The organism is Proteus genomosp. 4 str. ATCC 51469, assembly GCF_003144375.1.
GTDB lineage: Bacteria > Pseudomonadota > Gammaproteobacteria > Enterobacterales > Enterobacteriaceae > Proteus.
On sequence record NZ_PENV01000008.1, the window covers coordinates 1 to 201,055 of the forward strand.

Annotated in this window: 197 protein-coding genes, 2 tRNA genes, 3 pseudogenes and 1 other annotated feature; of the genes and pseudogenes, 108 read left to right on the forward strand and 94 right to left on the reverse strand. The window is 36.0% G+C overall.

The genetic code is table 11. The features are described 5' to 3' along the window. From DK866_RS08930 to DK866_RS08940, 3 genes are all read left to right on the forward strand, one after another. Positions 1-85, forward strand: an 85-nt coding sequence (locus tag DK866_RS08930) for an IS3 family transposase (RefSeq protein ID WP_157955987.1), incomplete at its 5' end; no start/stop codon positions are given. A 277-nt stretch (positions 86-362) separates the two neighbouring features. Next, on the forward strand, positions 363-827 hold the full coding sequence (locus DK866_RS08935; RefSeq protein WP_109408615.1) for a hypothetical protein: 465 nt from the start codon (positions 363-365) through the stop codon (positions 825-827). 110 nt (positions 828-937) lie between these two features. After that, on the forward strand, positions 938-1,441 hold the full coding sequence (locus DK866_RS08940) for a hypothetical protein (RefSeq protein WP_109408616.1): 504 nt from the start codon (positions 938-940) through the stop codon (positions 1,439-1,441). A 74-nt stretch (positions 1,442-1,515) separates the two neighbouring features. Here the strand turns inward: DK866_RS08940 and DK866_RS08945 are convergent, their stop codons facing one another. Both DK866_RS08945 and DK866_RS08950 read right to left on the reverse strand, forming a co-directional pair. Then, the gene (locus tag DK866_RS08945; RefSeq protein ID WP_109408617.1) at positions 1,516-3,501 is read right to left on the reverse strand and encodes an autotransporter outer membrane beta-barrel domain-containing protein; all 1,986 of its coding nucleotides are present in this window, start codon (positions 3,499-3,501) and stop codon (positions 1,516-1,518) included. Positions 3,502-3,768: 267 nt separating this feature from the next. Then, positions 3,769-4,416, reverse strand: a complete 648-nt coding sequence (locus DK866_RS08950) for a hypothetical protein (RefSeq protein ID WP_109408618.1) — start codon at positions 4,414-4,416, stop codon at positions 3,769-3,771. 202 nt (positions 4,417-4,618) lie between these two features. On the opposite strand from DK866_RS08950, the gene DK866_RS19930 reads away from it, so the two are divergent. The 3 genes from DK866_RS19930 (at position 4,619) to DK866_RS08960 (ending at position 6,136) form a co-directional block, all read left to right on the forward strand. Continuing rightward, entirely contained in the window at positions 4,619-4,774 is a 156-nt protein-coding gene (locus tag DK866_RS19930; protein WP_166541409.1) for a hypothetical protein, read from the forward strand. Positions 4,775-5,320: 546 nt separating this feature from the next. Next, entirely contained in the window at positions 5,321-5,662 is a 342-nt protein-coding gene (locus tag DK866_RS08955; protein WP_109408619.1) for an immunity protein Imm33 domain-containing protein, read from the forward strand. A gap of 252 nt (positions 5,663-5,914) precedes the next feature. Next, positions 5,915-6,136 (forward strand): YdcH family protein, encoded by a 222-nt coding sequence (locus DK866_RS08960; protein WP_072070432.1) that lies wholly within the window; start codon positions 5,915-5,917, stop codon positions 6,134-6,136. Positions 6,137-6,301: 165 nt separating this feature from the next. Here the strand turns inward: DK866_RS08960 and DK866_RS20315 are convergent, their stop codons facing one another. Together DK866_RS20315 and yedE are read right to left on the reverse strand one after the other, a co-directional pair. Beyond that, positions 6,302-6,568 (reverse strand): putative Se/S carrier-like protein, encoded by a 267-nt coding sequence (locus DK866_RS20315; RefSeq protein ID WP_432206648.1) that lies wholly within the window; start codon positions 6,566-6,568, stop codon positions 6,302-6,304. Then, a complete protein-coding gene (yedE, locus tag DK866_RS08970) occupies positions 6,543-7,628 on the reverse strand; it encodes a YedE family putative selenium transporter (protein WP_109408621.1) in 1,086 nt (361 codons plus the stop codon). Before yedE ends, DK866_RS20315 begins: the two co-directional genes overlap by 26 nt. A 925-nt stretch (positions 7,629-8,553) precedes the next feature. Between yedE and DK866_RS08975 the strand changes: the two genes are divergently transcribed. Together DK866_RS08975 and DK866_RS08980 are read left to right on the forward strand one after the other, a co-directional pair. After that, a complete protein-coding gene (locus DK866_RS08975) occupies positions 8,554-8,835 on the forward strand; it encodes a DUF5339 domain-containing protein (protein WP_109408622.1) in 282 nt (93 codons plus the stop codon). Positions 8,836-9,314: 479 nt separating this feature from the next. Beyond that, positions 9,315-9,731, forward strand: coding sequence for a hypothetical protein (locus DK866_RS08980; RefSeq protein WP_109408623.1), 417 nt, complete (start codon positions 9,315-9,317; stop codon positions 9,729-9,731). Positions 9,732-10,062: 331 nt separating this feature from the next. Here the strand turns inward: DK866_RS08980 and DK866_RS08990 are convergent, their stop codons facing one another. Both DK866_RS08990 and DK866_RS08995 read right to left on the reverse strand, forming a co-directional pair. Beyond that, positions 10,063-10,602, reverse strand: a complete 540-nt coding sequence (locus tag DK866_RS08990; protein WP_109408625.1) for an AAA family ATPase — start codon at positions 10,600-10,602, stop codon at positions 10,063-10,065. Between the two features lie 212 nt (positions 10,603-10,814). Beyond that, entirely contained in the window at positions 10,815-11,573 is a 759-nt protein-coding gene (locus DK866_RS08995) for a hypothetical protein (protein WP_109408626.1), read from the reverse strand. Between the two features lie 360 nt (positions 11,574-11,933). Here DK866_RS08995 and DK866_RS09000 point away from each other — a divergent pair, with 360 nt between their 5' ends. From DK866_RS09000 to DK866_RS09015, 4 genes are all read left to right on the forward strand, one after another. Beyond that, positions 11,934-12,131: a ParD-like family protein gene (locus DK866_RS09000; protein ID WP_036937502.1), complete on the forward strand. Its 198-nt coding sequence runs from the start codon at positions 11,934-11,936 to the stop codon at positions 12,129-12,131. Positions 12,132-12,143: 12 nt separating this feature from the next. Then, positions 12,144-12,920: a type I methionyl aminopeptidase gene (map, locus tag DK866_RS09005; protein ID WP_109408627.1), complete on the forward strand. Its 777-nt coding sequence runs from the start codon at positions 12,144-12,146 to the stop codon at positions 12,918-12,920. 277 nt (positions 12,921-13,197) lie between these two features. Next, entirely contained in the window at positions 13,198-13,542 is a 345-nt protein-coding gene (locus DK866_RS09010; protein ID WP_109408628.1) for an antiterminator Q family protein, read from the forward strand. A gap of 187 nt (positions 13,543-13,729) precedes the next feature. Then, a complete protein-coding gene (locus DK866_RS09015; RefSeq protein ID WP_109408629.1) occupies positions 13,730-14,593 on the forward strand; it encodes a lipase family alpha/beta hydrolase in 864 nt (287 codons plus the stop codon). Positions 14,594-14,679: 86 nt separating this feature from the next. Here the strand turns inward: DK866_RS09015 and DK866_RS09020 are convergent, their stop codons facing one another. Then, on the reverse strand, positions 14,680-15,114 hold the full coding sequence (locus tag DK866_RS09020) for a hypothetical protein (RefSeq protein ID WP_109408630.1): 435 nt from the start codon (positions 15,112-15,114) through the stop codon (positions 14,680-14,682). Positions 15,115-15,414: 300 nt separating this feature from the next. Here DK866_RS09020 and DK866_RS09025 point away from each other — a divergent pair, with 300 nt between their 5' ends. Then, positions 15,415-16,152 (forward strand): phosphatase, encoded by a 738-nt coding sequence (locus DK866_RS09025; protein WP_109408631.1) that lies wholly within the window; start codon positions 15,415-15,417, stop codon positions 16,150-16,152. A gap of 66 nt (positions 16,153-16,218) precedes the next feature. Here the strand turns inward: DK866_RS09025 and DK866_RS09030 are convergent, their stop codons facing one another. From DK866_RS09030 to DK866_RS09050, 5 genes are all read right to left on the reverse strand, one after another. Then, positions 16,219-17,817, reverse strand: a complete 1,599-nt coding sequence (locus DK866_RS09030; RefSeq protein WP_167395480.1) for a methyl-accepting chemotaxis protein — start codon at positions 17,815-17,817, stop codon at positions 16,219-16,221. Between the two features lie 694 nt (positions 17,818-18,511). Next, on the reverse strand, positions 18,512-19,111 hold the full coding sequence (nqrE, locus tag DK866_RS09035) for an NADH:ubiquinone reductase (Na(+)-transporting) subunit E (protein WP_109408632.1): 600 nt from the start codon (positions 19,109-19,111) through the stop codon (positions 18,512-18,514). A gap of 328 nt (positions 19,112-19,439) precedes the next feature. Beyond that, positions 19,440-19,991 carry a class IV adenylate cyclase gene (gene cyaB / locus DK866_RS09040; protein WP_109408633.1) on the reverse strand — a complete coding sequence of 184 codons (552 nt, stop codon included), beginning with the start codon at positions 19,989-19,991 and terminating at the stop codon, positions 19,440-19,442. A gap of 178 nt (positions 19,992-20,169) precedes the next feature. Beyond that, positions 20,170-20,550: a DUF2628 domain-containing protein gene (locus DK866_RS09045; protein WP_109408634.1), complete on the reverse strand. Its 381-nt coding sequence runs from the start codon at positions 20,548-20,550 to the stop codon at positions 20,170-20,172. Between the two features lie 315 nt (positions 20,551-20,865). Next, positions 20,866-21,300 (reverse strand): universal stress protein, encoded by a 435-nt coding sequence (locus DK866_RS09050; protein ID WP_109408635.1) that lies wholly within the window; start codon positions 21,298-21,300, stop codon positions 20,866-20,868. Between the two features lie 701 nt (positions 21,301-22,001). On the opposite strand from DK866_RS09050, the gene ftnA reads away from it, so the two are divergent. The 4 genes from ftnA (at position 22,002) to DK866_RS09070 (ending at position 24,616) form a co-directional block, all read left to right on the forward strand. Next, positions 22,002-22,505 (forward strand): non-heme ferritin, encoded by a 504-nt coding sequence (gene ftnA / locus DK866_RS09055; RefSeq protein ID WP_072070414.1) that lies wholly within the window; start codon positions 22,002-22,004, stop codon positions 22,503-22,505. Positions 22,506-22,938: 433 nt separating this feature from the next. Further along, positions 22,939-23,331, forward strand: a complete 393-nt coding sequence (gene copC / locus DK866_RS09060; protein WP_109408636.1) for a copper homeostasis periplasmic binding protein CopC — start codon at positions 22,939-22,941, stop codon at positions 23,329-23,331. Then, entirely contained in the window at positions 23,331-24,227 is an 897-nt protein-coding gene (gene copD / locus DK866_RS09065; protein WP_109408637.1) for a copper homeostasis membrane protein CopD, read from the forward strand. Before copC ends, copD begins: the two co-directional genes overlap by 1 nt. 47 nt (positions 24,228-24,274) lie before the next feature. Then, positions 24,275-24,616, forward strand: coding sequence for a YebY family protein (locus DK866_RS09070; protein WP_109408638.1), 342 nt, complete (start codon positions 24,275-24,277; stop codon positions 24,614-24,616). Between the two features lie 304 nt (positions 24,617-24,920). Here DK866_RS09070 and DK866_RS09075 read toward each other — a convergent pair whose 3' ends face one another. From DK866_RS09075 to yebS, 3 genes are all read right to left on the reverse strand, one after another. Further along, positions 24,921-25,163, reverse strand: a complete 243-nt coding sequence (locus DK866_RS09075; RefSeq protein WP_072070409.1) for a DUF1480 family protein — start codon at positions 25,161-25,163, stop codon at positions 24,921-24,923. 210 nt (positions 25,164-25,373) lie between these two features. Further along, positions 25,374-27,692, reverse strand: a complete 2,319-nt coding sequence (locus DK866_RS09080) for a PqiB family protein (RefSeq protein WP_109408639.1) — start codon at positions 27,690-27,692, stop codon at positions 25,374-25,376. Then, positions 27,634-28,902: a membrane integrity lipid transport subunit YebS gene (gene yebS, locus DK866_RS09085; protein WP_109408640.1), complete on the reverse strand. Its 1,269-nt coding sequence runs from the start codon at positions 28,900-28,902 to the stop codon at positions 27,634-27,636. Before yebS ends, DK866_RS09080 begins: the two co-directional genes overlap by 59 nt. A gap of 266 nt (positions 28,903-29,168) precedes the next feature. Between yebS and DK866_RS09090 the strand changes: the two genes are divergently transcribed. The 5 genes from DK866_RS09090 to htpX all read left to right on the forward strand — a co-directional run bounded on the left by DK866_RS09090 (position 29,169) and on the right by htpX (position 36,119). Further along, complete coding sequence (locus DK866_RS09090; RefSeq protein ID WP_109408641.1) at positions 29,169-29,666, forward strand: GAF domain-containing protein; 498 nt, start codon at positions 29,169-29,171, stop codon at positions 29,664-29,666. Positions 29,667-29,761: 95 nt separating this feature from the next. Beyond that, positions 29,762-30,454, forward strand: coding sequence for an RNA chaperone ProQ (gene proQ / locus DK866_RS09095; RefSeq protein ID WP_109408642.1), 693 nt, complete (start codon positions 29,762-29,764; stop codon positions 30,452-30,454). Positions 30,455-30,473: 19 nt separating this feature from the next. After that, a complete protein-coding gene (gene prc, locus DK866_RS09100; protein WP_109408643.1) occupies positions 30,474-32,534 on the forward strand; it encodes a carboxy terminal-processing peptidase in 2,061 nt (686 codons plus the stop codon). Positions 32,535-33,469: 935 nt separating this feature from the next. Continuing rightward, positions 33,470-34,822 carry an OprD family outer membrane porin gene (locus tag DK866_RS09105; RefSeq protein WP_109408644.1) on the forward strand — a complete coding sequence of 451 codons (1,353 nt, stop codon included), beginning with the start codon at positions 33,470-33,472 and terminating at the stop codon, positions 34,820-34,822. Positions 34,823-35,240: 418 nt separating this feature from the next. After that, positions 35,241-36,119 carry a protease HtpX gene (gene htpX / locus DK866_RS09115; RefSeq protein WP_109408646.1) on the forward strand — a complete coding sequence of 293 codons (879 nt, stop codon included), beginning with the start codon at positions 35,241-35,243 and terminating at the stop codon, positions 36,117-36,119. An 85-nt stretch (positions 36,120-36,204) separates the two neighbouring features. Here the strand turns inward: htpX and DK866_RS09120 are convergent, their stop codons facing one another. The 4 genes from DK866_RS09120 to hxpB form a co-directional block, all read right to left on the reverse strand. After that, positions 36,205-37,068, reverse strand: coding sequence for a hypothetical protein (locus tag DK866_RS09120; protein WP_244179678.1), 864 nt, complete (start codon positions 37,066-37,068; stop codon positions 36,205-36,207). Positions 37,069-37,214: 146 nt separating this feature from the next. Further along, positions 37,215-38,606, reverse strand: a complete 1,392-nt coding sequence (locus DK866_RS09125; RefSeq protein WP_072070396.1) for an L-cystine transporter — start codon at positions 38,604-38,606, stop codon at positions 37,215-37,217. A 242-nt stretch (positions 38,607-38,848) separates the two neighbouring features. Further along, positions 38,849-39,415, reverse strand: a complete 567-nt coding sequence (locus DK866_RS09130) for a metal-dependent hydrolase (RefSeq protein WP_109408648.1) — start codon at positions 39,413-39,415, stop codon at positions 38,849-38,851. A 308-nt stretch (positions 39,416-39,723) separates the two neighbouring features. Further along, complete coding sequence (gene hxpB, locus DK866_RS09135) at positions 39,724-40,392, reverse strand: hexitol phosphatase HxpB (protein ID WP_109408649.1); 669 nt, start codon at positions 40,390-40,392, stop codon at positions 39,724-39,726. A 199-nt stretch (positions 40,393-40,591) separates the two neighbouring features. Between hxpB and DK866_RS09140 the strand changes: the two genes are divergently transcribed. Continuing rightward, on the forward strand, positions 40,592-41,131 hold the full coding sequence (locus DK866_RS09140) for a YniB family protein (protein WP_109408650.1): 540 nt from the start codon (positions 40,592-40,594) through the stop codon (positions 41,129-41,131). Between the two features lie 127 nt (positions 41,132-41,258). Here DK866_RS09140 and DK866_RS09145 read toward each other — a convergent pair whose 3' ends face one another. The 5 genes from DK866_RS09145 to DK866_RS09165 all read right to left on the reverse strand — a co-directional run bounded on the left by DK866_RS09145 (position 41,259) and on the right by DK866_RS09165 (position 45,846). Beyond that, positions 41,259-42,131 (reverse strand): fructosamine kinase family protein, encoded by an 873-nt coding sequence (locus DK866_RS09145; RefSeq protein WP_109408651.1) that lies wholly within the window; start codon positions 42,129-42,131, stop codon positions 41,259-41,261. A gap of 154 nt (positions 42,132-42,285) precedes the next feature. Further along, complete coding sequence (locus tag DK866_RS09150) at positions 42,286-43,143, reverse strand: metal ABC transporter permease (protein WP_036937443.1); 858 nt, start codon at positions 43,141-43,143, stop codon at positions 42,286-42,288. Continuing rightward, complete coding sequence (locus tag DK866_RS09155; protein WP_109408652.1) at positions 43,140-44,051, reverse strand: metal ABC transporter permease; 912 nt, start codon at positions 44,049-44,051, stop codon at positions 43,140-43,142. Before DK866_RS09155 ends, DK866_RS09150 begins: the two co-directional genes overlap by 4 nt. A gap of 2 nt (positions 44,052-44,053) precedes the next feature. Beyond that, entirely contained in the window at positions 44,054-44,941 is an 888-nt protein-coding gene (locus tag DK866_RS09160; protein ID WP_109408653.1) for a manganese/iron ABC transporter ATP-binding protein, read from the reverse strand. Next, entirely contained in the window at positions 44,938-45,846 is a 909-nt protein-coding gene (locus tag DK866_RS09165) for a metal ABC transporter substrate-binding protein (RefSeq protein ID WP_109408654.1), read from the reverse strand. The genes DK866_RS09160 and DK866_RS09165 overlap by 4 nt, the downstream gene beginning before the upstream one ends. Positions 45,847-46,426: 580 nt before the next feature. Here DK866_RS09165 and DK866_RS09170 point away from each other — a divergent pair. Next, positions 46,427-47,098, forward strand: a complete 672-nt coding sequence (locus tag DK866_RS09170) for a transglycosylase SLT domain-containing protein (protein ID WP_109408655.1) — start codon at positions 46,427-46,429, stop codon at positions 47,096-47,098. Here the strand turns inward: DK866_RS09170 and DK866_RS09175 are convergent. Both DK866_RS09175 and DK866_RS09180 read right to left on the reverse strand, forming a co-directional pair. Then, entirely contained in the window at positions 47,095-47,808 is a 714-nt protein-coding gene (locus tag DK866_RS09175; protein ID WP_109408656.1) for a MarC family NAAT transporter, read from the reverse strand. The genes DK866_RS09170 and DK866_RS09175 overlap by 4 nt on opposite strands. Before the next feature lie 102 nt (positions 47,809-47,910). Next, positions 47,911-48,504 (reverse strand): GNAT family N-acetyltransferase, encoded by a 594-nt coding sequence (locus DK866_RS09180; protein ID WP_109408657.1) that lies wholly within the window; start codon positions 48,502-48,504, stop codon positions 47,911-47,913. Positions 48,505-48,767: 263 nt separating this feature from the next. Here DK866_RS09180 and DK866_RS09185 point away from each other — a divergent pair, with 263 nt between their 5' ends. Both DK866_RS09185 and DK866_RS09190 read left to right on the forward strand, forming a co-directional pair. Further along, positions 48,768-49,106: a tRNA-binding protein gene (locus DK866_RS09185; protein ID WP_109408658.1), complete on the forward strand. Its 339-nt coding sequence runs from the start codon at positions 48,768-48,770 to the stop codon at positions 49,104-49,106. A gap of 108 nt (positions 49,107-49,214) precedes the next feature. Beyond that, positions 49,215-49,904 carry an AraC family transcriptional regulator gene (locus tag DK866_RS09190; protein WP_109408659.1) on the forward strand — a complete coding sequence of 230 codons (690 nt, stop codon included), beginning with the start codon at positions 49,215-49,217 and terminating at the stop codon, positions 49,902-49,904. Here the strand turns inward: DK866_RS09190 and DK866_RS09195 are convergent, their stop codons facing one another. Then, positions 49,905-50,348: a PACE efflux transporter gene (locus DK866_RS09195; RefSeq protein WP_109408660.1), complete on the reverse strand. Its 444-nt coding sequence runs from the start codon at positions 50,346-50,348 to the stop codon at positions 49,905-49,907. A 319-nt stretch (positions 50,349-50,667) separates the two neighbouring features. On the opposite strand from DK866_RS09195, the gene DK866_RS09200 reads away from it, so the two are divergent. The 19 genes from DK866_RS09200 (at position 50,668) to DK866_RS09290 (ending at position 70,799) form a co-directional block, all read left to right on the forward strand. After that, positions 50,668-52,008, forward strand: coding sequence for a hypothetical protein (locus DK866_RS09200; RefSeq protein WP_109408661.1), 1,341 nt, complete (start codon positions 50,668-50,670; stop codon positions 52,006-52,008). Positions 52,009-52,276: 268 nt separating this feature from the next. Then, positions 52,277-54,205 (forward strand): threonine--tRNA ligase, encoded by a 1,929-nt coding sequence (gene thrS, locus DK866_RS09205; protein ID WP_109408662.1) that lies wholly within the window; start codon positions 52,277-52,279, stop codon positions 54,203-54,205. 3 nt (positions 54,206-54,208) lie between these two features. Further along, complete coding sequence (gene infC / locus DK866_RS09210) at positions 54,209-54,748, forward strand: translation initiation factor IF-3 (protein ID WP_036937410.1); 540 nt, start codon at positions 54,209-54,211, stop codon at positions 54,746-54,748. 93 nt (positions 54,749-54,841) lie between these two features. Next, positions 54,842-55,039 (forward strand): 50S ribosomal protein L35, encoded by a 198-nt coding sequence (gene rpmI / locus DK866_RS09215; RefSeq protein WP_004263702.1) that lies wholly within the window; start codon positions 54,842-54,844, stop codon positions 55,037-55,039. Positions 55,040-55,080: 41 nt separating this feature from the next. Further along, on the forward strand, positions 55,081-55,437 hold the full coding sequence (gene rplT / locus DK866_RS09220; RefSeq protein WP_036937406.1) for a 50S ribosomal protein L20: 357 nt from the start codon (positions 55,081-55,083) through the stop codon (positions 55,435-55,437). Between the two features lie 104 nt (positions 55,438-55,541). Next, positions 55,542-55,664, forward strand: a sequence feature (Phe leader region). A gap of 100 nt (positions 55,665-55,764) precedes the next feature. Continuing rightward, positions 55,765-56,748, forward strand: coding sequence for a phenylalanine--tRNA ligase subunit alpha (pheS, locus tag DK866_RS09225; RefSeq protein ID WP_072070368.1), 984 nt, complete (start codon positions 55,765-55,767; stop codon positions 56,746-56,748). Between the two features lie 14 nt (positions 56,749-56,762). Beyond that, positions 56,763-59,150, forward strand: a complete 2,388-nt coding sequence (gene pheT / locus DK866_RS09230; RefSeq protein ID WP_109408663.1) for a phenylalanine--tRNA ligase subunit beta — start codon at positions 56,763-56,765, stop codon at positions 59,148-59,150. A gap of 4 nt (positions 59,151-59,154) precedes the next feature. Continuing rightward, entirely contained in the window at positions 59,155-59,451 is a 297-nt protein-coding gene (gene ihfA / locus DK866_RS09235; protein WP_036937394.1) for an integration host factor subunit alpha, read from the forward strand. A 300-nt stretch (positions 59,452-59,751) separates the two neighbouring features. Continuing rightward, entirely contained in the window at positions 59,752-60,759 is a 1,008-nt protein-coding gene (btuC, locus tag DK866_RS09240) for a vitamin B12 ABC transporter permease BtuC (protein WP_109408664.1), read from the forward strand. A gap of 1 nt (position 60,760) precedes the next feature. Beyond that, the gene (locus DK866_RS09245) at positions 60,761-61,507 is read left to right on the forward strand and encodes a vitamin B12 ABC transporter ATP-binding protein BtuD (protein WP_109408665.1); all 747 of its coding nucleotides are present in this window, start codon (positions 60,761-60,763) and stop codon (positions 61,505-61,507) included. Positions 61,508-61,642: 135 nt separating this feature from the next. After that, positions 61,643-62,788: a UDP-4-amino-4-deoxy-L-arabinose aminotransferase gene (arnB, locus tag DK866_RS09250; protein ID WP_109408666.1), complete on the forward strand. Its 1,146-nt coding sequence runs from the start codon at positions 61,643-61,645 to the stop codon at positions 62,786-62,788. Then, complete coding sequence (gene arnC, locus DK866_RS09255) at positions 62,789-63,769, forward strand: undecaprenyl-phosphate 4-deoxy-4-formamido-L-arabinose transferase (RefSeq protein ID WP_109408667.1); 981 nt, start codon at positions 62,789-62,791, stop codon at positions 63,767-63,769. Continuing rightward, positions 63,769-65,751, forward strand: a complete 1,983-nt coding sequence (gene arnA, locus DK866_RS09260; RefSeq protein ID WP_109408668.1) for a bifunctional UDP-4-amino-4-deoxy-L-arabinose formyltransferase/UDP-glucuronic acid oxidase ArnA — start codon at positions 63,769-63,771, stop codon at positions 65,749-65,751. Before arnC ends, arnA begins: the two co-directional genes overlap by 1 nt. A 9-nt stretch (positions 65,752-65,760) precedes the next feature. Continuing rightward, on the forward strand, positions 65,761-66,654 hold the full coding sequence (gene arnD / locus DK866_RS09265) for a 4-deoxy-4-formamido-L-arabinose-phosphoundecaprenol deformylase (protein ID WP_109408669.1): 894 nt from the start codon (positions 65,761-65,763) through the stop codon (positions 66,652-66,654). 7 nt (positions 66,655-66,661) lie between these two features. Next, positions 66,662-68,326, forward strand: a complete 1,665-nt coding sequence (gene arnT, locus DK866_RS09270) for a lipid IV(A) 4-amino-4-deoxy-L-arabinosyltransferase (RefSeq protein WP_109408670.1) — start codon at positions 66,662-66,664, stop codon at positions 68,324-68,326. Next, positions 68,326-68,667 carry a 4-amino-4-deoxy-L-arabinose-phosphoundecaprenol flippase subunit ArnE gene (gene arnE / locus DK866_RS09275; RefSeq protein ID WP_109408671.1) on the forward strand — a complete coding sequence of 114 codons (342 nt, stop codon included), beginning with the start codon at positions 68,326-68,328 and terminating at the stop codon, positions 68,665-68,667. The genes arnT and arnE overlap by 1 nt, the downstream gene beginning before the upstream one ends. After that, positions 68,664-69,062, forward strand: a complete 399-nt coding sequence (gene arnF, locus DK866_RS09280) for a 4-amino-4-deoxy-L-arabinose-phosphoundecaprenol flippase subunit ArnF (RefSeq protein WP_109408672.1) — start codon at positions 68,664-68,666, stop codon at positions 69,060-69,062. Before arnE ends, arnF begins: the two co-directional genes overlap by 4 nt. 148 nt (positions 69,063-69,210) lie before the next feature. After that, entirely contained in the window at positions 69,211-69,702 is a 492-nt protein-coding gene (locus DK866_RS09285) for a C40 family peptidase (protein ID WP_036913240.1), read from the forward strand. Between the two features lie 77 nt (positions 69,703-69,779). Next, entirely contained in the window at positions 69,780-70,799 is a 1,020-nt protein-coding gene (locus tag DK866_RS09290) for a lipoate--protein ligase A (protein WP_109408673.1), read from the forward strand. A gap of 80 nt (positions 70,800-70,879) precedes the next feature. Here DK866_RS09290 and DK866_RS09295 read toward each other — a convergent pair whose 3' ends face one another. The 10 genes from DK866_RS09295 to ppsR form a co-directional block, all read right to left on the reverse strand. After that, positions 70,880-71,248: a helix-turn-helix domain-containing protein gene (locus DK866_RS09295; RefSeq protein WP_072070346.1), complete on the reverse strand. Its 369-nt coding sequence runs from the start codon at positions 71,246-71,248 to the stop codon at positions 70,880-70,882. A gap of 514 nt (positions 71,249-71,762) precedes the next feature. Next, positions 71,763-72,557 carry a heme ABC transporter ATP-binding protein gene (locus tag DK866_RS09300; protein WP_109408674.1) on the reverse strand — a complete coding sequence of 265 codons (795 nt, stop codon included), beginning with the start codon at positions 72,555-72,557 and terminating at the stop codon, positions 71,763-71,765. Further along, complete coding sequence (locus DK866_RS09305; protein ID WP_109408675.1) at positions 72,554-73,558, reverse strand: FecCD family ABC transporter permease; 1,005 nt, start codon at positions 73,556-73,558, stop codon at positions 72,554-72,556. Before DK866_RS09305 ends, DK866_RS09300 begins: the two co-directional genes overlap by 4 nt. Then, complete coding sequence (locus DK866_RS09310; protein ID WP_109408676.1) at positions 73,558-74,373, reverse strand: heme/hemin ABC transporter substrate-binding protein; 816 nt, start codon at positions 74,371-74,373, stop codon at positions 73,558-73,560. The genes DK866_RS09305 and DK866_RS09310 overlap by 1 nt, the downstream gene beginning before the upstream one ends. Positions 74,374-74,388: 15 nt before the next feature. Continuing rightward, complete coding sequence (locus tag DK866_RS09315) at positions 74,389-75,438, reverse strand: hemin-degrading factor (RefSeq protein WP_109408677.1); 1,050 nt, start codon at positions 75,436-75,438, stop codon at positions 74,389-74,391. Positions 75,439-75,477: 39 nt separating this feature from the next. Beyond that, on the reverse strand, positions 75,478-77,505 hold the full coding sequence (locus tag DK866_RS09320) for a TonB-dependent hemoglobin/transferrin/lactoferrin family receptor (RefSeq protein WP_109408678.1): 2,028 nt from the start codon (positions 77,503-77,505) through the stop codon (positions 75,478-75,480). A gap of 70 nt (positions 77,506-77,575) precedes the next feature. Beyond that, positions 77,576-79,762, reverse strand: coding sequence for a TonB-dependent receptor domain-containing protein (locus DK866_RS09325; protein WP_109408679.1), 2,187 nt, complete (start codon positions 79,760-79,762; stop codon positions 77,576-77,578). 81 nt (positions 79,763-79,843) lie between these two features. Next, entirely contained in the window at positions 79,844-80,005 is a 162-nt protein-coding gene (gene hemP / locus DK866_RS09330; RefSeq protein WP_231619304.1) for a hemin uptake protein HemP, read from the reverse strand. A gap of 270 nt (positions 80,006-80,275) precedes the next feature. Next, a complete protein-coding gene (locus DK866_RS09335; RefSeq protein WP_072070331.1) occupies positions 80,276-81,322 on the reverse strand; it encodes a 3-deoxy-7-phosphoheptulonate synthase in 1,047 nt (348 codons plus the stop codon). A gap of 120 nt (positions 81,323-81,442) precedes the next feature. Then, on the reverse strand, positions 81,443-82,309 hold the full coding sequence (ppsR, locus tag DK866_RS09340) for a posphoenolpyruvate synthetase regulatory kinase/phosphorylase PpsR (protein WP_109408681.1): 867 nt from the start codon (positions 82,307-82,309) through the stop codon (positions 81,443-81,445). 218 nt (positions 82,310-82,527) lie between these two features. On the opposite strand from ppsR, the gene ppsA reads away from it, so the two are divergent. Continuing rightward, positions 82,528-84,900, forward strand: coding sequence for a phosphoenolpyruvate synthase (gene ppsA, locus DK866_RS09345; RefSeq protein WP_109408682.1), 2,373 nt, complete (start codon positions 82,528-82,530; stop codon positions 84,898-84,900). A 453-nt stretch (positions 84,901-85,353) separates the two neighbouring features. Here ppsA and ydiK read toward each other — a convergent pair whose 3' ends face one another. After that, positions 85,354-86,466: an AI-2E family transporter YdiK gene (ydiK, locus tag DK866_RS09350; protein ID WP_109408683.1), complete on the reverse strand. Its 1,113-nt coding sequence runs from the start codon at positions 86,464-86,466 to the stop codon at positions 85,354-85,356. A 216-nt stretch (positions 86,467-86,682) separates the two neighbouring features. Here ydiK and ydiJ point away from each other — a divergent pair, with 216 nt between their 5' ends. The 11 genes from ydiJ (at position 86,683) to DK866_RS09405 (ending at position 98,944) form a co-directional block, all read left to right on the forward strand. Beyond that, a complete protein-coding gene (gene ydiJ / locus DK866_RS09355; RefSeq protein ID WP_109408684.1) occupies positions 86,683-89,739 on the forward strand; it encodes a D-2-hydroxyglutarate dehydrogenase YdiJ in 3,057 nt (1,018 codons plus the stop codon). After that, entirely contained in the window at positions 89,736-90,149 is a 414-nt protein-coding gene (gene menI / locus DK866_RS09360; RefSeq protein WP_109408685.1) for a 1,4-dihydroxy-2-naphthoyl-CoA hydrolase, read from the forward strand. The genes ydiJ and menI overlap by 4 nt, the downstream gene beginning before the upstream one ends. Before the next feature lie 170 nt (positions 90,150-90,319). Further along, on the forward strand, positions 90,320-90,940 hold the full coding sequence (locus tag DK866_RS09365) for a hypothetical protein (RefSeq protein WP_109408686.1): 621 nt from the start codon (positions 90,320-90,322) through the stop codon (positions 90,938-90,940). Between the two features lie 417 nt (positions 90,941-91,357). Further along, positions 91,358-91,726: a Fe-S cluster assembly scaffold SufA gene (gene sufA / locus DK866_RS09370; protein WP_109408687.1), complete on the forward strand. Its 369-nt coding sequence runs from the start codon at positions 91,358-91,360 to the stop codon at positions 91,724-91,726. Positions 91,727-91,743: 17 nt separating this feature from the next. Further along, positions 91,744-93,246: a Fe-S cluster assembly protein SufB gene (gene sufB, locus DK866_RS09375; RefSeq protein WP_109408688.1), complete on the forward strand. Its 1,503-nt coding sequence runs from the start codon at positions 91,744-91,746 to the stop codon at positions 93,244-93,246. Positions 93,247-93,290: 44 nt separating this feature from the next. Beyond that, entirely contained in the window at positions 93,291-94,037 is a 747-nt protein-coding gene (gene sufC / locus DK866_RS09380; RefSeq protein ID WP_072070316.1) for a Fe-S cluster assembly ATPase SufC, read from the forward strand. Continuing rightward, positions 94,012-95,319, forward strand: coding sequence for a Fe-S cluster assembly protein SufD (sufD, locus tag DK866_RS09385; RefSeq protein ID WP_109408689.1), 1,308 nt, complete (start codon positions 94,012-94,014; stop codon positions 95,317-95,319). Before sufC ends, sufD begins: the two co-directional genes overlap by 26 nt. A gap of 11 nt (positions 95,320-95,330) precedes the next feature. Beyond that, positions 95,331-96,569 carry a cysteine desulfurase SufS gene (sufS, locus tag DK866_RS09390; protein WP_167395481.1) on the forward strand — a complete coding sequence of 413 codons (1,239 nt, stop codon included), beginning with the start codon at positions 95,331-95,333 and terminating at the stop codon, positions 96,567-96,569. A 23-nt stretch (positions 96,570-96,592) separates the two neighbouring features. Beyond that, on the forward strand, positions 96,593-97,021 hold the full coding sequence (gene sufE, locus DK866_RS09395; RefSeq protein ID WP_109408691.1) for a cysteine desulfuration protein SufE: 429 nt from the start codon (positions 96,593-96,595) through the stop codon (positions 97,019-97,021). A gap of 117 nt (positions 97,022-97,138) precedes the next feature. Beyond that, on the forward strand, positions 97,139-98,056 hold the full coding sequence (locus DK866_RS09400) for a L,D-transpeptidase family protein (protein WP_109408692.1): 918 nt from the start codon (positions 97,139-97,141) through the stop codon (positions 98,054-98,056). Between the two features lie 177 nt (positions 98,057-98,233). After that, positions 98,234-98,944, forward strand: coding sequence for a hypothetical protein (locus tag DK866_RS09405; protein WP_109408693.1), 711 nt, complete (start codon positions 98,234-98,236; stop codon positions 98,942-98,944). Between the two features lie 74 nt (positions 98,945-99,018). On the opposite strand, the gene DK866_RS09410 is transcribed toward DK866_RS09405, so the two are convergent. The 6 genes from DK866_RS09410 to DK866_RS09435 form a co-directional block, all read right to left on the reverse strand. After that, positions 99,019-99,258: a major outer membrane lipoprotein gene (locus tag DK866_RS09410; RefSeq protein ID WP_036937280.1), complete on the reverse strand. Its 240-nt coding sequence runs from the start codon at positions 99,256-99,258 to the stop codon at positions 99,019-99,021. A 265-nt stretch (positions 99,259-99,523) separates the two neighbouring features. After that, positions 99,524-100,582: a linear amide C-N hydrolase gene (locus tag DK866_RS09415; protein WP_109408694.1), complete on the reverse strand. Its 1,059-nt coding sequence runs from the start codon at positions 100,580-100,582 to the stop codon at positions 99,524-99,526. Between the two features lie 152 nt (positions 100,583-100,734). Beyond that, entirely contained in the window at positions 100,735-102,147 is a 1,413-nt protein-coding gene (gene pykF, locus DK866_RS09420) for a pyruvate kinase PykF (RefSeq protein ID WP_109408695.1), read from the reverse strand. 459 nt (positions 102,148-102,606) lie between these two features. After that, a tRNA-Val gene (locus DK866_RS09425) sits at positions 102,607-102,683 on the reverse strand. A gap of 29 nt (positions 102,684-102,712) precedes the next feature. Further along, a tRNA-Val gene (locus DK866_RS09430) sits at positions 102,713-102,789 on the reverse strand. 149 nt (positions 102,790-102,938) lie between these two features. Next, a complete protein-coding gene (locus DK866_RS09435; RefSeq protein ID WP_109408696.1) occupies positions 102,939-104,312 on the reverse strand; it encodes an MATE family efflux transporter in 1,374 nt (457 codons plus the stop codon). Between the two features lie 313 nt (positions 104,313-104,625). On the opposite strand from DK866_RS09435, the gene DK866_RS09440 reads away from it, so the two are divergent. Then, a complete protein-coding gene (locus DK866_RS09440; RefSeq protein WP_109408697.1) occupies positions 104,626-105,282 on the forward strand; it encodes a riboflavin synthase subunit alpha in 657 nt (218 codons plus the stop codon). 98 nt (positions 105,283-105,380) lie between these two features. Here DK866_RS09440 and cfa read toward each other — a convergent pair whose 3' ends face one another. Then, positions 105,381-106,535: a cyclopropane fatty acyl phospholipid synthase gene (gene cfa, locus DK866_RS09445; RefSeq protein ID WP_109408698.1), complete on the reverse strand. Its 1,155-nt coding sequence runs from the start codon at positions 106,533-106,535 to the stop codon at positions 105,381-105,383. Positions 106,536-106,841: 306 nt separating this feature from the next. Further along, on the reverse strand, positions 106,842-108,059 hold the full coding sequence (gene punC, locus DK866_RS09450) for a purine nucleoside transporter PunC (RefSeq protein WP_109408699.1): 1,218 nt from the start codon (positions 108,057-108,059) through the stop codon (positions 106,842-106,844). Positions 108,060-108,177: 118 nt separating this feature from the next. On the opposite strand from punC, the gene punR reads away from it, so the two are divergent. Continuing rightward, positions 108,178-109,080 (forward strand): DNA-binding transcriptional activator PunR, encoded by a 903-nt coding sequence (punR, locus tag DK866_RS09455; RefSeq protein ID WP_072070292.1) that lies wholly within the window; start codon positions 108,178-108,180, stop codon positions 109,078-109,080. Positions 109,081-109,102: 22 nt separating this feature from the next. On the opposite strand, the gene purR is transcribed toward punR, so the two are convergent. Next, positions 109,103-110,128, reverse strand: coding sequence for an HTH-type transcriptional repressor PurR (purR, locus tag DK866_RS09460; protein WP_036937255.1), 1,026 nt, complete (start codon positions 110,126-110,128; stop codon positions 109,103-109,105). Between the two features lie 268 nt (positions 110,129-110,396). Here purR and DK866_RS20320 point away from each other — a divergent pair, with 268 nt between their 5' ends. Continuing rightward, positions 110,397-110,480, forward strand: coding sequence for a YnhF family membrane protein (locus DK866_RS20320; RefSeq protein ID WP_103004765.1), 84 nt, complete (start codon positions 110,397-110,399; stop codon positions 110,478-110,480). Positions 110,481-110,617: 137 nt separating this feature from the next. Here the strand turns inward: DK866_RS20320 and sodB are convergent, their stop codons facing one another. Then, positions 110,618-111,196 (reverse strand): superoxide dismutase [Fe], encoded by a 579-nt coding sequence (gene sodB, locus DK866_RS09470; RefSeq protein ID WP_072062546.1) that lies wholly within the window; start codon positions 111,194-111,196, stop codon positions 110,618-110,620. A 376-nt stretch (positions 111,197-111,572) separates the two neighbouring features. Between sodB and DK866_RS09475 the strand changes: the two genes are divergently transcribed. The 3 genes from DK866_RS09475 to DK866_RS09485 all read left to right on the forward strand — a co-directional run bounded on the left by DK866_RS09475 (position 111,573) and on the right by DK866_RS09485 (position 113,070). Further along, positions 111,573-112,097: a hypothetical protein gene (locus tag DK866_RS09475; protein ID WP_109408700.1), complete on the forward strand. Its 525-nt coding sequence runs from the start codon at positions 111,573-111,575 to the stop codon at positions 112,095-112,097. Between the two features lie 29 nt (positions 112,098-112,126). Then, entirely contained in the window at positions 112,127-112,483 is a 357-nt protein-coding gene (locus DK866_RS09480) for a hypothetical protein (protein ID WP_109408701.1), read from the forward strand. Positions 112,484-112,662: 179 nt separating this feature from the next. Beyond that, the gene (locus DK866_RS09485) at positions 112,663-113,070 is read left to right on the forward strand and encodes a hypothetical protein (protein ID WP_162556997.1); all 408 of its coding nucleotides are present in this window, start codon (positions 112,663-112,665) and stop codon (positions 113,068-113,070) included. 185 nt (positions 113,071-113,255) lie between these two features. On the opposite strand, the gene DK866_RS09490 is transcribed toward DK866_RS09485, so the two are convergent. After that, positions 113,256-114,074, reverse strand: coding sequence for a sulfite exporter TauE/SafE family protein (locus DK866_RS09490; protein ID WP_244179679.1), 819 nt, complete (start codon positions 114,072-114,074; stop codon positions 113,256-113,258). A gap of 541 nt (positions 114,075-114,615) precedes the next feature. On the opposite strand from DK866_RS09490, the gene DK866_RS09495 reads away from it, so the two are divergent. Both DK866_RS09495 and DK866_RS09500 read left to right on the forward strand, forming a co-directional pair. Then, complete coding sequence (locus tag DK866_RS09495; protein ID WP_109408703.1) at positions 114,616-115,080, forward strand: OB-fold protein; 465 nt, start codon at positions 114,616-114,618, stop codon at positions 115,078-115,080. Between the two features lie 353 nt (positions 115,081-115,433). Further along, entirely contained in the window at positions 115,434-115,772 is a 339-nt protein-coding gene (locus tag DK866_RS09500; protein ID WP_072070287.1) for a Grx4 family monothiol glutaredoxin, read from the forward strand. A gap of 131 nt (positions 115,773-115,903) precedes the next feature. On the opposite strand, the gene rnt is transcribed toward DK866_RS09500, so the two are convergent. Next, positions 115,904-116,542 (reverse strand): ribonuclease T, encoded by a 639-nt coding sequence (gene rnt, locus DK866_RS09505; RefSeq protein WP_072070286.1) that lies wholly within the window; start codon positions 116,540-116,542, stop codon positions 115,904-115,906. Between the two features lie 95 nt (positions 116,543-116,637). Further along, positions 116,638-117,045 carry a lactoylglutathione lyase gene (gloA, locus tag DK866_RS09510; RefSeq protein ID WP_036937247.1) on the reverse strand — a complete coding sequence of 136 codons (408 nt, stop codon included), beginning with the start codon at positions 117,043-117,045 and terminating at the stop codon, positions 116,638-116,640. Positions 117,046-117,228: 183 nt separating this feature from the next. On the opposite strand from gloA, the gene DK866_RS09515 reads away from it, so the two are divergent. After that, a complete protein-coding gene (locus DK866_RS09515) occupies positions 117,229-117,468 on the forward strand; it encodes a DUF1289 domain-containing protein (protein WP_109408704.1) in 240 nt (79 codons plus the stop codon). A gap of 453 nt (positions 117,469-117,921) precedes the next feature. Continuing rightward, on the forward strand, positions 117,922-118,350 hold the full coding sequence (gene slyA, locus DK866_RS09520) for a transcriptional regulator SlyA (RefSeq protein WP_109408705.1): 429 nt from the start codon (positions 117,922-117,924) through the stop codon (positions 118,348-118,350). Between the two features lie 172 nt (positions 118,351-118,522). On the opposite strand, the gene DK866_RS09525 is transcribed toward slyA, so the two are convergent. Beyond that, a complete protein-coding gene (locus tag DK866_RS09525; RefSeq protein ID WP_109408706.1) occupies positions 118,523-118,990 on the reverse strand; it encodes a glycine zipper 2TM domain-containing protein in 468 nt (155 codons plus the stop codon). 221 nt (positions 118,991-119,211) lie between these two features. Between DK866_RS09525 and anmK the strand changes: the two genes are divergently transcribed. From anmK to pdxY, 4 genes are all read left to right on the forward strand, one after another. After that, positions 119,212-120,324, forward strand: coding sequence for an anhydro-N-acetylmuramic acid kinase (gene anmK, locus DK866_RS09530; protein WP_109408707.1), 1,113 nt, complete (start codon positions 119,212-119,214; stop codon positions 120,322-120,324). Positions 120,325-120,369: 45 nt separating this feature from the next. Beyond that, positions 120,370-121,023 (forward strand): pyridoxamine 5'-phosphate oxidase, encoded by a 654-nt coding sequence (pdxH, locus tag DK866_RS09535; protein WP_109408708.1) that lies wholly within the window; start codon positions 120,370-120,372, stop codon positions 121,021-121,023. Between the two features lie 132 nt (positions 121,024-121,155). Next, complete coding sequence (gene tyrS / locus DK866_RS09540; protein ID WP_072067950.1) at positions 121,156-122,430, forward strand: tyrosine--tRNA ligase; 1,275 nt, start codon at positions 121,156-121,158, stop codon at positions 122,428-122,430. Positions 122,431-122,551: 121 nt separating this feature from the next. Continuing rightward, on the forward strand, positions 122,552-123,421 hold the full coding sequence (gene pdxY, locus DK866_RS09545) for a pyridoxal kinase PdxY (protein ID WP_109408709.1): 870 nt from the start codon (positions 122,552-122,554) through the stop codon (positions 123,419-123,421). A gap of 95 nt (positions 123,422-123,516) precedes the next feature. On the opposite strand, the gene DK866_RS09550 is transcribed toward pdxY, so the two are convergent. The 11 genes from DK866_RS09550 to pspF all read right to left on the reverse strand — a co-directional run bounded on the left by DK866_RS09550 (position 123,517) and on the right by pspF (position 134,096). Further along, complete coding sequence (locus tag DK866_RS09550; protein ID WP_109408710.1) at positions 123,517-124,008, reverse strand: SMI1/KNR4 family protein; 492 nt, start codon at positions 124,006-124,008, stop codon at positions 123,517-123,519. Positions 124,009-124,029: 21 nt separating this feature from the next. Next, positions 124,030-124,488 carry a hypothetical protein gene (locus tag DK866_RS09555; protein ID WP_109408711.1) on the reverse strand — a complete coding sequence of 153 codons (459 nt, stop codon included), beginning with the start codon at positions 124,486-124,488 and terminating at the stop codon, positions 124,030-124,032. A gap of 168 nt (positions 124,489-124,656) precedes the next feature. Further along, entirely contained in the window at positions 124,657-125,268 is a 612-nt protein-coding gene (gene gstA, locus DK866_RS09560) for a glutathione transferase GstA (protein WP_109408712.1), read from the reverse strand. Between the two features lie 198 nt (positions 125,269-125,466). Continuing rightward, positions 125,467-126,168, reverse strand: a complete 702-nt coding sequence (locus DK866_RS09565) for a DUF3592 domain-containing protein (protein ID WP_109408713.1) — start codon at positions 126,166-126,168, stop codon at positions 125,467-125,469. 304 nt (positions 126,169-126,472) lie between these two features. Then, a complete protein-coding gene (gene fabI, locus DK866_RS09570; protein ID WP_072067955.1) occupies positions 126,473-127,261 on the reverse strand; it encodes an enoyl-ACP reductase FabI in 789 nt (262 codons plus the stop codon). Positions 127,262-127,468: 207 nt separating this feature from the next. Beyond that, positions 127,469-128,278 (reverse strand): putrescine export ABC transporter ATP-binding protein SapF, encoded by an 810-nt coding sequence (sapF, locus tag DK866_RS09575; RefSeq protein WP_072067956.1) that lies wholly within the window; start codon positions 128,276-128,278, stop codon positions 127,469-127,471. Beyond that, a complete protein-coding gene (gene sapD, locus DK866_RS09580) occupies positions 128,268-129,269 on the reverse strand; it encodes a putrescine export ABC transporter ATP-binding protein SapD (protein ID WP_109408714.1) in 1,002 nt (333 codons plus the stop codon). The genes sapF and sapD overlap by 11 nt, the downstream gene beginning before the upstream one ends. Next, on the reverse strand, positions 129,269-130,162 hold the full coding sequence (gene sapC / locus DK866_RS09585; RefSeq protein ID WP_072067958.1) for a putrescine export ABC transporter permease SapC: 894 nt from the start codon (positions 130,160-130,162) through the stop codon (positions 129,269-129,271). The genes sapD and sapC overlap by 1 nt, the downstream gene beginning before the upstream one ends. Then, on the reverse strand, positions 130,149-131,114 hold the full coding sequence (gene sapB / locus DK866_RS09590; RefSeq protein ID WP_109408715.1) for a putrescine export ABC transporter permease SapB: 966 nt from the start codon (positions 131,112-131,114) through the stop codon (positions 130,149-130,151). The genes sapC and sapB overlap by 14 nt, the downstream gene beginning before the upstream one ends. A gap of 3 nt (positions 131,115-131,117) precedes the next feature. Then, entirely contained in the window at positions 131,118-132,803 is a 1,686-nt protein-coding gene (gene sapA / locus DK866_RS09595) for an ABC transporter substrate-binding protein SapA (RefSeq protein WP_109408716.1), read from the reverse strand. A 294-nt stretch (positions 132,804-133,097) separates the two neighbouring features. Further along, entirely contained in the window at positions 133,098-134,096 is a 999-nt protein-coding gene (gene pspF, locus DK866_RS09600; RefSeq protein ID WP_109408717.1) for a phage shock protein operon transcriptional activator, read from the reverse strand. A 218-nt stretch (positions 134,097-134,314) separates the two neighbouring features. Here pspF and pspA point away from each other — a divergent pair, with 218 nt between their 5' ends. The 8 genes from pspA (at position 134,315) to tyrR (ending at position 141,070) form a co-directional block, all read left to right on the forward strand. Then, on the forward strand, positions 134,315-134,983 hold the full coding sequence (gene pspA, locus DK866_RS09605) for a phage shock protein PspA (protein WP_072067962.1): 669 nt from the start codon (positions 134,315-134,317) through the stop codon (positions 134,981-134,983). A gap of 36 nt (positions 134,984-135,019) precedes the next feature. After that, the gene (pspB, locus tag DK866_RS09610; protein ID WP_036937208.1) at positions 135,020-135,250 is read left to right on the forward strand and encodes an envelope stress response membrane protein PspB; all 231 of its coding nucleotides are present in this window, start codon (positions 135,020-135,022) and stop codon (positions 135,248-135,250) included. Next, positions 135,250-135,606 (forward strand): envelope stress response membrane protein PspC, encoded by a 357-nt coding sequence (gene pspC / locus DK866_RS09615; protein ID WP_109408718.1) that lies wholly within the window; start codon positions 135,250-135,252, stop codon positions 135,604-135,606. Before pspB ends, pspC begins: the two co-directional genes overlap by 1 nt. 117 nt (positions 135,607-135,723) lie before the next feature. Continuing rightward, positions 135,724-135,978: a phage shock protein PspD gene (locus DK866_RS09620; protein WP_227336812.1), complete on the forward strand. Its 255-nt coding sequence runs from the start codon at positions 135,724-135,726 to the stop codon at positions 135,976-135,978. Continuing rightward, positions 135,959-137,353, forward strand: coding sequence for a YcjX family protein (locus tag DK866_RS09625; protein ID WP_109408719.1), 1,395 nt, complete (start codon positions 135,959-135,961; stop codon positions 137,351-137,353). Before DK866_RS09620 ends, DK866_RS09625 begins: the two co-directional genes overlap by 20 nt. Beyond that, positions 137,350-138,393, forward strand: coding sequence for a YcjF family protein (locus DK866_RS09630; protein ID WP_109408720.1), 1,044 nt, complete (start codon positions 137,350-137,352; stop codon positions 138,391-138,393). The genes DK866_RS09625 and DK866_RS09630 overlap by 4 nt, the downstream gene beginning before the upstream one ends. Before the next feature lie 537 nt (positions 138,394-138,930). Beyond that, the gene (locus DK866_RS09635) at positions 138,931-139,350 is read left to right on the forward strand and encodes a hypothetical protein (RefSeq protein WP_244179680.1); all 420 of its coding nucleotides are present in this window, start codon (positions 138,931-138,933) and stop codon (positions 139,348-139,350) included. A 154-nt stretch (positions 139,351-139,504) separates the two neighbouring features. Continuing rightward, complete coding sequence (gene tyrR / locus DK866_RS09640) at positions 139,505-141,070, forward strand: transcriptional regulator TyrR (RefSeq protein WP_109408721.1); 1,566 nt, start codon at positions 139,505-139,507, stop codon at positions 141,068-141,070. A gap of 67 nt (positions 141,071-141,137) precedes the next feature. Here the strand turns inward: tyrR and tpx are convergent, their stop codons facing one another. Further along, entirely contained in the window at positions 141,138-141,641 is a 504-nt protein-coding gene (gene tpx / locus DK866_RS09645) for a thiol peroxidase (protein WP_109408722.1), read from the reverse strand. Positions 141,642-141,865: 224 nt separating this feature from the next. Between tpx and DK866_RS09650 the strand changes: the two genes are divergently transcribed. Then, entirely contained in the window at positions 141,866-143,485 is a 1,620-nt protein-coding gene (locus DK866_RS09650; protein ID WP_109408723.1) for a peptide ABC transporter substrate-binding protein, read from the forward strand. A gap of 615 nt (positions 143,486-144,100) precedes the next feature. Here the strand turns inward: DK866_RS09650 and DK866_RS09655 are convergent. Beyond that, positions 144,101-144,661 carry an Ail/Lom family outer membrane beta-barrel protein gene (locus tag DK866_RS09655; protein WP_109408724.1) on the reverse strand — a complete coding sequence of 187 codons (561 nt, stop codon included), beginning with the start codon at positions 144,659-144,661 and terminating at the stop codon, positions 144,101-144,103. Positions 144,662-144,920: 259 nt separating this feature from the next. Beyond that, the gene (locus DK866_RS09660; protein WP_109408725.1) at positions 144,921-145,262 is read right to left on the reverse strand and encodes a DUF4377 domain-containing protein; all 342 of its coding nucleotides are present in this window, start codon (positions 145,260-145,262) and stop codon (positions 144,921-144,923) included. 347 nt (positions 145,263-145,609) lie between these two features. On the opposite strand from DK866_RS09660, the gene zntB reads away from it, so the two are divergent. Next, positions 145,610-146,593, forward strand: coding sequence for a zinc transporter ZntB (gene zntB / locus DK866_RS09665; RefSeq protein WP_109408726.1), 984 nt, complete (start codon positions 145,610-145,612; stop codon positions 146,591-146,593). 313 nt (positions 146,594-146,906) lie between these two features. Here the strand turns inward: zntB and ttcA are convergent, their stop codons facing one another. The 3 genes from ttcA to leuE form a co-directional block, all read right to left on the reverse strand. Beyond that, on the reverse strand, positions 146,907-147,830 hold the full coding sequence (gene ttcA, locus DK866_RS09670) for a tRNA 2-thiocytidine(32) synthetase TtcA (RefSeq protein WP_109408727.1): 924 nt from the start codon (positions 147,828-147,830) through the stop codon (positions 146,907-146,909). A 290-nt stretch (positions 147,831-148,120) separates the two neighbouring features. Further along, positions 148,121-148,678: a 4Fe-4S dicluster domain-containing protein gene (locus tag DK866_RS09675; protein ID WP_109408728.1), complete on the reverse strand. Its 558-nt coding sequence runs from the start codon at positions 148,676-148,678 to the stop codon at positions 148,121-148,123. 267 nt (positions 148,679-148,945) lie between these two features. Beyond that, positions 148,946-149,587 carry a leucine efflux protein LeuE gene (gene leuE / locus DK866_RS09680; RefSeq protein WP_109408729.1) on the reverse strand — a complete coding sequence of 214 codons (642 nt, stop codon included), beginning with the start codon at positions 149,585-149,587 and terminating at the stop codon, positions 148,946-148,948. Between the two features lie 255 nt (positions 149,588-149,842). On the opposite strand from leuE, the gene DK866_RS09685 reads away from it, so the two are divergent. The 8 genes from DK866_RS09685 (at position 149,843) to DK866_RS09720 (ending at position 155,065) form a co-directional block, all read left to right on the forward strand. After that, a complete protein-coding gene (locus DK866_RS09685; RefSeq protein WP_109408730.1) occupies positions 149,843-150,634 on the forward strand; it encodes a nucleotidyltransferase domain-containing protein in 792 nt (263 codons plus the stop codon). A gap of 131 nt (positions 150,635-150,765) precedes the next feature. Further along, positions 150,766-151,062: a putative quinol monooxygenase gene (locus DK866_RS09690; RefSeq protein ID WP_109408731.1), complete on the forward strand. Its 297-nt coding sequence runs from the start codon at positions 150,766-150,768 to the stop codon at positions 151,060-151,062. 66 nt (positions 151,063-151,128) lie between these two features. Then, positions 151,129-151,449, forward strand: a complete 321-nt coding sequence (locus DK866_RS09695; RefSeq protein WP_109408732.1) for a hypothetical protein — start codon at positions 151,129-151,131, stop codon at positions 151,447-151,449. Between the two features lie 203 nt (positions 151,450-151,652). Then, positions 151,653-152,117 carry a pentapeptide repeat-containing protein gene (locus DK866_RS09700; protein ID WP_244179681.1) on the forward strand — a complete coding sequence of 155 codons (465 nt, stop codon included), beginning with the start codon at positions 151,653-151,655 and terminating at the stop codon, positions 152,115-152,117. 440 nt (positions 152,118-152,557) lie between these two features. Further along, positions 152,558-153,094, forward strand: a complete 537-nt coding sequence (locus tag DK866_RS09705; RefSeq protein WP_109408733.1) for an Ail/Lom family outer membrane beta-barrel protein — start codon at positions 152,558-152,560, stop codon at positions 153,092-153,094. Between the two features lie 331 nt (positions 153,095-153,425). Continuing rightward, positions 153,426-153,965, forward strand: a complete 540-nt coding sequence (locus DK866_RS09710) for an Ail/Lom family outer membrane beta-barrel protein (RefSeq protein ID WP_109408734.1) — start codon at positions 153,426-153,428, stop codon at positions 153,963-153,965. A gap of 195 nt (positions 153,966-154,160) precedes the next feature. Next, on the forward strand, positions 154,161-154,616 hold the full coding sequence (locus DK866_RS09715; protein WP_109408735.1) for a GNAT family N-acetyltransferase: 456 nt from the start codon (positions 154,161-154,163) through the stop codon (positions 154,614-154,616). Positions 154,617-154,783: 167 nt separating this feature from the next. Further along, positions 154,784-155,065: a hypothetical protein gene (locus tag DK866_RS09720; RefSeq protein ID WP_109408736.1), complete on the forward strand. Its 282-nt coding sequence runs from the start codon at positions 154,784-154,786 to the stop codon at positions 155,063-155,065. Positions 155,066-155,162: 97 nt separating this feature from the next. Here DK866_RS09720 and DK866_RS09725 read toward each other — a convergent pair whose 3' ends face one another. The 3 genes from DK866_RS09725 to cls all read right to left on the reverse strand — a co-directional run bounded on the left by DK866_RS09725 (position 155,163) and on the right by cls (position 157,337). Beyond that, entirely contained in the window at positions 155,163-155,360 is a 198-nt protein-coding gene (locus DK866_RS09725) for a hypothetical protein (protein ID WP_109408737.1), read from the reverse strand. Between the two features lie 104 nt (positions 155,361-155,464). Beyond that, on the reverse strand, positions 155,465-155,794 hold the full coding sequence (locus tag DK866_RS09730; RefSeq protein WP_409076918.1) for an HI1450 family dsDNA-mimic protein: 330 nt from the start codon (positions 155,792-155,794) through the stop codon (positions 155,465-155,467). Between the two features lie 82 nt (positions 155,795-155,876). Further along, complete coding sequence (cls, locus tag DK866_RS09735; protein WP_109408739.1) at positions 155,877-157,337, reverse strand: cardiolipin synthase; 1,461 nt, start codon at positions 157,335-157,337, stop codon at positions 155,877-155,879. Positions 157,338-157,642: 305 nt separating this feature from the next. Between cls and DK866_RS09740 the strand changes: the two genes are divergently transcribed. Further along, positions 157,643-157,825 (forward strand): YciY family protein, encoded by a 183-nt coding sequence (locus DK866_RS09740; protein WP_109408740.1) that lies wholly within the window; start codon positions 157,643-157,645, stop codon positions 157,823-157,825. 113 nt (positions 157,826-157,938) lie between these two features. Beyond that, a complete protein-coding gene (gene tonB / locus DK866_RS09745; protein ID WP_109408741.1) occupies positions 157,939-158,658 on the forward strand; it encodes a TonB system transport protein TonB in 720 nt (239 codons plus the stop codon). Positions 158,659-158,801: 143 nt separating this feature from the next. Here the strand turns inward: tonB and yciA are convergent, their stop codons facing one another. Further along, a complete protein-coding gene (gene yciA / locus DK866_RS09750) occupies positions 158,802-159,233 on the reverse strand; it encodes an acyl-CoA thioester hydrolase YciA (protein ID WP_006536988.1) in 432 nt (143 codons plus the stop codon). 255 nt (positions 159,234-159,488) lie between these two features. Continuing rightward, positions 159,489-160,037, reverse strand: a pseudogene (locus DK866_RS09755) (septation protein A); the annotation flags it as partial. 309 nt (positions 160,038-160,346) lie between these two features. Between DK866_RS09755 and DK866_RS09760 the strand changes: the two are divergent. Next, entirely contained in the window at positions 160,347-162,152 is a 1,806-nt protein-coding gene (locus DK866_RS09760; protein WP_167395482.1) for a SulP family inorganic anion transporter, read from the forward strand. Positions 162,153-162,272: 120 nt separating this feature from the next. Here the strand turns inward: DK866_RS09760 and DK866_RS09765 are convergent, their stop codons facing one another. Next, on the reverse strand, positions 162,273-163,046 hold the full coding sequence (locus tag DK866_RS09765; protein WP_109408744.1) for a YciC family protein: 774 nt from the start codon (positions 163,044-163,046) through the stop codon (positions 162,273-162,275). Positions 163,047-163,479: 433 nt separating this feature from the next. Here DK866_RS09765 and ompW point away from each other — a divergent pair, with 433 nt between their 5' ends. Further along, positions 163,480-164,115, forward strand: a complete 636-nt coding sequence (ompW, locus tag DK866_RS09770) for an outer membrane protein OmpW (RefSeq protein WP_109408745.1) — start codon at positions 163,480-163,482, stop codon at positions 164,113-164,115. 672 nt (positions 164,116-164,787) lie between these two features. On the opposite strand, the gene DK866_RS09775 is transcribed toward ompW, so the two are convergent. From DK866_RS09775 to DK866_RS09805, 6 genes and pseudogenes are all read right to left on the reverse strand, one after another. After that, the gene (locus DK866_RS09775; protein WP_036937135.1) at positions 164,788-165,102 is read right to left on the reverse strand and encodes a BON domain-containing protein; all 315 of its coding nucleotides are present in this window, start codon (positions 165,100-165,102) and stop codon (positions 164,788-164,790) included. A 276-nt stretch (positions 165,103-165,378) separates the two neighbouring features. Then, complete coding sequence (gene trpA, locus DK866_RS09780; protein WP_109408746.1) at positions 165,379-166,185, reverse strand: tryptophan synthase subunit alpha; 807 nt, start codon at positions 166,183-166,185, stop codon at positions 165,379-165,381. Then, positions 166,185-167,375, reverse strand: a complete 1,191-nt coding sequence (trpB, locus tag DK866_RS09785) for a tryptophan synthase subunit beta (RefSeq protein ID WP_036937130.1) — start codon at positions 167,373-167,375, stop codon at positions 166,185-166,187. The genes trpA and trpB overlap by 1 nt, the downstream gene beginning before the upstream one ends. Positions 167,376-167,414: 39 nt before the next feature. Beyond that, complete coding sequence (gene trpCF, locus DK866_RS09790) at positions 167,415-168,770, reverse strand: bifunctional indole-3-glycerol-phosphate synthase TrpC/phosphoribosylanthranilate isomerase TrpF (RefSeq protein ID WP_109408747.1); 1,356 nt, start codon at positions 168,768-168,770, stop codon at positions 167,415-167,417. Positions 168,771-168,774: 4 nt separating this feature from the next. Next, positions 168,775-170,368: pseudogene (gene trpD, locus DK866_RS20140) on the reverse strand (bifunctional anthranilate synthase glutamate amidotransferase component TrpG/anthranilate phosphoribosyltransferase TrpD). After that, positions 170,368-171,945, reverse strand: coding sequence for an anthranilate synthase component 1 (locus tag DK866_RS09805; RefSeq protein ID WP_109408750.1), 1,578 nt, complete (start codon positions 171,943-171,945; stop codon positions 170,368-170,370). Before DK866_RS09805 ends, trpD begins: the two are co-directional and overlap by 1 nt. Before the next feature lie 308 nt (positions 171,946-172,253). Here DK866_RS09805 and rnm point away from each other — a divergent pair, with 308 nt between their 5' ends. The 4 genes from rnm to DK866_RS09825 all read left to right on the forward strand — a co-directional run bounded on the left by rnm (position 172,254) and on the right by DK866_RS09825 (position 176,233). Next, positions 172,254-173,114, forward strand: coding sequence for an RNase RNM (gene rnm, locus DK866_RS09810; RefSeq protein ID WP_109408751.1), 861 nt, complete (start codon positions 172,254-172,256; stop codon positions 173,112-173,114). Positions 173,115-173,138: 24 nt separating this feature from the next. After that, the gene (locus tag DK866_RS09815) at positions 173,139-173,759 is read left to right on the forward strand and encodes an L-threonylcarbamoyladenylate synthase (RefSeq protein ID WP_072067997.1); all 621 of its coding nucleotides are present in this window, start codon (positions 173,139-173,141) and stop codon (positions 173,757-173,759) included. 402 nt (positions 173,760-174,161) lie between these two features. After that, positions 174,162-175,085: a 23S rRNA pseudouridine(2605) synthase RluB gene (rluB, locus tag DK866_RS09820; protein ID WP_036937111.1), complete on the forward strand. Its 924-nt coding sequence runs from the start codon at positions 174,162-174,164 to the stop codon at positions 175,083-175,085. A 200-nt stretch (positions 175,086-175,285) separates the two neighbouring features. Then, entirely contained in the window at positions 175,286-176,233 is a 948-nt protein-coding gene (locus DK866_RS09825; protein ID WP_109408752.1) for a hypothetical protein, read from the forward strand. 45 nt (positions 176,234-176,278) lie between these two features. On the opposite strand, the gene cobO is transcribed toward DK866_RS09825, so the two are convergent. Both cobO and DK866_RS09835 read right to left on the reverse strand, forming a co-directional pair. Next, positions 176,279-176,869, reverse strand: a complete 591-nt coding sequence (gene cobO, locus DK866_RS09830; RefSeq protein ID WP_109408753.1) for a cob(I)yrinic acid a,c-diamide adenosyltransferase — start codon at positions 176,867-176,869, stop codon at positions 176,279-176,281. A gap of 19 nt (positions 176,870-176,888) precedes the next feature. Then, entirely contained in the window at positions 176,889-177,650 is a 762-nt protein-coding gene (locus tag DK866_RS09835) for a YciK family oxidoreductase (RefSeq protein ID WP_176694681.1), read from the reverse strand. Between the two features lie 213 nt (positions 177,651-177,863). On the opposite strand from DK866_RS09835, the gene sohB reads away from it, so the two are divergent. Next, positions 177,864-178,910, forward strand: a complete 1,047-nt coding sequence (gene sohB, locus DK866_RS09840) for a protease SohB (RefSeq protein ID WP_109408754.1) — start codon at positions 177,864-177,866, stop codon at positions 178,908-178,910. Between the two features lie 480 nt (positions 178,911-179,390). Here the strand turns inward: sohB and DK866_RS09845 are convergent, their stop codons facing one another. Beyond that, the gene (locus DK866_RS09845) at positions 179,391-179,639 is read right to left on the reverse strand and encodes a YciN family protein (RefSeq protein ID WP_072068001.1); all 249 of its coding nucleotides are present in this window, start codon (positions 179,637-179,639) and stop codon (positions 179,391-179,393) included. Between the two features lie 307 nt (positions 179,640-179,946). Here DK866_RS09845 and topA point away from each other — a divergent pair, with 307 nt between their 5' ends. The 3 genes from topA to cysB all read left to right on the forward strand — a co-directional run bounded on the left by topA (position 179,947) and on the right by cysB (position 184,439). Then, positions 179,947-182,544, forward strand: a complete 2,598-nt coding sequence (topA, locus tag DK866_RS09850) for a type I DNA topoisomerase (protein ID WP_109408755.1) — start codon at positions 179,947-179,949, stop codon at positions 182,542-182,544. 157 nt (positions 182,545-182,701) lie between these two features. Beyond that, positions 182,702-183,226, forward strand: a complete 525-nt coding sequence (gene sodC / locus DK866_RS09855; RefSeq protein WP_109408756.1) for a superoxide dismutase family protein — start codon at positions 182,702-182,704, stop codon at positions 183,224-183,226. A 238-nt stretch (positions 183,227-183,464) separates the two neighbouring features. Next, entirely contained in the window at positions 183,465-184,439 is a 975-nt protein-coding gene (gene cysB, locus DK866_RS09860; protein WP_109408757.1) for an HTH-type transcriptional regulator CysB, read from the forward strand. A 60-nt stretch (positions 184,440-184,499) separates the two neighbouring features. Here the strand turns inward: cysB and DK866_RS09865 are convergent, their stop codons facing one another. After that, on the reverse strand, positions 184,500-185,330 hold the full coding sequence (locus DK866_RS09865; protein WP_109408758.1) for a hypothetical protein: 831 nt from the start codon (positions 185,328-185,330) through the stop codon (positions 184,500-184,502). A gap of 219 nt (positions 185,331-185,549) precedes the next feature. On the opposite strand from DK866_RS09865, the gene acnA reads away from it, so the two are divergent. After that, positions 185,550-188,222: an aconitate hydratase AcnA gene (acnA, locus tag DK866_RS09870; protein ID WP_109408759.1), complete on the forward strand. Its 2,673-nt coding sequence runs from the start codon at positions 185,550-185,552 to the stop codon at positions 188,220-188,222. A gap of 97 nt (positions 188,223-188,319) precedes the next feature. Here acnA and nlpA read toward each other — a convergent pair whose 3' ends face one another. Together nlpA and ribA are read right to left on the reverse strand one after the other, a co-directional pair. Beyond that, entirely contained in the window at positions 188,320-189,135 is an 816-nt protein-coding gene (nlpA, locus tag DK866_RS09875) for a lipoprotein NlpA (protein WP_109408760.1), read from the reverse strand. 251 nt (positions 189,136-189,386) lie between these two features. Next, positions 189,387-189,986 carry a GTP cyclohydrolase II gene (gene ribA, locus DK866_RS09880; protein WP_075672080.1) on the reverse strand — a complete coding sequence of 200 codons (600 nt, stop codon included), beginning with the start codon at positions 189,984-189,986 and terminating at the stop codon, positions 189,387-189,389. A gap of 266 nt (positions 189,987-190,252) precedes the next feature. Between ribA and pgpB the strand changes: the two genes are divergently transcribed. The 6 genes from pgpB to DK866_RS09910 all read left to right on the forward strand — a co-directional run bounded on the left by pgpB (position 190,253) and on the right by DK866_RS09910 (position 194,322). Further along, complete coding sequence (gene pgpB / locus DK866_RS09885; RefSeq protein WP_109408761.1) at positions 190,253-190,972, forward strand: phosphatidylglycerophosphatase B; 720 nt, start codon at positions 190,253-190,255, stop codon at positions 190,970-190,972. Between the two features lie 159 nt (positions 190,973-191,131). Then, the gene (locus DK866_RS09890; protein WP_109408762.1) at positions 191,132-191,449 is read left to right on the forward strand and encodes a LapA family protein; all 318 of its coding nucleotides are present in this window, start codon (positions 191,132-191,134) and stop codon (positions 191,447-191,449) included. A gap of 12 nt (positions 191,450-191,461) precedes the next feature. Next, positions 191,462-192,631: a lipopolysaccharide assembly protein LapB gene (gene lapB, locus DK866_RS09895; RefSeq protein WP_109408763.1), complete on the forward strand. Its 1,170-nt coding sequence runs from the start codon at positions 191,462-191,464 to the stop codon at positions 192,629-192,631. 45 nt (positions 192,632-192,676) lie between these two features. Then, the gene (gene pyrF / locus DK866_RS09900) at positions 192,677-193,405 is read left to right on the forward strand and encodes an orotidine-5'-phosphate decarboxylase (protein ID WP_109408764.1); all 729 of its coding nucleotides are present in this window, start codon (positions 192,677-192,679) and stop codon (positions 193,403-193,405) included. A 77-nt stretch (positions 193,406-193,482) separates the two neighbouring features. Then, positions 193,483-193,806: a stress response translation initiation inhibitor YciH gene (gene yciH / locus DK866_RS09905; RefSeq protein ID WP_072068012.1), complete on the forward strand. Its 324-nt coding sequence runs from the start codon at positions 193,483-193,485 to the stop codon at positions 193,804-193,806. Between the two features lie 105 nt (positions 193,807-193,911). Continuing rightward, positions 193,912-194,322: a hypothetical protein gene (locus DK866_RS09910; RefSeq protein WP_109408765.1), complete on the forward strand. Its 411-nt coding sequence runs from the start codon at positions 193,912-193,914 to the stop codon at positions 194,320-194,322. A gap of 72 nt (positions 194,323-194,394) precedes the next feature. Here DK866_RS09910 and DK866_RS09915 read toward each other — a convergent pair whose 3' ends face one another. The 7 genes and pseudogenes from DK866_RS09915 to DK866_RS09945 form a co-directional block, all read right to left on the reverse strand. Next, the gene (locus tag DK866_RS09915; RefSeq protein WP_109408766.1) at positions 194,395-194,943 is read right to left on the reverse strand and encodes an RNA 2'-phosphotransferase; all 549 of its coding nucleotides are present in this window, start codon (positions 194,941-194,943) and stop codon (positions 194,395-194,397) included. A 186-nt stretch (positions 194,944-195,129) separates the two neighbouring features. Next, positions 195,130-197,076 (reverse strand): exoribonuclease II, encoded by a 1,947-nt coding sequence (locus DK866_RS09920; protein ID WP_109408767.1) that lies wholly within the window; start codon positions 197,074-197,076, stop codon positions 195,130-195,132. A 113-nt stretch (positions 197,077-197,189) separates the two neighbouring features. Next, complete coding sequence (nth, locus tag DK866_RS09925) at positions 197,190-197,828, reverse strand: endonuclease III (RefSeq protein ID WP_109408768.1); 639 nt, start codon at positions 197,826-197,828, stop codon at positions 197,190-197,192. 12 nt (positions 197,829-197,840) lie between these two features. Further along, a complete protein-coding gene (locus DK866_RS09930) occupies positions 197,841-198,545 on the reverse strand; it encodes an electron transport complex subunit E (protein ID WP_036937069.1) in 705 nt (234 codons plus the stop codon). A gap of 1 nt (position 198,546) precedes the next feature. Then, the gene (rsxG, locus tag DK866_RS09935) at positions 198,547-199,173 is read right to left on the reverse strand and encodes an electron transport complex subunit RsxG (RefSeq protein WP_109408769.1); all 627 of its coding nucleotides are present in this window, start codon (positions 199,171-199,173) and stop codon (positions 198,547-198,549) included. An 18-nt stretch (positions 199,174-199,191) separates the two neighbouring features. After that, on the reverse strand, positions 199,192-200,268 hold the full coding sequence (rsxD, locus tag DK866_RS09940; protein WP_109408770.1) for an electron transport complex subunit RsxD: 1,077 nt from the start codon (positions 200,266-200,268) through the stop codon (positions 199,192-199,194). A gap of 6 nt (positions 200,269-200,274) precedes the next feature. Further along, positions 200,275-201,055: pseudogene (locus DK866_RS09945) on the reverse strand (electron transport complex subunit RsxC); the annotation flags it as partial.

Sequence of the window (201,055 nt, forward strand, 5' to 3'; positions counted from 1 at the left end):
CAAGTATTACAATACGGAACGGATCAAGATAAAATTAAAAGGACTGAGTCCGGTTCAATACCGAACTCAGTCTTTACCTAACTAATTTAAACTGTCCAATAAACTGGGGTCAGTTCATTCGGCGGGGTTTTTTGTTTTATGGCATTTCCCATTAAAGTTGTATTAGTATTTTATATTTATAAATACGCCAATAAAAAATTTAACTATAAAAAATTAACTTATGGTAGTGTTAAGTAAATTTTAATTAATGGTGTTAAAATATAATAAAAAAATTACTTTTTAAGTCAGCGAAAGAAAATTAGTATAGAACATAAATTACTTAAAAACATTTGACGAATAAGAAAGATTTATATAGGTGATTTATGAAATATGGTAAAAAACCATTATACAGAAAACAAAATACAACAACACGAATTCACCCTTGTGAACATCATGCTGGTGGAAAATATAAATGGGAAAGAACAAAATATAATAAAATCAATGAGCTTTCCATCGCTCGTTTATCAATGAAAGGAAAGGTAAATAGAGGTTATGACTATACACCATTATTCCAATTTTTATTAAGTAAAGTAGGTCGTTTATGGAATGATATTTTTAGTGAAGTGGTTAATCGTTTAGATAAAACAGAACCAATATATTGGATGGTTTCCTTAGATAATACTGAAAAACGTGAATATGTTCGGATCGGTGATAGTTCATATTATTCACAACTATATATTGATAATAAAGGATATTTACAAAAAGTAAATCCATTATTTGATAAAGGAAGTATTCCTATCTATTGTTCTTGTTGTACGTATACATTTAATGGTGAGTTAATCATATAATGTGGTGTTAACTTTGCTTAGATTATAAATCTAATGCTTTTAGATTGATATAGAATGTTTCGCTATATAAAAACTAGTATTGTATTTATAATAAATAGATTAGGATTGATATGAAAAAATATTCATATACTCAGCTATTCAGTTACACATTTTTAATTTTATTTATCATGGCTGTGTTTTTCTATTGGAAGTTTGAAATTAAAGAGTACGTTATAGTTTCAATAGTATCAATTAAAATGGCATTAGTATTTTCTGTTATTATTTCTATAGTATGCTTTTTTTGCATATATAAAAAAACAACTTTTAATAAGACAGCAAAAAAAATATTATTTTATCCTTTAGCACTAATTATGATTATATTTTTTATTCAATATTTTATACTTTCTAATATCGTTTATTTTACTGGTGGAGAAGTAAGTAGTTATAAATCTAATTATTCATATGTTGAAGGAAGAAGGTCATGCTCAGGTATAAAAGTAAATGATGAGAATGAAGGTGAAATAAAGGTTTGTAATAAAATTATTCATGGCAATATTTATGAAACTGGGAATGCAGTAATTTTTAAGAAAACGAATACTTTTGGTTTTGAGTTAATATCTGCCAAAACATACTAATAATAAGCTAAAATATAAACCTCATATTAAAATTTATGAGGTTTTTTATGTATTGGTTTTATAAAATAAAATTGTTAAAAATTCATTCTAAATCCTGCTGTTATATATATTGGAGTTTCTATTTTATTTCCATTTTGATAGTTTATTTCTGTATAGAAAAGAGCATCATTACCTATGCTAGTTGTTAAGCCAGCACCATATTTACCAACATTTCCAGAATAATGACTATCAAATGATATATTATTAATTTCTATTTCATTATTTTTTATGAATTCACGAGATATAGCTGCTTTTATATAAGGCTTAACACTATGGTTTGCAATAAGTAAATTACTTTCTAATATAGTTCCTAATTCATTCTTTAAGCTATCAGCATTGTGGATGTTTGCTTTCATTCCATTATCTAATAAATAATGTGATTTACTAACATGAGAATAAATGACCTGACTGTATGGTGTGAAAGTTAATTTATTGGAAAAATCAATAGGATAACCTATTTCTGTTGATGCTGTAACTGCATGTTGATTGTAATTCCCTTTAACTCTTCTTCCTTCATTCATATTAGTATTGATTTCACTATGAAGATGATTAATTTTAAATAAAGAGTCTACATAAAAGCCAGAATGATCAAGCCAAGTTAAATAAATACCACCACCATAGCTGTTAATATCACCATTATTAATATTATCAAATTTGATTTTACTCTTAGTATAAGAAGTCATTAAACCAAATAACAATTGATCATTATTTATAGCTATTTTCTTATCTATACCAATTTGCATTCCATTTAAATTTGAATGAAATTGACTATAACCTTTATCGTTCAAATGAGAATTATCATTTAAATAGCGAACCCACACACCGAGATCATTGTTATTCTCATGTAAGAAACCCATTCTTTGGCGTAAATTGCTCGTCTCAACACTTAATATATGTTGCGGTGCTGAGGCCATGTTAATAACGGCTTGAGCACTATTACTTAATACAGGCTGACTAATACTAGGCTGTTTAGAGGTGTCAGGCTGTTTAGAGGTGTCAGGCTGTTTAGAGGTATCAGGCTGTTTAGAAATATCCGGTTCACCAGTTTTTCCACCTACAAGATACCATTCTGTATGACCATCATTAGTCTTGCTATTTAATTTATATTTCCAAACACCAATTTCAACATTACCACCTTTATTTAATAAATTAAAATTAGCATCACCACTATTCACATAAACTAATTGAACATTTTTAGGGTCATATATTTCTTCTCCGATATCATTTATTTTTAAACCGAAATATCCAGTTGCATGATCTGAAATATAAATATTATCGCTTAAACCATCAGCTAAGCTACTACTTAAAATAAAAGTACCTTCACCAGCGAGTGTTTTTAATTCAAGTCGATTAAATTGCATGCCAGAAGCATAATGACCCATTTCTAATTGGCTACTAGCTTGCATCTCTAAATTGTTAATATGAGTAATTAATTCTGGGCCTGATTTTTCTGGTCTCGGGGCATCACCATCATCACCATAAATTTCGTTCCATGTAGGTGCAATATATGTTTTACCTGCTAGTGTTAAATTTTCTATAAAGATGTTAGCTGAAGGAACAGGATCATTTTTGGATACATCAGTAGTTTCAGAATCAATGTTATCAATATATAATTTGGCATTTTTATCTATAAATAATTTGCCTATAGATGATGAATTTGCGTTCATATCAATATTACTTGTACCTGTTATTATAGTATCTTTAATCGTGGGAATACCCACATCTTTTATACCATGAGCATACATACTAATATTGGCATCATCTTTAACAATTGTACCTATTGCTAGACTGTCGCCGTTCATTCGTAATACTGCCTCATCTTCAAGAGTAATATTTTGAATTTTGTGGTTTGTATCTATATAAAGATTTATTTTATTGCTATAAGTCGAATTAGATGTAATTTCATTATTAGAGAGATGACCGTCCGTTGTGCTATTTTCTTTGGCATAAACCGAATTAGCGAAGAAAGATAAAAGACTAATAGTAATAATATTTTTACTAAAATGTTTATTCAGTAGCATGAAAAATAACCTTTTTATTTTTTATTGTGTAATAACTATTAAATTATTCTTAATGATCATATTGTTTGCTTTATTTATCAATTTAAATAACCTTAAAAAAATATATTTAGAATATAATCTTTCTTAAGGTGAACTCTATTAAAGAAAAATATAATTATTTAATATATATAATAATATATCTTAGGTGGGTTATTTGACTTATGGTATTTTTTATTTTAAAAGAAACACCATAAGATAAAGATAAGAGAGTAATATAATAGCTAGTTATTATATTTTAGGTGTTCTGTATACTAAAAGAGCAACAAATATAGCCCATAAGAAACTGATGACTTTGAACCATTTAGGATATTTTTTTTGTAGAGAAAACCAGCAAAAAACAAAGGGAACCCAAAAAGTGGCAACTGCTAAAATGGCAAATTTTGTTTTATAAAACCTTTTTGCTTTGAATTCTTTTTTAACTCTTTTCTCAATTTCTTTACTATTTCTTTCTACTTCAGCTCTTTCACTATTCCATGATGGATATTTATTATCTAGCCAGCGTGTTATCCCAAATAATGAGGTGGTAATTCTATTCTTTGCATGTTGACTAGTGTCACCAGAATATCTAATTTCTTGAATAATTTGAAAAAATGAAACAGTAAGCCTGAGAAACTCGTTGTCTAATTTCTCATAATGCAAAGGTTTATCAGAGTTGGGGCTTTTACTTTTTTTCTCTGATCTTTCAAAACAACCGATCATTGTAGTGACTTCATCAATAGCTTTATCTGTAAATTTATTAAATTCTATTTTTTGAATTTCTTGTGGTGATGGCCCATCATCAGAAAGACTAATACTGTATGTAGTTCCCAAACCAGGAAAAATGGAGTTTCTTTTTCTTACATTGGCTTTTACGGTTCTTTTGGGATTTAGAAACATGAATAATACCTATCTATTTTCTAATTTATCATAAGTATGTTAATGTTTTTTCTAAAAATAAACAATGAACTATATTGCCAATATCCTATCGATAACGTATTACTAATTATCTTTAAATGATGATTTTGTAAAACCGTGTAAGTCAGACCTTTCTGTTACTATTTTGTGCCAATATTTTCTCTCTTATAAATGGGGAATTATTATGTCTACAATGAAAACAGAAGTTATTATTATTCGTTTAACAAAAAAAGAGCGTGCATTATTGGATTCAATAAAAACAGCGCCACTACTTGCAGATTGGATGAAAGAGTTAGCACTTTCTAAATTACAAGAGCAGGATCTTTTACCTAATAAATAGTTATTGATGCCGGCAAAAAAGGAGTTGGTCGGCAATAACCACTTTACTATTTTTAGTATAAATTTAAAGGTTACTGGAAACTGTTCAAATCATATAAAATTAAAACATTTTTGATTAAACTCATTGATTTTACAGTTTAGTATTTTTGAACAAACTTAAAGAGGTTTGAAGCTATTGTAATGAAAAATAATATCGATCTATTCTTCATAAAAAAGCCCAATGTGGCGGCATTGGGCTTAGTGACTCAAATAGATGGGTATAAATAACTATTAGAGATCACTACAAATATAGAGAATTTATATTTTATGAGTTAACAATAAGTGCTTTTTTTTCAACAAAAAATGCGGTGATACTGCTTTTTGTCTAGTTTTAAGGTGAATTGGTGTTTTTTTATTCTTTTTTGTTTGAATTTATCTGTTTTTTGTATCTAGCTGTTTGAATAAATTAATGCTCGTTTTTATGGTGTTAGGTGCATAGTAGTAAACTCGTTATAATCCTGTATGGGGAAATTGCTTTAACTGAGCTCATTTTTAATTTTGGAATATGATGATAAATAAAAACAAGATATTACATATTGTTGAACAACAAAAAAGCGTATGCAAAAAATATGGAGTCTTACCTGAAAACCCGGAAGAGATGGTAGCAATTGCTTTAGATACCTTAAGTTTAACGCCTATCTATGGAACACGTATAAAAAGATCTAAAGATGGTACGATAAGTTGGTTTTTTTATTGTGGCGAATATTGTGAAAGAGATGATTTTTACCAGGCATTACATACAGAACATTTAAACACAGTGTTACCTGAGGTAATGAAATATCTTTATCTCCCTGAAGGATATAACTTTATTATTGATAGAGATGGTTATGAAGATGTTTGGTCAGAATAGGAAAAATTAACTAAGTATTGTTCCTTTTTATTTGCTTAAGTATAAGTAGCTTTATAAAGCCATATAACTCAATGCATTACGTATAAAAATCATAATTAAAGTGTTTAATATAAAAATACTTAGTAATTTTTAAATTAGAAATATTAATTGATGTTAGTCTTATTTTTAACATAAAGACAATGACAGGTTAATCAGTTTGAGTAAGACTTAAAATAGTACTTAATTCACAATTAATAAGGAAGGTAGCTATTTATGTTTCCAGAATATCGTGATTTAATTTCAAAGCTTCGCCAAACAGACCCTCATTTTCGCGCTCTTTTTGATCAACATAATGAACTTGACCATAAAATAGTAAGATTGGAACATAAGGATAGAAGAGGGTATGGTGAAGAAGTTGTAGAGTTAAAAAAACAAAAATTAAGACTAAAAGAGGAAATTCATCAGATCCTCAAAAACCCACCAGAAGAAGAATAGCAAATTATTATTTTATAAATAGTTAAAATATTGAAACCATCCTTTGTAAATCTGGGTGGTTTTTTATATTTGAATAATACAATAAGTATAATCACTAAATTTATTTGATTAATGAAAGGCTACTCATGTAGCCTTTCATTGTTGAGGTTTCAATAATATCTTACTTCAAGTTTTATCTTTCCATAGGACATCAAATTGATCTGAATTTATTTTATAAATAACTCTAATGTTATCATTAATATAATGCTTATAAGTTTCATTATTAGAAAAATAAACAGATACTGCTAATTCACACTCAGAAGATAATTTTCTTGGTGCATCAATTATGCTTGAGAAAAAATTATCCTTTTGGAGTTGATGGTGAAGTTTCTTGACCGCATATTGTTCATGAAAAAGAAATAAATAATTATGCGTCATTTTTATTAGTCTCATGGTGGTTTATTTTATTTGCGGTATAAGTATAAATAACACCAACAATGAATGTAACCAATAGACCAATAATAACAACGAATTTGCCATTATCTGTAACACCTGCGGGGCTTGAGGCATAAGAGAAATTATGAGCAAAAGCAGCACCAACTAACATACCTAATACACTAATTGCAGCATCGGAATTGCCTTGCCCTGCATTGGCAAGTTGGCGCAATGGACAACCAGTAATAAATACACCACAAAGGCCTACAAGCAGCATAGAGAGAAAATTCCATAGTCCATCACTATGAGCAATTGGTTGATTTTCAAACCCAAGATTAAATTTGCCTAAGTAGAGATTACCTAAGAGTACAACAAGTGTTAATGCGATCACCCCAAGCGCCATATTATAGTTACGTGATAAAAAAACATGTTTTGCCATTCCAATAAAACAAAACCGAGTTCGTTGAATAATAAAGCCAATAATAAGTCCTGCAATAATAGACATCCATATTGGAGCATGACTTGCGCCAGGGCCTTTCACACTGGAATTAAAAATATCACTATTCCATAAGAATAAAGCAAACAAGAATACGCATATAACTGGTAAAATAAAACCTTCTACAGGAGATTGTCGATAATTTCGTGGAAGGGAAAATCCTTTTTTTATGAATAAGCTTCCGATACCAATTCCGATTATTAATCCAACTAATCCTATTACTGCGTTTAAATCTCCAGCACCAATACGAAGTACCATTCTTAATGGACAACCTAAGAAAACTAAGCAACCGACCATCATTAAAAAGCCCAATGTAAAACGAATAATTGGCGCTGATCCAGCTTTTGATTGAAACTCTTTGAATAGTAAAGCAGCTACAAATGAACCGAGAATAAAACCGAATATTTCAGGACGAAGATATTGTACTGTTTCAGTATTATGTAATCCCATGCTGCCTGCACTGTCACGAATAAAGCAAGCAACACAAACACCCATATTAGGGGGATTTCCGTTAATACCAAGAAGTAAAGCGATAGCACCAATAGCAATTCCAGATATAATTAAAACCCATTTTATAGACATTAAATGCCTCCGTTGGTGGGGTAACCCCCTGACTAATAGAACCTATTAAGTACGGGCAACTATATATAAGAATGAAGCATGATTCTTTTATATAGATCACGGCAAAATTAATAAACCATATAAAAACAAAATTTAAAAGTTTAAATGTTAATTTAATTAGCAATAAGTTAATAATAAATTAAATAACTTGTTGTATATAATTGTTGTGAGAGTTAAATTTTAAATTGATACAGAAATAATTAAAACCAATTTGCTTTATTTTTTGTGTTTCATATGTATTTGTAATTAAGAATAAAAATTTTGATAATTACCTATGGATTTTTTGACATAATAAGAAGATGAGAGTCTTTGAACTAAAATATTTTCGTTCTTTTGGAAAAACTTATCATTTTCTGATCCGTGATAGTACGGTGAGAAAGGGTATCCTTCATTATTTAAATGTCGTCAATAAGTTTTTCGTCATAAGCTTGGGTAAGAAATGTAAACCTATTTATTGATCTCTTACGTAACATTACTAGTTCTTTAATTCCATTTTCAAGTAGAAGATCATAATGAAAGTTATCGCAAGCGTACCAGTCTATCTTATCAATTACTATTTTTACCTATATTTTTTTGTGGGTATTATTTTATCGAGCATTATTTTTATATGAGCTTTATGATTAAAAAATTAAATTCTTAATTAATAAGAATAACACATTAATTTAAAAGGAATAATTTAATATATAGAGTTAATGCTAAAAGTGACAAGCTAATTTTCAATTATCATATTTTGATTTTATTTATTATTATAATCATTATTAGATGAAACTTTATTTTTTAATTAAGATAATACTTATCCCCATTTTACTATTTTTTGAGATAATACCGACTTAAGAAAAATAATAGAAATTACTTTCTAACTGTTAACAATACTTAAAGGATATTTATGAAAAAGCTTATTTTAGCATTGGGTTTATTATCAATCTCTTCTGTTGCTGTTTCTGCTGATTTATCTAAAGCATGTGAAGACTATTTTAAAGAAACAGACTCTTATGTTGAGTTAATGGCAAAAAATGATGCAACTAAAGCTCAAGCTGAAGCAATGAAAGCACAGTATGCTCAGGCGAAAGAACAATTTGCAGCATTACCTACAGATGTTCAAGAAAGTACTTGTAAGCAAGCATTAGATTCTTTAGAACAAATGAAGAAAATGTCAGCAGGTCAATAAAGTATACTGCGCATTATAAGCCTTATATTTTTTAATAATTATAAGGCTTTTTTATTTTTTAAATTTTAAATAATTAATTATATCTTGGTTTTTATTACCTTTCTCTTTTAAAATTACACGAATAGATAAAAACAATATAATTTGAGTCTATTTTTTAATAAAAATACTTTTGCTGATATTTTTTATATTTTTGAAATTATATTCAGGTTAGTTAGGAGGTTATATTACCCAAGAAGTATATGTAATTAATATAGATTAAATTGAACCATATAAAAAATGAATTTATATGGGTATATTGTTAATTTTACTTATGTGGTTATAAAATTTTATTTATTGCTTTATTTTTAGCTCGATTATTTATTGGTTTTTATTTTATAAGACTATTTTTCTTTTTTTATATAATTAATAAAAATTATTTTGTTAGTAAATGTTTTTTATGGAATAATTATTTACTCCTATTTCTTATTGATATTTATATTATGCATTACCCTTTATTTTTATTATTTTCTATGTTCATTATCGCTGGATGTAGCTCTAGCAAAGTAGCTCAAGCTAAGTTTTCTGATATACATATTGATAATCCTGAAGTTGATAACTCCCACATTGATAGTAACGCAGTTAATAATAACTTGGTTTTTATGTTAGGGAAACAGTCACGTTTTGAATTAGAGGTACAAGAAGATAATCGTAAATTTGGACAACTTTTTAAAGTTGGTTTAAATGAGCCAAAATCATCAGTAAATAATCAATATATAAATAATGAATACTCAACAATGAAGCCTATTCAAAAAATAAGCTTTACGATGCCAGTTCCTGAACCTATTTGGAATGAAAAAAAACAAACAGTTGAATTTAAGTGGATACAAAAGCCACATTATACTTTTGATGCTTATTAATACTGTCATATCAATTTATAATTTAATTTTATACGGAAAATTATGCGCATAGTAATCACTTTATTGTTATCTTTTCTATTATTAGGTTGTACAACTGATAATGTGACTTTTAGTACAGGCAATTCAGGGAGTCATAGGATAGGTAGCCCGGTGTGTTCTACATTAGTTTGCGGTAAAAACACTCGAACGCCAGGGGAACAAAAAGCCATTAATGAGGCAGTTCATGAACAACAACGGGCTATAATGCGAGGGGAGAAACCAGATCTAAAAATTATAGCTTCTTACTAAGTATTTATTATTATCTATGCCAGTAATATCTTACTGGCTGATATTAAATCTTATTGATAATAAAATTAGTTCTACTCTCTATTGCTAATCTAGGTAACTCAATCAAACTATAATTATAGTTTTTATAAACTTCTAGCATTGCTAAATAAGTTTCCTCTGCTTCTTTAATTGTTTGTTTTCTTTCTTTATCCTGCGTATAGATTTCAGGCCAAGGTGGGGCAATAAATACATTTGTTGAATAACGAAATAACATTATTGCATTGTTAAGATGTTTGGGAATGGGTAATCCACACAATAACAGATAGCCTGCAATATCGGGAAGTCCTCTATCATAGAAATAGGGAGTTTCAGCGTTGGCTGCTTCATGCCATGAACGCAATTCCCAACTTAGCATTAATTGTGCGAAAGCTTCAGGATCGATCCATGGTAGCCCATTACCTTTGATAAGAGTTTGATCTTGTATAATGGCTCTACCTGCCTCTAAAGAACAAGAGTAGCCTTTATTTTTAAGTGCATTAATTAACGTACTTTTTCCTGAACCTGGGCCGCCTGTTAATATAATGCGATATGGTTTTTTAGACATAACAATTCCTAAAAATTTTTATTGTTAACAGAATAAAAAATGAGGTTTTTTTGAAGGGATAGAGAGAATGAGAATAGTGATAAATGTAGTAATAAAAGATAAAGTCTAGGAATAATAACATAAAAAAATAAAAATTATAATTAATATTTTCTAAATAAAAAATAGTGTAACTAAATACACTATTTTTTATAAGAGATAATTAATGGTTAATATTAGGGAATACAAGGATCTGGTGCATAGTTGTTATCCTTTGGAAAAGGATTAGGTAAATAGCTGCATTTTTTCATTATCTTTTCTGGTCCCTCTTCTGATTCGAAAAGAGCAACACCTATTACGCCTATATTTCTTTTATCACCTTGTACATTATAATTTACATACCCTTCATCTGGTAAACTGAAGCGAAATGCAGCGACTTGTTGGTCATTTTTCCTAAATCCTTCAATAAATAAAGTTTCTCCAGATCTTAATAAGTAACCTCTATTTTCGTATGAGCCTACTGTACCGCTAATAACATCTAATCCATCAACAGTAATGATTGCTTCATATATTTTTCTTGAACTGGTGTTATGTAAGAAAATAATATAACGTTCATTCTCTTTACCATATAATAAATATTGATTATTTTGTGAATAATAGAGAGGAATTATATTTCTAGATTCAGTCAGGATAGATATCTGTACGGGACTCTCTTTAATACGTGTAATTTTTGAGTAAGAACTAGCGGGAACTCCGCTCTGATAATATATTGATGTTGTTTGTGAAGGTGTTTGTGATAATCGATGGGCCTCAATGCTCTGAGTTACAGATAATAAGTTTTCTCCCCATTTTGTTGAGAGTGCTTTATTTTCAGTTTGTTCATTAGCGACACTTAAACTTGTGGGATAATTTCTCTCAATTGTTGTGCAACCTGAGATTAATATTAAAAGACTGCTTAATAGCGAAAGTAAGGTGATTTTTTTGAATGGATTCATATTATTGCTTTCCTTAGTATTTATACGAAATTCGGTTCTAAGTTTTATTAATATTAAACTAACGCTTGTTTTCTAATTTGTCTCTCAGCTAATTCTGAGGATAATGCACTTAAAAATAAATATCTTTAATTTAAGATAACAAGAAATAAAATATCAAAAACCATTGAGCATTTTGGAATAAATGTATTGAAATATAAAAAAAGTAAAAAATACGACCTTTTGTTTTGGTTGTTATTTACTCTTATTTTTTATTTGAGCATTTTATGCCTATGGCAGCACTAAATAGCAATTGAAAGCATCGGTAATTGATTCTACTATAGAACGTATATGTTTTATTATGATCTGTATATAAGGATTGGCGTGGGTATTGTAAAAATCTCTGATGAGCTACATGAGTATTTAAGAAAGGCAAGCAATGTAATGTCTCGCTCGGTTAATGCTCAGGCTGAATTTTGGATAAAAATTGGTATCCAAGCAGAGTTAAATCCAGACAAAACGTTCCCAATGATTATTAACGAAATGCTGGAAAAAGAAGCTATCAAGCAACAAGCAGAATAAGAGGAAAGGAATATGGATAAAATAACAATCAAAACGTCTGATGAAATTGAATTAATGCGCGAATCTGGACGTTTATTAGCACAAGTTTTTACAATGCTTGATGACTTTATTGTACCAGGTGTTTCTACATTAGAAATCAATGATAAAGTGGAAGACTTTATTATTAATGAACTCCACTCAAGACCAGCGAGTAAAGGCCAGTATGGTTACGAGTATGTGTTAAATACGTCAATTAATGAAGTTGTCTGTCATGGTGTACCAAAATCGGATGAACGACTGAAAAGTAAAGATATTATTAATGTTGATATTACATTAGAAAAGAATGGATTTATTGCCGACTCTAGTAAAATGTATATTATGCCAGAGGCATCTCCTATTGCGCGCAAATTAGCTAAAACAACATATCAAGCAATGTGGGAAGGTATTAAAGAAGTTAAACCGGGAGCAACATTAGGTGATATTGGACATGCTATTCAAAGCTTTGCACAAAGCCATGGATATAGTGTTGTAAGAGAATATTGCGGACATGGCATTGGTAGAGAAATGCATGAAGCACCACAAGTCTTACATTATGGTATTAAGGGGCAAGGTATTGAATTGAAAGAAGGCATGACTTTTACGATTGAACCAATGATTAATCAGGGTGGTGCTAAAATAAAAACTAAAAAAGATGGTTGGACTGTGGTAACGAGAGATAAAAAATTATCGGCACAGTCGGAACATACAATTTTGGTTACTTCAAATGGATACGAAGTACTGACTTTACGACCTGAAGAAACATTACCGTAATCGCTGATATTTCATATGGCTGGCTATTTTAAGAAAAACACAGAATAAAATTCTTTATAACTTAAAGATAATCCGATTCTTAATTAAAATAGCTAAGTCATATTTAGATTTTTCATATCCTCTCATAGTTTCAACATTCAATTTCATCGCTTTATTAAATCCAGTTGTAAATTAAACTTTTGTCATTATATTTATAATACCTATTAATAATTAGATAGGTGTTTTTAAATGATTGCTGGATGCGATTATCACCATATGAAAAAATAAGGATGTTAATATGAAGAATATTTCAAAAATACTTGAAGAGTGGGGAGCATGGGTTGCTAATGATCATATCGCTGTTTACTTTTTAAATAAAAACAAAAAAGAAATTATCCCGGAAAAAATAAAGCAACGAAAACAATGTTCTCATCATAAAGCAAATATAATCAATGATTTAATGAAAAGGCTTATGAAGTATAATACAGAAGATTATCAATTACTTATTAATTATTATGTTTTTGGAAAAACTTTTATTGAGCTTGCAAAACATGAAAAATGTTCAGATACATATATTGGGAAAAAGTTAAAAAAAGCAGAAGGTTTGATAGAGGGTATGTTGATTTTTTCAGATGATGATTAAAAAATATAAAATTGATAAAAATAAAGCTTTACGATCGTAAAATTTAGATTATTCTAATAATCACTTATGACAAATGAAGTGCCAAAATATGATGTTATATTATAAATATTGTATTTTACCGATTGTTGTAAGTATTGCTAATAGGATGTTTAGCAATTAATTAACTTAACCCCAAGGAGTGGAAAATATGTCAACAACATATCCAATTATTTTAGTTCATGGTTTATCTGGTTTTGATGATATCGTCGGTTACCCTTACTTTTATGGTATCGCGGATGCATTAGAAAAGGATGGTCATAAAGTTTTTACAGCATCTCTTTCTGCATTTAATTCTAATGAAGTTCGTGGTGAGCAACTTTGGGAATTTGTGCAAAAAGTTCTTAAAGAAACGAAAGCAAAAAAAGTCAATTTAATTGGTCATAGCCAAGGCCCATTAGCTTGTCGCTATGTTGCTGCAAAACATGCTAAAAGTATTGCTTCTGTTACTTCTGTTAATGGTGTAAATCATGGTTCAGAAATTGCAGATTTAGTACGACGCATTATGCGCAAGGATAGTGTGCCAGAATATATTGCTGATGCAGTAATGAAAGCTATTGGCACTATTATTTCTACATTCTCTGGTAATCGTGGCAATCCTCAAGATGCTATCGCTGCATTAGAAGCATTAACAACTGAAAAAGTAACTGAATTTAATAAAAAATATCCACAAGGGCTACCTGAAGTTCGTGGTGGTGAAGGTAAAGAAATCGTTAATGGCGTGCATTACTACTCATTTGGCAGTTATATTCAAGGACTAATTGCGGGTGAAAAAGGTAATTTACTAGATCCGACTCATGCCGCAATGCGTGTATTAAGTGCTTTTTTCATTGAGCGCCAAAATGATGGCTTAGTTGGTCGAACGAGTATGCGATTAGGCAAATTAATTAAGGATGATTATGCTGAAGATCACATTGATATGGTTAACCAAGTTGCAGGATTAGTAGGGCGAGGTGAAGATATTATTGCGATTTATACTAATCATGCCAAATTTTTAGCAAGCAAAAAGTTATAATATCTAATAACAAGATTTGTGGATTATAAAATAATATAAACTAATGGCTCTAATTTTTATTAGAGCCATTTTTATCTTTAGCATTATCAATTTGTGTCTTTATAAACGCTAACAGAAATCCCATAACCTAATAAATAAAGAGCTTGTTCTAAGCTATCAACTTTTGATGATTGATTAATTTCAAGTAGACGTTCTATTTGTGCGCTAGTTAAATTCATTTTTCTTGCAAGGTCTGATTTTTTTGTTTTAGTTTCTAGCATGGCATTATGAAGCGCGATTTTCAAACAGCTGATGAGTGGTAAGTAAACAATAAAATCGCCTGGTTGTGCTTTTGATGGAGCAGGAATAGGCATTTTACTTGAAAGAAACTCCTCAAGGCCAACATGCAAAATATCAGAGGCTTCTAGCTCAATATCATCTTCCGTGTAAGCAACAGCGTGTATATTATCAAAATCACGATAAGTAATTTCGTAGGTTTCACTTTCTTCATCAAAATGAGCGACTGCGGGATAGTTGAACATAATTAGCCTTTGTAAAGTTAAAATGAAAAAGCATTATACAATGTATTTTCAGAATTATTGTGTATAGTACTAAAGTGAAACATTAATTATCTAATTGATATTAAATAATATGTTGAAGATTAAAGCATATTTATTGAAGTTTATCTTCATTTCTTACTAATGTAAGAAAAAATAGACATAGCAGCTTATAAGCTATTTCATATTTTTGTTATTGTAGCCCATCGATTTTAGGTAGATCTTATATTTGAAGAAGAACCATCTTATAGATGATCATAGCGCTTTTTTATGAAGGAATTATTTATGTATCCCGTTGATTTACATGCTCATACAATTGCCAGTACACATGCTTACAGTACGGTGAGTGAATATTTTCAGCAAGCTAAAAAGCAGGGAATTAAATTATTTGCAATTACTGATCATGGTCCTGATATGGATGATGCTCCTCATGAATGGCATTTTTCTAATTTACCAGTGATCCCCCGTATGATTGATGGTGTTGGGATACTTTATGGTATTGAAGCAAATATTAAAAATATTAAAGGCGAAACGGACTGCAGTGAAAAAATGAGTAAGAAATTAGATATAGTGCTTGCTGGTTTTCACGATCCGGTTATGAGTTCATTGGGTATTGTGGATAATACAAAGGCTTTAATTGCGACAATAACAAGTGGCGTTGTTCAAATAATAACTCATCCTGGAAATCCTAAATACCCCATTGATATTGCCGAAGTTGCCAAAGTGGCTGCGGCTAGTAACGTTGCTTTAGAAATGAATAATTCATCATTTATTCATTCTAGAGTAGGGAGTGAGAAAAACTGCATAGATATAGCTAAAGCAGTTCGTGATGCAGGTGGATTGATTGCGCTAGGATCTGACTCTCATATTGCTTTATCATTAGGAAAATTTGATCGAGTATTAGAAGTATTAACTCGAATAGATTTTCCCGAAGAACGTATATTAAATACGTCCCCAAGGAAAGTTTTAGATTTTTTAAAATCACATGGGAAGAAAGAGATCCCTGAATTTAGCCATTTTTGATACTTTAATATATGAACAATAGAAAGCTATCTTAGGATAACTTTCTATTGAATTAGTTAGCATTTTTTATTGATGAAAAACAGTTAACTCTTGTTTTAATCGGTTTGATTGTGTCTGTAGGGAATCTAGTGAATTTACTAGCTCCCTTGTCATTGTGGCATTAGCTTGTGTTGTTTGATCTAATTGGTTTATAGCATCTTCAATTTGAGCAATACCGTTACTTTGTTCATTAGTTGAGATAGAAATATCGTGGATCATTTCATTGATATTTTCAGTATGTTTAGAAATATCCACCATATTATCGTTTGCGTCAGCGGCTAATTGAAAACATTGGTTTATTTTTTTACTTGAATTTGCAACAAGTACTTTTATCTCTTTTGATGCTAAATTACAGCTAATGGATAATTCACGGACTTCTTTTGCAACCACCGCAAATCCCTTACCATGTTCACCTACTCTAGCGGCTTCCACAGCGGCATTTAACGCTAACAAATTAGTTTGAAAGGCAATATTGTCAATTGTTGATGTAATATCATTAATTTGCTCAGAGAAAGAGACGACTTCATGCATATTTTCAACTACGTTAGCTAACATTTCATTACTTTGATGGATCATAGAATCTGTTTTAGTCACAAGTTCACATGATGCTTGGGTATTTTCTGCATGTTGTTTTGAGGTAACACTTAGTTGTCTTATCCCTGCGGATGTTTCAAGTACAGCTGCTGATTGTTGTTCAACGCGAATAGCAAGATTATTGTTCATAACAGAAATATCATTTAATTCTGAATTGATAAGGCCTGAACTGCTATTAATGTTATTAACAATCTGCTTTATTTGATCTCGCATTTTTTCAATATTTTTAGTGAGGATGTTTATTTCAAATAGACCTTTTGTCGTGACATTAGTGGCTAACTCACCATTACTGATATCTTCAATATTCTTCATAATGGCATTTAGAGGTGAAATAAAATTTTTTCGTAATACGACTTGGACTAAAAAAGAAAAAATGACAATGAGGATTGTAATTACAATTAAACTATAAATGATCCTATCATACAGTAACTCACCTTCATTTAATGATGCAGTGTAATGGCTTTGTAGTTGCTGATGATAGTTGATGTATGCTTGTTCAAAATTATCTTGGTAGGTTTGTGTCGGTTGATTTAAATACTCGTATGTTTTTCCTTGTTCTAAGAAGGCTAAAAATTCAATTAATGCAGCATTAAGTTCAGTATACTTTTGTTCTAATTGCTGAATATAGCTTTCATTCTTAATATTATGAGGAATATTTTTAAAACTACTCCAAGCATTTTCAACACTTTGAAGTTTTTCTTTAGTTTGTTGTAATAAAGATGAAATATCAGTATTTGCGGTGGCCATTTTATTAATAATTAATAAATGCCGAGAGCTTGCTCTATTTAAGGTATTACGAGTTTGTAGCAGATTTTCCCAGGTGTTACTTAGCAGTGATTGTTCAGTGTAGATATTGTTTAGTGCGTTTAAGTTTCTCTTGTAATCATTTACGGATGAGAGAAATAAAATAGAGGCTAAACCAAGAAGTAAAATCAAGGAGCCGGTTATAAGCCAAACTAAGGTGGTTGTTTTTAAATTCGACATATTAAAAGAGACGTTTGGCAAATAACGTTGTTTGAAGTTCTTAAACATGAATAGTTATTTCCTTTTTTATAAAAATACAACTGTGCAATTTATTGATTTTTAAGTTTTATTTTTACTTCCTGTAACTGGTATAGACAAAAAATGACTGAAAACGAGTAAAGTTATGTTTTTAGAACACTCTTTGATTTAATGCCATATATCCTTTTGATTTTTTCAAATACTAAAAAAGAGTATCGGCATTTTATAAATATTCTTTATGGTTATTTATTGTTCTTATTAATAAATTTTTCAAATGAATCCCTTGGTGATGTAACGTGTTGATTTTCATTAAATTTAATTTAAGACTTAAAATTTGAAAAAGTAAAAAGATGACATAAAAAATGTTGTTTTTAATAACTAATTGATAATCTGTTGATTTGTTATTAATTTAATGTGAATTGATAGTTTGTAATTTAAACAATTAGATTTTAATAATGTAAGTGATTCTATTTATAAAATAAAAAAATACTTATGATATAAAGAGCAATAAATAAAATTAGTTTTTCTTTTATTACAAGCATAAATAAGAAGTATTTATGTGATTGTGCGAGTTAAAATAAGTAAGAGGAAATAGGGGGTAGGAAGAAAATAGATAAAAATACTATAAACGAAAAATGTGAGCTTTCCGTTTATAGTTTATGTTGTTTTTTCAATAAAATTTATGATGTATGAAAATTTGAATTAAATGATATTAAATGTTTTTTTAAAGTGAAATACCGGAAAATGACATAAAACCTAATGACATTAATCCTACAGTGATAAAGGTGATACCTAATCCTCTTAATCCTTTAGGAATATCTGAATATTTCATTTTTTCTCGTAGGCCAGATAGAGCGACAATTGCTAGTAACCAGCCTACGCCACAACCTGCACCGTATATAACTGATTCTGAAAATGTATAATCACGCTCAACCATAAAAATGGTGGCACCAAAGATAGCGCAATGAATAGTTAATAAAGGCAAAAAAATCCCTAATGAATGGTAAAGTGAAGGGATAAATTTATCTAAAAACATTTCTAATATTTGAACCAATGCGGCTAAAACACCAATAAAAGTAATATATCTTAGAAAACTAAGATCAATACCTTCCACTAAAACATCTTTTTTTAAGATGAAATTATAAATTAAGTTATTGATTGGAGTAGCAATAATAAGTAAAACAGTGACGGTGAGTCCTAGTTTTAATGATGTTTTCACTTCTTTTGAAACAGCAAGGAAAGTACACATTCCCAAAAAGAAACTTAATGCCATGTTCTCAATAAAAGTTGCCTTAATGAAGATATTAAGGTAATTTTCAAGCATAACCCCTCCTATTAGTATATTTTTTTATTAATTCTAATAAAAACATAGCATTAATATAAGTGGTATTGCAAAAATATCTTTTAAACCGGATCTGAATAGCATTATTAGCCTAAAGCTGAATGTTATTAAAGAGAAAAAAAGAAAAAATTTAAGAAGATCTCCAAAAAAATAGTATTCAAGTTTAAACTTGTATCAAGGGAGGTTTTTTCTATTTTTTACTACGTGGGGTAAATAATATTGGGAAAGATAAAACACCGATATTTAGGATAAGGTTATAATGTCGGTGTTTGAACAAGTGATAGAAAGAATATCTTTAATTTAAATTAGGTTATCCTTTTAAGCTATTTAACATAAGTTTTTTATAGTTATTTTTTTCAAGATGTTTTTCTGAAAACCCAAACTTAGCTGCTAATTTTTGTAATTGTTTCGTATAGAGAGGAAGTTGACTTTGATCGTCAGTCATAATAGCGAATTCAGCAAATGAACCTAGATTATCTAATTTATCAATGGTGATATGAAACTCGTCTAAAAAATAGATTTCTCTTGATTTAGTATAATTGAGAATACAATGGTAGCCTAGTGTGATAAACATGGAGACTGTTTTTTCTGCATCTTCTATGCGTACTGCTTCACATTGTGATAAATCAGGGCCTTTAACGATAAGAAGGTTTATGCCTGAAGGTAACATTTTTCTTATACATAAGCTTATGTTTGATGCCGGGAACGTGAGGTTAGAATATTCCATATACCAATCTGTTTCTTGGTTATTAGGCGTAAATAAGGTTGCACCAGCTTTTTCTAATGCTGCAATAAATTTTTCTGGATTTTGAAGGTGATATTTTAGTTCTGCTTCAAATTTACCTTGAAAATGATTCGACATGATTTTTTCCCTGATTTCTAGTTAACGCATTATAGCATTGACTAGAATTTTCTCTGGTTAGGAAAATGAATCTTTATGACAAAAGTAGAAGGTACTGTAGTGTTGTTAGTAAAAAGGATTTGAGGAATATAAAAACTAAAGGGGTAATTACCCCTTTGATATTATTGCAGAAAAACTATTATAGAACACCATCAAAAGGATTCCAGCTTTGATCATTCTTGGTTGCTTTTAAATAATAAGCATAGTTAGCTGTTATTGCCCATAAAATATTAATGGCAATACCGACAGCATTGATTACACCATTATTGACAGGGAAGAAACCGATAATAGTAAAAATAGCAATGTTAATGGCAAGTAATGTTAATGCTTTACGCCATAAACCTAAAATAAGAAAATAAATAAAACCAAAGAAAAAGGCCCAGATATTCATTCCAATGAGAATACGTTTACCAAAGGGTAGTTCTTTATAAGCCGCTTTAAATTCAGGAGTTTTAGGTGAGCCATTTTTATCAAAAAATGAAAAACGCTCTTGCCATTTTTCAGAGTACTCTTTATTCATGTTAATTCCTTTTACCGATATTGATTACATTTGGTTTTCATAGAAAGAAAAGTATCTTTACATAAATTCACATGATCAACAATATAAAAGTATTAATAGGTTGTTAATATATATATTTATATATTAACCATTAATACACCTTTTTCTTCTTGTTTTTTTAATGATTATCTTATTGTTTAAAGATATATTATTAATAATTACTCTCAAAAATAAGAATGATAAAATAAAATATTATTTTCACTTCATTTTACGGAATAAAGAATAAGAAATCTGGTTTATGACTTGTACCAGATTTCTTATAAGGGAATAAAGTAATTAACGGACAACTAATACTGATGATTCAGCATAGCTAACAACAGAAGATGCAGTAGAGCCGAGGAGGTAAGTTTTCATGCCGGGGTTACGAGAACCGATGACAATCAACTCGGCTTGAATTTTTTTCGCCGTTTCTAAAATTTTATCGCGTGGATTACCAATGGAAATATAAAACTGAGAAGTACTGTTAGAAATCTCAACATGCGATAAATTTTCTTTTAACGTAGATAATGCAATTTCAATACGTTGTTTGTCACTTGCGAGTCGGTCTTGGCCTGCAAATGCAAACCCAACAAAAGATTCATAACTTGGGATCACAGATAAAAAATGAATATTCAGTTTGTCAGCGACAGACAATGCTTTTAGATGAGAAACAACCTTGTCTAATAAACCAAGCTCTGTAAAATCAACGGGTACTAACACTGTTTTTGTCATAGTGGCTCCTAATTAACCTTTATTATGATTAGGGCTTTAATACTAATTTTTTGTACATACAAATATGAGTTACCTACTAATCTTATCAGCCAAAATCAAAAACTGTATAAAAATTAGAAATATTTTTATTTTTTGAGAGTTGTGTGTTTTTTTTACATGCAAAAAATGAAAAAAATCGTAGTAATTTAAGAGGAAGGGACACAATGGAGTAAACTAGAAATAATTGCTGATAAAATAGATTAATTAACAGGTGATAATAAAGTTTTTTTACAATCGTATTAAAATAGATATATAAAAGAAGAATGGCTATAAATAGATTTATATATAGAGATGTAAATAAAGTAAAGAATTAAAAATAGAAGATAATAATTAAACTTTAGTACTTTGTTTATATTTTATAAAAGTTAAATGCTTTTATTGGCTAAAAATAATTAAATTAACCTTATTAATTTAACTTTAAATAATAATCAATTATTACAATGTGTTACGGTAGTGTTGGGGTTTTTTGTTGCCAATGATAATAAGTAGCATTTAACTTTTGTTAAAATAACAAAGTTATATTGCAAATGAGATTGGTTTTTATTTTTGTTACACATTAACTAATTAAAAAAATAAACAAACTCTATTTAAATAACTATATTTTTATTTTTAAGTGTGCATAATATCCCTAATGTTAATTTTCATCGCAAAGGACGTAAAATATGTTACATCAAGATATGATTAATAAATTGAATGAACAGCTAAATTTAGAGTTTTATTCAGCAAATCTTTATTTACAAATGAGTGCTTGGTGCGACGATAAAGGATTTGATGGTGCAGCTAAGTTTTTAAAAGCACATTCTCGTGAAGAAATGGAGCATATGCATCGCTTATTTGATTATTTAAGTGATACAGGTGCGATGCCTTTACTTGGTGCAATTGAAGCGCCACCATCAGAGTTTTCATCACTCTCTGAATTGTTCGATAAAACTTATGAGCATGAAAAACATATTACAGCTGAAATTAATAAATTAGCTCATGTAGCAATGACCACTCAAGATTATTCAACCTTTAACTTCTTACAATGGTATGTTGCAGAGCAGCATGAAGAAGAAAAATTATTTAAATCAATCTTAGATAAATTAGCAATGGTTGGTGATAGTGGTAAAGCTTTATTCTTGTTAGATAAAGATCTGAATACATTATCAACATCTGCACATGTCTAATTATTCATAAAGCTTCAGATAATAAGTTAATAAATGAATCATTACGCCCTGCTATAAGTGAATAGTAGGGCGTTTTTTTATTCTTCTATCATTACCTCTCTTTCTATTCATGCCTTTTATCTCTTCCTTTACTAGCACTGTCTATTTTTTATCCTGAATGTGTTGTTGGATGTTATTTATACAGGATGTTTATTTTACGTTTAACTTAATTTGGTTATGTATTGAACTGTTTAGACTGTCAATGTGGGTATTATATTTTTTTGAAGTGTAAAAATGGGTGATATTTGAAACAGAAACTGCTCTAAATAACATATATTTTGAGTGCTAGTTCACAACCTTTTATTTCTAATAAGAAGAAGCGAAGATCTTGACGTAAATTTGCTATAAAATATTTCCATAAATAAAAAAATCACCTGTAATTTAAGAGGTTATTATGTCATTAAATACACTAAAGACATCTTGGGGTAAATTATCAGCCATTGCGGTTTTATTCCTAGGTATGTCGTATCAACAAGCATTAGCTCACGCACATTTAAAATCACAGTTACCTGCTGAAGGCGCGGCTATTGAGCAGTCACAAGCACCTAAAGTTATCACACTAGATTTTTCTGAAGGCATTGAACTTGCTTTTAGTAAAATTAAAGTAACAAATGCGGAAGGTAAAGAAATCACAGTAGGAAAACTGAGTTTAGATCCTGTTAACAACACTAAATTATTATTACCTTTAGAAAGTGATCTGGCTGAAGGCAATTATTTAGTTGATTGGAATGTGGTTTCTGTTGATGGGCACAAGACAAAAGGTTCTTATCAATTTAGTGTAAAATAATGACACCTGAAGACGTTTATATTTTATGCCGTTTCTTTCATTTTGTGGCAGTCATGTTTATGTTCGGACTGAGCTTCTCGGCTGCCATTCTTGCAAAAGATAAGTTTATTCCTCTTATTCAAGTCCGTTTACGTCCTGCATTAGCCATCAGTACTATTACAGTTTTTATTACGACTTATCTATGGATGGCTGTGCAATCTGGCATTATGGGGGATGGGTGGGAGGATGCTTGGTCACTTGAAATATGGAAAGCGGTATTAGGTACTTCATTTGGTCAGGTTTGGCAATGGCAGTTGATATTAGCAACTCTTGCTTTAGCTGTATTATTTATACACCAACGCTATATTCGTAATGTTTCTTTATTAATAATTGCGTCAATTATGTTGATCCTACATGCGTCTATCGGACATGGCGCTATGTTTACAGGATCAGAAGCAACCTTTTATAAAGTTAATCAAAGTATCCATCTTATTAGTGCTGCGTATTGGTTTGGCGGTTTATGGCCATTTGTTGCTTGTTTACAATTTTTGCGTAATAAAGATGAGCTTGCAGAAGGGATGATCAAGCCAATTATTGGCACAATGAAGAGATTTTCATTATTTGGTCATGTTGCTGTTTTATTAGTTACCATCACGGGTGTTATTAGTGCTGTTATGCTCATTCCAGGGTGGCCAGCAATACACTTATCATCAGAATATCAAAGCATGTTATGGCTTAAAATCAGCTTAGTTGTGCTAATGCTAGGTTTGGCTGTAATTAATCGTTATGTTTTGGTGCCTCATATTCGTAAGAAAAATAATTTTCAGTGGTTGCTAATTAATAGCTGGTTTGAACTATTACTTGGAACTATGGTTATTTTTACTGTTGCCATCTTTGCGATTAACTCACCTGTATAGATTGTTATATAATCGTAAAAATCTAATTTATTAAGTGAGATATAAACATGAAACGTTTTATATTAGCGGGAATGTTAATGCTTTTCTCTTTTCAAGCATTTTCTGCTCCAATTTCCACTGTAAGTAAGCTTCAATTTGGTGATGATTGGCCATTTACACGAGAAGAGGTAATGCTTAATTGCCGTGCTGATGGCGCTTGGTTTGTGATTAATCCAGCAACATTAGTTCAGTACCCACTTAATGAGATTGCTATGAAACAGATGGAAAGTGGAAAAGTTAAGGCGCAGCTAATCGATATTATTTTACTTCCAGATCCTAATTCTCCTGAAAAGAAAAAATCAGTAGAAGCTATTCAAGGTGCATTTAAAGCACTTTGCGAAAGTAATTAATCAAGTGATTAATAATTGAAAGTGGAATTTTTTATTTCTATTTTATTGATTTAATAAATAAATTTCACTTGAGATTATTTTTTGAATAGAAAAGAGTGTGCGATTGATTTGTTTACTGGATATTTACATATTGTTAGCTAATATTTAACAGTAAGTTGTGAAATAGAAAGGTCTGAGTGAGTCCTCGATTTTTTTGTTTACGCAGTAATCAGTAATTACTTTTTAGCGCACGGCTCGCAATGAGCCTTTTCCCTAAGCCAGATAAATGATTTATCTGGCTTTTTTTATGTTGTTTTAGCATCTCTTATGCCACTTTTAAGATCCAATGGTGGTTTTCTTTGTCATAAGCATGGCGATAAAGCAGAATATTTTTATCTTTCAATTGAGCCGGAATGCTCGTGTTTTCATCCCATCCATCTAGTTGCATGCAAAACTCTGTATCATAATCACATGGAATATGAATATAAGTTAATTGATTATCGGAAGAGTGTTTCAAAGTAATATCTTCAATTTCATAGCAAGCAATTTTTAACGTTGTTTTCTTCATATTGTTACTCCAGCTTAGGCGATGTTTTGTTGTGTTCCGTTATGTTTTGTTGGTGGCATTTATTCTGAATAATGCTTTTCGACCAAACAAAATTAAGCATAGTATAAATGGAATCTATTTCCAAAATATATTTCATAAATAAAAAAAGCGGATCATTTTTTGTGATCCGCTTTAAAGAACTAGTACGAAATAAGGGAGAATTATCTTATTTTACGGCTTTGGTATCGCAGTTCCCCATTCATCCCAATCTTTAGGCTCTTTTGCATTTAAAATGAAATTCTGTTCCTGTTTTGCTTTTGATTGTAGTGGCGTGGAAGGTGGCGTTGCAAATGTAATACCTCCACGTATAAATTGTTTAAATGTCCCACTTCGTATAACGCCCCCCGTTAAACCAAAGGAGAAGTTATATCCAGAAGAGAGCCAAAATTCGGTATTATTTCTAACAAGGTATTGATATTTTTTACTAATTCGAATGTGAATTAAGACTCTATCAGACATGTTTCCTAACTCAAGTCCTGTCACAGCACCAACTTCAAGACCTCGATAATAAATAGGCGTACCAATTTGTACTGAGCCAGCTTCTGTGGCATTTAAGACAAGATTTAACCCATCAAGATAGCGAGAGTCTGTAATGTTAGATGTTTGAAGTTCAAATTGACGATAAACACCACCATTACCAGGTTCTGCTTTAATGTATGGCTGAATTAGGGAGTCTAGGTTATCTAATCCTGATGCTGTTAGCTCTGGTGTGACAACAGCAAAGCGACTACCTGATCTAGCGAATGTTTTTACATAATCAGGGTAGAGTACTGCTGAAACCGTCACGGCTTTTCTATCTGGCGAGAGGAGCAGTGATTCCACCTGACCAATATCAATGCCTAAATAACGAATAGGCATGCCTTCAGAAAGCTTACTAGCATCGTAAGTTTTTAAAGTGATTTGAGCACCAATAGCCCTAGCACTGGTTTCTGATGAATAGAGTTTGTAACGTGAGGCGTTATTGTTGATATTTTCAAAGTTATCGAAGCTAATAGCACCTTTTAAGGCTCTATTTAATGGTGTCGCTTCAACGGTTAATCCTGAACCATTGACGGAAACTTTTGCCGCACCTTCAGTCCAGAAAACACTTTTTTCAGTAAGAAGGTGGCGATATTGTTTGGAAATATAAACATCAATATCAAACTCATCAATTAATGGTCTGACATCAGTGATTTCACCAACCTGAAATTGATGGTAAAGCACGACAGAGCCTTTTTGAATACCCGGAAGGCTGGAGGCTTTTAACGTTAATGTCACTGGTAATTCATTACCATTGATGCTTGCTTTAGCAAAAAAATCATTGCGATACAGACGGTACTGCTCTTTAGGGGTACCTTTGTTACCTTGAATAAGATGAATACCGCCTTCAAGCCATTCTTGAGGAGAAGCACCTTGAATATCAATACCATTTAAGCCCATATTGACGTTTATTCGGCTATTGGCAACAAACTTGCTGTTCTCATAAATATAATGTTTATATTCAGGGGCGATAATAGCATCGAAGATAACACCATCATCACTTATATTACGTTGTATGACTTGGCCAATAGTTATGCCTCTAAAGAGAATCGGTTGTCCTGCATCGACGCCCCAACTTTCTTCACTAGTTAGAGAAAGAATTAATCCATCTTCACCATATATTGCTTTACCCGCCTCAACAGAGGTAGCCGATTGTAAAACAAACTGCTGGTTTTCTTGTGCTGGTTGACTGTTTTCTGGGGAGTCAAAAGCTATCGCACCGTTAATTAAAGCAGAAACACTTTCCATTTTAACGGACACGCCACTTTTTAAATTAAAATTACCTTGGAATCCAGATACATTCCAAAAATGGCTGTCTTGACGAATTAAATGTGAATATTGTTTATCAATACTTAATTCAATAAAAACGCCTTGGTTGTCAGGGCGAATTGCGTAGCTATAAACTTTCCCTACGGGAACTTGGCGGTAATAAACTTGAGAGTCAACATTGAGTGATCCCAGTTTATCTGCAGTTAAGGTAATTAATTGCTGGTTTTTATCAATATTTGCTTGAGGGCGAACTTCTTGAGCAATAAATTTAAACTGCTTTTCACCATCACCGGGTAGCATACTGATGTAGTTACCACCTACTAAAGCATCTAGCCCTGATACACCTGATAGGCTCGCTTTAGGTGTAACAAGCCAAAATTGCGTATTTTTCCGTAATGCAGAAGCAAGGTTTTTTCGTACATCAGCTGTCACAATAACTCTGCGTAAGTCATCGCTTAAGGTGATATCTTTAACTATTCCTACATCAACGCCTTGATAGCGGATTGGTGTTCTACCAGAGACAATCCCTGAAGCAGATTGAAAATCAATCGTAATTTGTACGCCTTTATCTTGCCAATGTTGGAAAAGCAACCAACTTGCAATAAAAATGGCGATAACAGGGAGTAGCCAAAATGTCGAAATTCTACGCTTGCGGCGTATTTGGGCTTGTGTTTCCTGAGCGTCGTTTTCTTCGTGTTGCATAAGTATCCCATAGTAAACGACTATCCAACCATTCAACGGCAAGGATAGTAAGAATAACCGCAGTACCAAAATAAAAAGCTGCTGGGCCCATTGTGAACGTCATCAGTTGATCTCGATTAATTAATGACATCATCAGTGCGATCACAAAGAGATCAAGCATTGACCATCGTCCTATCCAAGAGACAAAACGGTATAATTTCATACGTAATAGAGGGTGAATGTGAGAATCAAAATGAATACTCAACAATAGACCCAACATAATAATAATTTTGAAAAAAGGCACAAAAATACTGGCAATAAAAACGATAATAGCAATAGGGGTATTACCTGAATTTACCAAGGCAATGACGCCAGAAAAAATGGTATCTTCGGTGCGTTGGCCATTTAAATAAAAAATAGAAATAGGCAATAAATTTGCAGGTAATAATAAAATAATCGCTGCAATTAATGCTGCCCATGTTTTCTGCAAACTCATTGGTTGTCTTGGGGTGTAGCAAGATTTACAACGTGGGCAATGTGTTGAAGGCATTTTTTTAAAATGATAATGGCAAGCATGGCATGTTGCTGGGCTTCGTTGGATCTCTTTTTGTGGATAAAATTGTTGCCAAAGTTGGTCCATATTAATATTAATCAGCATCAATAAGCTTAGTAGCATTAAAGAAACAAAAGCAATTAACCCATTGCCAATATAAACCGTGGCATAATCACCTAATTTTATTGTTGCAACACCCAGCCCAATCAAATAAACATCTAGCATTACCCATTCTTTTAATTTGCCAAGCATTAAAAGCACTGGACGTAAATTTAAACGTAAACGCGCACCCAAATGAAGATACAAAATAGCAATAGGGAGACTAAGTGGGGCGGCGACAGCACAAAAGAGAACCATAGTTGCAGTAAGAGGAGAGCCTTGCTCTGACATCATACGAATACCATCAAGCACGTTGGCGGTTATCATTGTGCCCAATAAATGGATTTTGATTAATGGTTGAGTAAATGCAATAGATGCCAAGATTAGCATTGTAATCGACAAAATAAGTAAGCGAGTTAGTGACCAGTCTCGATAAGAGGCAAGTTTAGCTTGGCAACGTGGACAGTACGCATCTTCTCCACGCTTAAGCGCAAGGGGAAGTGCCACAAGATGGTCACATTCTTGGCAGCGTATTGATTTTATTTTGTTAATTGCGATATTGTTCTCAGTGTTGCTCATTAATTCGCCTAAGTTAGCTTTCTTAAGAGTTATCGTTTGATTAAGCTAAAAAAAAGTACCTATACTCAATGGTTCACAAGTTATCATTTTTATTATATTTATGCCTTTCATTTTACAATAATAAGAGTCTGATTTTTTTTGTAGATGTTAAGGAAGTTTTATCGTTTTTTTACCCAATTCTTGAAAATGGAGTATTCAACCTCAAGATAAAATAGGCTAAATTACGAGTATGTTATCTATTTTAGTTATGTAAATAAGGTTTAATGATGCCAAATTCGCTTTTTTATCAGGAACTCACTGATAATTTGTCAGCCTTGTTGTCTGGTGAAAATGATCTTATCGCATCACTTGCTAATACCAGCGCACTTCTTTTCGAGAGGTTAGATACGATAAATTGGGTTGGGTTTTATCTTAATGATGGTGATTCATTAGTTCTTGGTCCATTTCAAGGTAAAATTGCTTGTGTCAGGATAGGTTTTGGAAAAGGAGTTTGCGGAACTGCATACTCCGAAAACAGAATTTTAAGAGTGGATGACGTTCATCAATTTAGTGGACATATTGCTTGTGACAGTGCAAGTCAGTCTGAAATTGTTCTACCTCTAGAGGTGAATGGACAAATTATCGGCGTTCTCGATATTGATAGCCCTATTTTTAATCGTTTTGATAAAAAAGATGAAAATGGGCTTAAAGCGTTGTGTGACGTGCTCTGCGAGCATTTAAAAACTTGTCATACAGCAAAATATTGTGAATTTTGTGTAAGTTAACAGGCGTTTGCCATAGAAATTGTTGGCAACACTATTATAATGTCGCTTGTTCATGCCTGCGCTGGTTGGCAAAACCGTTGTAATCAGGAAATTTCATGGAAAATCAACCTAAGTTGAATAGTAGTAAAGAAATCATCGCTTTTTTAGCTGAACGTTTCCCTAAGTGTTTTATTGCTGAGGGCGAAGCTCGCCCTTTGAAAGTTGGCATTTTTCAAGATCTTGTTGAAGCTCTAAAAGATGAAGCTGAATTAAGCAAAACACAGTTACGTTCCGCATTACGCTTATATACCTCAAGTTGGCGCTACCTTTATGGAGTTAAAGAAGGGGCAAAACGTGTCGATTTGGATGGTAATGACTGCGGCGAACTGGAAGCTGAGCATATTGAACATGCTCGTACACAATTAGCAGAAGCCAAGGCGCGCGTTCAAGCTCAAAGAGCTGAACAACGTGCTAAAAAGCGCGAAGCTGAAGGTGATAAGGAGACCAGTAAACGTCCGGCAGCGAAAAAGCCAAATAATACGCGTCGTCAGACACCTAAAGAAGGTGAAAAACGGCAGCCTCGTCCTCAAAAAGCGGCTCAAGCTCCTCGTAAAGCACCACGCCAAAATACTGAAAAGTTAATTCCAGTAACAGACATATCAGTTCTTACTGTTGGTCAATCGCTGAAAGTTAACGTCGGTAGTAGCGTGATGAATGCGACAGTGCTAGAGATAGCAAAAGAGGGTGTACGTGTACAATTGCCTAACGGTTTGGCAATGAATGTACGCACGGAACATTTAAAGTTCTGATACGGAGGCCAACCAGAGCATGAACAAACTTTTAAATGTGGCTTTTGCAATCGGATTAACATTAACAGGTACTTCTGTTGTGATGGCTGAGAAACCAGCCACTCCAGCAATGGCAACTATTGATCAGTTACCCGAATTAAAGCAAGAGCCACAACACTCTACTGTGAGCGAGCGAGTTACCTCTCGTTTTGAACGCTCTCATTATCGTCAGTTTTCGCTAGATGCGAGCTTTTCTGAAAAGATATTTAATCGCTATCTTAATTTATTAGACTATAGCCACAATGTATTGCTTGCGTCTGATATCGCCCAATTTGATAAAGAAAAAACAAAAGTGGGTGAATACCTGAAAAAAGGTGAGCTTCAACCCCTTTATGATCTCTTCAATTTAGCGCAAAAAAGACGTTTTGAACGTTTTCAATATGCGTTAGATCGTATCAATAAGCCAATGGATTTAACTGGTCAGGATAAGTTTGAGTTAGATAGAACGAAAGCACCATGGCCTCAAACTCAAGCTGAATTAGATAAGCTTTGGGATGAAAAAGTTAAATACGATTGGTTAACACTGAAATTATCTGAAAAAACAGACAGTGAAATTAAAGAAACGTTGACCAAGCGCTATAAAGCCGCTTTGCGTCGTCAAACACAAAGCCAAAGTGAAGACGTTTTTCAAATTATTATGTCGGCATTTGCCCGCGAAATTGATCCACATACCAGTTATTTATCACCAAGAAATACAGAAGCATTCGATTCTGAAATGAGTCTTTCATTAGAAGGCATCGGTGCTGTATTACAAATGGATGATGACTATCCTATGATCAACTCGATGGTGACTGGTGGACCGGCTGCAAAAAGCAAAGAGTTGAAAGTTGGTGATAAAATTATTGCTGTAGGCCAACAAAATAAACCGATGGTAGACGTTGTCGGTTGGCGACTTGATGATATTGTTGCCTTGATTAAAGGTCCAAAAGGTAGTCAAGTTAAGTTAGAAGTTATCTCTGATGAGAAAGGCGCTAAACCAAGAACAATCACGATAGTGAGAGAACAGATCCGTTTAGAAGACCGAGCTGTTAAATTGACAGAAAAAGTCATCAATGGTGATAAAGTCGCTATTTTAGATATTCCAAGTTTCTATGTTGGTCTAACTAATGATGTTAAAACTCAATTGCAAAAAGTAGCAAAAGATAATGTTTCGTCATTAGTTATTGATTTACGTGGTAACGGTGGTGGTGCTTTAACTGAAGCCATTTCACTGTCAGGATTATTTATTCCAAGTGGTCCTGTGGTGCAAGTTAGAGACAATAATGGTCGTGTACGACAAGATTTTGATAGAGACGATGTTGTTTATTACAAAGGCCCATTAGTTGTTATTGTGAACCGTTTTAGTGCTTCAGCTTCTGAAATTTTTGCGGCAGCCATGCAAGATTATGGACGTGCTTTGATTGTTGGTGAACAAACATTTGGTAAAGGAACAGTTCAACAATATCGTCCTTTAACACGAGTTTACGATCAAATGCTTAGCCCTGATTGGCCAGGTTTAGGTTCAGTACAATACACTATCCAAAAATTCTATCGAATTAATGGTGGTAGTACTCAGCTTAAAGGGGTAACACCTGATTTATTATTACCAAGTTTTGATAGTGCTGAAATGGGCGAAAGCTTTGAAGATAACGCATTACCTTGGGATAGTATTTCTCCTGCTAGTTATCAGTTATCTGAATACTCAGATAAATTGAAAACGGCATTAGCACCATTAACGGAGCAGCATACTAAACGTATTGCAAGTGACAGAGAATTCTCATACATTTTTGATGATATTCAACGCTACAATGATGCTAAAGCAAAAGGTGAAGATAAATTTGTTATCCTGAATTTTGCTGAAAGAGAGAAAGAAAACAAAGAGCTAGAAACCATTAAATTAAATCGTATTAATGAGCGTTTTAAATTAGAAGGTAAGCCTTTGTTAAAATCACTTGATGATTTACCTAAGGATTATGAAGGGCCAGATCCTTATTTAGATGAGACCGCAAAAATTGCTGTTGATCTTTCAAAGGTACTTAAGCCGAAAAAACTATTAAATTAAGTTATCAATTATAAAAACTGATACTTAAAATTACCCCAGTAGTTGGATAGCCAATTACTGGGTTTTTTTATATTTAAGTACATCAAGATATAAAAAAGGTTTTGCTAACCAATGTTTATCAAGTAAGTTACTAGGCGTGTTTTAAATACATTGGCTATATTTTGGGGCTTAGAGCTTTTATCTTCTTGTTTATTTATTCTATAAAGTTACCCGTAATATAAATAATTATTAATATATAAATATTTAATTTAACTTTGTTTCGCTTAATTTTTAATCTGAAATATATTTCTAATAAGTTTGTGATGTAAAAAAGATATTAAATTAGCTTTTAGATAAAAATTTCTTCAAATGATGATATGTAATTGGTTTTTTATCTAGTAAGTAAAATAAAAAGGTAAATAAATTATTTATTGTGATTATGCTCACGTTTGATGGTTTACTTATTGCAATAAATGTAACATGTTGTGACAATGATCGCTTAAATTGACATAAAATTACTATAGCATACAGATCATAGAAATTTAGTGTCACTTTGAGACATTGATGCAACAGCTAAAAACTTATCTAAATAATGGGTTGTTTTTATTCTATGAGTTCAAAATGTATTATCAGAGTCACATGTAAAAACTGAAATATCATATTTTCAGGAATGGTCTTTCTACGTAAGGAATAATAACTAAAAGGCAAATAATCTATAATTTGCTAAAAGAATTTTTATTGCTAAAAAATGAATAAATACAAATATGGTATGCAGTGAGATAGCCATATTGGATTTTTCATGCCTAAAAATAACTTTAGTATTTGAAATGTATGTAACCAGAAATTTAATCAAGGGTTGTTTTTTTAGCTAAATATAAGAATGGTGTTTTGTTGAACTTGTTGAATATAAGCCAATATAAATCAACTCAAATATTTGTTAACCAGGTTGACTTAAAATGAAAGTAAAAAGAATAGTATTGTTTATGTTGTCCCCTTGTTTTTTAGCTGTTAGCGCCGCCAATGCTGGAAATTGGGAAGATTCTATTAAAGAGAGCGCATTTGTTTCCGACTCTGAACTTGAGCTTTCTACAATTAATATGTGGAAATACCTAAAGACAGAAAACCGTTTCGATAAAAATGAACAACGTTATAGAAAACAAGTTGCTAATGCTTGGGGTCAAAACTTTCAAGCAGATTTCAGATCTGGTTATTTAGGTGGCATCCTCGGATTTGATGTCTCTTATTATGGTGGTATCAAATTAGGTGCAAGTAAAGACTTCGCCTCCCGTGCAATTTTATATAATGATGATGGCGATGCAAAAGGCTATAACAAAATTGGTCAGCGCTTTGCAAAAGTTAAATTTGATTTAGATCCTGTTTTAATTAACGGTAAAGCAGGTTGGTTTACGCTGAAAAATACGGGTATTTTTACTAACTCACAGCGCTTATCATTAAACAGCTATAATGGCTATGCTACCAACACAGCAATGGGTGATTGGAGCTTAGATTTACTGTTTCTTGACGGTAAAGTAATGCGTCGTGATAGTCCAAATATCGACAGAATGTATTTCAGTGATGGTAATGGTAACAGACACAACATCGATCATGTATTAACTGGTGGAATTAACTATAACTCCAAACCGTTAAAAGTATTTTATTTCTATGGCCAAGCGGATGATGTATTCCGTCAGCAAGGCTTAGAAGCAAAATATAAATTAACCTCAGACGTGACTATTGGTGGTGTTGTTTATTATCACGATTATGGTAGTGATGGTAAACGTACATTAAGTGATGCTAATAAAGGCAAGCGTAACTTTGATAATGATGCATGGCACTTTGCAGGTACGATGGAATGGCGAATTCCTGAGTCACCATGGACATTACGTACTGGTGTGACTTATACCGATGCTGAGAAAGCAAATGGTGTTGGTCAATTTGCACGTAATCCAATTGGTAATACTCGTGGACGCTTTAACTCACCAGCTTACGCTGATATTGACTATGTACGTGATGGTGAGGTTATGGGTGCATTGGAAGCCGAGTACAGAATTAGTAAAGAGCTGTCAGTTGGTGCACGTACTAACTATAGTGAGTTCAGTTATTCAGGTGAAAGATTAAAACAAGGACAGTTTGGTTTATTTAGCTATTGGAAACCAACAAAAAATCTTTCTGTTTCTTTAAGTGGTGGTATCGGTTGGCACCACCAGCAAGAAAACGATTACACCACACCAAAACTGTATGATGGTCATTCACAACGAGCACATTCATTATCAGGCTCTATGACAACCACATATCGTTTTAAAATGTAATTAGTTTATAGCGTTAATCACGCTATTGCTTGTCTTATGTGCACGATTTGTATTACTTACAAAGTCGTGCACAAAGAGCATAGCTACAGTGAGCTCGTCGATAATAGTGTTCTGTTTATATGCTAATCTTTTCCACTTTTTTGTTGATAGATTAAACGTTATAAAGCCTTCTCTGGTGCTTATCTCTTTAGCTAAATAATACAAACAATTGTCCCGCCCATTTTTGAACACTCATTTCTTTCCAGTTTTAAATAATGCCCAATAAGTGGGTAATTAAATCCTATTTATTTATCAAAATGTAAAGTTATACTGTTTTTAGTATTAAATACGTTAAAAGACTTGATAAAATTCAAAAAAGCCTTATTTATAAGGTAGTTTTTGCAATGTGATAATTAGATAAAATAGGAACAGTATCAATATGATGAGAATTGCGTTATTCCTTTTAACAAACTTAGCTGTAATGTTTGTTTTTGGGATCATCTTATCTTTAACAGGTATACAAGGTCGCAGTGTTCAAGGTTTGATGATCATGGCGGGTTTGTTTGGTTTTGGTGGTGCATTTATTTCACTGTTAATGTCAAAATGGATGGCATTACGTTCAGTGGGTGGTCAAGTTATCGAAAACCCAACTTCAGAAGTAGAGCGTTGGTTATTAGATACGGTAAGACGCCAATCTGAACAAGTCGGTATTAAAATGCCACAAGTGGCTATTTATGATGCACCTGATATCAATGCGTTTGCGACAGGCGCTCGTCGTGATGCTTCGCTGGTGGCTGTAAGTACAGGGTTATTAGCCAGTATGAGTCGTGATGAGGCAGAAGCGGTTATTGCTCACGAAATCAGCCATGTTGCTAATGGTGATATGATAACTATGACCTTGCTTCAGGGGGTTGTGAATACCTTCGTTATCTTTATTTCGCGTATCATTGCACAATTCGTTGCTAACTTTATTTCGAGTGATGAAGAGAGTGAAAATAGCAATGGTAACCCATGGGTTTATATGGGTGTTTCAATGGTTCTGGAAATTGTGTTTGGTATTCTGGCGAGCATTATTACCATGTGGTTCTCTCGTTATCGTGAGTTCCATGCAGATGCAGGATCGGCAAAACTTGTTGGCCGTGAGAAGATGATTGCAGCATTACAACGTTTAAAAACGAGCTATGAGCCACAAGAAGAGAGCAGTATGATGGCTTTCTGTATTAATGGCCGTAATAAGTCTTTTAGTGAATTATTTTTATCTCACCCACCATTAGATAAGCGTATTGAAGCACTGCGCAATGGTGAGTATCTAAAATAAAAATATTATAGGCGATAAATTAACGCCAATATTTAAACGCTCAATATGAACAGTATTGGGCGTTTTTTATGGAACATATTGATATTTAGTCTAAATATTCCCCAAAATAAGCCACGGTTTTTTCCTCATCAATCTTGAGCTTACCTTTCCATCCCGCCCATGGCATCTCCATATCAGAACGTCCTTTAGTGTTATTAAGCTGATCCTCTGCAATAGTAATATCACCGAAATTGGCCCAGCTATTTAAAGATAATGAAATAAAGGCATTGGGAATAACACCCACTAAAGCAAGTGAGTGCAAAATACCCCGCTTGGTGTATTTATCACCAGAAATTAATTTAGCTTCATTTAACCTTTTTTCAAACTTACCTGGAGTTTCATCTTCAGGGGCGTTACGTAATAAATGAAGTAATTGCTTAAAGGTCTCTTTGTCTGCCTGCGTTGTAGTTACGGGAGGGACTGTTAGTAAGTGCTTTAAATTCAGATAAGCATAAGAGGGGTTGCCAGTATAAGAATTACCGTAATAGAGGCAATATTGAAAATAACTATCATTAATATGTTTTTGTTGGTTTCTATCACTACAAATCCAACAACAGGCATATTGAGGCTTTTCGTCATAATTATGTAGTGGTAAATTTTGTAATTTATGAAAAGCTCCTAAAACAGAACGTCCTCTAAGATAGCTGCCACCCACACCAGCCACAAATGCATCTAAACAACGTTTTTGAGTGAGTAACGGATTGTTTTTTAAACTATGTAATTGATTGATAACATCAGAGTGATCCGCAAATTTTTCAATAATATTAGGTTGCCAATTGGTCGCTAATAATATGTTTTTTTCCTTTTCTGAAAGAACATCAAGATGATAAAGAGAAACTTGGCGTTCAGGATCATACTGGCTGTTTTCATACTTATAGAGTTTTCGCAAAACTCGCATAATTTTTTGCACGATTTTACCTTGTTATATTTATAGGTTTTTCTATTGATATTGGTGAATGACATAGATGGAAGATATGTAACTTAATATAGATACAAATAGACACAAAAAAAAGCCAGTTCAAATGAACTGGCTTGATCAATAGAGGTAGATAAAGTTTATTTTACTGTAAGTTCTGTTTCTTCATCTTGATTGAAGACTGCTTTATCCGTTTGTCCCATAATTTGGCTGGTGATTGTACCTGCTGTCATTGAGCCACTGACGTTTAATGCGGTACGTCCCATATCAATTAATGGCTCTACAGAGATTAATAGGGCAACTAATGTTACAGGTAAACCCATTGCAGGCAGAACGATAAGAGCTGCAAATGTGGCACCACCACCAACACCCGCAACACCTGCAGAGCTGACGGTTACGATAGCAACTAAAGTGGCAATCCACATTGGATCTAATGGGTTAATACCTACGGTTGGTGCAACCATAACAGCGAGCATTGCAGGGTAGATACCTGCACAACCATTTTGGCCAATCGTTGTGCCAAAAGATGATGAGAAGCTCGCGATAGATTCTGGCACACCTACACGTTTGATTTGTGTTTCAATATTTAACGGGATACTTGCTGCACTTGAACGGCTAGTAAATGCAAATGCTAATAATGGGCCCGCTTTTTTGAAGAATTTAACTGGATTTAAGCCTGTAAAACTAACGAGTAATCCATGAACCACAAACATTAAGCCAATAGCAACATAAGAGGCAACAACAAAGCTTCCTAATTGAATGATGTCGTGCATATTTGAGCTGGCTACAACTTTAGTCATCAGCGCCATAACACCATAAGGAGTTAACATCATAACAATACGAACTAGCTTCATGATCCATGATTGTAAGCAATCAATCGCAACTAAGACTTTTTCGCCACGAGGCTGGTCTTCTTTGAGTAATTTCAGCGCAGCCATACCTAAGAAAGTAGCAAAGATAACAACGCTAATAATCGATGTTGAGCTTGCACCTGTTAAGTCAGCAAATGGGTTTTTAGGAATAAACGACAAAATAAGCTGAGGCATGGTTAAGTCAGAAACTTTACCCATGTAATTTTGTTCAAGCGCAATTAAGCGTTGTGCTTCTTGTTCGCCTTGTACTAAGCCTTCTGCGGTTAAACCAAATAAATTGGCGATCACAATACCAATTAATGCAGAAATGGCAGTGGTAAATAATAAAGTACCAATAGTTAATCCACTGATTTTTCCTAGTGAAGATGCTTGATGCAAACGAGCAACAGCACTAAGAATAGAGGCAAATACTAATGGCATAATGATCATTTGTAATAGCTGAACATAACCATTACCCACGATATTAAACCAAAGAATAGATTCTTTAATAATAGGATCGTGTGAGTCATAGAATGCGTGTAGCGCTAATCCAAAAGCAACACCAAAAACTAAACCAACAAGAACTTTCTTTGAAAGGCTCCACTGACGTTGACTTAATTTAGCCAAGACGAGTAATAACACAACAAAGACGAGTACGTTAATGATTAACGGAAAATTCATCTTAACTCTCCAACGAGATCTTTATTTATATAATTTCGACGATTGTATGCGATATGAGTTCTTAGATAGTAAGAAAGGATATAACAGCATCAACTCGTTATAGGGTAACAGGATTGTTAATAACTTTTTATAATTAATTATTCTTTTATATAATCGTTTAGTTATAAAGACAAGAAAATAGGCATAAAAAGATGTAAGAATTTATAAATAAATAGAGAAACGTAGGGTTTTGTCAGGGGGTGTTAAAAATTAGTGCGCTTGTCGTGGTACATCTGTAACCAGTTATTGACTTGCGAAGGCAATGTAACAGTAAGGTGTGGTGGCAAAAAAAGTGCGCCTACAAGAATAAGAACGGAGATAAAACGTTCACCTTTTTTATTATTTTTTTTACCTAAAATAGGTAGCGCAAAGCGCATTTTTAGAGGCCATAGGAAAGGAACACCTGCTGGGGTTAACATGTCGGCAATGAGATGGCTAAGATAACCAAGTAAAAGAGCATGAAAGATATCGGCTGAAATTTCCCAGCGTGGTGAAACTTGGGTTTCCCATAAAATCGCTAAACCACAAAATGCGAGTAGGCTATGAGTGAAACCTCGGTGGCCGCAAAGTTTTGATAAGGGAAGAGAAATAACACGGAACAATCGCCCAAGGATAGAGCCTGGGTGATCTAAGTCTGGTAAAAGTGAGCCTAATAAGACAGCAGGGATCATGTGAAACCAATCACCATGAGCAAGAGCTGGCGTTATTTCAAGTTTCTGTGCTAACACAAGTGTTGCAACAGAAAAAAGTAAATGTCCTTCTGCGGTCATTCCAAGTCTATTTGTTTGCTGTTCATTTATACAGTGATAAAGTATAAAAGGTTTTGATGATAACTAACAGACAAAAAAGGTAAAAATTGCCTTAAATATTAAGTAATAACAGAAATATTTTATTTGATTGATTTAAAAATGATCGAATTTAGGATAAAAACCTAAAAGGTGGAATGGGAGCTGGTGGCATTAAGGCAAATGAGTAAGAAAACGCCAAGAGTAAAAAAGGTAGTATTGAAGAATAAAGTGTTAGAAGCAGAATAAAAGGGATATCGAATAAAGCAAAATATCCCTTTTATTGATGGAAACTAACCTAATAAATGTAGTTGTGTTAACTCATTAAGAGAGGCAATTTTCACATCAGCTAAACCCCATTGCTTATCATTAAATTGTGTTGCTGCTGGTACAACGATAGAGCGCATTCTTGCACCTTTACAGGCAATCATACCATTACGAGAATCTTCTAATGAAACACAGTGGATTGGGTCAAGATTGAGTGCTTTGGCTGCATTTAGATAAACTTCTGGATGTGGCTTACTGTGAGGTAATTCATCAGCAGACACGACAGCTGAGAAATAATGACGAATATTAAACAACTCAAGTACACGCTCAAGCATAAAATCAGGAGAGGCTGATGCTAACGCAATTTTCAATCCTGATGATTTACAAAGTTCTAAAGCATGTTCGACACCGGGTAAAAGTGGCTTGGTTTCTTCAACCAGTTTGACAACACGAGAAACCATTTTTTGTTTTGCTTCTTGTTTTGAAACGCCTTGCCATGGTGAGGCTTTATACCATAAATCAATGACTTCGTTTATTCTTAATCCAACCATATCGGGCATTGCCGATGAAAGGGATAAATCGACGCCTAATTCAGCAAAGACCTCATGTTCTGCTTGCTGCCAAAATGGTTCAGAGTCGATTAATAAACCATCCATATCAAAAATAGCAGCTTCAATAGGGAATTTAAAAGACATGTTACTCTCCATAAATAAGGTCTATGTTGTCGAATGGCGATTGTAGCAAGAGTTACAAAGAAAATCTTTTTAATCAGTTTCTTATTTATTTAGTAAAATAAATAGAGAGAATGGCTACTATTAATATATTGTCGTATTAGCCGTTAATTAGACTACGATAAACAGATAAATATTGACGAATTCTACTAGTGAGGATGTGATGAGTTATCAATATGCAGGATTATATGCCATTTCAAAGCGTGTTCTTGGTTGGCTTATTTTTATTCCTGCCTTTATTTCTACAACAGTGTCGTTGATAGGATTGGCTGCAATCCAACGTCCAAGTGGTGATGGTGTAAATGCCGTGATCAATGATTTTTTTCGTGTGTTAGCGGAAATGGTACAATTTAATACACCATTTTTAGGCTTCTTCTGGCGAAATTCACCTATCCCTAATACACAAATGGGATTGAGTCAGGAAAACATCACTTTCTTTGTTATTTTTCTTCTTATGTTTGTTGGGTTGGCGTTTAGTGCATCGGGATTACGAATTTATCGCCAAGTTAAGTATTTAAAAGAAAATATACAAGATCAGCTTATTATTGAACGAGCGATGAAGAGTGGCATCACCGCAGAAGAGCTACAACAAAATATCAAATTACCACGACATACTATTTTCACTCAAATTATGGTGCTTTATCTATCACCAATTATTGTCATGGCAATTGGGTATTTCTTACTGAAATTTTTAGGGTGGTAATAGTATTTTATAATGAACGAGGATAGTTCATTTATCTAACTGAAGGGAAAATAAACCTCGCACAATGTGAGCTGGCGAGGTTATATTTTTAGCTTATTACCTGTTTTAAACTGTTTTTTATCTTTTGTCAGGGGGTGGCTAATAAATCATCAATAATTTTTCGGGCTTCTAAGTAATCTTCTTCGCCACCAAATAAATTACAACGGTTGAGGAAAAAATAGAGTTGATAAATGGGCTGACGTAATAAAAATTTTTCAGATAACGGCCAAACACTCTGATAACCATCAAAAATATTAGCGGGTACTGCAGTACAAAGTGGTAGCATCGCTATATCACATTCTCTATCTCCCCAATAGCAGGCAGGATCAAAAACTGTCCCTTCAGATAGGCCAATTGCTGCGCAGTTTTTAGGCCATAAGTTGCCATGAAGCAAAGACGGTTGTGGATTATGATCAGCTAGACGATGATGAATAATTTGGGTTATCTCATCGATATCACCAAAGACCATCCCTTTTTCTGATGCCAATTGCAGTTGAAAACCAATCCGTTTTTCAGAATAAAAGTGGTTCCAGCGTTTTTCCCAACCATTTAGTTGGGGAGTTGTGTCGATTTGGGTATCAAAATCAAAACCATAACTAGGTTGATCTTCCCATTGGTGTAGTCTTGCTAATTGTTGACCAAAGCAATAGGCACTATGTGGTGTAAAAGGTTGAACAGGTAAGAATTCAAGGAGTAAGAAGCTGGCATCTTTGCTATTACCAATGCCAAGAACGCGAGGAGTACGAATTGTTTGGCTTTTTGCCAGCATTTCAAGTTGTTCTGCTTCATTTTTAAAATTAGGCAGAAACTCACGCAAGTTAGATTTTACAAAGACGGGTGTATCACCATAATAAATTTTCCATGTATGGTGAATATCGCCACTAGAAAGGTGAGTTTTTTCGTTTATCTTTGCTGAAAATCCTAAGTTTGATTCCAGTAAACGACCTATATTCTGCCACATACTTACACCTCGCAAAGTTGTTTACTCAGTAGACCCAAATAAAATAATAACGAGCGATGTTTATCTTATGACAATAACACTTTAATTAAATCAATAAAGTATAAAGCTAAAAAACGGGATGATTATCCCGTTTTTGCGAAGATAAAGGAGATTATCAGGCGTTCGCGGGTTTTGTTTGTCGCTTTATTTTTGCTAATTTAATCTGATTACAGAATAACGCAATAATAAAGAATATAGCTTGAGTTAGCACAATACATGGGCCTGTTGCTCCATCAATATGGAAACTAATAAATGTACCAATCACACTGGATGCGACAGAAAATATAATAGCTAGCATTATCATACGAGAGAAACTACGTGTTAATAAATACGCAGTGATCCCCGGAGAAATAAGCATAGCGACAACTAAAATAATCCCAACGGCCTGCATTGAAGCAACGATAGTTAATGCCAAAATAGACAGTAAGCCATAGTGCAATAAGGTAACGGGTAAACCGACGATCCGTGCTTGATTAGGATCGAAACAATAAAGCATAAAATCTTTTTGCTTAACTAGCATGATTGTGATGGTAATTAAACAAATAATACTAATTTGAGTTAATACATCTGGCGTTATACCCAGAATATTACCAAATAAAATATGCATTAAATGTTGGTCTGTATCGACACTGGCAAAAATAACCAAACCTACAGCAAACATACCTGAAAATACAATTCCCATCACGGTATCTTCTTTAATACGACTGTGCTCTTTTAAATATCCTGTGGCAAATGAGCAAAACAAGCCAGAAAGAAAGGCACCGACCGTTAATGGAATGGCAGTGACATAAGCAAGCACTACACCGGGTAACACAGCGTGAGAGATAGCATCTCCCATCAAGGACCAGCCCTTTAAAACCATATAACAAGATAAAATAGCGCAGGCGATCCCGATAATGATAGCGGCAATGATAGCCCGTTGCATAAAAGGATATTGAAATGGTTCAATGAAAAATTCAATTAGCTCATTCATAGTTTCACCTCTTCTTGTTTTGGAGCTTCTTGGTGCTGATGAGATTGTGAGATTAACTGTTGTGAGCTTTGGCGAGCACGGCGACGAGCAGCTAACATGCCGTGTTTAGGTGCAAATAAGAATGCTAATAAAAAGAGTACAGTTTGCATTGTGACAATGACGCCACCCGTTGCGCCATTAAAGAAATAGCTAAGATAGGCACCTACAGCACTGGTTATTGTGCCAATGCAGATAGCAATAATAGCAAGTCGTTTAAATTGATCGGTGAGTAGATAAGCTGTTGCGCCAGGTGTTACAACCATTGCAATAACCAGAATGGCACCAACAGTTTGAAGTGCAGCAACGGTGCAAGCACTTAATAAAGTAAAAAAGATAATTTTTAATTTTAAAGGTGATAAACCAATAGATCTGGCATGGATTTCATCAAAGAAAACTACCAGTAAGTCTTTCCAGATACAAAATAAGACGAGAAAAGAGACACCTGTAATAATTACAACTTGCCATACATCTTCATCTGCAATGCCTAGAATATTTCCGAGGATGATGGTCTGAACGTTGACGGCTGTCGGTTTAAGCGAAACCAGCAACAGACCAAAGGCAAAAAAAGTGGAAAAAATAAAGCCAATAACGGCATCTTCACGAAGGCGTGTGATATGGCGAATAAATGTCATTGATAATGCAGCGAGCAAACCCGTAAAAAAAGCACCGACCGCATAAGGTAAACCTAATATATAAGCCCCCGCAACACCAGGAACAACGGAGTGGGAAAGAGCATCTCCCATTAATGACCAACCTTTCAAAATAAGATAGGATGAAAGAAACGCACAGACAGCACCTACTAAGGCACTAACCCAAATAGCTTTCACCATATAGTTATATTCAAAAGGTTGTAGGAGTAAATCTAGCATGGCTAATCTCCTTGTTTGCGCTGACTTTGGTGCGCTGGAGTATGTTCTTTTTGATGACCATAAAAAACGGCCGCGCGTTCATCATCAGTAATTACAGTAAGTGAGCGTGGATCATCGTCATCATGAAGATCAGAGCCCGACAAGCTAATATGACGCAATACACCGCCAAATGCGTGTTCTAAGTTCTTTTGGGTAAAGGTTGTTTCAGTTGGTCCACTATCTAATACAGTTCTATTTATTAAAATAACGTGGTCACAAAATTCAGGCACACTTCCTAAGTTATGTGTTGAAACTAAAACGAGATGACCTTCTTCACGTAAATTACGTAAAAGTTCGATAATAGCATTTTCGGTTTTAACATCGACACCAGTAAAGGGTTCATCGAGTAATAAAACAGTACCTTCTTGAGCCATTGCTCGTGCCAAGAAAACGCGCTTTTTCTGACCACCAGAAAGTTCACCAATTTGACGATGACCTAATCCAGATAACCCCACACGCTCTAGCGATGCTTCAACAACTTCATGATCATGTTTTGATGGAATACGAAAAAAACCCATTTTTCCATAACGACCCATCATTACAACATCAGAAACAAGCACAGGAAAATTCCAGTCAACTTCTTCTGTTTGTGGTACATAAGCAATCATGTTTTGCTTTAACGCTTGTTGAATAGGATTGTCGTTTAATGTCACTTTACCTTTAGAGGGCTTTACTAGCCCCATAATGGTTTTAAACAGAGTGGATTTACCGCTACCATTGATACCGACGAGGGCACAAATTGTGCCACCCGTGATAGAGAAACTCGCATCAAAGATAGCGGTATGACCATTGTTGTAGGTGACAGTGGCGTTATCAACTGTCAACGTTGGATTCGTTTTTATTTTACTCATTGACCAAATCCTTTCGCAATTGTATCCACAGTGATAGTAATTAAATCAATATAAGTAGGAACCTCACCGCCTTCAGCGGAAAGTGAGTCAACGTAAAGAACACCGCCATATTTTGCCCCAGTTTCTTTGCTGACTTGTTTAGCCGGTTTATCTGAAATTGTACTTTCACTAAAGACTACAGGGATATTGTGTTTTCTTACTGTATCAATGACATATTTAACTTGTTGCGGTGTACCTTGTTCTTCTGCATTAATTGGCCATAAATAAACTTCTTTAAAGCCATAATCATGAGTTAAATAACTGAAAGCGCCTTCGCTGGTTACTAACCAACGATCTTCTTGTGGTATACGAGATAATCTTTCTCTTAATGGTGCATCAAGTTGTTTAATTTTTTCTGCGTAATTTGCTGCATTTTGATTATAAATTGCTGCATTATCAGGATCGTGTTCAACAAGTGCTTTACGAATATTTTCAATATAAATTAATGCGTTATTTGGTGACATCCATGCGTGTGGATTCGGATTGTTTTTGTAAGCACCTTCACTAATTGCCATTGGAGTGATGCCTTCAGTTACTACAACCGCAGGAACATTACGTAACTCATTAAAAAAACGTTCGAACCAGCGTTCAAGGTTTAAACCATTCCATAAGATCAAATCAGCTTTTTGGGCTTTTACAATATCTTTTGGGGTAGGCTGATAATCATGAATTTCAGCACCAGGTTTTGTAATTGATTCAACAATCGCTGCATCTCCAGCGACATTTTGTGCGATATCTTGAATAATAGTAAAGGTAGTGACTACTTTAAGTTTATCTTTTGCTTGTGCAGGCGTGGTTAAAAAGGCAGTTGCCATAAGGCATAAAGCCGTAAGTGAAAGTTTGTTTACAGAGCGAAATATATCCATATTATTATTGCCTTATAGTTGCAGAGTTATTTTCTTAATTGATAATGATTATCAATATCATTTCAAGGAAGTCAAGTTATCTCTGTGTAAAAAGCTTCATTTGATAACGACTAGAAATAAGATAACAACATGTATTCCAACAAATGTTAAGTAGATTGTCTGGTTTTGTCACAAAAATTAACAATCGTTCGTAACTATTTGTGCAAGAGCTTATTTTTATTACTTATAAAGCTCACTTTTCCTCAAAAACCAACACTTGTTATACTTCTACAGTTTTTATAGTTCCCATAAAAACTCCTCTTAACGTAATTAATTCATATGATTTATTTTAGAATATGCAATAGCTCAATATAAACCTATTATGGCTGCTTCAATTCTGATTGAGAGATTTTGGGAGGAAAACAGGGAATAGGATAAATTTGAGATAAAACGCACACACTAGAAGTAGTAATAGATTGATTTATTTCTCGCGCTTTGCCATATTTTAACATGCATTTTTGTGTGAAAATAGAATAATATATTTCCAACTTGTTGATATATAAATATGTCTTGTACAACCCTTTATGCAAAAGGATAAAACGTGAAAGTAAAAATCATCTTTTCTTTGGCAATTTTGCTTCTTGCTGGTTGTGCTGATAATGCTCGTCAACCAATTCAAAAAGACACATCTCGATTTTTAAGCCAAAAGCCGATAAATAGTCGTATTAATAATGCTTCAATATCTACGGCACAATGGAAAGCAACCCCTTTTGATAATCACATACAGCAAGCCTCTAGCCGTTATAATGTTGATGAAACATTAATTAAAGCGATCATCCAAGTTGAATCTAACTTTAGACCAGAGGTGATTAGTAAATCAAATGCAGTTGGATTAATGCAAATTAAAGCATCGACAGCAGGAAGAGATGTTTATCAAAATAGAGGAAAAGCGGGGCAACCAACAACAGCTCAATTGAAAGATCCCGCTATTAATATTGATTTAGGTACTGCTTATATTCAACTATTAAGAGAACGCCACCTTGTTGGTATTGCTGATCCTGAAACACTTTATTACGCCACCATTCTTGCTTATGTTAATGGTGCAGGCGCTTTATTGAGAACATTTGATAAAGATAGAGATAATGCGATAGCTAAAATTAATTCAATGAGTGCGGATGATTTTTATCGTTACGTTGAAAAAAACCATCCGGCAACTCAAGCACCACGTTATTTAGCTAAAGTAAGAGCAGCTTACCATGCAGGGGATAATTAATCTGGCAAATTAGCTGCGGCTTGGGCCTGTTTTAATAAAGCAGGCAAATCTGCAATAATTTCAAGAACGCCGTTAATCATAAATTGAACACCCATACAGATTAATAAAAATCCCATTACACGAGAAATAGCATCAATACCACTGTGACCTAAATATTTCATAATGCTGGTGGAGCCACGAAGTGATACCCAAACGATAACGCTAATTAAAAAGAAGGTTGTCACAGGGGCGATATATAATACCCATTGTGCAATATCAGTACGTGATGGGATTGACGCTGCTGTACTGATTATCATTGCAATGGTTCCGGGACCTGCGGTACTTGGCATTGCTAAAGGAACAAAGGCAATATTAGGCTCTTTGGGATTGTGGTGAGGATTATTATCGTCTGAAATAGGATCATCGACATTAGGTGTATTAGGAAACAGCATACTAAAGCCAATAAAGGCTACTATCATCCCACCAGCAATACGAAGACCGGGTATCGAAATACCAAAGGTTGTCATTATGACGCGACCTGCATAAAACGCGATGGTCATAATGAGGAAAATATAGACACATGCCATTAAAGATTGTTGATTACGCTGTTCTTTGGTCATATTTCCTGAAAGACCAAGCCAGAGAGCAACAGTCGTTAATGGATTAGTTAAAGGTAAAAGTAAAATAAGACCAAGGCCAATAGCCTGAAAAAACTGGTAAGCAGAGTGCATGGAATATAAAAGCTCCTATAATAACAGGTAATTAAGGAGTATTTATGATAACAAATTAAACAGCAAAAAAGTTATTTTTAAGCATAATAATCTTAATGTGTATTAGTATTTTTTCATAAGCCATTCTAAGTGCACTTTTACTGCCCCCCAGTCATAATCAGTAATGCTATAAACGCAAGTATCTCTTTTTTGACCATCTGTTGTTAATCTATGATTACGCAAAATACCATCCAGCTTTGCACCAAGTCGCTCAATCGCTCTACGGCTAGTCTGATTTAATATATGAGTACGAAATTCAACAGCAATACATTGCAAGTCTTCTAAGGCATATTTAAGTAAAAGATATTTAGCTTCTGTGTTTATTCCTGTTCTTTGTACTTCTTTGGCATACCATGTTGAACCAATTTCTAATCTTGGTGTTTGATTATCAATATTCATAAAGGTTGTTATGCCAACCACACGGTTATTAGCTTTAGAAATAATGGAAAAAGGCAACATTACCCCTTTTTGCTGCAATTGAAGCTTATGTTCAATATCACGTTTCAATTCTGTCACTGAAGGAACAGTTGTAAACCAAAGTTCATCGGGCCTATCTTTTTCAATTAGCTCATAAAGTTCGGAATAATGTTCCATGCTAAGAGGCACTAAACGTACAAGTTTTCCTTCCAGTGTTGTCCACTCTGTTATCTTTTTCATAATAAATATTCTCTGGGGTTGTTAATAACAATGCGTTTCTTAAGAATACTTTTTATACATAACAAATTTATGAATTGATATGGTTATTTAAACGGTTATTAAAAAGTAGGTAAAATTCAGAATGATGAAAATAGAGAAAAGAATGTGAGTGATTCTTTCTCAACAGAGAATGACTGCCTTACCACAGGTGAGGTTGCATGATGCATGCTAATCTATAACTCAGTAATCAAGATATCACTGTAAATAAAATAGATTGGTAAAAAATGACAAATGTAATTGAATGGGATGATTTTCTCCGTGTAGAAATGCGTGTAGGAACGATTATTAGTGCAGAAATAAATAAAAAAGCAAATAAACCTGCTTATGTTATGGAGGTAGATTTAGGTGAATTGGGTATCAAACGGTCTAGTGCCCAAATTACGGTAAATTATACACCTGAAGAACTTGTTGGGCGCCGTATTTTATGTGTTTGTAATTTCCCTGTTAAGCGTATAGCTGGCATCAAATCCGAAGTACTAATTACCGGAGCACCAGATGAAACAGGTGCGATTGTATTAGCAGAATTTAATTTACCTTTACCAAATGGCTCGCGTTTGGCTTAAGTTTGTTTAACATAATAATTTCCTAACAAGATACTCTTCGATAGTGATGTTCTGTTGGGTTTTGATATAGTGTTTATCAACCAGCGCATTGAATAGGAGGAGTGTCTTTTGTTATTACCTCAATTACATTTACGATGTTATACACAAGAGACGGTATCTCATCAGCATGATAATTTATGGCAGATTATTTTTGGGTTGTCTGGCTCGATGGAAGTCAATTTCAATCGAGAAGACTTTCTGATTTCTAATCAAAACTGCTTGATTATCCCTCCAACCATTCATCATGCCTTTTCAGGCAATATAGATAATAAAAATCTTATTCTAGAACTTCCTGCAACCTCGCAATGGCAATTAAGTGAGAAAGGTGGGCAATTTGCATTGTCACCGGCAGCGATTGGGTTATTAGAATGGCTACATCAATATCCTCAACCCCCAGATCAATACTCCACGATCACGCGCTTATTACTCGCTCAAATGGAAATACAAAAAGGTTGGCGTGATAATCTTGATACGTGGTTAGCAAATAAGTTACATACGCCACTCACAACACACGATATTGCATTAGCATTTAATGCTTCAGCAAGCACGCTACAACGAAAAATGAAATCCGAGCTAGGTATGTCTGTGATGCAATATGTAACTAAACAGCGACTTAATAAAGCCGCTGAGTTATTGAAATATACATCCACAAATATTGAGAATATTGCTTTAGCGGTAGGGTATGATTCTCATTCTGCATTTAGCCAAGTATTTCGCCAATACTTTAATAAAAGTCCTACAGAATATAGGAAAGCCTAATTATTGCGCTGCTTTATTTTTCACTGAGTAAATTCGAGGGCATAATTTATCGAAAATTAGCGTAAACAAATAGGTATAGATAAAAAAGAACACCAAAATGGTGATTTCCATGCTTATGGCTTTTATAAAACCAACGTTATACCACCACATATAAAGTGGAATGGTAAAGAAGAATAGACCTAATTCAAAACTTATTGCATGGGTAAGTCGTACCATGACTGTGCGTTTTTTGATCCCTAATTTTGACTCAATTAATTCAAAGAAAGAATTAAAAATATAATTCCAAATCAGAGCAATAACAGAAACAGCGATTGCAACGGGAAGTGAATTATGTGATTGGCTTTGGCTTAATATTGCCAGTAAAACAGTGCTTAATAAAATGGCAAGAGTTTCGAAGGTAATAGCATAAACCAACTTACGAGGGCGGGGCTTTAGATAAAACACGTTATACACCTTTATGTTAACAATGAAAGTTCTGGCCCGCCCCAGAGAATGTTATTTTTAAAGCCACGGTTTCCGCTTGATTGGGACTGATGGTAATGAAATTAGTTATGAATTGCAAAGTGATAAGTATATTTTTGATGATTGGCATATCTACGACTACGGCTAAAATAATGAATATTATCTATGATAGAAAATATGAAGAAGAACATAGAATAATGAAAAACTCACACTATAATGTGATTATACAAATGATGGGCAGATAGGAAAATAGTGAATATATTGTGTGGGTGTATTTACTTAATATAAAATAAGGATGCTTATGAGTGGTGAAATTGCTGTTTTCATAATGGCTGTCTTTTTTATTGCAATGGCCATTTTGTATTTAGCCCCCGTTTATTATTTTTTTGTTGTTATATCAGCATTAAAATATATCCAGCCTCCACTAAAAAAATCCATCTTGTTTTCTTTGATTTTAATATTAATTAATATATTTTTCTATTTTAATACCACTTTAGTTTCAAAGGGAGAGCTTGCTCTTATTAAGAGCAATGATCCTCAATTTATTTTTCTAGGTCTATTATTTTTCTGTCTCCCATTTATTTATCTTCATATCGTCAGAAAAAGAAACCCTAAAATAGTGGGCTATTGGATAGCCTTCACATTGTCATTCTTAGCTTATAACTCATATTATTTTCCACAAAAAATGATGGGAGATAAAAAAGAGAGAGTTATTCAGCTGTTACAAAGAGGTGATTTAGAAGCATTAGATAAAGTTTGGAAAGGAAGTTGTCCTGATCCTTATAGCATTGAAGTGGAATTTTTTTATAACACAGATTTGATAAAAACATTTGATAAAAAATCACTCTGGTTTTTAACTGAGTGTGTAAAACAAAATAAGAAGACAGAATCTCTTTATTTATATTATAGACCGACTAACTATCCGCTGTTTGATAGAGAGTTTTCAATAGCAGAATGGAATGAAAATGTTGTCGATTTATTTATCGATAAAAAATTTTATAGCACCCTTCCAGAAGAAGAGAAAAAGGAACTAGGCGATACCATCATACAAACTTTTCAAGAAGGATTAATGTATACAGGCACCTTTGATGATTATACGAAAAAAATTGATTATATTCTTCAACAGCGTCCTGAATTTAAAAACTATATTATTTTTGATCGAAAAGAGTTTATATACGCATTAAGAAATCACCGATTACAATATGCTCAATATCTTAAAAAATATCTCGATAAGAATGATCCTTTTATTAAATTAGGTTTTGCAATCATTGAAGATGACATTAAATATGTTGTTGATGAAGGAAAGAAAAATCCTGAAATCTTTACTCAAATTCTTATGGATACATCAACATTATCTGCATCTGGTTGTGATAAAGGGGTTATGTCTTTTGATATAAATACCTTTATTTTTAGTAATGGAAGTAAGAACTTAATTCTAGCGCTGCTGGATAATAATCTAGTAAATACAAGTAATTATAAATGCAAAGGGTATAATTATTTGGCTGATGAACGTAGCAAAGAAAAAACCTGCTTTAGCTATTTACTTCGACATCTTGAATATAATCATGCCATCAAAAATAGAGATGATAAAAAAGAGATAGAGAAACGAGTATCGAGTCAATTAATACAATGTGATGAGTGAGATTTTTTTGTCGTTTCTATTTCGTGTTTTCTTGGGGAAATATAGGTAGATAAATGTATAAATCTTTACTGTCTGTGATAATATCCCCCCTGAGTTGCGATAAGGCTCAGTGATGCTATGGCTATTTATAAAATGAATATGCGTACATGACTGTGTGCAAACCTCGCGAGGTAAAGTGAGAACTTGTCGTAACGTACTGAATATAGATGAAATAAAAAGCTTACAAGTGATCTTGCGTGAGGGTCACCACTGTAAATAAGGATTTTAAATGCCAATTATTACTCTTCCTGACGGAAGCCAACGTCAATTTGAAAATGCAGTTTCTGTCATGGATGTCGCTGCAGATATCGGTCCTGGACTTGCGAAAGCATGTATTGCAGGCCGTGTTAATGGTGAGCTGGTGGATGCTTGTGAATTAATCGAACACGATGCGAATCTGGCGATTATCACCGCAAAAGATGATGAAGGTCTTGAGATTATTCGTCACTCTTGTGCCCACTTACTGGGACATGCAATTAAACAATTATGGCCACACACCAAAATGGCGATTGGTCCTGTTATTGAAAATGGATTCTACTACGATGTGGATTTAGACCATTCTCTAACACAGGAAGATTTAGACACTCTAGAAAAACGCATGCTAGAGTTGGCGAAAACAGATTATGACGTTATTAAAAAACGCGTAAGCTGGGCTGAAGCTCGTGAAACATTTGTTTCTCGTGGTGAAGACTATAAAGTTGCTATTCTTGACGAAAACATTAGCCAAGACTCTCAACCAGGTCTTTATCATCACCAAGAATATGTTGATATGTGCCGTGGGCCACACGTTCCAAACATGCGTTTCTGTCATAACTTTAAATTACAGAAAATCGCAGGTGCATATTGGCGCGGTAACAGCGATAATAAAATGCTACAACGCATTTATGGTACAGCTTGGTCTGATAAGAAACAGTTAAAAGCTTACTTAGATCGCTTAGAAGAAGCCGCTAAACGTGACCACCGTAAAATTGGTAAACAGCTTGATTTATATCATATGCAAGAAGAAGCGCCGGGTATGGCTTTCTGGCATAATGATGGCTGGACTATTTTCCGTGAGTTAGAAACATTTGTACGTTGTAAATTAAAAGAATATGATTACCAAGAAGTAAAAGGTCCATTTATGATGGATCGTGTTCTTTGGGAAAAAACAGGTCACTGGGAAAACTACAAAGAAAACATGTTCACAACATCTTCAGAGAACCGTGAATATTGTATTAAACCAATGAACTGTCCAGGTCACGTACAAATCTTTAAACAAGGTTTACGTTCTTACCGTGATTTGCCACTACGTATGGCTGAATTTGGTAGTTGCCATCGTAATGAACCATCAGGTGCATTGCATGGTTTAATGCGTGTTCGTGGCTTTACACAAGACGATGCGCATATCTTCTGTACTGAAGAACAAATTTTAAGTGAAGTAAATGACTGCATCAAATTGATTTATGATGTATATTCTACTTTCGGATTTGAAAAAATCGTTGTTAAGCTGTCTACTCGCCCAGAAAAACGTATCGGTGAAGATGCACTATGGGATGTTGCTGAAGCAGACTTAGCAAAAGCCTTAACTGATAACAATATTGAATTTGAATATCAGCCAGGCGAAGGGGCGTTTTATGGCCCTAAAATTGAATTTACACTTTACGATTGTTTAGATCGTGCATGGCAGTGTGGTACAGTACAATTAGACTTCTCACTACCAGGTCGTTTAGGCGCATCTTATGTTGCCGAAAACAACGAGCGTAAAGTACCTGTTATGTTACACCGAGCAGTGCTAGGATCCTTAGAACGTTTTATTGGTATTCTGACAGAAGAATACGCAGGATTCTTCCCAACTTGGTTAGCACCACAGCAGGTTGTCGTGATGAATATCACGGATGGACAGGCTGATTATGTACAAAAACTCGTCAAAGAATTGCAAGATGCCGGTATTCGTGCAAAAGCAGACTTGAGAAATGAGAAGATTGGCTTTAAAATTCGTGAACATACTTTACGTCGTGTTCCGTACATGCTTGTCTGTGGCGATAAAGAAGTTGAATCAGGCAAAGTGGCGGTTCGTACTCGTCGAGGAAAAGACCTTGGCAGTATCGACGTTAACGAATTTAAAGAAAAGCTTCTGCAAGAAATTAGAAGCAGAAGTCTTCATCAGTTGGAGGAATAAGGTATTAAAGGCGGAAAAAGAATTCAATCAACGCGTCAGAATCGCATCAATGGTGAGATTCGCGCTCATGAAGTTCGTTTAACAGGTTTGGATGGCGAACAGATTGGAGTTGTTAGTCTGAAAGAGGCTCTTGAGAAAGCCGAGGAAGCAGGTGCTGATTTAGTAGAAATTAGTCCTAATGCCGAGCCGCCGGTTTGTCGTATTATGGACTACGGCAAATTCCTCTATGAGAAAAGTAAGACTCTCAAAGAACAGAAAAAGAAACAAAAAGTTATTCAGGTCAAGGAAGTTAAATTCCGTCCTGGTACAGATGAAGGCGACTATCAGGTCAAACTACGCAACCTGATTCGTTTTCTTGAAGATGGCGATAAAGCTAAAGTCACGTTACGTTTTCGTGGTCGTGAAATGGCACACCAACAAATCGGTATGGAAATGCTTAACCGTATCCGTGAAGATTTGGATGAACTGGCTGCTGTTGAATCTTTCCCTAATAAGATTGAAGGGCGTCAGATGATCATGGTGTTAGCGCCGAAGAAGAAATAGTCGGGCAATTCAAGTAATAGCGTCAGCCTTAATGGCTGATTGCTATTCGCCTCATTATTTTATGTTATTAACAATGCGAAGTGGATTATAGAAATGCCAAAGATTAAAACAGTACGCGGCGCAGCTAAGCGCTTTAAAAAAACTGCTGGTGGTGGCTTTAAGCGTAAACATGCTAACCTCCGTCACATTCTGACTAAAAAATCAACTAAGCGTAAACGTCATTTACGTCCAAAAGGCATGGTCTCTAAAGGAGATTTAGGTCTGGTCGTAGCTTGCTTACCATACGCATAAGTATCATTTTTTTAACAGAATATAGACATTAGGAGTTTAATATGGCTCGTGCTAAACGTGGCGTTGTTGCCCGTGCTCGTCACAAGAAGATTTTAAAGCAAGCTAAAGGTTATTACGGTGCACGTTCACGCGTATATCGTGTAGCTTTCCAGGCTGTTATCAAAGCTGGTCAATATGCGTACCGTGACCGTCGTCAGAAAAAACGTCAGTTCCGTCAGCTGTGGATTGCGCGTATCAACGCAGCAGCTCGTCAGAACGGTATGTCTTATAGCCGTTTCATCAATGGTCTGAAAAAAGCATCCATTGAAATCGACCGTAAGATTCTGGCTGACATCGCTGTATTCGACAAAGTAGCATTTGCTGCTTTAGTTGAAAAAGCGAAAGGTGCTCTGGCTTAATTATTAAGTCAATGGAAGAGGGAGTTTTCTCCCTCTTTTATTTTGTCTAAATTTGTGGCTTAATGATATAAATTCAATAAGTTAATATTTGAAGAGACATTACTCATGTTAAATATCGCTTTTTTCCGTTTCTTTTTTTACTTTAGCGCCTAAATTAAGGGGCTTTTGCGCGTAAGAAAAGAAACGAAAAGTAGCGCCTGAGCCTCCAATATGGAGGCTTTTTTGTTTTCAGATCCCAATACTGGGTTAGAAACCAAAAAGGGCAATTTTATTCGTCATCATTGATAACAACTAATAGACCTCATCAGGTCAAAGGAAGAGGAAACGATGCCACATCTCGCTGAACTCGTTGCTCAAGCTAAAGCAGCTATCGAAGAGGCACAGGATGTTGCTGCGCTGGATTCGGTTCGTGTTGAATACTTGGGGAAAAAAGGTCATTTAACGCTTCAGATGTCCACGCTGCGCGACTTACCCGCGGAAGATCGTCCAGCTGCAGGGGCTGTCATTAACCAGGCTAAACAAGAAGTTCAGCAAGCGCTGAACTCTCGTAAAGAAATTATGGAGTCAGCATTATTAAACGAACGTTTATCTGCTGAAAAAATTGATGTTTCTTTACCTGGTCGCCGTATTGAAAACGGTGGTCTACACCCAGTAACTCGTACAATTGAACGTATTGAAACTTTCTTTGGCGAATTAGGGTTTTCTGTAGAATCAGGCCCTGAAATTGAAGATGATTATCATAATTTTGATGCGTTAAATATTCCTGCACATCATCCAGCAAGAGCTGATCACGATACATTCTGGTTTGATGCGAAACGTTTACTGCGTACGCAGACATCTGGCGTGCAAATTCGTACCATGCAAGATAAACAGCCACCTATCCGCATTATTGCGCCAGGTCGTGTATATCGTAATGACTATGATCAGACTCACACACCAATGTTCCACCAAATTGAAGGTTTAATTGTTGATAAAGACATTAGCTTTACCAATTTAAAAGGAACACTGCACGATTTCCTGAAAAACTTTTTTGAAGAAGATATGGAGATTCGTTTCCGTCCTTCCTATTTCCCATTCACAGAGCCTTCTGCTGAAGTCGATGTTATGGGCAAAAATGGTAAATGGTTAGAAGTGCTGGGCTGCGGTATGGTTCACCCAAATGTATTACGTAATGTAGGTATCGATCCTGAAGTTTATTCAGGTTTTGCGTTCGGTATGGGTATGGAACGTCTAACTATGTTGCGTTACGGTGTCACCGATTTGCGTTCATTCTTCGAAAACGATCTTCGTTTCCTCAAACAGTTTAAATAAGGTGGGATTATCTCATGAAATTCAGTGAACTTTGGTTACGTGAGTGGGTAAACCCAGCGATTAGTAGCGAAGAACTTTCTGAACAGTTGACAATGGCTGGCCTTGAAGTTGATGGTGTTGAAGCTGTTGCCGGTGATTTTCACGGTGTGTTTGTTGGCGAAGTTGTTGAGTGTGGGCAACATCCAAACGCAGATAAATTACGTGTGACTAAAGTCAACGTAGGCGGTGAGAGATTATTAGATATCGTTTGTGGCGCACCTAACTGCCGTCAAGGCTTAAAAGTTGCGGTCGCAACAGTTGGTGCTGTATTACCAGGCGATTTCAAAATTAAAGCAGCAAAACTGCGTGGCGAACCTTCTGAAGGTATGCTGTGCTCATTTTCTGAATTAGCAATTTCAGAAAATCATGAAGGTATTATTGAATTGCCTGCTGATGCACCTATTGGCATGGATATTCGTGAATACTTAAAATTAAATGATAATGCGATTGAAATTAGCATTACACCAAACCGTGCTGATTGCTTAGGCATTTTAGGTGTTGCTCGTGATATCGCTGTTATCAATAAAATGGAATGCCAAGTACCTGATATGTCGCCGGTTGCGGCAACTTCTTCAGCGACATTCCCTGTTCGTGTTGAAGCGCCAGAAGCGTGTCCTCGCTATTTAGGTCGTGTTTTCACTAATATGAATGTGAAGGCAAAAACACCTTTATGGATGCAAGAAAAATTACGCCGTGGTGGTATTCGTTCTATTGACCCAATTGTTGATATTACTAACTTAATTCTACTTGAAATGGGTCAGCCACTGCATGCGTTCGATCTTGATCGCGTTGAGGGTGCTGTCGTTGTTCGTATGGGTAAAGAAGGTGAAAAACTCACTTTACTTGATGGCAATGAAATTACATTAAAAGATGATGTTCTAGTTATTGCTGATGAAAAACACGCATTAGGTATGGCGGGTATTTTTGGTGGCGAATCATCAGGTGTTAATGAAGAAACTAAAAATGTATTTTTAGAATGCGCATTCTTCTCTCCATTATCCATCACAGGCCGTGCACGCCGTTATGGTTTACATACTGATGCTTCTCATCGTTTTGAGCGTGGTGTTGATTCTGAGCTTCAATACAAGGCAATGGAACGTGCAACTAAGCTACTGTTAGAGATTTGTGGTGGTGAAGTTGGTGAAGTGATTGATGTAACCAATAAAGCATATTTACCTAATATTGCACCAGTTAAATTAACTCGTAACAAGTTAGACCGTTTATTAGGTCACGTTATTGATGATGCACAAGTTCTGGATTCATTAACTCGCCTAGGTTTCACCGTTACTGTTGAAAATGATGGTTGGTTAGCAAGCGTTCCTTCATGGCGTTTCGATGTTCAAATCGAAGAAGATCTTATTGAAGAAGTCGCTCGTATTTATGGTTACAACAATATTCCTGATGTGCCACTACGTGCTGATTTGGTGATGACTAATCATCGTGAAGCGAATTTGTCATTAAAACGCGTTAAAACAATGCTGGTAGACAATGGTTTCCAAGAAGCCATTACTTATAGCTTTGTTGATCCGAAGATCCAAGCTTTATTACACCCAAATGAAGACGCATTAATTCTACCTAATCCAATTTCAGCTGATATGTCAGCAATGAGATTGTCTCTACTGACCGGATTATTAACGACTACTGTATATAATCAAAATCGTCAACAATCTAGAGTTAGGTTATTTGAAGCAGGTCTGCGTTTTGTTCCTGATAATCAAGCAGAATATGGAATACGTCAGGAACTGATGCTGGCTGGTGTGATCGCGGGCAACCGTTATGAAGAACATTGGGCTTTAGAGAAGCAAACTGTTGATTTCTTTGATTTGAAAGGTAATATTGAATCAATTCTGGAATTGACAGGCCAGCTAGATGAAATTACATTTAAAGCAGCTAATCATTCAGCGCTTCATCCGGGACAAAGTGCTGGGATTTATCTGAGAAATGAATACATTGGCTGTATTGGCGTTGTTCATCCAGAGCTTGAACGCAAACTTGACTTAAACGGTCGTACGGTAGTATTCGAAATACGTTGGAATGCAATTGCAAATCGTAGTTTACCACAAGCAAAAGCAGTTTCTCGTTACCCTTCGAATCGTAGAGATATCGCTGTAGTTGTTCCGAATGATGTTGCTGCAGAAGATATTTTAGCTGAATGTAAGAAAGTTGGCGGAAATCAAATAGTTGGCATAAACTTATTTGACGTGTATTGTGGTAAGGGAGTAGCAGAGGGCTATAAAAGCCTCGCTATTAGCATAATCTTGCAGGATATCGAGCATACACTGGAAGAAGATGAGATTGCTGCAACAGTAAGTAACTGTGTCGCAGCATTGAAACAGCGATTCCAAGCATCCTTGAGGGACTAGACCTATGGCGCTTACAAAAGCTGAAATGGCAGAAAATCTGTTTGAAAAACTTGGTGTTAGCAAACGCGATGCAAAAGACCTTGTAGAAGCCTTTTTTGAGGAAGTGCGTCGTTCTCTTGAAAATGGAGAACAGGTGAAGCTGTCTGGATTCGGAAACTTTGACCTGCGTGATAAAAATCAGCGCCCAGGTCGTAATCCGAAAACAGGGGAAGACATTCCTATTACGGCTCGCCGTGTTGTTACTTTCCGCCCTGGACAAAAGTTAAAAAGCCGGGTTGAAAGCGCAACACCAAAAGAGTAAAAATTAAAAACACCCAAAACGGCTTTCTATTGAAGGCCGTTTTTTTTGCTTTTTTATCTGTAATTTTATGATGGTTCTCCAATTTAGAGGATGTTTTATTTTTTAATAATCGTAGTTTCTTATTATTTATCATTTAGTTAAATACTGTAATCATAGATACATCTCTTTGTCATTATTCACTCCCAATTAAAGTGTTTTAAAATTAGCTTTTCATCATTGAATACGAACATGTTATGTTGCATTAAAGGTATTTTATAAATAAAAACGATGAAAAAAGCGGTAGTGTTAATAGGGAATAAAATGAGTAAAGATAATCCTCTTATTGAACTTAAAAAAAAACAAAGTATTGGCGATAGAAAAAAATTATTCTTAATGACATCAATATTGTGTCTACTTTTTGTTTTTTCCCTTTCTCTCGGTGAAATTTCCTTATTTCCACATCAATGGTTAACCGACGAAGCTAAATTATTTATTTGGCAAATTCGACTACCAAGAATACTTGCTGTCATGATGGTAGGAGCAAGTTTAGCCATTGCTGGCGCTATTATGCAGGCTTTATTTCAAAATCCGTTGGCAGAGCCAGGATTATTGGGGGTAAGTAGTGGTGCTGGCGTGTGTATTGTATTACTGATTGTTTTACACGTTGGCTCAAATCCTTGGTTAATAAGCAGTGTGGCAGTTATAGGCGCCTTAGGTATTACCATTTTATTAATGTGTTTTGCTCAAATAAAAAAACTGTCTAATGCTCAGCTGCTATTAATTGGTGTTGCATTAGGTGTTATGGCGAGTGCTGTCATGACTTGGTTAGTTTATTTCAGTTCAGCTTTAGATTTAAGACAATTAATGTATTGGTTGATGGGGAGCTTTGGGGGGATTGATTGGCGTCATCAAGCATTATTTTGGGCTCTTATTCCGATAGTTGCTATCCTAATTTCACATGCAGATACTTTGAATTATTTATCATTAGGTTCATTTAGGGCAAAGCAATTAGGGGTATCAGTTAATCGATGGCGCAATGGATTTATCTTAGCTGTCGGATTATTGATAGGGCTAAGTGTGGCGATAGCTGGTGCTATTAGTTTTATAGGTCTTGTTGTGCCACATTTATTACGATTGAGTGGCATAACTCATTATAAAACATTGTTACCTGCGTGTGCACTCACGGGGAGTGGATTGTTATTACTTGCTGATCTTTTATCTCGTTTGATGCTAAATGGTGCAGAAGTTCCGATAGGTGTGATTACGGCAACACTTGGTGCTCCTCTATTTATCTGGTTATTAGTAACGAAAGAGATGGGACGTTTGTAATATGGCGCTACTTAAGCTTGATAATTTGAATGTTGATAATCGACTCCATACATTTACAGAGTTTGTGGATTATGGTGAACGTATTCACTTAATTGGCGCAAATGGTGCAGGAAAAAGTACGCTTTTAATGGCTATAGCGGGAGAGCTTTCATTTAGTGGTGGAATTATTCTAAACGAAACCTCAATAAGACATTATAAATATGATGATCTTTCTAGAATGCAAAGTATTGTTATACAACAATTAGAGGCTTTGTCATTTATGCCCGTTTTTCATTATCTCGCTTTATATTACAAAGTGTCTGAAATGGATGTTGAGCAACTAAATGTATTGTTGAGTGATTTTCAGATTGATAACTTATTATCAAAAAATATTCATCATTTGTCTGGGGGAGAGTGGCAACGGATCAGGATCGCTGGCGCATTTATTCAATTATGGTCAAGTGACGATTTAAAAGGAAAGTTAATGTTACTTGATGAACCAACGAATAATCTAGATGTCGTACAATTGGCGATTTTGGACAAATGGCTTGATATATTTTGCCAACAAGGCGGCGCTGTTATTATGAGTACACACGATTTAAATCATTCCTATCAAAAAGCAGACAGAGTTTGGCTAATAAAAAATGGAAATTTGGTTGATTCTGGATCATCTGCGCTCTTATTGGACGAAAAATTATTATCAACTACATTTAATACAAATATCAAATGCATCAATGATGTTGATCATATTGATTGGCAAATTTTTTAATATTATGGCTATTGAGACGATTATCCCCAAGTAATTATTAAGGTTCTTTTAATGTTTTCTTAATAAGACGGATGTCGATGAACAATAGTTTGTATATAATTGTTTTTATTCATTCATTAATTAGGCTACATTTTTATGAGTCACTTCCTTCCTTTCTCTCGCCCAGCGATTGGCGATGAAGAAATCAAAGCCGTTGAAGATGTATTGCGTTCAGGTTGGATCACAACAGGCCCTCAGAACCATCAATTAGAGCAAGACTTCTGTGAAAAATTTGGTAGCAAACATGCTATTGCAATTTGCTCGGCCACTGCGGGTATGCATGTTGTTCTAATGGCTATGGGAATTGGCGCTGGTGATGAAGTTATCACGCCATCACAAACATGGGTGTCAACCATTAATATCATTACGTTACTAGGTGCAGAGCCAGTGATGATTGATGTTGATCGTGATACTTTGATGGTAAGTGCAGAAGATGTCAAAAAGGCGATTACTCCTAGAACGAAGGCAATTATTCCGGTTCATTATGCAGGTGCGCCTTGTGATCTGGATGCATTACGAAAAGTTGCACAAGATGCGGGAATTCCTCTTATTGAAGATGCGGCACATGCGATTGGCACACGCTATAAAAATGAATGGATTGGTGAAAAAGGAACCTCTATTTTCTCTTTTCACGCTATTAAGAACGTGACTTGTGCTGAAGGTGGTTTGGTTGTTACTGATAATGACGAATTAGCCAATCGAGTACGTTGCTTAAAATTTCATGGCTTAGGTGTTGATGCTTTTGATAGACAAATTCAAGGGCGCAAGCCTCAAGCTGAAGTTGTTGAACCTGGCTATAAATATAATTTATCTGATATTCACGCTGCTATTGCTGTGGTGCAATTAGGGCGTTTAGAGGAAATGAACGCGAAACGTGCTGAATTAGTGGCACTATATCGTGAAAAACTCAAAGACTCACCATTAGAGATGTTGAGTATTCCTGAGTACCCTCATTTGCATGCTAATCACCTATTTATGGTGAGAGTAGATAAAAACATTTGTGGTATCGATCGTGATACCTTTATGGAAAAATTGAAGCAAAAGGAAATTGGTACAGGACTTCATTTCCGTGCGGCGCATACACAAAAATATTATCGTGAGCGCTATCCCGCTTTATCCCTTCCTCAATCAGAGTGGAACTCTGCAACGTTATGCTCGCTGCCGTTGTTTCCTGATATGAGTAATGAAGATGTTATTCGCGTTGTAGATGCGATCAATGAAATTCTTTCGGAGCATATCTAAGTGTCAACATTTGATAAAATCAAAAAAGTATCGGTTGTAATCCCCGTTTATAATGAAGAAGAGAGCCTTCCTCAACTTTTAGAGCGTACTATAAAAAGCTGTAAGCAATTAAAACAAGAGTATGAGCTGATCCTGGTTGATGATGGCAGTAGTGATAATTCAGCCAAAATGTTAGAAGAAGCGGCTGCAATAGAAGAAAATCATGTAATTGCAATTATTTTGAATCGTAACTACGGTCAACACTCTGCAATTATGGCTGGCTTCAATCAAGCTGATGGTGATTTAGTCATTACATTAGATGCAGATTTACAAAACCCACCTGAAGAGATCCCAAGACTCGTTACAACTGCAGAAGAAGGTTATGATGTTGTGGGGACTCGTCGTCGCAATCGTCAAGATTCATGGTTTCGTAAAACAGCTTCAAAAATGATTAACTCCATGATAACCAAGGCGACAGGTCGCTCTATGGGAGATTATGGATGTATGCTACGTGCATATCGTCGCCATATTGTTGAAGCAATGTTACAGTGTCACGAAAGAAGTACCTTCATTCCTATTCTTGCGAACACATTTGCTCGTCGTACGATTGAAATTGATGTCGCACACGCAGAGCGTGAATATGGTGATTCAAAATATAGCTTTTTAAAGCTAATTAATCTGATGTACGACCTTTTAACTTGCCTTACTACAGCACCGTTACGTTTATTAAGCATTGTCGGCAGTGTGATCGCTGTTTCTGGCTTTGTTTTAGCATTACTTCTCATTGTTTTGCGTATTATTTTCGGTGCAATGTGGGCCGCTGAAGGTGTATTCACACTTTTCGCAATCTTATTTATGTTTATCGGTGCGCAGTTCGTTGCAATGGGCTTATTAGGTGAATATATAGGCCGGATTTATAATGATGTAAGAGCGCGTCCTCGGTATTTTATCCAAAAAGTGGTTGGTGTTAACAAACCCAACGAAGATCAGGAAAAAGACTAATGAAAGCAATAGTATTTGCCTATCACGATATCGGCTGTGTTGGTTTAAAAGCACTTGAAAAAGCGGGTTATGATATTCAAGCTGTATTTACCCACACTGACGATCCAAACGAAAATCATTTTTTCTCATCTGTGGCTCGAGTGAGTGCAGAAATGGGATTGACAGTATTCGCGCCTGAAAATGTCAATCACCCATTATGGATTGAACGTATTCGTGAAATGAAACCTGATGTCATTTTTTCTTTCTATTATCGTCACATGTTAAGTGATGAGATCCTGAATTTGGCACCAAAAGGCGCGTTTAATTTACACGGTTCTTTATTACCAAAATACCGTGGTCGTGCACCAATTAACTGGGCTATTGTGAATGGTGAGACAGAAACAGGTGTTACTCTGCATAAAATGACAGCAAAAGCTGATGCGGGTGATATTGTTGCTCAAGAAAAAGTTACCATTACAGATAATGATACTTCTCTGATTTTACATGAAAAAGTAAGAGAAGCAGCGAATAAGTTACTCTCAAGTGCATTACCACATATTGCATCAGGTGATTATTCAACAACTGCGCAAGATGAAAGCCAAGCTACTTACTTTGGTCGTCGTTGTGCTGATGATGGTTTAATCGACTGGAATGCAGACGCAAGAACAGTCCACAATTTAGTGCGCGCCGTTACTGAACCATACCCAGGTGCATTTACTTTCTTAGGCGAACGTAAAATGATTATCTGGCGCTCTCGTGCTGTTGCAGATAATCAAGGTAAACGCCCTGGTACAGTTATATCAACAGAACCTTTAGTGATTGCGTGTGAAAAAGGCGCAATCGAAGTGTTAACAGGTCAAAGTGAAAATGGTCTTTATGTTCAAGGAAGTCGTTTAGCGGCTGAAATGGGCATTGTGACAGATGTTCGCGTTGGACCAAAAGCAACGGCACAAGTTAAACGTCGTAAACGTGTTCTGATTTTAGGTGTGAATGGCTTTATTGGTAACCATTTAACAGAGCGTCTATTAAAAGATGATAACTATGATATCTATGGTATGGATATCGGTTCATCTGCAATTGAACGTTTTATTGGTAATCCACGTTTCCACTTTATTGAAGGTGACGTGAGCATTCATACAGAATGGATTGAATACCACATTAAAAAATGTGATGTTATTCTGCCATTAGTGGCTATTGCAACGCCAATTGAATATACCCGTAATCCATTACGTGTCTTTGAATTAGATTTTGAAGAAAACTTAAAAATTGTACGTTATTGTGTTAAGTATAATAAACGTATTATTTTCCCATCCACATCAGAAGTTTATGGTATGTGTGATGACAAAGAGTTTGACGAAGATAATTCACGTCTGATTGTTGGTCCAATCAATAAACAACGTTGGATTTACTCGGTATCTAAACAGCTATTAGACCGGGTTATTTGGGCTTATGGTGCTAAAGAAGATCTGAAATTTACGCTATTCCGTCCATTTAACTGGATGGGACCTCGTCTAGATAACTTAAACTCAGCACGTATTGGTAGCTCTCGTGCAATCACACAATTAATTCTGAACTTAGTTGAAGGTTCACCAATTAAATTGGTTGATGGTGGTGAGCAGAAACGTTGTTTCACCGATATCAATGACGGTATTGAAGCTTTATTCCGCATTATTGAAAACCGTGATAACAAATGTGATGGTCAAATTATCAATATCGGTAACCCAACTAACGAAGCAAGTATTCGCGAATTAGCAGAAATGCTGTTAGATTGCTTCGAAAAACATGAGTTACGAGGCCATTTCCCTCCATTTGCAGGCTTTAAGAAAATTGAAAGTAGCAGTTACTATGGTAAAGGCTATCAAGATGTTGAACACCGTAAGCCAAGTATTAAAAACGCAGAGCGTTTATTGGATTGGAAACCAAGTATTGAAACCCGTCAAACTGTAGAGGAAACATTAGACTTCTTCTTACGTGGTGCGGTTGAAGAATTAGGCGATAAATAGGATCAGATAATGAAGAAAGTTGGTTTGAGAGTTGATGTGGATACTTATCAAGGAACGAAGCAAGGTATTCCACAGCTACTGGATGTATTTGCCAGACATAACATTCATGCCAGCTTCTTCTTTAGCGTGGGTCCAGATAATATGGGGCGCCATTTATGGCGCCTTTTAAAACCAAAGTTTTTATGGAAAATGCTGAGATCTAATGCTGCATCGTTGTATGGATTAGATATTTTATTAGCAGGAACGGCATGGCCAGGCAAAAAAATTGCTAAGAATCTAGGTTATTTGATGAAAGAAACCCAAAATGCAGGGCATGAAGTAGGGTTACATTCATGGGATCACCAAGGTTGGCAAGCAAAAGTCGCTCGTTGGTCAACAGAAGAATTAATGCAACAAGTTCGTTTAGGTGTAGAAGCACTGGAAAAAGCACTTGAAAACCCTGTAAAATGTTCAGCGGTTGCTGGGTGGCGTGCTGATGAGCGCGTATTAACAGTTAAAGAAACTTTTCAATTCGATTACAATAGCGATTGCCGAGGAACGCATCCTTTTAGGCCGATTTTAGAAAATGGTTCTATCGGTACGGTGCAAATTCCAGTAACATTACCAACTTATGATGAAGTCGTCGGCACAAAGGTAAAGGATGAGGATTTTAATCAATTTATTATTGATGAAATCAAAAAAGACAGTGGAATACCTGTTTATACTATCCATACCGAAGTTGAAGGAATGTCAAAAGCAGCTCAGTTTGAGCAGTTACTGGCAATGATTGCAAATGAAGGCATCGAATTCTGTCCGTTAAGCGATTTATTACCACAAGATAAAGAAACGCTTCCGATGGGTAAAGTTGTTCGATCTGACTTTCCAGGTCGAGAAGGCTGGTTAGGGTGCCAACAAGAGGTCTAACGAAACTATGTTGAATAACCGGGCGAGTAAAATCGGGGCCATCCTCTTGGCTCTTTTTTTTGTTCTTACCTACTTATTTCCATTGAACAGCCGGTTATTATGGCAACCAGATGAAACCCGTTATGCGGAAATTAGCCGCGAAATGGTGGTGAGCGGGAACTGGATAGTTCCTCATATGCTCGACATTCGCTATTTCGAAAAACCTGTTGCAGGTTATTGGATCAATAATGTTAGCCAATTAATATTTGGCCACACAAATTTTGCTGTACGTTTTGGTTCAGTAATTTCTATTCTATTAAGCACATTACTTGTTTATTTACTGGCAAGAATGATGTGGCGTAACCGCCAAGTCGCTTTTGTTTCTAGCTTAATTTATTTATCCATGTTTTTAGTGTTTAGCGTAGGCACTTACAGTGTATTAGATCCTATGTTAGCACTTTGGGTTACTGCGAGTATGGTCTGCTGTTTTTGGGCACTGAAAGCGACGACGGTAAAAACACGAATATTAGCGTGGATAACATTAGGTTTGGCTTGTGGTATGGCATTTATGACTAAGGGGTTTTTAGCTTTAGCTATCCCTGTCATTGTGATGATACCTATTACTCTTTATCAAAAGCAATTTACTCAAATGTTGCTCTATGGCTTACTTGCAGTGTTTAGTGCTGCATTGATTAGTTTGCCATGGGCGTTAGCTATTGCAAAAGCAGAGCCTGATTATTGGCATTATTTCTTTTGGATTGAACATATTCAGCGTTTTTCTGGTGAAGATGCTCAGCATAGTTCCCCATTCTGGTACTATATCCCTATTGTATTACTAGGGGTAATACCTTGGCTTGGTTTATTGCCTGGCGCATTAATGGGAGCTTGGAAGAAAAGACGTAAACGTCCAGAGCTATTTTTCTTATTGTGCTGGTTTGTTGTTCCGTTTTTATTCTTTAGTATTGCGAAAGGTAAATTACCGACATATATGTTGCCATTTATGGCGCCGCTTGCAATGCTAATGGCGAAATATGGCGTAGATTGTGCACGTAAATTTAGAATGAAAGCACTGCGTATTAATGGCTATATCAACATCTTTATTGGCGTTGCTGCCGTTGTCGCTATCTTAGTCATTCAACTTGCTTCTTCAAAACCTATTTATATGCCTTATGAATGGTCTAAATGGGTTTTAGCCATCGTTGCATTCTCTTTATGGGGTATTATTGGTTATCTTTGCTCTACGCTTAATGGTAAACATTGGTTATGGGCGGCATCTTGCTCGTTAGGCGTGAGTTTATGCATTGGGCAGGCAATACCTAACAGTAGTGTTGATGGAAAGCTACCTCAAGAATTTATTCGTCAAAATATTGATACACTCAATGCGAGCAAATATATTGTAAGTAACAGTGTGGGTATTGGTGCTGGGTTGGCGTGGGAATTACAGCGTAGTGATATTTATCTTTATGAAAGAACAGGTGAGTTAACTTATGGTATTAGAGAGTATCCTGATTCTCAGCATAAATTAATTAAACCTGACAATTTTGTTCAATGGTTAGAGCAAGCAAGAAAAGAAGGTAATGTATCAGTCGTTATTACGTTTAAAGATCCGAAAAAGTTAGCTCAATTGCCGAGACCTGAAGAGCTTGTGACAAATCATCGAGTTGCTATTTTAACGTATGAGAAGCGTAATTAATGTCCTTTGTTTTATTGTTAATTGTGAGCTTTTTGACCTGCATAGGACAAGTATGTCAAAAACAAGCGGTGGTTAGCTGGCAAAGTGGCGCATTAACAAAAGCCAGAAAAACGATTTTCTGGCTTTTTGTTGCCATTGCGATGCTTGGTTTGGGGATGCTATTTTGGTTACGATTATTGCAAATTCTTCCTCTAAGTATTGCTTATCCTATGTTAAGTATTAATTTTATTGTGGTGACATTAATTGGGCAGTTTGTTTATAAAGAGCCTGTTAATGTGAAACATTGGATTGGTATTGCATCGATTATGGTTGGCATTGTATTGATGAGTATACAAGCATGAAAGGCTATTTATGGGCGATGGGAAGTGCGTTATTAGTCACTGTCGCTCAATTGTTATTAAAGTTTGGTATGTCTGAGCTACCGGATTTACAGTTAGAAAAACAGTGGTTTGATTTTTCATGGCTATGGGCAAACATAACGCCAATCGCTATTGTGTTTGCTGGCCTTGTCGGTTATGTCCTTTCTATGGTTTGCTGGCTATTCACTTTACGCACTATCCCTTTAAATAAAGCTTATCCACTTATTAGCTTAAGCTATGTTTTTGTTTATATCCTTGCTGTGATATTACCTTGGTTTCAAGAAACCCCTTCATGGACAAAAACTGCAGGTGTTGCTTTTATTATGGTAGGTGTTTGGTTGATTAGCCAGAAACCTAAAGGGTCAACATCACACTAAATTCAGAGTTTGGGTTTTATTTCCTATATCTTGTTGGTTATTGTGCGATTTATTCTATTAATCTTGATTCATTCACCTTCAATAACTTGTTTTTGCTTAAAAAAGCAGATAGATTTTAAAATCTCTCGTAATAATAATGGTGGATGCAATGAGAAAGTCCGTTTTCTATCCTTTCTTGCTCTGTATTATCCTGCTGGCTGGGTGTTCATCTAGTCCGTCAAAACGCATTCCACCAGCCCCTCCTTTAAAAACACAGCTTTCCGATCCTATTATGGTGATAGTGCAGCTCAAATCACAACTTGAGCAGTGGTATGGCACACCTTATAGTTATGGTGGAATGACATCTTCAGGTATTGATTGTTCAGGGTTTGTCTATAAAACGTATAGTGATCGTTTTGATATTAAATTGCCTCGAATGACTATCGATCAAACCAAATACGGAACGCAAATCAGTAAAAGCGATTTAATGCCAGGGGATTTAGTGTTTTTCAAAACAGGTGGTGGTGAAAATGGACTTCATGTCGGTATTTATGATACTGACAACACATTTATTCACGCATCAACTAGTAAAGGGGTTACTCGTTCTTCTCTTGATAATGTCTATTGGAAAAAAACATTCTGGCAAGCTCGTCGATTGTAATTTCGTGCCATTTAAGACCCTAATATATTGAGAGTTATGCTATCTTATACCTTATTTTCTTCATATAGGTATTCCTCATGTCTGGTAAGTTGCGACTGTTAATTTCCGAATCTTATGATCCTTGGTTTAACCTTGCTGTTGAAGAGTGTATTTTTAGACAAATGCCAGCGGATCAGCGTGTACTTTTTCTGTGGCGTAATGATAACACGGTAGTTATTGGACGAGCCCAAAATCCGTGGAAAGAGTGTAATACGCGAAAAATGGATGAAGATGGCGTGAAATTAGCACGTCGTTCAAGTGGTGGTGGCGCTGTTTTCCACGATCTTGGTAATACCTGTTTTACCTTTATGGCGGGAAAGCCTGAGTATAATAAAACGATCTCAACTCAAATTATACTTGATGGTTTATCAAAGGCAGGTATACAAGCAACAGCATCAGGGCGTAATGATTTAGTCGTACCGCAAGAAGAGGGTGAAAGAAAAATCTCAGGCTCGGCTTATAAAGAGACGAAAGATCGTGGTTTCCATCATGGCACATTATTAATAAATGCTAACTTATCTAGACTAGCCAATTACCTCAATCCAGATCCGAAAAAACTTCAAGCTAAAGGGATCACCTCTGTACGCTCACGAGTGGCTAATTTAGTCGAACTGAAATCTGATATCACTCACGAAAAACTTTGTGAAACTATTACCGAAAGCTTTTTTGAATACTATGGTGAACGAGTAGATGCAGAGATTATTTCCCCGCAAAAATTACCTGATTTACCTAGTTTTGAAGAGACATTCGCTAAGCAAAGTAGTTGGGAATGGAATTTTGGACAAGCCCCTGCATTTTCTCATTTGCTAGATAATCGTTTTAAGTGGGGTGGTGTTGAACTACATTTTGATATTGAGCGTGGTAATGTAGTCAGAAGTCAAATCTATACTGACAGTTTAGATCCCGCACCATTAGAAGCATTATCAGATATGCTAGTTGGCAAACGTTATACACCTGAGTCTTTAAAAGAGCTTATTCAGCAACTTATACAGCGTTATCCTAATAATAAAGGGGAGCTTAATGAACTTGAAGAATGGCTTATAACGGCAATTGCTTAGTTTTCTGTAAATAAAGAAAAAACCAGCTTTTTAAAGCTGGTTTTTTTATGGCAAGTAACATCAACATGATGCTAAATCAATTAGTGATTTTCGCATGACATGAAACAATGAGTATCTGGCATTGTGCCATTTTCTCTAAACTTAGCCGGTGTAGTATTAAAATGTTTTTTAAAAATACGAGTAAATGTTGCTTGAGAGCTAAAGCCATACATTAAAGCGATGTCTAAAATAGACATATCTTTTTCTTGTAATGATTTAGCCGCTTCTAATAAGCGACGTTTGCGGACATATTCGCCTAATGTACAGCCTTTAAAATCTTTAAATATGCGTTGTAAGTGCCATTTTGAATAACCACTTTTGTTCGCAATAGTATCGATTTTTATACCTTCGTTACGTTGTAACTGGGTTTCTAACCATTTTAGAATATCATTAACGACATTTTCAGCCATAAAACCTCCCACAAAAATGGTGGGGACACAGTGCCCAAGTAAATAGAATAGTAACGTATGTTATTTATAATCTATTTTAAGCATGGGGAAAATAACAGGTAGGCAAAAAGTGCTTTTTGTTATTGATAATCATTATCAAATTAATAGGTGAAAGCTATATATCTCAAGTAAGGTAGAGCTTAATAGATATTTTTGATTAAAAAAATCGTTTTAAATGTATTTTACTTTGTTGAATTTATTGATTTATTTTTCCTTTGATAAATCTGTTATACCATTTATTCTTTAGATTGTTATATTTTTTTGTGTGATTTACAAGCTAATCAGTGATTAAGGTGTATTTTAAAGTCAATTTATTTGACTAAATAGGAAAATTTTAAAATAAGATTTATTAATCAATTAAGGTGATATTACTTAGTGTATTTTATTTGTAATAAATAAGCATATAAAAATAAATTAACTCAGTCACAATCTAGAAAATCCATGCTAGAAGGCAACTGAGTAAAACTAAGATAACTTATGGACGAAGAAAAACTTGTGGATACGAATGCTCTGGATGGGTATCAACACTCACATCTGCGCCATACCATTGTTGGATATTTTCTGTTGTCAGTACATCGTGTGGAGTACCTTCACAAACTAATTTTCCTTGATGCAATAATAGAATTCTATCGGCATAAAGTGAGGCCAAATTAAGATCGTGCAGAACACAACAAACCATAAGATGTTGTGTTTTTGCTAATTGCTTTAGTAAGCGTAAGCTGTGTTGCTGATGGTAAAGATCAAGTGCTGAAGTCGGTTCATCAAGGAATAATACCGACTCTTGTGGTGTAGGGTGCCATAATTGAGCTAATACTCTGGCAAGTTGCACTCGTTGTTGTTCACCACCTGATAATTGACGATAGTCTCTATCTTTAAATTTTAAACAATCCGTTTGTAGTAGAGCTGTTTCGATAGCTATTTTTTTATGTTGTTGCCCATGAGGGGTTCTTCCCATTGCAACCACTTCTTCTACAGAAAAAGAAAATGAGAGTTGGCTATTTTGGCGCATAACAGCACGGTTTTGTGCTAATTGTTGGCTATTCCATTGCGAATAAGTCTTTTGCTTAAAATAGCACTCACCTTGTGTTGGTGTCGTATAACCTGTCAATAAACGTAGTAATGATGATTTTCCTGCGCCATTAGGTCCAATTATAGTGACTAACTCTCCGGCATTAAGTGAAAGAGACACATCATCAATAATAGTTTTTTCACCAATTTGATACGTCAAATTATTTCCATAGAGCAACGAAGTGTTTTGTTTTTGAATCATGACATCCTTCTCGCGGGTTGTCGTAAGATAAGCCAAAGGAAATAAGGGCCACCAATTAATCCTGTAATGAGCCCCACAGGGATTTCTGCTGGAGATACCAGTGTTCTGGATAATGTATCAGCAGCGAGTAACAGTGTTGCACCACCTAAAATGGTAGCAGGTAATAGCCATACATGATTACTACCAATACGCATACGAATAAGGTGTGGAACCACAAGGCCAATAAATCCAATGACACCACTTAGCGCGACCGCACAACCAATTAAAATGGCACTAAGTAGTAACAAAATAAACTTGGTTCTTCTTACATTTAGCCCTAAGTAGTGCGCTTCTTCATCACCAAGTTGTAACAGATTTAATTTATGGCTTTGCCAACATGCCACAATACTGACTGGAATGATCACAAGGGTTGCAATGGATAAGGTTTTCCAGTCAATTTGGCTTAATGACCCCATCATCCACAGCGAAAATTGGCGTAATTGTTGATCTGTACTGATATAACTTAAGACACCAATAAAGGACATACAAAGTGCATTGATAGCAATCCCAGCAAGCAATAACCGCGCTAAATTACCATCACTCAATTGATGTAATGAGAAGATAATCATAGCCACAATTAAGCCGCCAACAAAGGCGGCTACAATATGACTGTAAAATGCGAATACAGGTGAAAAAGAGAAAGGTAGTATAATCACGATAGCAACCATTAGTGCCGCACCGCTACTTATGCCAAGTAACCCAGGGTCAGCTAATGAGTTTCTAAATAATCCTTGCATGATTGCACCTGATATCGCTAATGCACCACCGACAAGAATAGCCAAAAGCACACGAGGCAAGCGTATATCAAGCCAAACCTGCCACTCCATATCATCAAAAGAGCTATTCCATAATGTATGAAATGAGAGTGCCAATGCACCACTATTCACAGAAATTAATGTAACAATGGTGAGCAAAAAGAGTAAAACTAAAATACTCATCCACGGTGAACGAAAACGAGACATTATTGCTCCAATGCTTGACGAATTTGATGCATAACTTCAGGTGTTGAAAGCGTAAAACCTAACAATCCCATATCATCGACGACGACATAATGTTTATTTTTACCTGCAGGTGTGTACTTTATACCGGGTAAATTCCAAAGTTTTTCAATACCGCCGATGCCTTTAATACCTTCTTTAGTCACCAGCAAAATATCAGGTTGGCTCGCAATGACACCTTCTTGAGAAAGAGGGCGATAACTCGTAAAGCCTTGCATTGCGTTCTTACCCCCAACTAGTGAAATAATAGTATCTGCTGCAGTATTTTGGCCAGCGGCCATAGGAACAACACCACCATGACTCATGATATAAATGACTTTTTTATCTATAGGTGTTGTGGGTATCTGGCTAATAGATAGGGTGAGTTTTTCTTTTAGCTGTTCACCTTCTTTTTGTTTATTTAAAATAGTGGCGATGGTGTCTATTTTTTCATTAATGGCTTCTAATGAATGTGTACCTGTAATCGTTTTAACAGTGACCCCTGCCTCTTTTATTCGGCGTAGTGCTAAAGAAGGGCGAGCGAGTTCGCTGGTTATAATTAACGTTGGTTTGACCGATAAGATACCTTCAGGGTTTAGCATTCGCATATAACCCACATCAGGGAGTGCTTTCACTTGTTCAGGGACTAAACTAGTGCTGTCTCTTGCAATAATTTGTTCACCCGAACCTAACGCGAAAACGATCTCAGTGATATCGCCGCCAATAGTGACAATACGTTCATTGGCGGAACTGACAAACGACATGACGCTACACAGGATCAAAAGAAGCCATTTTTTCATTAACTCATTCTCCGATTAGGCTATTTTGGCAAGTGTATCAACTTGCTCGCGCCATTGTTGTTGCTCTGCAGTGCCTTCAGTACGTTGTCCATAAAGCTGGGCAATCTGTTGGCCTTTGCTATCAAAGATTTCAAGACTGGTGACAAAACCATCCTGAGTTGGTTTGCGAGTGATCCAACTTTCGGCGATTTCACTTTCAATTAAATGAAGTGTAAATGCAGGATTGAAAACGTTAATCCAGACTTGATCACTATTCTCAAATTGATGAGGAACTAAACGGTCAATCTGTCCCGTAAAGATTTGCACACAACCACGGCTTCCAACAAAAATCATGATCTCATTTTGTGCTTCTTTAGCGAGGGTTAATAAGGTTTTCAGTGCACTGTTATCAACTTGATAAGCAAGGTCATCGGCAACAGCTTTAAAAGCTTGTTGACGACTCAAGTTATTCTCTTTTAGTAGTTTGAAAAATTGGTGAACATCAGTCATTGAACGCCATTGTTGTTCAAGTTGCTCTGCCAATTCATGACTAACAGGTGTGTTTGAATAAGGTTCGATAGGGGTAATGTCTAGAGCTGGATTTTCTTCCGATAAGAATGATTGGATTAGCGCATTCCATTCATCCATATTGGTATTGTCAGTTGTATAGACTTTATGTAATGCATCGCCATGCATATCAAAAAACTGAATGCTATAGCGAGTTCCTTTTGAGGTTTCTTCAGCGAGTGCAAAAATGCTTGACCAATAAGCGAAGAAAAAGCGTAAATCCATTGCTCGAGGATTTAGAATCAAACCTGCATGATCGTTAAAGCGTGCATTAGTGTATTCACCAAGATGTTCGTGAACGGCGATATCGTTACGAGTAATGGCTTTGACCTCACCCACTTTACTTAAGGCTTTTAATAATTCTTGCACATCGTTACGTAAGCGTTTTGCATCATGTCCTACGCGTGCATGTGTTAATTCGGCTTCACTTACATTTAAGTATGCTGCCAGATCACGGGCATAAGGTGCTTTTTTATCCGCTTTTGCTTGCAGGTAGCTCTCATAAAGAGGTTTATTCACAGAAACTCCTATTGTATCTATCGTTGATTTTATTGTTAATTACCATTGATAACTCACAAGTACTTTTGCATTACGACCTTCTTGAGGAATACCGGCAGAAGAATAATAAGTTTTATCAAATGCGTTACCTAGTACAAATGAGGTTGTTAGCCCCTTTAAGGAGGCGTTACCTTCATAACGAAGGTAAAAATCATTGACGCCATAACCTGCTTGTTGGTGATTGGTAGGGCGATTAAAACGGTCATGTTTAGTAAAGTCCGTTTTCTTGGTAAATTGACCGACCCAGCCCACAGAAAAATCTGTGCTTGGAACTGGAACATCAAAGCGACTGGTCAATGTATCTGGTTCAATCGAAGTAATTGAGGCATTTGTGGCATTATCTTTTCCTTTGGTGTGGTTATACGCTAAGTCCCAATTAAAGAATTTGGATTGGTAGCTCATAGAAACATCCCACCCCCAAATAGTTGCTCTTGGAATATTTGTTGATTGTGTATATCCCTGAAAAATAGCGACATCTGCATCAATATAATCTTTTGCACGAGTATTGAAATGGGCAGCTTTAATTTTCAGATTATCATTATTAGATAATAAGTCATCGAATTGAAAACCAAATCCGTATTCGGTGGTTGAATTGGTTTCGGGTTTTAAATTGGGATTAGGACGCCAATAGTTTGTTGGTGCTCCTGGGAATGGCGCATCAAAATGCTTAGCATCGTTATACATTTCGCCTAAAGAAGGTGCTCTAAACGCTTGTGAATAAGAAGTATAAAGCATTGACCAATCAGTAGGCGTGATGCTGATAGCTCCTTTGGATGACCATTTATCAGCAGTAATATCATCATAACGATCGTTTTGGCTTTTATATTTATCAAAACGGGTTCCTAAAATTAAGGAGACAGGCAAATCACGTAAAGTGACCTCATCTTGAACCCAGCCTGACATAAAACGGATATCTGCTTGTGGGAAGCTTTCTGTATTTTGACTTGGTGATTGTTTCTGTTTATACACTTCGCCACCATAAGTAAGCCCATGTGATGCAAAGCTATCCATCCCCACTTGAGAGCGATTCTCGAGTTTTATGCCATAGGTTTTTTGTTCTCGACCTTCAAATCCTTTTTGTATCGTTCTGGCATTGATATCAACTTCACTGTAATAAGCCTGCGTTTTTAGATTAACCCACTGTAAATCCGAAGGATTGTATTGATAGGTTAACTGTGCATCTTTTTGTGTTGTAGTACGATCAGTTTCTACATTAGCAAGTGTAGGATTTGAGGGAACTTGAGGGTTTTTGGGCTGATTAGTATTGTTATGGTAATAACGGAATTGTCCGCTTAATGTATTGCTATCATCAATAAACCAACGCCCTTTGGAGAGTAGGTTAATAATGGTTTCATCATTTTGTGCACGATAACCCCCACCATAACGAATATCACCTTTATCACGAGCTGATAATGCCACGAGACCATCAAGGTTATCGTGTTTGCCAAAAGCAGTAACACCCAAACCTTGGCTATGTTGCGCGGTATTACCAAGACCAGTAACACGTACACCGCCTTGTTCGTTTTTTGAAAGTAGATCGCTTGCATCAACGGTATCGTAAGCAATAACACCGCCAAGTGCTCCACTACCATACAATAATGCAGAAGGACCCCGAACTACTTCAACTTGCTTTATAAGAAGAGGATCAACAAAAATACTGTCAATATGGCCAGTGTCAGTTCCTTGACGTACACCATCTACAAGTGTCAATATTCCATTTTTACTGTATCCACGCATACTGATGGTTTCACCATTAGTACGACCTGCGCCGGAAATAGAAATTCCGGGCACATGGCGAAGTAATTCAGAAGCACTACCTGCGGTTTCTGACAACGCATTGTTATTTTTAATAACGGTTGACATCATGGGTAACGTAAAGCTATCACGCTCATTACCAGTCGCATAAACGGTAAGCACTTCTGTTTTTTTCTCCTCGCTAGTTTGTGTTTTCTCTTGTGCTGACACACAAGCAGAAGAAACAGCAACAGCCAGTAAACTAAATTTAATTAATAGGGATGACTGAGACATGCAGATGGATCTCCGTTATTTTAATGGGCTGTTAAAACAGCCCTTTGTTATATAAATCATTGCTCCTCATCTACCAGCGATAACTGATGGACATTTTTATATTTCTGCCTTCTTGTGGCACACCTCGTGTTGAGAAATACTCATAATTAAAAGCATTTGCCAACATAAGTGTTGCTTGTAGATCTTTATTTTTCTTAGATTGATAGCTGAGTGAAAAATCGTGAACAGCATATCCAGGAAATTGTTGAACAACTTCTTGCAATCGAGTGACTTTTTTACCCTTATTATGTGGAGCAACAATGCCGCTGTAGCCACTTTTAGAGTCAGTAGCGCTGGCAAATTGTCCTGACCAACCTAATGAGAAAGGTGTTTTGGCAATAGGAACCTGTATAAAGGCGGTAAGAATTTCTGGTCTTACGGGGGAGATGGTTTCACTATCTGTAAGTTGGAATGTGTTTGTTCGGTTATAGCTTAATCCAGCAGAGAGCCAAGAGTGGGTATAACGTAAAGCAACATCTGCACCTTCAATATGAACATTCGCAATGTTATAGGCTTTTAAGCTCATTCTTCCAAGAAGTGTTCCCATCCATTCAGCATAGGAAATATAGTCCTTTGAAAATGTATCGAAATAAGCCACTTTAATTTCTAGTGCATCATTTTCAGATAGCAACTGTTGAAATGAAAATTTTCCACCATATTCCCAGGTTCTATTTCTTTCTGGGTTTAAGTAAGGATTAGGTATCCAATAAGATATTAAATATCGTCCTTTCTTAAAATGAAGTGAATCATTAAACATCTCACTTAATGTCGGTGCCCTAAATGCAGTCGAGTATGATGTGTAAAGCTGTAACCACGGTGTTGCAGAAAATGTTAATTTTACATTTTCAGTAGTGCCACGATAACTTGCTTTATGCATGAGTTTACTTTCATCTGCATTTCTAACTGCATGATTATAAATGACACTATCAATCTCTTTATTTGGCGAGCTTTCATAATAGTGATAGCGAACACCAGCTGTTAAGGATAAAGGGAGTAGTGGTGTTGATAGTGTGCTTTGTAACCATGCTGCGGCATAATCCATTTTTGCCAATGGGAAGTTTTTGGCTTTTTCGTTGGATGTCATTTTCTGTCGGTAAGCTTCGGTACCCAGAATGACAGACAAATTAAGATTATTATGAGGAGTAATATTAGTATAATTTTCTAATTTACCACCGTAAGTTGATTGTGTTCGTGCTTCGAAACCACCGATATTACCTTTTAAATTTTTTTTAATTTCACTTTCTGTAAGTTTTACATCGGTTAAGAAAGTTTGCTCAATATTAAACTGTGAGTAATAAAGGTGGGTTGTTAAATCAATCCAAGAATTACTTTCAGGGGCATAGTGATGAGTTAGAGAGTAATTTTTTTGCTGAGTATCTCGATATACCTGATTACTTTCGTTTTTACCATATCCACCCATACGATGTAATACTTCTCGTTGTTCACCTGAATTATCATAATGGCGAGCTGAGAAAATAAAGGTTTGGTTATTTGTAGGGTAGAAATAGATTTTAGCAAAGTAGTTATTAATGGATTCATTGTTATCCATTTTTTGTCCATCAGCCAATAAGATAGGGCCACGCTGACGTTGTGTATAAGAAATCAAACCAGAGAATAGTTTATGTTGGCCCGCAATTATTCCGCCATAAGAGAAATGGCGATCAGCAGAAGAATAAGAGCTGAATAATTTAGCCCCTAAGTTTTTATTCTTTGCTAGTATTGATTGAGGATCGAGAGTGTTAAAAGCAACAACCCCTCCCATAGCGCCTTCACCATGAATAGTCGAGGCAGAACCATGTTTGACATTAATATTTTTGATTAAAGAAGGATCAAGAAATATTCCCCCTAAATTATTCATGGTGTTTTCGAGTGGTTGATGAATGCCATCAACGAGGATCTTGACACCTTTTTGGTCATATCCACGCATTAGAATGTTGGCACCATTAGTCACGCCTGTACCTGAAAGAGTGATACCTGCGACTTCTTTTAACATTTCACCTGTTGTTGACGCTGTTTTTGCCTGAGGTGTTGAGGTTTCAATTGTAGATTGAAAGTTATGCTCTATTTCGTGATATTTATGACCGATAACAGTAAGAGAGTCCGTGTTCGTTTTTTCTGGGTGTGCAGAGGCAATAGATGAATACAACAGACAAAGTGCTGTTGCTATACCTGAATACTTGAAATGTTTTTTCAGCATACACATACCATAAATGTCCATAAAAAGTCCTTGTATATGGAGTTATTTAGCTGGCTGCCTAGCTGAATTGATAGGTGGCTTGCGAGTTATTGTCAAAAATGATTATTTAGTCAGGATCAGTTTTCCTGCTTTGGTCTGACGTAGTTGATACAACTCTCCGTTATGTTGAATGTAAACCACGCCATCTTTACCCAATAATTCAATACTATTAATAGATTGAATTATTGAAGAATGAGAGTCCTGTTTAACCAATGAACTATCCAAATTATTAGCTTTTTTATTCATAATACACTAAGAGTAATAAGCGTTATCATTATGATAATCATTATCGTTAACAAATGTATTTAGACAAGCTTTTTTTAACGTAAATAGGTAAATTTAAGTCATATTGTGAGTGATAAAACGGTATGTGATGAAATTTAAAACAAAGGAATAAAAGAGGCTTATCTTTTTACTAAAAAATAAGATCAATACAGAATGAACAGAGAAGAAAAATAACAGGGGATAGAATTATCCCCTTAATAAATAGGGTTATTAAAATCGACTCTCAACGGCTTGTGCTAATAATTCAAGCAATTGCTCGGTATCATTCCAGCTTAAACATGGATCAGTAATAGATTGTCCATAAACAAGAGGTTTTTCTGGCAAGACTTTTTGTGAGCCTTCTTGTAAAAAGCTTTCAGCCATCACGCCAACAATAGCTTGTGAGCCATCTTTAATTTGTTGACTGACATTGCGAGCCACTTCTAATTGGCGACGGTGGATCTTTTCACAATTACCATGACTAAAGTCGATAATAAGATGTTCAGGTAAATCCACTTGTTTTAGTGCATCAATAGCATCTGCAATATCACTGGCATGATAATTTGGTTTTTTACCACCTCGCATAATTATGTGCCCGTAAGGATTACCGCTAGTTTGGTAAATTGTCATACGGCCATTTTTGTCAGGTGATAAGAAAGTGTGACCAACGCGAGAAGCACGAATTGCATCAATAGCAATACGAGTATTACCATCCGTACCGTTTTTAAAGCCCACAGGACAAGAAAGTGCGGATGCCATTTCACGATGAACCTGGCTCTCTGTAGTTCTTGCGCCGATAGCACCCCAACTAATTAAGTCAGCAATATACTGACCAGTTACCATATCAAGAAACTCGGTTGCAGTTGGTAAGCCTAATGTATTTATCTCAATTAATAATTTTCTTGCAAGGCGGATACCTTCATTAACATTGCAAGAATTATCAAGATAAGGATCAGAGATTAAGCCTTTCCAACCAATAACTGTACGTGGTTTTTCAAAGTAGGTTCTCATGACAATTTCTAAGCGGTCATGATAGCGTTCTTTTTGCTGGTTAAGTTTCGTGGCATATTCTTTGGCTGCTTTGGGGTCATGAATAGAACAAGGACCCACGATCACTAAAAGTCGTTTGTCTTCACCAGTAAGGATAGCTTCAATTCGTTTACGTGCTGATGTGATATTTTGGATTATCTCATCAGAAATGGGGAACTCTTTTGCTAAGGTTTCTGGTGTCACCAGACTGTCTAAAGCCTTAGTCCGTAGTTCGTCTGTCTTTAACATAATTCATCTCAATAAATATACAGGGTAAGTCTACCCAGTGATTAAGATCACAATAAACGAAATTCAGCTAATTTCAACAGCGTTATTAGAGAAAAACCAATAAAAAAATAAGGTTAAGACTTAGAACATTCTTCTCGCTAATCCCATAGAATCAATTACCTTAGTTGAAATTTCTTCAACAGAATAATTAGTGGTATTGAGATAAGGAATATTGTTTTTTCTGAAAAGGGCTTCCACTTCGGCTAATTCGATTCTGCATTGGCGAATTGATGCATAACGGCTATTTTCACGACGTTCACCTCGGATAGCAGCCAGGCGTTCTGGTGCAATGGTTAAACCGAATAATTTATGTTGATACTCTTTTAATTCAGCAGGGAGTTTTAAAAAATCCATATCATCAGCAGTAAATGGGTAATTGGCAGCTTGAATACCAAATTGCATAGCTAAATAGAGGCTGGTGGGGGTTTTACCACAACGAGAAACGCCAATTAAGATAACTTGTGCTTGATCGAGATTACGTAATGATATTCCATCATCGTGAGAAAGCGTGTATTCAATAGCTGCAATACGGGCATCGTATTTACTAAGATTTTTCTCTGTTAACCCGTGTGTTTTATTTAATTTTGGTGAGGCTTGAATACCCATTTCCTTTTCAAGCGGTAATACAAGAGATTGCACAATATCCTGACAAAAGCCTTCACTACTATTTATTACCTGTTTAACTTCGGGGCTAATAATAGAATAAAAAACAAGGGGCTTAGCGCCACTCTTTTTATAAATTTCAGCGATTTTCTGTTTTATTTCTTCAGCTCTTTCTACTGTAGAAACAAAAGGCAATGTATAACTTTTCATTCTTAGTGGAAATTGAGAAAGTACAGCGTGGCCTAAAACTTCTGCTGTAATAGCTGTACCATCAGAGATAAAAAAGACTGTTCTATCAATGGGTTCATTATTATCACAATTAATAGAGTTTAAGCTTAATATCATAACGCTCACCTTTTTTTAGCTGAATTAGCGAATCAAACAACATTATCTATAGCATTTTTAGTGATTATAAAGGATAAAAAAATAAAGTTTTCTGGTTGATCGATTCACCTTTCTATATTCACTATAACATTGTGATACGCTTATTTAAGTTGTCGTTTTGACAGCGGGTTTTTCTTTTTTTCTCTCTCTCATAATTGTTTAAAAAAGGATTGTTCTCAATGTCCAGCAATAGCCTCACCCCGTGCAATGTACTTTGGTATAACCAATTAGGTATGAATGACGTTGATCGTGTTGGTGGGAAAAATGCTTCCCTCGGTGAAATGATCACAAACCTCGCGGAACTGGGAGTTTCTGTTCCTAATGGGTTTGCTACCACAGCGCAAGCGTTTAATGATTTTCTGGAACAGAGTGGTATCAATCAGCGTATTTATGAATTGCTTGATAGTGTTGATGTTGACGATGTTAATCAACTGGCCCAAGCAGGTAATCAAATTCGCCAGTGGGTAATTGATACACCTTTTACGCCTCAGTTTGAAAAAGATATTCGCGATGCTTATCTCACATTAAGTGAAGGTGAGTCAGAAGCTTCTTTTGCCGTTCGTTCATCAGCAACAGCAGAAGATATGCCTGATGCTTCTTTTGCGGGCCAACAAGAGACGTTTTTAAACGTTCAAGGTATTGATGCCATTCTCGTTGCGATTAAACACGTATTTGCCTCATTATTTAATGACCGAGCAATTTCTTATCGTGTCCATCAAGGCTACGATCACCGCGGTGTTGCGTTATCTGCAGGTGTTCAGCGTATGGTGCGTTCTGATCTTGCCTCTTCAGGTGTGATGTTTACCATCGATACTGAATCAGGCTTCGATCAAGTTGTCTTTATTACATCAGCTTATGGTTTAGGTGAAATGGTTGTTCAGGGAGCAGTAAACCCTGATGAATTTTATGTACACAAGCCAACTTTAGCAAAAGGCCTACCTTCAATTGTTCGTCGTAACTTAGGTTCTAAAAAGATCCAAATGGTTTACGCAGACAGTATAGAGCATGGTAAACAAGTACGTATTGAAGATACGCCAGAAGCACTGCGCAATCGTTTCTCTTTGACTGATAATGAAGTTCAAGAGTTGGCAAAACAAGCTGTATTGATTGAACAACACTACGGTCGTCCAATGGATATCGAGTGGGCTAAAGATGGGCATAATGGTCGTTTGTATATAGTACAGGCTCGTCCTGAAACTGTTCGATCTAACCAGCAAGTGATGGAGCGTTATCAGTTAAATGAAAGCGGCTCTGTAATCATTGAAGGTCGTGCTATTGGTCATCGAATTGGTACAGGTACAGTCAAAGTTATTCATAACTTAAATGAAATGGATAGAATTGAAGCGGGTGATGTACTGGTTACTGACATGACAGACCCAGATTGGGAACCTATTATGAAAAAGGCCTCTGCGATTGTGACAAATCGTGGTGGTAGAACATGTCATGCTGCGATTATTGCACGTGAATTAGGTATTCCTGCTGTTGTAGGTTGTGGTGATGCCACAGAATGTATTACAGAAGGGCAAGTCGTTACAGTTTCTTGTGCTGAAGGTGATACGGGGTTTGTCTATGATGGCAAACTGGATTTTTCCATTCAAAGCTCCGCAATCGATAACATGCCTGAACTTGGTCTGAAAATCATGATGAACGTTGGTAACCCTGATCGTGCATTTGATTTCGCTGGTTTACCAAATGACGGGGTGGGCCTTGCGCGTTTAGAATTTATTATCAACCGTATGATTGGTGTCCATCCTCGCGCATTATTAGAGTATGACGATCAAAGCGAAGCATTAAAAGCTGAAATTAATGAGATGATGGCTGGCTATGAATCTCCTGTTGAATATTACATTAGTAAATTAACAGAAGGGATTGCGACATTGGCGGCAGCATTCTGGCCTAAACGTGTGATTGTTCGTTTGTCTGACTTTAAATCTAACGAATATGCCAACTTAGTTGGTGGTGACCGTTATGAGCCGGATGAAGAGAACCCAATGTTAGGATTCCGTGGAGCAGGTCGTTATGTATCCGATGATTTCCGTCGTTGTTTTGCGCTTGAGTGTGAAGCGGTAAAACGTGTTCGTAACGATATGGGGTTAGATAATGTTGAAGTGATGATCCCATTTGTTCGTACGGTGCGCCAAGCTGAAGAAGTTATTGAAGAATTAGCTGCAAACGGTTTAAAACGTGGTGAGAATGGCTTAAAAGTGATTATGATGTGTGAAATTCCATCAAATGCCTTATTAGCGGATAAATTCTTAGAACACTTTGATGGTTTCTCTATTGGCTCTAACGACATGACCCAATTAACATTAGGTCTTGACCGAGATTCTGGTGTCGTTTCTGCACTATTTGATGAGCGCAATGATGCAGTAAAAGCATTATTATCAATGGCAATCCAAGCGGCTAAACGTAACGGTAAATATGTGGGTATTTGTGGACAGGGACCTTCTGATCATGAAGATTTCGCACAATGGTTAATGGAAGAAGGGATTGATAGTTTATCTTTAAATCCAGATACCGTAATTAAAACTTGGGTGAAATTAGCACAATAGAATTAATATAAAGGTCATAAATTAAAGCTCACAAAATAATGTGAGCTTTTTTTATACAATTATTAAATAATAGGCAAAAAAAAAGCCTATCATGGGCTGACAGGCAAAGACTACACACAGCAATATTTTATATTCTTTAATTCCGCCAATTAATCTATTAATATGAAAGGCGAAATCATTAATTCGGTGAAACATTTGTTTCGTTGATATTTATATTAAGAGAAATGAGTTAATTATGCTCTAAGAATTATCTCAATAAAAATAATATTAGCCTATTTCAAAGTGAATATAACTAGCTGGTAACACACAGGTTTAAAAGAATGTAATTTGTTTCAAATTGTAAGTTTGAATATAAAAATATAATAATTCATTCTTAAATTGATAATCTTTATTAAACTTTAGTCTATTAATTTTAGAGCATGTAAGTAGCTACACTTACATGCCCATTATTATTTATTCTTTTTCAATAAAGTTTTTATTCATAAATTCTACTGTTTCAGTTAGATCAGGATTAGGCTTTGGTACTTCATTTATCCATGCATTTAATAAACTATGTGCAACAGCAAGAACAACAGGACCGATAAATAATCCAATCATACCTAATGTCAAAATGCCGCCAATAACTCCCGTTAGAATTAATACCATCGGTAAATCGGCCCCCATTTTGATCAAATATGGACGTAATATACCATCCATAGTTGCCACAGCTCCTCCCCAAATCACCATGACAATGCCCCAAGTTGTATCACCAGTCCAAAATAGCCATAGAACAGAAGGGATTAGCACTAATAAAGGGCCTATTTGTGCAAGGCAACAAATGAACATGACAACGGTAAGCACTGTGGCATAAGGAACACCTGATACCGCAAGGCCAATACCACCAACAATTGCTTGAATTAAGGCGGTTAATACCACTCCTAGGGCAACGGCACGAATAGACATTGATGCTAGTAAAATAGCCGCATCACCACGTTGGCCTGCTAAACGAATAGCAAAATGACGTAACCAAGCAACAACGTTTTCACCTTGTAAAAACAGTAAGCCAGAAAATAACAACATCACACCTAAATGCAGAGCAAATCGACCGATATTTAGGGCTTGAGCAAAAAACCAGTTGGCGGCTTGCCCAACATAAGGTTGAATTTTGGTGATTAATGCATTGCCACCAGAAACGAGAATAGAGTGCCATGTATCATAAAGTTTGCTTCCTATCATTGGGATATCATTAAGCCATAATAATTGAGGAGGCTGAATATTCGAAGGTGATTTAGCTAACTCAATGAGTGGAGCACTATTATCAATAACACTACTAATTAACAAGATAATAGGGATAACAAAGATCAGTAATATCAAGATCATCATTATCATGGTAGATAGCCAACGATATTTTACTCGTTTTTCAATAATAAGGAGTAAAGGCCATGTGGCAACAACAATCATTCCAGCCCAAATAAAACCCACAATAAAGGGATTGAGTATCCAAAAACTGGCGATAATAAAAAAAGAAATAAAAAGAACAGTGAATAAAACTTTGGGTATATCTGTATGGATCTGCGGTTTTTCCATGGTTTTAAATCCCTACACGAATAAAAATGCTAGAAGCAGATGAATAAACATTGCAAATATCACGTTGTTTATATCACTACGCAATTTGCCAGAATTGTATGATAAGGTGAACAGGTATCGGTCTGAAAGTACAAAATGAGGCAAAGTACCTCTTAGCATACATTTCAATATCAAAAATTAAGCAATGTGGACTATTAGATTAAAGAGCTATAACAAATGATCCCACGTATATCGCAAGCACCGCAAGTTAGTGAACTCACAACAGAATTTCTTGATACTCTTCGAAAAAATGGCTTCACTGGTGATATCTCCAGCAGTTATGCTGATAGACTCACTATGGCAACAGATAATAGTATTTACCAGTTATTGCCACAGGCGGTGGTTTTTCCTCGCTCAACGGCTGATGTAACTATTGTTGCACGCCTAGTCGATGAACCCAAATTTCATTCGCTTTCTTTGACACCAAGAGGCGGAGGTACCGGAACCAATGGGCAGGCATTGACTGATGGTATAGTGGTTGATTTATCTCGTTATATGAAACGTATTATTGAGATAAACCCAGAACAACGTTGGGTTAAAGTTGAAGCTGGTGTGATAAAAGATGAGCTCAATCTGTTTTTAAAACCCTATGGCTTTTTTTTCGCACCTGAACTTTCTACCAGTAACCGAGCCACATTAGGTGGAATGATTAACACCGATGCCTCAGGGCAAGGTTCTATGGTTTATGGTAAAACCTCTGATCATGTCCTTGGTGTTCGAGCGGTCTTGTTAGGTGGTGAACTGCTTGAAACCCGCGCCATGGATACGGCATTAGCCGAGAATATCGCACAAGAAAGCTCTGCTATTGGGAAGGTTTATCGAACTGTTTTATCCCGTTGCAAAGAACAACGAAAACTTATTCTTGAAAAATTCCCTAAATTAAACCGCTTTTTAACGGGATATGATTTGCGTCATGTTTTTAGTGATGACATGAAACGCTTTGATTTAACACGAATTTTAACCGGTTCAGAGGGTACGCTGGCTTTTATTACTGAAGCAACGTTGGATATCACGCCAATTCCCAAACAGCGCAGTTTAGTCAACGTAAAATATGATTCGTTTGACTCTGCATTGCGTAACGCGCCTTTTTTAGTTAAAGCCAATGCACTTTCTGTTGAAACTGTTGATTCCAAAGTCTTGAATCTTGCTCGTGAAGATATTGTGTGGCATTCCGTCAAAGAATTGATCACAGATGTGCCAGACAAAGATATGCAAGGCCTTAATATTGTTGAGTTTGCGGGTGATGATGAAGTATTAATTCATTCTCAAGTTACATCATTATGTCAACGTTTAGATTCATTAATGAAAGAGGGGCAAAGTGGTGTTATCGGTTATCAAGTGTGTGATGATTTAGCGGATATTAACCGTATTTATGCCATGCGTAAAAAAGCGGTGGGTTTATTAGGTAATGCAAAAGGGCAAGCAAAGCCTATTCCCTTTGTGGAAGATACTTGTGTACCACCAGAACATCTTGCTGATTATATTACAGAATTTAGAGCGTTACTTGACAGTCATCAACTCAATTATGGCATGTTTGGGCATGTCGATGCAGGTGTATTACACGTAAGACCCGCACTTGATATGTGCGATCCACAACAAGAATTGTTGATGAAATCTATCTCAGACGACATTGTCACGCTAACAGCCAAATATGGTGGGTTACTCTGGGGTGAACATGGAAAAGGCTTTAGAGCGCAATACAGCCCCGAATTTTTCGGTGAAACGCTCTATCATGAACTGCGTCAAATCAAAACGGTATTCGATCCTCGAAATAGGCTTAATCCTGGGAAAATTTGCCCTCCGTTAGAGGTTGATGAACCTATGAAACAAGTTGATACCATTAAACGAGGCACCTTTGATCGCACCATCCCTTTATCTGTTCGTCAAGATTTTAAAGGAGCTTTAGACTGTAATGGTAATGGGCTTTGCTTTAATTTCGATGCGAAAAGTCCAATGTGTCCTTCTATGAAAATTAGTGGGCAACGCATTCATTCACCTAAAGGGCGAGCTGCGCTAGTAAGAGAGTGGTTACGTTTATTAACAGAGCAAGGTGTTAACCCAAAACAACTTGGATCTAGCCTAGAAAATAACAAACCTAGCTTAAGAAGTTTGATTGAAAAAACACGTAATACATGGAAAGCCAAACGTGGCGAATATGACTTTTCTCATGAAGTGAAAGCGGCTATGAATGGCTGTTTAGCTTGTAAAGCCTGTTCAACTCAGTGTCCAATTAAAATTGACGTACCGTCATTTCGTTCTAAATTTACTGAATTGTACCACCAGCGCTACTTACGGCCATTAAAAGATCATATTGTTGCGAATGTTGAATTAACAACCCCTATCATGGCTAAAGCGCCAGGATTCTTTAATTTCTTTATGAAGCAACCCTTGGTGCAGTCATTAAGTAAACATACCATAGGAATGGTAGATTTACCGCTACTGTCATCGCCAACATTAAAACAACAATTAGCAGGTCACCACGCTCTAGATATGACGTTAGAAGATTTAGAACGTTTATCTGATAAGCAACGAAGCCATTATGTGCTGGTGGTGCAAGATCCTTTTACCAGCTATTACGACGCAAAAGTGGTCGCGGATTTTATCAAACTTATTGAAAAAATTGGGTTTAAACCTGTTTTATTGCCTTTTTCACCTAATGGAAAAGCGCAACATATTAAAGGTTTTTTACAGCAATTTAGTAAAACGGCACAAAAAACGTCAACCATGCTTAATCGTGTTGCAAAATTAGATATTCCAATGGTGGGAGTTGATCCCGCATTAGTGCTTTGTTATCGCGATGAATATCGTGAAATTTTGGGTGATAAACGGGGGGGTTTTGAGGTTCACCTCGTTCATGAATGGTTAAATAAATTAGTGAGTGAACCAATAGCTGTTCGCGATGATGCTGAAAAATGGTATCTTTTCGGGCATTGTACGGAAGTAACGGCACTACCACAAAGCATGAAACAGTGGCAGACAATTTTCCAACGCTATGGGCAACAACTCGAATTTGTAAGCACAGGATGTTGTGGAATGGCTGGTACTTATGGACATGAACTGAACAATTATGAAAACTCATTAGGCATTTACCAACTCTCATGGGGTAATGCACTAAAAACATTGCCGACAATGCGTTGCTTAAGCACAGGGTATTCGTGTCGTAGTCAAGTAAAACGTATTGATAATATTGAGCTTAAACACCCACTACAGGCACTATTGGAGATTATGCCATGATATGGAAACGTGAAACGACAATCGAGCATCTTAATCATATTGGGCAAAATAATATGATTAGCCATTTAGGTATTGAATTAACGCACCTCGGCGAAGATTATCTTGAAGGAACAATGCCTGTTGATCATCGTACAAAACAACCTCTAGGTTTGCTGCATGGTGGTGCTTCTGTTGTTTTAGCTGAAACCCTAGGATCGGTTGCTGGGTATCTTTGTACCGAAGGTGAACAAAAAATTGTGGGTTTAGAAATTAACGCTAATCATATTCGTTCAGCCAGAGAAGGTAAGGTGAGAGGGGTATGTAAACCTATTCATTTAGGGCGTTCTCACCAAGTGTGGTCAATAGAAATATTTGATGATGAAGATCGTCAAGTATGTATTTCAAGATTAACCACATCAGTTATTTCTTAAGAAAGTAAAAAAATTAAATGCACAAAGTGAAATACTCGCTTTGTGCGTTTTTATTTATAGATAATGAGAAAAAGAATAAAAATAGAGAACAAAAATAGAAATTATTCTTTATTTAGATTTTATTTTTAATGATAATCATTATCTTCATAATAAAAGAAAAGACGCTCACAATGTTAACTATTTCAAAATTCAACACCGCAGCATTATTAATTGCAGGTTTATTACTCACCGGATGTGATAATAATTCTACCTCTAAAACGAGTAATGATGTAAGTAATATTCCAGTACAAACTATTTCTGGTTTTAATATGGCGTATCCCACTTCATTTTCAATGAGCAGAGAAGATACTGAAAACTATTTTAAAATATTGCCTGATAATGTTCAGGACGTTACAACAGAAATGATAGTTTATAAGTCAAAGCCTATTTGCGATTTATCAGAAGTTCGCCTGGTTTATTTTAAAATGGCCGATGCAATGACTTACGATGTGGATGCTGGAGCACAAGGCATCGTTGATAATATTGCGATAATTGATGGTATGAATGAAATTTCCACATCAATAAAGCCATTAACCATTCCGAGTGTTGAAAGCCGACATGTTCTTTTTGAAGGGAATATGGCAAGAGAAAATGTAAGCTATGAAGGTGTTTTAGTGGCAGATCTAAGCACAAATCGCGTTTGGCAATTACAATTTATTAGTACGATAAATAGCCAGTCAAACAAGCAGAAATACAAACAAGTTATTGAATGTACAAGAGAACATATTCAAACCATTTCAATTAATAAATAAATTCAGCAAACACACAATACAATAAGAAGTTATTCCATCAGTGGTGCTATCTTATCCCGCATAACAAGCATAAAAATGAAACGTGTGCACAGTAAACATCATCGTGTAGATACATATTTTTATGCTTTTTTCTCTCGATTTCAGTGATAACATATAAAGTGTATTTATATTGCAACTTATATGCTTATTGTGCGAAATATAATAAAAATTAAAAGTTTTATTTTTTGTTATAAAAAAAGATAAAAGTGATATATTACATAGCGTTAAAAATAAAATTTAACAAATTTAACGCAATAATAGAACAAAAAACATACATTTGCATAATATCCTTTCAAAAGACATGGTTGAAGTGATAAGGGTTATCATTACCATTAGTGTCAGGAAAGATATCAATCTCCTTTCGAAATGAGGTCAGAAATGACAAACAACGTTGAAACTTTTTCTCTTAACGACACAGCTTGGCAAGGCATTGTACTGACGGATAATGCAGCAAAACATATTTGCCATTTAGTTGAGAAAAACCCTGAAAAACAGGGGCTTTCCTTAAATATCAAACCCTCTGGTTGTACTGGGTATGGTTATGTTATTGAACTCGCTGCAGGCCCAAGTGAAGATGATATTGTGTATGAACATAATGGTGCAAAACTGTTTGTTTCATTAAAAGCAATGCCATTCATCGATGGGCTTGTTGTTGATTATGTTCGTGAAGGACTTAATCAAATGTTTAAATTTAATAATCCTAAAGCTCAAAACGTCTGCGGATGTGGTGAGAGCTTTGGGGTATAACATAGTGAAGTCAGATTATGTCTCAGAGCAATGTTGAAATTGGTGATGAAGTTCAGGGATGGCTAAGCGATCACCACTATAAAGAAGGTTTTTATACCGATATATCAACCGATACCTTAGAAAAAGGATTAAATGAAGCGGTTGTACGTGCAATATCGGCAAAAAGAAACGAGCCAGAGTGGATGCTGGAATTTCGTTTAGATGCTTATCGCCATTGGTTAGAAATGGAAGAGCCACATTGGCTAAAAGCAGATTATCCATCGCTTAATTATCAAGATTATAGCTACTATTCTGCACCTTCTTGCAGTTCATGTTGTGCTAACGGTAGTTGTGCTGGTGGTGCAAATGAAGCAGTAACTAGTGATAAACAAGCTGCGCAAGATTATTTAACTAAAGAAGTTGAAGATGCCTTTAACCAACTGGGTGTCCCTGTAAGAGAAGGGCAAGCGGTTGCGGTTGATGCGATTTTTGACTCTGTTTCAGTTTCAACAACATATCGTGAAGAGCTTGCTGAACATGGCATTATTTTCTGCTCATTTAGCGAAGCTATTCAAGAATATCCTGATTTAGTGCGTCAATATTTAGGCACCGTTGTATCAAGCCATGATAACTATTTTGCCGCACTAAATGCCGCAGTCGCGTCTGATGGAACTTTTGTCTATATTCCAAAAGGGGTACGTTGCCCAATGGAATTATCGACTTATTTCCGTATTAATGCGGCTCAAACAGGTCAATTTGAACGAACTATTCTGGTCGCTGATGAAGGCAGTTATGTCAGTTATATCGAAGGTTGTTCAGCGCCAGTTCGTGACAGTTATCAACTTCACGCCGCTGTGGTTGAAGTCATTATCCATAAAGATGCTGAAGTAAAATATTCTACTGTACAAAACTGGTTCTCTGGTGGCGATAGTGAAGGTGGCATCCTTAACTTTGTAACTAAGCGCGCTATCTGTGAAGGCGAAAACGCCAAGATGTCGTGGACACAGTCAGAAACAGGTTCTGCAATCACTTGGAAATACCCAAGCGTGATTTTAAAAGGGGATAATTCTACTGCTGAATTTTTCTCGGTTGCTCTAACTAATGGCAATCAACAAGCAGATACCGGTACTAAGATGATCCATATTGGCAAAAATACCAAATCAACCATTATCTCTAAAGGTATTTCTGCGGGTAAAAGTCAAAATAGTTACCGTGGACTTGTAAAAGTTCTCCCTAGTGCAAAAAATGCCCGTAATTTTACACAATGTGATTCCATGTTAATTGGTACGCAATGTGGCGCACATACTTTCCCATATGTTGAGGTAATGAATAACTCAGCACAGCTTGAACACGAAGCGACAACGTCACGTATTGGTGAAGATCAACTGTTTTATTGTCGTCAGCGTGGATTAAGTGAAGATGATGCAATCTCAATGATTGTAAACGGATTTTGTAAAGACGTGTTCTCAGAATTACCGCTGGAATTTGCTGTAGAAGCACAAAAATTATTAGCAATCAGCTTAGAACATAGCGTTGGTTAAGTATTAATCAAATTCTGGGTGTAACGATACCGAAGGCATATATTATGTTAGATATTAAAAATTTACATGTCAGTGTTGAAGGCAATGAAATCCTGAAAGGACTAGATTTGCAAGTTCGTGCAGGTGAAGTTCATGCGATTATGGGGCCAAATGGTTCAGGTAAAAGTACCTTATCTGCAACACTTGCTGGTCGTGAAGAATATGAAGTAGATGAAGGTTCTATTACTTTCAAAAATAAAGATTTATTAGAATTAGAACCTGAAGATCGCGCAGGTGAAGGTATTTTTATGGCATTTCAATATCCTGTTGAAATACCCGGTGTTAGTAATCAGTTTTTCTTACAATCTTCAGTGAATGCAGTAAGAGAATATCGTGGGCAAGAGCCGTTAGATCGCTTTGATTTTGAAGATTTTATTGAAGATAAAATCAAATTACTGGATATGCCTCAAGATTTGTTAACACGTTCTGTTAACGTGGGATTTTCAGGTGGTGAGAAAAAACGTAACGATATTTTGCAAATGGCCGCACTAGAGCCTGAACTATGCATTTTAGATGAGACCGACTCAGGGCTTGATATTGATGCATTAAAAATCGTGTCTAATGGTGTTAATAGCCTACGTGATGGTAAACGTGCATTTATTGTTGTAACACACTATCAACGTATTCTTGATTATATTAAACCTGATTTTGTGCACGTGCTTTATCAGGGAAAAATCATTAAATCAGGTGATTTTTCATTGGCGCAAAAATTGGAGGAACAAGGTTATGGCTGGCTTATTGACCCTCAATGAAAAGCGTGAGAAACAGCGCCAAGTTGAACTACGTAATCAACAAGCACTAAAAACGTTTTCTGAGTTATATCATCAACGTAAGGGTGACGATAACCTCAATGCTCGCAATCATTGGTTGCAAGTTGAGAAAGTAGGTTTTCCTGTTTATCGTCATGAAGATTGGCACTATACGCCATTAGATGAGACGTTAAGCCAAAGTTATCAACAGCTACCACCTTTTGATGTGCGAAATTTAATTGCTAAACATGCTTTAGCGCTTGATTGCTATCGTATTGTGATGGTGAATGGTACGTTTTCGCCAACAGAAAGTAGTGAAGAATTTGGCCCTTATCAAGTAACCTTACTTGATAATCAGAGCGAGTTACCAGAAGCCGTCAATGGTGAAATTTTTCTGCATTTAGTTGAAAGTTTAGCGCCACATCCTTTGCTTATTACACTGAAAAACGGTGTTATTGCGGATAAACCGCTTTATATCCTTAATATTACACAAGGTGAGCATGGTGCAGAGGTGAATAACGCGAATTATCGTTTTCATCTTGATGTGGGTGCTAATACACAAATGCAGGTCATTGAGCACTATATCAGCAGTAACAATGAAAATCGTCATTTTACAGGCGCAAGATTAACGGCAACGATTGGTGATAATGCCTCTTTTAGCCATATAAAATTAAGTTTTGAAAATGCAGAAAGTCAGCACTTTGCACATAATGATATGACTATAGGTCGTGATGCGCGTGTTAATAGTTATGCTTTCTTATTGGGTGCTAAACTTAGCCGTCATCACACGAGTTCTGCGCTAAAAGGTGAAAATACAGAGCTTTCGATGAATAGCGTTGTATTACCTAAAGCAGGTGAAATTGCAGATACTCGTACTTGGTTGGTTCATGGTGAGAAAAATTGCCAAAGTCGCCAACTACATAAAAGTATTGCAATGGATGCAGGAAAAGCCGTATTTAACGGTATGATCACTGTTACGCCACAAGCATTAAAAACAGACGGTCAAATGACTAATAACAATCTGTTGTTGGGTGATAAAGCGCAAATTGATACTAAACCACAGCTTGAAATTTATGCCGACGATGTGAAATGTAGTCATGGTGCCACGGTAGGTAGAATTGATGATGAACAATTGTTTTATTTACGTTCACGGGGTATTCCTTTAAGTGATGCTCGTAAAATGATTATTCATGCATTTGCCGCTGAGTTAACTGAATCGATAGAAAATAGTGTGATTAAATCGCTTGTATTAGACAGAATTAATCAGCGCTTATTAGAGGTATAAAATAAGGCATTATGACGCATTCCATTGAAAAAGCGCGAGATGACTTTCCAATCCTTTCACAACAAGTGAAAGGAAAACCACTGATCTATCTCGACAGTGCCGCAAGCGCTCAAAAACCGGCTTGCGTCATTGAACATGAAAAGCAGTTTGCCTTAACACAATATGCCGCGGTTCATCGCGGCATTCATACGTTAAGTGCGAATGCGACAACGTTAGTTGAAAATGTCCGTAAAAAAGCCTGTGATTTTTTAGGTGCCAATAGCGAAGAAGAGATCGTTTTTGTTAAAGGAACAACGGAAGGGATCAATCTAATTGCGAATGTTTATAGCCAACGGTTCTTAAACGATGGTGATAATATCATCATCACAGAAATGGAACACCATGCGAATATTGTTCCGTGGTATATGCTGGCAAAACAGTATGGTTTTCATGTCCGTATTTTACCGTTATTGCAAGATGGTACGCTGGACTTAAGTCAGTTGCCTAGTTTAATTGATGAACGAACAAAATTACTTAGTATTACTCATCAATCAAATGTATTAGGTACAGTGAATCCTGTTGCACAAATTATTTATGATGCTCGGCAATATGCTTCTCAACAAGGTGGTGAATTACATATTTTGGTTGATGGTGCGCAGAGCGCAATGCATCAATCCATTAATGTTTCACAACTTGATTGTGACTTTTTTGTTTGTAGTGCTCATAAGCTTTATGGACCGACAGGGATTGGTTTGTTGTACGGTAAAAAAGCAGTACTCGATGAATTGCCACCTTGGGAAGGCGGTGGTGCAATGATAAAACATGTCCATATCAATGGTGATATTACCTATGCGGATGCGCCTTGGCGTTTTGAAGCCGGTACGCCTAACATTATGGGGATGATTGGCTTAGGTGCCGCATTAGATTATCTTTCAAATTTAGGCATGAATAATATTGCGGAATATGAAAATAGTATAATGAAGTATGCACAAGAGCAGCTACAAAAAGTAAAATCATTAACGCTGTATGGCAATGATTCTCGCCAAGGTGTGATAGCTTTTAATTTAGGTAAACATCACGCTTATGACGTGGGTGCTTTTCTTGATAATTATGGTATTGCGATCCGTACCGGGCATCATTGTGCTATGCCAATTATGGATTATTATCAAGTTCCAGCAATGTGTCGCGCATCTCTTGGGTTGTATACCAATAAAAACGATATAGATGCACTGGTTAATGCGCTATTGCGTGTCGAAATGCTATTAGGTTAAAGATTAAAACAAAGAGGTTATTCATGGCAGTTGCTAATTTGCCAGATGAAGCAAAATTATTACGCAATTTCTCTCGTTGTCAGGATTGGGAACAACGTTATCTTTATATGATGGAGCTAGGTGAGCGTCTTCCTCCTTTAACAGATGAACAACGCATTTCAGCTAACTTTATTGAAGGTTGTCAAAGCCAAGTTTGGATCGCTGTTTCTCTTAATGAGAGTAAGCAACTTATCCTTGCTGGTGATAGTGATGCAGGCATTGTTAAAGGACTAGTTGCCTTGGTTATTATCTTATTTCAAGGTAAAACAGTTGAGCAAGCTTTAGCGACGGATGTAAAACATTATTTCTCATCATTAGCACTGGAAAGTCACTTAACACCATCTAGAACACAAGGTTTACATGCAATGGTGACAACGCTTATTAGGCGTTTTTCAGAATACACTGTGGCGTAAATGTTACCTGATCCCTCATTAATGATCTAAACTGACTAATTATATGAATAGCATAACAATGATAATGTTATCATCATAATAGTCAGTTTATTTTATTTCTAACACACGGGATAAACGATGAAAAAATGGTTAACTCTCTTGGGTGCATCGCTATTAGGGATGAGTAGTCACTTATCTTATGCTACAGAATACCTATTACCTGATGATGGCCAGCGTATTATTGGTAATAATCAATCTTACATTGTGCCGGATGACAAGCGTTCACTAGAAGCGATAGCGTCTGAATATCAAGTGGGATTGCTCAATATGATGGAAGCAAACCCAGGTATTGATCCTCTTCTACCCGATGCCGGTAAAACATTAACTATTCCGTTGCAGATGATTCTACCGGACACTGTACGAAAAGGTATTGTTATCAATCTTGCCGAATTGCGCCTTTATTATTATCCCAAAGAAGGTGGTACAGTTGATGTTTATCCTATCGGTATTGGTCAATTAGGGCGTGAAACACCTGAAATGGTGACTTCTATTTCTCAACTTATAAAAGATCCCACTTGGACACCAACGGCCAATATTCGCAAAAATTATGCAGCAAAAGGAATAACATTACCTGCGGTTGTTCCTGCTGGCCCTGAAAACCCTATGGGGGCTTATGCGTTAAGATTGGCTCATAGTAGGGGGGAGTACCTTATTCACGGTACTAACGCTGATTTTGGTATCGGTTTAAGAGTTAGCTCAGGCTGCATTCGTTTACGTCCAAATGATATTGAGACATTATTTAATGTAGTGCCTAAAGGAAGCCGAGTTCAGGTTATCAATAAACCGATTAAATTTACTGAAACTGCAGACGGTAGACAAGTTATTGAAGTTCATCAGCCACTGTCCCGCAATGAAGATGACGATCCACAAACCATGCCTTTTACATTTACGAAGCAATTTAATGCTTGGTATGAAAGTGGCAAAGTCGATAAAAATAAAGTCGATGCAGAGCTTATTCGTCGCTCGGGTATACCTATGGATGTGACTATTGATTAAATATCTCATAAAGTTATAGAAAAAAAAACAGATGCTTATAAGCATCTGTTTTTTTATGAGTAGCTAATTTATATAAAAACAATTTAAAATCATAAAAAGTGTATTTTTTAACATTAAATTAACGATTATTTCCTTAATATCAAAAATATCTTTTGTTGATATAGGGAAATTGCAGTTATGAAAATTGATTCAAATAACATGGTTAGTACTTTTGAACGTGTTACTTCTAGTATTGAAAACAAATTTAGCCAGCTATCCGATTTATTAATATCAATTAAAAATAGTGCCAAAACATTGTTGTTAGGTAGTGAAGAACGTAAAAAAGAAAATATAAACTGGATATGTGCAAAATTGATTAATCGTATTACGGTACCGATTAATCATAAATATGACACCATAAATGAAAAAAAACTGTCGCTTGAGGCCACTATCAGTTCTCGATTTAAACAGAATTCACTGTCTGGAAATACCACTGAACTATTTAGTTTAGTCAAGAATGAGCTTTTAAAACAACAGAATAATAGGCTATCGTTTACTGATGGTCATCCAAATAAGCAAGTCAACTTAATGTTGGCGGCATTGTATGAAGTACATGAACAAGCTAGTGCCTTCATAAAAAACAAAATTCATCCAGGGTTGAATTTGTACTTGAAATCACAAATAGAGTGTTTAATTAAAGATAATTTTATTATTGAATATAAAACAGGAAATGAAAAGAGTACTGTAAACAATGAATATAGTGAATTTATTGATTTTCTTAGTAATATGCATGAAAAATACAAAGATGAATTGAATAATCATAAAAAAGCATTGAAAGAAAAAATAGAATATAAAATTGAGGAATTCTCCAAGCTTCAAGAAAATCTAAAAGAATATAATCTGATATAAATCAAAGCCCTAACTATGTTAGGGCTTTGTGATTAATACTTGCCTAAAGCTTTTGAGCTTATCGGTGAGTCAAATTACTTTTTATAAGTAGTGACTTGGTTATCTAAACGTTGATTAGCACGAGCGGCTTCGTCATAAGCTGATTTAGCTTCAGCACGAGCAGATTGTACATCACTACTTAGTTGTTGAACTTGAGAATTCAGGCTACTTACATCAGAAGAGATTTGATCTAACTGTGCATTATTACTAGAAGAACAACCTGCTAATAAGCCTGAAGCCAGAATTACCGCACCTAGTACAAGTTTCGCTTTCATAGTTACAACCTCTATTATTAATTTGTGTAAAGGAACAAGTAGCATTTATATGAAGCCATTAATAAGTATGGCACAGATATAAGAAAATGCTGGATTTATTTACCATATTCTACTTACTCATTAACTGAACAATAGAAAAAATAACACCTAAAACGCAAATATTCAGTACAAAAAATGCGTGTTATTTCACAAAAGAATTTTATTCATAAAAGTCTGATAGAAAAACATATTATCTGCTCTTTTTTATTATTGCTCATGCTTTTATCTATAAATTACCTTCTAAATTCACTTTTATGAAAATAGGTTCTGCTTCATTTTTAAATGCTTCAAGCGTAAATTTTTGGAAGTTAAGATTGTTATACCCTCTAAAAAAGAGTATTCCTCGTTCTAAATCGGTGAGCGTTGTCCACACTGAAAATTCACTTGTATGAAGCGCTTTTAACGTGTCATGGCCTAGTAATGGATCGATTGTGGAATTTTTAGGACGATCGAAACGGTTCATGATATGTGCTAATTCAACGAGTTGTATATCAGGATCAGACACCTGGTGATAATACGTTGTATAGTAAACCGCACGAATAAATCTATCGACAGAAGTATCGGAGCTTGGTAAAGAAGCTAAAGCAATCCCGCTATCTGGTTGTTTGACTTTAACATTTCCCAATGTGCTGGTGGAAATATTAACATTAGAAAGATGAGTGTAATTATTTAAGTTAGTAAGATGCCATGGAAATAATGGGCCATTGGTCATGCAATAAGTCGGATTATCATAAATATGCAAACGACCATCAGAAACTTCAACAACAATACAAGCTCCAGTTTTATCGTAAAAAGCATAATGAAAAGGGCTGGGTAAATTACGTAAAAGTAATAGTTTTTGTGACCAAAAAGCCGTCTTAGGAATGGCTTGTCTTAACTCTTCAACGGTTGCATATTGTGCTAAAGCCCATTCACCGATGGCCGCAATAGGTACTGATGTTGCGTAATCTTGCGGGGTAATATCATCGAGTTTTGAATCAGGAAGCATATTCAAGCTAAAAGAAAGGCCTTGAGCATTGACGCCCTCAAGTACGTCTTTTGTCCCTTCTAAATTAATTGGCGCTGTAATGGCAATAAAAGGGTATTTAACGGCATATTTTAGTCCTGGCGAACCGTCAGGAGCATTCTGTTGGAAAGTATGTGCTTTAGGATAATATGCAAAGATTGAAGCGGGTTTGTCTGTTGAGAATTCCATTGTTCTACCATGGTAAATACGATTTTTTTTATCTTTAATCGCGAGGGTAGTACAAGCAAAAACATTAGTATTTATTGTGTCATCAGACATTTTATATCCTTATTTAGCGTATATGAATAAAAGGCTTACTAAAAGGATAGAAGAAGTGGAAAAGAAAAGAGAAGAAATAAACAAAATATGGGTGAATAATAAAAAACGCCACTTAAAAAGTGGCGTTTTGAACAATAAATGTACTATGTGAATTACAGAACGTGAACAGATGAAGTATTTGTTGTTCCGCTATCAACTAATGCGCCTGTTACCATAACAACGCGATCGCCAGCATGAGCTAAACCACTCGCTAATGCGGCTTCTTTACCGATACGGTAGAAGTCATCAGTAGAAGAAATTTCGTTAACTAATTGAGTTGTTACACCTTTAACCAACAGAAGTTGACGAGCAGTTTCTTCGTTGTTTGTTAAGGCTAAGATTGGTGCTGTTGGGAAATATTTACGGATAGAACGTGCTGATTTACCGCCGAAAGTAGCAACAACGATAAGTGGTGAATCTAAGTTATCAGCCATTTCAACCGCACCGCGACACACTGCTTCAGTAACACGCAGTTTTGCACCTTTTTGGCTTACTTCGAGGCGTGATTTCATGATGCGGTCAGTACGATCACAAATTGTGGCCATGATAGTTACCGCTTCTACTGGGTATTTACCTTTCGCACTTTCACCTGACAGCATAACTGCGTCAGTACCATCTAAGATAGCATTCGCAACGTCACCCGCTTCAGCACGAGTAGGGCGTGGATTTTTGATCATTGAATCTAACATTTGCGTTGCAGTGATAACCACTTTGCGCGCTGCATTACATTTTTCGATCATCATCTTTTGTGCAAAGATAACTTCTTCAACTGGGATCTCAACACCTAAGTCACCACGTGCAACCATGATACCGTCAGAGGCTTCTAAAATTTCATCGAAATTATTCAAACCTTCTTGGTTCTCAATTTTTGAGATGATCATGATGTTTTCGCCACCGTGTGCTTTTAAGTGTGCACGCATTTCTTCAACATCAGAACGTTTACGAATGAATGAAGCTGCAACAAAGTCAACACCTTGTTCACAACCAAAGATAAGATCTTGTTTATCTTTTTCTGCTAATGCAGGTAAACCGATAGAAACGCCAGGTAAGTTAACACCTTTGTTTTCACCTAAGTCACCGTTGTTTAAAACTTCACAAACAACTTCAGTATCAGTAACTTTTGTTACTTTCATACCGATAAGGCCATCATCAACTAATACAGTATTACCAACGGTTAAATCTTTTGCGAAACCTTCATAAGTTACGGCTACACGCTCTTTATTACCAACAACAGATTTGTCTGTAGTAAAAGTGAAAGTTTGGCCAGCAACTAAAGCGACATCGTTACCACCTTCTAATTTGATGGTACGAATTTCTGGGCCTTTAGTATCTAATAAAATGGCGGCTTTTTTACCTGTTTTAGCGCAGACGTTACGCAGGTTCTTGATACGGTTGCCATGCTCTTCATAGTCACCGTGAGAGAAGTTTAGACGCATAACATTCATGCCCGCGTCCAGTAATTGATTCAGTTTTTCTTCAGATTCGGTTTTTGGTCCGATGGTGCAAACAATTTTTGTCTTTTTCATGGCAGTCTATTTAATGGTTGTATTGTAATGGATGAATAAGGATTAATGTCGCTATTTTTAATCAACTGTGCGAAACAGAATATGTAAACTCATCTCTAATGGATAAGTTGCGCAACATGTTAATGATCCAGCAACATCATAAAAAACTTGTCACTATTTTGTATCAAAGGTTGGTAGACATCTTACATTATAGTCTATCACGATTCATTTGTTCTGTTTTCTAAAGATGCCCGTAAATCAATACGCTGAAACCTTTCAACAAAATTATGTTTCGTATTATAGAGGTTAATTTCTATGAAGAAAATCGAAAAAAGGTAAATTTAAGTGATGTGATCAAAATACGGCGCTGATTGCTTGTTTTTTAAACGTTTTGTTGCGCAATAAATTTTTGCAAGCCAAATTAATTATTTTGTAGGGTAGGTAAGATGAGTAAAAATCAGAAAAAAAGAGAAAGAGAAATGGTGCGTCCAAGTGGACTCGAACCACCGACCCCCACCATGTCAAGGTGGTGCTCTAACCAACTGAGCTATGGACGCACTGTATTGAGATGTTGTTGAAAAATAAATGGTGCGTCCAAGTGGACTCGAACCACCGACCCCCACCATGTCAAGGTGGTGCTCTAACCAACTGAGCTATGGACGCATTATCTATTCTGGGTAACAACGGGAACGAATATTAACGAGATGATCTGATTCTGGCAAGAGGAAAAACACAAATTTATACTCAACTGCTCGTATTTAAAGCTATTTGTTGATATTTGTGTCATTCTCTTGCCAAATTAACCTTTTTGTTTAACGCTCTGAGCGTAATAACACCACTTCATCAGATTGACGCTGGATCCACCAAATACGAGAACCCATCATAATCGCTGATGCGGTTAAACCAAGAATAAAGCCAATCCAGAAACCGGCAGGGCCCATCGCTTCAACAAAATAATCAGTACGCCCTAAGATATAACCTGAAGGCAGACCAATGACCCAGTAGGCAATAAAAGTAATAAAGAAGATAGAACGCGTATCTTTATACCCACGTAACACACCTGAGCCAATAACTTGTACTGAATCTGATAACTGGTAAAGGGCAGCGAATAACATTAGATGAGAGGCTAATGTCACAACTTCAATATTATCGTTATACATTAAGGCAATTTTTTCTCTAAAGATAATAGAGAAAACGGCGGTACAGCTTGCCAGTATTAAACCAACTGCAAGGGCTGTAATCGCTGAAATACGAGCCTGTTCTGTAGAACGTTGCCCCAAGTTATAACCCACACGGATAGTTGCTGCTATACCCAATGATAGAGGGAACATAAACATCAATGAGCTAAAATTCAGTGCAATTTGATGGCTTGCCACTGCAGTAACGCCCAAAGGTGATACTAATAATGCAACAACGGCGAAAAGTGTTACTTCAAAGAATAATGCCAAGCCAACAGGTAGGCCTAAAAAAGTAATACGTTTTATAGTGTGGAATTGCGGAGGCACTAACCGTTTTACTGGCATTACATCTCGCTGTGTTGGTGCTCTACGCACGTAATAACGCATCATCAAGAACATTGCCCAGAAAACAGAGGCAGTTGCAACACCACAACCTATCCCCCCTAATTGTGGCGCACCAAATTTACCGTAAATAAAGGCGTAGTTAACAGGGATGTTAATTAATAAACCAATAAAACCAATGATCATACCGGGTTTCGTTTTGGATAACCCTTCACATTGGCTTCGCAAGACTTGATAATAAAGACAGCCAGGAGCCCCCCACATAATGGCGTGGATAAAGCCAATAGCTTTTTCCGCCAATTCAGGTTCAATATCATGCTGTGCTTCAATAATAAATCGGCTGTTATAAAGTATAGCTATAACCATGATTGATAAGAACGTCGCGAGCCAAAAACCTTGCTGTGTACGATCCGCAATATGTTTTCGTTGTCCTGAGCCATTTAATTGTGCAACGATTGGCGTCAATGCCATTAATATGCCTTGACCCAGTAAAATCGTTGGTAACCAAATAGACGTGCCTACTGCCACTGCGGACATTTCTGTCGCATTTACAGCACCCGCCATAACAGTATCAACCACACCCATTGCCGTTTGGGAAAATTGCGCGATGATAACGGGGATACCTAAAGCAAGTAAGCTACGCGCTTCTTTTATGTACTTCTGCACGCATACACCTTTATTTATTATAAGAAAAAGGAAGGAAAGGAAGAGAACAAACGCCGTATTGTTAAAATGGCGTAAAGAGATCCTCAAGAAGGCATATTCTAATGATAAAAGTTTAATTAGCAACGAAAGATGCTTAGCTTTTTAAACACAGGATTTTGATAATTTATTAGGTGTTTTTACGTTATATTTAACGGCAATTCTCAGCAAGGAATAAATACGATAATTGTTCCTTTGTATTAATAAGAGCTATGTTATTCTAACTAGCATAAGCCTAAATTGAGTTTACCAGTTTATCTACCCAAGGAGATGTAAGATGTTTACAGGTATTGTTCAGGGAAAAGGGCGAGTTATTGCTATAGAAGATAAAGGCGATTTTCGTACCCATATCATTGAATTACCGAAAGAGTTAGTCGGTAACTTAGAGACAGGAGCCTCTGTTGCGAACAATGGTTGCTGTTTAACGGTTACTAAAATCGAAGGTACGCACATTAGCTTTGATTTAGTGAAAGAGACGTTACGCCTCACTAACCTTGGTGAATTAAACGTGGGCTCTGAAGTTAATATTGAACGCGCAGCTAAATATGGTGATGAAATAGGCGGGCATGTGATGTCTGGCCATATTGTCACAACCGCCGAAGTTGCCAAAATTATTACTTCAGAAAACAATTTACAAATTTGGTTTCGCATCTTCGATAAATCGTTGATGAAATATATTTTGCATAAAGGCTTTATCGGTATTGATGGTATTAGTCTGACTATTGGTGATGTGGTTAATAACCGATTCTGTGTTCATCTTATTCCAGAAACACGAGATAGAACGACACTCGGTCGTAAACGCCTTGGCGATAAAGTGAATATTGAACTTGATCCTCAAACTCAAGCGATTGTGGATACAGTTGAACGTGTTATGGCACAGCAAGCACAGCAACAAGCTTTATTAGCAGCACAGCAAAGTGAAAACGAAGAGTAATAATAACATTATGACTTATTAGCTTTATTGCTTTTAAAGCCAGATTAAAAAGAAAGCCAGTCTATTGATTAAACTGGCTTTTTTGTTTTTAATAAAAATTAACGTGGAATTTGTAAACCACCAATTTGCCCTTTAGGGCTTAACATGATTTGCCATAATTGAATATCTCTGGCTCTAAATGCACCAGCACAGGCATTTAGATAATAGCTAAACATGCGTTTAAAGCGCGGTGTGTAATTTGATTCAATCTCTGGCCAACAGGTTAAAAAGCGCTGATACCATGCCATCAGTGTTTTATCATAATCAGCACCAAAGTTGTGCCAATCTTCCATTACAAACTTACCATCCATGGCATGTGCAATTTTTTGAATTGACGGCAAGCAACCATTAGGAAATATATATTTACTTATCCAACTATCTACATTCACTTTATCGCGATTAGATCCAATGGTATGCAGTAAAAACAGACCGTCTTCTTTTAAGTTACGGCGAACTACTTTAAAGTAGGTTGCATAATTTTTAGGGCCAACATGCTCAAACATCCCAACAGAAACGATGCGATCAAATTGTTCATGTAAATCGCGATAATCTTCTAAAATAATATTAACATCAAGTCCTTGGCATCGTGCCTGTGCCAATTTCTGCTGTTCAACAGAAATGGTGACACCTGTGACAGAAACACCAAAATGTTTTGCTGCGTAAGCGGCAAGCCCACCCCAACCACAACCGATATCTAATAAAGTCATTCCGGGTTTTAAATCTAGCTTCCGGCAAATAAGATCTAATTTGTGTTCTTGAGCTTGTGCTAAGTTATCTGCATTTTTCCAATAGCCACAGGAATATTGCATATTAGGATCAAGCATAGATGTAAATAAATCATTACCAAGATCGTAATGCTCTTTACCAACCATCCATGCACGTTTTTGTGTTTGTAGATTAAAAAGACGGGCCGTTGCAATTTTGAAAATATCACGTAGGTTTTGCGGAAGCTTATTTTCAAGGCCTGCACGCAATACTTTATGAAAGAATATATCAAGTCGCTCACAATCCCACCAACCGTCCATATAGCTTTCACCGAGACCTAATGAGCCTTGTTGCAATACTCTTTTATAAAAATTTTGATTGTGAACCTGAATATCATAAGGTTCAGAGCCATTTACTCGAATATCTGCATGAGTTAATAGTTCTATAGCGATCCTTTTATAAGGATCATTAGAGGTCTTTCGGCCTTCTTCTACACAAGATGTACTCATATACTCTCCGGCGTAAACTAAGCGGGTTTTGAGACATAAAGCTAAAAAAGGATGTGTACAGATTGACAGTATTAAAATGGTATTGTGTTCAATATGGATTGAACGAATAGAATTAATAAGACAACTAATCTGACATAATCAGCTAATAATCTGTTTAATGCCTCAAAATCCGAAAGAAAAATAAATAAAACGCCACTACAGCGTATAGATAAGTATAGAGACGTAGATTATTTTTCTCTAGAAAAGAAAAAGGCCATTTTTTATAAAATGGCCTTTTTAAGAATATTCCTAAAAGAAAGGGTGCGGTTATTCTGCTGTTTGAACTGTGTGTTTGCTAACGGATTTATTACGCTGAATAAAGTAGCCAACCGCCATTGGGATCGCTGTTAACGCCATAATTGCTGTGGTGTTAATAAGCGGTTGTTGGCTGATAAATGCAGACACGATAAAACTTGCTAAACTACAAAGACCCAGTTGTAGTGCATTTTGTAATGCGGCTGCTTTACCACTGATTTCAGGATAAGCCGATAAAGCATTAGATACAGCGATTGGATAAGAAGCACCATTCATTGCAGCCATAATACAGAACGGAATTAAGATCGTGGTTAATGTTGGCTCAGTAAACTTAGCAACAAGGTATAATGCAGTCATACTAACAGCATAGCCAATTAACAGCAGTGGTAATAATGCTTTACCCGTCATTTTTGACAGTAAAATACGACAACCATAGCCACCGACCATAAAGGCAATAGTTTGTGGAATATAGCTTAAACCGATATCCTGTGGTGAGTAACCCATCTTCTCAAGAATAATAGGTGAACCTGCTAACCAAGCAAAGAACCCTGCACTACAAGAAGCGTAAACTAATACGTTACCTGTATAGAGAGGGGATTTCAGTAATGTCATAAATGACGCAGTAGATTGGTTTGCATCGGAGACTGATTTTTGTTTAATATTTTTCAGCATTAATGTTGGTAACATTAAAACAAGTGTTACTGCCATTAATAGCATGAAAATCATACGCCAGCCGCCGTGATTTAATAGTGATGCACCAATTAAAGGGGCGAGTGCAGGTGATAATGCAACCAGTGGCATAATTAAAGCAAAAACGTGTTGAGCACGAGACTCATCGAAGCGATCAATAACTAATGCTTGCCAAATAACAGCCGCAGAGCAGACACCAAAAGCTTGTAAGAAGCGCATCGCAAGTAAACCCGTTGCACTTTCAACCCACAACATACCAAGGCAGCCTAAAGAGAAAAGGCTTAATCCAATAAGAAGAATAGGTTTACGACCAACTTTGTCAGAAAGTGGTCCCCAAAGTAACTGAGCAACAGCAAAACCAAATAAAAAGATACTTAAGCTATTACTGATAGCGCCTTCGCTGATAGCGAGTTCACGCTGCATCATACCGAATGCAGGCAAGTACATATCAATTGCTAAGTAACCCAGCATACTCAAACCTGCTAGGTACACCATGAAGCTCATAGGTGTTTTTGATTGTGTGGACGTTTTAGTATTCATTTTATTTTCTATGCTATGTGATGTAGAACATTTTATGTATTGTAACTAAGACTTATTTTACTTGTGAAACGGGAATATTTGGTTAATGCTGTGAAAAATTTTCAAAGGAATAAACTCTATGTGGTCAGAATACTCTTTAGAAGTTGTTGATGCAGTCGCAAGAACAGGAAGTTTTAGCTCCGCTGCTCAAGAATTGCACAGAGTGCCCTCCGCCGTTAGTTATACTGTTCGGCAATTAGAGGAATGGCTCGCCGTTCCTTTATTTGAGCGCCGTCACCGTGATGTAGAATTAACCGATGCGGGTAAAATTTTCATCAAAGAAGCGCGATCTGTTATCAAAAAAATGAATGACACTCGACACCTATGTCAACAGGTTTCCAATGGGTGGCGTGGTCAATTTAGTATAGCAGTTGATGGCATTGTTAAACCCGAAAGAACACAACAACTTATTCTCGATTTTTATCGCCATTTTCCTGATATTGAGTTGTATGTCTACCCAGAAGTGTTTAATGGGGTGTGGGACTCCTTAGTTAATGGTCGTGTTGATTTAGCCATTGGTGCAACAAGAGCGTCACCGATTGGTGAACGTTATAGTTTCAGAGATATGGGTTTTATGCCTTGGCGCTGTGTTTGTCATGTTGATCACCCATTAGCTAAAGCAGAACATCCATTAACTGATGATGAAATGCGACCTTATCCTAGCTTATGTTTAGAGGATACATCACGTAGTTTACCAAAGCGTGACACTTGGGCGTTAAATAATCAACGTAGAATGGTTGTACCAACATGGGATATGGGGCTTGAGTGTTTGTTGGCAGGATTATGTGTAGGAATGGTACCTTGGCATCGTGCTGAGCCATTGATAGCCCAAGGAAAGCTAGTTACTTTAAAACTTGCACAGCCATTGCCAGACAGTCCATGCTGTCTGACGTGGGTTGATAAAAGTGAATCGCCTGCTTTGACGTGGTTGTTAGATTATCTTGGAGATAGCCAAACCTTAAATGAGGAATGGCTTCGCTAGACATCAGATAGCTGAATAGGAATTAGCGACGATAGTCGATAAAAGGGCCATCAGCAACTGAACGACGCTCAACCAATCGAGGGTGTACTTCGATTGTTTGGGCATCTTCACGTTTGTTGACGATGCGATCAAGTAACATTGATAAGGCCATTTGACCTAAACGTTCTTTGGGCTGGTGGACTGTGGTTAGTGCAGGGGTAAAATAACGTGCATTACGAATATTGTCATAACCTACGATTGAAATATCAAAAGGAACACGTAAACCTAACTCATCAGCAGCACAGATTGCACCCATTGCCATCACATCACCGCCACAAAAAACTGCAGTAGGGCGTTGTTTTTGATTTAGCATTTGATACATCGCTTTATAACCTGACTCAGGTTCAAAGTCACCTTGTACAATCCACTCATCTTTTACTGTGATTTTGGCTTCTTCCATGGCTTTTAGAAAGCCTTGTAGACGACCACCACCGGTGTTGCGCTCTAATGGTCCAGGAATAATACCGATATCACGATGACCTCGTTCGATAAGATAACGGCCAGCGATATAACCACCATGAAAAGCGTTATCGATAATAGTATCTGTAAAGTCGCCACGGGCCTTACCCCAATCCATGACAACCATGGGAATATTACGATAGCCTTCCAAAAGAGTCAGAAGATGATCGGGATATTCAGAACACATCACTAATAACCCATCAACGCGTTTTTGTGCCAGCATCGCTAAATAGGCTTTTTGTTTATCAAGATTATTATGTGAATTACATAAAATCAGTGTATAGCCTTTGCTATAACAACTGTTTTCAACTGCTTCAATCACTTCAGCAAAGTAAGGAGCTTCACTGGACGTGGCTAACAGGCCAATAGATTTGGTGTGATTGACTTTCAAACTACGCGCAACGGCACTAGGCGAATAATTTAATTCTTTTATAGCGGCCCAAACTGCTGCCCGTGTGTTCTCAGCAACAAAACGTGTTTTGTTGATCACATGAGAAACAGTCGTGGTAGATACGCCTGCGCGTTTTGCCACGTCTTTTATTGTTGCCATGGTGTGGAAAACTCCTGACCTTCATTGGTCTCTTTTATCTAATTTTGTGGTTTAACTGCCAGTATAGTCATACATAGGGCAAACACTGGCAATAATTTAGCGATTAGCTATGAATTTTGTATGATCTAGCTCAAAAGTGAAAGTATTAATCAATGTTATAAATTGTGCACTGGTCGCTATTTTAGCAAATTTTGATATGTGATAATAATTAACCATGACAAGGTTATGGTTAATAACGTGTATTATAATCATATTGAGGGAGATATAGATGGATACGGATCTGAAATTTGGTTTGAGCACAGCAGTAGCAGCGCTTGTTATGATTGTTTTATTTTCAACTATGTTGTTCTAATCACTGCTTTATAAAATATCCGATCAATTGTAATAATAAATTATCGAATATCTGAATATAACAAAGGGCTCAAGGCCCTTTGTTATTATGTCACCAAAAATGAATCACAATCATTCACTTTTGATCACTAAGTTCAATTAAGCTAGGTTAGCTTCAACAAATGACCAGTTAACCAGTGCCCAGAACTCTTCTAAATATTTAACGCGGGCATTACGGTAGTCGATGTAGTAAGCGTGTTCCCATACATCCACAGTTAACAGAGGTTTGTCTGCACCTGAAACTGGCGTTGCCGCATTAGAGGTGTTAACAATTGCAACTGAACCGTCAGCTTTTTTAACTAACCAAGTCCAACCAGAACCGAAGTTTTTAGCTGCTGCATCATTAAATTGCTTTTTAAACTCTTCAAAAGAGCCAAATGCTTTGTTGATAGCATCAGCAATTTTACCTGTTGGTGCGCCACCTGCATTTGGTGCTAAACAGTTCCAGTAGAAAGTGTGGTTCCATACTTGAGCCGCGTTATTGAAGATGCCACCATCAGTAGATTTAATGATTTCTTCTAAAGATTTGCTTTCTAAATCAGTACCTTTAACCAGATTGTTTAAGTTGGTTACATAGGTTTGGTGATGTTTACCGTAGTGGTATTCTAATGTTTCTTTAGAGATATGTGGCTCAAGAGCATCTAACGCATAAGGTAATTTTGGTAATTCGAAAGACATTGCGTACTCCTTTATACTATCTATTTCGGGTTTTGTGCCTGAAATCATTTCATCTAAATTGATAAAATGAGGCAAATGAATCACTAATTTGTTGCTATTTTGCTAATTATTTTAACAAAAACCTGCTGAAATAACAGCTAAATATATTTTATCTATAGTTATAAGCCATATAGATTAGTAATACTCATAAGAGTATATCCCTCTTGCTTACACGTAAAGTAGCAAAATCGCATTTATAATGAGATAGGTAAAAATAAAAAAATAACAATTTAATGCTGATACGATAGCTTAATGAATCAATTAACATTGTGTGGTTCAGGAGAAGTAGTTACAGCTCGTATAGGGTAATGAACTTGTTTCTAAAGGAATATACAATATGAAAAAGCTATTTATAGCTATTGGCATGATAGTATTTTTATCTGGTTTTGGTTTTAAAAGTAATGAACCTTTGAAATTAGATTTTGGAAGATCAATTGATGATATTACTTTTATAAAAAATGGTGTGTGTGAAACAGAGGAAGATATTGTCACTTGTTTTTTTAATAATGATCCTCCGTTTGAGAAAGACTCTGATAGAAATGCATTAAAATTTTATAAAGGTAAATTAATTGGTGTAGAGCTATCCTATTTTGGTGGCGATGACATTGATTCAGTCTGTGATCTTTTAGCTCAGAAAATGAAAAATATTTATCCTTTAGTTAAAGATAAAAAAGCATTGTTAGCGGAGGTAAATAACTGTAAGGAGTTAGAGGTGATAGAATATGAGTCATTAAGCGAGAATAAAATATTTGTATTTTCTGAAATAGAGAATATTGAGGCTAAAGAAGGGGATATAGAAATAATATATTCACATAAGCCTTATTATTTATACATTTATCGTCGTAGCGATATTGTAGATTGAATTTACGCAAATAGAGTGTAGGAGTTAAAATGAGTTATAATATTGCATTATTTGATTTTCCTATTCCGGATGATTTTGAAAAAGCGTGTGAATACTTCGAAAAATATGAAGATGAAGATATTCAAGAATTAAGCTCATCAATGTTGCGTTTTTATCAAGAAATTTCTCATTTATATCCATGCCTTTGCGAATTACCTGATGATGAAATAGATGATAGTGTGTGGTGTGATGGACCTTTAATTAATAACTTTATGACCAAAATCCCAGTTATTGGTTTTGTTTACTCTAAAGTAGATGAAGCTCTTCCTGTGGTTATTAAATTAGCAAATAAAATAGGAATTTCAGTCCTTGATTGGCAGCAAGGAACGGTATTTAATGCTAAATAATAAAAATGATATTTGAGATGGTATAAGGGTTGATTTAAATTCTCCGATAATAGTTTAAGTTTTTTCAATGGAGTGACAAAAGCATGCATGGAAGTATTATTTTTAAGTGTTTTTCTATAAAAAATTTAGTTCAGAGTCTATTTTTACTTATTTTTTGTGGTGTGCTAAATGGCTGTAGCATGTTCTATGGCATTGCATGCAGTACCAGTATTTTATTTACACCGTCAGAATCACAAGAAAAAATCTATATGCCAGAAGCTGTTGTTAATCAAAATTATGATCAACAGATTGAAATTGGGGTATTTTCTGGTTTAGCTCCATATTATATTGTGGAAAGTCCTGAATGGGTTACTGTGACATTAATGGTCAAAAATAAAGATGGGGAGTGGCTTTCTCTTATTACAGATGAAGATTGGCAAAAGCATGTCATGCATCAAGAAGAGCGTCCTATCATTTTTGCTCATTTACAAGGAACAGCACCTAAAAGTGGCAATGTACGGATAAAAATAAAAGCCACAGTAGGGCGTACTATGTGTGGTACAACAGATCCTGTTTTTGCTTTACAAGTCAAAGTGAGAAAAGAATAAGCTATCCGTGATACTTAAATATATTTGTTTTAATTAGGTGAAGATTATCTAATGAGATTCGTTCATTTTATTTTATCTATAAATACCCTAACTTACTAAAATCTAACATTATTAAAAATATTAGATTTTAGTATTGCTTGTATTTATAGAATAATTTAACGGAATATGATTTTCAGAACAGGCGCTTATCCTGTAATAAGCGTGTACATCATTTTCACTACGACTAAGAATAGGAATAATGCAAATATTTGACGAACTCTAGGAATTGGTAGGCGATAAGCAACTTTAACACCGATAGGTGCGAAGAGTATGCTAGTTATGCTTATTCCGATAAAGGCAGGTAAATAGATAAAACCCAAGTAATAATCATCAATATTTGTTTGATTCCAACCGTAGACAATACCCATGATTGTGCCGATAGAAGCAATGATGACACCAATCATTGAAGAGGTTGCAATACATTTACGTGTATTAAATCCCCAATGACTTAAAAGAGGGATAGTAATAGTGCCACCAGCAATGCCGATAAAGCTGGATATAAAACCAATTAAAGAGCCACCACTTGTTAAGGCAGGTTTTGAAACAATAGGATCTTTTACGTTTTCAATGCGTTCCGCTTCTTTCTTTTTAGTTAATAAACCATAGATGGTATATACCATGAAAATACAGAACACGATTTGCAATATCGTGTTTGACATTTTTTGTACCAGAAATGTCCCCACAAGCATACCAATGATGGTGCCAATGGATAATAAAGGAAATTGTTGCCATAAAATGGCTTTATGCTTGTTATGGGAATACGCTGAAGATGCAGTGGAAAATATAATGACAGAGAATGAGGTAGATAAGGCTATCTTCATCACCATATCTGTTGGGATGGCTTGCTGGCTGACCACATACATGACCACTGGAACAATGATTGCACCGCCGCCAATACCAAGTAATCCAGCAAAAAAGCCAGTGATACATCCCACTAAAAGAAACAGTAAAATCATGTCCATCATTAATACTCATCAAGGTTTATAACAAACCCATCTATATACATTATATCCTTTTAAGAAGGTAGCGTTTTATTTTAATGTATAGATTATGAAATTTAATGCATTGATTTTGATATGAAAGTGATGCTTTCTTTTCTTCTTTCTCGTTTAATATAAAAGAATATAGAACTAAACATACTTCAAATAAAGAAGCCTATAAAATATATAATGATGGATTTTATAATAATTTATTCTTTTAAATTGCATGATAGAAATAACAATATCTATTTTATGGAGTAAATAAATCGTAACTTGATGCTCTTATTCTTGTTTCTTTATAAAAGTCTAAGGTGGCGAGATTTTTCTTATTTTAAATAAGGTAACGAAAAGTTATAGTATAATTTTTGTGATCTGTTCTGTTAGAATAAAATATTAAACCATTCAGAAAGAACCTGCATTAATTTATAATGTTGGCGAGGCGTTTCTTTTATTTAATTTAAATGGGTGTTTATCTTATTGGATTTATATTTTATCTATCTTTTTTTGACTTTATAAAGGAATTTGCATGAAGAAGACAGTGTTATTATTATCTATAATCACATTATTATCAGGGTGTAAAATAAATGAAGCTATTCGTTCAGTTAATAGTGCTGTGAACCAAATAGTTCCATCGATGGAATCGACAGTAACTGAAGCGACTTATGCAGAAATATGTAAGGACTTTAGTGATAATGAGATAGCAGCTAAGAAAAAATGGAGAGGAAAGTGGGTTATTTTTGAAGGAAGAGTGACCACTATTGCAAGTTTGGAAGAAGTAGTCAGATATGACCTCTATAAACCAACACCACCTAAAGTCGTTGCTATTTCATTTAATAATAAAGCTAGTGCTTCATATACTTTAAAACCAAGTGAAGAAGAAAATGTTCTTAAAATTAAGAAAGGACAAACTGCAAAAATAAAAGGTGAAATAACTGATATTGCTAATACTCTGGGTTGCTTGATCCTTTTAGACAACGGAACCATACAGTAATAATTCATATAATTAAGCTAATCGATTCGAGCACTGAGAGTTTTCTCAATCGAAATGTTCTCAGCCTCTTAATTGAGGCTTTTTATTTTATTCGTATTTTAGCTCGTGAATGTGTTGGTAGTAGGTAGTGAAATAATGAGATAAAACACACTCATAAACATCTGTAACGTATTGATTTATTTTCTATGCATCATCGTGCACTTTCTCGTCAATAGTATTGCGATTTAACACCAACCTATTGTTTTATATTGATAACTAAACTTATATAGAGCTTTCCAATATAAAGTGGTATTCTTCTTTCATGTTTTCCCCTATAAAGCATATTGAATATAAAAGGCTGTAAGGACTTACAAATGACGACTATTGAAAAAATTGAACGCCAGATCAATGAAAACCCAATTATTTTATACATGAAAGGTTCACCAAAATTACCAAGTTGCGGTTTTTCTGCTCAGGCAGTTCAAGCTATCTCTGCTTGTGGTGAGCGTTTTGCGTATGTTGATATCCTGCAAAACCCAGATATTCGTGCAGAATTACCAAAATATGCACACTGGCCAACTTTCCCACAATTATGGGTAGATGGTGAATTAGTCGGTGGATGTGACATTATTCTAGAAATGTATCAGCGCGGTGAATTACAGAAGTTACTAAAAGAGACTGCTGATAAATATCGTGGTGAAGAAGAAGCCTAATTATTATTTTTCTTTTAATAGATTGATATTAAAAGAAATAAAAATAAATTAAGTATTCAATAAGAAAAGCCAGTTCAGTGATGAACTGGCTTTTTTCTGTTATTCATATTGTTATCATTGAAATAATAGAATTAAGGTGTTGGTAATGGCCATCCACCGAGCTTTTTCCAGCGATTAACTAACTCACAAAAAAGTAATGATGTGCGATTCGTATCATACAACGCACCATGAGCGAGTTTGCTATCAAAAGGTATTCCTGCAGTGATACAGGCTTTAGCTAAAATAGTTTGCCCCAAAACTAATCCACTTAACGCCGCTGTATCAAAGGTGGCAAAAGGATGAAAAGGGTTTCGTTTTAACCCTGCACGTTCAGCCGCAGCCATGACAAAGCTATGATCGAAATTTGCATTGTGCGCTACAATGATAGCGCGGTTACAATCAGCATCCTTCATTCCTTTGCGTACCATTTTAAAAATAGCATGCAAGGCTTCATATTCACTGACTGCGCCACGAAGTGGGTTTGTTGGGTCAATGCCTGTAAATTCTAAGGCAGCAGGTTCTAGATTAGCACCTTCAAAGGGATCAACATGAAAATGTAGCGTATTATCAGGTTTTAACCAACCTTGTTCATCCATTTTTAATGTAATGGCTGCAATTTCAAGTAAACCATCTGTTTTTGCATTAAATCCACCTGTCTCAACATCAATAACAACAGGGTAGTAACCTCGAAAACGGTTACAAAGCTTATTGGGATTATTTATTTCAGGCATCAAATTGTACTTATCCGATAAAAATAAAATATCGGAAATTAATAATAAGCAAGGCCAGAAAGATAAATAGATTATCTTTCTGGTTTAAATAAAAATTAGTTACCTAGTGCGTGACTTGCACTTTTATTTTCGATAAGTTCGATTTTGTACCCATCAGGATCTTCAACAAAAGCAATAATAGTTGAGCCTCCTTTAACTGGGCCTGCGTCACGGGTAACATTACCGCCAGCTTGACGAATAGCTTCACAGGTTGCTGCAACATCATCAACACCCAGCGCAACATGGCCAAAAGCCGTTCCCATTTCATAGCTGTTTACACCCCAGTTATAGGTTAACTCAATAACCGCACCGGTGCTCTCATCACCATAGCCAACAAAAGCTAACGAGTATTTATATTCCTCATTCTCGCTAGTGCGTAGAAGTTGCATACCTAATACTTTGGTATAAAAATCGATAGAACGTTGTAAATCGCCTACACGAATCATGGTATGAAGTACTCGCATATAAACCTCTCGTGTTTTTTTAATGTTAAACCTTACAGATAAACTGATGGCGCAGTACTATAGCGCGTTAAAGCCCTAAAGTTCAATTTTACTACACCCTTAACAGTTCAATCAGTGCATTGTGCAGATAATCTCTCCATTAACTATACTCTATAGTAACAAACAATAGGGGGGGGAAATCAAATGCAAGATCAATTAGAATTTTTTGATATTCCTAGCCCTTGTATTGGACGTTGTGAAATGAATGCTCAAGGTTACTGCATGGGATGCTATCGTAATCGGCAAGAACGATTTAATTGGTCAACAATGAGCGCACAAGATAAAAGAAATGTATTACGCCTTTGTCAGCAGCGTTATTTAAGATCATTTAAAAAAGGAGGGGCGACAATAGAAAAAGAAAATGAACAACTTAATTTATTTTAAATGTTCCACTTATTTTTTAATCTTGAAAAATAAATGAAGTATTGTTTTAATTCATTTTTGTTATTTATTATAGTTAGTTGGTTTATTATTTTTTCTTTATTAATATAATTATATCTATTAAAAATATTTCTAATGACTATTTATTTGTAATTGCATGATAACAAAAATATTTTTCTTTACTGGAGTGTAAATCGTGAAATAATGATTGTTATTATGTAAAAAAATATAGATTAGTTTTTATAACAAGGTTATTCTTTATGAACTTTCGTTGTCAGAAAGAAAATAAATTAATCAAGTCTTGAAAATAATTACTTATCTAATAAATAGGAATATAATTATATTAGTTATTAAAGGTAAATATTTTAATTAAAAAGAATAGGTAAATGTTGTATTAAAAATGAATATCTAAACTTTGCAATAAGTTGACTGAAAATACTAATTAAGGAGAGATAAGTGGAATCAACATTAGGAGCAGATTTGGCGCGTTTAGTTCGATTATGGCGTGCTTTAATTGATCATCGTCTCAAACCATTAAAATTAACTCAAACCCATTGGATCACTTTGTATAATATTAGCCAATTACCACCAGAGCAGTCACAAATTCAATTAGCTAAAGCTATAGGTATAGAGCAACCTTCTTTAGTAAGAACACTAGATCAACTGGAAGAAAAAAAACTGATATGTAGACATACATGTGCAAATGATCGTAGAGCAAAACGTATAAAATTAACAAACGAATCTGAACCTTTTATTAATGAAGTCTATGCAGTTATAGAACAAACGAGACGAGAAATATTGGGTGATATTCGACGAGATGAGATTGAAACGTTAATTGGTATTATTCAAAAATTGGAAAAAAATATAAATAGACTAAATAGCTAATAATTTCAAAATCAATATATAATCTATTTAAATAAAGATTAATTACTATTGTGATAATAATTATTACGTGAGGGTAATAAATAGGTAGGTTATATATTTAATCTCTCTTTAAATTTATTATTAGATCATAAAAAAACAGGCAACATTAAGTTGCCTGTTTTTTATCCATGAATTATCGAGGAGATACAGTTAAATTATTTCCATTACCAATAACAGCAACACGTTGACCTTGGCTATAAACAGTATTATCTGCTTTTTGAACGATTGCCACAGTTTTACCGCTATCTAGACGAACTTCAATTTGAACACCTTTGGTAGTATTTAATGCACCTTGCGCTTGTTGTCCAGCCATACCACCTGCGATTGCACCAGCTGCTGTTGCAAGGTTACGACCTGTGCCACCACCAATTGTGTTACCTAACATTCCGCCAAGAACAGCACCACCAATGGCACCTAAGATATTCTCATCACTACCTGCCTGAATATTAACTGCACGAACAGAAACAATCGTACCATAAGTGATATTTTGCGCTTGTTTAGCTTGGCTTGCCGTATAAGTGTCGCCCGATAATGAACTTGTGTTCACACAACCAGTAAGAACGGTCATCGTAAAAAGACCAATAAGTAAATGCTTAAACATAGTTACTCCTAAAGAAAACCTGAGGTACATTGTTCAGGTTATATCAATGTTGTCTAGTATCAGTTATAGACTATTTTTTACTTATGTCGACACTGATTTTAATAATATATAGCTTACTATATAGTAAAGGCCGATAGTAAAAACAGAAGAGATTTCTGAAAAAAGAGAATATAACATTATATGTTAAAAATTTGCATCATCTTGATTATAAGGAAAAGAACATGAGAGCAGGGCGATACATTGGCGTGATGTCTGGCACAAGCTTAGATGGTGTTGATGTTGTATTAGCTGCAATCAATAATAAGTTCGTTGCACAACAAGAAACTCATTTTTTACCTTATCCACAACTTCTACGTCAACGTATTTTAGCTGTTTGCCAAGGACAACCCACTACTCTACATGAGCTAGGCTTATTAGATGCACAATTAGGAGAGCTATATGCTCAAGCAATTATAGAGTTACTGGCAAAAGTAAAACTTAGTGCAAGCGATATTACGGCGATAGGGTGCCATGGACAAACGGTCTGGCATGAACCTGAAAGTGATATGCCATTTACTATGCAAATCGGTGACAACAATCGTGTGGCTGCATTGACAGGGATCACCACTGTCGGTGATTTCCGTCGTCGTGATATTGCATATGGTGGACAAGGCGCGCCTTTAGTGCCTGCTTTTCACCTTGCAGTATTAGGGCATTCTATCGAGAGACGTATTATTTTAAATATTGGGGGTATTGCCAATATTTCATTATTATTGCCTGGTGTTGCAGTAAAAGGCTATGACACTGGCCCTGGCAATATGTTGTTAGATAGCTGGAACTGGATACACAACCAAACGCCTTATGATGATAATGGGCAATGGGCATCAACCGGAAAAGTAAATGCTGCATTATTAAAAGATATGCTGTCTGATCCTTATTTTTCTCGTTCAGCACCTAAAAGTACCGGGCGAGAATATTTTAATACGCAATGGTTAAACTATCATTTAGCAAGAGTACCTAATGTTTTCCCAGAAGATGTACAAGCCACTTTAGTTGAATTAACCGCTATCAGTATTGTGCAACAAATACAATTAAGCGGGGGATGTGAACGTCTTTTAGTCTGTGGTGGAGGTGCTAGAAATGGGCAAATTATGCATCGTTTGGCCTCATTATTACCAGGCACAGAAGTGGCACCTACAGATAAATATGGTTTAAGTGGTGATGATATGGAAGCGCTTGCATTTGCTTGGCTTGCAGCTAGAACTATTGCCAATGAATCAGGAAATTTACCTTCTGTCACAGGGGCATCAAGAGAAACCGTTTTAGGGGCGATTTACCCTACAAATCCTCGTTAAGCGTGATATGCTGAATGCAGTTTCTCAAAAGAGAGAGAATGAAAAATGACAGATCTTGATTTTATTGATGTTGCTGATTTACGCCGTGAATATATGAAAGGTGGATTACGACGTCATGAACTAACTGAACAGCCATTGGTATTGTTTGAAAAATGGCTAAAACAAGCTTGTGAAGCGCGTTTAAGCGATCCTACAGCAATGTGTGTTGCAACTGTTGATGAAAATGGACAACCTTACCAGCGTATCGTGTTATTAAAGCACTTTGACGAACATGGATTAGTTTTTTACACCAACTTGGGCAGTCGTAAAGCGAGTCATTTAGAGCATAACCAAAGAGTGAGTTTGTTATTTCCTTGGTATCCCTTAGAAAGACAAGTCTGTTTTTTAGGGAAGGCAGAAAAACTTTCGCCTATTGAGGTTTTGAAATACTTCCACAGTCGCCCTAAAGATAGTCAAATTGCGGCTTGGGCTTCTCAACAGTCTTCTCGCATTTCTGCAAGAGGCGTGTTGGAAAGTAAGTTTATGGAATTAAAACAGAAATTCCAAAATGGAGAAGTCCCATTACCGAGTTTCTGGGGTGGATATCGTGTGACATTTGAATCTGTTGAATTTTGGCAAGGACGAGAAAATCGTCTACACGATCGCTTTATCTACCAAAAATCACCACAAGGATGGGATGTTGAGCGATTAGCACCTTAATAGGGCGCTAATAAATTTGTCTCAAAAAGTCTTTTTCTACTGGTACTTAACGTAGTGGCGCTTTATGCTATACCACTTGTGTTTCACTTATATTTTAAATAGACAAAAAACAATAAACCGATGGAGTCATTGATGTCTAGCAAGAACCTAATCACACAATTGCAGGAGCGTGGGCTAATCGCTCAGGTCACGGATGAGGCAGCTTTAGTAGAGCGTTTGGAGCAAGGTCCTATCGCTCTCTATTGTGGCTTCGATCCTACCGCTGATAGCCTGCACTTGGGGCATTTGGTTCCTTTGCTGTGTTTAAAACGATTCCAACTAGCCGGGCATAAGCCTGTGGCGTTGGTGGGTGGTGCAACGGGTCTGATTGGTGATCCTAGTTTTAAAGCCACCGAGCGCAAACTGAATACCCAAGATACTGTTCACGAATGGGTAGAAAAAATTCGTAAACAAGTGTCACCTTTCTTAGATTTCGACAGTGGTGAAAACAGTGCGGAATTAGCAAACAACTATGACTGGTTTGGTCAAATGGATGTGCTGACATTCCTGCGTGATATCGGTAAACACTTCTCTGTGAACCAAATGATCAACAAAGAAGCGGTTAAACAGCGTTTAAACCGTGACGATGTGGGTATCTCTTTTACTGAATTCGCCTATAACCTATTACAAGCTTATGACTTCGCGTCATTAAATACGCATTTAGGTGTTGAATTACAAATCGGTGGCTCTGATCAGTGGGGTAATATCACTTCAGGTATCGATTTAACCCGCCGTTTCAATCAGAAACAAGTATTTGGTATGACTGTACCATTAATTACTAAATCTGACGGAACTAAATTCGGTAAGACAGAAGGCGGTGCGGTTTGGTTAGATCCTAAGAAAACAAGCCCATACAAATTCTATCAGTTCTGGATCAATACAGCAGATGCTGACGTTTATCGCTTCTTAAAATTCTTCACCTTTATGAGCATTGAAGAAATTAATGCACTTGAAGAAGAAGATAAAAATAGCGGTCAAGCGCCTCGTGCTCAACGTGTATTAGCAGAACTAGTTACTGGTTTAGTTCACGGTGAAGAGGGATTAGTCGCTGCTAAACGTATTACAGAAAGCTTATTCTCTGGTGCAATTGCAGACTTAACCCAAGCTGATCTTGAACAATTAGCACAAGACGGTATGCCGACAATTGAATTAGAAAAAGGCAGTGATTTGCAACAAGCTCTGGTTAACGCAGAATTAGTTCCTTCTCGTGGTCAGGCTCGTACAATGATTGGCTCTAACGCTGTTTCAATTAACGGTGAAAAACAAGACAATCCTGAATACGTCTTTGAAGAAAAAGATTTCTTATTTGGTCATTATTCTATTTTACGTCGCGGTAAAAAACACTACTGCCTTGTTATCTGGAAATAATTGACAGTAAAGGGCAGCCAGTGAGTTGCCCTTTTTCTTAATAACAATAAATAACGTATATACCTCGCCTATGATGATAAAGCTTGGGTGTTGTGTGTATTCACAATAATCGGTTTATGTCATGAAAAATATACTCTCTATTCAATCTCATGTTGTTTTCGGTCACGCGGGTAACAGTGCTTCTGAGTTTCCAATGCGTCGGATGGGTGTGAACGTTTGGCCTTTAAATACAGTGCAATTTTCAAACCACACACAGTACCCAGAAAAATGGACTGGATGCGTTATGTCAGCAGAACATATTACAGAAATTGTTGATGGTATTGCCGCAATCGGCAAGCTCTCACAATGTGATGCTGTACTAAGTGGTTATTTGGGATCGGCTGAACAAGGTTTGCGTATTGTTGATATCGTTAAAAAAGTAAAACAAGCCAATCCTAACGCATGGTATTTTTGTGATCCTGTGATGGGGCATCCTGAAAAAGGTTGTATTGTCCCTCCTGCAGTTTCAGGTGTGCTGTGTGAAGAAGCTTTACCAATTAGCGATATTATTGCCCCTAATCTTTTAGAGCTTGAAACATTAAGTGGTGGTAAAGCACTTCACAACGTTGATGAGTGCGTAAATGCTGCTCGTGAATTGTGTAAACAAGGCCCTAAGATTGTATTAGTAAAACACTTATCACGTGCTGGATATCGCCATGATCGCTTTGAAATGCTGTTAGTAACCGCAGAACATAGTTGGCATGTTAGTCGCCCATTAGTTGATTTTGGTGAGCGTCAACCCGTGGGAGTCGGTGATTTAACCAGTGGTTTAATGCTGGTGGATTTACTCAAAGGGGTTGAGTTACAAACTGCATTAGAACACGTTGCCGCGGCAGTTTATGAAGTGATGCTCAAAACGAAAGAAATGAATGAGTACGAATTGCAACTCGTTGCTGCACAAGATCAAATGGTGCATCCAACACATAGATTCTGTGCAACACAGATAGATTAATTGCAATAAAACAAATTTGATTAGAACCAGAACGGAGGCTTAATAGTTTCCGTTTTTTTAGGAGCCAGTTGTAAGATATCAATGGATTATACGTATTATAAGCCGTCTATCTCATCTTCACTCATTAGATTATTGATAAAAACATCAAATGAAGGAGCTAAATAGAGTTGAGCGTTTTTATGGTTTTCTTCAAGAGTTAGTTCATCATTAAAGAGATCTATCGCATAAAATAGCACACTATTATCATCTTGATTAATGCAGAAAAAATTCCCACCCCAATCAATAGCAAAGGGGATGATGTTTTGAGGAATAACTTTTTTTTCAATCATATAATAATAACAATTATCGATTAATGAAGTACTACTATCTAAAGTTAAGTCACAGTGTTTTATAGATTTAAACGTTGCAATTTCAAGAGGTTCAATATCATTATTGATATAATACCAACTCTTTAGAGGGACTCCTCCATTAAATTGTAGGTAATGTTCAACAAAATCATTGGGAAATTTATATTTTAAATTATTCTCTAATTGTTCTATTTCAAACAATGAAATGTTTTTTTTGCAGTGTTCGAAATTATTATTCATTTTATTTCCTTTATTTTTATATTAATTTTCTTTTTTTAGTAAGTTTTCTATATTTTGAAAATCAATAGCATAATCATTAAGAACAATACCTTTAAAGGTTACTAACTTATTAAAAAATCCTTGTGCATGTAATGCCATTGTTTTTATAAGCAGGTGTTTATTTATAAACGACTTTCTTGATCCGTTGGCATTGATGGTAATGAGCACATTTTCATTGATAGGCTGAAATTTTATTTCAATAGGCTGGTCAGGAAAGTTAGTTTTAAACTCTTGATTTTCATTTATTTTAACTAAACCTTCGACTAGATAGCTCCATAGTTGGTCAACATAATCCCACATGCTTATATCGATTATTTTAGTATTATAAATAGATAATTCTATGGCACCTTCAATATAGAAAGTATCTTTTAATAAACCATTATAGTCATTGATATTAATAAAATTATCTCTTATTTTTAAGTAAGTAGAAACGTTAATCATGTAATATCCTATTAACCTAGTAAAGTCATTTCCCTGAGTACTTTTTAGATACAGATATGAAAGTGTATTACTTTAGATAACCACATTTAGTGTCTGTGCATTTAAAAGAGAATAGCTCAAGTAATTATATGTCACTTGAGCTATTTAAATTAAAAAATAGAAAAGAGATTACTCTTTAATTAACCCTTCAGTAATCAGTGCGCTATGTACATTAGGGCGTTGTGCAATGCGTTTTAAGTAATCTTGTAGATGTGTTAGATCAGATAAATCTAAGCCAACATGCGGTGCCCATTGGCTTAATGTAAATAAATAAGCATCAATAACAGTAAAATACTCACCACATGCAAATTTCTGTTTGCTTAAGATATCATTGATATAAGCAAATTTACTTTTGAGTTTGGTTTTAACTACTGGCAAGTAGCTTTCTGGAGTATCGGGTGAAAATAGTGGGCTATAGCCTTTATGAACTTCACTCGCAAGAAAATTTAACCATTCTATTTGGTGATAACGTTCTAATGTTTTTGGTGGTGCAATTAAATTTCTATCTGGTTTTAAGTCTGCAAGGTATTGAACAATAGCAACGCCTTCAGTCAGAATATCACCATTATCTAATTGAAGGACAGGAACCTGCCCTTTAGGGTTGATGGTTAGAAAATCTTTACCTGACTCTGTTTTTTTAGCACGTAAATCGATGCGTTCAATAGAGAAATCTAGGCCCGTTTCACGTAAAACGATATGAGGGGAAAGTGAGCAACTACCCGGTGTGTAGTACAATTTCATATTGAATAGCTCCCTATCAATGAGATGGTGATAATGACTTACGGATATCAAAAAATATCTTCATTAACATAAGATAATAAGGCGTTCTAAGAAATTAGCAAACTCAAATGATGCGAATGAAAAAGGCTTTTGTAAATCTGTGAACAAGACAGATAATTGATGAAATTATAAGAAAATAAGTATTCTTTATATTAATTATCATTCTTCAAATGAAGGTAGGAAAGAAATATCAAGGTAATAAATCTTGGGATTTCTCTTATCAACATAGACTGTAACCAGTTCTTTATTAATATAAGGAGTGGGATCAAAAAATATATAACCACTTTTATAACGAATTAAACGATTATTTAATGTGTCATGATAATCTGCGATGATTTGATAAGGAGAACGGTGATTAATTCGAATATTATTATTAATAATGACCTCAGATATTTTCACATTAATAGGCATACCATCACGTTTCAATCGTTGATTTCTATTGGCTTTTCTTCTTATAAAATACAGAGGGATAAGTCCCGTTGAGGCAAATACCAAGCCAAAAATACCTAATATAGTGCCTGCACCATATAAGCCTAAAAAGTTGTTAATTGTTGCTCTTTGAGGATCATTTTGAAGATAAATAACACTAATGTTTTCACCAAGATGAAAACGAGGTGGGTTACTTCCTTCTAGTGAGCGAAAAGTAATTTTTCTATTATCATTAGTAGTAAATTGAATAATAGGGTGATAAACACTTCTCTCATTAGAGGACTGACTCATACTTTGATCAATAACAACACCTGTTGTTTCTATGCCATTTCTTACTAAATGCAATTCTGATTTAATAACAAATAAAGCAACGATAAAAATAATCACACCGATAATGGCAAAAATATAAAACAGAAATTTAAATTTCTTCATACATTAAATCCTTTTATTAATATGTGATTATTTTATCTGTAATAAGTGAAAAGATTATAGGAATTAACTAAAAAACAAAAGTTATATTTATCTAAAAAGTTATTGCTCTAAATATGAAGTTCAAAAAGAGTGAAAACAAGATGAAATATGGATATTCATCAACAAAAGAGCCAAATAATTAAACATAGAAAAAGCTTAAAAAATCTAACAGGGAGGATGAAATGAATATACGCAGGAATGTTATTCTCACAAAAAAGCCAGCCTAAAATCATTAAGGCTGGCTTTTGTTATTTAGGCAATAGAATTATTTTAGTTCTAATTCATTCATTGCTGCAATGCTAAAGCCACCATCAACGTGGATGATTTCGCCAGTAATACCACCTGATAAATCAGAGCATAAGAATGCTGCTGTATTACCAACATCTTCGGTTGTTACAGTGCGACGTAGAGGGGTTACTGATTCGCAATGGCTTAACATTTTACGGAAGTCTTTGATACCAGACGCCGCTAATGTACGGATTGGGCCAGCAGAGATACCGTTAACACGAATACCTTCAGGACCCATGGCGTTTGCCATGTAACGTACGTTAGCTTCTAAAGACGCTTTAGCCAGACCCATGACGTTATAATTAGGGATTGCACGTTCAGCACCTAAATAAGTCAGAGTTAACAGAGCAGAGTTTGGATTTAGCATTTCACGGCTTGCTTTTGCCATCGCAACAAAGCTGTATGCGCTAATATCGTGAGCAATTTTAAAACCTTCACGAGTAACAGCGTTAACATAGTCACCATCTAGTTGGTCAGCAGGTGCAAAACCGATAGAGTGAACAAAACCATCGTATTTTGGCCAAACTTTTGCAAGTTCTGCATACATGGTATCGATGCTTTCGTCTTTTGACACATCACACTCTAATACGATATTTGAGTCTAATGATGCTGCAAATTCTTCAACGCGTGGTTTCAGTTTTTCATTTTGGTAAGTAAATGCAAGTTCTGCACCTTGGTCACGCATAGCTTTGGCAATACCATAAGCAATTGATAATTTACTAGCAACACCAGTAATAAGAATGCGTTTGCCGGTCATAAAGCCCATAGCTGTATCCTTGTTTTTTCGTAAATCGCGATAATAACATCATTCACAGTTTTATTTATCTGTTGGGTTATCACGCTTATTGTTAATAAACGTGGCTGATTCTACCACGACATTTGTAAATTTGTTTAATTTCCCTAGCACCTCCGAGGAGTTAAGGGAAAAGGGCGAAATAATGTGCAATTAACATTAGGCCTATATTGTTTACACTTAAGTTAAATCTTGACGCCAAGCTTCGGCTGTTAAGGCTTCACCAAAATGGCTTGCAACCAATCTTCGTGTGACTTCATGTAAAGGTGAAGCAAGGACTTCAGCTGTATTACCGCGTTCAACAACTTCACCATTATCCATCACAATAATCTTATCGCTAATATGTTTAGTCATACCTAAGTTTTGTGTTACATAAATATAGGCAATATCATGAGTTTCTTGCAGTTCTAACATCAAATTTATAATTTGTGATCGTAAGGACATATCCAATGATGCGATAGCCTCGTCAGCAATAATTACTTGAGGTTGTAAAATTAATGCTCTTGCAAGCGCAATACGTTGGCGCTGACCTGATGCAAACATATGGGGATAATAGTTTGCATGTTCAGGCAAAAGGCCCACTTGGCGTAATGTCTGATAAATGCGCTTTTCACGTTCAATAGCACTTAAATCCGTATTAAGACGCAAAGGAATATCTAATGTTTGACCAATACGTTGGCGCGGATTTAATGAGTTAGTGGGATCTTGGAATATCATTCTAATGCGTTGGCTACGATAAGGATAATCACCGAAATGGAGTTGATGCCCATTAATAAAAATATCCCCGCCGGTAGGCTCAGTTACACCTGATAACATTCTTGCTAATGTAGATTTTCCTGAACCATTAGCACCAATAATGGCTAAGGTTTGTTTTGGCTCAAGTGTAAAACTAACTGGTTTTACAGCTTCTAATTGTTGACGCCGGAATAATCCAGTGCGATAGCGAAAAGTTTTTGAAAGATTTTTTACCTCAAGCAGTTTATCGAACATCAGTTGGCTCCACATTTAATGGGAAATGACAAGCCACAGCATGGTTTTTAAATAAACGTAACCGAGGGGCTTCAATACACTGGCGTTGTGCATATGGGCAACGTGGGCCTAAACGACAACCTACGGGTAGATGTTCAAGCGAAGGGATTGCTCCAGGCAATGTATTTAAACGGCTCTTATGTGCCAATGAGTTGGTAAAATCAGGAATAGAGCGTATCAATGCTTGAGTATAAGGATGATAAGGTGTTACTAATAGTTCATCGGGAGAGGCAGTTTCAACCATTTGACCACAATACATCACTGTAATTTTATTCGCCAATTTACTCATCCATTGCAAATCATGGCTAATCAAAAGAATTGTCATATTATTATTTTGATTAAGTCGAGTAAGTAAACGAAATATTTGTGTTTGTGTTGCGGGTTCCATTGCGTTAGTCGGTTCATCCGCAATCAACAATCGAGGCTGATTAGCAATGGCGATAGCTATCATCACTTTTTGGCATTCACCTTCTGTTAATTCATAAGGGTAACTGCGCATAATATCTTTGTGATCTTTAATACCTACACGGTGCAATAATTCAATTGCACGGCGTTTTCGCCAATGAAAGCGTTGCCACCAATGACCTTTAAATGTCCAACCTGGGATAGCTTGTATCAACTGCTGTTCAATTTTTGTCGCAGGATCAAGACAAGATTGTGGCTCTTGAAAAATCATTGAAATATTATGACCAATGACACGACGTCGCGCTCTTGGGGATAATTTAAGTAAATCAATATCATCAAATCGGAAACGATCAGCAGTTACGTTGATATTATCTTTAGTGACGCCACAAATGGCTTTTGCAATTAAGCTTTTACCTGATCCTGATTCACCGACAAGCCCCCTGACTTCACCTTCATTTAAGGTAATAGAAACACGATCGACGGCTTTAACTGGCCCATCAGGCGTCATAAATTCAATGGTTAAATTGCGTATATCTAATAAAGGCATTATTCAACTCCCTCATTTATTGCACGCTGTAAACCATCTCCTAATAGGTTCACCAATAAAACGCTGATCATGATTGTGGCGCCTGGAATTAAGACAGTCCATGGGGCGACATAAATTAATTCAAGTGAATCGCCCAGCATGGCACCCCATTCAGGAGAAGGAAGCTGAGCGCCTAAATTGAGGAAACCCAATGCGGTAATATCAAGAATAGCGATTGAAAAAGCACGCGTTAATTCAGAGACCAATACAGGGGTAATATTAGGTAATACGGTATACCATAAAATGGAAATATTCGATGCGCCATCAAGTCGAGAAGCAATGACATACTCTTTGTTTAATTCATCATTGACCGCAGAATAGATCATTCTGACTAAGCGAGGTAACAATGCTAGCCAAATCGCTATCATGGCATGGCCAAGGCTTGTTCCCACAAAAGCTACAACAATAATGGCCAGAAGTAGTGATGGAATTGATAATAAGGTATCTAATATATGGTTAAGAATGGCGGATTTTAAACCATGAGTCATCCCTGCAAAACAACCAATAATTAACCCCATTAATGTCGCAGCAAAAGTGACAATAAATGCACCACCAAAGGTCATACTTGTCCCAATTAAAATTCGACTAAAAACATCTCTGCCTAAGTCATCTGTACCAAAAAAGTAAGAAACGTTCCCGTTTTGATACCAAGATGGTGGCGTTAATTGATGTCCGAAAAACTGTTGATCAAGAGCATAAGGCGCAATATAAGGGCCAATTACACTCAATACTAAGAGAAAAAGAACACCATAAAACCCTACCATTGAGATAACGTCTTTAGAAAAACATTGCCAAATCACCGCTGCGGGTGTTGGTGTTTTTTTCTCTTTATAAAATTGGCTATCTAAAGGCATATCCCACCTTGTGTTTCATTGGATTACTCATAGCGCCTACAATATCTGATAAGACGTTAACAACAATGACCATTGAACCTACTAACATCACTCCTGCGGAAATCGCAGAGTAATCTTGTTGGCGGATTGCTGTGACTAACCAGCGGCCGAGTCCCGGCCAATTAAATACAATTTCTGTCACCATGGTAAGTGTAAGCATGGTGGAGAACTGTAAGCCTAATTTAGGGATGATAGGGGGTAAAGCATTATGAAGAATATGGCGACGAATAATTGTAAAACGTGAAAGACCTCGAGTTGCGGCTGCCTTCACGTAGTTCTCTGACATAATTTCTTCCGTACTATTGCGCATTAATCGAATAACTTCTGTAGTGGGTGCAATAGCAAGTGTTGTTACAGGTAAAATCAGATGTTGTAATACATTAATAATCATTTGCTGGCGATAAGGTGAATTAGATAACCAAGCATCAACTAATGCAATACCTGTAATAGGCTGTAAGTTATAAAGTAAATCAATACGACCAGAAACAGGAAGCCAACCCAGTTTTAGTGAGAAGAAAAGTGTTAATAACAAGGCAAGTCCAAAAACAGGCACCGAAAAACCTAAGAGCGCAAAGTTACTGATAATAATATCAGCAGATTTATTACGCCAAACACCAGCAATGATCCCAGCAGGAATACCCACAATTAAGGCAAAAAGAAAGGCTAAGGTGCAAAGTTCCATTGTTGCTGGCAATGCCTCAATTAATTGCGCTTTAATGGGTTCTCCATTAATAGAAGAAATACCAAAATCAAAATGAGTCATATTGTGAGCATAAAAAAAGTAGGCATCTATTAGTGATGCACCACTTAATGGACCATTTGGCGTGTAATAGCTTAGGCTAAAGCTCACCAGTGACAAAAAGAACAGTGTCACAAGTAATAAAAGCAATCGACGTATTGAATAAATAATCATGGATTATTTTATAGCCTCTTTCTTGTGATTTTGTTCATCCACTTCTGCTTCTCGATAAACACCAGCAAAAGACGCATTACCGAAAGTACTTAATAGTAATCCTTTAATATCATAGCGATATGCTTGCATACGTAAAGAATTAGCTAAAGGCAATACAGGGAGTTCTTGAGCGAGAATATCTTGTGCTTGATGATAATAATCTATTCTTGAAGCAAGTTGCTGACTATAAAGCGCTTTTTTTAAAATATCATCAAAACTTGGTAGGCACCAATGACTAAGGTTAGTTTGTGAACTAATAGCTGCACAACTAAAGAGAGGACGGAAAAAACTATCAGGATCGTTACTGTCTGTTGACCAGCCAGATAACGTCATATCATGAGTCCTATCCATCATACTGGTTTCTTGGTATCGCCCTTCAATTGGGCGAATATTCATTTGAATGCCCACTTGAGCTAAGTCTGCCTGAATGAGCTCAGCCATTTTTAATGGGCTTGGGTTGTAAGATTGTGATGCGCTGGGTACCCAAAGGTTCAATTTAAGTCCATCAAGCCCTAGCTCTTTTAGTATTTGTTTCGATTTCTCAGGATTGTACTCTGTGATTTTTGCACGATTATCATAAGCCCAAGATGCACGAGGAAGTACCGATGCGGCTGTTTCAGCTGTACCATAATAAATCGATTCCATTAAACGTTCATTATTTATGGCATAAGCAATAGCTTGGCGAACTTTAAGATCATTGAGTGGAGGCTTACTAGTATTAAAGGCTAAATAAGCGATATTCATACCTGAGCGCAATGTTAATCTTAACCGAGGATCATCACGTAAAACTTTTAATTGGCTAGCCGCTGGATAGGCTAAAACATCACATTCGCCTGTTAATAGTTTAGATATACGGCCTGTACCTCCAGCTCCCATATCAATAACAACTTGTTGCATTTTAGGCTGACCCTTCCAATAGTCGTTATTTCTAAATAAACGAACAAATTGTCCTGGTTGATATTCATCTAGAAAGAAAGGGCCTGTACCTACTGGTTTCCAATCAAGTTGTGTCTGGTTGCCCGATTTCTCTAAGCTTTGTGCATATTCAGCGGAAAGAATAGGGGCGTAATGTGTTGCTAAATGCCATAAAAAAGAGGCATCAGGCTCTTTTAAACTAAATTCGACTGTGTATTGACCCAATTTTTTAACTGATTGGATATTGTCGGCAAAACTTAAGCTATCAAAATAGGGATATTTTCCACCATTGATTTGATTATAAGGATTTTTTGGGTTGATCATCCGTTCAAAACTAAAAATCACATCATCTGCTGTGAGTTTTCGTGTAGGTGTAAACCACGATGTTTGTTGAAACGAGATATTTTTACGCAAATAAAAGCGGTATGTTGCGCCATTATCTAGCGATTCCCAACGAGCGGCTATCTCAGGAATAAGACGATAAGTGTAAGGGTCAACATCTAAAAGACGATCATAAAGTTGCGCGGCAAGGGGATCGATGATTAATCCACTACTTGATAATTGTGGATTAAAGGTATTCACACTGCCATCAACACAATAAACAAAGCCATTTTGATTAATTGGAGTTGGCTCTTGTTTTATCGATAGCGCTTGTGTTTTTGGTGCTACATCTGCGATACAAGTTGCACTTGTTAAGCTAACTAGCAGAGTACCAATAAGTAAAATAGGGCGCATAATAATGTCTTTTAGAGAAACGATTTTGCTATTGTAACTTAAAAAACTTTCTATCCCCAAATAGTCAAAAAAACAAAGTGAGAAAAATTCTCAACAAAAAGCTTTACAAATGCTAATGATAAAGATTATCATCCGTATTGTCCTTCAGCGGTAAGAGGTTTTCCGCAGAAGGCACGACATTGCTCACATTGCTTCCAGTATTTTTTTACTAGCCAGCTCGGGTGCTGGCTTTTTTTTTGCCTCTTTTTTAAAAACACTCCCCCTGCAAAACAAAAATCATTATTAATCATTATGTTATGTTGTTACTTGGTGCTTTTTAATCAATCCTCTAAATTGATCGTAGCTTAACTTCAGTTTTTCAGCAGCTTCTTTTTGATTATATAAACTCTCTTTCAACGCGTTGCTCACTAATATTTTTTCCATTTCATTTTGCCATTGTCGCAAATCAAGAGGTAAATCAGGTAGTGAAAAAGACGAAATCTTTTTTTCTAATGGTGATTGTTTTGATATCGGTGTTTGCAAGCCTGCAAAAGGGTTAATAATAATATTGTCTAATTCTCTATCGCTGGTTCCGTGGCGATAAACCGAACGCTCCACAACATTTTTTAGCTCACGAATATTACCAGGCCATGAATAGTCTAAAAGAATTTGGCATGCGTTATCACTAAAACCAGGAAAAAAAGGTAATCCCAATTCTTGGCACATTGAAATCGCGAAGTTTTCAGCAAGTAACATAATATCAGCCCTGCGTTCCCTCAGCGGGGGCAATCGGATGACATCAAAAGCTAATCTATCCAGTAAATCCGCGCGAAATTTACCTTCTTCAGCCATTGCAGGTAAATCTGCATTTGTGGCGCAGATAAGCCTAACATCCACATGCAAAGATTGACTGCCACCAACACGCTCTAAATGACCATATTCAATAACTCGTAATAATTTTTCTTGTACAAGCATTGGTGCTGTTGCCAGTTCATCAAGAAAAAGAGAGCCACCATCAGCACGTTCAAAACGCCCTTGATGACGATTTTTAGCACCAGTGAAAGCCCCAGCTTCATGACCAAAAAGTTCAGAATCGAGCAAGTTATCATTAAGCGCAGAGCAGTTGATAGAAATAAAAGGGCCTTGCCACCAAGGTGCAAGGTAGTGTAGTCGATGAGCGATTAACTCTTTACCTGTACCTCGTTCACCAATAATTAATACTGGTTTTTTTAATTGAGCAAGTGCTGAAGTTTGTTCTAAAACATCAATAAATTGACTATCAACACCGATTATTGTCTCTAAATTCTCATTCATTGGTTAAATTCACCATAGTGAGGTATTTTTTACCAGTTTATCAGGTGTTCGAAAAATAGGCGAACAATATAAATTAACTATTATTAATAGGTTAGGTGAACTTTAAAAGTTGGCACGTTAATTGTATTAACTAAAGTAAGCCGGGCGTTATGATTAGATGACGCCATTTAATGAAATATTTAACATTACTAATTAGCATAGCTATTAAGGATGACATCATGGGTATATTTTCACGTTTTGCTGACATTATTAATGCCAATATCGCTTCTTTATTAGATAAAGCGGAAGATCCTGAAAAAATGATCCGCCTAATGATCCAAGAAATGGAAGATATGTTAGTTGAGATACGTACAACATCTGCACGTACTTTAGCTGAAAAGAAAGGATTAGAGCGTCGTATCGAACAAGCGGAAAAACAGATTAAAGATTGGCAAGATAAAGCTGAACTAGCTCTGATTAAAGACAAAGAAGATTTAGCGCGTGCAGCATTAATTGAAAAACAACGTGTTGCTTCAGTTAATGATACGCTAAAACATGAGTTGATTATCATTGATGAAACCTTGACTCGTTTGAAAGGTGAAATCAGTGAATTAGAAAATAAATTGACAGAAACTCGTGCTAAACAACAGTCTTTAGTTGTTCGCCATCAAGCAGCAAATTCATCTCGTCAAGTTCGTCGCCAATTAGACAGCGGTAAAATGGATGCAGCAATGGCGCGTTTTGAACAATTTGAGCGCCGTATTGATCATATGGAAGGTGAAGCACAAAGCTACGGGTTAGGTAAAGAGAAATCATTAGACCAACAGTTTGCTGAATTAAAAGCTGATGATGAAATTAGCGCGCAATTAGCGGCATTAAAAGCTAAAATCAATATCAATAAAGAGTAACAGCAAGCGTAATAACCATCTTATAAAGGATATGTAATGGGCTATATATTTCTGGGAATACCACTGACCATTTTTATTTTATTTGTTCTCCCTATCTGGCTGTGGTTGCATTACAGCAATCAGAAAGGTGGTGGGAATGTTCAGTTAACCCAACAAGAAATGCAGCGACTGAGCGCGCTGGTGGATAAGGCTCAGCAAATGCAGGAACGCATTAAGACGCTAGAACAAATACTTGATGCAGAACATCCTAACTGGAGGCAATCATAATGACGGTACAAAGCAAACAATTGTATCGCTTGCCACAAGAGGGCGTGATCCGTGGCGTATGCGCAGGCCTTGCCCATTATTTTAATATTCCTGTTTTACTTGTCAGGGTTATTGCGGTGATTGCACTTTTTGCTGGATTTTTTGGCTTAACGATTGTTGCTTATCTTGTTTTGAGTTTCTTTATGGAGCCTGCGCCTGCTAATTATCAACAAGGTGATGAGCAACAGGAGAGTTTAAAAGAAATTTTAAGTGGTGTTGATAATCAATTAATGCAAGGTGAAAAACGTTTACAACAAATGGAACGATATATTACTTCTTCCAGCTATCAGTTAAATAAACGCTTTCGCGATCTGTAATATTTTCATCATTTAATCCGATAAGACGCTCCGATTTAGGAGCGTCTTTCGTTAAGTCGGTTTATTTTCTACTAAATGTATTATAAATGAGCAAAATTACTGATTGAGGAGAGTGCTGTGAATATCAATCAAGCTTATATCTCGCTAAAAACAAATAAACTCACCTACTTTGCCAAAAAAGGGTTAACATTTGGGTTAATGTTATTGACTTTATTTGGGCCGGCCGCAATAACTGGCAGTATAATAAAACGCGTAAGTAGCAAACCGTTACGTTGGTTGGTTCTATTGATAGCAGAGCCTGTTATTAAAGCAGGTTTAAATAAGCTATCGCGTCAAATGTCTTGGGAGAAACATGAAACGCCTACAAAATGAACTTACAGCTTTTATTAATCGTGGTGTTGATAGACACCTTCGCTTAGCGGTAACTGGATTAAGCCGAAGTGGTAAAACGGCATTTATTACTTCTTTAGTTAATCAACTTATTAATGTGCATACTGGTGCGCGTTTACCGTTATTTTCAGCGGCACGAGATAAGCAACTATTGGGTGTAAAACGTATTCCTCAGCATAATTTAAATATCCCCCGATTTACTTATGACGAAGGAATGGAATCGCTTTATCACACACCTCCAAGTTGGCCAGTTCCAACCAAAGGAGTGAGTGAAATTCGTTTACAATTACGTTATCGCTCAAATGAGTCATTAACGCGTTTTATCAAAGAAACATCTTCGCTTTATTTAGAGATAGTGGATTACCCTGGCGAATGGTTATTAGATTTACCGATGCTTGAGCAAGATTATTTTGAATGGTCAGAGCAAATGAATAAGGTAAATCGCCAAAGAACATTGCCAGAACAAAATTGGCAAACACAACTTAAAAAATGCGATCCCTTTGCACCTGCTGATGAAACATTATTAGCGGATATTGCCTCTGCTTACACTGACTATTTATTAGCATGTAAAAAAGAAGGGCTTCATTTTATTCAACCGGGGCGTTTTGTTTTACCTGGTGAATTAGCAGGTGCGCCTGTTTTGCAGTTTTTTCCTTGGCCTGATTTACAACAGCATGATATTGCCAAATTAAAGAATGCTGATAAACGGACTAATATTGGCATGCTAAAGCAACGGTATGAATATTATGGCCAGCATGTGGTAAAAGGTTTTTATCGAGATCATTTTCAAGGATTTGATAGACAAATTGTTTTAGTGGATTGCCTACAACCTTTAAATCAAGGTGCTGATGTTTTTAATGATATGCGCCAAGCATTAACACAATTAATGCGCAGTTTTCATTATGGAAAAAGAACCTTACTTAGACGCTTATTTTCACCTTGCATTGATAAGTTATTATTTGCAGCGACTAAAGCTGATCATATTACAGTTGATCAGCACGAAAATTTAGTTTCATTGCTTCAACAACTTATTCAAGATGCTAAACAAAATGCTATTTTTGAAGGGATCAGCATTGATTGTATGGGGCTTGCCTCTATTGCTGCAACTGAAAGTGGCATTGTGGATCACCATGGTGAAAAAATTCCAGCATTAAAAGGTTTTCGTTTAAGTGATAACAAACCTTTGGTGTATTTCCCTGGTGAAGTTCCTAAACGATTGCCTGAAAAAGCATTTTGGGAAAAACAAGGGTTTAGTTTCGAATCTTTTAGACCACAACAAATATCAAGAGATAGCGCAGTTCCTCATATTCGCATGGATAGTGCAATGGAATTCTTGTTAGGGGATAAATTAAAATGAATGAGCCATTAAAATCACGAATTGATTTTAAAGAGCCCATACTTCAAGATGAAGTAAGCTTAAAAAAAGGTATTGATTTTCAGGAAAATGAAGCATTTTTGCCTATTGATCCTCAAGTAGATGAAGAAAACGAAGGGCAGTTAGAAGGTGATGTCCAATCTATTTTAAAACCTAAAAAAAGTGTATGGAAACGCTTAATCACAGTTGCAAGTACTATTTTAGGGATTAGTGTTATCGCTCAAACAGGGCAATGGGTTTATGAGTCTTGGATAAACTCTGATTGGATTGCATTAGGTGCAGCAAGTGCGGGGGGATTAATTGTTATTGCAGGAATTGGCTCTGTAATAACAGAATGGCGTCGTATTTATCGCTTACGTCAAAGAGCAGATGAAAGAGATAGAGCAAAAGAATTACTTTATAGTCATGCGATGGGTAATGGTCGACCTTTTTGTGAGAAATTGGCTAAACAAGCGGGTATTCATTCACAACATCCTGCGCTAATTCGTTGGCAGAGTGCATTACATGATACGCATAATGACAAGGAAGTATTAGAGCTTTATAGTCAATTAGTTCAACCTATTTTAGATAAACAAGCGAGAGCTGAAATTAGTCGCTCTGCTGCAGAATCAACATTAATGATAGCAGTAAGTCCGCTAGCGATGGTCGATATGGCTTTTATTGGTTGGCGTAACATTCGTTTAATTAATCGTATCGCCGAAATTTATGGTATAGAGCTAGGGTACTATAGTCGCTTAAAATTATTTCGCCTTGTATTAGTCAATATTGCATTTGCAGGGGCTACTGAACTAGTAAGAGAAGTCGGGATGGATTGGCTTTCTCAAGATCTCGCCGCACGACTATCAACACGAGCAGCTCAAGGAATTGGCGCTGGTTTATTAACGGCACGTTTAGGGATCAAGGCAATGGAATTATGCCGACCACTGCCTTGGATCGATGATAATAAACCTAAGTTGGGTGATTTTAGAAAAGAGCTTATAGGAAAATTAAAAAATACAATTAGTGGCAAGAAAAAAGAATAAAATAAAATTCCTAATATTGAGTTATTTTAAATAAAAACCGTAGAGTTATTTCTACGGTTTTTTTGTATAAAAATTTAGCAAAAAATAGTTTATATAAAATCATGCAAGTGACTTAAGTGTCGATATTTTATATCTAAACAAATAGATCTACACTATAAAGTACTATCTATATTTTATTTATTATAGTGTAATTATTTCAAATGAAATTAGATAAATAAAATATCTTTAAAAAGAGTAAAAACATCCAAAAAGAAAATAGGTTGTAACTCATTGTTTTTATTTGTAAATACATGCATCTCTAGTTAAAAATTCGTAATTTCTATAAAAACATTCCCTTTTTGATAGAAAATAGTATTGAGTTTAGTGTGATAAATGGCGTTAAATATCACGGTAAGATGTTTACCGCAGAAATATTATCTCAATATATTTGTAAAAATTTACTTTGTAGATAAATTTCTATTAAAAAATAGAGATGGTTTTTTATTTATAAAAAATAGGAAAAGAGTTAATAAATAATACTTTTAATCAGGTTGAAAAATGAAAGAAATACAGATGTCAGTAATAAAAAAACTCTCGAAGAAAAGACGCCAACTTTATCTTAGCTCTGCTCTTAATGTTTCAAATATTGATAAACAATTGAGTATTTTGATCCCTATTCTTAGCGAAACAATTGATGAAATTAAAAAAAAGCAGTATCAAAAACAATCTAAACCATTTCAAATAAAAGAAACATCAGAATTTTTTGAATATCTGAGAGAGACAGATAAAAAAGAACAGGCAATCAGTGCTCTAGAGTATCTTCTTTTTTGTTTTGATAATGGCTGTAAAACCATTAAGAAAGTAATACGTCGAGAATTATGCCCCTTAATAAAAGATATCGAATATCTTATTGATTTTGAGCTGAAAAAAATAATAAAAAACTCTTCATTTTCATTATTTGATTTTTTTAAAGCATAAACAATTCAGGTATTAAAACCAAAATACAAGCTTATCTGTGTAAAAATAAATGCTAGTGGTGTCAACTTTTGCTGACAAGGCTCTTTATTTGGTTGATATTTATGTATAATATCTAGAATAAGTTCAGGGTCACTCAGTATTAAGAAGGTTTATAATGCGTTTAGAAATCACTTGTGAAGATCGCATCGGGTTAACCCGTGAATTATTGGATCTACTAGTATTAAAAAATATTGATTTACGTGGAATTGAAATATTTCCAATAGGTCTTATCTACCTGAATTTTTCACAGATTGATTTTGATATATTTCAACCGCTAATGGCGGAAATACGGCGAATAAATGGTGTTATTGATGTTCGGACAGTTGCATTTATGCCATCAGAACAAGAGCATCGAGCCATGTGGACACTGCTTGAATCTGTGCCAGTTCCGGTTTTTTCTATTAATATTAAAGGCCAAATAAAATTACAAAATCCGGCAACTCGTCAACTGTTTGAATTGGATGCTAACGATAATAGCGAGAAATCATTCAATCAACTGATCCCTAATTTTAATATCCATCGTTGGTTAGAACAAAAAGATCCTTCTGCTGAAATTATTCCTATCAATTTAAAAAAACAAAATTTTGATATGGAAATAGTACCAATAAAACTTGCAGATGATAACCAATCTAATCATTGTGTTGGCGCGCTTATTTTATTGAAATATCGAGATGTTGTTCATGAACATTCAAAATTAATTGTCAGTGATAATCATGAGTTTGAGAAGATTATTGCTGTTAGTTCTCAAATGAAACAACTTGTTGAACGTGCCAAAAAAATGGCAAAAATGGATGCGCCACTATTATTGGTGGGGGATACCGGTACAGGAAAAGATTTATTTGCTAAAGCCTGTCATTTCCTTAGTTCCCGTGCTAGAAATCCTTTTTTGGGACTCAATTGTGCTTCAATGCCTGATGATGTCGTAGAAAGTGAGTTATTTGGTTATGCAGCAGGGGCTTACCCTAATGCTGTTGAAGGAAAAAAAGGCTTCTTTGAGCAGGCCGACAGAGGAACCGTTTTACTTGATGAAATTGGCGAAATGTCGCCTCAAATGCAAATTAAGCTTCTACGCTTTTTAAATGACGGGACATTTCGTCGTGTAGGTGAGGAGCACGAGGTTAATGTCAATGTTCGCATTATTTGTGCAACGCAGAAAAATTTATGGGAACTGGTACAAAAAGGGTTGTTTAGAGAAGATCTTTATTATCGCCTGAATGTATTAACGTTAACTCTACCTCCGTTGCGAGAAAGAAAAGCGGATATTATGCCGTTAGCGATGCATTTTATTAACCAATATTGCATTGAGCAGCAAGCAACTAAACCTGTAATATCACCGGAGTTATCCGTTTATTTAACACAGTATGGTTGGCCTGGTAATGTTCGCCAATTAAGAAATACTGTTTATCAAGCAATGGCGCAATTAGTAGGAAACACTCTACGAATTCAGGATATTACTTTACCTGAACATACAGATGAAACTCTATTTGATGCGGATTTATTAGAAGGCTCATTAGATGAAATGACAAAACGCTTTGAGGCTTCAATTTTAACGCGCTTATATCGTGATTATCCAAGCACTCGGAAACTTGCAAAACGTTTAGGTATTTCTCATACAGCGATTGCCAATAAACTGAGAGAATATAATTTAACAAATAAAAAGACCGAAAAGTCTGAAGGTTAATTTGGTTGTAGGATTTTCTGCATAAAAAAGACGAGCGTAATGCTCGTCTTTTTTTTTATAATTAATATTATTTTAGTGCATTTAATGCATTTTCATAATTTGGTTCAGTTGTGATTTCATCAACTAACTGGGTGTAGAGAACAGTATTGTTTTCATCTAATACAATCACTGCGCGGCTAGTTAAGCCTGCTAATGGGCCTGATGTAATTGCAACACCATAATTTTCTTTGAATTCAGCACCGCGCATTGTAGATAATGTTACAACATTATCTAAACCTTCAGCGCCACAGAAACGTGCTTGGGCAAAAGGTAAGTCAGCTGAAATACATAAAACAACTGTGTTATTTAGTTCATTTGCAACTTTATTAAATTGACGAACACTCGCAGCACAAACTCCAGTATCTACGCTTGGGAAAATGTTTAGAACTTTACGTTTACCTTCAAAGCTTGTTAAAGAGATGTCATTAAGATCTTTACCTACGAGAGAGAAATCAGCAGCTTTTTGACCTACTGTTGGGAATTTACCAGCCAGAGTCACTGCATTTCCTTGTAAAGTAACTTGATGTGCCATTGTTGTTCTCCTTTATTAGTTGTCAGACTAATTGTTATTAATACTAAATTATTAACGAAAAATCTTGTTAATGCTTAACCATTATTAAAATTTGCCACTGTTTGCATAGTGACCATGAAAAACATAAAAATTTATAAAATATTTGTAATCAGTGATTGTGCCTTTTTATCAGGCTCTTATAATTATGCAGTTCATTCTCATACAGATTACAGGACGAAACAGACATGCGCAAAATATTCGTCATCTCATGTGCACTTGTCGTTCAAGGATTACTCGTATCGCAGGTAAATGCGGCGGTAGTGCCAGCAGGAACGATACTCGATAAAAAACAAGAAGTGGTTAGACATTTAAAAGATGAACCAGCGTCACTTGATCCTATTAATGCTGTGGGGTTAACTGAAGCTCAGGTGCAACGTGATTTATTTGAAGGGTTGACGATAGAAGATGAACATGGACGAGCTATTCCAGGTGTCGCTCAGAGTTGGCGTACTGAAGATAATCGTGTATGGATCTTTACTTTGCGTGATAATGCAAAATGGTCTAATGGAGAAAAAGTCACTGCAACTGATTTTGTTTACAGTTGGCAACGATTAGTTGATCCTAAAAATCTTTCTCCTTTTGCATGGTATGCTTCGCTTGCTTCTATTGAAAATGCTCAAAAAATTATTGATGGAAAATTAAAACCAAGCTCATTGGGTGTAGAAGCAATAGATGAAAAAACGTTAAAAGTGACGTTAGAGCGACCTGTTTCTTATTTTCCAAGTTTGACAACGAATTTTTCTTTATATCCAGTTTCTCGCCATAGCATTGAAAAATATGGTGCTGGTTGGATCAAAGTTGGTAATCTGGTTGGAAATGGTGCTTTTGTTTTAACAGACAGAGTAGTTAATGAAAAAATTGTATTAACACCTAATCCTTATTATTGGGATCATAAAAATACAGTATTAACAAAAGTCACGTTTGTACCGATAAACCATGAATCACATGCAACTAAACGCTATTTAGCAGGTGATATCGATATAACAGAGTCATTTCCTAAAAATTTATACCACAAACTAATGAAAGATATTCCTAATGAGGTTTATATACCCGATCAATTAGGAACATATTATTATGCTTTTAATACTCAATCAGGGCCAACAAAAGATATTCGTGTACGTAAAGCATTGGCAATGGCAATAGACAGAAAAATCATTACCGATAAAGTGTTAGGCACAGGTGAAAAACCAGCAAATCGTTTTACACCAGATGTTACGGCTAATTTTACCCCAGAATCAACTATTTATGATGAATATAATCAAGATGAATTAGATAGCCAAGCCAAGATATTGTTAGCGGCAGCGGGATATGGGCCTCATAATCCATTAAAATTATCATTGTTATATAATAATTCGGAAAATCATCAGAAAATTGCCATTGCAGTCGCTTCTATGTGGAAGAAAAAGCTAGGGGTTAAAGTCGAGCTACGTAATCAAGAATGGAAAACGTATATAGACAGCCGAAACTCAGGAGATTTTGATGTGATAAGAGCATCATGGGTGGGTGATTATAATGAACCTTCTACTTTCTTAAGTTTATTAGGCTCTAAACATGCGGGTAATATACCTAAGTATCAAAATAAGCAATATGATGAAATTTTGACATTGTCAGGTATGGCGATTGATGCAAATGAAAGAAATAGTCTATATAACCGAGCAGAACAAATTATCGCAGAGGATGCACCAATAGCACCTATTTATCAATATACTAATGGGCGATTGATAAAACCTTGGTTGAAGGGTTATCCTATTGAGAATCCTGAAGATGTTGCTTATAGCCATACGCTTTATATATTAAAGCATTAAGATTGTAATGAATAGATTACTTGAAAATAGCCATTAGTGAACTCTGGCTATGTAAAAGAGTAAGAGAAAATAGATAATGCCTCAAAGTTAATACCTTGCTTTGAGGTATTTTTTTATTAAAAAATAAATAAAAAAGCCAAACAGTTATCGTTTCAGTTTTGATCTTGAATAAATAGAGGAGTGTATAAAATAAGAGGACATATAAATGAAAAAGAACCCCTTTAAAAAGGGGCGTAGCAAAATAAAGCAGATTAATTTATTGTCTGGATATAAATTATATTTTTAATGCTCTATTTGCACGCTTTTTATTGTATCGAACTGTTACAGCAATTAATAATATATGTATAAAAAAAGTCCCTCTGTTATAAAAACAGAAGGAGACTCAAAAGGAATAAACATTGCAGAAGAGATGTTAATACATTTTTGCCACTTTGTTTTGACTAATTGTGCAATGCGTTCGATGTTAAATATTATATTTCATATTATTTATAGGTATAATCCCTTAAAGATAATAAAAATTGATAAGTTTATTGTTATATTTAAGCCTTTTATAGATAAAACCACCTCTTGGTACTCTATAAATTGTTAAATTAAATTATAGTTTATAAGGGGGTTTTAAAAGCGATAACCTAAAGATAATTGTATGCTATTTAATTCAATATGGCGTTTATTTGCAGTGGTATCGGAATAAAGATAACCAAAGTTAATTGCAACCTCTTTTATGGGGTTATAATCGATGCCTATTTGACCAATAACACTTGTTGTATCCACTCTATGCGTGTCTGTGGTATTTATTTCAGGGTGAAATTTATTTTCTTGATGCTTTAATTTATTGGGCCCCATTTGAGCATAAACAGAAAACTTAGGCGTTATTCTATAAGTAGGGCCGATTAATAGAGCTGTGGTTTTAGTTTTATATTGTTTTATTGATGGAGTGATAAAACGAGGATCTTTAAAGGGTTCTTTATGATTTGAATTTAAATAGAGTAGAGAAATTAATAAACCCCAAGCATTTTCTGTTTCATAACGATAATTGATTATAGGGCCTTTGGCGGTATCTCCTTTTAGTTTTCCGTAAATATAGCCACTATAGACAGTATGTGATTCATTGTAAGCATATAATGCAGAAGAGTAAGGTAAAATTAAGCTAATTAAAATAAGTATTAATTTATTCATTATAGAGGTTCTATGTTGATGTGAAGAGCTCTATTTTTAGTAAATTCAAACACGATTTCAATGTTAATTGATTGAAATTACTCTTAAAAAAAATTAGCAGACTTATCTTTAATACATAATAAAAAATGAGAACACATAAATAGCTTATTAATAAGTTTTATTAATTGGTTAATAAGGAGCTATCAGAAGAATAATATCAATAGATAAATGACTCACAATAGCGAATACGGTCTATTGTGAGTTTAAATTAAGTAAAAAATTATTTTTTATCGACAATTTCTACCAGTGTATATTTTACACTAGGTGCATCAGCTGGTGGATTAGGAATATCTGTAACATTTACTTTTAATGTGTATTCAGTACCTGCTTTATATTCAAAACCTTCAATGTTCTGATAGAAAAGGGACCATTCGCCTGAAGGAAGCTCTTTCACCTTCATGCATTTCATTGGTGCAACACCGACACAATCATAAAGTTGTGAATCGACTAGAAGTGTTTTTGTTGTATCAGAAGTAGAGGCAGTATTAGCACTTTCAGTCGATGTTGCATCATTGCATCCAGCTAAAAGCAAAAATAAAGGAATAGCGAGAAATTTTTTCATATTGATGACCTTATTTTTAGGTTGCAATAAATGTATAAGATAATATTTAGTATACACTAGGGATCTAATTATTATAAATTACAGTAGATAAAATTTTTCCTATAAATAAAGTAAGTTACCTATAGATATTTCTAGTATTAATATACTAACGTAATTATCCGAATTGGATTTAGTGTAATAATCCTAAAGTGGGAAATATAAATAGAAGTTTTAGATTAATTATACAAAAATAGTGTTGATATACAGTGAACTAGAAGAAAGTATAAAATAAAATATTGAAAAATAATTAGATAAAGAGACGATAAATTAATCTATTGCGACTAAAGCAAGCGTACGGAGGAAACTAAATGAAAACAATTAATGACTCTATTTTGCAAGATTCAGATGCAATTTACACCGCGCAACTTGATGGTCATGGTGGAGTAATAGAAATAACAGCAGATACAATCGCTACAAACGATAATCCTTATTGGATACATTTGGACTATCGTAAGCCACAAAGTGCGAAATGGATAGAAGAAACAGAAGCACTTCCACCTATTGCCAAAGATGTATTATTAGCAGAGAACATCAGACCAAAAGCACAAAGGATTGGTGAAGGTGTCGTCATCAATTTGCAAACAATTAATAATAATCCTAATGATAGACCTGATGAACTAGTCGCATTCAGAATTTATATTAACAGCCAAACAATTGTTTCGAGTCGTCATCGTCGAGTTAATTCAGTGGATTCTGTTATTCATACCTTAGAGTTAGGCAGTGGACCAGAAAGCAGTGGTGATTGGCTTATAACTATGGCAGATGCTGTTACTGATGAAATAGGTGAATTTGTTGAAACGTTGCATGACCAATTAATTGAACTCGAAGATATGATCCTTGATCAACAAATACCAGCAAGAGGTGAACTCGCATTATTAAGAAAACAGTTAATAGTTTTGCGTCGCTACATGGCTCCGCAACGAGATGTATTTTCTAGGCTTTCTATCGAAAAATTACCATGGATGAGTGATAGCGATAGAGTCACAATGCTCGAAATATCAGAAAGACTTTCTCGGCGTCTAGAGGATTTGGACAGTAGTATTTCTCGTACAGCGGTGATCGCTGATGAAATAACATCAATGATGGCAGATGCGATGAATAGACGTACTTACACTATGTCATTAATGGCGATGTTATTTTTACCAACAACATTTCTAACAGGGCTATTTGGTGTCAATTTAGGCGGAATTCCAGGAAATGAATTCCCTTATGGTTTTGCCATTTTTTGTTTATCTCTCTTTGTTTTGATTGTGATTGTTACTTGGTGGTTAAAGCGTAGTAGATGGTTGTAAAAATTCAGCAAATTAATCGTAACTAAATGGATTTAAAAAAGAATTCTCTAACCCTGTTTGAGATATATCAATTTTTTAAAATAGAACATCTGGCATTATAACTCTCGCAGGTGAATACAACGTTGAGCGATGAACGTTGTGCTCCATAATTGTAGTTTTTCTCATATTGAGTTCTTAATACAGAATAATTGACCATTATTACACCGATGTTTATTAACATCGGTTTTTTTTTGCTTAAATTTATTATTGGTGATTATTTGGTCATAAAAGTCCTAAGCCTTGAAAACAAGACTTAGGATTAGGATATCGTGTTTTATTTCACTTCAATAATATCGAGTTTGTTTTGGCTAAAGTCAGGGCGTTCATCATCTTCTTCTTGGAACATCACGGGTACGGTTGGAATATCATCTTTATCAAAAGCTAAGTCGCCACCATTAATGACTTCATCCCCATGTTTGATATTAGCAAAATCAAATAATTGAGTATCACATAAGTGTGATGGAACAATATTCTGTGTTGCTCTAAACATAGTTTCAATACGTCCAGGGTAACGCTTATCCCAATCTCTTAGCATCTCTTTAATAACTTGACGTTGTAGATTAGGCTGTGAACCACAAAGATTACACGGGATAATTGGGAACTGTTTTGCTTGGGCAAAACGCTCAATATCTTTTTCACGAGCATAAGCAAGAGGGCGAATAACAATTTGTTTACCATCATCACTCATTAATTTAGGTGGCATACCTTTAAGTTTTCCACCATAAAACATATTTAAGAATAATGTTTCTAAAATATCATCACGATGATGTCCTAGCGCGATCTTAGTAGCGCCCAACTCTGTCGCTGTACGATACAAAATACCACGACGTAAACGAGAGCATAAAGAGCAGGTTGTTTTACCTTCAGGAATAATATCTTTGACAATTCCATAGGTATTTTCTTCAACAATTCTATATTCCACACCGAGCTCATTTAAATACTCTGGTAAAATATGCTCAGGAAATCCAGGTTGTTTTTGGTCTAAATTCACGGCAATAAGTGAAAAATTAATTGGCGCACTTTTTTGCAGATTCATTAAGATAGAAAGTAGAGTGTAACTATCTTTACCACCAGAAAGGCAGACCATGATTTTATCGCCATCTTCTATCATATTAAAGTCAGCGATAGCTTGCCCAACATCGCGGCGTAAGCGTTTTTGTAGTTTGTTGAAATTATACTGTTCTTTTGGAATGCTCATTTTTACGGTTCTATATCGTTGCTGATTAATCTGTAACTTGCTAACCAAGGCTTTGTTTTCTATCTCGAACGTTGAATGATTTAAAAGCTATATAAATCAATAAAATGTTTTATAACTCAATTGATGAGTGGTTTGGAAAACAAAGTTATTTATGGCAAGAAAATGGATAAGTCGCTAATGATAGCAGATGGCAGGGTAGTTTCGATATAGATAACTACAGTTAAGCGATTTCAAGGTAGTAAAAAGTAAGAAGTAATAGCCTTATAGAAATGGATAAGGCTATTGTAATTTTAAATAGATATTCCCTGTATATTAATATCTTCGCGTAAAATCGAGTTTTTTCTACGTTCAGCAGTCAATTGTGTTAGATCGTTATCAGAGACTAAAATTAAGGCGTCTTGAGGACAATATTCAACACAGGCAGGCCCTTGTTCTCTATGATTACATAAATCACATTTGACGATATCAACTTGGAAATGTTGGCCAAGATCTAAAAATGAAGTTGGGGAGGTGTTGTTTTTTTTCTCAAGCTCAATGGCGCCAAAAGGGCAAGCTAAAAGACAGGCTCTACATCCAATACAATTTTCAGGGTGTATTTCAACGAAGTTTTCACCACGCACTAATGCTTGTGTTTGGCAAGCTTGTGCACAAGGTGCATCTTCACATTGATGGCAAACAGAAGCAGTAAACTGATGCATTAATTTAATAATACGTATTCTAGGATGAAAATTCTTTTTATTGAGAAAATCATTTCCATCTTTTTCTGAGGTGTGACCGACTGAACAAACGACTTCGCACGTCTTACAGCCAATACATTTTTTAGAATCAATAACAATTTGGCTATTCATCTCAATACCTATCTATAGGGATATGTATTTTATGATATATCGATAATGGGAGTGTTTTAATAATATTAATCAAATTTATATTAAATAAATGAGGTTAAATAATAATAAAATAAAAAATAGATTTTAAAACTAAAATAGAATGAGAATGAATAGTATTTAATAAAATAATAGGAGTGGAATTTTATAAATATACGTAAATAATCGTATATTAAAAAGTGGCAATCTTATTCTGATTGCCATCTCTTTAATAAAGTTTGTTATTAAAAATCAGGATGATAATGTTGCTAGTTTAGTCGCGAATCCCATAAAGAAAAGCCCAATAACACCATTTCCTAATTTTGCAATATTTTTACGTGAGCCAAAGAAGCGGGCAAGGGCTACACCACCAAATATTAGAAAAGAGAGATAAATAAAGCTAAATGCTTCAAGCATGGAAGCAAGAATCAAATAAGATAATCCGGTATGTGCATAATTAAAATCTATAAACTGAACAAAAAATGAAATATAAAATAGAATCGCTTTAGGATTGGTCATACTTAATGTAAGCGCTTTTCTGAAAACGTGTTTCTGTACTGTCGTTGTTTGTTCTGAATGTACTTTTTTGGAGAAAAAAGTTGCATGGATAATCTTTACTCCCAAATAAAGGAGGTAAAAAGCACCTAAAAAACGGACAATAGTAAAGAGTACAGGAGAGGCTTTTATAACAGATGCAACACCAATAAAGGCGAGAAAAATTAAAATGGCATCACCTAAAAAGACACCGAATGCAGCACGATAGCCATCCCTGACGCCCCCTGATGCGCTTGTTTTTAGCACATAAAGTGTATTAGGGCCAGGAACTAGAATAATAAAAAACATGCCTGCAAGGTATGTCCAGATATTGAGTACACCAAATTGTTCAAGCCACACGTTAACCCCCAAAATCTTACTTTCTCTGTATTACTTAATGAATGGTTATTATATAAAGAGAATCAGTATTATTTAAACGTATATTTTTATTGATATTGAGAATAAATGTTTGATATTTACTGCCTACTATGTGAGAAACAGACCTTTTTTATTGTTTCAAAACAGGTTGCTGCATCGTTTTGTTTTTTATGCATTGCGTCTTGCTAAAAAAGAGTTAGGGTTTAATTATATATAGATTTTCCATAAAGGTAAGCTATGACAATTTCTCAAGTAGGTAAAATAAAGTTACCTTCCACAAAGTGTTTTCAATCATCATTTCAATCTGTCATTACTGATGTCACTGAGCAACTTCCTCAATTGTTAAAAGAAAGATTACATAGCATATATGTTTATGGCAGTGTGGCTAATGGATGCGCAACAGAGGGAATATCAGACTTAGATATTTGCTTAATTTTAAATCATGAAATAAACGAAAGCGAAATTCACCTGTTAGATAACGCAAGAGCAATATTAGAAAAACAACACTCTATTGTCAGCAAAATTGATTTCGATATTGGTGTTTTAAGCGAGGTATTGGCGCCTAACAATTTATACAGTTGGGGCTATTGGTTAAAACATCACTGTCGTTGTATTTTTGGTGATGATTTAACTCAATATTTTTTACCATTCTCACCATCAAGAAAAATTGCCTTGGCAATAAATGGTGATTTTGTACAAGTTATAGATAGCTATATTAAACAGATAGATGAAAGGCAGTTGGCTATTGAAAAACATCACTTACAAAGGGCAATAGCGCGTAAACTAATTCGCTCAACAAATATTTTACGTAGTGAAAAAGATGAATATTGGCCTGAAACACTAGAAGACTTTGTAAAAATAGTAGAAGCAAATTATCCAGAACAACAAAAAAGTATTAATTATCTTTTATCTGAAAGCATAAACCCACTCGATGATATAAATGTGTTTATACAAAAAGCAAAGCTATTTACTCATTGGTTAGAAGTCGAGTGTTTAAAGAAAGATAAAGAGGATAGCCTGAAAAACTAAGGTGATTTTTATTCTTTTAAAGAAGCATTTTTCTTATGTAAAAAGTCCAGATCTCTTAAGTTAACTAGACTATATTTATCTGTTTTTTTATACAGTATCTTGTGTTATTCAATTACGGTAAGGAAAATGTGATGTTAAAAGTGATTGCTGAAGATTTTATTAAAACAGAAGCGATAGAAATTGTTTTACCTCTTTATCGTGAGCTTGTCGAAGCGACTAAAAAAGAGCCTCTTTGTATTAGCTATAATTTATATGTTGATGAAAAAGATCCAGGCCACTTTGTCTTTGTTGAGCAATGGCCAGATCATGCTGCGCTTGATACACATTGTGCTAGTGAACATTTCCAGCGACTAGTTCCGATGATCAATGCATATAAAAAAGCCGAGCCTAAATTTTTGCTTATGACAGATGCTTTTGATGAAAATTAAAAGCAATAAAACTTGTCTCAATTATAGTGAATACACTAAATATTAAGAAATAAAACAAGAGAGATGATGATGTTAGCGAAATATATATATCAAATTGTAAACCAAGAAGATAATTATCAAATTTTAAGTACTCAGAAATTTTGGGATAACTTAGCAGAAATAACCAGAGCAACTCATAGTTGGTTATTTCCTGATGGTGTCATCTTGAAATGCACAGAAGAGATAGAAACAGAGTTCTATGATAATGACGCTCAATGTCCTGAACATTGGATCACTTGGGAAATTGTAGAATCGAATAACAAAATTATCTCTCCTTGTCGGAAAGAATTTTTTAATTTATGTCAGCAAAATTTTTGGTTAAAAATGCAACTTGCTAATAATATATAAACATAAAATAAACTTTACTCTAGGCCTGTTTTACCTCTAGATTAATATACACTTCTATTGAGTTCATATATGGAAAAATTAAAGAGCAATCAAGAATATTTAGATAGAACTTTCACTAAACTTGATATTAATGAATTGGCACTTAACAATGTTATTTTTGAGGAATGTGAATTTCACCAGTGTAATTTTTATCTGCTGAGCTATTGCATTGCAAGTTTATACATTGTTTATTTGAACAATGTAATTTAAGTTTAGCTAATTTTCCTAATACTCGATTTTCTAATACTGAATTTGTTGGATGTAAACTTGTTGGTATTGACTGGACAAAAGCGCATTGGCCAAAATTCGATCTTTATTCTCAACTCAGTTTTAAAAATAGCATTTTAAACGGATGTAACTTTTTTGGATTAAAACTGAGCGAATCTATTTTTGAAGAGTGTAAATTACATGATGTGGATTTTAGAAATGCAGAGCTTCAAAGATCACTTATGGTAGGTTCTGATTTTTCTAATAGTTTGTTTATGCAAACAAATTTAGAAGGGGTCGATTTTACTCATTCGCATTCTTTTGATATTGATATTCGGCAAAATAAAATGACGAAAGCAATTTTTTCTAAAATAGAAGCACTCGATTTACTTAAATATCTTGATATTAAATTGATTGATTAATCACCATAGAGAGTTAAGTAATATTTAATTTGAGGTTACTGCACAGCATAAATATTTAAATTATTTAAAATAAGAGCTACATTGTATTAATAAAAAAATATATTTACTTTAGTTGACAGTTAAGTTTTTACGTTTAATAAATAATAAAATATTAATAATAGATAGAAAACAAAAAATCTAATTAAAATTTAAAATCAGTTTTTTTATGATTTTATAGACTTAATATTCCCTTAATAATAGAGAAAAATAAGGTAAGTTTGTTGTTGAGACAGATGGTCTTTTAATTATCAATTTAACCATAAGAATTTCTTTATAAAAATTAATTAATAACGTATTATTTATAAATAAAATTTATTGAGTATTAAACTCAATTTAATAAGAGAGCTAAATTCTAGTTTAGTTCCTTTTTTCTATCCTTTGTTTTTATATAGAGAATAAAAATGAATCGTAATTTATTTCTATCTACTTCGTTGTTAGCTATTTCTACACTTTCTTTTAATGTACAAGCCGCGTTAGATAATACTTTATCAGTAGGTTATGCTCAAAGTTCAATTAAATTGAATGATGATAAAATAGATGATAATCCTAAAGGGGTTAACTTTAAGTATAACCATGAATTTGATAATGAGTGGGGAGTTATTGGATCACTGACGTATACAAAATTAACCTATAATTATTATAGTCGTTGGGGAAAAATTGGTTCAAGTGAAATTGACTATGTTTCATTAACGGCTGGGCCTAGTTATCGTTTTAATGACTATTTTAGTGCATATGGTTTAATTGGTCTTGGTCACGTTAGCCAAGAAGATAAATATTATTATGTTAATGATACATATAGCAAAACGTCCATGGCTTATGGATTAGGTTTGCAAATTAATCCAATCCCAAACGTAGCAATTGATGCTTCTTATGAATACTCAAAATTTGATAATGCAAAATTTGGTACTTGGGTATTAGGTGTCGGTTACCGTTTCTAATATTAAGTTGATAAATAATATTTTTAAAAGGCCACATTATGTGGCCTTTTAAAAATCACATCATAAAATTGGAATTAATATTCCATTTAACACTTCATTCTAAATTTAAATACTTTTCATTTATTTCTATTTCAGTTTAAATATCATTTTTGGTCTATTTTTTAAAATATAATATTTATTATTAATTTATAAATAACAATATATTTATTTCCTTCAAATTTTTATTTATTGTTTAAGTGAGATTTTTACTCTATAACACTAAATTAATTTTAATGCTAATTATATTTTGGTGTTTTATTTTTTTATAGAATTTAATTTGTCGGGAAATATAATGAAATATAAACTATTTGTTTCAATGATCATGATTGTTTTGTCAACACTATCTTTTAGTACGTCGGCAACATTGAAAAATACATTTTCTTTAGGTTATGCACAAAGTCAATTAAAAATGGATAGTAATAATGTAATTGATACGCCTAAAGGTATTAATGTTAAATATAATTATAAATTAATGAATGATTGGGGCATGTTTGGCTCATTTACATATAATAAAGAAAAGTATTCTTTTGATATTAATGATAGTAAAGGGAATATAAATTATAATTATTACTTATTCTCTATAGGCCCAAGTTATCGTTTTAATGAATATATAAATTTATATGGTTTGATTGGTATTAGCTCAATTAACATGAAATTAAACTGTGAAAATAACTCTGGTAATATTCATTTCAATAAGATATCAAATAGTTATGGTGCGGGCTTACAATATAACCCGATTGCAAAACTTGCTATTGATGCATCTTACGAATACTCAAAGTTAAATAATATCGAATTTGGTACATGGGTGATCGGGCTTGGTTATCGATTCTAATTTTATTACGGTTCATTATAAAAAATAGATAAATTTTCTTTTTGATAAAAATGGTTGGTAATATGTTTATCAACCTTTATTTGAAAAATATAAGTTCATCGCTATAACTTAACATACAAAAAAATTATAATTTTTAATTATTCTTATTCAGATATAATAAATCATATTAAAAAATAATTTTTATTAGGAAATTATATGTTAACTATAATAAAAGCAGAACCTTCACACTATGATGAAATGATTACAGTTTGGGAATCATCGGTTAGAGCTACGCATGCATTTCTATCTGAAAATATTATTTTATCTCTTAAAAAAAATATTGTAGAACAGTATTTTCCTATGCTTAATACCTATATTGCGATAGACAATAATAATGTTATTCATGGGATCTTGGGTGCGGCAGAAAATAAATTAGAAATGCTCTTTGTTGATGCAAATTCTAGAGGGAATGGTTGTGGTAAATTGCTTGCAAATTTTGCGATAAATACATTGCATATTGATGAGTTAGATGTAAACGAGCAAAATCCTCAGGCAATTGGCTTTTATCTTTATATTGGATTTGAGCAAGTAGGGCGCTCTGAAGTAGATGGGCAAGGAAATCCTTTTCCATTATTGCATTTAAGATTAAATAAAAGTAAGTATAAATACTGAGAAAAATATATAAAGATATAAAATAGAAGAGACAGTGAAAATTATTATTATTTATCTTATATAAATAATAATTATCCACTTAAATTTGATTTATATCGTAATAATACTCATGATTTAATGAAATAATTTTTTCATAAATTAATAAATAATATAATAGTGGAATTATTATGAAAAAAAATTTAGTGATTATTTTATCTTTATTCATCCTATCGGCTTGCTCTGAGTCACAAGAAAATAGAGTTATTGAATATTGCATGGATACATTGAATATTTATAGCACAGTAACAAACGAGCAATGTCTGTGTTTTTATAATGAAGCGCGTGATAAATTTTCTTCAACTGAAATTGATAGAATGATCAAATCACCACCAATAAAACAAGATAGTACGCTCACAAGAGAAGGTACAATGTTTTTAACTATTGCTCATTCATCCAAATGCTTTGAGTGAATTACCCATATCAAAGGTAAAAATAGGTGAAAGGTACTAATTGCTTATGCTTATATTGCTTATGCTTATATAGTGTTTTTCATTTTCTATACCATTATTACCAAAGATATTGCATAAAGGGTAAATAAGCAAAAACTAAAGCGATGAACATAAACAAAAGACGAAATAATATTTTTTGTGTTTTTATTGTGGCATAGAGCATGACGATAATAACTGCTACGCAGATATACCAGTAAAATGCTCCAAAGAAAGCTAAGGCAAAAATAGCATCAATAATAAAGTGACTATCACTCATTTATTTCTCTCAGACATAAAAAATCACCTACTAAAACATAAGCAGGTGAAGATAAAGGTAATTATCAGGTGCGCAGTAAAACCGCGTTCTTCAGGGGGCGGATATCAAGATTTCCAAATAATATGGAACATAGGCTGTAATGGATCGCGACTAATTAGGACACGGCCAAAAATATCATCAATATCGGAATCGTCATCAGGTGCAAGACCAATAATCACTTCGCTAAAGCGAGCAGGTGTAACAGGAAGGCCGACAATAAACTGCCAATCATTACCTAATGGAACCACTTCAGCTGCGCCTCTTTCTTCAAATTGCAGGTTAAATAGTAATTGATCTGCAACATCCAAATTATCGACTGCTTGAGCTAAAAATAAATCATAAGCTTGTTCTAGAGCTTCATCTTCACTAATTAAGGTTGGTTCATTCATGGTAATGCCTGTTTATTATTCCAATAATTATCGCGTTGTTTGTATGATATTTTTGCTCATTTAGCAAAATATATTGTTACCTTTCTGATTATAACAGAGGGCTAAAGAAATAGCAGATACGCTCTAATACACGATTTAAGAATGGTCGTTTTTCCCATTCATCCATAGTTAATTCTGTAGAGCGAGCAATATAATCATACTGAACAATGCTTAAATCACTTCCAAAACCTTCATCATCAATAACAACGGTAATTTCAAAATTTAACCACAAACTACGCATATCAAGATTTACTGAACCTACCATACTGAGTTGCCCATCAACCATGACGCTTTTGGTATGTAATAAGCCATCTTCAAACTGAAAGACTTTCACACCTGCTTCGAGCATTTCTGTAAAAAATGCACGACTTGCCCAACGCACAAGAAAAGAGTCATTACTACGAGGCACTATAATACTTACCTCAACACCACGCATTGCTGCGGTTGAGATGGCATGTGCAAGATCGTCACTAGGTACAAAATAAGGTGTTGTGAGTACTAATTCTTTTCTTGCAGAATAAATAGCTGTGATTAAGGATTGTTGAATAAGCTCATCAGGAAACCCAGGGCCTGATGCGATAACCTGTGTTGTGTGACCACTTTCTTGTTCACAAGGCATGATATTATCATCAGGCGGTGGTGGTAAGTGACGTTCTCCGGTTTCCATTTCCCAATCAAAGGCATAAATCATCCCTAAAGTGGTTGAAACAGGGCCTTCCATTCTTACCATAATATCAATCCATTGACCAACGCCTGAATCTTGTTTGAAATAACGAGGATCAACCATATTCATACTTCCTGTGTAGGAAATATAGTTATCAATTAAGACGATTTTTCGATGCTGACGCAAATCCATACGGCGCAAGAAAAAACGGAATAAATTAACATGCAATGATTCGACAAACTCAATACCTGCCGCCCTCATCACATCAGGGCCTTTAGTTCGAAAGAAATTCCAACTACCAGCTGAGTCAACCATGATCCTACATTTTACGCCACGTTTAGCCGCTCTAATTAATGCCTCGGTGACTTCATCAACTAAACCACCTGATTGCCAAATATAAAAGACCATTTCAATGTTGTCGCGTGCATTATTAATATCACGTGTAATCGAATTGAGAGAATCTTCACAGGTTGTTAAAAGCTCAATTTTGTTACCTTTAACCCCTTTAATGCCCTGACGTTTAGCCGTTAATTGGAAAAGAGGTGTTGCAACATCACTCGTACTTGTCGCAAAGATATGCTTGCATTTTCTTAAGTCTTCAAGCCATGCAACAACAGAAGGCCACATTTGTTTAGCATGCTCAACGCGTCGTTTACCAAGATGTAATTCACCAAAGGCAAAATAAGCGATAACCCCAACTAGTGGCAGGATATAAATGATTAATAACCATGTCATGGTTGATGTGACGGGTCGTCGGTGCATTAGGACACGAAATGTGACCCCCGCAATTAATAGCCAATAGAAGAAAAAGGTTAGCCAACTTAATACAGTATAAAATGTTGTCATAGTAGAGCTATTTTCCGTTGAAAATGAATTGCATGAATGAGCAAAAGGCAATTTAATAAAAATAGTTCATTATTTTTGTTATTTGCCGAATGTTGTTATTAAATCAGGATTATTATCTCTGTCAAATCTCTTTATTGAGAGATAAGCATTAAATAAGCAATAAGATACAACTCATTATTTATTTTTTCTTTGTGAGAAATGCTCAAAGAATGGATGAAATTTAAGCAAATTATAAATCGCCCCTTGGATCACAAAATGAACGTCTTATAATACACCACTTATTCGAAAAAATAGGTGCTGATAGCATGAGACACAGTAGGAATGAAGTTGCACGTTGGCGAATGATGAGACAAGTATTACGTAAACGTCGTCGATGGTTAGAAGGGCAATCTCGTCGTAATTTCCGAATTTATAAACTTCGTAAACTTGATACTTCTAAAAAACATAGAGCGCTTTTGTTTGTTCAACACATAGAATGGAACTCATAATTCCACTTTTTAACACTTTATATCAATCATTTTGCTAAACGTTATTGAATATGATTGCTATTTGCATTTAAACTAGGGGCATTATTTTTTCTTTAGGTGAAATAAGATCAGTTATGCGTTGGAAGCTTTGGGTATTCATATCACTCTGTCTGCATGCCTCACTTGTTGCGGCAGCGATGTTATATGTTGTAGAAGATAAGCCAGTTACACCTGAGCCTATCTCTATACAAATGTTGGCATTTGCTGCAGATGAGCCTGCTGGCGAACCAGAACCTGTGGTTGAAGAAGTCACACCTCCAGAGCCTGAACCGGTTGTCGAGCCTGAACCCGAACCAGAGCCTGAACCTATTCCAGATGTGAAGCCTGTTATCGAAAAACCAATAGAGAAAAAACCAGAACCAAAACCGAAACCTAAGCCAAAACCAGTGGACAAACCCAAACCGCCTGTTGAGCGACCACAACCTTTAGTTGTTAATAAAGGTAATGATCTCAAAAATCTTAACCCGACGGCAAAGCCAAGTGATAAAGGTGACGAAAAACCAGTTGCAGTGGCAAGTAGCGGTGAAGGCAAAGTACCTAATGCAGTACGTCAAGGTTTACCTGAATATCCACCACGAGCACGCGCTGTGGGGATGGAAGGTTCAATTAAAGTTCGTTTTGATGTTGATGCTGATGGAAGAGTTGATAATGTAGAAATTATTTCTGCTGATCCTAAAAATGTGTTTGAGCGCGAAGTAAAAAGAGCGATGCGTCAATGGCGTTATGAAAAAATTCCTTATAAAGGAAAAGTGGTTCTGATTGAGTTCAAAATGACAGGAATATCAGCAAGCTAATTTTTATAAAATTAGTGGTTAAACAAAGTGATATCATTATTTGATACCAGATAAATAAAAGGCACTTTAATAAGTGCCTTTTTAGTATTTAATTTTTAATGTTTTCACGCTATTCGCCGTAATCGAATTGTCGTAATAGCTTTTTATTCCATTGTGCTTGTTAGCGTGAAGTGCGCTTTACCTTCAGGTAAGCGACGAGCTGAATTGTTCTCGTCAACAGCAACGTAGGTAAATACAGCCTCTGTTGCACGATAGCGTTGGCCGACAGGTTCTGTGGCGACTTTCTTAACCCAGACTTCAATATTAACAGTAATTGAAGAGTTGCCAGTTTTTAAGCAACGTGCGTAGCAACAGACGACATCGCCAACAGCAACAGGTTTAAGAAAGGTAATGCCCGTTACGCTTACAGTAACGACACGACCTAACGCAATTTCTTTTGCTAAAATTGCACCACCAATGTCCATTTGAGACATTAACCAGCCACCGAAAATATCACCATTGGCGTTAGTATCAGCAGGCATGGCAAGGGTACGTAAAACGAGCTCACCATTAGGCAAAGATTGTTGTTCAGTCATGGGGAATAATGTATCTATTAATGTTGAAACCAAGGAGATATTTACTCGTTATACTTCAAGCCGTAGCGTTACTCGTAGCAACTCATTTATTTGTCGCCTAGCTGTACTTGAGTTATTTAGAGTTCACATCTCCCAATAAAATAAAAATGATTATTCAGATTTTGAATGAGCATCATGTGATGTCGGTTTAGATGCTTGTTTTGTCATATCATCTGATAATAGGTGTTCACCATTTTGTGGGGCTTCTTCTTCAGTTTGTTCTTCTGGTAAACGATTATTCCAGATATAAACTACACTGGCGATAGTAAAGATAAAGGTCAAAATGGTTAAACCGAAGACTTTAAAATTAACCCAAGTCTCTTCTGGTAAAGAGAATGCCACGTAGATATTACCTAAGGCACAAGCAAAAAAGAAAATCACCCAAGCTATATTTACTTTTTTCCAATTAGCCGCAGGCATGGCAAGCTCTTTACCTAACATTCTTTCCATTAATGTTTTAGGTGTAAATAGTTGCATACCAATTAATACAACGGCAAAAATGGCATATATGGCCGTGACTTTCCATTTAATAAAATCAGCCGAATGGAAGAAGATAGTTAATGAGCCAAAAATAGTGACAACAATAGCCGTAATGAGTGGTGCTTTTTCAACTTTATGGAAAATAAGCCACGTCAAGCCGACTGAAATCCACGTAGCGACAATTAATGCACCTGAAGCGTAGAAAATATCTTGCCATTTATAGAAGATAAAAAACACTAATAGTGGAGCGAAATCAAGTAATTGCTTAAGCCAGCCATTTTTCATAACAAATAGGAACCTATGGTAATTAAATTCATAAACTAGGCTATTCTAATGCAAAGCGACAGGAAATGGGTAAACAATTGCATATCTTTAATTATGAAGTGCTGATTTATATAAAAAACACGGTTTTTCTCTGAAATAACTCAATGAAAAATCAACATAATTGCATTTAGGGGGGGATTAAAATTAAAGCTTGAGTTATGAAAGAGGATTTAAATATCACTCTAGTATATGATTCAGTAACTCATCAACATTATCGCTACTTTTTGATGAATGCATAAATAAAAAAGTATTTCTGATAAGAGGAAATCAATGAACGGAAAAAGAATAATAAAATGGATGCCAGGATTAGGCTTATTGTTTAATTATAAGCGTGATTATTTTGGCTATGACTTAAAAGCAGGGCTTTCTGTTGCTGCCGTTGCATTGCCAGTCGCAATTGCTTATACCGAATTATTAGGGATTAACCCAATTGTTGGATTATATGCCTGTATTTTTCCTATGATTATTTATGCGTTATTTGGCACATCGCGCCAGTTAATTACAGGGCCTGATGCCGCAACCTGTGCTGTTATTGCTGCCGTTGTTATTCCATTATCTGCTGGTGACGAGAATGCTAGATGGCAACTTGCAATTATTATGACGGCAATGACGGGATTTTGGTGTATTTTAGCCAGCCATTTTCGGTTAGGGGCTTTTACTGATTTTCTATCTCGACCTATTTTACAAGGACTTTTAAATGGTGTCGCGATCACCATTATGGTTGGGCAAATCAGTAAAGTATTTGGTTTTGATACTTCCCCCGATCACCTAATTGAAAAATTAATTGAAGTTCCATTTCGATTAATGGATGCGCATTTACCCACAGTGTTAATGTCTGCAATAACATTAGCACTCTTATTAGGCATTCGTTATTTTCGTAGTCGATGGCCAGCCCCTTTAATTGCGATGGTCGTGATGACGTATTTAAGTTGGCAATTTGATTTAGCAAGCTTTGGTATTGCTATCGTAGATAAAGATGCAGGAAATGTTGATCTGTTTTTACCTGTTGTATCTATGACGGGATTCCATCCTGGTGTCTTGAGAGAATTGTTAGTTCCATCTATAAACTTGGCAGTTATTAGCTTCGTTAGTTTTATGATGACGGCCCGCAGTTTTGCCAGTAAGAACGGTTATGATGTCGATGCAGATCAAGAGTTAAAAGCGTTAGGTATTGCCAATATTGCGGCAGCGCTTTCTCAAGGATTCGCGGTTAGTGCGGCAAGTAGTCGTACTGCAGTCAATGACTCTGTTGGTGGGAAAACGCAGTTAGTTTCTATTATCGCAGCACTGGTTATTCTGCTAGTACTATTATTTATGACCGATTTTCTCGCCTATATTCCATTATCTTCATTAGGCATAGTCTTGATTGTTTCTTCATGGTCTTTACTAAGTATTCGTCATATTTGGTCTTATCGTAAACGTAATAAACAAGCATTTACCTTGGCATCATTCACCTTATTAGCTGTGTTGTTGGCAGGGCTAATTAATGGTATCGGCTTTGCCGTTTTATTAGGTTTGTTACAATTTTTACGTATTGTTTTTCGTCCAAGCGATCAATTATTGGGTGTTGATGAACAGGGTATGGTTCACTCAATGAATAAAGATAATGGCATTGAGCCTATTGATGGCTTAATGATGTATCGGTTTAATTCACCACTGACTTATTTTAATGTGGGTTATTTTAAAAAACGGGTACTCCAACTTGTTGATAATGCACCTCAACGACCAGCATGGTTAGCGGTAGATGCAGCTGTAAGCTTTACCTATGACGATGTCAGTGTGTTTGCTGCTATTGATGAACTAATACGAGAATTGCGAATAAAAGGCGTTAAATTAGTTTTAGCTGGGCGCAGAACAGAATTAAATCGTTGGATTGAACGTAATAAGATTTCACTCAATGAAGATGATTTGATTATTGCTCCCGATCTTTATTTTGTGATCCGACTTTATCAAAGCCGACAACAAATTAAAGAGAAGCAAAAAGAAGCAAGAAAAGAGGCATTAAAGCAAGAAGCTGAGAATAGTGAAGACTCGATATTAGAAGTGCCAATAGAGAGCCATGCATCAACACATTAAGCATTTTGGTTAAGTTTTACCAGTGGTGATGAATACAAAGTAAAATCCCGTGATAAGTTGTTAGCTTATACACGGGATTTTTTATCGGTAAATTTTGTAGATAGCTATGCTTTGAACAAATTAGCGAGTTTGTTGTGTTGTGTATTTGTTTTCAACCAACATAAACAAACGAAATAGGTAAATAATCATCCACGCTGAAGCCATATTTTTCAAAAGATAGAATAAGAAATTATGGACAAGATCAGGTAGTTGAATTGTAAGATTACTTACAAAACCAATACCAAACTGCAATAAGATCCAAATGCCTAATGCAGGAATAAGTGATCCTGACTCACTAAATCCAATTTTCCAACCTAAACGTATTGCACTTCCCATATTTTGTTGGCGCACTAAAACAACGGGGGCTAATGCAAAACCAATGAGCAAAATGATGCCAGGAATAATCATCACCATAAAACCAGCGCTAATTAAAATAGAGCACAGGACAATCAGTAAAAACATTTTTGGTAAGCGAGGTAAGCAGGCGTTAAATGTTTGCCCTAAGGTGACATTATGACCTGCAGAGATTGCCATAGCGAACATCAATAAGGTGAGAACCAAGATGCTTTGCTGTAATGTTTCGAATGCATACAGTGATAATACTTTTTTGGCAACACCCACGACACTGTTTGACATTGCTTCTAACTCGGCAGGAGAAGCAGAAGAAAGCTGTGTATTTTTAAAATTAGCCACAAATTCAATCATCAATTGGTATTCTTGAGGATTAGGGCCAATTAAGACATGAACTATTGCTAAAACAACAGCAAGGATAGCGGAAAGGGTAACAATACTACGTCGTTCATTCTTATAAAAATTAAGACTGTCTCGATAGATTGTGCGTGCCGTGGTAGGCATGAAACTGCTCCTATAAAAATAGACTGTGTCAATGCGCGCTATTGTACCTTTTACAACAGCAAAAAGGGATATTTTCTATCAAACCGCTTATTAAGCTTATTTCTTGATCTTGATAGTCACTGCACACTCATTATTTAAATTAAACTAAACATTATTTTAACATAAAAATAACCTTATTTTTAAATGTGTCTTTTTAGGATGTTTTTTATTCAAAAAATATTACTAATAATAAATTTAATTATAAGAAAAAATTGTATTAATGGGTAATTTGATGTGGATCAATTATAAATAATCATATTGATAAATAATAAAAAGAGAAATAACACTTTCTGCAAAAATAATTCCAAAGTTGTGATCGGTATTAGATCATAATTATCAATAAATGGTTATATTTTTAGCGGAGATTTTACTTATTACAGGAATGGGTTAAATAATGAAAAAACTTTCTGCGCTTATTTTAGCGGCTGCAACTCTTGCGCCTTCTATTTCTTTCGCTCACCAAGCGGGTGATTTCTTATTCCGTGCAGGTACTGCAACTGTTCGTCCTAATGCAGGCTCTGATAATGTATTAGATATTGGTCATTTTGAAGCTAATAATAATACCCAATTAGGTTTAACTTTCGGGTATATGATCACTGATAATATTGGTGTTGAATTATTAGCAGCGACTCCTTTTGAGCACAAAGTATCATTAACAAACTTTGGTGAAATTGCGACAGTTAAACATTTACCACCAACATTAATGGCACAATATTACTTTGGTAATGGTGAAGATAAATTACGTCCTTATTTAGGTGCAGGTCTTAACTTTACTACTTTCTTTGATGAAAAATTCAATTCAGCGGGTAAAGGTGCTGGTTTATCTGACTTAGACCTCAAGGATTCATGGGGCTTTGCAGCACAAGCTGGCTTAGATTATAACCTCGATAAAAACTGGATGTTGAATGCGTCTGTTTGGTGGATGAACATCGAAACGGATGTTAAATTTAAAGCGGGTGATGATAGACAATCAATCAGTACACGTTTAGACCCATTTGTATTTATGTTTGGTGTGGGCTACCGTTTCTAATTATTCTTTCTTTAAAAGAATATCTCATAATGAAAAAGCGAAGTTTATCTTCGCTTTTTTTATGTTTTAAATTTACAAGACAACACTCATTTTTAGATTATCAAAAGATACCATTTTATTGTTAATACTTAAAATAAGAGTCATTTTTAAATAGTGTTAAATAAATAAAGGTGTATTTAAAATGGAACATTTTATATTTAAATATCTTATAAGTTGTATTTAATATGCACCTTAATGCTCGGCTATAAATAAATTAAAAATTATTTATTTCTATTTATTAATAATAAATAGCATCGTAATTGATAAAACTGGGTATTATATAGGTGTATTTAAAATGCATCTTTATATTTAATTTTAGTAAAAGTGCGTTATCTATCAATGGATAGATAAAATCTATAGAGAAATAAAAAGGATTAACAAGGTCTCACACTGATAATAACAAAGCGGTTGGTTTTTGAACGCAAAATGATTAGTAATTCTTTTGTTTTGCTCTTTTTATGAGCTGTTTTTAAAGCTCGACAAAAGCAGGCTATTTTTGATTGATTTTAGTTTTTTGCAAAATTTGATCTGAATTATGATAATCGCTACAAATAAACATAAACTTATAAACGAAAAAAGACCACCGAGGTGGTCTAAACGTAAAGCTAAAGAAAGACTAGAATAAAAAAGGGATCAGCGAACAACCATAGAGTTGATAACGCCTTTTACGCCTGTAACTTTGCGTGTTGTTTCAATGGCACGATTAGCATCCGCTTGAGAAGAAACGAAACCACTTAATTGAACTTTACCTTTAAAAGTTTCAACGCTAATTTGTGTTGAATTAAGATTTTTTTCACCGATTAGTGCTGTTTTAACTTTGGTGGTGATCACGGAGTCATCAAAATAACCCCCAGTACCTTCTGACGTTGCAGTTGGAGAACATGCAGACAACGTAAATGCCATCAGTAATGCCGCCATGACAGCAGAGATTTTTGCCCATAGTTTCATTATCAAACTCCTTATACATTGCGTAATTGATTGAGTATTTCTGAAAAGAAAACATAAAGCACTTTATAAAGTATGTGCAAAAAATAAAATATTGCCAAATTTTTATAGGTATTAATTGTGTTACTTTAACTGGAGAAAGAAGAGGGATTGCGCCATTTCATGCAGACTAAGCCCAAAAACGGGCTTTCAAAAGCGAGAGTCAATAAATGATGAGTTAAGAGTAATCCGCTTAGAAAAATAGCAAACTATTCTCCTAAAGCGGATTGATTACGATAGTTATGCGAGTGTAGCCGCTTTCATTTCTTTGACAAATTGAGTAAGCGCTTTAAGCATCACTTCAGGTTGATGAAGATTTTTCTCAATAATTTGTACAACGGCTGATCCTGAAATAGCACCTGCGGCACCATTTGCAATAGCCTCTTTGACTTGTTTTGGCTCTGAAATACCAAATCCTTGTAATGCAGGTGGTGCATTATAAGTTTTTAATTTGTCAGTAAGGTGTGTTAGCGATTGTTCAGCACGTTTATCTGTTCCTGTTACGCCAGCTCTTGAGAGTAAATAGGTATAGCCTTTACCTGAGATGGCTAATTCTTGTAAAAGCTCATCATCAGCATTAGGCGGGCAAATAAAGATAGGATCGATATTCACTCGCTGGGCTGCTTCTCGGAACTCTTTTGATTCACGTAAGGGCACATCACCAATTAAGACAGAATCGACACTAGCTTGTTGGCATTTACCATAAAAATTATCAATCCCATTACTAAAAACAAGGTTGGCATAAACTAATAGACCAATAGGAATATTAGGATGTTTTTTACGTACATTGGTTAATAGCGCAAAGCAATCAGTGGGGGTTACGCCAACATTGAGAGCACGTAAATTAGCGCCTTGAATAGTAGGACCATCTGCAAGAGGATCTGAAAAAGGAATACCAATCTCTAAAGCATCTGCACCACCTTCAATTAACGCATCAATAATTTGTAGTGATAGCTCAGGAGAAGGATCACCTAATGTTACAAAGGGAACAAATGCACCTTGTTGTTTTTGTGCTAATGCATCAAAGCAGTTTTGATAACGGCTCATTAGATTTCTCCTCTTGCTGCTAAAATATCGTTTACAGTAAAAATGTCTTTATCGCCACGGCCTGATAAGTTCACAATCAGTAATTGCTCTTTATCAGGATTTTGAGCAATTAATTTAAGTGCGTAAGCTAGAGCATGAGAGGATTCTAATGCTGGAATAATACCTTCTCGGCGTGAGAGTGCTTTAAATGCTTCTATGGCTTCATCATCTGTAACAGAAACATAATCAGCACGACCAATGCTATTTAGATGTGCGTGCTGAGGCCCGACAGATGGGAAGTCAAGACCTGCTGAAATTGAATAAGATTCTTCAATTTGTCCTTCATCTGTCTGCATAATAGGGGATTTCATCCCAAAATAGATCCCTAATTTACCATGTTTTAGTGGTGCGCCATGTTCACCCGTTTCAATGCCTTTACCTGCAGGTTCAACACCAATTAGCTGTACTGACGTTTCAGGAATAAATGAAGCAAATAACCCGATAGCATTTGAACCACCACCAATACAGGCAATAGCTGCATCGGGTAGACGGCCTTCACGCTCTAGGATCTGTGCTTTAGCTTCATCACCAATCATACGTTGGAATTCGCGTACAATTGTTGGGTAAGGATGGGGGCCTGCTGCGGTTCCTAGTAAATAGTGAGCGCGATCGTAACAACCAGACCAGTCGCGTAATGCTTCATTACAGGCATCTTTTAGGGTAGATGAGCCACTATGAACAGGAATAACCTCAGCACCCATTAAGCGCATACGAAAGACGTTAGGTGATTGACGTTCAACATCTTTTGCACCCATATAGATACGACATTTCATATTAAGTAGTGCGCAGGCCAAAGCAGTTGCAACACCATGTTGACCAGCACCCGTTTCCGCAATTATTTCGGTTTTCCCCATACGTTTTGCCAGTAATGCTTGACCTAATACTTGGTTAGTTTTATGAGCGCCACCATGCAGTAAATCTTCACGTTTTAGATATAAACGAGTTCGCGTGCCTTCTGTTAAATTACGGCAAAGGGTTAATGCTGTTGGTCTACCTGCATAATTTTTTAATAAATCTTGGAATTCTTGCTGAAATGACGGATCGTTTTGTGCATCAATAAAAGCTTGTTCGAGTTGATCCAATGCAGGAATTAAGATTTCAGGTACATATTGGCCACCAAATTCGCCAAAGTAGGGGTTAAGTTTTCTCATTGTGATGTCATCCTGTTTAAAATTTTATCTTTATGAAATTTAGTTTCGCTGTAATTGTGCAAATACTTGATCCAGACGTTGTGCATCTTTTATGCCAGGAGCTGATTCTACTCCTGAGTTAAAATCAAGCCCGATACAGCCTGTTTTAACTGCATCCAAACAGTTTTCACTATTAAGACCGCCTGCAAGTAATGCTTTTTCACGTATTGTGTTTGGAATTTTTTGCCAATTAAACGTTGTTCCTGTACCGCCTGTGCCGTTATCAAGTACATATTTATTAACGTGTAAAACAGGAGGAATATCACTGTGGATTGCCATGTTTATTGCTTGCCAAATCTCACAGCTAGGCTGAATTTTTTGTCTAAGTTGCTCAATAAACTGAGCATCTTCTTGCCCATGTAATTGAATGGCAGATAAATTAAGTTTTTCAGCATAGTCACAAATAAGTGCAATGGGCTGGTTTTGAAAAACACCTACAAATGCTAAGGGAGCTTGTGTTATCAGCTCTTGGGCTTGTGACAATGTCACTTTGCGCGGGGATTTCTCTGCGAAAATCAATCCCGCATAATAAGCACCGGCTTGATAAACCGCTTTTACATCTTGTGTACGAGTTAACCCGCACACTTTATGCTTTCCCAAAACGAGTGCTCTTACTGCTTGGTCAATATTTTCTTGTGACATTAAGGCACTACCTACCAAAAAACCATTAGCATATTGGCTTAACTCTTGGACCTGTTGATGGGTATGAATACCTGACTCGCTGATCACGATGGTATCTTCAGGTAAACCTTGGCTTAATTGCGGAGTACGTGCTAAATCAATAGAGAGATCACGCAAGTCGCGATTATTAATACCAATAACTTTGGCATTAAGCTTAATTGCTCGTTGACGCTCTTCTTCTGTGCTGACTTCGGTCAATACACCCATATTTAATTGATGAGCAACCGTTGATAGCGCGCGATATTGTTCATCGTCTAAGACAGAGAGCATTAATAAAATCGCATCTGCTTGATAAAAACGTGCTAAATAGATTTGGTAATCATCAATAATAAAATCTTTGCACAAAACGGGCTGATGTACGGCTTGGCTGACTTGACGTAAATAATCAAAGTTTCCTTGAAAATACTTTTCATCAGTTAATACCGAAATTGCCGCAGCATAAGGCTGATAAATTTTTGCAATTGTAGCGGGATCAAAATCAGCACGAATTAATCCTTTTGAGGGCGATGCTTTTTTACACTCTAAAATAAAAACAGTATTAGGTTGAGTTAATGCCTGATAAAACGAGCGTGTTGATGGCACTATTTGATGCACAAATTCTGATAATGGTTGGCTTGCTTTACGTGCAATCAGATATTCTGCTTTATCTTTTACAATGGCGTTTAATACAGTCATGTTTTTATCCTCTTGCTGCTAATGCGGTGACACGATTTATTGCTTTACCGCTATAAATGGTGTGCATAGCAACTTCAGTATTCATTTTTAAATCTTCTTGCCCATGTAAACGCATTAATAAAGCGACATTAGCTGCGACAGATTCGGTATGTGCTCTTTTTCCTTCACCTTGCAGTAAGCTTGCCAATAATTGGCGGTTAACTTCAGGTGTACCACCTTCTAAATCGGCCATTGAACAAGGACGAAGACCAAAATCACTTGGTGTGAGTTCATAACGTGTAATTTCACCATTACGTAATTCAGCGACTTGAGTCGGTGCATGTAACGACACTTCATCCATACCACCACTGTGTACCACAGCAGCGCGTTCATAACCCAATACTTTTAGCGTGTCTGCAATAGGCATTAATAACTCAGGGCTATAAACACCAATTAATGCCAATGGTGGGCGAGCTGGATTAATCAAGGGACCTAATACGTTAAATAAGGTGCGTGTTTTTAGTTGTTGGCGCACTGGGGCTGCAAAACGAAAACCACTGTGATACTGCGGTGCGAATAAAAAGCAAAGTCCCACTTCATCTAATAATTGACGTGCATCATCCGCACTTCTGTCTAATGGAATACCAAAAGCAGCGAGTAAGTCTGATGAGCCTGAGCGACTAGATACGCTACGATTACCGTGTTTCGCCACTTTGATACCGACTTCTGCCGCTACGAATGCGCTAGCTGTTGAGATATTGATGCTGTTCGCGCCGTCGCCACCAGTGCCAACAATATCGCAAAAGGTGTAATCAGGACGAGGAAATGGCAGTGCATTTTCAAGTAATGCTCGTACAGCACCAGCAATTTCTTGTGGATGTTCACCACGCATTTTCATGCTAATTAATACAGCGGCTAATTGTGATTCTGTTAATTCACCACGGATAATCGCGCTAAACAGGGTTTGGCTTTCTTCTAATGTTAACTGTTGTGCGCTAAATAATTTGTTGAAGATAGTTTCCATTTTATTCGTCTCCTTTAGGAGTTAATGCCCATGCGATTGTTTGTTCTAAGAGTTGTGCGCCTTTGGTGGTTAAAATTGATTCTGGGTGAAACTGAAAACCACAAGTTTTATGTTGACGGTGACGCACCGCCATAACAGTGTTATCGCACCAAGCATTAATAATAAGTTGTTCTGGAACGTGTTCTCCTGAAAGCGAATGATAACGAGCAACGGGTAAAGGATTAGGTAAATTCACAAACATTTCGCTGTTATCATGTTCAGCCAATGTCGCTTTACCGTGTAAGATCTCTCCACATGAAGAAACTTTGCCACCGTAAGCTTCAATGATGGCTTGATGACCTAAACAGATACCAACAACAGGTAATGTACCTAGTACACGTTTCAACAATTCAGGCATACAGCCTGCTTGTGAAGGTGCACCTGGCCCTGGGGATAACAGTAAAATCGGGTTATCGAGTTCGCATAGTTTTTGTTCAATAAAATCAGCAGTGACGCTATTGCGATAAATGACAACGTTATTGCCAAGGCTACGTAATTGATCGACAAGGTTATAAGTAAAAGAGTCGATGTTATCGAGAAGTAAGATCGTTGCCATTAGCAAGCCTCCTGTATTTGTATTTCTGTATGAGCTTGTAAAATGGCATTGATTACAGCTTGTGATTTATTGCGGGTTTCTTCCGCTTCCATTTTGGGATCTGAGTCGAGCACAATTCCGGCTCCGACTTGAATAGTGGCAATATTATTTTCAACATAAGCAGAGCGAATAACTATGCAAGTATCAAAATCACCGGCACCAGTAAAATAACCAATGGCTCCACCATAGCTACCACGTTTTGTTTTTTCATAACGAGCAATTAATTGCATAGCACTGACTTTAGGGGCACCTGATAGTGTTCCCATATTCATACATGCTTGGTAAGCATGGAAAATATCTAAGTCATCACGTAATTTTCCAACTACTCTAGATACTAAGTGCATTACAAAAGCGTAACGATCAACTTTTGTTAGCTCTGCAACATAGCGGCTGCCTGCTTGGCAAATACGTGCTAAATCATTACGCGCCAAATCAACTAACATTAAATGCTCTGAAAGTTCTTTGGTGTCAGTACGCATTTCTAGCTCAATGCGACTGTCTAAATCTGCATTAATTGAACCATCAGCATTGCGTCCTCTAGGACGAGTTCCTGCAATTGGGTAGATTTCAATTTGGCGATCACTGGTTTGATATTTCAGTGCGCTTTCTGGGGATGCACCAAAAACAGTGAATAGAGCATCTTGCATATAAAACAGATACGGGCTTGGGTTTTTCTGTTTCAACACTTGATATGCGGCAAGTGGTGAAGGGCAAGCTACTTGAAAACGACGTGATGGTACGACTTGGAAAATATCACCACGACGAATATAGGTTTTCATTGCCTCAACGATATCACCATAGCCTTTATCGTCCATATTGGTGTGTATTGTTGAACCTTTCGCTGTTAAAGCGTGGCGAATAGGGTGTTTTAATGGTTGTTTAGCCAGTGAAATTAATTCAGTTTGTCGTAAAGCGAGACGTTGGCATTCTGTTTTATCATCAGTAAATGCAATGGAAACCAACTGACTATCTTTATTTTGATGGTCGATCACGATTAATTGTTCGGCTAAATAAAAGCAATAATCAGGGCAAGAAAAATCACTTTCTAATTCAGGAATAGATTCAAACCCGCAGACTAAGTCATACGCAAATAAGCCACCAACAAAGATAAAGTTTGCATCTTTAATGTCTTTATTAACAAGAAAGAAACGCAACGCATCAAATACGCTAGCTGATTTTAATTTGCTTTCTTCATCGGTCTCTTGTGAAGGTGTAGCAAAAGTAAAAACACACTGTTTGTCGCTCTCTGACGTTAAATTAGCTTTTTCTTTTAGTGCGATTTTTAATGCGGGCAATAACGCTTGTCCATTAACACTTAGTACATCAATAGTGACTTGATTTTTTACTGCACTGATGCGTAATGCACTATCAACAATTAATAAGCTTTTTAGGTTTGCTTTAGTGTCGATTTGTGCGGATTCTAGCAATAATGTGTAATGTTGATTTTCACATAATGTATTGAAAAGCAAAGCTGGTTCGCTGTGATAAGGCAGTGGCGTTGCCTTGGTATTAAATGAAAATGCAAGTGATGTATTCATTGTTATCGCTCTATATTATTTTCTTTATTTACTGTTTTTAAAGCATAAAAAAACCCGCGTAGGCGGGTTTTAGATATCACTGACGTTAAGCAGGAGATCAAACCGCCCATAAAAGAGTGTTGCGCCACCAAAGAGCGATAAGATGTTGATTGATATTCATAAGATCTCCTTACAGCTAACGACAAATAAACAGAAAGTGAACTAGCTCGTGTTGCGTACTAGTAAACTGGATTGCGTTAGGTTCGTCAAGTACTTTATGGCATACTCTTTAAAAATTATTATCTTGCTAAGGTGAAAAGGGAGACGTGATGACTGAAGGGCTATCTGATTTAAGAGTGATTTATGATTTACACAGCCACACTACCGCGTCAGATGGCGAGCTTTCACCAGAAGAACTGGTTGATAGAGCGATAGAGCGTCAAATTAATGTTTTAGCGATTACGGATCACGATACAACAGCGGCAATTACACCTGCTAAGCATTATATTGCAGAAAAAAATCTGCCTCTTACTCTGATATCAGGTGTCGAAATATCGACTTTGTGGGAGAATATAGAAATCCATATTGTTGGATTAAATATGGATATAGACCATAACGCAATGAAATCGCTCCTTTCATCACAAAGCCAATGTCGTGAAACACGTGCGATAATGATAGGTGAACGATTAGAAAAAGCAGGTATTGCCAATGCTTTTGAAGGCGCTAAAGCGCTAGCGCATGGTGGGCAAGTAACAAGAGGGCACTTTGCCCGATTTTTAGTGAATGACGGACATGTTGCCTCAGTTAATAAAGTATTTAAACGTTATTTAGCGAAAGGAAAAACAGGCTATGTACCCCCGCAATGGTGCTCAATAGGTGACGCGGTCACGGCAATTCATGCTGCTGGTGGTGTTGCAGTGTTAGCACATCCGGGTCGATATGGTCTATCTTCTAAATGGTTAAAACGATTAACACTTTATTTTAAACAACAAGGTGGTGATGCAATCGAAGTGGCACAATGCCAACAACCACCACAAGAACGGGAACAACACGCGGCATTAGCTCAATCTTATGAGTTAAAAGCTTCGTTAGGTTCTGATTTTCATCGTCCTTGCTCGTGGATAGAGTTGGGGCGTAATTTATGGTTACCCGGTGGCGTTGAACCAGTTTGGTCGCTATGGCAGGAGTAACATCAGAAATTCGTTGAGGGATGTATGAGCCAACTTTTTTATATTCACCCTGATAATCCGCAGGCTCGTTTAATTGAACAAAGTGCTGATATTTTACGCAAAGGCGGAGTGGTGATTTATCCAACAGATTCTGGCTATGCTATTGGCTGTTGTTTAGAAAACAAAGATGCAATGACGCGGATTTGTCGTATTCGTCAATTAGATAAAAACCATAATTTCACACTGATGTGTCGTGATCTGTCAGAAATCGCTAATTACGCTTATGTTGATAACGTGGTATTTCGTTTAATAAAAAATAATACCCCAGGTAATTACACCTTTATCTTAAAAGCGACTAAAGATGTACCAAAGCGTTTGATGAATGATAAACGTAAAACGATTGGCTTGCGTGTTCCTTCTAACCCTATTGCATTAGCATTGTTAGAAAATATTGGTGAGCCATTGATGTCAACTAGCCTGATCTTACCGGGTAATGATTTTGCCGAGTCTGATCCTGAAGAAATCAACGATTTATTAAGCAAACAAGTTGATTTAGTGATCCATGGTGGCTATTTAGGTCAAAAACCTACAACAGTAATTGATTTAACAGAAGATAGCCCAGTGATAATCCGAGAAGGTACCGGAGATATTACTCCATTTCAGTAAATGATTTGGTCGATTAAACTAAATATCGATTCGATAGATGCATAGTGAAGAAATTTATCGTGAGATAAAGAGATAAAAGGTGAAGGGATTTATTGCTTGTGTTAAATTTATACATTGCGATAAAAATCACGGTGCTTGTTTTTAACATCGATTATGTCAATGAGCGTTTTCGTTGATGCGTTAATATGCATACAAAAGAAGCAGTTAAAACCGTCATGCTATTTTATCGAAACTATTTATCACAATGTTGATGTGAAAATCATCAACATTGTTCACTATTGAATCAATAAACCTGTGTTTATTAGTGAGTTTAATAAACATGGGTTATTTTTTACTTAATTGATTTTTAAAAATTAATTCTATTTTTATGACGCCTGTGAAGGCGACACATGAGGTTGTTTCATGAGCGATAAATCGCAACGTACTGAAAAATTACAAAAAATCCTTGCTCGTTCTGGTCACGGCTCTCGTCGTGAGATTGAAGGTTACCTTCAAGAAGGACGTATCAGCATTGATGGTACAAAAGCAAAATTAGGTGATCGTATTGATGTCACCACAACAGCAAAAATCCGCTTAGATGGTCGTATTTTAAATATTCGCGAAGCCCAAAAAGATGTTTGTCGAGTGTTAGCGTATTACAAACCTGAAGGTGAACTGTGTACTCGTAGTGATCCACAAGGCCGTCCTACCGTTTTCCAACGTCTTCCACGTCTTAACAGTGCTCGCTGGATCGCTGTTGGTCGTCTTGATGTGAATACCAGTGGATTATTGCTATTTACAACAGATGGTGAATTAGCTAACCGTTTAATGCACCCAAGCCGAGAAGTGGAACGTGAATATGCGGTTCGTGTTTTCGGTGAAATTGATGATGCTAAAATTCGTCAATTAACTCGTGGTGTGCAATTAGAAGATGGCCCAGCGTCATTCCGCTCTGTTTCTTATCGTGGTGGTGAAGGGATTAACCAATGGTACAACGTTTCACTGACAGAAGGCCGTAACCGTGAAGTTCGCCGTATGTGGGAAGCGGTTGGTGTTCAAGTAAGTCGTCTTATTCGTGTTCGCTATGGTGATATTGATTTACCTAAAGGTCTACCACGCGGTGGCTGGGTAGAGCTTGGGTTAGAGCAGATTAACTACTTGCGTCAACTGGTTGAGTTAAATGATGAAACAGTAACAAAAGTAGCGGTAGAAAAAGACCAACGTCGAATTAAAGCAAATCAAATTCGTCGTGCGGTTAAGCGTCATACTAAAATATCAGCTCGCACCTCTACATCACCTGCAAAAAGAGCGTCAAGTCGTCGTCAATCAGCTGGAAATAATAAGTAGTTTTCGAATAATTATTTATTATTTTAAATTAAAATATCATTTTTCATTAAGAGGCAGCCAATAAACATTGGGTGCCTCTTTTTTGATGGCTTTCTTTTTTCTATAAATAAAACTATGATGCATAGATTAATAAGATAAGATGTCATTTTTATTAAAATAATATTTTGTTTGTATATTTTACAATAAGGTATACGCGATATATGCATCGTTTTTTTTATTTAACAACAATATTATGTGCGACTACTCTTACTACGGGTTGTGAGCCAGCAGCTAACTCAAACTCACAATCTGGCGTGTTTTATATCAGTAACAATAAAACCGTACCGTTAGTCTTTCAAATTGATGAAAATTCTTTTTGGCTTAATACAGGTGAAGTAAAAGAAATAAAATTAGAGAATGGAAAACATGTATTAGTTGATGCTGATGGAGAAAAGAAAATTTTTATGATTTATCCTGGTAATCATGGGGGGATAATTAATCCATCTAGGGATATTTACTATAGTTTTACCTCTGCTTTTTCACCTAAAGAAAATGACGAACACTTATACTTAACAACTCGTTCCATTTGGATTGATGGACAGCTTGTGAGTGGGGCTATTAATAGCTCTGATGCCACATTCATTGATAATAATATCTTTCAGTGTGAAATTCCTTTAAATAAACCTATTACAACGTATTTATCTGATTGGGATAATAAGAGAATGGGAAATGTATTAACTAAGTGTTTTTCCCAATCCGAATTTCAAGATTTTTTATCAAAAAAACCATATGACATTCATGTTTATTCTGAAGCATCTTTATTAGAAGCGCATAAGGAGCAAAATAAATATAACTGGATAAATAATGAGAACACGCGGACAGATGATTTTATACCGACAATAAGTAATATTACGTTTAATAATAGTGAGATGCTTAAAGAAGCTAAAAATATTTATAAAATAACCAATTCCTATTTAGCTTCTCGTGATCCAAGTGAAAAGATAAATTACTATAATCAATATCATTTTCATGTAATGGCAATGGCTATAGTTTATAGTCAGCAGATACGAAATGATATATTTGATGATAAAGAGGCTTATTTCAAACTGATAAATGAAACAGGACGTATATTTGGTGCAGGTATATTAAGTGAGCCTGCTTTAATATAAATAATTATTCACTTTTTATGTGATTAAAAAGACAATAGGTAATTATTACCAATCTATACCTTTTTGTGCTTTTATCCCACTATCAAAAGCATGTTTGATAGGCCGCATTTCTGTCACTGTATCAGCTAACTCAATTAATTTTCTATGGCAGCCTCTTCCTGTAATAATAACGTTTTGGTGTGCAGGGCGAGAGCTAATCGCTGAAATAACCTCATCTAATGGTAAATAGTTAAAGCTAATCATATAAGTTATTTCATCAAGGATAACTAAATCATACTCTGGGTTGTTAAGCAGTTTGAGTGCATATTGCCATGTATTTAAACAAGCCGTTGTATCGGCACTTTTATCTTGAGTTTCCCAAGTAAAGCCTGTCTCCATGACATAAAAAGGCACACCAAATTGCTCTAATAAATTACGTTCACCGTTTTCCCATGTTCCTTTAATAAACTGCACAACACCGACCTTTTTTTGATGACCAACAGCACGTGTTGCTGTACCCATTGCTGCTGTCGTTTTACCTTTACCATTACCTGTAAAGATCATCAAAATACCTTGTTCTCGTTGAGCTTGCTCAATTCGGGTATCTACTTTCTCTTTTAAGCGTTGTTGGCGTTTTTGGTGTTGTGCATCATTCATTTTTGACCTCGAATTTACATTATTCAGCAGGGCCTGCTTTACGGCCTGGTTGGGCATCTAAAGATTGTCCTTTCACATCAATGCTGTCATCACTCATCAGGTAGAGATATAACGGCATCAAGTCTTTAGGTGTTTTTAGCTTTTGTGCATTTTCATCAGGAAATGCACTGGCTCTCATTGCGGTACGAGTGCCACCAGGATTAATGCAGTTAATTCGTAAGGTGCTGTCGTTATATTCTTCATTGAGTACCTGCATAAAGCCTTCTGTTGCGAATTTGGAAACAGAATAAGCACCCCAACCGTAACGACCTTGGCGACCCACGCTGGATGTGGTGAGAATAAGACTTGCATGAGGGGCTTTTAGCATTAAAGGTAGCAGTGCTTTGGTCAGCATGAATGTCGCATTGACATTAACTTGCATAACATCATGCCAAAGGTTACTTGGTTGATTAATGATAGGTTCAACAACACCTAGCAGACCTGCATTTTGTAGCACACCATCAAGGTGAGGAAAGCGTTTAACAAGTGTATCAGCAAATTGCTGAAAATCGTTTTCCGTTGCTGTAAGTAAATCAAGGGGATACAACATGGGTTGTTGTCCACCTGATGTAATGATTTCTTCTTGAACATCTTCAAGTTTTGATAAAGTACGGCCTAATAAGATAAGTGTTGCGCCATATTGCGCATAAGTTAGTGCGGCTTCTTTTCCTATGCCATCACCAGCACCAGTTACTAGAATAATTTTATCTTTTAGCACGCTATGATCCGGTTGATATTGCAACATATTGATATCCTGTCTAGTAAAAAGTAAATAAAGTGTAACGTCTTATTTGTCTAGCGACCAGTTTAGTCTAGTTTTTTGTTTACAATTTATAGCTGACTTTTTTATGGTGTTACCCATAATTATGCCTTTGTGACTAGCGCTAAAGCAGAATTTCGTTAAACTAGGCATATTGGTTTTAGTCAGTGTTATTAACCTTAAAAAGAGGTCTTTGTGGAGTATATTTTACAATATGGACTGTTTTTAGCAGAGATTGCCACAGTTGTCGTGGCTATTATCGCTATTGTGTTGTTTTTTATCGTTATTGGAAATAAGAAGCAAAATCGAAAAGGCACGTTAAAAGTGACAGATCTTGCTGAAGCTTATGAAGAAAAACAGCGAGTAATGCAACAAGCGAGAATGGACGATGCTGAATTAAAGGTCTGGTACAAAGCGTTTAAAAAACAGCAGAAAAAAGAAAATAAACAAAGTAAAAACAATGCGAAAGAAGGTAAGAAAGGCGTTGTAAAACCTTGTTTATATGTTCTTGATTTCAACGGTAGTATGGATGCTCATGAAGTGGGTGCATTACGTGAAGAGATCAGTGCCATCCTTTCTGTTGCCCAAACTGGTGATGAAGTTTTACTCCGTTTAGAAAGCCCTGGTGGCATGGTTCACGGATATGGACTAGCAGCCGCGCAATTAACACGTTTAAAAGAAAAAGGTATTAAACTTACTGCAGTTGTCGATAAAGTCGCTGCAAGTGGTGGGTATATGATGGCTTGTGTGGCTGATAAAATCGTCGCAGCACCTTTTGCGATTATTGGCTCAATTGGTGTCGTTGCTCAAATCCCTAACATTCACCGATTGCTTAAGAAAAACGACATTGATGTTGAGTTACATACTGCTGGTGAATATAAACGTACATTAACTTTATTGGGTGAAAACACAGAAGAAGGTCGTGAGAAATTTAAACAAGATTTAAATGAAACACACCTGTTATTTAAAGCTTTTGTACATAAATATCGCCCTCAACTTGATATTGATAGTGTCGCTACTGGAGAATATTGGTATGGCACAGAAGCATTGAATAAAGGCTTAATTGATGAAGTTGGTGTGAGTGATGATTGGTTAATTAATCACATTAACGACTATGAAGTCTTTTCTGTTCGATATATTCTTAAAAAGAAAATGGTTGAACGTGTTACAAGTGGTGCAATGGAAAGCGTTGATAAATTGATGATGCGCTGGGTTCAAAGAAGCAAGAAACCATTGCTATAACCCACCTGAGTACACAAAATTAAGCTTTATTAGCGATACCGAGAATTTAAAACCTAAAGCTTGGTATCGCTGTCATTTTCCCTTCTTGTTCATCAATACTTCTTGAATTTTTCAAACAGATATTTTGATGCTTTATTGGCAAATCGTATTGCTGTAAGGCAAAAAAAAGCCAGTGAAGTATTCACTGGCAATCAAAGAAATAATTGATATTGCTTAACAACAACAGGGTAAATATTTCCTCTTTCTAGGAAGTATCAATATAGCGGTAAAAACAAAATAAAAATAATTGATATTACTGATTGTATTAATAGGTGAGTGTAATCCTAAATATAGGAGAATAATAAATAGCCCTCTGTTTTTGCATTTTTATTCTTTAAATGTGATTTTTTATGCCAGTTATTTTTATTGGAAAAACAATAACTGGCAAGTAACTTCTCTTTCTCGATAGTGAGATTAAGTGTGAAATAATCCTAATGGCGATTATTCTAAATGATACTTATCTGATAGCACATGTGCTAAATGCTTAAACATATTAAAAGCCGCAGTGCTTTTTGCCGTAGGTAAACCTTGCTCATCTAAAAAAAATTCACCTTTAAATACGAGGACATTACCTTTTTGTTCAACAGAATCTGCATGCATACCTTGTAAATAATCTTCATGTTCGCATATGATTTTATTCGCTTTTTCAAGTAGCATCTCTGTTGTAATAGGTGTAGTTTGTGTTGACATAATCTGTGCTCCTTAGAAAAATAATTTGTTGCGCCTCACTTTTTATCAGGTAGAGTGTGGCATTTTTAAAAGCTTAGCTACGCTATATGTAGCAAATATAATTTGCCCGTTGCCCGATCAAAGCAGTGAGGTGATTAAAATACCTCAAAAAAAGTAATGAGTTTTGAGCTCAAACAAAAGCTTTGAATAAAAACAGGTTGATATATTGCAAAACTAACGCAATATAAAAAAGAGATTTTAAACATTTTTTTAGTTGAGGGTATTAAACAATACCGTCATAACAAAGTTTAATTAGGTAAAGGTAATTATGGGTAAAGCTCTTGTAATCGTGGAGTCCCCGGCAAAAGCCAAAACGATCAATAAATATCTTGGCAATGACTACGTAGTTAAATCTAGCGTGGGTCACATTCGTGATTTGCCCAAGAGTGGTTCTGGCAGCCAGAAGAGCGAAAACTCATCCGCCACGAAAGGCGTGAAAAAAGTTAAAAAGGATGAGAAATCAGCCTTAGTCAGCCGTATGGGAATCGATCCTTATAATGGGTGGAATGCGAACTATCAAATTCTACCCGGCAAAGAAAAGGTTGTGGCTGAACTAAAAGCATTGGCTGATAAAGCTGATCATGTCTATCTCGCAACGGACCTTGACCGCGAAGGAGAAGCTATCGCGTGGCATTTACGCGAAGTTATCGGCGGTGATGATGAAAGATTTAGTCGAGTGGTTTTTAACGAAATCACGAAAAATGCCATTACACAAGCTTTTCAAACTCCAGGTGAGTTAAATATAGACCGCGTTAACGCGCAACAAGCACGTCGTTTTATGGATCGTGTTGTGGGCTATATGGTTTCACCTTTACTTTGGAAAAAAGTCGCTCGTGGATTATCTGCGGGCCGAGTGCAATCTGTAGCTGTTCGTCTATTGGTTGAGCGTGAACGTGAAATTAAGGCCTTTGTTCCTGAAGAATATTGGCAGTTACACGCATCATTATTAACACCTGATGAACAACCATTGCGTATGGAAGTCACGCATTATAATGATAAAGCCTTCAATCCAGTTTCATCTGATGAAACACAGGTTGCGGTTAATGCATTAAAAAATGCAACCTTCACAGTAAAAGATCGTGAAGATAGACCAACATCAAGCAAGCCAAGCGCACCACTTATCACATCAACTTTACAACAAGCGGCCAGTACGCGTTTAAGTTTTGGTGTGAAAAAGACAATGATGCTAGCTCAACGCCTTTATGAAGCTGGTTATATTACCTATATGCGTACTGACTCGACTAACTTAAGTCAGGATGCAATTCAAATGGCGCGTGATTATATTAGCGAGCAATTTGGTGCTAAGTATTTGCCGAAAGAACCAAATGTTTATTCGAGCAAAGAAAATTCGCAAGAAGCGCACGAAGCTATTCGTCCTTCGGATGTCAACGTTATCGCAGAATCTTTAAAAGATATGGATAACGATGCCAAACGATTATATCAACTAATTTGGAATCAATTTGTGGCGTGTCAAATGACACCAGCAAAATATGATTCAACGACATTAACTGTCGAATCAGGTGATTATAAATTACGTGCTAAAGGCCGTACTTTACGTTTTGCGGGTTGGACGAAAGTGATGCCTGCAATGCGTAATAAAGATGAAGATAAAACGTTGCCGGCTGTTGATGTAGGGGCGAAATTGGCTTTAGCTGAATTAGAACCGACTCAACACTTTACTAAGCCACCAGCACGTTTTAGCGAAGCGACTTTAGTTAAAGAATTAGAAAAACGCGGTATTGGCCGTCCTTCAACTTATGCGTCTATTATTTCCACTATTCAAGATCGTGGTTATGTAAAAGTTGAAAACCGCCGTTTTTATGCAGAAAAAATGGGTGAAATTGTCACAGATCGCTTAGAAGAGAATTTTAGCGATTTAATGAATTACGATTTCACTGCGCAAATGGAAGATCACCTCGACCATGTTGCAAACAACGAAGAAAATTGGAAAGCGGTATTAGATGCATTCTTTACTGATTTTAGTCAGCAATTAGAAGTTGCTGAAAAAGATCCAGAAGAAGGAGGAATGCGACCAAATCCAATGGTAATCACTTCTATTGAGTGCCCAACTTGTTCTCGTCATATGGGAATTAGAACGGCGACAACAGGGGTATTCTTGGGATGTTCAGGTTACGCATTACCGCCCAAAGAACGTTGTAAACAGACTATTAACCTTATTCCTGAAGATGAATTATTGAATATTCTGGAAGGGGAAGATGCAGAAACTAACGCATTACGAGCTCGTCGCCGTTGCCCGAAATGTGGTACTGCAATGGACAGTTACCTGATTGACACGCATCGTAAATTACATGTTTGTGGTAATAACCCTGCATGTGATGGTTATGAAGTTGAAGAGGGTGAATTCCGCTTAAAAGGTTACGAAGGGCCTGTTATTGAGTGTGATAAATGTGGCTCTGAAATGCACCTGAAAATGGGGCGTTTTGGTAAATACATGGGTTGCACTAATGATGAATGTAAAAATACCCGTAAAATCTTAAAAAGTGGTGAAATTGCGCCACCAAAGGAAGATCCTGTACCGCTTCCTGAGTTACCATGTGAAAAATCTGATGCGTATTTTGTCTTACGTGATGGTGCCGCGGGTGTATTCTTAGCCGCAAATACCTTCCCTAAATCAAGAGAAACGCGCGCACCAAAAGTAGAAGAATTGGTTCGCTTTAAAGACAGATTAGCAGAGAAAATGCGCTATTTAGCTGAAGCGCCTGTGGCTGATCCAGAAGGAAATCCAACTATTGTGCGGTTTAGTCGTAAAACTAAACAACAATATGTTTCTTCTGAAAAAGATGGCAAAGCAACGGGTTGGTCTGCGTTTTATGTCGATGGTAAATGGGTTGAAAAAACCAAATAATATTGGCATCACTCGATAAATAAAAAAGCGACTAATGAGAGTTAGTCGCTTTTTTTGCATGAAGAAGATATGCTAATTAATGTACATTGAAACAGTGTAAGTGGTTAATTTCTATTTGTCTGATATTTTACTTTGCTAATAATAAGACGGAGATACTATGAAACTGATGCCTTTGTTACTCTCTGGTTTACTCTTCACCTCAGTGGCGAGTGCGGCCACATTAGATGTCACGTTAAAAGAAGCACTTCCTACAGGTGCAGGTAATGATATTGGTGTTGTTACCATCACTGAAACCGATTATGGACTGTTATTTACGCCAAAATTGACAGGATTAACACCTGGTGTGCATGGTTTTCATATTCATGCTAATGGCTCTTGTGAGCCAGATATGAAAGAGGGTAAACCTGTTCCTGCTTTAAAAGCCGGTGGTCATTTAGATCCGGAAAAAACCGGTGTTCACTTGGGACCTTATAATAAAGAAGGGCACTTAGGTGATTTACCTGGATTGGTTGTTAATGATAAAGGCGTTGCTGATTACGCAGTATTAGCGCCAAAACTGACTAAACTTGAGCAAGTGAAAGATAAAGCCATAATGGTGCATGTCGGTGGTGATAACTATTCAGATAATCCAGAAGCACTTGGCGGTGGTGGTGCAAGAATGGCATGCGGTGTTATTAAATAATCTAAGGCCATTATTGTTCTGAAATAAAAGCTGACATCGAGTCAGCTTTTTTTATACTTATTTATAGCTTATAACTATTCGATATAACAAAACCTAAATAACCCTATTAATTACGTTAGACCGAAATGAAATAAGTGATATAGTGGTTATATATTACATCTTTATTATTCCTTTTAGTTATATGAATATAAATAGAATAACGGAATAATAAGTCTTTTGTTGAAGGGATAGCCTCTCTATGAAATTACAACAGTTGCGTTATATCGTTGAAGTGGTGAATAACGATTTAAATGTATCAACCACGGCAGAGCGTTTGTATACATCTCAACCGGGGATAAGTAAGCAGATCCGCATGTTAGAAGATGAATTAGGTATACAAATATTTTCTCGTAGTGGTAAACATTTAACGCATGTGACACCCGCAGGTGAAGAGATTGTTAGGCTGTCTAGAGAAATATTGTCGAAAACAGAAGCCATTCGATCTGCAGCTGGTGAACATACTTATCCAGACAGAGGTTCGCTGTCTATTGCAACAACACATACTCAAGCTCGTTATGTATTGCCACCTGTGATAAAAGGCTTTATTGAGCGCTACCCTGATGTTTCATTACATATGAATCAAGGTTCACCAACACAAATAGCTGAAGATGTTTGCAGAGGTAAAAGTGATTTCGCTATTGCGACAGAGTCACTGCATCTTTATAACGATTTAGTGATGCTACCTTGTTATCGTTGGAACCGTATTGTGGTGGTTCCTAAAGATCATCCTTTAGCACAAAAAAGAGAAGTCACACTGAAAGAGCTTTCTTGTTACGACATCGTGACTTATACCCAAGGTTTTACAGGGCGTTCTGATCTCGATGATGCTTTTGGCAAAGTAGGTTTAAAACCTAAAATTGTTTTCACTGCAACAGATGCTGATGTCATTAAAACGTATGTAAGATTACATTTAGGTATTGGTGTAATTGCTAGTATGGCGTTTGATCCTGTGCTAGACAGTGATTTAGTGGCGATTGATATGCGAGATAAATTTAGCTATAGCACCACTAAAATTGCATTCCGCCGTAGTGGTTTCTTACGTGGTTACATGTATGACTTTATGTGGCGTTTCGCTCCACATTTAACTCGTAATTTAATTGAACAAGCCGTTACATTGCGAACACATGAAGAAATTGAAGAGCTATTTAAAGATATTGAATTGCCATTAGTGTAATACTGAAAGGCGGGTAATTCCCGCCTTCAAGCGTAATCATCAATCTTAACTCCGTATAACTTATTTCAAATAAAAATCCCCACTAAAGAAAGCGTCTGACTTTGTAATGCTTAGTTGACGATACTTATTTAAAAAATCATAAAATTGTTGATTAATTTTCGGATCATCCAGTGCGTTAGCATCAAAGATAGAGGTGATCGTGCTGTACTCTAAGGACACCGTAAATTTACGTCCAATACAACTAGCAAGAAGCATTTTTGCAGATTGATATGAAAAACGTAAGCTCAAGATTTTTAACTTAGGTACAAAAATAAGGTGGTTATTATGATTAAGGATCTCGGTCACTCCTGCAATGGTTATTGTTTGATAACTATCTAATGATTGTCGTAATCCAATTTCTATTTTTTGGCCTTGAGTACGTAAAAAATCAATAAATTCACCTAAAGCAGGTGAAGTGGCATTAATTGCTGTACCAAGTAATAACTGAATAAAAGCTTGAGCAACAGAAAAATCAAATGTCTGTTTATGGAGTTTTTTCGTTTCCACCTTATTGTGCCCTAAAAGAGGAAGATGATTCAGCGTCTCTAACCAATGTTCAGGACGATAATAGGCTTCATTGTCTTCTTTTTTTAATGCGGCCAGATGGTTCGCTATGATAGAAATTAGTCCAATTTGAATATTTTTAAGTTGTGACATTTTTTCTATTTCGAATTCTTCAAACAATTTTGGTGAGGCGATGATAAATTGCACCAGACCTTCAGTATCTTTTAGATTTTGAGAATGTAATGAGTTTATCGATAAAGTTTGCGGAAAAGGAGGTTTGATAGGTTCAGCAAAGTAACGATCGGCAGTTATTATATTCTTTAGTAACTCAGATTGTTTATTATTCATAAATATTATCCTTTCACAGTTATACCTCCGTTATTAAATCCTAATTAGATGAAAACCTTGAGACTAAAATTTATTAACACCATGACAGCCATAACATTACGTTAACAAATCGTGTGATCCTTAAGCGAAATTATGAGTTATATGATATGTTTAATAGATAACCTTACCTATTTTGATGGTTTAAACATGCTGTCAGTATAAAAATAAGAAGGAGGAGCTATGTCGTTACACTTGAAAAAAGAGAGCCATTCCACGCTCTTAGTTGGATCTCGTGAATATGAGTATTACCGCCTTACTGAAGTTGCTCGTCAATTAGGCGATATTACCCGTCTTCCTAAATCTCTGAAGGTACTGTTAGAAAATTTAGTACGTTATCTCGATAATGATACGGTTGTTGAAGATGATATTAAGGCGTTAGTTGATTGGCAAAAAACAGCCCATGCATCTCGTGAAATAGCTTATCGACCAGCAAGGGTTTTAATGCAGGACTTTACAGGTGTACCTGCTGTTGTTGACTTAGCTGCAATGCGAGAAGCCGTAAAATCATTAGGCGGACAGGTGGAAAAGGTCAATCCATTATCGCCCGTTGATTTAGTTATTGATCACTCTGTGATGGTTGATGAATACGCAAGTAAAAATGCATTTGCTGAAAACGTTGAAATAGAAATGGAACGTAACTATGAACGTTACCTTTTCTTGCGTTGGGGGCAGCAATCGTTTGAACGTTTTCGTGTTGTGCCACCAGGAACAGGGATTTGCCATCAAGTAAACCTTGAGTATTTAGGTAAAGCTATCTGGTCTGAAGAAAAAAATGGCCGTTATGTAGCTTATCCAGATACCTTAGTAGGAACAGATTCTCACACCACCATGATTAATGGTCTTGGTGTTTTAGGCTGGGGAGTTGGAGGTATTGAAGCTGAAGCTGCAATGTTAGGTCAGCCTATTTCAATGCTTATTCCTGATGTTGTTGGTTTTAAACTGACAGGCAAACTACGAGAAGGTATTACTGCAACAGATCTTGTACTTACTGTCACTCAAATGTTACGAGCCCATGGTGTAGTAGGAAAATTTGTTGAGTTTTACGGAGATGGTTTAGCCTCATTACCTTTAGCTGATCGAGCAACGATAGCGAATATGTCGCCAGAATACGGAGCAACATGTGGCTTTTTCCCAATAGACAATATTACGCTTGATTATTTGCGTTTAACTGGGCGAGAAGAGCAAGAAATCGCTTTAGTTGAAGCTTATAGTAAAGAGCAAGGTTTATGGCGTCATGCTGGTGATGAGCCTATCTTTACCTCTACATTATCCCTTGATATGGGAACAGTTGAAGCAAGCCTAGCTGGGCCTAAACGTCCTCAAGATAGAGTGAATTTAGCAAGTGTTCCTAATGCATTTAAAGCGGCAGTAGATCTTGAAACCAATAAGAAACCACTGGCGCAGTTTCCTCAAGTAAAAATTGATGATTACCCTGAATTTGAGTTAACTGATGGTGCTGTCGTGATTGCAGCGATCACATCTTGTACTAATACTTCAAACCCGAATGTCTTAATGGCCGCGGGGTTACTGGCTAAAAATGCGGTAGAAAAGGGATTACAGCGTAAACCTTGGGTAAAATCTTCTTTAGCTCCCGGCTCTAAAGTGGTCACAGATTACCTTAATTTAGCGGGATTAACGCCTTATCTTGATGAGTTAGGTTTTAATCTTGTGGGTTACGGTTGCACGACTTGTATTGGTAACTCTGGGCCTTTATTAGCACCGATTGAAAGCGCAATTAAAGACAATGATTTAACTATTGCAGCGATATTATCAGGTAACCGTAACTTTGAAGGTCGAATTCATCCTCTAGTAAAAACTAACTGGTTAGCTTCGCCTCCGCTGGTGGTTGCTTATGCATTGTCAGGGAATATGAGTATCGATCTTACTAAAGAACCTTTAGGTAAAGATAAGCAGGGTAACCCTGTTTACTTAAAAGATATTTGGCCTGACAGTAAAGCAATTGCGGATGCTGTTGAAAAAGTGAAAACAGAGATGTTCCATAAAGAGTACTCTGCGGTGTTTGAAGGAGATGAGACGTGGAAATCACTGAAAACACAAAATACGCCAGTGTATACTTGGCAGGCAGATTCTACTTATATTCGTCATCCTCCTTTCTTTAAAGGAATGACAAAAACGCCAGCACCAATTAACGATATTCACCAAGCCAGTATCTTGGCAATTTTAGGTGATTCGGTAACAACTGACCATATTTCACCTGCTGGAAATATTAAAGCTGATAGTCCCGCTGGACGTTATTTGCGTGAGCATGGGGTAGAACCGAAAGATTTTAACTCCTATGGCTCTCGACGTGGTAACCATGAAGTTATGATGCGAGGCACCTTTGCCAATATTCGTATTCGTAATGAAATGGTACCGGGAATTGAAGGTGGTTTTACCAAACATATTCCAACGGGGGAAACGTTAGCAATTTATGATGCTGCAATGCGCTACCAGCAAGAAAATACTCCATTGGCGATCATTGCAGGGAGTGAGTATGGTTCAGGCTCTAGCCGTGACTGGGCAGCAAAAGGAACGCGTTTATTAGGTGTTCGTGTCGTGATTGCGGGTTCTTTTGAACGTATTCATCGTTCTAACTTAATTGGTATGGGGGTTTTACCGTTAGAATTCCCAGCTGGTGTTACACGTCAAACATTAGGATTAAACGGTGATGAGAAAATTGAGATCACTGGGCTTAATGCATTAACACCAGGTCAAGATGTCGCGGTTAATATTACTTTTGCGGATAATCGCACTGAAACTATTATGGCGCGTTGCCGTATTGATACACAAACCGAACTCGCTTATTTCCAACATGGTGGCATATTACATTATGTTATTCGTAATATGCTTTAATTAGGTCTTATTGATATTGCTAAACGCCTCATTATAAAAATGGGGCGTTTTTTTAGGTTGCTTAAGTGGAGTCTGCCATAAAAAAGCTAATAAATTTTTACCAACCCTGAACTGCACCACCATTAAAAATAGTTTCGGCGGCTGTTGCAACTTCGGGGGATTGATAAGCCTTGATAAAATCACGCACATTATTAGCGTCTTTGTTGTCTTCTCTTGCCACTATAATATTGGTGTAAGGCGAGTTTTTATCTTCAATAAAAATACTGTCTTTTGTCGGAGATAAATTAATTTGTTGGATGTAAGTGGTACTAATAATGGCAACGGTGACTTTCGGATCGTTTAACACTCGTGGTAACTGTGCGCCTTCTAACTCCATAATTTTTAATTTAAGAGGATTATCAATAATATCGATGGCAGTAGGTAACAAGCCACTATTTGGTTTTAATGTGATAAGTTTTTCTTTATCTAATAACAGTAAAGCTCGGCCCAAGTTGGTTGGATCGTTAGGAACTGCAATGGTATCGCCAGATTTTAATTCAGAAGGGTGTTTGATTTTTGTTGAATAGCCGGCCATAGGAAAAACAAAGGTATTGCCCACAGCCACTAAATTATAACCCCGAGATTGATTATCTTGAGCAAGAAAAGGGCGATGCTGAAAAACATTCGCATCTAATTCTTTATTTGCTGTGGGATCATTAGGTAATAATGAGCCACTAAAACCCACTAATTCAACCTCTAAACCATATTTTTCTTTAGCGACTTTTTTGGCAATTTCAGCCACATCTTGTTCAGCGCCATTGATCACACCAACTTTGATTGAATAGCTGTTTTTATCACTATTATCACAGCCTGTTAATAATGTTCCCACTAATAATAGCGCGCCGAAAATCCTACCAGAAAAATGTAATGGCATAATGTTTTCCTATCAAAATTTATTTATTAATAAATAACTTAGAATCAGATAGATAGTCAATGAAATCGCATATGACAAATTTTCACATGATATAATTTAATGACGAATGATCTGTAAAAAAGAAGGAAATATAAGCAAAGAAAAATAGATAAAGAATGAATTTACAAGGTAATAGAATAAAAAGAGCTAAATAAAAATCCGAGCAACTCAGACTCGGATTTGAAAATTATTAATGCTGTGCTGTTACTTTATTATTGCGCTTTCTTAAATAAAAGATGTCCCATTTTATCGGCTTTGGTATCAAGATAATGAGCATTACTTGGATTACGTCCGACAATCAGAGGAACTCGCTCGATAACATTAATACCTGCGGCTTTCATGATTTCAATTTTTTTCGGATTATTGGTTAATAACCGCACCTCATGAACACCTAATAGATTATACATGTCAGCACAAAGGGTAAAATCACGTTCGTCAGCTTTAAAACCTAATTCGAGGTTTGCTTCAACAGTATCTAACCCTTTATCTTGTAATGCATAAGCTCTGATTTTATTTAGTAAGCCAATATTACGGCCTTCTTGGCGATGATAAAGTAAGACACCACGACCCGCTTTGCTTATTTGTGAAAGTGCAGCTTCAAGTTGGAAACCACAGTCACAACGCAAACTAAATAAGGCATCACCCGTTAAGCATTCTGAATGAATACGAGATAATACAGGCTCTGAGCCTGAGATATCGCCATAGACTAGGGCGACGTGATCTTTACCTGTTGCGATTTCTTCAAAACCGACCATTAAAAACTCACCAAAAGGAGTAGGTAGTTTTGCTTCTGCGATACGTCTTAATTTCATTATTTTTGACTCATAATTTCAGGTGAAACTCTCGCTCAAGATTATACACTTTATAACGAGAACAAAGAGAAATAAAACACTGAAATGTTTCCATGTCTGATAGGCAAGGAAATGGGATAACACACACTTATAAATTCACACCACTACAAATTATCAGATTTTGAGCCTTATTGCATAATGATTTATTGCTAAACGAGCATCGTTTATACTGATAAACTTTAAAGATAAACGAAAGACAGTGTTTGTATTTGAGAAGGGTCGATATATTGAATAAGAAGATAACAAAATTAATTTTATTAGGCAGTATATTACTCTTAATCATACCTAGTGTAGTATTAATGCTGGGTTGGCAATGGCAACCGACTGATCACCCTTTAGGGGGAATTAGCACATTGTGGATAGCAGACAGTGCAGCGAAACCTTGGGGAGCCATTAGCGTTATTGTGTTTTTAGTATTACTGTTTATGGTTTTGAAATTAAAACGTAATAATTTTATTCAATTAGCCGTGATAATTGTTGCGACCTTAGCCATTGGGCAGTTAGTTAAGGTTGCAGTTAAAAATACAGTCAAAGAACCTCGTCCTTATGTTGTTTGGGTCAGTGACAATTTACACATTACACCAGAGGCGTTTTATCAAGTTCCCAGATCAGCGCGGGAACAATTACTCCAAAATGGATTGGCAAATTCCCCTATGATCCCCGCATGGCAACTTAAACATTGGAAAGCGGAAACGGGTTATGCTTTTCCATCCGGACATAGCTTATTTGCAGCAACACTCGCCTTGTTTGTTTTTGTCCTTTTTATGTTGCGCAGTCATTATTTTTTAGCAACACTCGGGTTATTATGGGGAATCGATGTCACTGTAGGGCGTATTGTGTTGGGAATGCACTGGGCATCTGACGTGATTGTGGGTATTCTTATAAGTACTATGCTGGTTTGGTGTGCATTTAAGGTGATTGAGCGACGTTTATTACTCAAATCCTGACGATAGCCCTTATTTTTGAGATACAGAATGTCTTTTTCAGTATTTATGTGAAAAAATATACGAAAATCAGTTGATTCTAAGAAATGACTTTCTTTGTGCGCAGTGAAAATGCTACCTTTATCTGTCCACTAAAGAAAAGAGAATAAAAAAGGAAATAATGTGAAAAAAGTCCTACTTTTTATTTTGGTTATTCTTGTTTTTGCCATCGTGGTCATTGCCATGACTTTAGGCTCAAATAACGATCAGGTAGTCACATTCAATTACCTTATTGCTCAAGGGGAATATCGTATTTCTACCTTGTTAGCCACACTGTTTGGTGTCGGCTTTGTTCTTGGTTGGATTGTGAGTGGTGTTTTCTATTTGCGCGCCCGTTTATCACTAGGCCGAGCAAAACGTAAAATTAAACGTCTTGAAAGCGCTCAAACCAAACAAGAAAGCCAAGAAAGTCGCCCAACGGTTGCTTCTGCTACGAAATAAGGACGATAGCTGATGCTAGAATTGCTGTTTCTGTTACTACCTGTCGCGGCAGCTTACGGCTGGTATATGGGGCGTCGTGGCGCCCAACAGGATAAACAGCAGAATGCCGATCGCCTGTCACGAGAATACGTGGCGGGTGTTAACTTCTTACTTTCGGATCAACAAGATAAAGCTGTTGATCTCTTCCTTGAAATGCTTAAAGAAGATAGTTCTGCTTTTGAGGCACATCTTACGTTAGGCAATCTTTTCCGCTCTCGTGGTGAAGTTGAACGCGCAATTCGTATTCACCAATCCTTAATGGAAAGTGCAGCGCTTTCTTTTGATCAACGTCTCCTAGCTGTTCAACAACTTGGCCGTGACTATGTTGCTGCGGGAGTTTACGATCGAGCTGAAAATATGTTTCAGCAACTTATTGATGAGCAAGAGTTTCGCCAAAGTGCGTTACAATCTTTGCTGGCTATTTACCAGTTAACAAGTGATTGGGGCAAAGCCATCGAAACAGCTGAAAAATTAGTAAAATTAGGTCAGCATGAATTAAAAGAACAAATATCACATTTTTACTGTGAGTTGGCACTTCAAGAAATGAGTAGTGATAATCTTGATAGTGCACTTAATTTTCTACAAAAAGCAGGCCAAGCAGATCCCCTCTGTGCTCGTGTTTCAATTATGTATGGTCGTATTTATATTGCTCGTGATGAGAAACAAAAAGCCATTGAAGTGCTGATGAAAGTTATTGAGCAAGATAAAGAGATGGTAAGTGAAACATTACCTATGCTTTTTGAATGTTTTCAGACGCAAGAAGATAATTCTCGTTGGGAGGCGTATTTACGCCAATGTGTTGATAGTAATAGCGGTGCTATTGCTGAACTCTACCTTGCAGATATCATTGAAGCCAAAGAAGGTATTGAAGCTGCTCAGCTTTATATTAACCGCCAATTAGAACGCCATCCTACAATGCGACTTTTCTATCGCTTAATGCGTTACCATTTAGCTGAAGCAGAAGAAGGTCGAGCTAAAGAAAGTCTTATTTTATTGCGTTATATGGTTGGTGAACAAATTCGTACCAAACCAGATTATCGTTGCCATAAATGTGGTTTTACCTCTCATGCATTATATTGGCATTGTCCATCCTGTCGTTCATGGGATACCGTTAAACCTATTCGCGGTTTAGATGGTCAGTGACGATGTCACTTTTTTAATAGTCTCTTTATAAATAAAGGCCCTAAAATGTCATTTCATTGTGATAAAAAATCGCCCGAGTTCACCTGCGCGCCCGTTATTGTGGCATTAGACTATGAAGATCAAAAAAGTGCATTAGATTTTGCACAACGTATCGATCCCTCATCTTGCCGTTTAAAAATTGGTAAAGAGATGTTTACCCGTTTTGGCCCTCAATTTGTTACGCAGTTACAAAAAGACGGTTTTGACATTTTCTTGGATCTAAAATTTCATGATATTCCAAATACAGTTGCAAGAGCCGTTGCAGCTGCGGCTGATTTAGGTGTATGGATGGTGAACGTACATGCAAGTGGTGGCAGTCGCATGATGCGTGCAGCTAAAGAAAGCCTTGTATCCTATGGCAAAGACGCACCACTTTTAACAGCAGTAACAGTGTTAACGAGTATGGATCAGTCTGATTTGATTGAATTGGGTATAACATTAACACCCGCAGAACAAGCTGAGCGCTTGGCGTTACTGACAAAATCTTGTGGCCTTGATGGTGTTGTTTGCTCTGCACATGAAGCTACACGTTTTAAACAAGTTTGTGGTGATGATTTCTTATTAGTGACACCAGGTATTCGCCCTGCAGGAAGTGATGTTGGTGATCAGCGTCGAGTTATGACGCCAGAACAAGCCATTGCAGCAGGGGTTGATTATATGGTGATTGGACGTCCTATTACACGTAGTGATAATCCTCTTGAAACGTTGCAACAAATTAATCGTTCTATACTCTAAATAACTCAAGATGTAGCTAAGTGACAATACACTGCATCTTAATAGTATGACGAATATATACAAGGTATGTAATTAACATGGATAATAACTCTCGTTTGGTTTATTCCACAGATGCGGGTCGCATTAAAGAAGAAGAACAAAAGCCTGTACGTCCTGTCGGTGATGGTATTGTGCGTATTCAGCGTCAAACTAGTGGGCGTAAAGGTAAGGGTGTTTGTGTTGTTTCAGGTATCGATCTGGATGATGCAGAGCTAGCCAAACTTGCCGCAGAACTAAAGAAAAAATGTGGCTGTGGTGGTAGTGTAAAAGACGGTTTAATTGAGATCCAAGGTGATAAACGTGATTTAATTAAATCGCTATTAGAAGCCAAAGGAATGAAAGTTAAACTGGCTGGTGGCTGATTTAGCTAGCTAGATAGCAATGAAATGAATAAGGGTGCGCTGATTTTCTATTGAGATTAGCGCATTTTTTATTGTTATTAATAGATGTCTTTTTAAAGGTGTTTTATGAAAGCGTATTTGATGATTGTAACGTTGTTGTATTCTTCTATGCTTTTGGCAGAAAGCAAAATAGATAAAGTGATTGTCCATGATAAATATTGTTCTTCACCAGAGCAGACAATGGATGAAGTTTACGAGCATGGGGCAATAACCAACTGTATTTATACTGGACTTTCAATCACTGATGCGTATAAAAAATATGTGAGCGAACACGATGAAGCTTATCTTGAAAAAGTCATTAGAGTGAATAATAACATCCAAAAAGAGTACACTAATGATGCCGTTTCTGTGGACTATAATTGGGAAAACCCCAAAAAATTAATAATAGAACAGCAGTTTGCAGGTGGTTTTACCGAAATATTATTAGAAGAAGATCAGAAGGGCACTAAAATAACCATCATAGGTCATCCTGATTAAGTATTAGTCAAACAGAGAACACCATAAGCAAAATTATAGGTGACAATGTCACCTACTTGTTTATATTTCATTCTATTCTTTCTCTTCGATTTTTAGATATTTCACAGGCACGGACAGCGTTAACCATACGCCATTATCAGCCTGATAAAATTCAAAACCTTCACTAAACATTTTTTCACTATCAACAATTAAAACAACGGCTTTTCCATGACGATTGCCGACGTTCACTGCTGTTTTATAATCTTGTGATAGATGAACATATTGGCGACCATTCGGTATTAAACCTTGATTAAAAATACTGTCGATAAAACGAGTCGCTGTACCGTGATAAAGTATTTTAGGAGGAGTAATAGCTTGGTAATCAACCGTAGTCTTAAGAGAGTGCCCTTGAACGGCACGAATAAAAAGCCCATTTTCTGAAATAGCGAAACGCTTTTTATCATTCGTTTTAACTACATCGTTAATCAGTTCAAGGGTTAGTTGTGTGCCTTTTTTCTGCGCTAACAAGATCAATTGTGATATTTCACCCCATCCTTGCTCATCAAGTGATAAACCAATACTTTCAGGGGAGTGTCGTAATATATAGCTTAAAAAACGGCTAATCTGTACTTTATCTTTCATTAATTCAATCCATTTGTTATTTACTAAATTTATGGTCTGAGTGTTTTATTTCCTTAATACCATAAAAATATTCCCTTTTTATTCCCTTTAAATTTCTAGTGTTATGTCTAGCAAAGATAATAGGCATAAAAAAACTGATGGCTCAAAATGAACCATCAGCTTTATTGTATACCGACTACAGACTAATTAGATAGGGCGAGCAACGATATTACGAGTTTCAAGTTTTACATCTTCGATGCGAACAGGAATGATATCATTGAGTTTATAAGCACTTTCACCTTTCACAATTACTGTACCCGTTTCTTGACTGCATTGAATTTCATCACGCACAGCATGTAAGAAAGGAGCCGGGATAAAGGCTACTGCGCCATTTTCAACTAAGCGAACGCGAATACCACCACGTGTAATATCGATAATTTCAGCGTTAAATGGTGTTTCAGTACCCGTAAAAGGTTTTAAGAAACGTGCATATAACCAATCACCCACATCTCGTTCAGCCATACGATTAGCACGACGGCGTTCTGCAATACGAATACCATCTTCTTCTTGTGGCTTTTCAGCAGGCTCTTTACTGATAATCGCTTTTAGTAAACGGTGATTTAAAATATCACTGTATTTACGGATCGGTGATGTCCATGTTGCGTAAGCTTCCAGTCCTAAACCAAAGTGTGGGCCTGGCTCTGATTTGATTTCAGCAAAGTTTTGGTAACGACGAATACGGCTATCAAGGAATTGATTAGGTTGGTTATCTAGCTCACGACGTAATTGGCAGAAACCTTCAAGGGTTAACAAACTTTCAGAAGTGGTTTCAATGCCATTATCTTTTAAAGTTTGTACAACTTGATCGATATAAAGTGGATCAAAACCAGTGTGAACGTTATAAACACCGAAGCCTAAGTTTTTCGCCAGCACTTTAGCTGCACAGATATTGGCTGTGATCATTGCTTCTTCGACAATGCGATTTGCAATACGACGATTTTCAGCCACGATATCTAACACATTACCACCTTCATCGAGAATAAAGCGGTAATCAGGGCGTTCTTTAAAGACCAGAGCATGTTTCTCACGCCATTCATGACGTTTTTCACACATCTCTTTTAATAACATTACTTGTTCATGAACGATGTCATTCTCTGGTTTCCAATCGCTGTTAGCGCCTTCTAACCAATCTGAAATATGGTCGTAAACCAGTTTGGCTTTTGATTCTACCCATGCAGAATAGAAGTGAATATCTTCATGTAATGCACCATCTTGTGCAATGCTGACTTGGCAGACTAATGCGGGGCGCTTTTCATTAGGGCGTAATGAGCAAATGTTATCAGATAGCTCACGAGGCAACATTGGGATGTTAAAGCCCGGTAGATAGTTAGTTAGTGCGCGTTGTGCCGCAATTTTATCTAATTCACTATTCGGCAAAATATAAGCCGTAGGATCGGCAATGGCGATAAATAGCGTTAATTGACCGTTCTCTTCTTTACGAATAAAGAGTGCGTCATCCATGTCTTCTGTTGATGCACTATCAATAGTGACAAAGGAGAGAGAAGTCAGATCTTCACGAGGTAATGCATCATGTAATGTAAGTGCTTCGTTGCCCATTTCTGGTGCATCACGCTCAAGTTGATGACGCATTAAGGTTACCCACCAAGGGGCAAAGTGATCGTCTTTATCTGTAATATAGTCGGTGATTTCTGCCTGAAAACCTTTATCACCTTTATTAAGTGGGTGACGGCGCATAACCGCAACAGCCCAATCTTGATCGACAAAGTTATGGGTTAAACCTTGAGCCGGACGGCAAGGAATTGCATCTTTTAGTAGAGGATGGTCTGGTATTATCCACAGGCGGTTATCACCCTCTTTTCTCTGAATACGGCCGACAAAACGAGTTAAAAAGGGCTCAACTAATTCTTCAGGTTCAACTGATTCTTTGTCGTTATTGGTATGAACAGCGGCAATTACACGGTCACCGTGCATCACTTTTTTCATTTGCGGAGGGGGAATAAAATAGCTTTTCTGACCATCAACTTCAAGGAAGCCAAAGCCTTTATCTGTTCCCTTTACAAGGCCTTCCACGCGCGGTGTTTGGGCATGGAGTTGCTGTTTTAGCTGTGCAAGCAGCGGATTGTCTTGAAACATATTTTTCCGGAAAGTCGGCAGTTTTAATAATAAAAGTGGGCAATAGTTTTATTCGATTGTGCGTAGCGACGCAAGTAATATTGCATCAGAAAAACAGACAAATCGGTAAATTTTTATTCAGGATCTGTTTTTTCTTTAAATTCACACAGATCTTCAATAATACAAGAGCCACACCGTGGTTTTCGTGCAATACAGGTATAACGACCATGAAGAATAAGCCAGTGATGGCAATCAACTTTAAATTCTGCCGGAACAACCTTTAATAGTTTTTGCTCAACTTCATTGACATTCTTGCCAGGGGCAAAGCCTGTACGATTACTCACTCTAAAGATATGTGTATCGACAGCAATTGTTGGCCAGCCAAATGCAGTATTTAAAACAACATTTGCAGTTTTGCGACCAACACCAGGCAAAGCTTCAAGGGCTTCTCTGTTTTCAGGAACCTCGCTGTGATGTTTATCCACCAAGATTTGACAGGTCTTAATCACATTTTCAGCTTTGGTATTATATAGGCCAATGGTTTTAATGTATTTCTTAAGTCCATCCACCCCTAAATTCAGGATAGCTTGTGGTGTGTTGGCAACTGGATAAAGTTTAGCAGTTGCCTTATTGACACTCACATCGGTCGCTTGTGCAGAGAGTAACACGGAGATCAATAGTTCAAACGGAGAGTCAAATTTTAGCTCTGTCGTAGGTTGCGGATTGTTATCACGCAACCGAGTTAGAATTTCAATACGTTTTGCTTGATTCATTATGCTCACAAATTAATTTTTAACGATATGACTACCACAGCCTTGTTCTTTTTCATAAGTTTTCATTGTCGAAGCACTGCGCTTTTTCTGTCTTTCATCGATAAGGTATTTTCCCGCTAACATAAAGCCTAAACCGATAAAAGCACCTGGCGGTAAAATGGCAAGTAAGAAGGGTGAATCTAAATGAACTATTTCGATTCTTAATACTTGAGCCCATTCACCTAACAGTAAATCTGCACCGTCAAATAATGTTCCGTTACCTAAAATTTCACGGATCGCGCCTAACACAAAGAGTGCGGCTGTTGCCCCTAATCCCATAGCTAAACCATCAATGGCAGAAGGAAAGACTTCATTTTTAGCTGCGAAGGCTTCAGCACGGCCAATAACAATACAGTTGGTGACTATTAATGGAATAAAGATCCCCAACGATTGGTATAAACCATAGGCGTATGCGTTGATCAGTAATTGCACAGCACTGACGACAGACGCGATTATCATAACATAAATTGGGATACGAATTTCAGAAGGAACCCAACGACGTAAACTTGAAACTGCCACATTGGTGCAAAATAGCACTAATGTTGTCGCAAGTCCTAAGCCTAGCGCGTTAGTTGCTGTAGAGGAAACCGCCAGTAAAGGGCATAGACCAAGTAATTGCACTAGGGCTGAGTTGTTTGTCCATAACCCTTGAGCAAAGAGCGTTTTAATGGAGTTCATATTAATTCGCCTCACAGACAGAGAGTGTTTCTAACTTCTCTGGTAATGATTGTATTAGCCATGCTGTGCGTTTTGATGAGTTAACGACAGCGCGGGGGGTAATCGTCGCACCTGTAAATTGATCAAAATCGCCGCCATCTTTTTTTACCGCCCAATGTGGATCGTTTTCACCGGAAATGAATTTATGACTCAGTGTTGTGATCCAATCGGAAATGCGTGTCTCAATTTTATCACCCAGACCAGGAGTTTCGTTATGTGCGGTTACACGAACACCTAGAACGTTGCCTTTAAAGTCAGCGCCAACAAGAAGTTCAATTGCACCTGAATAGCCATCTGGCGCGGTAGATTCTAAAGCCGCTGCAACGGGTTTACCTTCTAAACGTGCGACATAAAGTTTATGAGGTTTTGAATTTCCCAATTCAGGTGCTGTAAGTAGATAACAATCTTTAGAAAGTTCATTGTCATACATTGCTTGAGGGATCACCTGATCCAATAATTTTTGTTTTTCTATAGCCACTTGCTCTGCAATGGTATCTGCGGTTAAGTGGTATACCACAGCGGTTAAACCTGTTGTACAAGCCGCAAAGACAGCTAATGTTAGCCCATGACGTTTTAAGATTTCGATCATCATTTTCTCCTTGGCACATTAATGCCCATAAACACGAGGGCGTGTATAGCTATCGATTAAAGGTACAGCGATATTGGCAAGTAATACTGAAAAGGCAACAGCGTCTGGATATCCACCATAAACACGGATAACCCAAACTAATAAACCAATCATTCCCGCATAAATTAAACGACCTTTAGGGGTTGTAGAGGCACTTACAGGATCAGTCGCTATGAAGAAAGCCCCTAACATTGTTGCCCCTGAGAAGATTTGTAATAGGGGTTGCGAGTAACGAGTAGGATCGATACCCCAACTAATAACTGAACATAAGGCTAACATTGAGATCATCGCAACAGGGATATGCCAGCTAATAATGCGTTTATAGAGCAGAACTAATCCACCAACTAAATAAGCTACATTCACCCATTGCCATCCAATGCCAGCAAACTCACCTTGTAAAATAGGTGTCGCTAACACTTCATCAATAGAATGAGTTAATAATCCAGTTTTAAAACTATCAAGAGGTGTAGCTTGTGTAATGCCATCAACAGAACGTCTTAAATCTTCAAGTGTTAAGCCTGATGATGTATGACCTGTAAAGAAGATACTTAAACTGTCCATGACATTGTAAGAGACTGCTTGTAATTCAACAGGAGGCATCCACGATGTCATTTGCACTGGGAATGAGATAAGTAAAACTACATAACCTACCATTGCGGGGTTAAATGGATTTTGCCCTAAACCGCCATAAATATGTTTTGCGATAACGACAGCAACAAAGGTACCTAAAACAATGATCCACCATGGTGCCAAAGGCGGAATGCTAATTGCGAGCAATACACCAGTAAGCAGTGCGGAATTATCTTTAAGGTAAAGTAATGGATCTTCTTTTTTGAGTTTTACGCATACAGTTTCAGCCACAAGCGCAACGATGATGGCTAATATAATTTGGTAAATAGTGCCTAAACCAAAAAAATAGATCTGACTGATGATCCCCGGTAATGCCGCTAATGTAACCCATAGCATAACTTGGCTGGTGGATTGCTGATTATGCGTAAAAGGGGAACTAGCAATTTTTAATTTACTGTTGTTATTTTGTATCGGTCTAAATTTCATCTGTGATTAATCCAAGGTAACTTCTTCTTTAGCTCGACGTTGTTCGGCTTCTTTTTTCGCTTTTACTCTGGCAATAGCTGCCGCAACGGCTGCTTTGCGCGGATCGACATCTTCGGCTTTGGCGCTTTCAACAGGAGCTTCAACGGCTGGTGTTGCTTGAGAAGCTTGCTGTTCTTTTTTCGCTTTTACTCTGGCAATAGCGGCCGCAACGGCTGCTTTGCGCGGATCGACATCTTCGGCTTTGGCGCTTTCAACAGGAGCTTCAACGGTTGGCGTTGCTTGAGAAGCTGGCTGTGCTTTTTTCGCTTTTACTCTGGCAATAGCGGCCGCAACAGCTGCTTTGCGCGGATCGACATCTTCGGCTTTGACGCTTTCAACAGGAGCTTCAACGGCTGGTGTTGCTTGAGAAGCTTGCTGTTCTTTTTTCGCTTTTACTCTGGCAATAGCGGCCGCAACAGCAGCTTTGCGTGGATCGACATCTCCGGCTTTGGCGCTTTCAACAGGAGCTTCAACGGTTGGCGTTGCTTGAGAAGCTTGCTGTTCTTTTTTCGCTTTTACTCTGGCAATAGCGGCCGCAACAGCAGCTTTGCGTGGATCGACATCTTCGGTTTCAGCGCTTTCAACAGGAGCTTCAACGGTTGGTGTTGCTTGAGAAACTTGCTGTGCTTTTTTGGCTTTCACACGAGCCAGTGCGGCCGCAACAGCTGCTTTGCGCGGATCGACATCTTCGGCTTTGGCGCTTTCAACAGGAGCTTCAACGGTTGGCGTTGCTTGAGAAGCTTGCTGT

Excerpts from the sequence above, each read along its gene's own strand:
- DK866_RS08935 (WP_109408615.1), top strand. The coding sequence starts at position 363 with ATGAAATATGGTAAAAAACCATTATACAGAAAACAAAATACAACAACA.
- DK866_RS08940 (WP_109408616.1), top strand. The coding sequence starts at position 938 with ATGAAAAAATATTCATATACTCAGCTATTCAGTTACACATTTTTAATT.
- DK866_RS08945 (WP_109408617.1), bottom strand. The coding sequence starts at position 3,501 with ATGCTACTGAATAAACATTTTAGTAAAAATATTATTACTATTAGTCTT.
- DK866_RS08950 (WP_109408618.1), bottom strand. The coding sequence starts at position 4,416 with ATGTTTCTAAATCCCAAAAGAACCGTAAAAGCCAATGTAAGAAAAAGA.
- DK866_RS19930 (WP_166541409.1), top strand. The coding sequence starts at position 4,619 with ATGTCTACAATGAAAACAGAAGTTATTATTATTCGTTTAACAAAAAAA.
- DK866_RS08955 (WP_109408619.1), top strand. The coding sequence starts at position 5,321 with ATGATAAATAAAAACAAGATATTACATATTGTTGAACAACAAAAAAGC.
- DK866_RS08960 (WP_072070432.1), top strand. The coding sequence starts at position 5,915 with ATGTTTCCAGAATATCGTGATTTAATTTCAAAGCTTCGCCAAACAGAC.
- DK866_RS20315 (WP_432206648.1), bottom strand. The coding sequence starts at position 6,568 with ATGAGACTAATAAAAATGACGCATAATTATTTATTTCTTTTTCATGAA.
- yedE (WP_109408621.1), bottom strand. The coding sequence starts at position 7,628 with ATGTCTATAAAATGGGTTTTAATTATATCTGGAATTGCTATTGGTGCT.
- DK866_RS08975 (WP_109408622.1), top strand. The coding sequence starts at position 8,554 with ATGAAAAAGCTTATTTTAGCATTGGGTTTATTATCAATCTCTTCTGTT.
- DK866_RS08980 (WP_109408623.1), top strand. The coding sequence starts at position 9,315 with ATGCATTACCCTTTATTTTTATTATTTTCTATGTTCATTATCGCTGGA.
- DK866_RS08990 (WP_109408625.1), bottom strand. The coding sequence starts at position 10,602 with ATGTCTAAAAAACCATATCGCATTATATTAACAGGCGGCCCAGGTTCA.
- DK866_RS08995 (WP_109408626.1), bottom strand. The coding sequence starts at position 11,573 with ATGAATCCATTCAAAAAAATCACCTTACTTTCGCTATTAAGCAGTCTT.
- map (WP_109408627.1), top strand. The coding sequence starts at position 12,144 with ATGGATAAAATAACAATCAAAACGTCTGATGAAATTGAATTAATGCGC.
- DK866_RS09010 (WP_109408628.1), top strand. The coding sequence starts at position 13,198 with ATGAAGAATATTTCAAAAATACTTGAAGAGTGGGGAGCATGGGTTGCT.
- DK866_RS09015 (WP_109408629.1), top strand. The coding sequence starts at position 13,730 with ATGTCAACAACATATCCAATTATTTTAGTTCATGGTTTATCTGGTTTT.
- DK866_RS09020 (WP_109408630.1), bottom strand. The coding sequence starts at position 15,114 with ATGTTCAACTATCCCGCAGTCGCTCATTTTGATGAAGAAAGTGAAACC.
- DK866_RS09025 (WP_109408631.1), top strand. The coding sequence starts at position 15,415 with ATGTATCCCGTTGATTTACATGCTCATACAATTGCCAGTACACATGCT.
- DK866_RS09030 (WP_167395480.1), bottom strand. The coding sequence starts at position 17,817 with ATGTTTAAGAACTTCAAACAACGTTATTTGCCAAACGTCTCTTTTAAT.
- nqrE (WP_109408632.1), bottom strand. The coding sequence starts at position 19,111 with ATGCTTGAAAATTACCTTAATATCTTCATTAAGGCAACTTTTATTGAG.
- cyaB (WP_109408633.1), bottom strand. The coding sequence starts at position 19,991 with ATGTCGAATCATTTTCAAGGTAAATTTGAAGCAGAACTAAAATATCAC.
- DK866_RS09045 (WP_109408634.1), bottom strand. The coding sequence starts at position 20,550 with ATGAATAAAGAGTACTCTGAAAAATGGCAAGAGCGTTTTTCATTTTTT.
- DK866_RS09050 (WP_109408635.1), bottom strand. The coding sequence starts at position 21,300 with ATGACAAAAACAGTGTTAGTACCCGTTGATTTTACAGAGCTTGGTTTA.
- ftnA (WP_072070414.1), top strand. The coding sequence starts at position 22,002 with ATGTTACATCAAGATATGATTAATAAATTGAATGAACAGCTAAATTTA.
- copC (WP_109408636.1), top strand. The coding sequence starts at position 22,939 with ATGTCATTAAATACACTAAAGACATCTTGGGGTAAATTATCAGCCATT.
- copD (WP_109408637.1), top strand. The coding sequence starts at position 23,331 with ATGACACCTGAAGACGTTTATATTTTATGCCGTTTCTTTCATTTTGTG.
- DK866_RS09070 (WP_109408638.1), top strand. The coding sequence starts at position 24,275 with ATGAAACGTTTTATATTAGCGGGAATGTTAATGCTTTTCTCTTTTCAA.
- DK866_RS09075 (WP_072070409.1), bottom strand. The coding sequence starts at position 25,163 with ATGAAGAAAACAACGTTAAAAATTGCTTGCTATGAAATTGAAGATATT.
- DK866_RS09080 (WP_109408639.1), bottom strand. The coding sequence starts at position 27,692 with ATGCAACACGAAGAAAACGACGCTCAGGAAACACAAGCCCAAATACGC.
- yebS (WP_109408640.1), bottom strand. The coding sequence starts at position 28,902 with ATGAGCAACACTGAGAACAATATCGCAATTAACAAAATAAAATCAATA.
- DK866_RS09090 (WP_109408641.1), top strand. The coding sequence starts at position 29,169 with ATGCCAAATTCGCTTTTTTATCAGGAACTCACTGATAATTTGTCAGCC.
- proQ (WP_109408642.1), top strand. The coding sequence starts at position 29,762 with ATGGAAAATCAACCTAAGTTGAATAGTAGTAAAGAAATCATCGCTTTT.
- prc (WP_109408643.1), top strand. The coding sequence starts at position 30,474 with ATGAACAAACTTTTAAATGTGGCTTTTGCAATCGGATTAACATTAACA.
- DK866_RS09105 (WP_109408644.1), top strand. The coding sequence starts at position 33,470 with ATGAAAGTAAAAAGAATAGTATTGTTTATGTTGTCCCCTTGTTTTTTA.
- htpX (WP_109408646.1), top strand. The coding sequence starts at position 35,241 with ATGATGAGAATTGCGTTATTCCTTTTAACAAACTTAGCTGTAATGTTT.
- DK866_RS09125 (WP_072070396.1), bottom strand. The coding sequence starts at position 38,606 with ATGAATTTTCCGTTAATCATTAACGTACTCGTCTTTGTTGTGTTATTA.
- DK866_RS09130 (WP_109408648.1), bottom strand. The coding sequence starts at position 39,415 with ATGACCGCAGAAGGACATTTACTTTTTTCTGTTGCAACACTTGTGTTA.
- hxpB (WP_109408649.1), bottom strand. The coding sequence starts at position 40,392 with ATGTCTTTTAAATTCCCTATTGAAGCTGCTATTTTTGATATGGATGGT.
- DK866_RS09140 (WP_109408650.1), top strand. The coding sequence starts at position 40,592 with ATGAGTTATCAATATGCAGGATTATATGCCATTTCAAAGCGTGTTCTT.
- DK866_RS09145 (WP_109408651.1), bottom strand. The coding sequence starts at position 42,131 with ATGTGGCAGAATATAGGTCGTTTACTGGAATCAAACTTAGGATTTTCA.
- DK866_RS09150 (WP_036937443.1), bottom strand. The coding sequence starts at position 43,143 with ATGAATGAGCTAATTGAATTTTTCATTGAACCATTTCAATATCCTTTT.
- DK866_RS09155 (WP_109408652.1), bottom strand. The coding sequence starts at position 44,051 with ATGCTAGATTTACTCCTACAACCTTTTGAATATAACTATATGGTGAAA.
- DK866_RS09160 (WP_109408653.1), bottom strand. The coding sequence starts at position 44,941 with ATGAGTAAAATAAAAACGAATCCAACGTTGACAGTTGATAACGCCACT.
- DK866_RS09165 (WP_109408654.1), bottom strand. The coding sequence starts at position 45,846 with ATGGATATATTTCGCTCTGTAAACAAACTTTCACTTACGGCTTTATGC.
- DK866_RS09175 (WP_109408656.1), bottom strand. The coding sequence starts at position 47,808 with ATGCACTCTGCTTACCAGTTTTTTCAGGCTATTGGCCTTGGTCTTATT.
- DK866_RS09180 (WP_109408657.1), bottom strand. The coding sequence starts at position 48,504 with ATGAAAAAGATAACAGAGTGGACAACACTGGAAGGAAAACTTGTACGT.
- DK866_RS09185 (WP_109408658.1), top strand. The coding sequence starts at position 48,768 with ATGACAAATGTAATTGAATGGGATGATTTTCTCCGTGTAGAAATGCGT.
- DK866_RS09200 (WP_109408661.1), top strand. The coding sequence starts at position 50,668 with ATGAGTGGTGAAATTGCTGTTTTCATAATGGCTGTCTTTTTTATTGCA.
- thrS (WP_109408662.1), top strand. The coding sequence starts at position 52,277 with ATGCCAATTATTACTCTTCCTGACGGAAGCCAACGTCAATTTGAAAAT.
- rpmI (WP_004263702.1), top strand. The coding sequence starts at position 54,842 with ATGCCAAAGATTAAAACAGTACGCGGCGCAGCTAAGCGCTTTAAAAAA.
- rplT (WP_036937406.1), top strand. The coding sequence starts at position 55,081 with ATGGCTCGTGCTAAACGTGGCGTTGTTGCCCGTGCTCGTCACAAGAAG.
- pheS (WP_072070368.1), top strand. The coding sequence starts at position 55,765 with ATGCCACATCTCGCTGAACTCGTTGCTCAAGCTAAAGCAGCTATCGAA.
- pheT (WP_109408663.1), top strand. The coding sequence starts at position 56,763 with ATGAAATTCAGTGAACTTTGGTTACGTGAGTGGGTAAACCCAGCGATT.
- ihfA (WP_036937394.1), top strand. The coding sequence starts at position 59,155 with ATGGCGCTTACAAAAGCTGAAATGGCAGAAAATCTGTTTGAAAAACTT.
- btuC (WP_109408664.1), top strand. The coding sequence starts at position 59,752 with ATGAGTAAAGATAATCCTCTTATTGAACTTAAAAAAAAACAAAGTATT.
- DK866_RS09245 (WP_109408665.1), top strand. The coding sequence starts at position 60,761 with ATGGCGCTACTTAAGCTTGATAATTTGAATGTTGATAATCGACTCCAT.
- arnB (WP_109408666.1), top strand. The coding sequence starts at position 61,643 with ATGAGTCACTTCCTTCCTTTCTCTCGCCCAGCGATTGGCGATGAAGAA.
- arnA (WP_109408668.1), top strand. The coding sequence starts at position 63,769 with ATGAAAGCAATAGTATTTGCCTATCACGATATCGGCTGTGTTGGTTTA.
- arnD (WP_109408669.1), top strand. The coding sequence starts at position 65,761 with ATGAAGAAAGTTGGTTTGAGAGTTGATGTGGATACTTATCAAGGAACG.
- arnT (WP_109408670.1), top strand. The coding sequence starts at position 66,662 with ATGTTGAATAACCGGGCGAGTAAAATCGGGGCCATCCTCTTGGCTCTT.
- arnE (WP_109408671.1), top strand. The coding sequence starts at position 68,326 with ATGTCCTTTGTTTTATTGTTAATTGTGAGCTTTTTGACCTGCATAGGA.
- arnF (WP_109408672.1), top strand. The coding sequence starts at position 68,664 with ATGAAAGGCTATTTATGGGCGATGGGAAGTGCGTTATTAGTCACTGTC.
- DK866_RS09285 (WP_036913240.1), top strand. The coding sequence starts at position 69,211 with ATGAGAAAGTCCGTTTTCTATCCTTTCTTGCTCTGTATTATCCTGCTG.
- DK866_RS09290 (WP_109408673.1), top strand. The coding sequence starts at position 69,780 with ATGTCTGGTAAGTTGCGACTGTTAATTTCCGAATCTTATGATCCTTGG.
- DK866_RS09295 (WP_072070346.1), bottom strand. The coding sequence starts at position 71,248 with ATGGCTGAAAATGTCGTTAATGATATTCTAAAATGGTTAGAAACCCAG.
- DK866_RS09300 (WP_109408674.1), bottom strand. The coding sequence starts at position 72,557 with ATGATTCAAAAACAAAACACTTCGTTGCTCTATGGAAATAATTTGACG.
- DK866_RS09305 (WP_109408675.1), bottom strand. The coding sequence starts at position 73,558 with ATGTCTCGTTTTCGTTCACCGTGGATGAGTATTTTAGTTTTACTCTTT.
- DK866_RS09310 (WP_109408676.1), bottom strand. The coding sequence starts at position 74,373 with ATGAAAAAATGGCTTCTTTTGATCCTGTGTAGCGTCATGTCGTTTGTC.
- DK866_RS09320 (WP_109408678.1), bottom strand. The coding sequence starts at position 77,505 with ATGTCTCAGTCATCCCTATTAATTAAATTTAGTTTACTGGCTGTTGCT.
- DK866_RS09325 (WP_109408679.1), bottom strand. The coding sequence starts at position 79,762 with ATGGACATTTATGGTATGTGTATGCTGAAAAAACATTTCAAGTATTCA.
- DK866_RS09335 (WP_072070331.1), bottom strand. The coding sequence starts at position 81,322 with ATGTTAAAGACAGACGAACTACGGACTAAGGCTTTAGACAGTCTGGTG.
- ppsR (WP_109408681.1), bottom strand. The coding sequence starts at position 82,309 with ATGATATTAAGCTTAAACTCTATTAATTGTGATAATAATGAACCCATT.
- ppsA (WP_109408682.1), top strand. The coding sequence starts at position 82,528 with ATGTCCAGCAATAGCCTCACCCCGTGCAATGTACTTTGGTATAACCAA.
- ydiK (WP_109408683.1), bottom strand. The coding sequence starts at position 86,466 with ATGGAAAAACCGCAGATCCATACAGATATACCCAAAGTTTTATTCACT.
- ydiJ (WP_109408684.1), top strand. The coding sequence starts at position 86,683 with ATGATCCCACGTATATCGCAAGCACCGCAAGTTAGTGAACTCACAACA.
- menI (WP_109408685.1), top strand. The coding sequence starts at position 89,736 with ATGATATGGAAACGTGAAACGACAATCGAGCATCTTAATCATATTGGG.
- DK866_RS09365 (WP_109408686.1), top strand. The coding sequence starts at position 90,320 with ATGTTAACTATTTCAAAATTCAACACCGCAGCATTATTAATTGCAGGT.
- sufA (WP_109408687.1), top strand. The coding sequence starts at position 91,358 with ATGACAAACAACGTTGAAACTTTTTCTCTTAACGACACAGCTTGGCAA.
- sufB (WP_109408688.1), top strand. The coding sequence starts at position 91,744 with ATGTCTCAGAGCAATGTTGAAATTGGTGATGAAGTTCAGGGATGGCTA.
- sufC (WP_072070316.1), top strand. The coding sequence starts at position 93,291 with ATGTTAGATATTAAAAATTTACATGTCAGTGTTGAAGGCAATGAAATC.
- sufD (WP_109408689.1), top strand. The coding sequence starts at position 94,012 with ATGGCTGGCTTATTGACCCTCAATGAAAAGCGTGAGAAACAGCGCCAA.
- sufS (WP_167395481.1), top strand. The coding sequence starts at position 95,331 with ATGACGCATTCCATTGAAAAAGCGCGAGATGACTTTCCAATCCTTTCA.
- sufE (WP_109408691.1), top strand. The coding sequence starts at position 96,593 with ATGGCAGTTGCTAATTTGCCAGATGAAGCAAAATTATTACGCAATTTC.
- DK866_RS09400 (WP_109408692.1), top strand. The coding sequence starts at position 97,139 with ATGAAAAAATGGTTAACTCTCTTGGGTGCATCGCTATTAGGGATGAGT.
- DK866_RS09405 (WP_109408693.1), top strand. The coding sequence starts at position 98,234 with ATGAAAATTGATTCAAATAACATGGTTAGTACTTTTGAACGTGTTACT.
- DK866_RS09410 (WP_036937280.1), bottom strand. The coding sequence starts at position 99,258 with ATGAAAGCGAAACTTGTACTAGGTGCGGTAATTCTGGCTTCAGGCTTA.
- DK866_RS09415 (WP_109408694.1), bottom strand. The coding sequence starts at position 100,582 with ATGTCTGATGACACAATAAATACTAATGTTTTTGCTTGTACTACCCTC.
- pykF (WP_109408695.1), bottom strand. The coding sequence starts at position 102,147 with ATGAAAAAGACAAAAATTGTTTGCACCATCGGACCAAAAACCGAATCT.
- DK866_RS09440 (WP_109408697.1), top strand. The coding sequence starts at position 104,626 with ATGTTTACAGGTATTGTTCAGGGAAAAGGGCGAGTTATTGCTATAGAA.
- cfa (WP_109408698.1), bottom strand. The coding sequence starts at position 106,535 with ATGAGTACATCTTGTGTAGAAGAAGGCCGAAAGACCTCTAATGATCCT.
- punC (WP_109408699.1), bottom strand. The coding sequence starts at position 108,059 with ATGAATACTAAAACGTCCACACAATCAAAAACACCTATGAGCTTCATG.
- punR (WP_072070292.1), top strand. The coding sequence starts at position 108,178 with ATGTGGTCAGAATACTCTTTAGAAGTTGTTGATGCAGTCGCAAGAACA.
- purR (WP_036937255.1), bottom strand. The coding sequence starts at position 110,128 with ATGGCAACAATAAAAGACGTGGCAAAACGCGCAGGCGTATCTACCACG.
- DK866_RS20320 (WP_103004765.1), top strand. The coding sequence starts at position 110,397 with ATGGATACGGATCTGAAATTTGGTTTGAGCACAGCAGTAGCAGCGCTT.
- sodB (WP_072062546.1), bottom strand. The coding sequence starts at position 111,196 with ATGTCTTTCGAATTACCAAAATTACCTTATGCGTTAGATGCTCTTGAG.
- DK866_RS09475 (WP_109408700.1), top strand. The coding sequence starts at position 111,573 with ATGAAAAAGCTATTTATAGCTATTGGCATGATAGTATTTTTATCTGGT.
- DK866_RS09480 (WP_109408701.1), top strand. The coding sequence starts at position 112,127 with ATGAGTTATAATATTGCATTATTTGATTTTCCTATTCCGGATGATTTT.
- DK866_RS09485 (WP_162556997.1), top strand. The coding sequence starts at position 112,663 with ATGTTCTATGGCATTGCATGCAGTACCAGTATTTTATTTACACCGTCA.
- DK866_RS09490 (WP_244179679.1), bottom strand. The coding sequence starts at position 114,074 with ATGATGGACATGATTTTACTGTTTCTTTTAGTGGGATGTATCACTGGC.
- DK866_RS09495 (WP_109408703.1), top strand. The coding sequence starts at position 114,616 with ATGAAGAAGACAGTGTTATTATTATCTATAATCACATTATTATCAGGG.
- DK866_RS09500 (WP_072070287.1), top strand. The coding sequence starts at position 115,434 with ATGACGACTATTGAAAAAATTGAACGCCAGATCAATGAAAACCCAATT.
- rnt (WP_072070286.1), bottom strand. The coding sequence starts at position 116,542 with ATGCCTGAAATAAATAATCCCAATAAGCTTTGTAACCGTTTTCGAGGT.
- gloA (WP_036937247.1), bottom strand. The coding sequence starts at position 117,045 with ATGCGAGTACTTCATACCATGATTCGTGTAGGCGATTTACAACGTTCT.
- DK866_RS09515 (WP_109408704.1), top strand. The coding sequence starts at position 117,229 with ATGCAAGATCAATTAGAATTTTTTGATATTCCTAGCCCTTGTATTGGA.
- DK866_RS09525 (WP_109408706.1), bottom strand. The coding sequence starts at position 118,990 with ATGTTTAAGCATTTACTTATTGGTCTTTTTACGATGACCGTTCTTACT.
- anmK (WP_109408707.1), top strand. The coding sequence starts at position 119,212 with ATGAGAGCAGGGCGATACATTGGCGTGATGTCTGGCACAAGCTTAGAT.
- pdxH (WP_109408708.1), top strand. The coding sequence starts at position 120,370 with ATGACAGATCTTGATTTTATTGATGTTGCTGATTTACGCCGTGAATAT.
- tyrS (WP_072067950.1), top strand. The coding sequence starts at position 121,156 with ATGTCTAGCAAGAACCTAATCACACAATTGCAGGAGCGTGGGCTAATC.
- pdxY (WP_109408709.1), top strand. The coding sequence starts at position 122,552 with ATGAAAAATATACTCTCTATTCAATCTCATGTTGTTTTCGGTCACGCG.
- DK866_RS09550 (WP_109408710.1), bottom strand. The coding sequence starts at position 124,008 with ATGAATAATAATTTCGAACACTGCAAAAAAAACATTTCATTGTTTGAA.
- DK866_RS09555 (WP_109408711.1), bottom strand. The coding sequence starts at position 124,488 with ATGATTAACGTTTCTACTTACTTAAAAATAAGAGATAATTTTATTAAT.
- gstA (WP_109408712.1), bottom strand. The coding sequence starts at position 125,268 with ATGAAATTGTACTACACACCGGGTAGTTGCTCACTTTCCCCTCATATC.
- DK866_RS09565 (WP_109408713.1), bottom strand. The coding sequence starts at position 126,168 with ATGAAGAAATTTAAATTTCTGTTTTATATTTTTGCCATTATCGGTGTG.
- fabI (WP_072067955.1), bottom strand. The coding sequence starts at position 127,261 with ATGGGCTTTATGACCGGCAAACGCATTCTTATTACTGGTGTTGCTAGT.
- sapF (WP_072067956.1), bottom strand. The coding sequence starts at position 128,278 with ATGTTCGATAAACTGCTTGAGGTAAAAAATCTTTCAAAAACTTTTCGC.
- sapD (WP_109408714.1), bottom strand. The coding sequence starts at position 129,269 with ATGCCTTTATTAGATATACGCAATTTAACCATTGAATTTATGACGCCT.
- sapC (WP_072067958.1), bottom strand. The coding sequence starts at position 130,162 with ATGCCTTTAGATAGCCAATTTTATAAAGAGAAAAAAACACCAACACCC.
- sapB (WP_109408715.1), bottom strand. The coding sequence starts at position 131,114 with ATGATTATTTATTCAATACGTCGATTGCTTTTATTACTTGTGACACTG.
- sapA (WP_109408716.1), bottom strand. The coding sequence starts at position 132,803 with ATGCGCCCTATTTTACTTATTGGTACTCTGCTAGTTAGCTTAACAAGT.
- pspF (WP_109408717.1), bottom strand. The coding sequence starts at position 134,096 with ATGAATGAGAATTTAGAGACAATAATCGGTGTTGATAGTCAATTTATT.
- pspA (WP_072067962.1), top strand. The coding sequence starts at position 134,315 with ATGGGTATATTTTCACGTTTTGCTGACATTATTAATGCCAATATCGCT.
- pspB (WP_036937208.1), top strand. The coding sequence starts at position 135,020 with ATGGGCTATATATTTCTGGGAATACCACTGACCATTTTTATTTTATTT.
- pspC (WP_109408718.1), top strand. The coding sequence starts at position 135,250 with ATGACGGTACAAAGCAAACAATTGTATCGCTTGCCACAAGAGGGCGTG.
- DK866_RS09625 (WP_109408719.1), top strand. The coding sequence starts at position 135,959 with ATGAAACGCCTACAAAATGAACTTACAGCTTTTATTAATCGTGGTGTT.
- DK866_RS09630 (WP_109408720.1), top strand. The coding sequence starts at position 137,350 with ATGAATGAGCCATTAAAATCACGAATTGATTTTAAAGAGCCCATACTT.
- DK866_RS09635 (WP_244179680.1), top strand. The coding sequence starts at position 138,931 with ATGAAAGAAATACAGATGTCAGTAATAAAAAAACTCTCGAAGAAAAGA.
- tyrR (WP_109408721.1), top strand. The coding sequence starts at position 139,505 with ATGCGTTTAGAAATCACTTGTGAAGATCGCATCGGGTTAACCCGTGAA.
- tpx (WP_109408722.1), bottom strand. The coding sequence starts at position 141,641 with ATGGCACATCAAGTTACTTTACAAGGAAATGCAGTGACTCTGGCTGGT.
- DK866_RS09650 (WP_109408723.1), top strand. The coding sequence starts at position 141,866 with ATGCGCAAAATATTCGTCATCTCATGTGCACTTGTCGTTCAAGGATTA.
- DK866_RS09655 (WP_109408724.1), bottom strand. The coding sequence starts at position 144,661 with ATGAATAAATTAATACTTATTTTAATTAGCTTAATTTTACCTTACTCT.
- DK866_RS09660 (WP_109408725.1), bottom strand. The coding sequence starts at position 145,262 with ATGAAAAAATTTCTCGCTATTCCTTTATTTTTGCTTTTAGCTGGATGC.
- zntB (WP_109408726.1), top strand. The coding sequence starts at position 145,610 with ATGAAAACAATTAATGACTCTATTTTGCAAGATTCAGATGCAATTTAC.
- ttcA (WP_109408727.1), bottom strand. The coding sequence starts at position 147,830 with ATGAGCATTCCAAAAGAACAGTATAATTTCAACAAACTACAAAAACGC.
- DK866_RS09675 (WP_109408728.1), bottom strand. The coding sequence starts at position 148,678 with ATGAATAGCCAAATTGTTATTGATTCTAAAAAATGTATTGGCTGTAAG.
- DK866_RS09685 (WP_109408730.1), top strand. The coding sequence starts at position 149,843 with ATGACAATTTCTCAAGTAGGTAAAATAAAGTTACCTTCCACAAAGTGT.
- DK866_RS09690 (WP_109408731.1), top strand. The coding sequence starts at position 150,766 with ATGTTAAAAGTGATTGCTGAAGATTTTATTAAAACAGAAGCGATAGAA.
- DK866_RS09695 (WP_109408732.1), top strand. The coding sequence starts at position 151,129 with ATGATGTTAGCGAAATATATATATCAAATTGTAAACCAAGAAGATAAT.
- DK866_RS09705 (WP_109408733.1), top strand. The coding sequence starts at position 152,558 with ATGAATCGTAATTTATTTCTATCTACTTCGTTGTTAGCTATTTCTACA.
- DK866_RS09710 (WP_109408734.1), top strand. The coding sequence starts at position 153,426 with ATGAAATATAAACTATTTGTTTCAATGATCATGATTGTTTTGTCAACA.
- DK866_RS09715 (WP_109408735.1), top strand. The coding sequence starts at position 154,161 with ATGTTAACTATAATAAAAGCAGAACCTTCACACTATGATGAAATGATT.
- DK866_RS09720 (WP_109408736.1), top strand. The coding sequence starts at position 154,784 with ATGAAAAAAAATTTAGTGATTATTTTATCTTTATTCATCCTATCGGCT.
- DK866_RS09725 (WP_109408737.1), bottom strand. The coding sequence starts at position 155,360 with ATGAGTGATAGTCACTTTATTATTGATGCTATTTTTGCCTTAGCTTTC.
- cls (WP_109408739.1), bottom strand. The coding sequence starts at position 157,337 with ATGACAACATTTTATACTGTATTAAGTTGGCTAACCTTTTTCTTCTAT.
- DK866_RS09740 (WP_109408740.1), top strand. The coding sequence starts at position 157,643 with ATGAGACACAGTAGGAATGAAGTTGCACGTTGGCGAATGATGAGACAA.
- tonB (WP_109408741.1), top strand. The coding sequence starts at position 157,939 with ATGCGTTGGAAGCTTTGGGTATTCATATCACTCTGTCTGCATGCCTCA.
- yciA (WP_006536988.1), bottom strand. The coding sequence starts at position 159,233 with ATGACTGAACAACAATCTTTGCCTAATGGTGAGCTCGTTTTACGTACC.
- DK866_RS09760 (WP_167395482.1), top strand. The coding sequence starts at position 160,347 with ATGAACGGAAAAAGAATAATAAAATGGATGCCAGGATTAGGCTTATTG.
- DK866_RS09765 (WP_109408744.1), bottom strand. The coding sequence starts at position 163,046 with ATGCCTACCACGGCACGCACAATCTATCGAGACAGTCTTAATTTTTAT.
- ompW (WP_109408745.1), top strand. The coding sequence starts at position 163,480 with ATGAAAAAACTTTCTGCGCTTATTTTAGCGGCTGCAACTCTTGCGCCT.
- DK866_RS09775 (WP_036937135.1), bottom strand. The coding sequence starts at position 165,102 with ATGAAACTATGGGCAAAAATCTCTGCTGTCATGGCGGCATTACTGATG.
- trpA (WP_109408746.1), bottom strand. The coding sequence starts at position 166,185 with ATGAGCCGTTATCAAAACTGCTTTGATGCATTAGCACAAAAACAACAA.
- trpB (WP_036937130.1), bottom strand. The coding sequence starts at position 167,375 with ATGAGAAAACTTAACCCCTACTTTGGCGAATTTGGTGGCCAATATGTA.
- trpCF (WP_109408747.1), bottom strand. The coding sequence starts at position 168,770 with ATGACTGTATTAAACGCCATTGTAAAAGATAAAGCAGAATATCTGATT.
- DK866_RS09805 (WP_109408750.1), bottom strand. The coding sequence starts at position 171,945 with ATGAATACATCACTTGCATTTTCATTTAATACCAAGGCAACGCCACTG.
- rnm (WP_109408751.1), top strand. The coding sequence starts at position 172,254 with ATGACTGAAGGGCTATCTGATTTAAGAGTGATTTATGATTTACACAGC.
- DK866_RS09815 (WP_072067997.1), top strand. The coding sequence starts at position 173,139 with ATGAGCCAACTTTTTTATATTCACCCTGATAATCCGCAGGCTCGTTTA.
- rluB (WP_036937111.1), top strand. The coding sequence starts at position 174,162 with ATGAGCGATAAATCGCAACGTACTGAAAAATTACAAAAAATCCTTGCT.
- DK866_RS09825 (WP_109408752.1), top strand. The coding sequence starts at position 175,286 with ATGCATCGTTTTTTTTATTTAACAACAATATTATGTGCGACTACTCTT.
- cobO (WP_109408753.1), bottom strand. The coding sequence starts at position 176,869 with ATGAATGATGCACAACACCAAAAACGCCAACAACGCTTAAAAGAGAAA.
- DK866_RS09845 (WP_072068001.1), bottom strand. The coding sequence starts at position 179,639 with ATGTCAACACAAACTACACCTATTACAACAGAGATGCTACTTGAAAAA.
- topA (WP_109408755.1), top strand. The coding sequence starts at position 179,947 with ATGGGTAAAGCTCTTGTAATCGTGGAGTCCCCGGCAAAAGCCAAAACG.
- sodC (WP_109408756.1), top strand. The coding sequence starts at position 182,702 with ATGAAACTGATGCCTTTGTTACTCTCTGGTTTACTCTTCACCTCAGTG.
- cysB (WP_109408757.1), top strand. The coding sequence starts at position 183,465 with ATGAAATTACAACAGTTGCGTTATATCGTTGAAGTGGTGAATAACGAT.
- DK866_RS09865 (WP_109408758.1), bottom strand. The coding sequence starts at position 185,330 with ATGAATAATAAACAATCTGAGTTACTAAAGAATATAATAACTGCCGAT.
- acnA (WP_109408759.1), top strand. The coding sequence starts at position 185,550 with ATGTCGTTACACTTGAAAAAAGAGAGCCATTCCACGCTCTTAGTTGGA.
- nlpA (WP_109408760.1), bottom strand. The coding sequence starts at position 189,135 with ATGCCATTACATTTTTCTGGTAGGATTTTCGGCGCGCTATTATTAGTG.
- ribA (WP_075672080.1), bottom strand. The coding sequence starts at position 189,986 with ATGAAATTAAGACGTATCGCAGAAGCAAAACTACCTACTCCTTTTGGT.
- lapB (WP_109408763.1), top strand. The coding sequence starts at position 191,462 with ATGCTAGAATTGCTGTTTCTGTTACTACCTGTCGCGGCAGCTTACGGC.
- pyrF (WP_109408764.1), top strand. The coding sequence starts at position 192,677 with ATGTCATTTCATTGTGATAAAAAATCGCCCGAGTTCACCTGCGCGCCC.
- yciH (WP_072068012.1), top strand. The coding sequence starts at position 193,483 with ATGGATAATAACTCTCGTTTGGTTTATTCCACAGATGCGGGTCGCATT.
- DK866_RS09910 (WP_109408765.1), top strand. The coding sequence starts at position 193,912 with ATGAAAGCGTATTTGATGATTGTAACGTTGTTGTATTCTTCTATGCTT.
- DK866_RS09915 (WP_109408766.1), bottom strand. The coding sequence starts at position 194,943 with ATGAAAGATAAAGTACAGATTAGCCGTTTTTTAAGCTATATATTACGA.
- DK866_RS09920 (WP_109408767.1), bottom strand. The coding sequence starts at position 197,076 with ATGTTTCAAGACAATCCGCTGCTTGCACAGCTAAAACAGCAACTCCAT.
- nth (WP_109408768.1), bottom strand. The coding sequence starts at position 197,828 with ATGAATCAAGCAAAACGTATTGAAATTCTAACTCGGTTGCGTGATAAC.
- DK866_RS09930 (WP_036937069.1), bottom strand. The coding sequence starts at position 198,545 with ATGAACTCCATTAAAACGCTCTTTGCTCAAGGGTTATGGACAAACAAC.
- rsxG (WP_109408769.1), bottom strand. The coding sequence starts at position 199,173 with ATGATCGAAATCTTAAAACGTCATGGGCTAACATTAGCTGTCTTTGCG.
- rsxD (WP_109408770.1), bottom strand. The coding sequence starts at position 200,268 with ATGAAATTTAGACCGATACAAAATAACAACAGTAAATTAAAAATTGCT.